Below are 191,397 nucleotides of genomic sequence, written 5' to 3' on the forward strand. Positions count from 1 at the left end.
CAGCGCCGGGCGAGCCGCAGGTAGACGTCGGCCAGGTCCGCGTCGATGGACCGGGCGACGGCCTCGATGGGCGGGCGGCCCAGGGCGGACGTCTCGACGGCGTGGAGCAGGGTTTCGTCGCCGGGGTGGGCCACCCGGTACTGGCCGGCGTGCGCGGCGATCCAGTTGCGGGTGGCGGCCCGGACCTGGCCGTCGGCGAGCGAGGAGCGGGCGATGAGCAGGGGCGGGCCGACGGGCACCGCCGCGGGCAGGGATACGGGGACCGGGGCGGGCCGCAGGGCCTGGGCGCGCAGGTCCCGCAGCGTGGCGACCGCGATGGGGGCGCCGTCCGTCCGGGCGCTGTCGGTCAGCGCGTCGGGGGTCATCACCGAGCCACGTCCTCGCTGAGCGCCACCAGGGTGTCGAGGTGGTGGGCAACGGCCTGATCGTCGCCCGGGTACCCGAACAGCGGGGCTTTGATGAAGGAGTCGATGAACTTCTGCGCACCGGGGTAGGCGGCGGCCTCGATATCGGGCACGACCGTCCAGGGCATGGTGCGGCCCGGACGGTGGAACAGCGGCTCGTTGGCGATCACGGCGGTGGAGCCGGGCATGTCGAACTCCGTCCCGCGCCGGACGAGCCGCTCGGTGAACTCCTGGGCGGTGACCGTGGCGGCCGTACGGTGGAAGCGCAGCCCCAGGACGTACAGGCCGTTGGAACCGCGCTGCGCGTCCACGTCGGCCGGGGAGACGACGGGGTTGCCATCGAGGGCGGCGGCGAACCGGTCGAGGATCGCACGGCGGCGCTGTTCGATGTCGTCGGCCTTGGCGAGCTGGTCGAGGCCGATCGCGGCCGCGAGGGTGGTCATCCGCGACTTGAGGCCCATGCCGGTCAGGGCGTACCGGTAGTACGGGGCGGCGGGGTCGATCTCCTGGAACGACCGCTTGTTGTAGTGGCCGTGCAGGAGGGCGAGTTCGCGCAGACGGTCGTCGTCGGTGACCAGCAGGCCGCCCTCGCCGGTGGTGATCGCCTTCTGGTTGGTGGAGAAGACGGCCATCGCGCCGAAGGTGCCGACGCGTCGGCCGCCCCAGTCGGCGAAGTGCGCGTGGGAGCAGTCCTCCAGCAGCAGCAGGTCGTTGGCGCGGCAGAACTCGGCGATGGCGATCATGTCGCAGGGGTTGCCCCACATGTGGGTGACGATGACGGCCCGGGTCCGGTCGGTGATCAGAGCGGGCAGCGTGGCGGGGTCGAGGTTGCCCCAGCCGTCGGCGTCAGCGAAGACCACCTTCACGCCCTCGTACGCGAACGGGGTGGCGGTGGCGAAGAAGGTGTAGGCGGGGGCGATGACCTCGTCCCCTTCGCCGAGACCGGCGGCCACGCACATCGCGTGCAGGGCGGAGGTGCCGGAGGAGTAGGCGATGGCGTACCGGCTGCCGACGAACCGGGCGAATTCGCGCTCGAACTCGCCGATGACGCCGCTGGCGTCCCGGTCGGACAGGGAGCGGTCGAGCTGCCGGTCGACGGCCTGGCGCAGCCGCTCGTCGATGCGGGGCCAGGTGTAGGGGGCGGGCGCGGTCACGGGCGATCTCCTGACGTGTTCGGGGCGGTGGTGATGAGGTCGCGGATCAGAACGGCGACGCGGTGGGTGGTGGTGTCCAGGTCCTCGCCCACCGGGATGCTCACGACGTGCCAGCCCTTGGCGGTGGCCGTGGCGCGCAGTTGGTCGAGGCCGCGCTGCTGGTAGTCGAGGAAGGAGGCCCGGCCGAGGGCGGTGTAGGTGCCGTGCATGCCGAGTTCGGCGGGCCGCAGCCGGCCGGCCTTGCGTTCCCACAGGACTTCGGGGTCCACGTCCAGGAGGATCGTGTGGTCGGGGCGGCGGACTCGGGAGAACAGGCGGTTGATCTCGTCGGCGTGCCAGCCCTGGCCGGGCAGACGGGAGGCGAGCTTGCCGTACCAGCCGTCGACCAGGACCGGCCCGGACGTGAGGGCGGGGGTGACGACTTGCTCGCCGTGGGCGGTGAACCAGGCGGCTTGGAGGTGAGCCCAGAAGCTGTCGGACAGGTCGGGGGCGTCCCCGCTGTGCCAGAGCATCCGGGCGAGCGGTTCCATCAGGGTGGCGGCGTAGGCGGAGTTGGTGGAGACCTGCCGCCGGTTGATGTGCCGGACGCCGACGGGGGCCAGGGCTTCGGCCGCTTGGGTGGCCAGCGTGGTCTTGCCGGCTCCGTCCGGGCCTTCCAGGACCAGGAACGGTGCGGGGCTCATCGGGTCACCTCGTCGGTGAAGACCTCGCCGAGGCCGTCGAGGGCCTGCTGCGCCCGCCGGCCCACGTCTGTGAGGAACAGCAGGTCGTCCGTGGACAGCCATCCGGGGTCGCAGGCCAGGTTCTGCTCGATCTGCGTCGCGGTGGTGAACCCGGTCAGGACGGCGGCGCCGGGCCAGCGCCGCAGGCAGTAGGCGAGCGCGGCATGCGGCAGGGTCTGCGGGCCGTCGCCGAGGCGGCGGCGAATCTCGTCCAGGTGCGGGCCCAGCACGGCGAGCGCAGGTTCGCTGAACCATGCCTTGCGCTGTCGGTGGTCGCCGTCCCCGAAGGCGGGCGGCTGGGCCGCGGTGTGCTTGCCGGTGAGCAGGCCCTGTCCGAGGGCCTTGTTCACGATCACCGTGACCGCGTGGGCCTCGCTGAACTCGCGGATGCCGGCGGTCGCCGAGGGCGGGGTGAGGAGGTTGTCCCGCACGGCGAGCACGTCCGGGCGGATCACGGCGAAGTGCCGCCGGAAACGGGCGTGCTTGTCCTCCCGCTGCCCAGGCTCGGTCGTCAGGCGCTCGGGCGCGAAGCGGTGCGGGCCGCGCATGCCCACCGCCAGGATCAGTCCCTCGGCCTGGAAGCCGCGCAGCGCGGCGACGGCTCCCTCCAAGTGGATGTCGTCGGGGCCGAAGTTGCTGTTGTGCAGGGAGTAGACGTCCAGGTGGTCGACGCCGAGGCGCTGGAGCGTGCTTTCGAGGCGGCGGCGCAGGTGGGCGGGGTCCATGGCGTGGTCGGCGCTGGGTTCGGTGTAGTAGCCGACCTTGCTGGTGACGGCGAATTCTGTGCGGGGAATGCCGCGCAGGAAGGTGCCGAGGAGTTGTTCGGAATGACCGTGCCCGTAGACGTCGGCGGTGTCGAACAGGTTCGCGCCGAGGTCGAAGGCGCGGTCCAGGCCCGCGATGGCCTGGTGGTCGTCGGCGGCCCAGCCCATCGGCATGCCGAGGTTGTGTGCCGGGCCGCCGATCGGCCAGCAGCCCACGCCCAGGCGTGCCACGGTGGTGCCTCCGGGCAGGGTCAGACAGCCGCCGGGGCGGGCGGGTGCGTTCATGCGGTGCTCCTCACGGGGTGTCCGGGCGGGCGGGTTCAGGTGCCGCAGGGGTCGGCCGCGTTGATCAGCTCCCAGTCGGTGGAGGCGTTCCACCGGTCGTACTGCTCAGTCAGCCGGTCGGCGTGCCGCGCGGGCAGCGCGGTGGTGAGCGCGCCGATCCCGGAGCCGACGGCATCGCGCAGTTGGTCGAATTCGCGGTCCAGCAGGCTCGCGATGCCGCGGGCAAGCTGATCGGTGTCGTCCGCGGCCGGCTTCGCGGTGATCTCGCGGAGCATGCCGCCGAGGACGGTGTAGGCGGAGTCCTTGAGGACGGTGCGGGCGGCGCGCACGGCGTGACGCGGCCCGCCGTCGAGGACCTTCTCCAGCGACTTCAGGGTGTAGTCCAGCGGGAAGCTGCGATCGATCCACAGCTGGGCCGCGCTGCTGGCCTCGCCGATGCGCGGGTCGAGGTAGCGGGAGTCGACTCGGCCCATGGACGGACGGGCCGCGCCGGTCAGCCCGGCCTGCTCGGCTTTCCTGGTGTAGGCGGCGCCGACCAGGCACTCCATGCTGACGAGCATGTAGGAGATCCCGGAGTGCAGCGGGCGGCCGGTGGCGTGCTCGGCGACGAAGCCGGGGTCGCGGACGCCTTCGACAATCTCCTCGACGGGCAGGTGCGGCAGCGGCTTCAGCAGCAGGTCGGTGCGGCCCTGAAAGCGGTGGCTCTGCGAGAGTTCGTCCGCGCTCATCAGCGGGTCGAAGGTGATGTAGGTGAGGCGGGTGGGCACCCCGAGGGCGGATAAGGTGCGGATCGCCAGCGCGTTCTGGTCCGCCGTGGTGTCCTTGTTGAAGCGGGTGAGGATCGAGTCGACGCCGGACTCGACGCCGAACAGGCAGCGGCGAAGGCCGAGTTCGACGAGCTTGCGCCACATGTCGGCGCGCTCGATGTGCCACTTGGCGTCGTGGGCGGGGTTGCTGACCTGCTCGATCCGGCAGCTGGTCTCCCAGCGGAAGCCCGCGTCGTGGAAGGTGTGCGCGAGGTCCAGGGCCCGCGGTACGGCGTCGAGGCCGCCGCCGATGAACTCCTCGTCGACGCTGTAGATCGTGCGGGAGAGGTGCGGGAAGCGGTCGAAGACGCGGCTCATCTCGCCGAGGAGCCACGGCAGGGCGGCGGGCTCGCCGCCGGACCACTGGCCCTTGTGTCCGCGCGGGCAGAACGAGCAAGCGGAGATGCAGCCGCGCGAGCACTCCAGCTGGGCGACGCCGTCGTGCTGGAAGGTGGCCGCCAGCAGGTCGAGTTCGGGCAGGATGTCGGCCTGCGCGCGGTTGGGGGTGGTCGGGGTGCGGCGGCGGGACAGCTGCAGTCCGCCTCCTCGGGCGGCACCGGTGAACCCGATGCCCTGGATCGCCTCCCGGTCCAACTCCCCGTGCCAGTAGGCCAGGAGGTCCTGCATGGTGGACTCTCCGGCGCCGCGGGCTATCAGCAGGTCCGGGTACTGCTGGAGCAGCAGGGCCTCGTTGCGGACGGTGAGGCTTCCGCCGGCGATGACCAGCGGCGGGTTCGGCAGCTGGAAGGCGGCGTTCAGGAGTTCGGTGAGAAGGTCGTGCTGTCCGAAGGTGACCGAGATGCCGAGGATGTCCGGGGTGGTGCTGCTGATGTCCTCGATCAGGTCGGCCATGGTGACGCCGAGCTGCATGTCCAACAGCTTGACCTCGCCGAGCAGGGTGGAGCGGGCGGCCCGCGCCACGTCGGATATCCCGAGGGGGAAGCGGGGCAGGGGGAAGGTCTCGGGGTGGTAGAGCGCGGCGATGGTGACGGCGGGCCTGGTGAAGTACTGGGCTGCGGTCTCGTCCAGTTCGGCGAGGGTCAGCCAGCTGCTGGCGTTGTCGAGCGAGAGGTGCCCGTCGAGGCGCGCCGGCCAGGCCCGGGTGCTGTGCGGCTCGCCGGACAGGTCCGCTACCACCCAGCGGCCGTCGAGGCGCTCGATCAGGACCAGGCGGCGGTCCAGCGTTCCCGCGACGCGAACCCGGCCGGACCCGTCGGCGAGGTGGCCTTCGAGGTGTGTCCGAAAGGCGGGCGGGTCGGTCAGCAGGAAGTCCGACTCGTCCGCCGCAGTGTCCGGGAAACCCGGAACGGCGAGCCGCAGAGCCTCCCGGAGACGTTCGACTGCGTGAGGCGTCACGGGAGTTGCACGGTCGATCATGGGTGTACTCCTCTGGTGAACGGGGTGGCCGGCTCAGCGGCTGAAGCGGTGCAGTGGGCGGTCAGCGCGCCACCGACCGGGCAGGCGGCGGCCTGCGGGTGAACCGTGCCGGCCTTGTGGGTGGGCACGGTCCACGTCCGCGCGGTGAGGGTCGAGCGTGGAGACGAGGGCATGTCCCGGGAGCCCGGGTTCCGGCGGAACCTAGATCAGGGCAGTGATCATGGTGCGCGCGTCGTCACCGAAGGCCGCGGTGTCGCGCAACCGACGGAAGGCCTCCCGGAACCGCTGGACGTCCGCTTGCTCGGTGACGGTGTGGGGTCCCTGGTACTGATCCAGTTCGACCGGGACCGAGTTGACGATGGTGAAGCTCCAGTGGGCACGCAGCGGGATGTCGTCGGGGACGATGCCGATGGTCAGGCCCGGCCGCTCCGTGCAGTCCAGCAGGTGGCGCAGCTGCTCGTGGTGTACGGCTGGGGCGGCGACGACGTTGGTGAGGGCGTGCTCGTTCAGGATGTAATCGAACTGGCGGGTGCCGTCGATGAGTTCGCGCCTGGCCAGCCGCGCCTGGATGGCAGCCTCGATGTCGTGGTCGGCGACGGGGTGAAGCTCGCTGGCGCCGGTGAAGATGGCGCGGGCGTAACGCTCGGTCTGGAGGGTACCGGGGATGATGACGGGGCTGTAGGTGTGGATGGTGCTGGCGATGCGGTGCAGTTCCAGGATGCTGGTCTGGATGGGCTCCAGGGCGATCGTGTCGGTGGGGTTCATGCGGTGGGTCTCCGGTTTCCTCGGGTGTCGTCCAGTGGGTGGGGTGTTCGGGAACGGACTGCCGTCGGCGGCCTCGTGGGTCCGGGCTGCACGTCCGGTTCGTGGGTGTCAGGGGAGGCGCCGTCGGCGCCGACGGCACTGGGCGGGGGCCGAAGGGCCTGCCGCCGGGCTCGGAGTGCGGGCCCTACCTGTCGCCCGCGGTTCCGCTGTCGTCTGCGGTTGTGGCCTCCGTGACGGCCACCCTGTGGCGGGTGAGCCACTGCGTCGGGTCCTTGAGGTCGGCGACGGTCGGGTACAGGGCCTCGCGTCCCAGGGCCAGGCACAGCAGCGGGTTCCCACCGGCGTGGAGGAGGGCTGTGGCGAACTGCTCACCTTGGTTGACCTGCCGGGCGTTCGCCGGGCTGTCCGGGTCGGCTCGCAGCTGGGTGTAGAGGTCGCTGGGGCGGGGTTCGTCGGGCAGGGGCCCGGTCACGGCGTGTCCGCACAGGGCCCTGGCAACCAGGCGCTCGACGTACTGGCCGTATCCGGGGACCAGGGCGGCGGGTCGGCGTCGCAGGTTGGGTGGGAGCGCGCTGTCCAGTGCGGTGCACCTGGGCTGGGCCCAGGCCAGTTCGGGGTAGTGCGCGTACTGCGCCAGCGCGGTCAACTGGTGGGCGAAGACGGCGATGAGCTGGCGGCCGGTGGGGTGCAAGTGTTGGTCGTAGACCTCGGGGATGATGGTCAGTTCAGGGTCTGCCGACTCGTGGATGATGACCGTCGCCCGGCAGAGCGGGTAGAAGCGCCGGGCGGCCGTACGGGCGGTAGTGCGGGCTTCCTCGACCAGCGCGGGGGCACGCTTCACGGCGCCGGTGCCGGCGGGCAGGCCGGCCAGGGCGAGGCGCCTCAGGTGGGCGTTGTGCTCGGCCTGCCTGTCGATGTACAGGTCGGGCGTGACGGCGCGCACGACGACGCGGGCGGGCAGGGGGAAGGCGGACAGGTCCGTCACGTACGGGGCCGCGGCTTCGACCAGGGCGGCGTAGCGGCCGAGGTCGGCGGGGTCGAGGTGTGCGTCGTTGTGGTAGCGGAAGTCGGTCACGGGCGGTCCACTTCGCGGGCGGTCAGGGGCGAGGGTTGGCGGGGACGTCGGGGCTGCTGGCGGGCAGGAAGTCGGCGCCGATCAGGCGCAGGGCGGGCAGGCGGGAGCGTCCGTCTTCGGTGAGGTGCAGGAGGGGGTCCGCCCGTGCCAGACGGCGGCGCGGGCGAGCAGGCCGTGGTGGTGGGGTACGGCCCGCGCCATCTGGCCGGGGGTGGCGAGGTAGGCGGTGGTGGTCTGTGGTGCGCCGGGCAGGGCGGCGGCCGCGAGCTGCGCGGGGGCGGGGCCGCCGGGAGCGTGGACCTTGGCGCGCAGGCCGTCGTCGTGCACCGTGGCGGTGGGGACGTGGCGCCGTGGGTCGCCGTCGAATCCAGTGGTCAGGGGCGGCTGGTCGGCGAGGTCGGCCATCAGGCACACGGCCAGCAGGAGTACGGGCAGGCCGGTGCGGGCCGCTCGGTTGCCCACTGTGCTCGTCGGCGCCGGGGTCGCGGCGGTCACCGTACGGCCTCCGCCATAGCGCGGGAGGCGGGCAGCCAGCCCCAGGGGGCGGGCGGGAGAGGGGCGGTGAGGACGGTGGCCAGGCGCCGGTCGGCCTCGTCCTGAAGGCCGGGTTCGGTGCGGGCGCACTCGGCGAGGTAGAGCCACGCGGCGATGCCGAAGACCGGGGTCATCATGCGGTAGGCGTCGTGGGCGGTGACGTCGTCCCCGTAGGCGCGCGCGAACTCCTCGTACCGTTGCGGCGGTGTGCCGTAGACGTCACGCGCCCACCCGGCGGCGGCCTGGTCCCATTGCCTGGGCCCGGTCGCGGTGCGCTCGAAGTCGATCAACGCCGGACCATGCGGGGTCATGATGCAGTTCGTGGGTGTCGCGTCGCCGTGGATCACGCACGGCGGGCCCCAGGGTGCGGCGCGCCAGGCCGTGCGGGTGTCGGCCAACACTGCGCGCAGGTGTCGTTCCTGGTCGGGGGCGAGTGTGCCCGGCGGAAGGTCCCGGATGCGCCCGGCCAGGTCCCTGCACGGGTCGAACCGCGCCAGGCCCAGGCCCGCGGGCACGGGCAGGGTGTGCAGGCGCCGCAGGACGTCGGCGAGATCGGCCGGACCGGGCCGCCGGTCACCGAGGTCTTCGGAGAACGACACTTGGAGGTGGTAGCGGCCGCTGTGGGTCAGCGGGTAGGTGGAGTTGCCGGCCGGGCGCGGGGCCCGGATGCCGTTGTTCAGGAGCCACTTCGCGATGCGGGTGTCGCGCGCGGCCGTCTCGAATGCGGTACCCGGGGCCCACACCTTGGCGACGGCCTCGGACCGGGGCAGGCGCCACGTGTGGTGGGGTCCGCCGTGCAGGAGAACGGCGCCACGTGGGTCGAGGCCGTTGCGCCGGGCCATGGCGATGACCGCGGCACAGCTGTCGTCAGGGTTCACTGTGGCACCTTCCGAAGAGGTCGGGATAGGAGGGCCCGGGGCCGTTCCCGGGTCGGGGGTCGGCAGGGCGTGCGGGGGTGCGGTAGCCGGTGACGCGGTGGGTGACGGTGGCGGCGCCGGGGAGACGAGCGGGCGTTCCCGCGTCACCGGTCACAAATCGACGCCGATGCGCCTGGCAGCGCCGGTGACGGCCTTGAGGTCGGACGGGCTCCCCGCATACATCCGGCGGGCGAAGCGCAGCAGTTCGGCGGCCTGTTCCAGGTGCCCCTGTGCGCCGGCCAGTTCGCCCGACCACAGCAGGACGCGGCCCTGCCACAGGTCGGCCCTCTCGGTGACGAAGTGGTTCATCGCCCGGCTGAACGCGGCGTCGGCAGGGCCGAACGATCCCCGCAGAGCGAGGATGCGGCCCTCCCACGCCCGGGCCCTGCCGGCGTTCAGACCGTCGCCGACGGCGGTCAGTTCCTGGTAGGCGTCGCGCAGGTGCGCGAGCGCGGTGTCGTCGTCGCCGAGATCGTGGAGGGAGACGGCCAGCGCCACCCTGGTGACGCCGGTGTCGCGGGCGTTGTCCAGCTCAGAGCGCCGGTTCAGCGCCTCGGTCAGGTAGACGTGCGCGAGTCCCGGGTTGCCTGAATCGTGGGTCGCGACTCCGAGGTCGTTCAGGTGCTGTGCCTGGGCGACGACGTCGTTGTCCTCGGCGGCGAGCGCGAGGGCCGCGCCGCAGTCCTCGATGGCGCCGCCGTGGTCGCCCGTCGCGCGCCGCACGGTGGCGCGGGCGGCGAACAACTCGCGCAGCATGAACCGGCCACTGGAGGCGGGCGTGGTCCGGGCGAGGCGCTGGGCGGCGGGAATCGCGAGGTCGTACGTCAACTGCCAAACCGCATAAGGGCGTCGGCGCAGCAGCCACGGCCACCAGGCGTGTGCGAGGTGCGCGGTGACGTCATCGAGGCCGTGTCGGGTCGAGGTCTCCAGCGCGGTGCGCAGGTGGGTGTCGCATCGCACGAACCACTTCAGGGCTGCCTGCTTGTCGGTGAGGTCGGCGCGGTGGGCCGGCGAGTGGATCAGGTGCGGCTCGACACTGCGCCGGAAGGGGTGCAGGGTGCGGGAGGCCGCGTGGGCCTCGGCCAGCAGCCAGTCCAGGGCGCGGCGGCGGATGGTGGCGACCTCGTCGGCGCCGTCCGTTCGTCGGCCCAGGGCGGCGGCGCGGCGGCGGCCGCCCGCGCTGGTGAAGTAGTAGTGCTCGTCGCCGTTGTCGGCCGGGTGGATGAGCCCAGCCTCCGTGAGGGAGGTCAGGTGGCCGTACGTGGCCGACGGGTCGAGGACGGTGGCCGCGCCCACCATCGCGGCGTCGATCCGGGTACCGGGCAGCGGCAACGCCCCGAGGGTCCGGTAGACGCGGGCGGTGTCCGGGGCGAGGGTCTGGTAGGTCTGGGTGACGGCTGCGGTCACGACGGTCTCCAACGGTGAGCCCGGTGTGGTCTGGAGGATGAGGGGACGCCCTGCGGCCAGGTGGGCGCCGGCCAGGGCGAGGGCAAGCGGCACGCCGCGGCAGGCAGCAGCGAGAGGGGCGAGGTCGCGGGTCGCACCGGCTTCGCCGGCGGTGGCCGCGAGAAGCTGGCGGGCTGCGGCAGGTGGCAGCGGGCCGATGCCGCGGTGGTGGGCTCCGTCGGCGAGCAGGCCGGGCAGCGGGAGCCGGGACGTGATGACGACCAGCGACCCGTCGGCGGGCATCAGTGCCCGCACCTGGTCGTCGTCGGCCGCATTGTCCAACAACAGCGCCACCGGCCGAGAGGCGGTGAGGGTGCGCAGCAGGGCTCGGGCTTCCTCGGGGTCGGCGGGGGGCTGGGTGATACCGAGGGCGCGCAGATGGCGGGCGGTGATGTCGTCGGGGTGGGCGGGGTGGGTGGTGGTGTGGGCGCCGAGGTCGGCGTGCAGTTGCCCGCCGGGCAGGGGGCCGTGCTGGTGAAGGAGGTGGAGGGCGAGGGTGGTCTTGCCGATGCCGGCCGGGCCGGTGATCAGGATCGGTGGCGGGTCGTCCTGGCGCAGGACGTCGGTGAGGGCGGCGGTGAGGTCGTGGCGGTCGACCATCGGGCGGCGGCGCGGGAGCTGGCGCGGTACCGGGGGCGGGGGCGGGGTGTGCAGGGTGATGCCCCCGTACACGGTGTGGGCCTGTACCGCCGCGCCGAGCACCGTGGCGCCGGTGATGGAGTTGTTACTGGTCACCATCGGGCCCTCCTCGGGAGGTCTCCGGCCGCCGCGCGTTCCAGCAGTCGGGTGCTCTCCTTGGGCGGCAGGGCGCGCTCCAGTGCGGCGTGCGGGCGCAGGTCGTCGCCGCGCTGGTAGGTGATGTCGATCAGGCCCCACATCGCGGTCACGATCCGGCCGTTGCGGAAGCCGAGTTCGGCGGTGTCCGAGGTCAAGGCGACGCCACTGTCCGGGGTCAGGACGCGCACTCGCAGGGCGGTGGTGCGGGCCAGGTGGGCGAGGTGGAGCATCTGGTCGGCGTGAACACCGGGGGCGTCGGAGGGACGGCGGAGCAGGTCCGCGTCGAGGAGCAGCGTCGTGGGCGGTGCGTCCGGGGCACGCAGACGGACCTCGAACGCCTCGGCCCGCACGGCGCCCACATGCCGCAGCCAGGCCGAAGCCGTCTGCGGGCGGGCGAGCAGGTTCGTGCGGTAGGCCCGGCACAGCGGGCAGCCCCGCTCCGGCACCAGCGCCGCCGACCTCGCTGGTAGGTCCCCGGGGATCCGCAGTCGGGGCGCCTCCCGATCCGCGACGGCCTGATCGTAGGCGGGCACCCGTACGGCTGCCGGAACGAGCAGCGCACCGACCAGCAGCACGGTCGAGGCCCGCTGCTCCAGAAGCTGGTAGCGGTGTGCCCGGCCGAGGCCGCAGTCCATGAAGTACCCGGACTGGGTAAGGGTGTTGACTGCGAGGCAGTGCTTGATGTCGGCTACCGCGAGCGTCCCGGAGGCGCGGTAGGCGTGCAGGACCGCGGCCAGCTGCCCGCCCGGCGCATCCTCCCGCAGCACGGTGCTGTTCCCGGCCTCCAGGGCGTCAATGTCGATGTCTTGGAGGCTGGTGGGCAGCCGGGCAGTGACGTCGGCCCGGGCCAGGCCCTGGCACTCGCGCAGGTGCCGCAGGTGACCGCCCAGGACGACGTCTCCCAGCTTCTGGCCGTGCCAGGGGAGTTCGGGTAGCGGCGTGCTTCCCTGCGGTGCGGGCAGGGGAGGCGTCGTGGCCGACGGCAGGCGTTGCTCCACGACGTGAAGGCGCGCTCGCCCCGCGCCGGGGGGCTTCGGCCCGGCGCCCTGCCCCGTGGTGTGGGTGGCGATCTCGTCCAGGCAAGTGGTCACCGCGCACACCCGGCGCACCAGGTCCAGCGCCGCCAGGTGCTCGCCCTGCCGCAACGCCGCGTCGGCGTCGAGGAGTTCGGAGGCCAGCTTGTCCAGCAGGGCGGGGTCTGACTCTCCGCCGTCGGCGCGACGGTGCCGGCGGGCAAGGTCCTCCAGGACTTCCGCGAGGCGTTCCACCGACGGGTCTGCGAGCCGGGGGCCGCCGAGACGGCGCAGTTCGGCCGCGATGCGGTCGAGCGCGCCCCTTAGGGGCAGTTGCGGCACGCCGTCCGCATCGAGCGGCACATCCAGCCGCTGGGCGGCCAGTGCGCGCAGTGCGCGGACGGCATCGCTGCTGCCTAACACCGGTGTCTCCTCTGGTCCGTGCTGAACTGGTCGGTCGTCCGCCGACCGGAAGGTCGCCTTCGGCGGCTTCGTGGGGTGGGCCCGGCCTCCCTGCCCGGGTCTTCGGGCCCATCCCGGTCCGCTTCCACGGCCGGTGGTGACGGCCACCGGTGTGCCCGCCTATGGCGATCGGGGCCAGGCGGGGGGTGGTCCTCCGCTGCCGGCCGTGATCTCTCCTGCGACGGGCAGCGGGATCCTCAGGCGCCGGCCGGGCAGCGCCGCGCTCGGGCTTGGTCCAGGGCGGCGGCCAGGCGGTAGGGGTCGGTCAGCACGGGATCTGTGCCGGGCAGCGCCCTGGGCAGGACCTGCCAGCGCCTCCGGTCGGCCTCCCGGCCCGCCGGCGGGCACTTGATGGCTCGCTCCGATGCGTTGCGCCCGTCGATCAGCTCCGCGTCCGGTCCCAGCCACACGGCCGGGGCGATCGGCAGGAACACCTCGACGGCCGAGTGGTTGACGAGGACCGGGCCGAGCAGCTGCGGCACTGTGGCGGCCAGCTCGGCGACGGCGTCGGCGCCGAGGTCACCCGGGAGCCGGACCACGACAAAGCCGCTGCCGACCGGTACCGGGGCGGCTTCCCCCTTCGCCCAGGCCTCCCAGGTCACCGTCGGGTCGCCGGTGCGGCGGCTGAGCCAGCGCATACCCGAGATCACCTGGCCCAGGGCCCGGGCCGAAACGACGGACGTTAACTTCATCTCGACCTCTGCACAGAAGAGTTGTGGAGTTTGCCGGATTCGGCCGGACCGGCCGCTCAGGCAGGGAGGAGTTCCGCTCGCCTACAGCGGCGTACGGACCTGGCGCTGTCTGCCGCGTTCCAGGGCCCTGCGCGTGCGGCGCAGCGCGACGGCCAGGTGCTCGTGGCGGGTCAGCGTGCCGGAGCCGTCCGGGTCGACCAGCCACTGCCGGTCCCAGAGCCGCCCGGTTCCCGGGGCCGGCATCAGCACCGAGGGGGGATCGCCGCCGTCCTCGGGCTCGGTGAGCAGCACGGTGCCGTGCATTTGCCAGCCCGCGCCGGGACGTACCGGCACCAGCCAGTAGCTGACCTGGTCGCCGTGGCTGTAGAGCACCGGGCCGAGCGGCAGCCCACTCTCGTCCAGCTCGGCGAGCACCGCGTGGGTCAGGACGGCACCGGCGATCAGGACGGCGTCGAACCGGCAGGACAACTGCACCGGGGCGAGGCTGCCGCTCCTCCACAGGTCCGTGATCGTGCGCGGGGTACTGCTGACGCCGGCGAGCCAGCGCCGTCCCAGCACGTGCGTCGCGATCCGGGTGACCATCGTGGTGGTCCTTCCGTCAGAGGTGTTCAAGGGGAGTGCCCGCCCGCCCCTTGCCGGGGAGGACTTGAAACGGCCGGGCATCCGCTGCCTTCCGGCTGTGCGGGCGGCGGTGAGGGCGCCGAGGCCGGACGTCGTTGGTCGACACCGCCGCGCGGCCCATGGCCGGCATGGGCCGCGGCGGCCCTCGACAGGGCGGCGTGGGCCCGACTGGTCTACCGGCAGGGGCGGAGGCCAGCCGGGAGTTGCGGCAGTACGGCGCGCGCCGGGCGTGCGGGCCGATGGCTACGCGGCGGTGCGCCACCTGGGGCGTCGACCGGGTCGGTGCCATCTGGCCACGCCCCTGCGGGCGAGCGGGGAGATGATGCTCAGGGGCGGTATCGGGGCCGGTATGGCGGGTTCCAGTGGCACTTCCGCCGCAGTGGCGGTGACCTCGTCTGAAACCTGCGAGTCCAGTTGCACGGTGACGTCGAACCAGACGGACCAGCCCGTGGGGTTTCCTCGGACGTCAAGGCGCTGGTGCCAACCGGCGTTGTCGGCATAGCCGATGGCAACGGTGACCCCTCGGCCGCCGAGCGCGGTCAGGCTCTCGGCCCGGCTGCCCATGTCCGGCACCGTCAGGCGGGGATCCGTGATGGTGATCCGGAGCCGGCTCTGCTGGAGGTCCAGGTCGCCGTCGATGAGCAGCTCGGCATCAGGACCGGCATGGTCGGCACCGTATTTCGTCGCATTGTCGACGAACTCCGACGTGCACAGGCGGACGGCGTACATCTGGTCGTCGTCGAGGGAGACCCCGTCCAGACTCCTCACCCGTTCGAGGAGCAGGTTGCGAATGGCACCCGCCGAAGCAGTTCTCAGCGGGGTTGTGATCTGTAAGACGCGGCGGTGCATGGCAGATCCTCCGGGCTGGTACGAGTGGGCAGGTGTCCCCGGGCCGCCGACATAGGACGGCGCTTCGGCCTTCGACCTCGCACGGCTCTTGGCCGGCAGATCCTGGCCTGCGTTGCTGCGGTGATCCAGGATGGCGGGCGAAGCTGTTCACAACCACCACACGCACCACACCACTTGACGTGGTGCCGGTGTGGTGCTGTAACACTCGAACACCACTTGCCATCATTTGTCGCGCGGCGAGCCATCGCTGGTGAAACTGGTGGTAAGCACCAGACCGGACAATGCGGCACAAGCCACAGGAGCCCGACGTGCAGACACTCTTGAACGAGCTTCTCTCCAACGGTGGCGAGACGACGGACGCATTCATCGACCGCTACCGGGCGACCTGCGGCATGCTGCTGAGGGAGACCCGTCATCGGGAGTTCCAGGCGTCCGACCTGTCTGTCATGACGGTGACTCGTTGGAGAAACGGCAACTTGAAGGGCCTGCCGCGCAGGCCGGCACCGATGGTGCTGGAGCGCATGTTTCCCGGACGAACTGCGCTGGAGTTACTCACCCCGGCCGCCCATGGCGAAGCTCCGCCCCGGACTGCCGGGCACACGCTCAACGAAGGCGATCTCGAAATGGACGCACGTAGGGCTGCAGAACGCGCTTCGCGCGCGGCAGCGAGCACCGTCGAAGACATGTCGATCGACGAGATCGAGGACGACACCCTCGTCCTCGCCTCCGAGTACAACAAGAAGCCCCCGTTCGAGGTCTACGGGATGGGCAGCACACTGCTTGCCTCGGCCACGGACCTGCTCGAACGCACCAGCCTCCTCGGCCAGCAACAGCGCCTGTACCGCGCTGCCGGAAGGACAGCGGTCGTGCTCGCCACCGCGTCTTTCGACCTCGGATCAACGCGCGCGGCGACCGGCTTCGCCCGGACGGCCGCGATGTACGGCAAGGTCATCGAGGACGCGCCCTTGCGCGCTTACGCACTCGGAAACCTGGCTATCCTGGCGTACTGGTCCGATCAGCCGACTCGAGCGATTCGGCATGTGGAGGAAGCACAGGCACTGCCCGGGCTCGGCGATGTCGCCCGACGCCGCCTCGCGGCGATCGCCGCTCGCGCCTACGCCCACGCTGGCAACGCCGAAGCTGCCCGCCGGGCGGCTGCCCTGGCGCTCGCCGAAGGCACCGGGGCTCGTGACGTCCTCCACGACGACGTCGGCGGAGAGTTCGGCTTCTCTCGGCGACGAGCCCAGATGAGCAACGCCACAACCTACCTGCTGCTGAACGACGGTGCGGCTGCAGCGAGCACGGCGCAAGAAGCGATCGACCACATGAGTCACGAGCGGGCAGAGGGTCGTCTGAGCCTCCAAGAAGCCACCGATCTGGTGCAGGCTGCGATCGACCTCGCCCGTGCGCGGCTCCACTCGAACGAGTTCGATGGCGCGCTTGAAGCCGTGCACCCAGTATTCGGCCTCGGGAAGGAGTGGCGGGTCGAGGGCGTCACCTTGCGTGCGCAAGCAATGCGCAAGGACCTGGCCCGGCCGGGCCTCCGCCTTCCGGAGCGAGGCAGGACGGAACTCGCGGAGCGGATCGAGGAGTATGTGGCCGTGGCGGCACGCTCCCAGATCGGGGCGCCGCCGGCCATAGGCTGATCAGCCCTCAACGGCGGCAAGCAGGCGTTCCTCCTTCTCCTGAGTGATCCCGTGGGCGTGGCGCCGAGGGTGGTCTACCAGTTTGCCGCCGTCTCGAAGCCATGCCCACGTCTGCTTGATCGTCTCCTCGATTGGCCGGAAGCGGGCGCCCGCCTCTACAGCCCGGTCCGACCGGACATTCCACACACCGGCGTGGGTACGCCACAGGGGCAGCTCGGTCCATTCGGTCACGCCATGGTTCTTCAGCGCGGCGTCGTCCACCCACACCGCCTCACCGACTCCACCGGTCACCCGCAGGCAGGCCTGGATGAATCCCTCGAAGGTGACGCCGCTCGGGTGCGTGACATTGAAGACCTGTCCTCGCGCGGCGAAGGCACAGTCGAGGGCAAACCTGGACACGTCACGAACATCGACCGGTTGGATGATCCGGGCCGCGGGCGCAGGCGCCAAGATCCGACCGCCTCTGGCTGCCCGGTTCAGCCACCAGGGGAGCCGGCCCACGTACTCGCCGGGGCCAAGGATCACGCCAGGACGGAGGATTGTCACATCGGATCCAAAGGCCGCGAGAATGGCGTGCTCTCCCCCGGCCTTCTGGAATCCGTAGAGGGTCGGCGACCCGTCCTCTCCGGTGTACCCAAAGGTCTCGTCGGCATCCGGAGGGCAGTCGAGAACTGCGTCCGCCTCAGTCAGCTCCCGATGAGGCCACCCCTGGTAGACCGACACCGTGGAGACGTGAACCCAATGCGCAACCTGCGGCCGAAGAATCTCGGCGCCGAGCAGGACATGGCGTGGCGAGAGCTCCGTTGAGCTTGTGTCGATCACGGCGTCCCATGGACCGCGGTCGGCGAGCTTCTGAAGATCAGCAGCATTGGTGCGATCGCCACGAACGTGTTCCACTCCTGCCGAGGGCGCACCGGACAGGCCTCGGCTGAAGGCCGTCACCTGCCAGCCCCGGGCAAGTGCCCCGTCTGAAATAGCTCGGCCGAGGAACCACGTACCACCCAGAACCAGAAGCCTCATGGGTCCGATCCTGCCTGGCGAGCGGAGGTCCCCGCTACCTCCCCCAACCGATTCGTTCAGAAGTCGGCCGGCTGCTGATCACGAACAATCCTGGGCGAAGTCGCTGGTCGCGCGGTTACTGGGCAGCAGCGTGACCTCGATCGCGAGCACACCACACTCTTCCTTGGCCACGGGGAGGATGATTCGCAGGGCCGCGAGGACACCAGTATGGCCGGCTGTCGGGTTGATCGCGGCAGGGTCCTCGCGGTCCAGGAGGGCGTCGAGGTTCAGGTAGCACTCGATGCATACGACGTCACGGGTGGCGCTTGTACTGGCAGCCGCAGGACGGGGCCCGGCGTCCAGGTGCCGGGCCCCGTTCTCAGCAGCCGTTAGTGCTTGCTGCGGCGTCTACGCCGACGGGGCCGGCGCCCGCGTTCCGCATCCTTCCGCGGCGGCCTCGTGCGACCACCGGGCCGGACGGTCCCCGCGGACCACCGACGTCGGCCGGCTTCGGAGCGCGGCCGATCCTGCCGGTCCGATCCGTCGCCCTCGCGCCATCGGTGTCGGACGACAGCCTCTACCGCTTTCACGATCAGAGTCGCGAGCAGGCTCGCCGCGAACTTCTCCACAGACCATGGAAACGATGTCTGGTCGTTGCTCACTTCAACTCCTCTTGCTCACGGAAACGTTGAGCGGGAGGCGTTCACCTAAGAAGACATCTCATTTGGAGAGTCGGCGGTAGCAGATGACGGCTGCTGCGATGCTGGCGAAGGCGGCGAAGTGGTCGACCTTGACCTCGTAGCGGCGGTGGAGTCGGCGGAATCCGCTCAGCCAGGCCACGGTGCGCTCGATCACCCAGCGGTGGCGGCCGAGACGCTGGGAGGACTCGATTCCTCGGCGGGCGATACGGGCCGGGATCTGCCTGCGGCGCAGGTAGGAGCGGATGAAGCGGTGGTCGTAGGCTTTGTCGGCGTGCAGTTTGCCGGGTCGGCGCCGCCTCGGGCCGCGTCGCGAGCGGATCGGCGGGATGGCGTCGACGAGCGGGATCAGGGCCTGGCTGTCGTGGAGGTTGGCCCCGGAGATCGCGAGCGACAGGGGTAAACCGGTGCGTTCGGTGAGCAGGTGGATCTTCGACCCGTACTTGCCCCGATCGACAGGATTCGGACCTGTCAGCTCCCCTTTTTCGTGGCGCGCATGTTCACCGAGTCGACCGCGCACCTCGACAAGTCCAGCTCGCCCCGCGGGCCAAGCTCGTCCAGGACCAGGCGGTACAGCTTCGCCCACACCCGGGCCGCGGTCTACTCCGTGAACCGCCGGTGCGCGGTCGGCCCGGACGGTCCGAAACACAACGGCAACTGGGCCCATGTGCATCCGGAGGTGGCCACGAACACGATCGCCGCCAGCACCTCCCGGTCGCCGTGCCAGCGCCGCCGGCACCACCCACTGAAACAACTCCCACAACTCATCCGGCACCAGGCGCTCCACAATCAACACGCCAACGGCCTACAAGTACAAATGAAATGACTTCTAACTAAACCTCAGACCTTCTGACGCATCACACTACGTCGTCGAGACGATCCGGCTTACCGGACCGGGCGGTGGGGGTGGTGCAGGCCCGCACAGTGCAACGCTTCGAAGCCTGTACTCGCTGATGGGCAGGACCGGTGGCGATCGGACAGGCGAGGGCAGCAGAAGGCGTGGGCTGCCACCGGTTTTCGGTGGCAGCCCACGCCTATGGTTCGGGGAACGGGCGGCAGCCTGCCCTGCCGCGATTGCCTTGTAGCCGTGAAGTGCCCGGCGAGTGTCAGGATTTGGCGGTGCCGTAGGTGGCGAAGGCGTTCCACGCGGACCAGGCGCCGCCGGGGCTGGTCTCGGCCTCGTTCATCACCGAGCCGTCGTTCATGACGGTGAAGACCTCCAGGCGGCCGTCGGCGTGGCGGGCGGCGGCCGCGGCGGTGACGGTGCCGGCGGGACCGAAGCCGTTCCATGCCGACCATGCGCCGCCCGGGCTGGTCTCGGCCCGGTTGGTGACACCGCCGCCGGGGGTGACGGCGAAGACCTCCACCCGGCCGTCCGCGTGCACACCGGTGGTGAGCGCGCCCGGGGACCCGTCGCCCTTGGCGGTGCCGTAGGTGGCGAAGGCGTTCCACGCGGACCATGCGCCGCCGGGGCTGGTCTCGGCCTCGTTCATCACCGAGCCGTCGTTCATGACGGTGAAGACCTCCAGGCGGCCGTCCGCGTGCCGCGCAGTGGCCGCGTTGGTCACGGTCCCGGACGGGCCGAAGCCGTTCCACCCGGACCAGGCACCGTTCGCAGCGGTCTCCGCCCGGTTCGCCATGGTGCCGCTCGGCGTCACGGCGAAGACCTCCACCCGGCCGTCCGCGTGCACACCCGTGGTGACGCTCTTGGCCGTGCCCGCCGGGGCGAAGCCGTACCAGCCGGACCAGGCGCCGCCGGGGCTGGCCTCGGCCTCGTTCACCACCGAGCCGTCACTCAAGGACGCGAACACCTCCAGCCGACCGTCGGCGTGACGCGCCGTCGCCACCGACGTCACCGTCCCCGTCGGACCGAAGCCGTTCCACGCCGACCAGGCGCCGCCCGGGCTGGTCTCCGCCCGGTTGCTGATACCGCCGCTCGGCGTCACCGCGAACACCTCCACCCGGCCGTCCGCGTGCACACCCGTGGCCACCCGACCACCACTACCGAAGCTGGCCACCGCAGCCGGCACGGTGGGCGAGGGATCGGTCGGGTAGGGGTCGATTCCGTCGTTGGTCAGCCCGGCGGTGGTCGCGCAGCCCCACTGCCCGGGGCCCGCAGCGCGCAGGACCTTCTCGGCTATCAGGATCTGCTGCTGCTTGGTGGCGAGGTCGGCCCGGGACGCGTACTGCCCGCCGCCGTAGGCGAGCCAGGTGCTCTGCTGGAACTGCAGACCCCCGTAGAGGGTGTTGCCGGTGTTGATGCTCCAGTTCCCGCCGCTCTCGCACTGGGCGACCCTGTCCCAGGTGGCGACGGAGGCAGCCTGGGCTTGGCCACCGACCAGCAGCGGGGCGGCGAGGGAGAGGAGCGCGGCGGCGGTGAGCGCGCGTGCGGAGTGCTTGCGGGTGTTGGCGGTCATGGCGGGTCCCCCGAATGTCGGTGGTCGGTGTGGGGTCGGTTCTGAGGCGCGGGCCGGTTTGGCCGGGCGGCCGCCGGGCGGCACGGGGTGCGAAGTGGGCCGCCCGGTCCCGCTGCGCGCCCTCTGCGGGCTTCGGCGCAACAGCGGGTGCACCGAGTGCCGGGGCCTGTTCTCGGACGTCGGGCACTGCGCGGTCGGCAGTCTGGATCGGCACGGACCGATGGAGCAGAGGTCAAGCGGACGGGCAGTTGTCCGCAGGAAGGGCGGCGATGCAGCGGCGCCCAGAAGTAGGGCGGGCGCGCCCGGGGATCACGGCCGCCGGATCGGCGCCGGACAGCTGCCCTGCAGGAGCAGCAGTCGGTGCGGTACCGCGGCAGAAGGTCAGCGCGCAGTGGGCGGGATCGGCGGCTGGTAGCGTCGGCGCAGCATCGGCGATGCCTGGTGGCTGCGGGTGATGAGGCTGTACGCGATGGCCAGCGAATCCTTCGCTGCGGCCTCGGACGGGGCCGGGGCCGCGGGGTTTTCGGTGGCGGTTTCAGCGGCGGCGGGGTGGGTCAGCAGGTAGAGCAGCAGGTCGACCTGTTCCGGCTCGCAGCGGACGGTGATGTGCTGGACGGCATCGGCGGGTCTGGTGTGCGCCCACAGGGCGGCCTGGACTTCTTCTGCTTCCCCGGCCCGGGCCCACCCGGCGGCGCCCTTACGGCGTAGCGAGGCGTAGACGATGTCCATCTGCGGTCAGCCGCCCCAGCCGAGGCTGTCGGTGGTGACGGTGGCAAGCGGGGTGGGGGTGCTGGAGACCGTGGTCGTGGCGGAGGCGGAGGCGGAGGCGGAGGCGGCGGCGGGGGTCAGGAGCAGGGCGCCGAGCGAGAGGGTGAGGACCGCGGCGGCCTTGGCGATACGGGTGCTGGTCATGGTGGTCTTCCTTCGGGTGTGACGGGGAATCGGGTAGTCGGTCCGGTTGAGCAGTCCCGCGGTTGACGCTCTTCCGGTGGCCGGCCGGTTGTCGTTCTCCCTGGCGGCGATCTCTACTTTCGTCGTTGCGGAACCCCCTCGGAAGGGGTTCCGGATGTCGCCAATCGGACTGTCCGACACCAGACAAGCTGTCATGAATTCATCAAAAAATTGAGATCGGATGCCCTTCGGACATAGGCCTGCGGATGCCTCAAAAGCCCGCAGAATCGATCTTGTGATCGAACGCGCCGATCTGCCAGGATGCGTGACGCTTCGTACGCCACTGCGCACGACACCACCAACGAACCACCACATGAGGGGGGCCCATGCTGGAGGCTCTAGGACTCACGGCCACGGCCGGACGGGTCTACCGGGCACTGCTCGACCGACCCACCGACAGCCTCGACGAGATCGCCACCCACTGCGCGCTCAGCACCGCCCAGGTCCACGACAGCCTGGACGAACTCGGCACCCTCATGCTGGTCCGCACCTCCGCCGAACACCCCGGCCGGATGCGCGCCGTCGACCCCGCCATCGGCCTCGCCGACCTGCTGGCCCGCCAGGAAGCCGAACTCGCGGAACGCCAGGCCACCCTGGCCGCCTCCCGCGCCGCCGTCACCCGCATGGTCGCCGACCGGGCCGAGCACCGCTCCGAGCACGGCGAACGGCTGCTCGGCATGGACGCCATCCTGCACCGCCTCGAACGCATGGGCCGCAACACCACCCGCGAGGTCATCAGCATCCAACCCGGCAACCAGCGCCCCGAGGACCTCGACGCCTCCCGCCCCGCCGACGCCCAGGTCCTCGCCCGGGGCATCGCCATCCGCACCCTCTACCAGGACTCCACCCGCCACCAGCCGCACACCGTCACCTACGCCCACTGGCTGCGCAGCCAGGGCGGCGAGGTACGCACCTCCCCCACCGTCCCGCAGCGGATCGTCGTCGTCGACCGCCGCGAGGCCCTGGTCCCGGTCGACCCCGAGGACAACCGCAAAGGCGCCCTGTACGTCACCGAGCCCGGCATCCTGCACTCCCTCCTAGACCTGTTCGACCAGGCGTGGAACACCGCCGTCCCTCTCGGCTCCACCACCCCCGAAGACCCCACCACCGGCCTCACCACCACCGAACGTGAACTGCTGCGCCTGCTGGGCTCCGGCCTCACCGACGACGCCGCGGGCCAGCGCCTCGGCTTCTCCTCCCGCACCGTCGGCCGCCACATGGCCTCCATCATGGAACGCCTCAACGCCAGCAGCCGCTTCGAGGCCGGCATCAAAGCCGCGCAGGGCGGCTGGCTCTGACCCCACGCCGAAAAACCTTCGGGGGCGTGCGGGGCCAAATCCCCGCAGGCCCCCGAGGCACCCACAGGCCCGACGGAACCGCGAACAACCAGCAGCAGGTAGACCAGCGACGAACTCCGCTACGCCAACAGGCCCGGACCGGACACGAGCCGGACCCAAACAGTCGACGGCCAGGCGGCAAAAGCGATCCGCGCCGGAGCGGCCACCCGAACTCGGCCGAGCCATGGCCTACTCAGTAGCCCAAATGAGATGTCTTCTTAAGCCCGAAGCTACGAGTACAACGGGGATGGGAGATGGGCCACTCTGCTGCGTCCTCGACCATACGCACGGTGCGCGCGGCTTTGTCCGGGTCGGGGTGGCTAGTCCATCCGCAGTCGTACCCGTCGAACACGTGGACGTGCTGGATTCCGTACTCGCGGGCGGTGTTGAGGGTGCCGGCGTTGTAGGCGACGGCGGAGCGGGCGAGGACGGCGGCTTCGGCCCAGGCCCGGACGGGCATACGGGCCCCGTTGCGGTAGACGACGTGGTCGAGGCGGTAGGCGGCGGAGAGCCGGTCGGCGAGGGCCCGGGCGGTGGCCACGGCTCCAGCACGGTCAGTGGCCAGTAGGGGGAGGTCGTGGCGGGCGGCGGCCCGGGCGGCCCGGTAGAAGGCGCCCGCCACCCGGACGCTCTCCTGAGCCCTGTGCAGCAGTTCGCCGTAGGTGTCGGCGCTCAGCGCCCGAAGGGCGTCCTGGTGGGCCGGTGTCCAGGTGAAGGTGCGGCCAAGGCTCGCGGCGGCGTCCCGGGCGGCCTGCTCGTAGAGGCGCGGGACTTCTCGGTGCGCGTAGTCGCGGATCACGCCGTCCACCGCGTGGTGGAAGCTGCGGATCGCGTCGGCGAACTCGGCGAGGACGGCGGCCAGGCGGGCGGTGCGCCGCCCTCGGGCGAGGACGGCGAGGACGGCGGCCTGAGCAGCGGCCAACTGCTGCCAGGCGGCGTCGAGGCCGGCGGGGACGTCGTCTACGGGCTCCGGGTCGACGGCGGGCTGGGTGGTGTGGTTCATCGGGTGCGGCGTGCGGGCACGAGGGTGGCGGTGTCAAGGTGCGCAGTGTCGTCGCCTCCGGGCGCGGCCTCGTCCGGGCCCAGGGTGGTCGGAAGTTGTGCGAGTTGGCGTTCGAGGCCGCCGAGGTTGGCGGTGCGGTCGACGGTGACCACGCCGTCGACGACGAGGCGTAGCGGGTCGGCGAGTAGTCCGGCGCGGCGTTCGGCCAGGACTTCGGCGGCGACGGCGCGGGCGGTGCCGAGGCGGTTGTACCGGTTGGTGAGGTCGTCGGTGTTGGTGGTGCCGAGCTGGGCGTGCAGCCAGGCGAGGACGGCGGGGTCCACGGTGGGGGTCCGATCGTCGGGTGCGGCGGGACCGGCCCCCCGGGTGCGTGGTGGGGGTGCCGGTCCCGTCGGTGCGGTGGGGGCTAGTTGGTGTCGGTGCGGGCCTTGCGGGTCCGCGGTGGTCTGGCCGGCGGCTGGGTGCCGTCGGCCTCTCGGCCCGGGGCGAGTTCGCTGTCCGGCTGGTCGGTGAGCTGCCAGGCGTCCGGGTTGGTGATGAGCTCGGCCAGCTCCCGGGGCGGGATCTCGCCGGGCAGCAGGACGAGGTGATCGCCGGTGCCGGGGTGTTGGAGGTGGACCGCGTAGGCGAGTCGGCGTGGCATCACAGGACCTTGGCCACGATGTGGCAGTCCGGGGTGTGCAGGACCGGCATCGCGACGGCTGCGCCCTTGGTCCAGATCTGCACCGGGTCGTCCTGGACGCCGCGGGTGAGGATGATGCCCGGGGCGTCCTCGCGGGTGATCTCCGGGTTCGTGCCGCGGGCCAGCACGAGGGCTTCGGCCGTGACGCCGTAGAGGGTCTGGCCCCACTTCGCGCGGTCCGGAGGCAGCATGATCCACCGGTCGTCGGGCAGCACCTTGGTGGCGGTGCCGTCGACGTTGACCTGCGCCCGGTAGAGGGTGACCGGCGGCAGGCCATAGTCGCCGCGCACCGCGTTGACCTCGGACACGGTCAGCGTGCGGGTCGGGGTGTTGGAGGGGTTGACGCTGCGGTAGTAGGCGGCCCGGTAGGCGTTGTTGCGGGCGAGCTGGGAGAACGCCTTCTTGGAGGTGAGGACCATCTCCGGCTCGGGTGCGCCGAGGTCGTCCAGGTAGGACATCCAGCCGAGTTCGTCGGCGAGCGGGTCCGACGTCGGGTCCGACCAGGGCTTCGGTGCGACCGGCATGTTGCCGGCGGGCACGCCGAAGTCGATCTCGATGGTGAGACCGGCTTCGTTGTCGAGGGTGAACTTACCGTCGGTGAGCACGTCGCCGGCGGCGAGTTCGAGGCGGGAGCGGATCGCCTCGATGTGCCGCTCGGCATCGTCGAACAGCAGCTCCAGCAGCCGGTCCTGGTCGGCGCCGTGCGCCTGCTCCAGGAGAATCTGCTGCTGTTCACCGACGATGAGCTTCTGACCCAGGGCGGGGAGCAGCCCTTCGCGCGTGGTCTCCCACGCGGTGCGGTCGGCGAACGCCACGGAGCTGTCGTACGCGCGATACTTCGCGGTATTGACCCGGCGGCCGTTCTGCTTGATCCGCCACTTCACCTCTGGGGTGACGAGGGTCGGGAAGACGGTGCTGGTCAGCAGGAAGTCGGCCGGGGAGGGGATGGCGCGGGCGAACGTGGTGAGGTCCGCCGCGGACACGCCCTTGACGAGGTCCTGAATCGTCATCGCTCAGGACCCCTTACACGAACCGGATCAGCGCGCCGGTGGGCGACAGCGTGATCTTGGTGGGGTCGATGCCGCCGGGGATCTTGGCGGCCCGGGCGACGCCGTGCCACAGCAGGGCGCACGGGATCTTCGGCTGGCCCGGGGCGAACAGGGCCTCGTCGAAGACCAGGCCGGAGAAGGTCTGGCGGCCGTCGGTGGCGGCCGGGTCGTAGGGGCCGTACAGGCCGGAGGCGGTGATCTTGCCGAGGGGCAGGCCGGACAGCAGACGGCTGTAGGGCTGGGTGGAGTCGGTGGAGGCGACGTAGTGGGTGTTGGCGACGAGCTTCGACGCGTCGATGGTGACGGTCTCGGTCTGGTCGGTGCCGTGGGTGGACGCGAGCCAGGGGCGTCCGGCGGTGTACGTCGCCGAGGTGGTGATCGGCTGGGTGGTCAAGGGGTGTGATCGCCTTCGGGGAGCTGGCGGTCACGCACTCACCGGCTGGTGGTGCCGTCCACGGTGGGGGTGGGGCGTGGTCCCCTGGTCCCGGTTCGCTGCCGGGTCAGACGATCAAGGGCGGCCGGGTCGTCAGGCCGTGAGGTAGCCGCGGCGCTTGGCCATGTCCAGGCCGAAGGAGGTGGCGGCGGGGGCCTGGCCGCGCGGCGGCGGCCCGCCGGCGGGCGACCCGGTCGGCGCGGGCGGCGCCGTAGTGGGCGAGGCCGGGCCGAACAGCTCCGGGCGGCGGTCCGCCAGCACCTTCGCAGCGGCCGCCACGGCCTGCTCGTCGGCGTCGGCGGCAACGTCAAGGAGACGGATCGCGTCGTCGAGGTTCTGACCGCTCGCGCCCAGGCGGCTCAGAGCCGAGTGCCGCACGGCCTGGTGGAGCCGGTCGAGGGCCTGCTGCTCGCGCTGGAGCGCCCGCTGCTCGCGCTGCGCGGCGGCCTGCTCGCGGCGCTCGACCTCCCCGAGGGCCGCCCGCTCGGCCGCGCGCTGCGCCTCGACCCACGTCTGGAGGGCGGTGGTGTCGTCGAAGCCGAGGTCGGTGACGAGCTTTCGGAGAGCGGCACGTTCACCCTGGGACTTCTCCCGGGCAAGGAGCTTCGACAGGGTGTCCTGGGTGATGAGAGTGCTGCCCGCGTCGGTACTGGCCGGGGGCTGCGTGGCGGCCGGGTCTCCGGCGGGCGGGTTCGCCTGGGGCGGGGGGGCAGTCATCGTTCCTCCGGAGCAGCGCCCCCGCGCCAGTGACCAGTGTAGCTACTCCCTGGCAGGGCCACGGTGCCGAAGACCTCGGGCACCGGGAACGAGTAGCCACACTGCCGTCCTGGTTCGTCAGAACAGGGTACCTGGAGCGAAATAGCTTGCTAGCCACACTTCGCCACACGCTATCGGCCTCCGACCTGGAGGACGTCGCCGAGCGCCATCCCGGCGCCCCGAAAGGAGGAGCCGCTCCAAAGACGGCGTGAATCAAATAACCCAGCAGGCACAGGAAACTTGGATCACGAATCCCATAGCATCACGGCCGTCTCACTAAGCTTGAAATGTTCCGCTTGGAGCGTTCATGAAATCCATTTCGGCAGGATCGGGGCGGTTCACAAACGGGAAGCGATCTCCCACATCCTGTGAACACACTTCGCTCGACGACCACGTAGACGCGGAGAAGCTTTAGTGGTAGCTAGATTCAGGTCAACTCCCACCTTTCGGACGATCTGCTGTGGAAATTTGGACAGCAAGAGCCCCGCCCTCTCCTAAAAACTCGGGATTCCTGCTCCCCTCTTCCTAAACGAGTCGGGGCAGCCGAGCCGTCGACGGCCCATCGACGAATCCTTGGGGGAGCATTGAAAAGGATCAAGAAGCTGGCTATACGGGGCGCACTCAGCATGAGCATCGTCCTCAGCGGCATGGCCATCGGGACGACGGACGCGGCCGCCATGGCGGAAGATTGCCCCTCAACCTACTACTGGTGCTACAGCGTCAACACCGCCCATGGCTACCTGGTGATGTACACCAGACTCGACCCGAGCGACCACCACGAGCGGGCCTTCTACCGCGCCCTCGGGTGGGACGGCGACAAAGTCTGGATGAACTGGACCAAGGATAATGGCCGGACCTGGCATGAAGAGACCGAGGTGACGAGCTGGATTGCCGGCAACTACGTCCGTAGGGATGACATAGCGGTCTGGGACGGCAGTCCCTACCAGGTACAGGTGTGTTCGGCTGACCAGTACGGAAACTGGCTCCCCGACTGCACGCCTTGGCACTGACAGGTAGCCACGCGAGCGAGCCAGCGAAACATCAGGAACTCACGCCGCAAACCCCGTAAGGCCATAGACGTCTCACTGGACTCGGGGCTTCCTGCCTTCTCCGTGCGACAGGGCGGCTTCGACTCCTTAGGCATGCCAGCACGGTAGGGACTTGGCTAGCGCAGCTCGACCGACTTCCCGCGTGGGTTTCCCTACGGGAACCCACAGTCCTCGCAGCATGGGTTCCCCCGGGGGAACCCGGCAGGTTGCCCTGGCGGAACCCAGCAGGTTGCGCCGGGGGAACCCCTTCCTTCCTTGTCCTTACCTACTTCCTTCCTTCTCCCCCCTCCCCCCACGGCTGACGCCGCAGGGGGCCCAGGGTGGCCCTCTATGAGCCCCTCGGGCCCTCCGGGGTGACCTTGGGCCCCGCCCCCTCCCCGAGGAGCGCAGGGGGCACCGTGGGGCCTGCCGGGGGTAGGCCGAGGAAGTCCCGGACCACCCGGGTGTCGCCGGTGGCATCGGCCAGGCGAGCGGCGGCGTCGAAGGCTCGGGCCTGGATGCGGCGGACCTCATCGGCGATGTCGGTGATCGGGAAACCCGAGTCGGACAGCATCCGGACGCAGGTCTCCAGGCTGAACAGCCCGGCCTCGTAGCCCTTCACCGCGAGGTCCAGGGCCTCCGTCTTGTCGGTGGGCAGGTGCGGGCCCCACACGATCTGGGCGGCCGGCAGTTCCCCGGTGGGCCAGCCGACCTGACCCGCCTGGAAGAGCCTCCCGGCCATCTTCAGCAGCAGCTGGTACTTGTGGGCGCGGGCGAGGCGCATCTCCCCGACCAGGGCGCCCAGAGGGCCCAGCGACAGTGCCAGGGCGTAGCCCGACGGCACCTCCGACGGCTTCACCAGGCCGAGGCCGGCGGCGGTCAGCCGGGAGTTCCCGGCGACCCGGTCAAGGAGGTGGTTGGTGCGCTCCCGCAGCTCCCGCAGCTGCGGGGACGTGTCGAGCGCGGTCATCGAGCCGCCCTCACCCAGCGACCACACGGTGCCCGCCTCGACCTTCAGCGGCAGCGGAGCGCCGGTGCGGTGGTCCTTCGACAGCCGCACACCCGACAGGGCGACGATCGGCGTCCCCGTCGTTCCGGAGGTCGACGAGGAGTCCGTGTCCGTCGCGGCGAGCTCGTCGAGGGCCTGCATCACGCGGGAGGTCACCGGCTGCCCCCAGTGCTCCCCGACCTCAACCACGCTGTTCGTGATGTGCACGACCGGCACGAAGTCGATTTGTAGATCCAGTGCCTGAAGGACTTCGCCATCCCGGCGCACCCGGTACCGGGCCTTGTCGGCGGGCAGGTTGTAGACGGTGTGCGCCGCCTTGAGGTCTTCGAGGAGCCACTCGGCGTCGGTCAGGTAGCAGGTTACGGTCGACGCCTGGTCCGGCGCCCACGGGTAGGTGCGGAACACCGTCCCGCCGGCGCCGTCCGCGCGGTCCCCTGGCAGCAGAACGGTCTTCCCGTCCTGCCCCGTCACCCACTCCCGGTGCGGCCCGCCCTTCCCGGTGTGGACCGCCGAGCGGGTCGCGCCGGCGATCGGCCCCAACTCGTAGGTGATGCGGCGAACCCGGGCTTTCCGGCCGGTGGCCGGGTCCTCGGGCAGCTCCCACGCGAAGTGCACCGCGGTGGGGAACTGGCCGCCGTCGGCCTCCTCGTCTGTCCACACCGGGAAGTACCAACCCGGGTCCATCGTGCGCAGCTGCGGCCGCCCTGCCACCGCGTCCCAGGCCAGGGTGTAGACGCCGTCGCCGTAGCGCACCGCGGACCGCTCGCACTGCTGCATCCGCATCGGCAGCAGTTCCCGCCGCGCCCACTCCCGCAGCCGGTCCTGCACCTCGCGGGCAAGCGCGGCCTGCGGCGTCGGCTGCACGCCGTCGCCTTCGGCACCCGGCACGACGATGGACTGCGACGGCCCCAACAGGTAGCCGAGCGCGTCCGCGACCAGCTTCGCCGGATCGCCCAACTCCCGCCGGTCGAGGGCCTTCTCGTCCCCGGCCGCCGCCGCCAGCTGCCCGGCCTGGTTGTGATCGTAGGCGGCCAGGACCTTGTACACCTGAAGCCGACGCAGGTCCTCGGGCGGCACCCAGCCGGAGGCCAGCTCGCCGAACGGCCCGACGCCGCGACGCGGAGCGGTGGACATGATCGGCTTGTAGTCCAGCCACGACCACACGTCGATGATCAACTCGCGCAGGCCCACGGATGCTGCCCTCCCAGGCAACCAGGCCCCACGCCGCCCACCAGCCTAGACGTCGCCGAGGTTCAAGCATCGGCCTGAGGGTCAGTCCCCACGGCCGACCCCACGGCTAGCTAGGCCGGGGTTCGGCAGCCGTCGTCGAATCCCTGCCGGTCGACCATGACCCGCTGCGCCGTGGTGAACATCTCCCACTCGGCGTCGCACAGCTTCGCATTGCCCTGACTCTCTCCGCGCTGAACGATGGCGAGCTGGGCGTACCGGCCGACGATGCGGGAGGCGTTACGGTTCAGTTCCCGGTCGCCCAGCCACTTCGCCGCCCACTCCGGAGTTCCCTCGGCCGCCGAGACCGACCGCGTCGTCGGCGCAACCTCCGCCGCCTGCGGCGCCGGTCCGCTGGACGTGTCACGTCTTCCGGCTTCCCTCGAAAGCCGTCATCAACCGGCTCCCGATCTTGTGCGACGACGAGGACTTCGGCGAGGTCCCTCAGCCCTCCCCGGCTCTCACTGGGCAACTCGCCCTCTGAGCCCACACGCCCCTGCCCTCCGGGAACGGAGTTTGTGATCACCGGCTGGTGCCGTACAGTCGGACCCACCGACGCGGGGTGGAGCAGCTCGGTAGCTCGCTGGGCTCATAACCCAGAGGTCGCAGGTTCAAATCCTGTCCCCGCTACCACGAATGCTGAAGGGGCGGACACATAATGTGTCCGCCCCTTCAGCATTCCTCCCGGCTACTCACCCGACCGGACCGATACGAGACAGTCCGCGCACCACATCTCGCCGGGCGCCGTGAGGTCAAGCGGCACATCACGCTCGCCCCAGGGGAGTACCAGGCCCTCTTCGTCACTGCACTCGATTGCCTGGAAGTCCTCAACCACTGGCCCGGCCGGCCTGTGCCAGATCAGTCGGTCGGGCTCAAGTCCGCGTCCACGGACACGTTCCGCTGTTGCAATCACGGTTGCCTCCTCCACGGTCGGGGAGGCCAGGATACGAAGCCAGCCGCCCGGAAGCCCGCGGAACTACGTGATCGTCGGCAACCTTCCACCAGGCCTCTGACATGAAGAGGCTGGCCGATTGGTGTTACCGGCGGCCGGAGAGGCGGTTGTCATCCATGCCCTGTGCGAGCGCGTCGAGTTGCCCGGCGCCGGCCAGCTCGGTCAGGCCATGCACGCCGGCATCCATTCTGTCGGGGCTGTCCATCCCGGCGACCCACGTCACCATCTGACCTTCCAGCTCGGGGTAGTGCCCAACATGGTGGACCCGGCCCTGCTCGTACAGCTGCGCCACCGGCTCGGCCCTCAACCTTTTGCCGACCTTCGCGTTGACCTCGACGACCAGCGGCATCAGCTGGCCGAGGGTCTCGCCCTCGCGGGCGAGCTGGTCCCACGCCTGGGCGAGGATCTGGCGGGCCATGTTCCCGCCGTAGTTCGCCTCGACCACGATCGCGTCCGCCTTCAGCGCCAGCGCCAAGCGGCAGGCGGCGAGACCCCAGTCGTTCGCGCCGAGAGTGCCGGACTCGTCGGCGACGACGTACAGGTGGTCCTGGTAGTCGAGGCCGAGTCCGACGATGCCGGTCTCATCGTTGACGGAGCTGTCGCCGCCGGACGGGTCGACCGCGACGACCACCCGCGCCAGGTCGATGCCCGAGAACTGCACAGCGGTGATCCGGGCCTCGTCGATCCATGCCCGCCGCCACACCCCGCCTTCGACAGGGCGCGGCTTCTGCTGGAACAGGCTCGCCCACACCCGCTCGCCAACGGCGCGGCGGATCCCCGCGAGCGCCTTCTTCCCGTACCGGGCGGGCCACAGCGGTTCGCCGACCTTCCGGCCGAGCACGTCGTCGGGGCTGTCCGCGATGGCCGGCAGTCCCACCTCGTCTGGATGACGATCACGCTGCCGCCCGGCTCGACGCGGGTCAGCAGAACGGCCTGCCACCACTCCCACAACCGGCGCCTCATGGTGGGCGATTGGGCGTCCGCAGCGTCCTTGATCGGGTCGTCGATGATCGCGAGGTTCGCGCCCTTGCCGGTCAGGCCGCCGCCCACACCAGCCGCGAACAGGCCACCTTCCCGGCCCGCGATGTCGAAGCGGTTCGCGGCCTTGCTACCCGAGTGCAGGGCCACGCCAAGCTGCTCGCCCCAGGTGGTGATCGCGTCCCTGATCCACCTGCCGTGGTCATCCGCGAGGTCGGCCGAGTACGACGCGATCATGACCCGGTGGTCCGGCCGCTGGAGCAGGTACCACAACGGCGCCCACCTGGCGGCCCGCCTGCTCTTGCCGTGCCGAGGCGGCATGGTCAGCAGCAGGCGAATCGTTTCTCCTGCCGCGATGCGCTGGAACGCCTGGTCGATCAGGTCCAGGTGAGCGGCCTGCATCTCCCGGCCGCCGGTGAGGAGCGCGGCGAGGGAGCCTGGAGAGTGGCGCAGCGCGAGGTCGCGCTCCACCGCCGCAAGCCGGGTGCGCAACGCCGGCGATGCCTGCTCGGCGATGGCCCGGCGCCGCTCTGCGGGGAGGAGCCGGTACTGCTCGACCAGGCCGTCGGCCGCGGTCACTCCTCGCCCCTGGTGGCGGCCGGGTCGGTCAGGGCGATCAGCGCGGCCAGCTCGTCGCCGGTGGTGTCCGCCGCGACTTCGATCGGGCCGCCGTCGTGCCCGGTGATCTCGGTGCGCGCCGGCTGGTCCAGTCCGAGGAGCCGGGCCCGGCGCTCCATGATTCGCAGTGCCCGGTCGATCGCCTGGAGTTCGCCGTCGCGCACCGCCCGCCGGTAGGCGACGAGGTACAGCCGGTCGAGGCGGGCGTCCTCCAGCGCGCGCAGCGCCTCGACGTCCGCCTGCGCGGCGGCGAGCCGGTGGCCGAGAGCCTCCGTCACATCCCGGTTGGCCGAGCGCACCAGCGTGTCGTCGTCCGGGCCGGGGCGGCCCTTGGAGTACAGCTCGTAGCCGTACCCGAACGGGTAGGCGACCCTGTCGGCGTTGATCGCGGGGTCGGCAGCGAGCTTCCGGCCGACGGTCAGCGGGTCGGCGCCGGCGAGACGCAGCTCGACGGCGTCGGCCCGCCGCTGGGCGATCGCGGCGCGCTGGGCCCGGTTGGGGCGGGGCATGGGCGCAGGTCCTCCGTGGTGCGCCCCCGCGCCACCACCCATGATCCCCTACCGGGGCGCGGCCTCGATCTGCCGCTCGGCGCAGGAGTCCGCGTAACCCGAATCTCCAAGCCGGCACTTACTTACCTTACTTTCCTTACCGTCCGGCTGGAATCCCGCAGGAACGGGAGATGCCCACAGCAAGGAATTGCGCCATACCCGGCGCGATCAATTTGAAAAGAAATAGGCCAAATCTAATCAGCTCACGCCTTTGCATTTTTATCACTATCGATCACATTCACCCGAACGAGTGAATGGCGCGGCTGCACACACGCGGCCCCGTTTCCAGATTCCTACCGTGGCCGTTAGTCCGATCGACCTACGCGAGCCGGTGACAGCAACACAAGCGGAGCACATCTCCCCTTGTGCTGCATCGGCGCGCCGTGCTTCGTTGTGTGGCTGGGATGAGGTCTTCCTCTCCCCGTCCTGCAGAGAGAGGAAGGCCTCATCCCAGCCACACACGACCAGCTCACTGCCTTGACACAGTGAGCCCTGTCGGCGGCACACCACTCACCGCCGACAGGACCTACACCCACCTCGGGAGGGAGACAGACCATGCGCGCCAACCGCTACTGGGCCCCGTCTCCCGAATCCGCCGCCAACAGGGCGGCGAGGCGCAGAAGCAGCCATCGCACCCGGCCTCGCCCATCACGGCCTTCGGGTGCAGCAATCAAGGCCGTGGCCAACCCCACCGCCGCCCCGATGCTCGCCACCCACACGGCCGAAGCGACGGTGGCGGCCATCATCGACGCTCCTGTCGCGAGACTGAGGATCGTCACCACCAGGCCACTCAGGAGCAGTGTCACCTCCAGGCGCCACCCTTCACGGCGTGCGCCGAGACGCCTCTTTGAGCGCCTCCCAGAACGAGCCGCATTGGATCGCGGTTCGCCGTCCGGACGATCTTCCGGGCGGACAGGGATGTTCGACATGTCGAACCCTCTGTAGTAGTGGTGCCCCCGGCAGGCCCGGTCAGTGACTGGTAATCTCGCCGGCTCGCTGGGGGCACCGCGCGTTGAGCCTGAGTATTCGCGGCTCCGCACCACCAACGACATCACGTCCGATCGAGTTACCCACCAATCCACATCTCACTATCTTCGGGGTAATAATGCCGGAAAACCCTTGCCACCCCTAAAAAAGCTTGATAATGCCAGCGTCGGCCCCTGGCATGAACAGGGCCATCTAGGCCGCACCTGACACCAGAGCGCGACGGCCCGATAGCAGCGGCCGGCCTTGGCAGCACCCCTCGGTAACCGGCCCGGCACCATACTGACGCCGGACTGTCGGCACCCAAACCATCACGATGAAGGTGTGGTCGCTGGCGCGGCCGGGCCCGGGCGCCGGCGCGTCGACCCTCCCGCGGAGCCGCCCGCGATCGCGCCCCGACTCCGCCTCCCACTCCCCGTTCAGCCCACACGGAGCGGCCAGCACGCATCCGGCGACGGCACAACAGCCCCCACCGCTCGTAGCGACCGACGAATGCCGGACGGGATGGTGGCCACGCCTCCCGTCCGGCCCTTCAGGTCCCACCTATGCCAGCTCGTACACCACGGTCGTGGCCGGGCAGCCCTCCGCGATGCGGATCAGGGCGTCGGCTTCGCGCTGGTCCGCCGCCAGGGTCCAGCGGAGCTTGGTGGACACCCACTCTGCCGCGTACCGGCAGTGGACGTCGCCGCCGAGCGGCGGGAGCCAATCAGCTGGGTCCTTGTCCCCCTTCGCCCGGTTAGACCTCGCGGTGACCGCGACGAGCGTGAGCGGGCTGCCTTGGTCGTTGGCGTAGGCCTCGCGACGGGCTGCGTCCCAGGCGTAGCCGCCGGAGTCGTGGACTTCGGCCAAGGGCACGATGTGGTCAACGTCCAGCCCGGCGGCGTCGGTTACGGTGACGCCGTCATAGTAGGAGTACCACTCCCCTCCGATGAGCTTGCAGCCCGGCTCGATCTGCGGGGCGACCAGGGCCTCGGAGAGGATCACCTCCTTCCTGGTGTCGCACCCGTCGCTCGGGTTCAGGCCGCGGTTCCAGTGCTTGTAGAGGGATCGGAGATAGCCTTCACGATGTTCCTCGGCGATCGGCAGCAGGGCGACTGCATCGGGGAGAAGCAGTGGCCTGTCGACGGCACGGGCGTGCACGACGCCCGTCGAGGTCGGCACCACCACGGCCTGCGCAGGGGCTTCGGCAGAGAACACGGACAGGGTGGCGACGGCGAGCGCGGGCAGACTGCGCTGCAAGAGCTTCTTGATCACACACGGGTTATAGCGGTAGGTGCGCGAAGCATGTGTGTCAGATCGCCTTCAAGTCACCCCACCAGGTGACGTCCGAGCGTCCATCCGAGCGCGGCAGCACCAGAAGGCGGAGGCCGTGAGCCGGCTATGCCGGGAAGCCGCCGATGAACGCTTCGAGGTCGGCCATGTCGAGGGGCTGGGGGTCCACGTCGTAGTCGATCCACCACACGACGGGCATCTCCGGGGCGAGGTCGTGCAGCACCTTGTAGATGACGGTCAGGGGCCCGGCGGGCGACCCGCGGTCTTCGAACGAGAACACGCCGTGCCGGAGGTTGAACGACAGCTCCGCCGGCCGCCCGGGTTCGACGTCCGCCACGATCTCCAGGAAGCCTTCGTACGCGCTGCTCACCGTGGCGTCCGGCCAGTGCCTCAGGACGCGTTCCTGTACCTGCTCGCCGGTGAAGGCCCACGGCCCGGTGCTCTCGCGGTCGGCGCTGACGTAGAAGCTGGATCCCACGGGGTGCTCGTTTCTCTCGGTGGTGCGGCCGGGTGCGGCCGGTCAGGGTTCGATGCGGACGCGGCCGGTGACGCCTTGGGCGGTCATGAGGGATTGGAAGTAGGCGGAGGCCTTGGGGTCGTTCGTGATGAGTTCGAGGTGGTTGACCTTGTTGCGGGGGTCCTTCAGGGCCGACGCGTACTTCTCCAGCTTCTTGGACTCCCCCTCCATGGTGTTCTCGTACGCGAACTCGAAGACGCCGTCGGCGTTGTCCAGACGGAACGGGGACTTGCAGCTGTTCTGCTGGCCGATGTACTTGGCGTCGATCGCGGCGCCGTCCTCCGGGCGGACACCGTCGGCGTCCATGCCCAGCTCGCGCCCGGTCGCCGGGTCTGTGACGTCGGTGTACAGCCGGTACTCCGTCGACCCGGCCACCCTGACCTGGTAGGCCCTCCTCGCGTTGATCTTCGGGTCCGCCTTCGCCGGGGGCGCTGGCGCGTGAGGACCGTTGGCCTGGAACGTTCGGCCGTCCTGCTCCATCTGCGTCATCCACGCCCGGATCGCGGCCTGCTGCTGAGGAGGCAGCAGCGGGAAGGGACTGAGCGGGTCGTGCGGTAGCGGCGGCATGCCGGGGGTGACGGTGAACGGCGGCGGCTTCGGGGTCGGCGCTGCCGCAGCGTCGCTCGCCCCGGCGAGCACGACGCCCGCGGCAGTGGCCGTGGCCGCAAGCCCTGCTCCCACCGGGATCAGGCTCGCCGCCGCGGTGTCGACCACGGCCGCGGCCTCGGCCAGCACGGCGAGTTCGGCGCTACCCTCCACCGCCGCGGCCATCGCGACCGCCGCGGTGCCGGCCTCGGCCGCGATCGCGGCCTCGCCGCCGGCGGCCGCGACGTCGGACCCGCCGAGCGTGAAGATCGTCAGCGCGATCCCGGCGCCCGCGACGATGCCCGCGGCGATGGCGAGGTCCTCCAGGGTGTCCCGCAGGTCCTCGACTTCCTTCGCGTACGCCTCGCAGGCCTGCCCTAACTTGTACGCCGCGTTCGTGATGCTGTTCAGCAGCGGGCCCTGCGTGGCGCAGCCGTCGTGCATCCGCGCCCAGTTCTGCGCGAAGCTCGTGACGGCGCTGGAGGTGCTGGACGCGGTGACCCGCTGCACCCTCTTGTCTCCCTCGACGCCCAGCCGGCTGATCAGGCTGGCGAAGCTCTTCCAGCCCGCCGCGGCCTGACGGAGCTTCCCGGGGTCGCCCTGCGGCCAGAACTTCTTGAGGAAGTCGTGGATGGCGCCGCTGCCGTTATGGCCGACGGCGGAGTGGAGTTTGGCCTTGGCGACTTCCTCGTCGCACTCCGGGCTGGCGGACGCCGGCAGCTTCTGCGGGGCCATCAGCGAGGCCGCGACGTCGGCGTCAGACTGCAGGTAGGCGATCGCCATGGTGTACAGGCCGTTGGCGGTGCCGCCGAGTTGACCGACGGCTTGCGCCATCGCGTCGACGATCTTCTGCGCGGCGGGATCGTACTTGGCGGCGAACTTCTTGCCGGCGTCGTCGTCACCGGCCATGCCCGCGACATCGTCCATGGAGAACACGAGGCTGCGGTAGAGCTGCGCGGCCGAGTTGTGCAGGTCGGTGAACCCTGCGGACGACACGATCATGTCCGCAGGTTTGACGTGGAAACTGGTCATCGGGCCCCCCGATTGTCCGTCCTCGTTCACGGTAGCAAGGCGCAGTGCCATCGACACGGTGCTCGACGATGTCGCCCTTCGGACTTCCACGGCCTTGCGTCGGTCCCGGGGCGAGCCCGGGCGACCCGACCTCCGATCAGGCCACCCGGGGCTCCGCGCGCTACCCAGCCCGAGGGGCTGAACGGCCTGGGCTCTCGGCACGGACGTTGAATGCCCCGGGGAAGCAGGCACTCACGGCTTCAACGAGGCTGGCCGGACCTCGGGTACGGCCGGGGCCGGTCAGGAATCGAGGAGTCCTCCGATCAGCTCCCCCAGGAGCCGGGCCGCGATGCACGCCGCACCCAGTCGACGCGCCTTGTCTCCGACCCTTCCGGCGCGCCGAACGACCGGAGGACGTACCCGGACGCGACCGGTCCGGCGAGCCGTCCTGACGTGCACGACGTTGTACATGGCGATCAGCCTCTCGATCGGGCCGTCATCGACGGCCGGCGCCAGGACTCTGCCCGATCACAGCCCCACCGAGGACTCGGTCCCAATTCCCTGTGGATAAGTCGGCGATTCAGATTCTCGTCACCCGGACAGCTCACCGAACGAATTGCTCAATCAACCCGGCCGCCCTCTCCAACACCTCCGGCTGGCGCGTCCTCAGCATCGACGAGCGCCTTCGCCTCCCGCACCTGCCGGCCGGTTTCGTCCGCACGAGCCGCAGCTTCATCCCGCTCAGTCTCGCGCTCGGCCAACACCGTACCGACGGCGGCGGCCTGCTCCAACGCCCCGTCCAGGGAAGCCCATACCCGTTCGACGCGGCCGAGGGCTTCGTCCCGATCCTCGGCCAGTCGCTGTACCTGCTGCTCCAGCCGGTCACGGTCGCGCACCGCGCGTCGGTGCTCCCGCTGGGCGGTGGCGAGTGTCGCGCTGGCCTCGGCGCGCCGCCGCTGCGCCTCCCGCTCCTCTCCGGCAAGCACCTGAAGCGGGCCTCGTCCACCCTCCCCCGGCACCGCCGACGCCACCAACCGCCCCTTCGACTTCCCGGCCACCCGCTCGGGAAGAGCCTCCGGCAGCGAGGACGGCTCCGCCAACGCAGCGGCCAGGCAGCCGCCGGCCAGTGCCTCCGCGCCGTCCTCGTCGGCGAGTGCCGCCCGCAGGCTCTGCTCCACCTCCCGCAGCTGCGCCTCTGCCAGGTGGACCCCAGCGGCCCCGGCTGCGTCTCGGGCCCGGGCGGTGAGCGCGGCAACCAGCCGGTGCCGGCGAGTGGACAGCTCCCGCAGCTCGGGCCCGGCGAGCCGGGCTTGCGCCTGCTGCAGTGCCTCGCCGAGCTCCAGCACTCCGGCGACCTCTCCGCGGTGATCCCGTACGAGCCGGTTAAGGGCGTACGCGGCCACGGTCGGCCGATGCAGGGCCTTGATCCGGGAGGCGAGCTGTCGGTCACCGTTGCGGCGAGCCGCAGCCACCGCCGTGTCCCGGGCCGCAGTGAACTCACTGGGCGGAAGGCCGTACAGCTCGGTGGCAACCTCGGCCACGGCCTTCTCCGGGGCAGGGCCGGGTGGTGTCCCGTTCATGAGGAGCGCAGCGCCCGCTCGCAGTCGAGACACCGCCGGTCGACCAGAGCCGCCGGGTACCAGGGTTCCCCGGGGCGCGCCGGCCGGTAGCGGGAGTGCTCCATCGGGCCGCTGTCCATGCCGCACAACGTCCTCGACAGCGGGTCCTCCGGGACCTCGGGGTCCGCACCTGCGGCGTGCACGGCCAGCACCTGCTGCTCCGCACCGTCCGCTCCCAGCGCCTCGTCCGGCTCCATCTCGAACAGGACGACGATCGTTCCCATGAGGCCGAGCATCAGCCACTACGCCACGGCCCACCGCTGGGCGTAGGCCGTCCGGGCTGCACTCGTCAGGGAGCAGGCCCTCCATGTCGGCGGAGAGGCGCAGCCCAGCTGCCAACCAGGTGCCCGTACGATTCTGCCGTGGGCAAGCAGAAGACGTTCGAATTCACCGGCCAGCTGAGGAGCGCGCAGCGGGCACTGGCCGCCGCCCGGCACGAGCGCCAGGCCTTCCTCGCGTCGCTGCCACGCTGGGATGGTGATCTCGCCGCCGCGAAGCAGGGCCTCGATGACGAGCAGCTGGCACAGTCGGCGCGTCTCGCGGAGGCCGAGCGGCAAGCCGCCCACGCCGTGTGGGCCGATCCGTACTGGAAGTCCCTGACCGGCGAGGACCTGGTGGCTGCCCGCCAGCAGCTCGGCCACATCGACGACGCCCCCACCACCTGACGGCCGCCGTCCCGGAGAACGGCCCCGCGTCAGCCGACCGTGACCAGCGGTCTCGGTCGTGGGACGGGCGCCGTGTCACCGCCGGCAACCACTTCGAACAGGGCACTGGTCCCGGCGCCCGGTCTCGGCCCGAGCCCGAGCGCGTACCGGCCGAGCTGGAGGCCTGGCGGGACCAGCCACACGAACCGGCCGGAGCCGCCGTCGACGGCGTCGTTGATGATCTGGACGGCGAACAGCGCGGTGTCGTCGCCGGTGAACAACGTCAGCACCCGGTGGGCGCTCGTGCCGCCGAGCCAGGTGATCAGGTAGGGCTCGCCCCGTAGGACGGTTCCGCCCGCCTCCGGCTGGGTGAACGAGGGCCGCGCCGGTATTTGTGGGGAACGGCCGGTCAAACCGGCCACGGACAGGGCCGCCACGCCAAGGCGCAGCAGGCCCCCAGGCACGCCGTAGGTCATGTCCTCATTGAACGACAACACATCGCAGCACGTCACTCAAACCGGCGAATACTCAGCCAAGCGGGCAATCAGGGCAGTGTGCCCTGGATGTGAGCACAGCCAAGGCCACCCGTCTCCCGCCAGACCCTGCACCCCTCCGGCGACCACTCAGACACCCTGGACGCCTTCCGGAGCAGCAACCCCGACGCGACGCCGCCCAGCACCTCCGCGACCGAACCGGGACGCGTTCAGGACGCCCGGACCGGCAGCACCTCAAACGGTCAACTCTTCCACACCCCAACGTCTTTCAGCAGCTAACCGGCAACCCGACCCGGATTGTCGGTGGAGGCCGCTAGGGTCTCACCACGCGTTGCCGGACAGCCACGGAAAGGGGGTGAACTGCGCCTTGTTGCAGGAGACCTTGCAGGCCTTCAAGTTCACCCTCGACCCCACACCCGCCCAGGAGGCGGACCTGAGCCGGCACGCCGGCGCCGCCCGGTGGGCCTTCAACTGGGCACTGGCCCGGAAGATCGCCGCGCACCGCGAGTGGCGCACCCAGGTCGACACCCTCGTCGACAGCGGCCTGGACGAGCGCGACGCCCGGAAGAAGGCCAGCACCAGCATCCGCATCCCGGGCCAGGCCACCATCAAGAAGCACCTGAATCAGATCAAGGGCGACTCCCGGCACGACGACGAGCACCCGGACGGCTTCCACGGCCCGTTCCTGCCGTGCCCGTGGTGGCACGAAGTGTCCACCTACGCCTTCCAGTCCGCGTTCTACGACGCCGACGCCGCGTTCAAGAACTGGTTCGACTCCCTCACCGACCGCCGCGCCGGCAGGGCCGTCGGCTACCCCCGCTTCAAGAAGAAGGGCAAGGCCCGGGACTCCTTCCGTCTCCACCACGACGTGAAGAAGCCCACAATCCGCCCCGACGGCTACCGCCGACTGATCATGCCCCGCCTCGGCTCGGTGCGCATCCACGACTCCGCGAAACGCCTCACCCGCCTCATCACGAAGGGCCAAGCGGTCGTCCAGTCCGTCACCGTCTCCCGAGGCGGCAACCGCTGGTACGCCAGCGTCCTCGTCAAGGTCACCCGCGACATCCCCGACAAGCCGACCCGCGCCCAGACCGACCGCGGCACCGTCGGCGTCGACTGGGGCATCTCCCACCTCGCCACCCTCTCCCAGCCCCTCAACCCGGCCGACCCGGCCGACCCGGCGAGCGTCCACGTCGACAACCCCCGCCACCTCAACGCCGCCACCCGCCAACTCACCAAGGCCCAGCGCACCCTGTCCCGCACCCAGCGCGGATCCAACCGCCGCACCCGGGCCGCCCGCCGCGTCGGCGTCATCCAGCACCACATCGCCCAACGCCGCGCCACCACCATCCACCAGCTCACCAAGCAGCTGGCCACCCGCTTCGCCACCGTCGCCATCGAAGACCTCAACGTCACCGGCATGAGCGCCTCCGCGAAAGGCACCATCGAGAAGCCCGGCCGCCGAGTCCGACAGAAAGCCGGCCTCAACCGGGCCGTCCTCGACGCCTCCCCCGGCGAACTCCGCCGCCAGCTCACCTACAAGACTTCCTGGTACGGCTCCAGCCTCGCGGTCACCGACCGCTGGCACCCGTCCAGCAAGACCTGCTCGGCCTGCGGGACAGTCAAACCCACACTGTCCCTCGCCGAACGGGAGTACCACTGCACCACCTGCGGCCTGACGATCGACCGCGACCTCAACGCGGCCCGCAACATCGCCCGGCACGCCGTCCCCCTGGTAGAGGGGGACGTAAAAGCCCGTAGAAGTCCGGTAAGCCCCGCCCCCGAGGGCAGGCACGGACGCGCCGAAAGGCAGACGCGGGAAGGCCCACCGCCAGGCGGCGGGTCACCTCGACGGGAGTAATCCCCCGACAGCCCACACCCACCCGACCACACTCGGGCCACAACTCCACAGAGAGCAAAGAACGCGCAAAGCCCACAAAAAAGCCCAGTTCACGAAGGGGTACGGCCCGGGCGCGCGAGGGCTGACCGTGCCACCCTCTGCCACCCCCTACGCCCTTACGGTACGGCCCGGGCGCGCGAGGGCTGACCGGACGCCGTGGCCGAACTCGCCGGCGCGCACAAGTACGGCCCGGGCACGCGAGGGCTGACCGCAGAGCCCCGCCTTGGCGGAGGCGATTCAGTCGTACGGCCCGGGCGCGCGAGGGCTGACCGCATCTGGGGAGGGGCATGACCCGGCGGTGTTGGTACGGCCCGGGCGCGCGAGGGCTGACCGCGTGGGATGCCGTGTGGACCACGGCACTTGGCGTACGGCCCGGGCGCGCGAGGGCTGACCGAACGGGAAGCTGATCACGGAGGTGGCCCGGCAGTACGGCCCGGGCGCGCGAGGGCTGACCGCGAGGATGTAATGGCAGAAGTCAGTTACCCCTGTGCGGCCCGGGCGCGCGAGGGCTGACCGTACGACTGGACGGTGCTGGTCATGGGAGAAACGTGCGGCCCGGGCGCGCCAGGGCTGACCGTCGGACAGCGAGAGGTAGCCGCGTAGCGTCTGGTACGGCCCGGGCGTGCGAGGGCTGACCGTGGTACGTCTACCACTGCGCGAACGGCCTGCTGTACGGCCCGGGCGCGAGGGCTGACCGGTATCGTCACTTCGGGAATACGTCGCCGCCGTGCGGCCCGGGCGCACGATGGCACCATCGCAGATATTTCGACTTGTGCACGGCGGTCAGGTCCCGTACTCGCGGGTGACCACCGGCCTGCCTCTGTCACAGCCGGGCGAGCAGCACGGCCGACCCGAGCAGAGCCGTCGCGTGGTGGGCCTGATCGGCCAGGTACGGTCCGGAAATGCCGTCTGACTGCAGGGTGGCGAACTTCGGCGAGCCGGTGTGCTCCAGGATGGCACGGACGATCCATCGGCGGTCCAGGATCGCGTGGGTGAAGGCCGACCAGCCGATCGCCGTGGTGGCACCGAGCCACGTCGCCGGCAGGGCCACGGCGAGACCGACGAGCCAGTACACCCCTACGACGACGGCGTGATACTGGCCGACGTGCGCCAGGCACGCTCCCCAGCCGCGCCTGGGGCTGGTTCCGGCGTCGATCTGCTCGCGGGTTGGGGCGGCCTTGTGGGCGGCCTGGTGATCGCTCTGGCCCAGCACGTGGTCGGCCAAGGTGTGGGCGACGCTCAGGACCGCCCACACGGCGCCGAGGGTCGCGAGCTGGAGCATCTGGTGGTTCTCCCTCAAGGGGTCTCCTCTTTCGGTTCGGCCGGGCGATCGGCCCGGCCCTCGGGAACGCGGGAAGGGGGCCGGCACCGGAGTGCTGGCCCCCGTCTCGTGGGGTGTTGCTGCGGGGCTTCCCGCTACTTGCCGGTCTTGCCCTTACCGCCCTTCTTCGACTTCTTCTTCTCGGACTTCTGCGGCTTCGGGACGCCGTCCCGGCTCTTGTTGGCTTCGAGGAGCCGCCCCCAGCTGTCGCGGAGCGCCTGTCCTGAGGGTTCTTGATCCCCGAAGAGCAGGTCGCGGGTCTGGGACCGGGCGTCCTGCGTGAGCAGGTCCAACATCCCCGGGGGAAGGGGAATCTTCCGTGGCTCGCGAGGCCGGGCGAGGGTGCGACTGATGGTGCTCTGGTCGAGATTGAGCAGCGGCGCGGCAGCGGTCTGGCCGACCAGGTCGACGACACCCTTCATCGCGTCCGCACGGTCGGATGCGGCGGAGTCGAGGAGCGCCTTGATCGCCTGCCACACGGCGTCGGCCTGTTCGAACGTGGCTACTGCGGCTTCGAGTTCATCGTGTTCCTGACCCATGACCCCAATTATGTATCCCATACATGGGCGGTCAAAGAGCGATCATCATCGACGACATCCGCCGGGGGCGCGGCACCGTCACCCGCAGCCCCATCCACCTGCCAGCGACCTGATGACGGGCCACCGTCGAGGCCCGCACCGAAGGCCGGGGCATGCCCAGTCACCCCTCAAGCCGTCGGTCGCCACCCCGAGCCCGGTGGCCGTGCGGTGAGCCCTCAGCCGAACAGCTTCGCAAATTTCGGTCCGCCGCCTGCGGTTCGGCCGCTACCGTGAGGCTGTGCCCGCGCCTGATCCGATATCGGCTCCGCCATCGCCACCCCCGGCACCTCCCCCGGTGCCGCCGCCTCCGACCGCAAGACAGCGGCTGCGGAGCCGCTGGGCCGAGCATCACGCGCTCGGGAGGCTGCCGTACTGGATGCTGACCCGCGCCAGCTGGATCCTCGCCCTGTGCGCTGCTCTGTTCGCCCTGAACGCAGTCCTACTGAAGCGGCACGCAGCAGAGGCCTACGAGGTGATGGTGGGCATCACCTCGCCCGCGACCGTTACTCCGCAGTGGTGCGCCTGGCCTCTGTCGATCGTGGGGTGGGGCGCCATCCCGGCGTTCGTCGGGGCCATGGTTGGCTATCTGGTGACCGCCCAGATACAGACACACCAGGCCGAACCACTGGACGAGGTCGTGCGCAGGCTTCGCGCGCTGTCTGAACCCCCGACACCGCCACCGGGGTTCGGGCCGTGATCACACTGCATGACCTGCACAAGGAGGGCGGCGACATCGAGGCCGCCGTCGTAGCGTTCGGCAGACTCCACCCATGCCCCGGATCCGGCACTCCGCCAGAACCGAAGTGGGAGGAAGCCGAGGACCACTGGAGAAGGCTGGTCGTCTTCGTCCTGAAGAACGCCACCCCGAAGTCGAAGAGCACCGCGGCCCAGGCGATGCGCTGGGCGGAGCGGGCCGGGTCGGATCTGTTGTTGGCGTTCCACGCGGTACCCGGTTCACGATGCCCTGTCTGCACCGGCCTAGGCGAAGGCTGAAGCCCTACCGTGGAGAACGATATGGCGGAGAACCTGGAGAACAACGAACTCCAGCACGCAGCCGAGGTCCTACGCGGCGTGCTCTACCTCGCCTGCCCCTACATCACGCCGGCAGTTGTGACCAACACCGCGTGGGCCATCGCCCGCCGGGCCAGCAACGACTCCTCTCTCGATCAGCCCGCCACCGAAGTGACAGGCCCCTTGGCAGCAGCGAAGCGATCGGCCAAGCAGGGGCCCGTCGACCTCACGGGTGCCGACCTGCGCGGTGTCAAGCTAACTCGCGCCTTCCTACACAACGCCGACCTGCGTCGCGCGAACCTGACCTCCGCTGTCCTGATCGATGCCCAACTGTTCGCCGCCAACCTGAATGGCGCCAACCTGCACAGCGCGAACCTGGCCGACGCCTTCATGCACCAGGCCGACCTACGCCACGCGAACCTGAACCACGCCGTCCTGACCCGCACCAAACTGTTCGCCGCTGAGATGGCCGACGCCGATCTACGCGGCGCCGATCTGACCGATGCCTTCCTCAACCAAGCGAACCTGATCGGCGCCAACCTGACGCAGTCCTTCCTGCGTCACGCAGGGCTGACCGACGCCAACCTAAGCGGCGCCAACCTCACCGACGCCGACCTGACCAACACGACCCTGATCGGCGCCAACCTGAGGCTGTCCCTCCTGGGCCGCGCGAACCTGAGCGGCGCCAACCTGAGCCGCGCCAACCTGACTGGCGCCGACCTGACCGGCGCGAACCTGACACGTTCCTTCCTCGGTGGCACGAACCTGACCGATGCCATCCTGGCTGACGCCCGCCTTGCCAACGCGCGCTGGACCGAGGAGACGCTGTGGCCCGCATACGCGGCCCAACAGCTGCTGTCCATCTCCGACGAGGTGCAGCCCGGCGTGTTCGTGATCCGAGGAGAGTCGACAACCGATCGAGCTGGTGTCTCGGTCTGAGAGCCAGGCCCGCTCTGCCCTGCCAGCCTGAAGGACTAGCCGGACAGGCCCGCTACCCGGCCGCTGCTGCGTCTTCGGCGAGTTGGTCGATACGGTCGGCGATCGGCTCGCTCCACCCGTCCGGGAGGGAGCCTGGGTCGGATCCTATGAACCCGACGTAGGCCAGGCGGTGGGCAAGCGGCAGGTCGTTCTGGGCACGCAGGAGGTCGAGCAGGTGCCCCCGCGGGGCGTGCGCGGTGGCATCGGTCACGCCGACCGTGACCAGGACGGCGCGCATCGCGCAGGCGACAGCGCCTTCGACATCGAGGTGGGGAAGGACCAGCGGGCCCCCGGGCAGGAGGCCAGGACGGGCGGCTTCGATGGCTTCGCCGACGATGCGCGGGAGAGCGATCGTCCTCGGCACCTTGCCGTGGACGGTGAGGTAGTGGCGGTGGCCTCTGGTGGCGACGTCCTCCAAGGTCAACTCGTCCAACTCTGCGGGGCGGAGCCCGGTGTAGAGGCTGAGCTTGATCAGGAGGTCGTCGTCGGGCTTGGTGGTGTTGGCGAGCACGGTCGAGACGTGGTTGGGCGTGATGGTTGCGCGTTCACGGCTGCGGTGTCGGCGCTCTCGGGTTTCTCGGCGGGCCTTGGCTTCGGCGGCGCTGGACATCGGTTCCTTGGGGTAGGTCGGCGGGGTCACGTACAGCGGGGCGTAGACGGCGCGCCCCGGGGCTGGCTGTGAGACGGGTCGGGTCGGTGGGCGGCGGGCCGGGGCTAGCGGCCTGGCTGGTGGCCGGGGTGTTCCGTGATCACGCCGATGGGTTCCTGGGTGTTCAGGGCCTGCTGGGGCGCGCCGGGTCGCGGCTGGTGCGGGGCGGAGGCGGCCTGCCGGGTTGGCGGCCCGCCGGGCGCGCCAGCGTCCTTGTCCATGGCCTTCACGGTGCGGGGCGGCCTCGGGAGGAGTTCGCCCTGCCCGGTGCCGGGCCGCAGGGTGGTGACGCGGGGCCGGTCGCCGTGGACGTTGGGGACGCCGCGGTTGTGGAGGTAGTGCGCGAACTGCCAGTTGCGGCAGGTCGTGAAGGCGCGGTCGCGGGCATGGGGGTCGTTGGTGGGGATCTCGGCGTCGGTGAAGGGGATGGGCCGGACACCATCGAGGTGCACGGTGAGGTCGTTCACCGTGAGGTCCTGGGTGTGGCCGGGTGCGAGCTCAAGGGCGAGGTGGGGGTTGTCCTCCCATCGGTAGGGGCTGGAGGTGACGCCGCACAGGTACCAGGCGAGGGCGTGGGGGAACTCGTCGAGTTCGACGGTGGCCTCGCGGGTGGTCTCGTTGATGTGCCGGCTGTAGCGGCCGTGGAGGGCCACCGCGCAGTGGCGGCTGAGGTCGATGCCGGTGACGTACTTGAGCCACAGGTACCGGTACTTGCGCTCCCCCACCTGGAGGGTGATGGATGGCAACTTGGTTGTCCAATCTGCGAGTTGAGGAAACCTTTCTGTTTATATTTTATACTCACCGAAGGTGGTTGCCTAACCGCCGTCCCGCTCCCGACAGGCCCGCATCAGGGCCTCCACCAGCGGCCGGTGCCGGTTGTGCCGGTACTCCCCCGGGTACTCCATGTTGAACTCCAGCTCCAGCGCCGCCCGCCGCTCACCCTCCGGCAGCGCCCTCGGCCTGCGGCACACCGCGTAGATGTTGCTGCCGTTCGGGTTGCCGCGGATCTCCACCTCGTCGAAGTACCGGCCCATCAGCGACCGAAGCGACTCAGGGTCGTGGAACCTCTGCATTGTCCACACGCCGGCACGGAAGCTCGCGGTGAACCCGTTGTCGTCCAGGAACTCGATGCTGCGCCTGTACCGGCCGTTGTTGCGGGCCTTCTTGCCGCCGACCCTGCGTGCGACCGAGCCGAGCGACCTGGTCCCGGTGTAGAAGGTGCCGTCCTTGGCGAGGAGCGAGCTGCACGTGGCGACGACCGCGTTCTCGAACTCCAGCGAGGTGACGGAGTTGAGCACGCTGTCGAGGACGACGACGTCGTACAGGCCGTTCGCGGGGATGTCCCGCTGGAGGTCGCGGATGTGGCTGACGGTGGCGGCCACATCCAGGGCGTTCTGCTTGCCGGCGGCCTTGACGTGCGGCTCGTACCAGTGGGCGTCCCAGCCCTGCGATTTGATCCGCTGGATGTACGCCAGCTCGCCGGCGCCGAAGTCCATGACGCGCTGGCCGGGGCGCAGTGCGGGCAGTACGTGCTGCTCGTACGTCGTGGACTTGTTGGAGTCGCCTTCGTCGCCGCCCAGGCGGTGCATCTGGCACCAGTGCTGGTTGTAGGCGCGGATGCCGAGCTGGGTGTAGTCGTAGACGCCGTAGTCGCCGTCCAGCCACACGGCGAGTTCGTCGGCTTCCTGCACGGACAGGCGGTAGCACAGCAGCGGTAGCTTCAGGTCGGAGACGACCACCGCGTAGTCGTTGTTGAGGATGACCCTGCCGGCCGAATCGGCGACGACCGAGCCCCAGGTGCCGTAGCGGGTGACCAGGCGGCGGATCTCGGCCTGGATCGCCGGGTTGGAGCGGGACACCGCGGTGACGTCCTCGGGTCGGATCCACTCCCAGCCGTGCGCGTCCGGCCCGGACTCCGGCACCCGCACCTTGGAGCCGTCGGTCTCGATGCTGTTGTGGAGCAAGTTGAACTGGACTTCGTCCTGGGTGGAAACGTGGCCGTCGAGGAGGATCGCCGGGGCCGTCGCCTGGCCGATCGCCTTCAGGGACTTGGTGCGCTGGTGGCCGGCCACGAGGATGCCGTTACCGTTGACGATCACGGGCTTCACGCACCCGAACAGGGCCAGGGACCGCTGGAGCCGGTCGAAGGCCTCCTCGCTCAGGCGGCGCGGGTTGTACGGGGCCGGCTTGAGCCCGTCGATCGCGTACGCCTCTACGAACTCAGGCACCGACGGCCTCCTGCTGCGCCTCGTGCTGGTCGAGGAGGTAGTGCGCGAAGCCGGTGTCCGTGCCCCTGCTCGTGTAGAAGGCGTCGTGGACGTTGTTCAGCCGCTCGACCTCATCATTGGTGATCTGCACACGGGTGGTGCCCCACTGCACGAAGCCCCACTGCAGGTGCTCGTCTGCCGTCTTGTCGCCTTCGCGGTCGGTGGTCTCGGCGGCGAGCTGGGACGGCAGCTCGATGCCGTCGAGGAGGTCGTCCACGGCATCCTGGTCGTAGCCGGTGCCATCCAGGTCGGGGAGGCCGGACAGGATGTCGGCGAGCAGCTCGGTGTCATACCCGGCCAGGTCGCTGGTGCGGTTATCGACGATGACGATCTTCGCCGCGTCATCGTCGTCGACGTCGACCCAGGACACGGCGATCTGGTCCCAACCACGCACCTGGGCGGCGTCCCAGGTGTGGTTGCCGGCGAGGATCTCGGCCGGGCGGCCGGTCAGGGTGCCGCGGTTGGCAACGATCGGCTTGAACTGGCCGTGGATCCGAAGCGACTCGGCGACCGCCGCGATATCGCCGCGCCGCGGGTTGCGGTGGTACCGGGTGAGGTCGCCGATCGGGACGGCGAGGGGCAGCAGGGAGTCAACGATCCGGTCGATCGGTGCAGGCACGAGCTGGTCCTTCGTAGGCCGATTCCCCGCGCCCTACGCCGCAACAGCCTAGACGACACGTCGCCAAGCCTGCCCCCGACCGATGGCGTGCGGTGGCGATCAAGAGGCGCGCACCGGGTGCCGCGTTCTGATTGGGCCCCGGCAATCATCAGCTCTCAGCCGCGCTTACGGCCGCGCCACCATCTACTCCGAACGTCGCCCTGCGCCCGCTTCTCGGCCTTTTTCTGCTGTCGCGCGATTTCTTTTCTCGCCCTTTCCAATTTCCACCCAAGGAGATTCTCGTCGCGCTCCTGATTTCGCTCAAGGTACTCAATAGCCCTCTCAAGAGCAGGGATGGCCTCCTCCAGTCGACCCGACTTATAAATCAGGTCGCCGAGGCAAACCACTGCATCTTCACGGCCAGCTTCTAGCGCCTTCTCAAAATATTCGATCGCCTCATCCCGAAGGGCTTTCTCTCGCCCATACGACCCCGATTGGCTAGCGTGCCAGGCCCGAACCCGTCCAGCTCGATAGAGCCCGTCCGGGTCGCCCATGTCCGCCAGCAGCTCCGTCCAACGTCCTCCACCCAGCTCCACGGAGGATAGGTGTTCGATTGCCGGCCTGTAGCCAGCCTCGGCTGCGGCAGTCAGGAGGCGTTCGGCCTCCCCCCAGTCCCTCACAGCCAGCTTCATCCCCTGCCGGTACAGGTTCTCCGGAGTTAGAGGGACCCCAGTCATTCCAAAATAGTTCTGAATCACGCTATTGTGCTGACTGCCAGACCCCTGAACGAATGCGATACCAGAGCCTTCAGTCGCAATGTTCTGCTCGACAGCCGGGGAGCTATCTTCAGGTGTACTCACTTTGCGTGCACCTGATTGTTCTGGATGCCGCTGCCCTGATTGAAGACGATTCCACCCCCAGTGGCGCTGACGTTCTGCACGAGGCTTCCCCCATTGCCAGGCACCCCCACACCTTGCTCTGCAAGGAGAGCCCGTACCTCTTCCACGAGCGAGGGGTCTCGCGTTAGTGCCCGGCGAAAGCGGCCGACCCATTCGGCAGAGGTCTCCTCCGCAGCCTCCTCCGTGACTCCTGCGTCGAGGAGTTGCTGCCGGGCGTCATCCAACTCCTCGGCCACCTCGCCGGCGGACTCGGGTCGCCGAGCCAGCAGCCCGGCGAAGCGGTCACGGGCTCCTACCCACAGGTCCGTGGTCATGGCCGCGATCAGCGCCTGCGCAGCAGACACCGCCCACTGGGACACGTCGATTCCGTCCACCAGTTCTCCTCTTGCAGCGCAACCGGACTGAAGCCCGCGGCGTCGAATCATATAGGCAAACAGCTTGCAAAAGAGCGCAGTTGGCCGGCAAGCCGTGGAGGGTCACGGCGCTGCCTAGGCACCCATAGACACTCACGGCACAGGGACGGTCAGGCTGACCTGCCGTGGATCCCTAGCGGCTCGGCGACCGCCGCGACATCGCCGCGCCGCGAGTCGCGGCAGTACCGGATCGGATCGCCGATCGGAACGGCGAGAGACAGCAGGGAGTCAACGATCCGGTCGATCGGTTCGGGTCGCACGAGTAGGTCCTTCGTATGCCGAATCCCCGCGCCCTACGGCGCAACCGGGCTCGTCTTGAGGCCGCGTAGCCAGTTGATCGCGCCGGCCCGGCTGACTTGCTCCGCCATGAGGTGGCGGATGCGCTCGTCGCTGGCCCGGGGGTTCGGGTGGAAGCCGAGCCATTCTTCGTCGGCAAGCATGAGGGTGTTGCCGTGCACGATGCGGGAGCGCAGGCCGTACAAGTCGTCGGCGCCGTCCCAGTCGCCGTGGATGTAGTCCCGGAGGAACGCCTTGAACTGCTTGCGTGCGCCGTCCGGGGTCGGTGTTGACGCGGCCAGCACCTCGATGGACTGGACCAGCGCCTGGTAGCTGGCGGAGAGGCTGCGGTGATGGAGGAGGCGGGCCTGATGGTGCCAGAAGGCCGCGCGCAGGAACTCGCGCTGACTGGACCGGTCCAGGGCGTGGAAGCGGTCAAGGTCGGCGCCGAGGGTCGCCGGGAGTACGAGCGTGGAGTGCTGCGCAAGTTCCCACGGCTTCGCCTCGTACAGGTTGTCGGCCGTGGGCATGGCAGGCAGTTCTGCCTGCTCGGTGAGTTCGTTGCCGACCGCGTCGAAGTCCTTGATCAGATGGATCTGCTGCATGCAGACCGACTCACGGTCGGTGCCGGCGGGGAGGACCCAGGCGGTCCGAGCGTATGAGTCCGTGTGGTCGGCCAGGCCAGGGACGAGGAGGGTCAGCAGCAGTTTGGTGTGACGGACTGCGCGTTCCCTGCGGTGCAGGTCGGGAATGGGCTCGGTGGCCCCCTGGTAGGCGAGTTCACACAGCACCGGGTGGAGGTCTGACCACGGGTGGGCCTGCGGGGATTCTGGTGCCGGTTGGCGCAGGACCAGGTGTTCACCGTGGGCCCAGTAGCCGAGTGCCGGCTCCGGGAAGTAGAGGATGAAGCGACCGACCTTTCGCACGGGTGGAGTCAGCAGCTCTTGCTGGACCCGCCGTTCGAGTTTGAGGACGGTCTCGTCGTCCAGGCCCGGCTGGGGCAGGATGCGCCAGATCTTGCCGCCCGAGTACTCGACCAGCAGGGCCTGCGGTGTCGCGTTGGGGTAGGCCACCCGCCGGCCGTCGAGGGTGGAGGACGATCCGAACTCGAAGCTGAGCAGCGTTGCCAGCTCCCCGTGGTCGACCTCTGCGAGGTGAAGTCGCTGCTCTATCTCTGCCTGCGTCATCGTCACGGGCTACTCCACTACCAGGGCCTGTTTGCAGGCACGGTAGCGGGAGGAAGCCGGGCTGCGCGCGGTGGTCCTGTCGGCTCCGGCGGCTCCCGCTTGGCTGCTGGTGGGGCGCGTGGTGGAGTCGCGCACGCCCGGCCTGGGCTCCACGTGCCCCGTGGACGAGAAGGTGAGGTGGTGCGAGGCTGATCGTCACCGGAGGGGTGAGCGGCCTCCGGCGGATCGCCATACAGCAGGAGAGGCCTCCCTGCTGACCGTGACGCCGCCGCCACCGGCTACCGCTCGCCGGCTGTCTTACCGGCAGCCGAAGAAGGGGGCGGGGATGTCGACCCCCCGCCCCCTTTCCCCGCCCTCTGCACCGAAAGGACGGGGAAGTCGGCTTCCGCGCCCCGGGGCGGTGATTGGGGGCCACCTGCCGCGGCCGTCGCCCATGGCCTCTGCGTAGAGGAGCCGTCGGGCTTCGGCAAGGTGATCGTCGGTGGGCGTGCTGCCGGCTTCGGCGCCTTGTACTTCGGCGAGCAGGGTGTCGGCGCGGTCGGCGAGACTGAGGGCTGCGGCGTCGGTTCGGTACCGGTCTACGGCGGTGGCGCTATCAAGGGCGGCCTGGAGGCTTCCGGTCCACGTGGAGGCGACGGCAGCGAGTCGGAGCGCGGGGTTCGGGGTGCTCATTCGTCGCCCCGGTCGATGGCCTTGGCTTCCTGCGGGGTGATCTCGCCGGCGCAGAGGCGGCGGACGATGTCCATCCGCTCGGCGAAGGCGGTGTGGCCGGAGGCGATGAGGTCGGCGGCGGTCTGGAGTCGGGCTTCGGCGTCTTCGGCGCGCTGCCACAGGAGGTCGAGTTCGGGGTCGGTGATGGTGCTGGCGTTGGCCCGCCGGCGTGCCATGGCGGGGCTGTCGGTCACTTCGGGCTCCGTTCCGCTGGTGGTTCGACAAGGCGGTAGCCGGTTTGGCGCGGCTGGCCGCTGGCCGTGATGGCGGTCGGGTGGAGCGAGTTGAGAAGGATGTCGCGCTTGCGGGCCGGGCCTGGGCCGAGGGTTTCGACCTCGGCCCGGTTGCCGGTGACGGTGAGGACGCGGATGCGCCGCTGTTCGTCGAGGGGGTGGCAGGCCTCGTAGAGCTGCCCTTCGGTCACCTGGTGCATGGTCATCGATTGTTGCACCGGCAGAGGCTGGAGACGGGGTCGCACCAGGAGTCGCAGGCCTTGCACCAGATGGCTCCGGGGCGGGGCGGGGTTCGCTCGGCGGGCTGGGTGTTCGGGTTGGTGGTCACTTCTCGTTCCTCTGCTGGTGGGAGTGGAGGGCCTGGAGGAGTTGTTCGCGGTGCCAGGCGGCCTGCGGGTCGGGCCAGCGGCCGCTGTGGCGGCGGGTTCGGGCTGCCGGCGGGGCCGGTGGGGTCGGGCGGTGCTGTTCCGCGCGTAGGGCGGACAGGGGCCCGTAGCGTTCCTGCATCAGTCGGGCGTAGGCCTCGGGGTCGGCGGCGCTGGCCGCGGTGTAGGTGTCGTGCACGGTGGTGCTCCTTGGGCATGCGCAGGCCCGCCCGACGGGGGGTGTCGGGCGGGCCTGGTCGTGACGTGCTTGCTGGCGGTCCTCTCGTGGCGTGCTCTTGGGAGCTGCCCGTTCCTGGCAGGTGGGGCGCGGGGGGAGTGCCGCCTGCCAGGACCGTGAGAGGAGTGTCACGGCGCATGCGTCGGGGGTGGGTCCGGGTGGGCTGGACCCCCAGGTTCCGACGACATGCTGACCGTATCATCAATGAGTACCCATACAAGTCATGGCTGTATGGAAGGGCGGTCGGCCGGACTCAGCTGCCTCTTCAGCTCCTGCGCCGTGCAGCCTTCGAAGGGCGTCGTCCCGAAGGCGTCGTTGTCCGGGTCGCGACCGGGGGGGTCGAACAGCGCATCCTGCCTGCCGGTGCCGTACCAGGCGGCGGGGGGCATCTGGAGCCAGTCGGGGCGGGGCATGATCCGTACCTTTCGTGCGCGGGGTGGTGCGAGTCATTTGTAGCGGGCGCGCTCCGCCCGTGGCGCGCGGGTGGCGGGTTCGGGGTCGGCCGGGTGGGGCTTCCTGCCCGCAACCGGCGGGCCCCAGTGGGGCTACCCGGGTCAGGCGGCGACGGGCACCGGGGCGTCGGCGCCCTGGGCGATGCCGGCATCCTCGGCGACGATCTCGGCGAGCATGTCGGCGAACTCGGCCTCAAGCCGGGCATCGGGGTTGGCCGTGTCGGCGGCGTCGTTCCGGCCGGGCGCCTCGGAGAGGGTGGGGGCCGCCGCTGCGCCGGAGGCGACGATCTGGCGGGCGTCGGCGCAGGCCTTGGCCTGCCGGATCTGGAACTTGGCGTCCTGAAGGCTCTTGGCGGTGCGCTCCAGCTGGTCCAGGCGGGCGACGATCTGGCCCTCCAGAGCCACGGCCAGCTCCTCGATCGGGGTCTTGGCGAGCCCGTCCAGGAGTTCGCGCACCTGCTCGATCCGGTCCAGCTTGTTGCGGGTTGCCCGGCGGACGGCGCTGCGCTCAACCTTCTCGTCCTCGGTCAGCTCCTCGACGTCGAACATGCTGGGCTGGCGCTCCTGCTCGCGGACCTGGTGGGCGAAGTGGAGCAGCTCGTTCTCGTCCATCGCCTTGCCGTCGTCGCCGCCATTCGCCCACTTCTTGATGACGGCCTCCTGATTCTCCGGCTGCAGCTCGGAGATGCGGTGCGCGGCAGCGACTCCGATGTGACCGTGGGTCAGGTGGTGTCGGACGGAGGGGACCAGGCTGAGCAGCTGCAGGCGCATCTTGACGTAGCGGGGGGTCTTGCCGAAGGACTTGGCGACGTCCGCCTCGGTGAGCTCGCTGCCGTCCCCGTTCCGGTCCTCGTCGAGGATTCGCCGGTATCCGGCCGCCTCCTCCAGCGGGGTCATGTCGGCGCGGCCGAGGTTCTCCGCCATCGAGCGTCGGAAGGCCTTGATGTCGGAGGCGGTGTCGACGATCTCCGCCTTGATGGTCGTCTTTCCGACGTCCACGCTGGCGCGGTAGCGGCGCTCGCCCGCGACGATCTCGTAGCCGCCCGCAGGGCGCCGGCGGACCTCGATCGACTGGATGACTCCGAACTCCCGGACAGAGTCGCGGAGTTCGTCCATCTTCTCCTCGTCGAAGTACTCGCGGGGCTGCGTCGGGTTCGGGTGGATCTGGGTCAGCTTGAGCATCTTCGCCATGTTGTGACTCCCATCAGGATTTCGGGGGACTTTCCCCCCTCTTCGTGTTTATATTTTATACTCATTCAGGGTGGGGGTGCAATCTCGGCGAAGAAGAATTTGAGGCAGCTTCAGCAGCGCCTTCCAGGGCCGGAATATGCCTGCATCCAGGTAGCGCGACCCTCAGCCGGAAGCGTCGCCTTCGACATCATCAGAGCCGCTCGCCGCCGACTGTCCGGAACTTCGAAGATCGATTCGCCGGGAATCCGCGAGGAGGATGAGGGCACTGACGGCTTCCCGCCCAGAGATGGGGCTGTCGCATTCGGACTCGACGGTCAGGCCGGCACGGCGCCGCTCCGCGAGCACGCGCAGCACGCCTTCGCAGCTGATCGCCATCAGAAAGCCCCCTCATGCCAGCGCGCAGGCTCAACAGGGAGCCTGCGCGACCCGGTCCACGGTGTCGTTCGCTGCGGACCATCAGACCGCTGACCTGGTCGAATGGTGCGACCGGCGGCCACATCCTGCACCGATATCAACAAACTGTCAAAGGAAGATCCTTTGGATTCCGGGCACCGCCAGCATGTACCGTACCTGTTGCCGATCGCCAACAAGATATTGCCCATGGCGCGAACAACAGGGGGACTCCGATGACCACGCCAGCCGATAAGGCCGACGGGCTATGGAGCCTCGCAGGCAAACTCAAGTACCTACGCGGAAGACTCACCGGGGAAGGCGGCAAGCCCCCCACCACACGTGATCTTGCATCGCGAACAGCAGACGCGAACGGAAAGCCCGCACTGGATCACACCGTGATTCACGCCACGCTTTCCGGAACGAAGGTCAACCCGCCTTTGAGGACACTCATGGGATTGGCCGACGCATTCGACTGCCCGCCTCCGTACCTGATGCCGGGAGAGCACGACCTGACCTCGCTGGAGGTCTACTACGAGCACCCGGCCGCCCGCGAGGCCCTGCGCCTGGTGGCCGAACTCGGAGAGAGCGGAGCCGACGCGCTCCTCCAAGCCGCCCGCGCCCTGCGCGAAGCCCGCGGCCTGGACACGACCGCCGCCGACACCGCGACCACGACGCGCCGCCGCCGGCGCCTGTCGCGCGCCGAGGCCGCCGAGGCCAGCCGCCGGGAGACAGAGCACTTCCTCTACTCCTAGGTCCCGCCCAATCCTGCTCAACCCCGCCGCCACTGCGGCAGCAGACCCGAAACGAGTACCACCGTGCACATCGCAGCCCTGCTGCTGGGCGCCGCCCTGGTCGCGCTATCCGTCACCGCCGTCGTCATGACCCGGATGACGCTGCGCCGCAGCGCCCGGCCAGGCGGCAACACCCGCTCCCTGGCCCGTTGGAGTCGTGCCACCGCCGCAGGCGCCGGCCTAGTCGCCCTCCTGCTCACCCTGCCCGGCATCTCAACCGGTATCGATTCGGCTTTCGGCGTCGACAACCTCCACATGCTGCTGTCGCACATGTTCGGGATCGCGTCGCTCGTGGCGATCCGGGTCCTGCTGGTGGCATGGACCATTCCCTCCGAGGCCCGGACGGCCGCACTCAGGTACCGGTTCGGCGTCGCCGGGGTCGTCGCCGCAGCGGCCACCACCGTGTTCGCGGTGGCCAACAACAGCAACCTGGAGTTCATCAACGCGTACGCGGACGACGGTGGTGTCGGCGCCTACCTGCTGATCACGGATGCGTACTGGGCGCTGATCGGGGCCTCCATCACACGGGACTGCACACCTCTGGCCCTCGACAACATCCGGGCGGGCCACCGCTTTCGCGTCCTCGGTATAGGACAGGCGCTGATCGCCGTCGGCGGCGCGGCCTGCGCGGTGTGGGGCGCCACCGAAGGCATGTTCGTAGCGGTCACCCAGGCGGCGGGCGCCGCGTGGAGCACCGGCCTTCAGGAAGCCATCAGCCAGACCAGCGCGGGCTTGTTCGCCCTGAGCCTGTTCTCCGGCTTCGCGGTCTGCTCCACCCCTCGCGCGCTCCCCCGCCGGTGACCAGCGCCCGACAACTAGGAGGCGCGACGGATGGGTGGCGGGGCAGGCTTGTCCCGCCACCACAGCACGACGCGTCCCGGCCGGAGCTTGCGGACTCCTTGGCCGCCAGGGTGGACGTCGACTCGGTGGAGCAGGAGCTTCGCCAGTCCTGCCTTGGCCTCCGTGGGCGCCGAGTTCCACCAGTCGACGAGCTCCTTGATGCTCCCGCTCACCGGAGTAGCGGCTGCTCGTTCCAGGACGCGGATCCGCTGGCGCAAGGCCTTCTGCTGCTGGACGCCGCTTTGACGCGCCTTGGCGGCGCTGGTGGCCGTGATCTCGTGGCGCAGCACCATGTCGGCGAGGCTGTCGAGCCCCTGGGTGACCGCGGCCAGCTCCGTCTTGGCGACGGCGAGCTCCTTCTCCACCTCGACCCGCGCGGCCTCCAGGGCCTTCTGGGTACCGGGCTCCGACAGCCGAGCGACGATCTCTTCGCCGAGGTGGTCTTCCAGGACCTGCGCGGAGATCCGGACCTTCCCGCAGTCTCCGGGCCGGTCGGCGCGGGGCCCGGCCGAGCAGCAGTAGCCGGGGTTTCCGGAGTTGGTGCGCAGGCCCTGGTGGTTGGCGCCGCACAAACCGCACACGACGAGGTCGTTGCTGCTGAAGGCGTAGTCGTACTCGGGCTGGGGGCTGGCCTTCCGGCTGGCCTCTCGCTGCTCGCTCTCGGCCGCGTCCATGGCCTGGAGCTGCGCGAACTGCTCCGGGGTGATGGCGCCCGGGTGCCCGGCATCAACAAGCTCGCCATTCGGACCGGGCTTGAGCCCGGCGATCGCCGGGTTGCGGAAGAGCCGGGCAACGGTCTGGCCGGTGAACGGGGAGCCGAGCGTGCCGACGACGCCGCAGGATTTCAGGTAGGCGGCGGCGCCGGCGCGGGTACCCCCGTTGATCCGGCGCTCGACGGCTTCTCTCAGGGCCTGCGCTTCCTCTCCCACCAACGCGCTCTTGTCGCCGGTGAACCCGAAAGTCCTTGCCGCCACTCTGCGCCCCTTCCCATCATGGACACCCTTTACGTGATGGAGACTCGTGGAGGAGTCTCCATCACGTTGCACGTATCAAGCTGCAACAAGGCCTTCGATCTGGAGGTGCCTCCACAGTGATGCGGTGAGGACCCGCTTCGAGCCCCCGACGCTGATCATGTCCAGCGGGAAGGTCTCGTCGCGGATCGCCGCGTACGCCGTGTTGGGGCCCACGCCCAGTGCCCTCGCTGCGGTCACCACGTTGATGGTGACTGGCAGGCTTCTCACCTGCTCCAGGGTCATGCCGCGCCCGGGCTCCGACTGCGTCTCGCCGGTCTTGTCGATCTTCATTTTGAGTCGTCGCGTTTCTCCCCCGCGCCAACTACGCCCAGCCTACCCACGCAGCGGGGCGCAGGGTGACGACGGGCAGCTCAGGATAGCGCCAGTAGGCGCTGGCCAGCAGCTCCAGTGTGCCCCAGCTCTCAACCTGAGCCACCGAACGGCTTCCGTGTACAGCGGAAGTCAGATGGTGCAAAATAGAACATACATTCTATTCGCGGCTAGAAGCTGTCCACCGCCTTGATTCGCGGCCACGGAAGGGAACTGCCCAAGCATGTTCGAGGAACGCACCTATCAGCGATGCGCATGCAAGGGCCCGCTCTTCCACCGGCGCGGCAAGGACAAAGGCGAGCCGGTGTTGAACGACAACGGCACACAGCGGATCGGCACCCTCGGCACTGGATGCCCGGACCTCAGCAAGAAAGGTCACGGATCCTGGTACTTCTACATTGAGCTTCCGACGGTTGCCAACGGCGAGAAGCAGCGCATCCGCCGAGGAGGCTTTCGCACCCAGCGGGATGCGGCCAGTGCCTGCACAAAGGTCTGGGAGGAGCACAAGGCCGGCCTCGACGTAGGAGTGAGGGAGACACTAGGGCAGTACCTCGACCGTTGGATCGAGTCGAAGGGTGATGTCTCGCTGACGACCACCCGCAGGTACACAGACACCATACGGCTCCACATCGCGCCCTTCATCGGCCACATCGACCGCAAGGAGCTACGCAAGCAGCACGTCGAAGACATGATCGCTGCCATCCGCGAACGAAACACGCAGATCCAGGTGCACCGCGACTACGTGGCCCTCCTGGCCGACGACTGCGAGCAGAAGCGACTGGCATGGCACAACGGCCCCAAGGGCAATCGCCGAGGCCTGCGCATCGCTTGGCATGAGGCCCGCGAACTATTGGCCTCAGAGCGCCGTCGCCAGCGCAAGGTTACGGAACTGCCAACCCAACATCAGATCCTCGACATACTTTCATCGGCACTCAATGACGCCGTCCGTGCGGAACTCATCACCAAAAACTGGGCCCAGTTGGTGAAGCTCCCACGCAAGAAGCCTCCGCGGCCGATGCTGTGGACGCCGGCCCGGGTCGCCCGCTGGCGTGAGACAGGCATAGTCCCGGGCACGGTCATGGTCTGGACACCTCAGCTCACGGGACAGTTCCTGGATACGTATGTGGACCATGAACTCTGTGACTTGTTCCACTTCATGGCACTCCGCGGCCCTCGCCGAGGGGAGGTCTGCGCACTGCCCTGGACAGAAGTAGACCTGGACGAGCGCCGAGTCACGATCAACCAGCAGGTCATCACCGTCGCCTACAAGCTGTTCGGCGCAGAACCGAAGGCCGACTCGGAACGCACCATCGATCTCGACAGCGAGTCTGCCCGCCTGTTCGACCTTCGACGAGCGCGCCAAAGCGAAGCACGCGCCAGACTGGCCGAAGCTTGGACGGACACCGGGCTCGTATTCACTCGTGAGGACGGGACGGGATACCACCCCGACTACCTCACCAAACTCTTCAAGCGCCTGGTCGAACTGGCCGACCTCCCACCCATCACTCTCCACGGCCTACGGCACGGCGCAGCCTGCATCGCCCACGCTGGCGGCTCCACCCCGAAAGCCATCTCGGAGCAGCTGGGCCACAGCGGCATCCAGATCACGATGGACATCTACACCAATGTGTTCCCGGAGTACCAGCGCGCTCAGGCCGAAGCCGCGCTGGCGGTGGTTCCGCGCGCGACGCGCCCCGCCACACCGACGCCCGAACCACTTCCTGTCACATCCCAGATACCCGCCCAACCGGCTGCCGATTCACGCGCGGGGACAGGCAAGCTCTCCGCCCTACGACGTGCACGCGAGAAGAAGGCGGCCAGGACCTCACAGCAGCTGGCACCGGCGTAACTCCATGGGAAGGCCGAAGGGTGGCAGGCAGCTCGCCACCCTTCGGCCTTCCCGTTGATCCCCATCGCGATGTTTTCCCCACTAGATCCCCAACGGCCGCTCACAGCCATCTGTCATCAGCCGCACCACTCCCCCGCGCATTCCACTCGGATGGATCATCTGACGTGCCGTACAAGGGATTTGACCCTAGGTTCCGGTGCCAGGGGGTCAACCGAGCGGAAGGCTGTTTCTGGCATGGCTGGCAAATTCGAGCTGTACGTGGACGAGGGCGGCATGCACCGGTTCCGGCTCAAGGCGAGCAACGGGGCGATCGTGGTGACCGGCGACCCGCAGGAGAGCAAGGACGACTGCCTGAGGAGCATCGAGTCGATCCGCAAGCTCGCGCCGTACGCGGAGCTCAAGGAGACCGCCGGGTCCGTGTGACGGACGCGAACCGCGCCGCGGGTCGGCGGTGCAAATCGCCGACCCGCGTTCTCCTCTACGACAGATCCCTTTGGCCGGGTGCACGCCGGACGCGGACAGAACACTGGCATGCGCGTCGCCATCGTCACCGAATCCTTCCCGCCCGAGGTCAACGGAGTCGCCCACAGCGTGCTGCGGACGGCCGAGCACCTGGTCCGCCGGGGCCACCGGCCCCTCGTCGTCACCCCCGCGCCGGCGCGGGGCGCCGAATGCCCGCCGGAGACCTTCGGCAGCACCGCGGCGGGCGAGATTCCCGTGGTGTGCATCCCGTCCGTCCCGCTGCCGGGATACCCGCAGGTGCGGATCGCCCTGCCCAGCCGGCAGCTGTCGGCCGCGATCGCCGGGCACCGTCCGGACATCGTCCACCTGGCCAGCCCCTTCGTGCTCGGCGCGCGCGGGATGCAGGTCGCGGCGCGGCTCGGGGTGCCCGCCGTGGCCGTCTACCAGACCGACCTGGCCGGCTACGCCCACGCCTACCGGGCCGGGCGGGGGCTCGGTGAGGCCGCCGCCTGGCGGCGGATCCGGGCCGTGCACCGCGCGGCCGCCCGCACCCTGGCGCCCTCCACCCCCGCCGCCCAGGACCTGACCGCGCACGGGGTGCCGCGGGTGCAGCTGTGGCCGCGCGGGGTGGACTCGGTGCGGTTCCACCCCCGGCACCGGGACGAGGCGCTGCACCGGGCGCTCGCCCCCGGCGGGGAGGTGCTGGTCGGGTACGTCGGACGGCTGGCCCCGGAGAAGCGGGTCGACCTGCTGGCCGCGGCCTCGGCACTGCCCGGGGTGCGGGTGGTGGTCGTCGGGGACGGCCCCTCGGCACCCGGGCTGAAGGCATCGATGCCGGGCGCGGTGTTCCTCGGCCGGCGCACCGGTGACGAACTGGCCCGCTGCTTCGCCACCCTGGACGTCTTCGTGCACACCGGCCCGCTGGAGACCTTCTGCCAGACCATCCAGGAGGCGATGGCCAGCGGCGTACCGGTGATCGGCCCGGCGGCGGGCGGACCGCTGGACCTCGTCGCCCACCACCGCACCGGCCTGCTGGTGCCGCCCCGGGACGGCGCGGCGGTGGCCCGCGCGGTGGCCGAGCTCGCCGCCGACCCGGCGCGGCGGGCCGGGTACGGGCAGGCCGGCCGGGCCGAGGTGACCGCACGCACCTGGGAGGCGGTCGGGGACCTGCTGCTGCGGCACTACGCCGAGGTGCTGGCGGAACACCGCGGGCTGCCGCTGCCGGCCGCCGCCCCCGCGCCGGTCGAACCGGTGGCGCCCGTCCTGCCGGAGGAGCTGCCGGCATGACCCCCGTTCCCGACGACAGCGCACGGACGACCGGCGGGGCTCGGCCGACCGGTGGGGCTCCTCGGCCGGCCGGCGGGTTACCGAGGGCCGACGACGCGCCCAGGGCCGGCGAGGCGCTGACTATCGTCCGGCTGGCCAACTTCGTCACCCCGGTCTCCGGTGGCCTGCGCACCGCGCTGCGCCACCTCGGCGCCGGGTACCGGGCGGCCGGGCACCGTCCGGTGCTGATCGTCCCCGGGGAGCGGCGCTCCGAGGAGGAGACCGAGCAGGGGGTGGTCGTCACCCTGCCCGGCCCGGTGCTGCCGGCCGCCGGCGGCTACCGGCTGCTCACCGACCGGCGGGCGGTGGCCGCCGAACTGACCAGGTTCTCCCCCGACCGGCTGGAGGTGTCCGACCGCACCACGCTGCGCTGGACCGGCGCCTGGGCACGGCGGCACGGGGTGCGGTCGGTGATGGTCTCGCACGAGAGCGCGGCCGGGGTGCTGCGCACCTGGGGCCTGCCCGGCCCGCTGGCGGGCACGGCGGCCGACCGGCTCAACGCGGCCACCGCCCGCGCCTACGACGCGGTGCTCTGCACCACCGACTGGGCCGCCGCGGAGTTCCGGCGGATCGGCACCCCGAACCTGGTCCGGGCCCCGCTGGGGGTGGACCTTGAGGCGATGCGGCCACTGCCGCCGGCCACCCGCGCCGCCGAGCGGGCCCGCTACGCCGCTCCGGACGAGACGCTGCTGGTGCTCTGCTCGCGGCTCTCGGCGGAGAAGCGGCCCGAGCGGGCGATCGAGGCCCTGGCCGAGCTGCGCGCGCGGCGGCACCCCGCGGTGCTGGTGGTCGCCGGGACCGGCCCGCTGCGGGAACGGCTGGCGGCCCGGGCCGCACGGCTGCGACTGCCCGTACGCTTCCTCGGGCACCTGGGCGGGCGTGCCGAGCTGGCCCGGCTGCTGGGCTGCGCGGACGTGGTGCTCGCGCCCGGGCCGGTGGAGACCTTCGGCCTGGCCGCGATGGAGGCCCTGGCCTGCGGAACCCCGGTGGCGGTCAGCCGCTCCTCCGCGCTGCCCGGCCTGATCGGGCTCGCCGGAGCGACGGCCGTCGACACGGGCAGTGGATTCGCCTCCGCGGTACGGCAGTTGCTGGGGCGGCCGGAGGACCTGCGGCGGGCCGCCGCCCGGACGCAGGCCGAGCGGTACGGCTGGCCGGCGGCGGTGGCGGCGTTCCTGGCGGCGCACGGCGCGCACCACGACGAGGCGGTGGACGGGGGTCGGGACGAGCATGCTGGAAGCCGGGCGTGACCGGGCGGCGCGGGAGCGCCCCGCGGCGGGCGAACCACTGCGCTTCGTCGCGCTCGGAGACTCGCTGACGGAAGGGGTCGGGGACCGGGTCGGCGAGGGCTGGCGCGGCTGGGCCGCCGTCCTGGCCGATGCGCTGGCACCCGAGGGGCGGGCCGCGGAGTTCACCAACCTGGCGTACAGCGGGGCGCTCACCACGGAACTGACGATCCGTCAGCTTCCGCGGGCGCTGGCGCTGCGGCCGCAGCTGGCGGCCGTGGTGGTCGGCGGCAACGACACCCTGCGCACCGGCTTCGACATCCGGCGCGCCACGCTGGAACTGGACGCCACGATGGGGGAACTGTCCGGCCACGGCGCCAGGCTGCTGACCGCCTGCCTGCCCGACCCGGGCAGCCTGCTCCGGCTCCCGGCACCGCTCGCCCGGCCGCTGGCGCGCCGGATGCGGGCGGTCAACACCGTGGTGCACGCCCTCACCGAGCGCCACCGGGCGATACACCTGCACCTCACCGAACTGCCGTGGCTGGCCGAGCGCCGGCTGCTGAGCGTGGACCGCCTGCACCCCAGCGCCGAGGGCCACCACCTGATCGCCCTGCGGTTCCACGACCTGCTCACCGAGGCCGGCCACCCCCTCGGCCCACCGCCGGCCGCCGCCCCCGCCGAGGCCCCGCCGGGCCCGGCCGCCGACCTCTGGTGGATGGCCACCCGGGGCACCCGCTGGCTCGCCGCCCGCAGCACCGACCTGCTGCCGGGCCTGCTCGCCCTGGCCGCCGCCGAGGGCGTCGCCCGCCTGCGCGGCGGCAGCGGACGGCACGACGAACAGATGGCGCGCGCGGCGGCACAGGCGCTGGCCTCCCTGGGGTGAGGGGCCCGCGTCGGCCCCGCAACGACGGCTGTCCGAGGAGGAGTTCACCGGCGCCGGAACGTGGCACCGCGCGTGGTCCGAGGAGGAGCGCGCGACACTGCGCGGAAGCGTCGGGAGCAACCCCTGCCGGGCGTCCGGCGGACACCCGGAGGAACCGCACCGCCCGGGTCCGGACGGGAACCGGCTCCGCGCCGTCGACGGGGTCCGGGTGCCGGTGACCACGCCGGACGGCCCCGGAGTACCGCCGTGGGCCGACCCGGACCGAACGCCGCGAGCGGCCGAACCGGGCGGCGCCGGGCCTCCCGATCGCCCGATCGTGGGGATCGGGAGTGCCGCCCGGAGGGAACCGTAGAGGTGGGCCCGGTTGTCGTGTCCGGGGAGAACATGACGGAGGGAGTCGGGGTGGAGAACGCGGGCACGGTCGGCCGGGAGGTCCTGGCGGCGGCGGGGGTGCTGTTCCCGGACGGGGCCGGGCGGGTGCTGGTGGTGCGGCTGCCGTACGACCGGAAGCACCCGGTGGCGATCCCGGGCGGCGGGTGGGAGCCGGCGGACCGGTCGCCCCGGGAGACCGCCCTGCGGGAGATCCGGGAGGAGCTGGGCTTCACGCCCCGACTGGGACCGCTGGCCTGCGTGGACTGGGCGCTGCTGCGCCACGGCGACCTGCCGATCGTCGCGTACCTGTACTGGGCCGAGCCGCTGACGGCGGCGCAGGCGGCGGCGTTCCGGCCGGACGCGGCGGAGGTCGGCGGCTGGACCTGGCTGACGACGGAGCAGGCCGGGCACGCGCTGCCGCCCCGGTTGTCGCGCCGGGTGACGGCCTGCCTGCTGGCGCCGCGGGACGACGGGCCGCTGGAGCTGGAGGACAGCCGGCCGGTCGGGCACACGCTCCGGCGGCTGCCCGCCGACGGGCCGGTGCCCGCATACACCGGGCTGGCCGCGGCGCCGGGGCTGACGCCGCCGACCGAGGAGCGGCCGGAGCCGCCGATGGACCGGGAGACCTACTACGCCACCCGGCCGCGCATCCGGGCCAAGGCGCGGGCGCTGTTCACCGATGCCGCCGGCCGGGTCCTGCTGGTACGGCTGCGGCCGTGGGACGGGCCGCGCGGGCAGGTCCCGTACTGGACGCTGCCGGGCGGCGGGGTCGAGGCGGACCGGGAGATGCCCCGGGCGGCGGCCCGGCGGGAGATCCGCGAGGAACTCGGCTGGGAGGTCGAACCGGGGCCGCTGCTGGCGCTGGACTGGCAGCCGGGTGCGGCGGCCGACCCGGCGGCGGACCCGGCGACCGGCCGGGACACCGCCGTCCTGGTGTACGTGTTCGACGGCGGCACGGTGACGGAGCGGATGCTCGGCTCGATCGTGCTGCCGGAGGAGGAGCTGGTGGAGTGGCGGCTCTGCGATCCGGCCGAGGCACGGACGCTGCTGACCGGCCCGTCCTGGGACCGGACGGCCGCCGCGCTGGCCGCCCGGGAGCGGTCGGGCGGGCCGGCCGAGCTGGTGCGCGGGCAGGCCGCGGGGCCGGACCTGCCCCGGGGGTGAGCCCCGCCGGACGGAGCCCGGCGGCGGCCCGAACCGCCGCCGGGGCCTCGCCCGGGCGCCGCGCCGGGGTGGCGCCTCGGGGCGGCTGTCCCGGGGCGGTGTCCCGGGACTGCGCGTCAGACCTCCAGCTCGGCCTCGATCCGGCCCAGCTGGTGGCGGGCCATCGCGAGGTTGGCGCGCGCCTTGTCCAGCGCGAGGTAGAGGAACAGGCCCTTGCCGGTACGGCCGGTGAGCGGGCGGATCAGGTGGTACTGGCTGCTCAGGGTGATCAGGATGTCCTCGATCCCGTCCTGGAGGCCGAGCATGTCCATGGTGCGCATCTTGGCGCGGACCACGTCGGTGTTGCCGGCGGCGGCGACGTTGAGGTCCAGGCCGCCGGGGCCGTCGAGGGTGGCCAGCGCCATGCCGCTGTTGTAGTCCACCAGGGCCGCGCCGATGGCGCCCTCGATGCTGGTCATGGCCTGCTTGAGCGCGCCGGGTGCGTCGGTCATCTGGGTAACTCCCGTTCGGTGATGGGTGGTTCGGGACGGATGGGGACGATGGTTCGGTGGTCGGCCCGGGTCTGCCCGGGTCAGCCCGTGTCGCGCGGATCCTTGGGCACGAGGGCGTCGTTGAGCAGCCCCGCGATGCGCTGGGCGCTGCGGCGGGCCTCCAGGTGCAGCCGGCCGACGTTGACGTCGGGGTGCGCCAGCAGGGTCAGCACGCAGCTGCCGCCGGCCGCGTACGTGGCGACGTAGCCGTTCTCGCCGCGCACCAGCGACTCGCGGAACTCGCCCTGACCGGTGGTGTCGGCGAGCCGCTGGGCCAGCGAGAGCGAGGCCGCCGTCATCGCGGCCAGTCCCGAGGGTTCGGTGCCGTGGGTGTCGTGCGCGACCAACAGGCCGTCCACGCTGGCCACCAGACCACCCGCGAGGTGCGGTACGCGGTGCTTGACGGCACGCAGTTCGGCGAGCAACTCGGTCTCCAAGGCGATCAGTTGTCTCCTTCCGACACGCTGCTTGAGTGCCCGCCTCATGGCCGGAACGACGGGGTCGCGGGCGGGGAATGGGTCAAAGTCGGGCCTCCAGAAGGTCTCGGATCCGGGTCAGCAGCGCGACGTCCGGATCGGGGACGGCCAGCGGGTGGGCCGCTGCCGTGATGGGCGGGCGTTCGGGGCACGTGGGGGCGTCGGTCCCGCTGCGGGCCGCCTCGGGGGCGGAGGCGGGAGTGGAAGCGGCAGCGGGGGCGGGAACGGCCGTGACCGGGGTGCCGGGGAGGCCGGCGCCCCGGAGGCTGGCGCCGGGGACCCGGCGGTGCAGCCCTCGGGCCGGTCCGCTCGCGGCCGGCGGGGGGACTTCGGGCCGGGGAGCGGTCGTCGGCCGCGCCGCGGGCGCCGCAGGTGCCGCGGGCGCCGGGGCCGCCGCCGGGACCTCCGGCGCAGCGGGCGCCGCAGGTGCCGCGAGTGCCGGGGCGGGCGGGCGCGGCTCGTCGGGCAGGCGCGGGGCCTCCGGCGGGCGCGGCTCGTCGGGCGGGCGCGGGGCGTCCAGCAGTCCGGCGGCGGCCAGTCGACGGACATCGGCCGTCACCCCGAAGCCGGAGCGGCCGAGCAGCCGGGCCAGGTCCGCCGGGGTCCTGCGACCGTCGGCGTGGTCCAACAGCTCACGTCGCCGGCGGCCGCACGAGCGGTGGGACGACCGGCGGCCGCACTCGGCCGGGCGGACGGGCGCGGTGTCGAGCTGCGCCCACGGCCAGATCCCGTCGAGCAGTTTCCGGCGGCGCTCGACCTCGCGGCGGATCCGGGCCGGGTCGACCTCCGCGACCGGCCCGAGCCAGTGCCGGGCGTCGGCCTCGAACCGCCAGACGCCGCCGGCCGGGTCGGCCAGCACGAAGAACGCGGCGTCGAACAGCGTTCCCAGGTGGCCGAGTTCGAGCTCTCCCCGGGTGAGCAGCCGCCGTTCGACCAGCGCCTCGCCGACCCTCGCCCCCGGGCCGTGAGCCCGGAGCAGTTCCGCCCAGTCCTCGGGGGTGGTCCGACCGCAGCCGATGAGCAGGTCGGCCAGTCCGGGCGCCCGGAGGGACTCGGCGGCGGCCACCCGCCCGTCGACCAGGTGGAGGCTGCCGAGCGGCCCGCGCAGGGCGCCGGTGGCGCGGCGGTCGGCGAGCAGGGCGAGCGCCTCGCCCGGGGACCTCGGGGTGGCGGCCTCCGCCGGGGACGGCGGCGCGGTGCCGGTCGCGGCGGTCACGCGCTCACCCCAGCACCAGCTCCTCGGCGAGTGCCTGGAGGCGGAAGCGGGCGGCGGCGAGGTTGCCCTCCGCGCGGTCCAGCCAGAGGTGCAGGACGAGCCTGTTGTCGAAGACGGTGTCGATGAAGCGGATCAGGTGGTAGCTGCGGCCGGCGGTGACGATGATGTCCTCCAACGGGGCCCGCCGGTCCTCCGTCACGGTGAAGGTCTGGCTCTCAACGGCCGCCCGCACCAGGTCGGTTGCCTCGGCGGCGGAGGTCTCGTGCTCTCCGGTCGGGCTGTCCCCGAGGCTGCCGAGGGCGAGCCCGCTGCTCCAGTCGACCAGGCTCGCGGCGCGGGCCCCGTGGATCGCCATCGCTCCGGAGAGGCATTCGTCGATACCGGGCACACCGGCTCCTTCGCGGGGTCTGGGCGGCCGGGCGCAGCGCGGCACCGGCCGGTTCACCACCAGCAGTGGCTAGTTCGACACGGAAGGCTACTGCCGGATTCCATATGACGAACATTCCAATGGCATATTCACATCAGTAACGGCCAGTTCCAGCCAAGAACTGACGGCACATCAGACCGGATGCGACCTCGCCCCCACCGGTCGGCCAGGGAGGTTGGAGTACCGTTCACCGGCCACCTGGCACGGCACCTTGGCCGGTATCGAGCCCCAAGAGAGGGTTTCGAGCCCGAAAGTACGATAAGAGGGCGCGGGCGCGGAAGGCGAACACGACGAAGGGGCCCGCTCCGCTGGACGGAACGAGCCCCTTCGATGGGAGCGCCAGGCCCGGATCGCACGGACTCTCCCTACTGAAAGTAGGGCGTGCTCTGGTAGCACCGCTGACGCCTGTTCGAGATTCCGTTTCCCGGAAGATCACTTCCTCTCGACGGGATGAACAGTAGCAGGACATCACGCCTGGTCAGAAATCGTGGCCGGGCGAACGGCAGCGGCCCCGGGGCGAACGGGGCGAGGCGGGGCGCCCCCGGGCCGGGGGCGAACCGGCGCCCGACCGGGGCTGCGCGCCGGGGCCGGACCAGGGCTTCGCGCCGGGGCCGGACCGGGCCCAGGGTCAGCCCAGCAGTGCCCGGTAGCCCTCGATCAGGGCGGTGAGCCCGAGCCCGAAGGCCCGGTCGGCACGCTCGCGCCCGGCGGGGACGGCGTCCAGGGCGTCGGCCAGCCGCGGGGTGGCGCCCCGGTCGACGGCGTCGACCATGACGTCCGGGGCGACCAGGTCCAGCGCCGAGCCCAGGACGAAGCTCTCCAGGGCGGTGATCAGTCCCATCACGTCCTGCGCGGCGAAGCCCGCGTCCTCCAGGGTGGCGACGGCCCGCTCGTACAGCTCGTGCATGAACGACTCGGCCAGCGGCGCGGTGGCGAGCAGCCGGATGATGCCGGGGTGCTCGGCGAAGGCGTCCCGGTAGGCGTGCGCCCAGGCGCACAGCGCGGCGTCCCAGGACTGGTCCCACATCGACTGCTCGCCGATCGTGCGCACCAGCTCGGCACGCATCAGGGCGACGATCTCGGCCCGGCCCGCGACGTGGTGGTAGAGCGCGGAGGGGCTGACCTTGAGCGCACCGGCCAGCGCGGGGATGGTGAGGTCCCCCGCCTCGTCGACCAGCCGCAGCGCGGTGTCCACGATGCGCTGCCGGTCCAGCAGGGGTGTGCGCGGCCTGGGCATGCCCGGTTCCTCACCTTCGGGGTCGCCGAGCGGCCCGTCGGCACCGGCAGACCAAGATCATCGTTATCCAAGCGTTACTGAACGGCTTTCAGTAAAACTCTTCCGCACCCGCCGGTGCCGCGCCTACGGTAACCGAACCCCATTCGGTTAGGCAGGCCGCGCACCCGTCGGCCCGCCCTGCCCCGGAGAGGACCCACACCCCCGCATGCGTGCCGAAACGATCTTCACCGGCGGCCGGATCCACACCGGAGACCCCGCCCTCCCCCGCACCCACGCCCTCGCCGTCGGCGCGGGGCGGATCGCCGCCCTCGGCGACGCCGCCCTCGCCCTGCGCGACGAAGGCACCGAGACCGTCGACCTCGACGGCGGCGCCCTGCTGCCCTCCTTCGGCGACGGACACGTCCACCCGCTGCTCGGCGGCATCGGCCTGCGCGGCGCGCCGGTCCGCGACTGCACCAGCCTGGAGCAGGTCGTGGCGGCCGTCCGCGACTGGGCGCAGCGCCACCCCGAGGCCGAGTGGATCACCGGCGACGCCGTCGACCCGTGGCTGGCCGAGGGCGGACTGTTCGACGCCCGACTGCTCGACGCCGCCGTCCCGGACCGCCCGGTGCTGCTGCGCACCATGGACCACCACACCGGCTGGGCCAACAGCGAGGCGCTGCGCCGGGCCGGGTACGGGCCGGACACCCCCGAGCCGGTGGGCGGCGAGATCGTCCGCCGGCCGGACGGCAGCCCGCTGGGCACCCTGCGCGAGTTCGGTGCGCTCAACCCCGTCCTCGCGCTCGTCCCGCCGCCGCCGTTGGCCGAGCAGGTCGCCGCACTGCGGGAGAGCACCGCCGCGCTCGCGGCCGCCGGGATCACCTGGCTCCAGGACGCCTGGGTCGAGCCCGCGCAGGTGGACACCTGGCTGGCGGCCGTCGCCGAGGAGGGCCTGCCGGTCCGGGCCGGGCTCGCCCTGCTGCTCGAACCGGACGGCTGGCGCGAGCGGCTCCCCCGCCTGGCCGCCGACCGCGACCGGGTCGAGGCCGCCGGGCACGGGCGGCTCACCGCGCGGGCGGTCAAGTTCTTCGCCGACGGGGTCATCGAGTCCGGGACGGCCGCGCTGCTGGAGCCGTACAGCGACTGCCCGCACTCCCACGGCGTCGCCAACTGGACCGGCGCCGAACTGGCGGAGGCCGTCACCGCCGTGGACGCGCTGGGCTTCCAGCCGCACATCCACGCGATCGGCGACCTCGGCGTACGGATCGCGCTGGACGCCGTCGAGGCCGCCGCCCGCCGCAACGGGCCGCGCGCCCGCCGGCCGGTGATCGCCCACGTGCAGCTGGTCCACCCCGACGACCTGCCGCGCTTCGCCGAGCTCGGCGTGATCGCCAACTTCGAGCCGCTCTGGGCACAGACCGACCCGCTGATGACCGAGCTCACCCTGCCCCGGATCGGCCCGGAGCGCGGCTCCCGGCAGTACCGGATCGCCGCCCTGCTGCGCGGCGGCGCCCGGGTGTCCTTCGGCAGCGACTGGCCGGTCACCCGCTACGAGCCGCTGGCCGGGCTGGCCACCGCCGTCACCCGGCAGACCCCGGACGGCCTGCCGGACGGCGGCTGGCTGCCAGAGGAGCGGATCGGGCTCACCGAGGCACTGGCGGCGTACTCGGCGGGTGTGGCGCACCAGGCCTTCGAGGAGGCCGAGTGGGGTGTGCTGCGACCGGGCATGCGGGCCGACCTGGTGCACCTGGCCACCGATCCCTACGCGGTGCCGGCCGGTGAGCTGGCCTCGATCGGGGTAGCGGGCACCTGGCTCGGCGGGCGGCGCACCCACGGCGGCCCGCCCGGTGGCGCCGACCGCTCGACCCGCTGAGGCGCCCCGCTCCCCCCGGCCGACCCGGCCGCCCCGGCAAACCCCAGCCGCCCCGACGGACTTCCCGACCGGTTCCGGCCGTCCCCCACGGCGGCCGTGCCTCGTTCCCCGGTCGGCGGCCGGCGCGTGTCCGCCGCCGACCGTCGCTTCCTCGTTCGCACGACCTCAGGAGAGCTCCCCCATGAACCCGCCCTCCGACGCGGCCTCCTCCTCCGCGCTCCGTCCCCCCGGCTCCGCTGCCGCTTCCGGCTCCCCGGGCTCCCCGGGCTCCCCCGGCGGCTCCGGCGGCTCCGGCGGCCTGGGACGCGGGGTGCTCGGTACCGGCGACATCGTCTTCTTCGTCGTGGCCGCCGCCGCGCCGCTGACCGTGATGGCCGGCGTGGCACCGTTCGCGATCTCCTTCGGCGGCATCGGCACGCCGGTCGCCTACCTGGCCACCGGCGTGGTGCTGGCGCTCTTCGCGGTCGGGTTCACCGCCATGACCGCGCACATCCGCAACGCCGGCGCCTTCTACGCGTACGTCACCCGCGGCCTCGGCCGGGCGGCCGGGCTGGGTGCGGCACTGCTCGCGGTGCTCTCGTACAACGCCATCCAGATCGGGATGTTCGGCGCCTTCGGGTTCTTCGCCCGCACCACCGCCGCCGACCTGCTCGGGCTGGACCTGCCCTGGCCGGTCTGGGCGCTGTTCGGGGTCGCGGTGGTCTGGTTCCTCGGCTTCCGCTCGATAGACCTCGGGGCCAAGGTGCTCGGGGCGCTGCTGATCGCCGAGACCGGCATCCTGCTGGTGCTCGCGGTGGCGGTGCTGGTCAAGGGCGGGGCGCACGGGCTGAGCCTGTCCTCGTTCGCCCCCGAGCACGTGCTCTCCGGGGGGATGGGCGGCGTGCTCGGACTCTCCTTCGCCGCGTTCATCGGCTTCGAGGCCACCGCGATCTACCGTGAGGAGGCCCGGCAGCCGCACCGGACCGTGCCGCGCGCGACCTATGCCGCTATCGCCTTCCTCGGCCTCTTCTACACCTTCGTCACCTGGATGATCGTGCAGGCCTTCGGCGACACCGAGGCCGTCGCCGCCGCCACCGCCGACCCGGCCGGGATGTTCTTCACCGCGATGACCGACTACGTCGGCGGTTGGGCGACGGAGGTGCAGCGGGTGCTGATCGTCACCAGCCTGCTCGCGGCACTGCTCGCCTTCCACAACACCATCACCCGGTACGGCTACGCGCTGGCCAACGAGCGGGCCGCCCCGGCCGCCCTCGGCCGGATCCACCCGCGCCACGGTTCGCCGTGGATCGGCGGCATCGCGCAGTCGGTGCTGGCGGCGGTGGCCGTCGGGGTGGCGGCGCTGATCGGGGCGGATCCGTACAACCAGTTCTTCCTCTGGGTGAACTCCCCCGGGGTGGTGGGCATCCTGGTGCTCCAGGCGCTGGCCGGCCTCGCCGTGTTCGCCTTCTTCCGCCGCAACCGGGCGGCCGCCGCGAGCGCCGGGGTGTTCCGTACGGTCGTGGCACCGCTCGCCGCCACCGTGCTGCTGTGCGGGGCCACGGCGCTGGTGGTGTGGCGGCTCGACCTCTTCACCGGCGCCGGCCCGGAGGTCAACTGGCCGCTGGTCGCGATCGTGCCGGTGGTCTTCCTGACCGGCGTCGGGATCGCCCTGCGGCTGCGGGCCCGGCGGCCGGAGGTGTACGCGCGGCTCGGGACGACCGAGGTCGACGCGGGCTGAGCCACGGGCGACGGGCGGGGGACGGGCCGGGGGCGGGGGACGTGCCGAGGGCGGGGACGGGCGCCGGGCGACGGGCAGGCTGCGGGCCCCACGTACCAGCTCCGACCCGGCCCTCGCCTGGTCAGATCTGGCCGACGGCCTCGGCGAGGAGCCGGTAGGAGTCGAGCAGCGCGGTGCGGTCGTAGGTGCTGGTGGTGACCAGGAACTCGTCCGCCCCGCTGCACTCGACCAGCTTCGCCAGCTCGGCGGCGGCCTGCTCCGGGGTGCCCGCGATGTGGCCCTTGAGCGACTGCTCGAACGCGGCCCGCTCCCGGGCGGTCATCGCCCGGGCCCGGATCTCGGCGGCGGAGGTCAGCGGCGGGAACTCGCCGTGGGTGCGGGAGTACGCGCCGGACCAGGCCTCCGGGACGAGCAGCTCGCACGCCCGCTCGGCCGTGTCGGCGACGGCCACCGTGCCCGAGACCACCACGTACGGCTCGGCGGCCTGCGCGGACGGACGGAAGCGGGCGCGGTAGCGGTCGATCGCCTCCAGCATCCGGTCCACTCCGCGCGGGGCGGCGATCACCAGCGGCAGTCCCGCGTCGGCGGCCAGGTCGGCGCCCGTGCCGGTGGCCAGGACGAAGGCCGGGACGTGCAGGCCTTCGGCCGGACGGGCGTGGACCCCGCGGTTCGCCGGCTGCGAGCCGTCGAAGTAGCCGAGCAGTTCGGCCAGCTGGGCACCGAACGCGTCCGCGGCGTCCTTCTCCCGCCCCAGCGCCCGCCGGACACCGTCGGTGAAGCCCACCGAGCGCCCGAGCCCCATGTCGATCCGCCCCGGGAACAGTGCGGCCAGCACCCCGAACTGCTCGGCCACCACCAGCGGCTGGTGGTTGGGCAGCATCACCCCGCCGGTACCGACCCTGATGCGCGTGGTGGCGGCCGCCACCGCCGCAGCGAGCACGGTGGGCGCCGACCCGGCCACCCCCGGCACGCCGTGATGCTCGGAGACCCAGAACCGGTGGTAGCCGAGCCGCTCCACCTCACGGGCGAAGGCCACGGTGCTCCGCAGTGCCTGGGCCGGCTCCTCGCCCTGTCTGGTCCGGGAGCGGTCGAGCACGGAGAGCCTGGTCGTGGGCGCGGCAGTGGTCACGTCGTTGGACAACGCCTGCGCCCCGCACGGGCATTCCCCGTGCGACCGGGCCGCGGCCGACGGCCTGCCGGTCAGTCGCCCGCTCCGGGTATTCGGCCCGGACGCGTGTCCGTGGCCTCGGCCCTGACCGGGGCCGGTGCCGGGGCGGTGACCTGGGCCGGGGCCGTGACCTGGGCCGGGGCCGTGACTTTGGCGTGGGCCTTGCGGCGGCCCCAGGGCTTGTACACCGAGAGGATCACGTTGAACAGGTAGAGCGTCAGCGCCACCGCCGGAACGATCACCGTGTTGTAGCGGACGAAGCCGAGGTCCGCCACCGTGATCGGGCCGGTCGGGTGCGCGTCCACCACCCGCACCGCGTCGTGCAGCCGGTCGGTGAGGGCGAGGACGGAGGCCGTCATCGCCCCGAGTGTCAGCCAGAACTTGGTACTCACCCAGTAGTACCGGAACAGCCCCCAGGACGTGCCGAGCCCGAGCGCCACCCCGCTCAGGAAGGTGAGCAGGCTCAGCGGCAGGATCAGCGCGTCACCGAGCAGGCCCATCGCCCGGTAGGCGGTGCGCAGCCGGTCGGCGTCCCCGGTCGTCAGGGCCGTCAGGGCCAGGGTGAGCAGGCAGAGCATCAAGGCCAGCCAGCTCACCGAGGCGACGACGTGCAGGACGACCAGCGGTTTGCGCACCGCCGGCGGCAGGCGGCGGCCCCCGGACGCGGGTGCCGCCACCCGCCGTGGCGTCGGTTCGGACGCCGCGACGGCGCCGGTGGGCGAGCGCACGGGTACCTCCTTCGAGTCGGGGTCACCAGGACGGCCCCAGACTCTCCCGTCCCTGCCTCATCCGGCATCTGACGGTGGAAGTAACCTCGTCTACTCCCGAGCGAGTACACAGCCTCGGCGTGGCACCGGCGACGCCTCCCCCGGGAGCAGCACCGCCCCTCAGTCGGTCACCGCGAACCCCTGCGCCGCGCCCAGCCGCTGCAGCGAGGCCGGGCCGGGGATCCCGTCCGCCGCCCCCGCCTCGTACCCGCAGCTCCGCTGCCAGGCCGCGTACGCGGAGACCGTCCGGCTGCCGAACGAGCCGTCCACCCAGCGCTGGTCGAGCAGTCCCTCGTCCACGAGCGCCTGCTCCACGATGGCCGCCTCGGCCGGGTAGGTCAGGTGCCCCTGCTCGGCCCCCGGGTCGGTCCGGGCCGCCTCGATCACGTGGGCCACCGAGACCGTCCGCTGCCCGGGCAGGTAGCCGAGCAGCCGGCGCAGCGAGCCCGCGCCCGGGACGCCGTCCGCCGCCTGCCCGGAGTAGCCCAGACTCCCCTGGTAGTCCGAGTAGTTCTCGGTGTCCGCGTCCGTCCAGTTCGGGCCGGGGCCGGAACGGTAGTGGTCGCCGAAGCCGTGCGCGACCAGCGCCCGCCCGACGGCCGTCACCTGGTAGCCCTGGGCCCCGTAGCCGTACGCCAGGCCGTTGATGCTGACCTGGTAGCGGGCGGGCGCGGCGGGGGGCACCGGGTGCTGCTGGGAGGGCGGGATGTCCGGGGAGCCGGGCCCGGCCGTGACGTCGGGCCAGGAGCCCGGGTCGGTGTGGTCGTTGTAGGGCACGTGGGCGTGCGCGTACCAGCCGCCGAAGGCCTCCCAGGTCCGCTCGTCGCGGTGGCCGGAGAAGTCGGTGGGCCGGCCCATCGGCCAGATGTCGGGCACGCCCCAGGAGGAGATCCAGGCGTGGATGCGGTCCCAGCCCGCGCACGGGGTGTCGACCAGTCGCGGGTAGACGCCGCCCTGGTAGCGGCAGTAGGGGAAGAAGACCGCCTCGATCTGGATCACCACCCGCCCGGCCCGGTTGGTGCGGGTCGGGCTCTCGGCGGGGCTGAGCAGGCTCTTCGAGCGGGAGTCGGCCGGGAACAGCTGCGCCGTGCGGCCGCTGAACGGGTCCCAGACCAGGTGCGGCGCGCTGCCGGCGCCGCTGCCGGTGAAGTAGCCGACCAGGTCCTCGTAGGGGCACCAGTCCTGCGGTGCGGCGGCGGTCGCGTTGCGGTCCCAGGTGATGTGGGCGATGGCCTTCGGCGGGTACTGCTGATCGGTCGGCGCGTGGTCGCCGAGGTCGTGGATCTCGGCACCGGGCAGCCACGGTTCGGGCATTGCGGGCTCCTCCGAACGGCGTAAGGGCATCACTTCCGGTATCGGCAGGTACGGCTCGCGGATTGACCCCGACGGCGCAAATGCCCGGCGGTGAACCCCCCGTGCCCGTCCGGACGTTCGACTCTGCAGGGTGCGTTCGCCCCCGTGTGCGATTCCGGCGCCCGTGCGGGGGCGGTGGATCGCGCGGGAGGGGGCGCATTGCACCCCGCCGGGGCGCCGCTGTCAATCGTTGACATCAAAAGTGGTCTAGTCCACGGTAGTCCGGCGGACCGGCACCAGCCCGCGCCCGGGATCTCCCTGTGCGCCCAACTGGCCTCCGTGGAACCGAATCTGACGATCCGATGGAGAAATCCGCACCATGCAAAGAGTCTGCCTCGCCCTGCCCACCATGCGGCCCTGCCCCGACACCATCGCGGAACTCGCCGAGGAGGCGGCCTACGCCGTCGCGACCTTCGGGGTCGAGGTGCACCTCCTCGTCCTCGACACCACCGACGCCGTCGGGTTCGCGGAGAACGCCGGCGCCGTGGCCGCGCTGGAGCCGACCCCCGGCGTGGCCGTCCACCACCTGGGCGAGGCGGGGCAGCGGGAGTTCCTGCGCCGGGTGTCCGAGCGCTCCGGCGCCGCCGACCCCGAACTGCTGCTCGACCTGATGCTCCCGCGGGCCGTCGCGTACGGTTCCTGCGTCAACCGGCTCTTCCTCGGCGCGGCCGCCCTGGGCTGCACCTCCGCGCACCTGCGCAACGACGACGCCGACTTCCAGGTCGTCGACGGCCGGAAGGTCTTCCCGATCCACCACGAGCTGCTCTCGATCGGCCGCCCGGCCGGCGAGGCGGTGGCCGGCGTGTCCCGCTCCGAGCTCGACCCGGCCGACGCGGACAAGCCGGTGATGCTGGTCAGCGGCTCCTTCATCGGCGAACTCAACGTGGACATCAGCGAGATCCACGAGATGGACCCGGCCGTCTACCGCGACGTGGTGCGCCTGTGGACCCCGCCGGTGTGGTCGGAGGAGGAGAGGGACGCGATGGTGGACGTGTCCTTCAAGGGCGCCGGCTCCGAGCCGTTCAGCACCGACGAATCCGTCCTCGGCGTGCCCGACATCTGGGACGTCTACATGTGCAACATCGCCCTGGACCACCGGGCCTACGAGGTGCTGCCGCTGCTGCCCTCGATCGAGACCATCGGCAGCGACTACGCCCTGCTGCACGCCATGGTCCACTCCCGGCTGCCCGGCGTCGTCCACAACCGCCACATCGTCAACTACTACACGCCCGAGCGCCGCACCGGCACCGGCTTCGTCTCCTACCAGATGCGGTTCGTCAAGTTCCTGCTCTCGATGCTGTACCTGTACCCGGTCTACGGCGGGATGATCGACCTCGGCCGCGGGCTGCTGGACGAGCGGCACGGACTGAAGGTCGAGCCGATCATCGACCTGGTGCGGGGCAGCGTCGACTGGGACCCGGCCGGGAACGTGCACTGCCTGGACGTCCTGGACCGCTCCTACCGCAAGCTGGGCGGCAAGTACGCCGAGCTCGCGGACGTGGTGGCCGGGCAGCGGCAGCAGCTCCTGGACGAGGCCCGGCAGGACGCCGAGCGGTGGGCGGTGCTGGTGGAGGCCTGGGCGCCGATGGTGGCCGCCGCCCGCGCGGAGGGGCTCGACGCCGGCACGGACGGCGCGGACGCCGGCACGGAGGCGCCGGCCCGGTGAGCGAGGACCTCCGGATCCGGCAGCTGGCCGACGACGACTGGGACGCCGTGGTCGCGCTGGAGCACGACGCCTACGCGGCCGACGGCCTGTCCGAGGGCCGGGAGGCGCTCCAGTCGCGCGCCCGCAGCTCGCCCGGCACCTGCTTCGTGCTGGAGCAGCGCGGCGTGGTGCGCGGCTACCTGCTGAGCCTGCCCTACCCGCCGCTGCGCTGCCCGGACCTCAGCCGCCCGGAGGAGCGGGCCTTCCGCTCGACCAACCTGCACGTGCACGACCTGGTGATCGCCGAGGACCTGCGCGGACGGGAGGTCGCGCTGGGCTTCATCCGGCACTTCCGGGAGCACGCGAGCGGGCAGGGCTACGAGCGGATCTCGATGGTCGCGGTGCGCGGGGCGGACATCCTGCTGCGGCTGCTCGGCTACCGGGCGCACCGGGAGGTGCCGGTGCCCGCCTGCTACGGGCGACGGGCGGTGTACATGTCGATGCCGGTGCGCTGACCTGCGCGGATACGCGGACGGATGATCACTCGTTCGGCCCAGTTCGACCGGCGAGGATCACCCCGTCGGGTGAAGCTGGTGGCGGCTGCGCCCCCGCGCAGCCGCCGGCAGTACCCCCGTACCCGGCCGTACGTCCGAGGAGCAGCGCATGAAGGCCGCCGTCGTCCGCGATTTCACCGCACCGCTGGTCGTCGAGGACCACCCGGTACCCGAGCCGGCCGCGCACCAGGTCCGGGTCCGGATCGAGGCCTCCGGCCTCTGCCACACCGACATCCACGCCGCCCACGGCGACTGGCCGGTCAAGCCCAGCCCGCCGTTCGTGCCCGGGCACGAGGGCGTCGGCATCGTCGAGGCGGCCGGCAACCTGGTCCGGCACGTCCGGGTGGGCGAGCGGGTCGCCATCCCCTGGCTCGCGGACGCCTGCGGGCGCTGCGACCACTGCGTCTCCGGCTGGGAGACCCTCTGCCTCCAGCAGCACAACAGCGGCTACTCGGTGGACGGCGCCTACGCCGAGTACGCCCTCGCGCACGGCGACTACGTCGTCCCCGTCCCCGACGGCATCGACCCGCTGGACGCCGCGCCGCTGTCCTGCGCGGGCGTCACCACCTACAAGGCGCTCAAGGTCTCCGGCGCCGGGCCCGGCACCCGGGTGCTGGTCTCCGGCATCGGCGGGCTCGGCCACCTGGCGCTCCAGTACGCCCGGCTCTTCGGCGCCGAGACCATCGCCGTCGACGTCACCGACGACAAACTCGCCCTGGCCCGCGACCTCGGCGCCGACCACGTCCTCGACGCCCGCACCCAGGACGTCGCTGCCGAGGTCCAGGCCCTCGGCGGCGCCCACGCCGCGATCGCCCTCGCCGTCAGCAACGCCTCCTTCCAGGCCGCGTACGGCGCCCTGCGCCGCGGCGGCACCCTCGTCCTGGTCGCCCTCCCGGCCGGCGGCAAGCTCGAACTGCCCGTCTTCGAGACGGTGTTGAACGGCACCAAGGTGATCGGCTCGATCGTCGGCACCCGCGAGGACCTCGCCGAGGTCTTCCGGCTGCACGCCCTCGGCCGCACCCGGGTGATCCGCGAGACCCGCCGCCTCGACGACGTGAACGCCTGCTTCGACGAGGTGCTGAGCGGCAAGGTCTCCGCCCGCCTGGTCTTCGACCTGCGCTGACGGCCCCCCGGACCGTCACCCGGCCGGTCAATTCGGCGGCGCGCCCGGCCGGGCGGCGGGCACGATGCCCGGATGCCGCCACTGCTGCACACCGCCGCCCGCCCCGGTTCGTCCGGGTGGGGTTGCAGTTGCGTCTCCGTTCCGTTCGGCGTGGGTACGAAGTGGCCGGCGGTCCGGGATCGTGGGGGCAACCACTCGTACGGCAGGGGGAGTTGCCATGGGGGACGGCCGGGGGGCGGCACCGGATGCGGTGGCGGCGGCACTGCTGGGCGACGGGCCGCACCAGGCGGTGGCCGATGTCGTGCGGGCGCGGCTGCGGATGGTGCCGGAGGGCGCCGGGGCGCTCGCGGCGGCGCAGGCGCGCCCGGGGGACGCGCAGGCGCGGGCGCTGCTGGCCGCCGCCGTCGCGCACCTGCTGGCCACGGACCCGGCGTTCGCGCAGTACCTGGCCACCACCGCGCTCGGGAAGCCGGGCGATCCACCGACCGTCCAACTGCGGAGCGAGCCCGGCACCGTGCAGCTGCGGGTCGGCCCGCCGACCGCACCGCCGCCGAAGGGCCCGAGCACCGTTCAGCTGCGGACCGGCCCCGCGGCCGCCCGCGCCCGGGCGCTCGCCGCCCGGCGGAGCAGCGCCGGGATCGTGGCGGCGCTCGTCCTGGTGCTGATCGCCGCGCTGGTCGCGCTCGGCGTCCACCTGGGCTCGCGCCCGCTGCTGAAGCCGGGCGGGCCCGGGCTGGCGCACGCCGCGCAGCCGCTGGGCGACCCGGTGCTGGTCCAGGGCGTGCTGCCCGACGAGGGGGCGATGCCGCGCGGGTGGCGGGTGCAGCGGGGGCCGGAGTCGGGGACGGGCCCGACCGACGCGGTGCCGTGCCTGCTGCCGGACGCCTGCGACCAGCAACTCGCCTCCGCCAGTGTGACGTTCGGCGCCGCGTCGGTGCAGACCGTGGAGTTCGACGTGGTCGCCTTCGCCTCCCCCGAGGCGGCCGCCAAGGCCTTCGACAGCGCACTCGAACGCACCGGCGGCGTGGAGGCGACGGCGGTGGCGATCCCGCGGATCGGCGACCGGAGCGCCACCCGGACCGTCGGTTCCTCGTCGGCGGTGGCGCTGGTCCAGGTCGGCGGCGTGCTGCTCCTGGTGCGGGACGACGGGCCGGGCGCCGCCCTGACCGCGCCCGGGCTGACGGTGTTCGCCCGACTGCTCGCCGACCGCGCCCACCAGGCCCAGGAGGGCCGCACTCCCGACGCCTCCGCCCGGGGGGCGACGAGCTGACGGTCGGCGCCCCCCGGCGCCCGGAGCGGGCGGGGAGCCGGGTCGTCGCCCGAATGCATGTATCGCTCCCTTGACTGGCGTCACGGACGCGCCATACTGGCCTCACTCCCCGCTCGCACAACGAGGTGCCCGCCCATGGAGCTCTCACCCTCCGCGCACGTGGACACGTTCTGCCGAGACCATCTCCCACCCTTCGAGCAATGGCCCGAACTCCTTTTCGAACTGCCGGAGTTGGCCTATCCCGACCGCCTGAACTGCGCCGCCGCCCTGCTCGACGACACCATCGAGCGCCTCGGCCCCGACCGGCCCTGCCTGCTCACCCCCACCGAACGGTGGTCCTACGGCGAACTGCGCGACCACGCCGACCGGATCGCCCGTCTGCTGACCGAGGACCTCGGCCTCGCCACCGGCAACCGGGTCCTGCTGCGCGGCCCCAACACCCCCTGGCTGGCGGCCTGTTGGCTGGGCGTACTGAAGGCCGGCGGGGTCGCCGTCACCACCATGCCGCTGCTGCGCGCCGCCGAGCTGACCGAACTGCACGGCATCGCCCGGCCCGTCCTCGCCCTGTGCGACCACCGCTTCCTGGACGAGCTGCACCGGGCACGGACCCCCGGACTGCGCGTCCTCGGCTACGGCGGCCCCGGCGCCGAGGACCTCACCGCCCGCTGCGCCGCCAAGGCCGCCCGTTTCCCGGCCGTCCCGACCGCCGCCGACGACGTCGCGCTGATCGCCTTCACCTCCGGCACCACCGGCCGCCCCAAGGCCACCCTGCACTTCCACCGCGACGTGCTCGCCATCGCCGACACCTTCTCCCGCCACCTGCTCCGCCCCACCCCCGAGGACCTCTTCGCCGGAACCCCGCCGCTCGGCTTCACCTTCGGCCTCGGCGGCCTGCTGGTCTTCCCGCTGCGGGCGGGCGCCGCCGGCCTGCTGCTGGAGCACGCCACCCCGGAGCAGCTCGCCGAGCAGGTGCGCCGGCACCGGGTGAGCGTGCTGTTCACCGCGCCGACCGCCTACCGGGCCATCCTGGCCGCCGGGCTGGCGGACCGGCTCTCCGGGGTGCGGCACTGCGTCTCGGCGGGCGAGCCGCTGCCCGCCGCCGTCTGGCGGGCCTTCCACGAGGCCACCGGACAGCGGTTGATCGACGGCATCGGCGCCACCGAAATGCTGCACGTGTTCGTCTCGGCCGCCGGCGGGGACATCCGGCCCGGTTCCACCGGCCGGCCCGTCCCCGGCTTCCGGGCCGCGGTCCTGGACGGGCAGGGCCGTCCGGTGCCGGACGGCGAACCCGGAATGCTGGCGGTCAAGGGCCCCACCGGCTGCCGCTACCTGGACGACGAGCGCCAACTGGACTACGTCCGCGGCGGCTGGAACCTCACCGGCGACACCTACGTCCGGGACGGCGACGGCTACTTCTGGTTCCGGGCCCGCAACGACGACATGATCGTCTCGGCCGGCTACAACATCGCCGGGCCCGAGGTCGAGCAGGCGCTCGCCACCCACCCCGACGTGGCCGACTGCGCGGTGGTCGGCGCGCCGGACGAGCGGCGCGGCACGGTGGTCAAGGCGTACGTGGTGCTGCGCCCGGGCGTCCCAGAGGGGCCGGAGACGGCGCGCGGGCTCCAGGAGCACGTCAAGCGCGCCATCGCACCGTACAAGTACCCGCGGGCGGTCGAGTTCGTGCCCGGGCTGCCGCGCACCGCGACCGGCAAGCTGCACCGCGCCGAGCTGCGCCGACGGGCCGCGCCGACCCCGGCCAGCGTCACCGTCGAGCGCCGGGTGGAGTGGTTCGACACCGACGCCGCCGGGCACTACCACTTCTCCGCCGTGCAGCGCTGGGCCGAGGCGGCGGAGGCGGCCCTGCTGCGCCGGCTCGGACTGGCCGACCTGTTCGGGCGGATCCCCCGGGTGCACTTCGAGGCCGACTACCGCGAACGGCTCTGGTTCGGCGACCTGGTCCGCACCGAGCTGCGGGTGGTCCGGGTCGGCGGCTCCTCGCTGCACTACGCCTTCGAGGTGCACGGCCCGCACGGGCTGGCCGCGAAGGGGCGGATGTCGGTGGTGCACTCCGCACCGCACGACGGGGGCGCCGAGCCGTGGCCCTCACAGGTCCGCCGCACGCTGGCGGAGGCCGGGCCGCAGCGCCCGGAGGTGGCCGCGTGAGCCCCGGGCCGTCCGCCGGTCCCGGGGCGATCACCGCCCCCGAGGCGGCCGCATGAGCACCGCACGGGACCGTACCCGGATCGCCGTGATCGGCGGCGGCCCGGGCGGGCTCTACTTCGCCGCCCTGGCCAAGCAGCTGGCGCCCGACCGGGAGCTCACCGTCTTCGAACGGGACGGCCGGGACGACGAGTTCGGCTTCGGCGTGGTCTTCTCCGACGAGACCCTGGACGGCATCGCGCACGCCGACCCGCACGTCTTCGCCGCGATCAGCGCCGAGTTCGCCCGCTGGAGCGACATCGACATCCGCTTCGCGGGCGAGGTGCGCACCAGCGGCGGCCACGGCTTCGCCGCCCTGGACCGCAACCGGCTGCGCGCCGTCCTGCAACGGCGCTGCGCCGAGCTGGCGGTGGACGTGCGCTACCGGACCCCCGCCCCGCCCGTGGACCGGCTGGCCGCCGAGTACGACCTGGTGGTGGCCGCCGACGGCATCCGCTCCGGCACCCGGGCCGCCTTCCCGGAGAGCTTCCGCCCCGATCTGGACGAGCGCCACTGCCGCTACATGTGGCTCGCCACGGACAAGGTCTTCGAGGCCTTCACCTTCATCGTCGAGCGGTTCGACTTCGGCGTCCTCCAGGTGCACGCCTACCCGTACAGCGCCACCCGCTCGACCTTCATCGTCGAGGCGGCCGCGGACGCCTGGCGCCGCGCGGGCTTCGAGGCCCTCGCCGCACGGGAACCGGCGCGCGGCGAGAGCGATCTGGCGAGCGTGCGTCGCTGCGCGGAGCTGCTCGCCGGGCACCTGGACGGCCACCGGCTGATCCCCAACGCCTCCCGCTGGATCCGCTTCACCACGGTGCGCAACGCGAGCTGGCGCCACCGCAACGTGGTCCTGCTCGGCGACGCCGCGCACTCCGCGCACTTCTCGATCGGCTCGGGCACCAAGCTCGCCCTGGAGGACGCCCTCGCCCTGGCCGCAGCGCTGAGCGAAAAGCCCACCTTGGACGAGGCGTTGGCCGGTTACGAGGCCGAGCGGCGCCCGGTGGTGGAGTCCACCCAGCGTGCCGCGCAGGCGAGTCTGGAGTGGTTCGAGACCATCGGGCGGCGGACCGGGCAGGACGCCGACCGGTTCGCCTTCAACCTGCTCACCCGCAGCCGGCGGGTCACCTACGGCAGTCTGCGGGCCCGCGACCCCGCCTTCGTGGACGCCGTGGACACCGTCTTCGGCGGCTCTCCCGGAGTGCCGCCGATGTTCCGGCCGCTGAAGCTGGGCGCACTGGAACTGCGCAACCGCGTCGTGGTGCCGCCGCTCGCCAGCTTCACCTCCCCCGACGCGCTGCCGAGCGGCTTCGACCGGGCCCAGCTGACCGGGCACGCGCTCGGCGGCGCGGGGCTGGTGCTCGCCGGGATGACCGCGGTCGGCCCCGAGGGCCGGGCCACCGACCGCTGCCCGGGCCTGTGGACCGACCACCAGGAGGCCGCCTGGCACCAACTCGTCGGCGCTGTCCGGGCGGTGAGCGACACCCCGCTCGGCATCCAGCTGACCCACGCCGGCCGCCGGGGCGCGACCACCGCACCCGGGCCGGACGGCATCGGCCGCCCGCTCACCGAAGGCTGGCCGCTGATCGCCCCCTCGGCCCTGCCCTGGGACGCCGACAGCCCCGTTCCGCACGAGGCGAACGACATCCAACTGGCCGCCGTCACCGCGGACTTCGCAGCCTCCGCCGAGCGGGCCGCGCGGGCCGGCTTCGACGTGCTGGAGCTCCAGTTCGGCCACGGCCACCTGCTCTCCTCCTTCCTCTCCCCGCTCACCAACCGCCGCACCGACCGCTACGGCGGCCCGCTGGCCCACCGGCTGCGGCTGCCGCTGGAGGTGCTGACGGCGGTACGGGCCGTCTGGCCGGCCGGCCGCCCGCTGCTGGTGCGGATCTCGGCGAGCGACTGGGCGCCCGGCGGCACCACCGAGGAGGAGGCGGTGGCGATCTGCCGCGCGCTCGCCGGGGCCGGGGCGGACGCGCTGGACGTCTCCACCGGCGAGGTGGTGGCGCACCAGCGGCCGCCGTACGGGCGCGGCTACCAGACGCCCTTCGCCGAGCTGGTCCGCGCCGCCACCGGCCTGCCGACCATCGCGGTCGGCGCGATCTCCGGGTTCGACGACGCCGACTCCGTGCTGCTGGCCGGGCGGGCCGACCTGGTCGCGGTCGGCCGCGCCCAGCTGTACGACCCGCTCTGGACCCTGCACGCCGCCGCCGAGCGGGGCCACACCGGGCCGGGCGCCCGCTGGCCCGGGCCGTGGATGGCGGGCAGCCGCAAGCCGCCGGGCCCGAACGCCGACCGGGTCGCCCCGCGCCTGCACCTGCTGCGCGAGCCGCCCGCGCCCGTCCACCGCCGCTGGTCACCGCCCCTTCCTTCCGACACCGCCGAGGAGTGACGAGGAGCCATGCCCCACCTGCCCCGCTTCACCGCCGCCGCCGTCCAGGCCGCCCCGGTCTACCTGGACCCGGCCGCCACCGTCGACAAGGCCGTCGCGCTGATCCACGAGGCGGCCGGGCACGGCGCCGAACTGGTGGTCTTCCCCGAGGTCTTCGTGCCCGGCTACCCGTACTGGAACTGGACGATGAACCCGGTGCAGGGCTCGCCCTGGTTCGAGCGCCTGTACCGGGCCGCCGTCGACGTCCCCGGCCCGTACGTCGACACCCTGCGGGCCGCCGCCCGGCAGGCCGGCGTGGTACTGGTGATCGGGATCAACGAACGCGGCGGACCCGGCCTCGGACTGCTGTACAACACCCTGCTGATCATCGACGCGGACGGCGAACTCCTCAGCATCCACCGCAAGTTGATGCCGACCTGGGCCGAAAAACTGACCTGGGGCCAGGGCGACGGGAGCACCCTCACGGTGCACCCCACCGCCGTCGGCCCGCTCGGCGCGCTGGCCTGCGGCGAGAACACCAACCCGCTGGCCCGCTTCACCCTGCTGGCCCAGGGCGAACTGGTCCACGCCGCCTGCTACATCGCGCTGCCGGTGGGCCCGGAGGACTACGACATGGCGGACTCGATCGCGCTGCGCACCGCCGCGCACTGCTTCGAGGGCAAGGTGTTCTCCGTCGTCTCCTGTTCCACCCTCTCGCCCGGGATGGTGGACCTGATCGCCGGCGACGACCCGCAGGTCCGCAAGCAGCTCGCCCGCCCGCACAGCGCCCTGTCCGGGATCTTCGGTCCGGACGGCCGCCCCGTCACCGAACCACTGGTGGACGAGGAGGGCATCGTCTACGCCGAGATCGACCTCGGCCGCTGCATCCAGCCCAAGCAGATGCACGACATCGTCGGGCACTACAACCGCTTCGACGTCTTCCGGCTGCACGTGGACAACCGCCCGCTGCGGCCGCTGACGCTCCCCGAGGAGGAGGCATGACCAGCCCCGAGGGCACCCCTGGCCACAACGCTCACGACGACGACCGGATCGGCCGGTCCCGGGTCACCGACAGCCCCGAGCTGCTGACCTACTACAAGGAGTTGGCCGAGCACGAGGCGGGCGCCCTGTGGACGGTCGCGAACGAGATCGAACCCTGGTACCCGCAGCCGAAGTCCGTCCCGGTGCTCTGGCGCTACGCCGACCTCCGCCCGCTGGTGCGCAAGGCGCTGCCGCTGGTGAAGGCCGACGACGCCGGCCGCCGGGTGGTGATGCTGGTGAACCCCGGCCGCCGCGAACTGAGCGCCGCCGTCGGCCTGTTGTACACCGGCCTGCAGATCATGGGGCCCGGCGAGGCGATGACGGCGCACCGCCACCAGGCCTCCGCGCTGCGCTTCGTCCACGAGGGCACCGGTGCCTGGACCGTCGTGGACGGACAGAAGCTGAAGGTCGGCCCGCGCGACTTCGCGATCACCCCGAACAACACCTGGCACGAGCACGGCAACGAGGCCGACGACGCCCCGGTGATCTGGCAGGACGGCCTGGACATCCCGCTGGTCAACACCCTCGACGCCAACTTCTACGAGGTCCACCCGGAGCTGTACCAGCGACCGGGGCCGGTCATCGGCTCCTCGCTGCTCAGCTACGGCGGCAACCTGCTGCCGTACGGCGTCGAGAAGTGGAGCAGGCCGTACTCTCCGCTGCTCGGCTGGCCCTGGGAGCCCAGTTACCACGCGCTGCGCCGGCTCGCCCGCGCCAGCGAGGGATCGCCCTACGACGGCGTGATCATGGAGTACACCAACCCGGTCACCGGCGGCCCGGTGATGCCGACCATGTCCGCCCACCTGCAACTGCTGCGCCCGGGCCAGGCCACCCGCGCCCACCGGCACACCGGCTCGGTGGTGTACACCGCGGCCAAGGGGCGCGGCGCCTCGGTGATCGCCGGACAGCGCTTCGCATGGCGGCAGGGCGACATCTTCGTCGTCCCGTCCTGGGCCTGGCACGAGCACGAGAACCTCGACCGGGGCGAGGACGCCTGCCTGTTCTCCTTCAACGACTTCCCGGTGATGCACGCGCTCGGCCTCCACCGCGAGGAGGCCCACCCGGACGGGCAGCAGCCCACCGTCACCACCGCCTGACCAGGAGCCCCACCACCATGCACCTGCTGACCTTCCGCACCGACGACGCCGACCCCGCCGGCCGCACCGAGGACGACGGCCGTGACGACACCCCGCGCCTCGGCGCCCGGATCGACGGCGACCGGGTCGTCGACCTGACCGCCCTCGCCACCGCCGCCGGGGTCCGACTGCCCCCCGACCTCCTCGGGTTGATCCGAGCCGGAGAGCCGGCCCTGGCCACCGTCCGCGACCTGCTGGCCGGGGCCCCGGCCGGCCGGCCGATCGCCGAGGTCTCGCTGTGCGCGCCACTGCGCCCCGGCAAGATCGTCGGCGTCGGCCTCAACTACGTGGAGCACGTGGCCGAGTCGCACCGCACCCTGGACACCGACCGCGAACTGCCCGACCGGCCGGTGCTGTTCGGCAAGCCCTCGACCGCCGTCACCGGCCCGGGCGGCCCCATCCTGCACAACGCCGACCTCACCAAGCAGCTCGACTGGGAGTGCGAACTCGCCGTGGTGATCGGCGCACCGGCCTTCCGGGTGGCCGAGGCGGACGCGCTGCGGCACGTGTTCGGCTACAGCATCGTCAACGACATCAGTGCCCGGGACCAGCGCCGCTCCGGCCAGTGGTTCTTCTCCAAGGGCCAGGACAGCTACGCGCCGTTCGGCCCGGTCGTGGTGACCGCCGACGAGATCCCCGACCCGCAGCGGCTCGACCTCTCGCTGAAGGTCAACGGCGAGCTGCGGCAGGACTCCAACACCCGCCACATGCTGTTCGGCGTCGCCCGGCTGATCGCCGACATCTCCTCCGGCGTCACCCTGGAACCGGGCGACGTGATCTCCACCGGTTCCCCCTCGGGCGTCGGCGCCGGGATGGTGCCGCCGCAGTTCCTCCGGCCCGGCGACCTGGTCGAGGCCACCATCGAGCGGATCGGCACGCTCGCCAACCCGGTGATCGACGCCCGCTGACCCGCCCCGGACCGGAAAGGACCGTCCACCCGATGCCCACCTACCGGATCGGCCAGATCGTCCCGAGCTCCAACGTCACCATGGAGACCGAGGTCCCCGCCCTGCTGCGGGCCCGCGAGGCGGTCGCCCCCGAGCGGTTCACCTTCCACTCCAGCCGGATGCGGATGACCAGGGTCACCCCCGAACAACTGCGCGCCATGGACGCCGAGTCCGACCGCTGCGCCGCCGAACTGTCGGACGCCCGGGTGGACGTGATCGGCTACGCCTGCCTGGTCGCCGTGATGGCCACCGGCCCCGGCTACCACCGGCAGGCCGAACGGCGGCTGCACCTGCGCACCGTCCAGAACGGCGCCCCCGCGCCCGTGGTCACCAGCGCCGGCGCGCTCGTCGCCGGGCTGCACGAACTCGGGGCCGCGAAGGTCGCCATGGTCACCCCGTACCTGCGGCCGCTGGCCCGGACGGTGGTCGACTACCTCGCCGCCGAGGGCATCGAGGTGCTCGACCACGCCGCCCTGGAGATCGCCGACAACCTCGACGTCGCCGCCCACGACCCGGCCCTGCTGCCCGCCATCGCCCGCGGTCTCGCCCACGCCGAGGCGGAAGCGGTGGTGCTCTCGGCCTGCGTGCAACTGCCCTCGCTGTCCGCGGTCGAGGAGGCCGAGCAGCAGTTGGGCAAGCCGGTGGTCTCGGCGGCCGTCTGCACCACCCACCAGCTCCTGCGGGCCCTCGGCCTGCCCGCCTTCGCGCCCGGCGCCGGACACCTGCTCTCCGGTGCCTACGCGTAGCCTCCCGGGCGCCTTGGAACCGCAGGATTCCGCGCCCTCGGACCGGCACTCTCGTTATGATCGCCACCACCACCGGGGAGGAGGGCCCGCGCATGTCCGAGAACACGTCCCGGCCGAGCTCCCTGATCCACACCGTCTACGGCGAGTTCGTCCGCCGCCTCGGCGGCTGGATATCCATCGCCGACCTGATCGCGCTGCTGGCCGAGCTGGACGTCGACGGCCCGGCCGTCCGCTCGGCGATCTCGCGGTTGAAGAAGGCCGGCACCCTGCTCCAGGAGCGGCGCGCCGGCACGGGGTACCGGCTCGCGCTCGCGATGGAGCCGGTCTTCGAGGAGGGCGACCGGCGGATCTTCCACAGCCTGGAGCCGGCCGAACTCGCCGACGGCTGGGTGGTGGCGGTCTTCTCGGTGCCCGAGTCCGCCCGCGCCCACCGCCACCAGCTGCGCTCCCGGCTGAGCTGGCTGGGCTTCGGCAACGCCGCCCCAGGGGTCTGGCTGGCACCGGCCCGGCTGCTGCCGGACGCCCGTCGGCTGCTGGACCGGCTCGGGCTGAGCGCCTACGTCCATCTGTTCCTCTCCGCCGAGTACGCCGGCTTCGCCGATCTCCGTACGGCAGTGGCGAGTTGGTGGGACCTCCCGGCGATCGAGGCGCAGTACGGGGCCTTCGCCGACGCCTGGCACCCGGCCGCCGAGGAGCTGCGCGGACGGTCTCCGGTCGACCCGGCCGAGGCCTTCCGCGACTACGTGCCGATGCTCACCCGGTGGCGCCGGCTGCCGTACCTGGATCCGGGGCTGCCCGCGCCGCTGCTGCCCGCCGACTGGAACGCGGTACCGGCGCGCGCGGTGTTCACCGAGCTGCACGGACTGCTCGCCGAGCCCAGCCTCCGGTACGTCGAGAAGGTCACCGGACTGTCCCGCCCCCAGGAGCCGCAATGACCGACCCCACCGATCCGGCGATCCGCCCCGCCTCCGCCGCTCCGGCGGCCAGCCCCGCCCCCGCCGACCTGCTGATCCGCGCCGCCACCGTGCACACCCTGGTGCCCGGCGAGCCGCCCCGGCGGGCGGTCGCCGTCACCGGTGGCCGGATCACCGCGCTCTCCGCCGCGCCCGACGGACTGGACGCCCTGATCGGCCCGGGCACCGAGGTGGTGGACGCCCCGGACTCGACCGTGCTGCCCGCCTTCGACGACACCCACACCCACCTGGTCCTGGCCGGACACAGCGTCCACGGCGTGCCCGTCCACCGGGCCCGCGACCTCGCCGGATTCCTCGGCCTGATCCGCGAACGCGCCGCCCGCACCCCCGCCGGGGAGTGGATCCGCACCACGGTCAACTGGCAGGAGGTCCTGCTGGCCGAGCAACGGATGCCCACCACCGGGGAGTTGGACACGGCCACCGCCGAACACCCGGTGCTGGTGCGCCGCGGCGCGTACAACATGGTGCTCAACTCGGCCGCGCTGCGGCTGGCCGGGATCACCGACGCCACCGAGGCGCCGCCGGGCGGCGTGATCGAGCGCGACGAGCACGGGCGGCTCACCGGCCGGCTGATCAACCGGGCGGTCGAGCTGGTCGAGCGGGTGCTGCCGCACCCGACCCTCACGGAGCGGATCGAGGGACTGCGCGCCGCCTCCGCCGACTTCGCCGCCACCGGGATCGGCACCGTCCGCGACTGCCTGGTCCCGGCCGAGGACCTCGACGTCCTGGACGCCGCCCGGGCCGAGGGCGCCCTGGCCGTCCGGGTCCGCGCGCTGGTCTCCGGCTTCGCCGCCCGCACGCCGGCCCAGGTGGACGCACTGCTGGACCGGATGGACGACTGGCGGGCGGCCGGCCGGGACGACGACCGACTGCGGCTCTGGGGCGTCAAGTTCGGGATCGACGGCGGCTTCGAGGCCGGCGCGGTGGAGGAGCCGTACCAGGGGCAGCCCTGCTACCACGGCCGGCTGCTCTGGGAGCCGGACGAGCTGCTCGCGGCGGTGGAGCGGGTGGTCGGGCGGGGCCGGCGGGTCGGCGTGCACGCCTGGGGCGACCGCGGGCTGCGGGTCCTGCTGGACGTCTTCGAGCAGGTGGTCGAGCGCCACCCCGGCCTGCCGCCGGGCACCCTGGTGGTCGAGCACGGCGGCCTGGCCCGCCCCGAGCAGCGGGCGCGGGCGATCGCGCTGGGCATCCCGGTGACGGTCCAGCACCCGCTGCTGCACGACGGCGCGCTCACCCAGCAGCGGGCCTGGGGCGAGGAGCGCACCGCCGCGCTCTTCCCGCTGCGCGAGTGGCTGGACGAGGGCGCGCTGATCACCGGCGGCTCGGACTTCCCGGTCGGCCCGTACGGCGCGATGGTGTCGGTGTGGGGCATGACCACCCGGGACACCACGGCCGGGGTGGTCGGCCCGGAGCACGCGATCGGCCGGTCCGAGGCGGTCGCGCTGCACACCGTGAACGCCGCCCGGCTGACCGGCGAGAGCGCGGTGCGCGGCAGCCTGCGGCCGGGGGCGTTCGCCGACCTCACGGTGTGGCCGGTCGATCCGCTGGATCCGTCGGCCTGCCCGGTGGACGCGCTGCGCGAGCTGCGCCCCGCCCGTACGGTGGTCGACGGCCTTACCACGCACCTCGCCTGACGGCCCGTCAGGCCGCGGCGAGCTCCCGCAGGTCGATGCCGCGGTGCAGCGCGCGCAGGTCCTCGTGCAGCGTGGACGGCGGAACGGCGAGCACCCCGCAGCGGGCCCGGTTCACACAGCGCCGGGCGATCGAGCGGCGCGTCAGCCCGCGCAGCCTGACCCGCAGGCCGCCCTGCTCGCCGGTGCTGACCACCAGCAGGTCGCCCGGGCGGTCGGCCAGCCCGGTCAGCACCGTCGCGACCTCGCCGCGCACGACCAGCGGCTGCACCGGCACGCCGATCGGCAGTCCGCCGAAGGCCTGCTCCAGCGCGCTCTCCATCCGCGCCTCGGCGAGTTCCTGCCAGGCGCGCAGCAGCGGCGGGCAGGGCCGGGCGCGGTAGCTGCGCTCACCGCCGACCGGCGTCCAGGCGAGCACCGGCACCAGGACGGCCCCCCGGGCCCGGGCCTCCTCGGCCGCCCGGTGCAGGGCGGTCAGGCTGTGCAGTGAACCGCTGACTCCGACGATGACGCGGGCGCCGTCCGACATGATCCTTCACTTTCCGATGCCAAAACTCTTCAATGTCTGCGATTAGATTGCCACATCCCTCTTTTGGCCTGCAAATCGAAGGCATTCACTGAATATCACCTTGCATCGCCCGGCATATCCATGCCCTGGCCGCCACTCGGACGGACCTCCTGGAGCAACCCCCAGGTGAAGTCGGCCTCGAACGGGCGCAGCCGTCCATCGGCATCCGGGACCGCGAAGTCCAGCCGGAACCTGGTCGGCGCACTGCCCTCGCGCGGCACCGCGGACGGAAACGCGGCCCCGACGTCGCCCACCACGCAGCTCCACGGCGCGAGATCGGCCGGCGTGCGCAGCGCGGGCACCGGGGAGCCCGCCGCCCGCACCAGCCACTCGTTCAGCAGCGGCCCACCGGTCTCAGCCGGGCCGAGCAGGATCTCGAAGCGCAACTCGGGCCAGAGCGGCAGCGCCCACTGGCGCGCCACGCAGTCGAGATCCCCGATCCGACGCGGCACACTCGCCCCGGCCGGCCCGAGCACGGCCGCGTACCGGGCCGCGCCGCGCGGGAAGCCGGGCGCGCGGACCATCGCCTGCCAGCGCTTGTTGGCCTCCCGCATCGAGGCCCGGGTGGCGCCGAGCCGCCGCACCGCCCCCTCCACCAGCCCGGGCTGGAAATCGGCCATCCGGCGCAGCAGCACCAGCTGGAACTCGGTGACCCCGAAGCCGTTGATCGCCATGTCCGAAGCCTAGACGGGAGCAGGAAACCGGCCGCTAGACCCTACTCGGAGGATCGGCGCTCGGAGCCTCCCGTCTACCGGTCGCCCGTGCCGCCTGACAACGGTCTCCGGCCACCGCCGGACGAAGCTGCGCCGAACGGACGCCCCCGCCGACCGTCGATCGCCGTAGCGGCCCTCCTCCACCACCGGGGAACACGCCCCGGCGTCGCAGGCCCGGCGAAGATCCACAAGGCGCGGCCCGAAACCCTCCAGTCATTCGAGCGCATGTTCGAATCGAGGCGTACGCTGACCCCATGCACGGCACCGTCCACCTCCAGCCCTCGCTGTTCGACGACGCGGACCGCGGCGGCCTCCGCCTCGGCCCGCTCACCGGCCTGCGGCGGCAGCCGCTCGGCGACGGCGCCTGGCTGGACCTGCTCCCGGGCTGGCTGCACGGAGCCGACGAGCTGTTCGAACAACTGGCCGCCGAGGTGCCGTGGCGGGCCGAGCAGCGCGAGATGTACGAACGGACGGTCGACGTCCCGCGCCTGCTGGCCTCCTACCCCGCGCAGGCCGAACCGCCGCACCCGGTGCTCGGCCTGGCCCGGACGGCGCTGAGCCGGCACTACGCCCAGGAGCTGGGCGAGCCGTTCCGCACCCTCGGCCTGTGCTACTACCGGGACGGCCGGGACAGCGTGGCCTGGCACGGCGACCGGATCGGGCGCGGCGCCCGCGAGGACACCATGGTGGCGATCCTCTCCGTCGGCGAGCCGCGCACCCTGGCGCTGCGGCCCCGGTCCGGCGGCGGGCCGGTCGTCCGCCACCCGCTCGGGCACGGGGACCTGGTCGTGATGGGCGGCTCCTGCCAGCGCACCTGGGAGCACGCGATCCCCAAGACGGCCCGCCCGGTGGGCCCTCGGATCAGCGTCCAGTTCCGGCCGCACGGAGTGTCCTGATCCCCCGCTTGCCGCGCACCCGCCGGGCGCGGAGGCTGGCGGGTGGGGCCGGTGGCGACGAACGCCGAACGCCGAACACCGAACGCCGGGCACCGGGCACCGGGCACCGGGCACCGGGCACCGGGCACCGGGCACCGGGCCCGCCAGGAGGGTCGCATGCCGAAACCGGGCAACTACCGCGCCGGGGTGCCGTGCTGGGTCGTTCTCACCACGCCGGACACCGCACGGGCAGAGGCCTTCTACGGCGCGCTGTTCGACTGGGAGTTCGTTCCGACCGGCCCCGCCGAGGCGGTCGCCACCCGGTACGGCGCCCAGGTCGCGGCCGTCGAACGGGCCCGGCCGACCGACCCGTCCGCCACCTGGACCACCTTCCTCGCCTGCCCCGATCCGTCGCGCACCCTCGCCGCGGTCCGGGCCGCGGGCGGCCGCCTCGTCCGTGAGCCGTACGAGGTGCCCGAGCAGGGCCGAGCCGCGCTCGCCGTCGACCCGCTCGGCGCCCGCTTCGGACTCTGGCAGGCCGGCACCATCGACGGCGCCGGCCTGGTCGACGAACCGGGCGCGCTCGCCTGGAACGAGCACCTCTCCCCCGCCCCCGACGCCGCCCGGGCCTTCTACCACCGGGTCCTCGGCTACGGCTACGACCGGCCACGGGAGGGACACACCCTCGCCCGGGTGGCCGGCCTGCCCGCGTGCAGCATCGGCCTCGCCGGCCCGGGCGCGGAGGCGCGCTGGCTGGTCCACTTCGCGACCGGGGACACCGACCGTACGGCCGACCGGCTGCGCGCCCTCGGCGGCACGGTCGTCACCGGTCCGGCGCCGGCGCCGTTCGGCCGCACCGCGCTGGTCCGGGACGACGCCGGCGCGGAGTTCGTGCTGGTCGCCGTCCCGACCCGGGACTCCGCGGCGGCGGCCTGAGCCCGCCCCGGCCGAACCCGCCACCGATCCACCCGTCCGCGCACCCGCACACCCGCACACCCGGACCCGGAGCGTCCCCCTCCAACCCGTCAAGTTGCCTTCCTGGCAAGACCGTTCGGTACACTCACCGGATTCCCGAGGACGACCGACCCGCCGAACCCGCTGTCCGTTGCGACCGCTACCGTGCTGCCATGAGTTCCTTCCTGCGCGCGTACCTGGTCGACCCCGCGGAGCTCCGTGTCCGCGTCGGCAGCGGCAACGACGGGGCGCTCGACGAGGCCCTCGCATACTTCGGCCCGTCCCTGGACAGGTCCGACGAGCACTTCGCCGACGAGATCGCGCAGGGCGCGCCGACCGCCCTGGAGGCGCTGCGCGCCGTGGTGCACGGCGGCCCCTTCTCCGCGGACGCGGACCACGCCTTCCAGTACGGCTACGCGTACCGGCGGCTGTGCTGGCTCGTCGGGCAGCCCCTGGAGGTCGACTCCTTCGGACCCTTCCGGGGCAACTGGCTGGAGGTGGTCGACGACGGCCTGAAGGCGTACGGGATCACGGCCGTCTCGGTCGCGGACTTCCAGTACGGCGGCGGCCTTCCCGCCGAACTGCCGTCCTGCGACGTGCCGTCCTGCAGCACCTGGCCGGCCGAGGACTGCCGGAGGGCGCTGGAGCAGTTCGAACGGGCCGAGCGCGAGGGCCGCGCCCCGGCGCCGGAGCGCGAGGTGGCCGAGGCCGTCGCGGAGGTCGTCGGCTGGCTCCGGCTCGCGCAGCGCCGGAGGGGTGCCGACGTCGTCGGCTTCGTCTCCTGAACCGCCGGCCTCCTGACCTCCCGACCGGCTGAGCCGCTCGGGCCCGGACGGCCGGGGGAGTCCCGCCGACGGCGGGACTCCCGGGTGCGCGGCCTCGGCGGACGTCAGTCCTTCACCGCGCCGGCCAGTCCGGAGACCAGCTTGCGCTGCACCGCGATGAAGAAGATCAGCACCGGCACGGTCATCAGCGTGGACGCCGCCATGATGCCGCCCCAGTCGTTCTCGTCCGGCTTGAAGAAGACCAGCAGCGCCGAGGGCAGCGTCTGGTTCTGGGTGGCGCTGATGATGAAGGTCTTGGCGAAGACGAAGTCGTTCCACGCCGCGATGAAGGAGAACACGCTGGTCGCGGCGAGTCCCGGCGCCACCAGCGGCAGCAGGATCCGCCACAGGATGCGGGTCCGGCCCGCCCCGTCGATCTGCGCCGCCTCCTCGATCGAGACCGGGACGGCCGCGACGAAGCCGCGCATCATCCAGATCCCGAACGGCAGCGAGAACGCCAGCTGCACCAGGACCAGCGAGGCCAGGGTGTTCAGCCCCACGCCCGGGGCGAACCGCCCGGCGTCGCGGAACATGAAGAACAGCGGGATGGTCAGCGCTTCGACCGGGATCATCTGGGCGATCAGGAACATCACCATGATGGTGGTCCGGAACTTGAAGCGGAACCTGGTCACGGCCACCGCCGCCAGGAAGACCACGATCGCCGACAGCACCACCACCGACAGCGCGACCACCAGGCTGTTCACGAAGTAGCGGCCGAATCCGTCGACGCTGAGCACCTGCCGGAAGCTCTCCAGCGTGGGGTGGGCGGTCCACGGCCTGGGGTCGAGGGACTGGATCTCGCCCTTGGGCTTGAAGGCCGAGAGCACCATCCAGAAGATCGGGAACGCGGTGACCACGGCCAGCACGATCGCACCGGTGTTGGCGGCCAGCCGCCAGCGGCCCCGGGCGTTCCGGCCGCGGGTGCTCCGACCACGGGGGTTCCGGCCGCGGGCGTTGCCGGCCGGCTTCACGGCGGCCGGCTTCACGGCGGCCGGGGAGGAGTTCGCCGGGCTCACAGTTCGTTCCCCGTCCGTCGCAGCGTGCGGATGTACAGGACCGTCGGGATCACCAGGATCAGCAGCATGATCACGCCGATCGCCGCGCCCAGCCCGTACTGCGAGGAGGCGAACGCCTTCTGGTACGCGTACACGTTGAGCACCAGGTTCTGGCCGGCGATGCCGCCGCCCTCGGTCATCACATAGATCTGGGTGAAAACCTTGAAGTCCCAGATCACCGACTGGATGACCACGATGGTCAGGATCGGCCGCAGCATCGGCGCGGTGATCCGGCGGAAGGTGGTCCAGGTGTTGGCGCCGTCCAGGGCGGCCGCCTCCATGATCTCCTCCGGGATCGCCCGGATGCCCGCGTAGAGGGTGACCATCACGAACGGGTAGGAGTGCCACACCACCACGGCGCCGACGATCAGGAACGCCGTCCACTTGTCGTAGAACCAGTTGAACTCGTGGAAGCCGGAGAGTCCGAGCCCCTCCAGGGTGTGGTTGACCAGACCGAGGTTGGTGTCGAACAGGAAGCTCCACACCGTCGAACCGGTCATCGCCGGCGCCGCCCAGGCGGCCATCGCCGCGGTGGTCAGCACCAGCCGCGGCCACCGGCCGACCTTGGTGAGCAGCACCGCGAGGGTGGCGCCGACGGCCAGGGTGGCGACCACGCAGAACGCGGCGAAGCCGATGGTCTGGAACAGCACCGTCCAGAACTGCTCGTCCTCCAGGATCTTCGTGTAGTTGCCGAAGCCGACGAAGGAGGTCGGGACGCCGCCGGAGGCCTGGGCCTGCCCGAAGTCGAGGACGGACAGCAGGCCCAGCTGGTAGATCGGGTAGGCGACCAGCGGGATCAGGATGACCGCGGCCGGCAGGAGCAGCAGCAGCGGGGGCCGCCGGCGCCGGCCGCCCGGGGGTGCGGCCGGCGCCTTTCCCCCACGGCGCCTCTGCGGGGAAGGCGGCGCCGGGGCGGTCGAGGTGGATACGGACACGTGCGGGACCTGCTCTCTGAGACGAACCGGGAGGGGGGCCGTCCGTGCGCGGCCGGTGGCCGACGGTGCGGTGTGCCTGCGGCCGACGGTGCGGTGCCGACGGTGCGGTGCCGGCGGCTCGGGGCCTGCGGCGGCGCGGTTCGGGTCACCGCGCACGGGGCGCGGTGGCGGTGGCGCGCCGCCGCCGGCGGCCGGCCGTCAGTGCGCGGCGAAGGCCGAGGAGATCTGCGCGGCGGCGTCGGCCGAGGCCTTGGCCACGTCGGCCTTGCCGGTGACGACCTGCTGGAGCATCGTCGGGATCACCGACTGGGCGTCGATCTGCGCCCACGCCTGGTCGAGCGGGACGAACCTGGTGCCGGCCGCGATGGTGTCGGTGAAGGGCTTCAGGAACGCGTCCTTCGCCGCCACCTTGCCGCTGACGGACTTGAGCGTCGGCAGGTTGCCCATCGCGTCGTACATCTGCTCCTGGTACGCGGGGCTCGCCAGCAGCTCGGCGAACTCGACGGCCAGCGTGCGGTGCTTGGCCGCCTTCATCACGCCCAGGTTGTTGCCGCCGGCGAAGGCCGGGGCGATCGAGCCGGGCTTCTCACCGGGCAGCGGCACCACGCCGTACTTGCCCTTGACCGCGCCCGCGTCCACCTTGCCGCGGTTGGAGTTGAGCAGCACCGCCATCGCCGACTTGCCGGCCGCGAACAGGTCCACGGTCTTGCCACCGGTCAGGTCCGCGCACTGCTGGGCGGGGCAGCCGTCCGCGCCGAACAGGTCGGTGTAGCGCTTGATCCCGGCCTGCGAGGCGGGCGAGGCGATCGCCGCCTTGAACGCGGCGCCGTCCTTGGCGGCGATGTCGCCGCCCGCGTCCCAGACGAAGGGCAGCGCGGCGAAGGTGTACTTGCCGCCGACGGCGATGCCGAAGGTGTCCGGGTGCGCGGCGTGGATCTTCTGGTTGGCGGCGACCAGCTCGGCGTACGAGGTCGGCGGGGTGAGGCCGGCCTCGGTGAACAGGTCGGTGCGGTAGTACAGCGCGCGCACGCCGACCCACCAGGGCAGGCCGTAGGTCTTGCCGTCCACCACGGCGGTCTTGGCGATCGCCGGGTCGAGGTCGCCCTTGTCCTGCCACTTGTCCAGGTCGGCGGTGATGTCGGCGAGGCCGCCGGCGGCGACGTAGCCGGGCAGGTCGGTGTTGCCGAACTCGACCAGGTCGGGGGCGCTGTTCGGGTCGTTGAAGGCGCCCTTCATCTTGGCGGCGCGGGCCGAGGCGTCGGTGTCGATGTAGCTGACGTTGACGGTGGCGCCCTGGTGGGAGGCCTGGAACTCGGCCACGGCCTTGGAGATCACGGCCTCCTTGGCCGCGTTGCCGGCCTCGTTGTACAGCCAGACCTGCACGGTGCCGGTCCGGTCGTCGGCGGCCTTGTCGCTCGCCGGCGCGGCGGTGCCGGGGGCACAGGCGGTGGCGGCCAGGCAGCCGGCGGCGAGCACGGCGGCTGCGGCGGTCCGTCCGATGAGTCGCATGGTGGAGACCTCCCCTCCCGACAGCTGCCGCCGAGACGTCCGCCGCCGGGGACGGGCACGTCGAAGCAGGCCCTGACCGGGGCCGATGGTGGGTGAAGTGGTGGGGGTACGGCAGGGCGCAGCGCTCGGGTGGGGCGTCGTCGCCTGCTCGATGGCAGGGACGTTAGGCGGGGCCGATCGGCGCCAACAAGAGGGAGTTGGTGAAAGTTTTGCACTGCACAACGTTGTATCGAAGATGCGGCGATCGGGTCGCGAACGGGTACGTTCTGACAACCGCCGCCGACCTGCGGGGGAACACCGGCAGAACGACACCAGGGAACGGACCCATGACGGAGACGGCGCCCAAGAAACCCGCCACCGAACGCAACCAGTCCTCCTCGCTGCGCCGCGCCCTCGCCGTCCTCGGCTACGTCCGCGACCACGGCGACCGGCGCGGCGTCCCGCTCGCCCAGCTCGCCGACGGCCTCGGCCTCAACAAGAGCACCGTGCTGCGACTGGCCGGCCCCCTGCTGGACGAGCACCTCCTCGACCGGGACCGCGAGACCGGCTGGTTCCGGCTCGGCCACGGCTCGCTGCGGCTCGGTCAGGCCTACCTGACCACCCTCGACCTGCGCAGCGTCGCCGCCGAGCACCTGCGCCGGCTCCAGCGCGAGGCCGGCGAGACCGTCCACCTGACCGTCTGGCAGGCCCCCGGGATCGTCTACCTGGACAAGGTCGAGGACGAGACCAACGTCCGGATGGCCTCCCGGGTCGGCAGCCGGGCTCCCGCCTACTGCACCGCCACCGGAAAGGCGATCCTGGCCTGGCTGCCCGAGGAGGCCGTCGCCGAGGTGGTCGCGGCCGGGCTGCGCCCGGTCACCGCCTGGACCATCGCCGACGAGCCCCGGCTCCGCGCCGACCTCGCCCGCATCCGCGCCCGCGGCTACTCGATCGACGACCGCGAGAACGAGCCCGAGGTCCGCTGCGTCGCCGCCCCGATCTTCGACCACACCGGCGAGGTCACCGCCGCCCTCTCCGTCTCCGGCCTCACCTCACGGATGACCGCCGCCCGGGTCCGCGCCCTCGGCCCGGTCGTCGCCCAGGTCGGGCTGCGGATCTCCCGCGAACTCGGCTCCGACCGCCAGCCGTCCTGAACGCCGGGCCGCTGCCCGGCCGCAGTCAGGCCGTTGCCCGGCCGGGGTCCTGCCCCGGAAACGCGGACAGGGCCCGGCGCCGTTTCCACGGCACCGGACCCTGTCCGATTTCGGAGCGCCAGGCCCGGGTCGCACGGACTCTTCCTACTGAAAGTAGGACGTGCTCTGGTAGCACCACTGACGCCTGAGGAGGAATCGCTCCCTCGCAACGAGAAGTACAGTACCAGCTCCGTGATCATTCAACGAATCGGAGGGAAATCCCGGATGACGAACGCTCGACTCCGGACGGTTCCGTACACCGCCGGACGACTGACGGACATCCACCTTCCGGCCTCCGGCACCACCGGGCCGGCCCCCGTCGTGCTGCTCTGGCACGGCAACGGCCCGAACGAGCGCGATGTGCTGCGGCCGTTGGCCCAGGAGGCCGCCGGGCTGGGGCTGCTGGTGCTCGTCCCGGACTGGGACGCCACGCAGCCGGACGGCGGCAGTGCCGAACTGCTCGCCTCGCTGGACCGGGCCCGCCCGATCGCCACCGAGTACGGCGGGGACCCGAAGCGCCTCGTCCTGGCCGGCTGGTCGATGGGCGGCCGCGAGGCGATCGCGGTGGCCACCCATCCCGACACCCCCGCCGAACTGCGCCCCGCCGCCGCGGTCGGCATCGCCTCCCACTACTCGACCAGGGCCGTCACCACCGGCGAGGCCCCGCTCGACCACCTGGCGGCCAGCCCCTCCCCCGTCCCGCTCCGGCTGGTCCACGGCACGGCGGACGAGATCGTGGACGTCGAGCACACCCGGCAGTTGAGCGCTGCTCTGACAAAGCAGATGTCGGCGGTACGGACCCTCGAACTCCCCACCGACCACGCCGGCGTGGTGATGACCGCCTACCGTCCCGAGGCCCGCCGCTGCCTCCCGGCCACCGATGCCGCCACCCTGGCCGCCGGCCGACGGACCGCCGCCGTCCTCGCCGAGGCGGCCGGACTGTCGTAGGCCCGTCCTCGGGCTCCCGCCCGCGGGGCCGCGCGGGCCGCTAGCCGTTCCCCGCCGCCGGCTCCCGCGGCCCGCGGCCGCGTTCCAGCGCCTCCAGGTCGCGCTGCAGCGGTGGGCGCGGGACGGCCAGGACCGGGCAGCTGGCGTGCCGCACGCAGTAGGCGGTGACCGAGGGGTGCACCAGCCGGGCGAGGCGGCTGCGCTCCCGGCCGGCGCCGAGGACGAGCAGGTCCCCGGGCCGGTCGGCGCACCGCACCAGCGTGTGGCCGGTGTCGCCGCGAACGGTCTGGCAGCGCAGGCGGACACCCGCGTAGCGTCCGGCGAAGGCCTCGTCGAGGGCCTGCCGCAGCCGGGCCACGGCGGCGTCGCGGCCGGCCTCGATCACCGGCGGGCACGGGGTCCGGCGGTAGCCGAGTTCGTCGCCGGGCGGGGTCCAGCAGAGCACCGCGAGCACCTCGACGTCCGTCCGGCGGGCCTCGGCCACCGCGTGGTGCAGCGCGGCGAGGCTGCCGAGCGAGCCGCTGATGCCGACCACGATCCGGCCCTCGTCGGTACCACTGTCCGCCATGGCTCCGCCCCTGCCTCTCCGTCCGGCCGCGCGCGGATGCCCTGGTGCCAAGGTGCCCGGGTGCCCGGGTGCCCGCGCACCGGACGGCCCTGGCCCTTGCTGCGCCGGACCGCGCCGAACCGCGCCGATTTCACCCCAGCAAAGCGGTCCGCGCCCGTACGGCACCGGCCCGTTGACGCGGCTCTGACGTGGAGCCCGCCGTTCCGTACGCGTCCCTGACGCCGCGCGGGCGAGGCGCGCTCAGCGCTCCGGCGACTCCGGCCGCTCTGGTTGCTCCGGTTGCTCCGGTTGCTCCGGTTGCTCCGGCGACCCCGCCTCCCAGAGGTCCGCGAACATCCGGTCCAGGTGCTCCTCCCCGATCGGCGGGACCGGCAGCGGGTGGGCGGCCCGGGCGCGGAAGCCGTCGAGCAGGAGGGCGAGGTAGCGGCGCCAGAGGTCGGGGCGCAGCTCGGTGGCGGCGGGCAGGGCACGGCAGAGCGGGCCGAGGAGGAAGAGCAGGTCCATGGTGACCACGTCGCGGCGCATGGTGCCCTGTTCCTGGGCGCGGGCGATCAGGACGCCGACGGTGGCGGCGTGCCGGCGGCTGATCTCGATCATTCCGGGGATGGCCGGGATGGCCTGGGTGACCAGGTCGTTGATGCCCCGGTCGGCGGCGACCAGCTCGAAGATCCGCCCGAAGTACCGTTCGAGGCCGCTCCAGGCGTCCTCGGCGGCGAGCGCCTCCTCGCCCGCGGCGGCCAGACCGCCCCCGGCGTCCTCGAACACCTCGGCGATCAGCGCCTCGCGGGTCGGGAAGTGCCGGTAGAGGGTGGCGTTGCCGACGCCGGCCTCCTTGGCGATCTGGTCCAGCGGCACGTCGAGGCCGTGCCGGGAGAACATGTCGCGGGCGGCGGCGAGCAGCTGGTCGCGGTTGCGCTGCGCGTCCCGCCGGAGCCGCCCCGGGGGGTTCGCGCTGCTCGGTGGTGCCATGCCCCGACCCTAGCAAGCGCCGGGCTCGCCCACCGGGCACCGCCCACCAGCCCCGCCGAGCCGCTCAACTACCCTGTGGGGTCGACGAGATGGACGGTGCGCAGGCGCAGAACGGTGCGCCTGCACGAAGGGGGCGACCAAGCGATGGCCACGGTGACGGAGCTGCGGTACTACCCGGTCAAGGGCTGCGCCGGGGTGACGGCCGCGCAGGCGGAGCTCACCCGGGCCGGGCTGGCCCATGACCGGGAGTTCATGGTGGTGGACGAGGAGGGCGTGTTCCGCTCCCAGCGCCGGGACCCGGTCCTGGCCACCGTCCGCCCGGCGGTGACGCGGGACGGCCGCTCACTGACGCTGACCGCCGCCGGCATGGAGCCGGTGTCGGTGACGGTGGACACCGAGGGCCCGCGCCGCGAGGTGCGGATGTTCGATCTGCCGTTCCTCGGCATCGATCAGGGCGAGGAGGCCGCCGACTGGCTGTCCGAGGTGCTGGGCTCGCGCGGCCGGCTGGTCCGGGTACCGCCGGAGCACGACCGGGTGACCACCGGACTGACCCCGGGCACCTCGGGCTATGCGGACAGTTGCGCCGTGCTCCTGGTGTCGCACTCCTCGCTGGAGCACTTCAACGAGCTCTCCGACGCCCGGCCGGTGCCCATGGACCGGTTCCGCGCGAACCTGGTGGTGGACGGCTGGACCGAACCGCACACCGAGGACCTGGCCCGCAGGATCGAGGTGGGCGGGGCCGAACTGGGCTACGCCAAGCTGGCGATCCGCTGCGCCGTGACGACGCTGGACCAGTCCAGCGGCACCAAGGCGGGGCCGGAGCCGCTGCGCACCCTGGCCCGGTACCGCCGGGCGGCTGCGGGCGGGGTGGCGTTCGGCAGCAAGTTCGCGGTGCTGCGGCCCGGCACGCTGCGGGTGGGGGACGAGCTTACGGTGGGCGCCTGGGGGCCGTCCGAGCTCTGAGCCCGGCGCGGCCGTCGCCGCGGCGACCTCGGTCTCGGTCTCGGTCTCGGCTTCGGCTTCGGCTTCGGCCTCGGCTTCGCGCTCGGCAGTCGGCCCGGCCGCACGGCGGTGACCTCGGCGGGGAAGCGGGCCGGGGCCACCGTCGTGCCGGAAGCGTTCCGGGACGGTCGGTCAGTGGAGGTTCAGCAGGTCTGGTCGATCAGGGAGAACGTGGCGTAGTGGTCGCCGGTGTAGTAGTCCTCCTGATAGGACCGGCCGGTCACGATCCGGCGGGCGCCGCGGGTCGGGGAGCCCGGGGTGATGACGGTGTACTCGTGGTAGTAGCCGTAGGACTCACCGGGCAGGACGCCCTCCCGGTTCTGGAAGACCACACCGTCCTGGGAGTAGGGGAAGGGGCCACCGGAGGCGATCAGGTCGAGGGTGTCGGCGGCCTGCGACGGGAGGGCGGAGAGGCAGACCGTTCCGCTCACGTCGGCGTGCGCGTCGGTGGCGACGGCGACCGGGGCGAGGGTCATCAGGGCGACGGCGGTGACGGCGGCGGCGCGGGACTTCCACGCGCGTAGAGTGCGAGTCATGCCCCTCAGTGTGGCGGGACACCGTCAACTCTGGAAGCCTTCGGAAAAACTATTAACCAGTGAGTAACCCCCCTTTACCTGCGCAGACTTGAGCCGTACGCCGACCACCGCACCCCGCCCCCGGGGCCACCCGCACGACGCCCACGAACCGCCCGGCCGACACAAGGGTCGACCGTCATCGAACTCAAGCCGGAGCTGTCCCGCCCGGACCGCGCCGCATAGAGTGCCCCGTAGCGTGGCGGATCACGGCAAGGCCGGAACGATCTCTGACGGGGTGGGCATGGGTACGGGCTCGGGCACGGCACTGACGGCCCACCAGCTGATCGGACTGCTGGTCGACCCCGACGGCTTCCGCAGCTGGGACGAGCCGCCGGCCGCCGACCGGGCCGACCCCGGCTACCGCGCCTCGCTCGACCGCGCCCGTGAGCGCACCGGCCTGGACGAGGCCGTCCTCACCGGCCTCGGCCTGATCGGCGGCCGGCCGGTCGCCCTCATCGCCTCCGAGTTCGGCTTCCTCGGCGGCTCGATCGGCGTCGCCACCGCCGAGCGGATCACCCGCGCCGTCGAACGCGCCACCGCCGAGCGGCTGCCGCTGCTCGCCCTGCCCGTCTCCGGCGGGACGCGGATGCAGGAGGGGTCGGCGGCCTTCCTCTGCATGCTGCGGATCACCGCCGCCGTCCAGGCGCACCGCGCCGCCGGCCTCCCCTATGTCACCTATCTGCGCAACCCCACCATGGGCGGGGTCTTCGCCTCCTGGGGCACGCTCGGGCAGCTGGTCCTCGCCGAGCCGGGCGCCCGGCTCGGCTTCCTCGGCCCGCGGGTGTACGAGGAACTGCGCGGCGTGGAGCTGCCGCCGGACGTCCAGCGGGCCGAGACGCTCGCCGGCCAGGGGCTGGTGGACGCCGTCGTGCCGCCGCAGGAGCTGCGCGAACTGCTCCGCCGCGCGCTGACCGTGCTCGCCGCCGCACCGCCGGCCCCTTCCACCGGCCCCGAGTCCGCGCCCGCTCCCGCTCCCGAAACCGACCCGGACGCCCCCGGACACCCGGACGCCTGGGACTCCGTCCGCCGCACCCGTCGCCCCGACCGCCCGGGCGCCCGCGAACTGCTGCGGCACACCACCGAGGAGCTGGTGCTGCTGGACGCCCCCGGCGGGCGCGGCGGCGCGCTGGTCCGGGCACTGGCCGTGCTCGGTGGGCGGCCCGTGCTGGTCGTCGGCCAGCAGCGGCAGACCCCCGAGCACGAGCGCCCCTTCACCGCCGCCGACCTGCGGGCCGTACGGCGCACCGCGCGCCTGGCCGAACAGCTCGGGCTGCCACTGGTCACCGTAGTGGACACGGCCGGCGCCGAGCTGTCGGCACGGGCCGAGCTGGACGGCATCGCGGTGGAGATCGCCCACTGCCTCACCACCCTGCTCGCGCTGCGCACGCCCGTCCTGGCCGTACTGCTCGGCCAGGGCTCGGGCGGCGGGGCGCTCGCGCTGCTCCCGGCGGACCGGGTGATCGCCGCCGAGCACGCCTGGCTGGCACCGCTGCCGCCGGAGGGCGCCTCGGCGATCGTCCACCGGGACGGCTCGCACGCCGCCGAGCTGGCCCGCTCCCAGGGGATCGGGGCGCGCCACCTGGCCGAGGTCGGGCTGGTCGACGAGGTGGTTCCGGAGCTGCCGGACGCCGCCGAGGAGCCGGAGGCCTTCTGCGCCCGGCTCGGGCAGGCGGTCGGCGCGGCGCTCGGCGCCCTGGCGGCCACCGCCGAAACGGACCGGCTCGCGGCCCGGGCCGCCCGGCACCGTCGACTGGGCGACCTGCGCTAGCCGTCCACCACGGCGGCTCGGCTCCGGTCCCGCCGCGACCGTGTGACACCGGCATCGGCATGGCCGGGGCGGTGTGGCGCCGGTCTCAGCACCACGGTGTGGCCCCGGTCTCAAGGCAGCGTTGATCATCTTCACCCACCGTGCGGCCGCCGGACCGGCGAGTGACGCCCCCCGAGCCCCGGACGGTGAGTGCGCTCACACGTGATCAACGACTACGACGGACGGTAGTGGACACCCCGACGGCACCCGCGCCGCCCCGACGCTCCCCGCGTTCCCGCAGCTCAGCACCGGTCGGCAGGCTTCGCGCGGCCGGCCCTTCGAATCCACGGCGTCCCGTTCCGTACGACCGCGGGTCGTACCGAGCGGGTCTTGGCGACGGCCGATCCGGTCTGGCAACAATGGCTTCCATCGCCAGCCGCACCGGCTCCTGTCCCGCCGGTGAACGGCTTCCTGATCGCGTCGCACCCCGCAACCGTTCGGCCCTTGTCCGGCCGTGGTCCTGGGCGGGGAGCGACCGGCCCAACCCGATTGAGGTCCTGTTCTTCATGCCCGCTTTCAAGCTCCGCATGCGCACTTCCGCCGCGATTCTCGCCGGCGCCGCCGGTCTGACCGCCCTGGGCGCGGGTGTCCTGCCCGCCACCGCGAACGCCGCCACCGCCTCCCCGCAGGCCATCGCCGCCCAGATCGTCCCGGCCAACCAGCTGGCGTCCTTCAGCCAGATCATCGCCCACGAGTCCAGCTGGAACGTGACCGCGACCAACCCGAGCTCGGGCGCGTACGGCCTGGCCCAGGCGCTGCCGGGCTCCAAGATGGCCACGCACGGCTCGGACTGGAAGACCAACCCGACCACCCAGATCAAGTGGGCGCTGGACTACATGAACACCCGCTACGGCAGCCCGAACGCCGCCTGGAACTTCTGGCAGACCCACCACTGGTACTAAGCCGACCCCGTCGGCCCACCGACCACCGCCCGCCACCTGACCACTCCCCCTCACCCCGGGGGTCGGACAGGGACCACCGGGGTGCCCGAGAGGGCCCGGACCCGCGCGACCCGCGTGGTCCGGGCCCTCTCCTGGTTCTCCGGCGGCGGCCCGGCCCGTGGACCGCGCCCGCCCGGGCCACGGCGTGGGCGCCACGGCGCATGGACCCCCGCGCGCGGACCACGCGCTCCCGGGCTTCGCGGCCGCGGGCTCACGGCGTGCGGGCTTCGCGCTCACGGGCTCACGGGCTCACGGGCTCACGGGCTCACGGCGTGCGGGCTACAGCCCGCCGGTGAGCCCGAGCAGCTCGCGCATCCGCGTGTACTTGGCGGCCAGCCGCTCGGCGGTCGCCGGGTCCAGGGTGGCGAGGCGGGCCGGATCGGAGTTGTGCGCCAGGTCCGCGCGCTTGACCAGCAGCGCGCCCGGCGTGGCCAGGATGCGCGCGGTGTACGCCTCGACCGGCTCGTCCGGGCGCCGGGTGAGCGCGTCCACGATCGCCTTGGTCTCCTCCGGCAGCGCGGCCCCGGCCAGCCACTCCCGGCTCAGCCGGTCGTCCTCGACGGTGTCGTGCAGCCAGCCCGCCGCGATCTGCGCCGCACTGCCGCCGCGCGCCGCCGTCCCCCGGGCGACCGCCGCGATGTGCTCGCCGTACGGGTGGCCGTTCTTGTCCACCTGCCCCTGGTGGGCCCGGCGCGCGATCGCCTCCACCTCGGACAGGCTCAGGTACTGGTCCTCCATCGGGCCATCGTAGGCCCGGGCGATCGGTCGGGCTTCGGTCCCTCGGCCCCGCCCCTGCCGGCCGACACCGTCCCGGACGGCCGGTCCTGCTGGCGTGCTCGCGACAGACCCACTGATCGCCGTGCCCGCGGCCACTGGTTTACTGCCCCGGGGGTTCATGGGCTTCGGGGGGTCACCGCGCTCGGAAGTCGGCGCCCCCGACGGGACACCCCCGTCGCACCGGCAGATCCGTCCGAGCGATCCGAGGAACCATGCCAGCCCTGCATCCCCTGCTGTCCGCCTTCGCGCCGATCTGGGCGCTCACCGGCGTCGGCTACGTCGTCGGCCGCGCCGGGCTGCTCGGGCCGCACGCCGAGACGGTGCTCAACCGGTTCGTCTTCCACGTGGCGATGCCGGCCGCGCTGTTCCTGATGATCGCCCGCACCCCGCTGGACCGCTTCGCCAACGCCTCGATGCTCGCCTTCACGGCCGGCACCGCGGTCGCGATCGGCCTCGGGCTGCTCGCCGGGCGGCTGCTGTTCCACCGCAAGCCCGGCGAACTGGCCATCGGCGCGATGGCCTCCGGCTACGTCAACTCGGCCAACCTCGGCATCCCGGTGACCATGCAGGTCCTCGGCGACGCCTCGTTCGTGGCGCCCGTGGTGCTGTTCCAGATCCTGGTGGTCACCCCCGCCGTCCTGGCCGTCCTGGACGGTGGCGCGGCCGGCCGCCGGGCGCTGCTCACCCTGCCCGTCCGCAACCCGATCCTGCTGGCCACCGCGCTGGGCGCGGTCGTGTCGGCGACCGGCGTGCACCTGCCTGCCGAGCTGAATCGTTCCTGCGAACTGCTCGGCGGCGCCGGCGTCCCCACCGCGCTGATCACCCTCGGCCTCTCGCTGCACAACCGCCCACCGGCGGACGGCCGTCCGCGCCGCACCGAGGTCGGGCTGATCGTCGTGCTCAAGACCCTGGTCCAGCCGCTGGTCGCACTCGCCGTGGCCGGCCCGCTGCTCCACCTGCCCGCCCACCAGCTCCTCACCGTGGTGCTGTTCTCGGCGCTGCCCACCGCGCAGAACGTGTACACCTACGCCCGCGAGTACCAGCGGGGCACCGCCCTCGCCCGGGACGCGGTGCTCTGGTCGACGCTCCTGTCGATGGCGACGCTGTCGGTGATCAGCTGGACCCTCGGCCCCGCGTAGTTCCGGCGCGTTCACCTCTCCCTGGCGGCCGACACCACCTCGGTCACGGCCGCCAGGAAGCGCCGGGCCGTGTCCAGCTCCCCCGGCTCGAACCGCCGCATCGCCGCGACCAGATCGCCGATCAGCCCGCCGAAGAAGCCCTCCCCCAGCTCCATCGCCCGCTCCTCCACCAGCAGCCGCACCCGGCGCCGGTCCTGCGGGTCGCGCTCGCGCCGGATCAGCCCGAGCCGCTCCAGCCGGTCCACCAGGCCGGTGGTACCCGCCGAGTTCAGCCCCAGCGCCTCGCCGAGCCGGCCCGGAGTGACGACCTCCCCGGCCCTGGCCGCGTCCAGCAGGTGGATCAGCGCCCGCAGATCGGTCGGGTGCAGACCGTTGCGGGCCGCGAACTCGGCTCCGAACAGGTCGAGTTCGACCGTCAGACCACGCAACAGATGGACCAGCCGCATCGGCTCGGCAACCTCGGACACCCTGTCGTCCTTCCTCGGGGAGGGCATGTGCGACTATTCTCTCGCTCAGCGAGATAATTGCTCAGCGAGATGCTTGTTCAGCGCGATACGTGTTCGGCGAGTGGTTCAGCCGACCCGGCCGCCATCACACCACACCCGCGGAGGCCCCATGTCCGCCCGCACCGCCCCCTTCCTCGCCGCCTACGACGCCCTGCTCGCCCGCTGGCCCGTCCCGGTCGAGGCACTCACCGTCCGCACCGCCCACGGCACCACCCGGATCAACGCCTGCGGCCCCGCCGACGGCCGCCCCCTCGTCCTGCTCCACGGCGGCGGCGCCACCTCCACCATGTGGTTCGCCAACGCCGGCACCTGGGCCGAGGCCGGACACCGCGTCCTCGCCGTCGACCTCATCGGCGACCCCGGCCGCAGCATCCACGACGGCGCCGCCCTCGACGGCGTCCCCGGCCTGCTCGGCTGGCTGGACGCCGTCCTCGACGGACTCGACGTCCCGCGGGCCGACCTCTGCGGCCACTCGTACGGCGGCTGGATCGCCCTGGAGTACGCCCTGCACGCCCCCACCCGGGTCGGCAGGCTCGCCCTGCTCGACCCCACCCAGTGCTTCGCCGGCTTCCGCCCCGGCTACCTGCTGCGCGCCCTCCCCCTCTTCCTGCCCCACCGCACCCCGGCCCGCGCCCGCTCCTACCTCGACTGGGAGACCGGCGACACCCCGCCCCTCGACCCCGTCTGGCGCGAGCTCTACGCCCTCGGCCACGCCGACTTCCCCGCCTCCCCCGTCGTGACCGGCCCCCGCCCCTCCCCCGAACGCCTCCGCACCCTCACCACCCCCGTCCTCACCCTCCTCGCCGCCCGCAGCCGCACCCACGACCCCCACCGCATCGCACGGACCGCCCGCCGCACCCTCCCCGGAGCAGAGGTCGCCGTCCTCCCGGGCGTCTCCCACCACAACCTCCCCATGGCCGCCGCCCAGGACCTCAACCCCCGCCTCACCACCTTCCTCACCCCCACCCACCAAACCTGACCGCCCCCACCCACCCCCACGAGAAGTCGCCCCGCCCCCTGTCCCCGAGCCGCCCCGAGGCCGGCGGCACACCCCGCCCGCCCCCGCGAAAAGTCGGCCCACCCGACTTCTCCCGCCACGCACACCTCCACCCACGTCGCCCCGAGGCAGGCGACACACCCACCCCACACCCAAAGTCGGCCCACCCGACTTCTCGTGCTGCAGGGCGGGCTCGTTGAGTGGGCCCTGGGGAAGAGAGCGTCGTGGTTGGTGTCGGATGGCCTGTGGGGCCGGATCGAGCCGCTGCTGCCCGTGCGGCAGCAGCGGCTTCGCAGGATCGGCCGTCCGCGGTTGGAAGACCGGGGCTGTCTGCAGGGGATCCTGTTCGTGCTGCACGCGGGGATCCAGTGGGAGTGGCCGCCGCAGGAGCTCGGCTTCGGCTCGGGCATGACCTGCTGGCGCCGACTACGGGACTGGCACGAGGCGGGGGTGTGGGACCGACTGCACCAGGTGCTGCTGACCGAACTGCACCGCGCCGGCGAGCTGGACCGGTCGTGGACGGTGATCGACGGCTCGCACCGCCAGGCCCGTCGCGGCTGCCCAAAACGGGCCCGAGCCCGGTCGACCGTGCCCGACCGGGCTCGAAGCATCACGTGATCACGGACGGCCGGGGCACGCCACTGGCCATCACAGTGACCGGCGGCAACCGCCACGACGTCACCCAGCTCCTGCCACTGCTGGACGCGATCCCCCACATCCGTGGCAGGACCGGTCGTCCGCGTCACCGGCCCCGGCAACTGTTCGCCGACCGCGGCCACGACTTCGACAAGTACCGCCGCCTGCTGTGGAAGCGCGGCATCAAGCCGGTCATCGCCCACCGGGGTGTGCCGCACGGCTCCGGTCGTTCCGGCCAGTCAAAGCCCTCAACCGGGCCCGGAGCAGCCTTCCAGATCACGGACTTGCACGAACTTCCTGGCACGCTCCAGGGTTCGACGGCGCCGAAAGTCGGCCAGGTCGACTTCCGGCGGGCGGGGCCGACCTGGTGGCAGGGGTCGGGGGGCGTTCCGGCGGGGATGGTTGCTCGGGGCGGCTTTGGGTCGCGGCCGCGCCGCTCGCTCGGGTGCCAGGGCGGGGATGGGGCGAAGGTGTGCCACAGGTGAACCGGGCGAGCATCCGCCGGGCCGCGCGCAGCACCGGCGGCGGGCGGGCTTTCTTGACGAGCACGGGTTCGGCGCGCGAGGGTCGCCGGCCGTCGCCGGGGCGGGAGGGTTGGGCCATGAGGTGCACCGGTGGGTGTCGGACGGCCGGGGGTACGGGCGGCGTGCTTAGCGTTGCCGGATGACCGAAACCACGCGGGCCGGCGGCGGGCGGCAGGTGAGTGCGGCTCGTGTGATGGCGCCCGCGGTGGTGTTCGCCATTCCGGTGCTGAAGCTCGCGTGGACGCTCGGGGGCGGGGACGCGGCGCGGGACGCGCTGCTGGCGATGGGGCCGGCGAACTGGGTGGACGTCGTCATCGGGATGTTCTTCGCCGAGCCGGTGCTGGCGGTCGTGCTGGCGGCGGTGCTCTCCTACATCAGTTATGCCTATCGGGCCGCTCACGGCGGGGCCGCCCGGCACCAGGGGCGGGCGCTGGTGGAGACGGCGGCCCGGGCGGCGATCCTGCCGGGGGCGCTCGGGGTGGTGGTCGGCGCGTTCAACGGGCTGTGGTGGGGTGTGGCGGCGGGCGCCCTGGGCTATCTGCTGCGCCTCGGTGTGGTGGCCGAGTACCGGACCGGCGCGCGTTCGGCCGTCACCGGCCACCGCACCGGGCGGCCGGCCACGGCCCTCGGGCCCCGGGCCGTCGAGGCGGTCCGGGTCGCGGCGCTGCTGCTCTCCCTGGTGGTGCTTCCGGCGTTCTCGGTCGTCGCCGCTCTCGACGGCCGCTCCTGGACGAGCGTGTTGATGTGCGACGTCGACACCGGCACCGGCCCGCAGCGCGCCCGGCTGGTCGAGCTGGACCGGCAGGCCGCGGGCGTCGTCGGCTGGGACGTCCCGGCGCACGAGGTGGTCAGCGGCACCAACTGTGCCGTCGACCCGGACGACGTCCTGCGCGCTCCCTGGTGGCGCCGGTAGGACCGCCGACCGGATCCGCCCGTGCGGCGGCCGTCCCGAGCGCCGCAGACGGCCGGATGCGGAACGACCGCGCACCCTCGCCCGACGGGGGGACGGTGGAGCGTTGCGTACTCCACCATGCGGCGGAGGCTGAGGGCCGGGGCCGTGGCACCGCGGGGGACGGCGGACGTGGTGTGGCGGCGCCTCCACTCGGGCCGGACCGCGCCGGAGCGCGCCTGCGTGGACGCCGTCGTCCGCGAGCGCCACGTCGAGCGCACGGCCGCCGAGCTGTTGCTCGAAGCCTTCGCGGCCCGGGAGGAGCGGCTCCGCCCGGGCCGCGCGACGGTCCGGCGGCGCGACAGCTCCGCGGCACGCCCTTCCCGGTCCGGTAGCCGTGCACGGGCCGCCGCGGCCTACGGGGGTTCGGCTGCCGGTGGGCTCAGTAGATCAGGTACCCCGGGCGGTGCCCTTCGTCGTCGATCTCCCCGGTGGCCTGGGCCCGCAGCTTGCGGGACAGGTCCTCCAGGGCCCGGGCGGCCGCGACCTCCTCGCCGATCCTGGCGAGCGGACGGTCCTCCGCACTTTTCACGGATTCGCCGTGCGCGCTCAGGCCTGGCGCCCTGGCGCCGGTCAGCCTGGCCTCGCACGCCGTGTGCACGCCGTCTTCCTCGAAGCTGAGCTCCACGTCCCACTGGTTGTGCATGCCACACCTCCTGGCGCCGGCCCCCGTCGCGCCTGTCCGGACCGGCACGGACGGTGACCCGTGGCGGCCGCTCACACCAGCGTGCGCCTGCCCCGCCGGTGGCGGCAAGCGCTGCCGGACGGCCCGGCGCCCGCCGCGCCGCGCGCGTGTCGTGCGCCCCGCCCGGGCACCGGCCCGGCGGTAGGCTGGCGGGAGCGGCCGCGACCTCCGACCCACCTCTCGGAGCCGTCGGCGCGGCGCGGGCAGCGACAACCTGGTGGTCCCTCCGTGGCGGTCTTCCTCCTCGCTCTCAGTGCGGCCTGCTGTCTGGGGCTCGGCTTCGTCCTCCAGCAGCACGCGGCGCAGCAAGCCCCGCGCTCCGATCTGCTGCGCTGGCGGCTGCTGCTGGACCTGATGCGGATGCCGCAGTGGCTGCTCGGCACCGGGTTCATGGTCAGCGGGCTGATCCTCTCGGCGTTCGCCCTCAACCAGGGCGAGGTGTCGCTGGTCGAACCGCTGCTGGCCACCAATCTGATCTTCGCCATGGCACTGGCCCGGGTGTTGACCCGTCAGACCCTGGGCCGTTCCGGCTGGGCCGGGGTGCTGCTGCTGGCCCTCGGGGTGACGGCCTTCATCGTGGCCGGGCAACCGACCGGCGGCGGGGCGCCCGCCGGGGAGCTGCGGCACTGGCTGGTGGTCGGCACCGTGGTCGGGCTGGTCGTGCTGCTGGTCTCGCTGGCCCGGCGGCTGCCGCTGTTCGAGGAGGCGACCCTGCTGGCGCTCGCCGCCGGGCTGCTCTACGGCCTCCAGGACGCGCTGACCCGGACCACCACCCAGCGCCTCGACCACGAGGGCCTGTCCGCGGTGCTGCGCAGTTGGCAACCGTACGCGGTGGTGGTGGCGGGCGTGGTCGGGCTGCTGCTGGTGCAGAGCGCCTTCGAGGCGGCGCCGCTGCGGATGTCCCTGCCGGCGCTGACCGCCGCCCAGCCGGTGGCCGGGATCGCCTGCGCGGTCGGGTTCCTCGGCGACCGGCTGCGGGTGACCCCGGCGGCGCTGGCCTGGCAGGCCGCCGGGCTGGTCGCGATCGTGATCGGGGTGATCGTGATCGGCCGCCATCCGGCGATGCCCGGGACCGTCCGCGACACCCTGGAGAGCATCGGGGCACCGCCCGAGGACGGGGCGGAGCCCCGGGAGGGCGGGGCGGAGCAGAAGTCCGGGGGCGGTCCGGAGGACCGACCGGACGACGAGCCGAAGGGCAGTCCGGACGGCAATCCGAAGGACGAACCGACGGGCGGGTCCGCGGAGCACGACCGCCCCGGGAGCACCGGTTAGGCCCCGATGTGCTGGAGTGCGCAGGCGGACGCCGTGGCCGGGGGGCTGGTCGCGGTCGCGGGGGTGGCGTGCCTGGTCCGCGCCCACCGGGCCGGCCGGCCCGAGCGCTTGCCGCTCGCCGCGCTCCCCCTGGTCCTGGGCGTGCACCAGCTGATCGAGGCGATGGTCTGGCTCGGCACCGACGGCGGACTGCCGGACGGCCTCGCCGGAGCGGCCCGCACCGCCTGGGCGGTGGTCGCCCTGCCGCTGCTGCCCGTCCTGGTCCCCGCCGCCGTGTGGTGCGCGACCGACGGCCCGCGCCGACGGCTGCTCGCCGCGCTCACCCTGCTCGGTGCGGCGGTCGCCGCTCCGCTGGCCGTGGCCATCGGCTCCCACCCGGTGGGGGCGACCGTGCACGGCCACACCCTCGGCTATGCGGTGGGCATCCCGTACCCGGCTCTCCTGCTGACCGGCTACCTCCTCGTCACCGTCGGCTCCCTGCTGGCAAGCGGCGACCGGCTGCTCCGCCGTCTCGGTCTCCTCACCGGCGCGGGCGCCGCCGCCTGCGCCCTGCTCTGGCACCTCGCCTTCGTCTCCACGTGGTGTGCCCTCGCCGCGCTGACCAGCCTGCTGCTGCTCCAGTGGGCGGGCCACCGACCGGCGAGCGGGCCAGCCCCCGCCGAAGGCCGGGCCCGGTAGGGCGTCCCCTGGGGCCGGCTAAGCGCAGTGCGCCGGTTCCGAGTCGTCGGCCGCACCGCCCGCCCGGACCGCGCTGCCCGTGTGCCCTCGGAAACGGTCCATCTCGCGCCACTCGGGGCGCAGCCCGGCCAAGGTCGTGGTCGCGAAGTAGAGGGCTCCACCGGCGATCAGGCCGGGTATCAGCCCGATCGCCGAGACTGCCGCACCGGCGACCAGCCCACCGAGCGGGATGCCGGCCCAGGAGAGGGAGTCTCCGAGGGCGTGGACGCGGCCCAGCAGGTGGCGGGGCACCCGTTCGAAGAGGACCGCGCCGAGGATCGGGTTGAGGAAGCCGGCGCCGAAGCCGCCGATCGCGAAGACCGTGAGCACCAGCCACATCGGCGCGTCGAGGGCGAGCACCAGGAAGCGCGGCGCACCGCACAGCAGGAAGCCGGCGAAGAACACCGTCCGGCGGGGCAGCCGGGAGGCGACGGCCGCCGCTATCAGGCTGCCGACGACCGCGGTGGCGCCCATGACGGCCGTGGCCAGGCCGATGGCGGCCGGACCGTTGCCGGACTCGCGCGCCCAGACCGGGACGAGGACGGTGGTGAACCCGGCGTCGATCAGGTTGGTGATGCCGATCATCACGATCACGGTGAGCAGCAGCGGCTCCGAGCGCAGGAAGGTGAAGCCCTCGCGGAACATCCGCCAGTAGCCCGCGGGCTGCTCCTCCGCCGAGGGTTCGGCTGCCACGGCGGGCACCGCCGGGCGCCCCATGCCGCGCGGGAGCGCGACCGCGATGATCAGCGACCCGAGCGCGAAGGTGACCGCGTTGACCGCCAGCCCGGCCAGCGGCCCGATCAGGGCGACCAGCCCGCCGCCGACCGCCGGACCGATGGTGGAGGCCAGCCGCTCGGTGACCCCCGACAGCCCGGTGGCGCGCTCCATCGGCACCCGGGCGTGGTCGGCCGCCTCCGGGACCATGACGGACTTGGCCAAGTCCCCCGGGCCGCGCATCGCCCCGATCACCGCGACCATCACCAGCAGCGCCCAGAACGGGAGCAGCCCCCGGGCGTGCAGCAGCGGGACCAGCCCGGCCGTGACGGCGCTGACCGCGTCCGTCGTCCAGGACACCACGCGCGGCCCGAGCCGGTCCACCAACGGCCCGGTCAGCGCCTTGACCGCCACGTACGGCGCCATTTCGGCGAAGGCGACCAGGCCCGTCATGGTGGCGCTGCCGGTGGTGGCCAGGACGAACCAGGGCAGGGCGATGGCCGAGACGCGCGTGCCGGTCACGGAGACGACCGTGGCGGCCAGCACCCCGGCCAGCGGGCGGAAGCTGCGCCCGGGCGCGTGGACGGCGGCGGCACCGGTGCCGGTGGTGGTCATGCGGTTTCCCCCTCGGTCGTGGTGGTGCTCGTGTCCGGCAGGACGTGGACGATCACGGAGACCTGCTCGGTACCCTCCGGGGCCGGCCCGCCGTGGTCGATCTGCCGGTAGCGCCGGACCACCTCGAACAGCTCGCCGGAGAGCCGCTCGGCCTCGGCGGGGGTGAGCTGGAGGACCCGGTCGCTGAGGTCCGTCACCCGGCGCCACTCGCGCGGCATGGTCTCGAAGGCGTCCAGCGCGCGCTGGGCGGTCAGGGTGTGCGCGGCCAGGACGGACCGCAGGAAGCCGGCGGCCGTGTCGAGGTCGTCGTCCGCCATGTCGTCCACCGTCCAGACGGTCAGCGGGTGGGCCGAACGCCACCAGCGCTCGCGGGCGTTGCCCCGCTCCTCGTCCTCCTCGACGAAGCCCGCGGCGGCGAGTTGGCGCAGGTGGTAGCTGGTGGCTCCGGAGTTCAGCCCCAGCTGTGCGGCGAGCCTCGTCGCCGTCGACGGGCCGTGCTTGCGCAGGAGTCCGACCAACTGCATGCGCACGGGGTGCGCCATCGCCCGCATGTTCTTGGCGGTGATGGCGATGTGCGGGTCGTCACTGTGCTTCCAGCCGCGCTCTTCGGTCATGGCAGGAGACTAGAACCGCAAAGGCTTCTTTGCAAAGGGTTTTTCGCGAAGGGTTCTTTGCGAAGAAGTCTTCGCGGTTGCTCGACGCGCAGGAGGCCGCGCCTCCGGGGCCCCGCCGGTCGGCGGGTGCCCGACCGGCCGCTCGGCGGGGGCCCCGGAGCGGACCGCGGCCCGGAGCGGGATTGTCACCCGGGCGGGCGAGGCGCAGGCTGGCAGGAAGGGCCCGGTGGTCGGCCCGTCCCGGTCGGCCGCGGATTCGATGACGGCCGCCGGCGAGCACGAGGGGCAGGGCGATGGCACGCGGGAGGCTCTGGAGCTACGTCGCGTCGGGGGCCCGGGCGCTCGGCGCGTTCGGCGGCGCCGTCGGCGCGTTCGGCGGCGCGGGCGGCACCGGCCACCGGAGCGGGTCCGGGCGCGCGGGCGCACTGGCGACCACCGAGGCCGAGGAGGGCCTCGGCCCGTTCTCACCGGGCGTGATGGCCGCGCCCAGGTCGCTCTCCCGCACCGAGCTGGAGCGACTGCGCTGGACCGGCCGGCAGGACGGCTGCGAGCCGACGGCCCGGCACGTCCAGGTGGCGGACCTGGTCCGCCGGGTGGTGCGCGGCGGTGGCCGGGCGGCGGCCGTCACGGTCCGGGTGGCGCCGGGGCTGCCGGTGGTGGCCGGGGACGCCCGCCGGCTGGAGACGGCCGTCGCCGGGCTGGTCGACCAGGCGATCCGGCGCAGCCCGCCGGGCGGCCGGGTGCTGGTCCGGGCGGACGTGGCGGGTGGCGCGTCCGCACCACGGGCGTCCGGACGGGCGGCGGCGACCCGCGGCCGGGTGGAGGTCCGGGTCTGCGACCGGGGCTCCTCCGAGCCGACCGGGGCGCGCGAACGGCTGATCGCCGGTGTCCGGACGGACGGCGTGGTGGGGCCCGCCCTGCACAGCCTGGTGGACGCCGCCGGCGGCCGGCTCGCGGTGGAGCCCACCCCCGGCGGCGGGCTGACCGTCGTCCTGCTGCTGACCGTCGCGTACGACTGACCGAGTACCGCGGCGTCCGGGGCCGGACCGGGGCGCGCACCCGGCGGATTCGGCCCACGAAACCTAGACTTGCCCCATGCCCCGGCTCAACGACCAGGTCAGGGAGCTGCTCCAGGAGTACGCCGACCTGATCAACATCACCGGCGGGGACGCCTTCCGGGCCCGCGCCTACGAGAAGGCCGCCCGGGCGGTCGGCGGCCACCCCGGGGACCTGGCCGGCCTGGACGTCAAGGGGCTGCAGCAGATCCCCGGCGTCGGGAGGTCCACGGCCGAGAAGATCGCCGAGTACCTCGCCACCGGGACCGTGCCCGCCCTGGAGGCGCTGCGCGCCGAGATCCCGTCCGGCGTACGGGAGATGATGGCCGTCCCCAGTGTCGGGCCCAAGCGCGCCCTGGCCCTCTACCGCGACCTCGGGATCTCCTCGGTGGACGAACTCGCCGCGGCCGCCCGCGCGGAGCGGCTCGCCGACCTGCCCGGCTTCGGCGAGCGCAGCGGCGAGAAGATCCTGCACGGCATCGAGCTGATGCGGCAGTCCGGCGGCCGCACGCTGCTGGACACCGCCAGCGAGCTGGCCGAGCAGCTCGTCGCCGTGCTCTCCGCCGTCCCCGGCTGCACCCGCTGCGCGTACGCGGGCTCGCTGCGCCGGATGCGCGAGACGGTGGGCGACATCGACGTGCTCGCGACCGCCGAGGACTCCGCCCCGCTGATGGCCGCGCTCACCGGACTCCCCTCCGTCGCCGAGGTGATCGGCAGCGGGAGCACCAAGACCTCGGTCCGTACCACCCAGGGCGTACAGGTCGATCTGCGGGTCCTCCCGGAGGAGGACTGGGGAGCCGCACTGGTCTACTTCACCGGCTCGAAGGCGCACAACATCAAGCTGCGCACGATGGCCGTCCGGGCCGGGCTGAAGCTCTCCGAGTACGGGCTGTTCGAGGTGGACGGCGGCGCCAAGGTGGTCTCGGAGACCGAGGACGAGGTGTACGCGGCCCTCGGACTGCCGTGGATCCCGCCGCCGCTGCGCGAGGACCGGGGCGAGATCGAGGCCGCGCTGGACGGCGGACTCCCGGACCTGGTCCAGGAGTCCGACCTGCGCGGCGACCTGCACACCCACACCGACCTGACCGACGGGCTGGCCACCCTGGAGGAGATGATCGACACCGCGGCCGCCCGCGGCTACTCCTACTTCGCCGTCACCGACCACGCCCCGGACCTGGTGATGCAGCGGATGACGGACGAGAAGATGCTCGCCCAGCGCGAACAGCTCCGGCAACTCGCCGGCCGGCACAAGAAGTTGCGCCTGCTGCACGGCACCGAGCTGAACATCGGCCCGGACGGCGGGGTGGACTGGCCACCGGAGTTCCTGGCCGGCTTCGACGTCTGCGTGGCCTCCGTGCACTCGCACTTCACCCTGGACCGGGCCGCCCAGACCCGTCGGCTGATCCGCGCCTGCGAGAACCCGTACGTGCACGTCATCGGGCACCTCACCACCCGCCGGATCGGCCGGCGCGGGCCGATCGACGTCGACCTGGACGCGGTGTTCGAGGCCGCCGCGCGCACCGGCACCGCGATCGAGATCAACAGCTCCCCGCAGCGGCTCGACCTGCGCGACGAGGACGTCCTGCGGGCCCGGCGGCACGGCGTGCGCTTCGCGATCGACAGCGACGCCCACGCCACCGGCCAGCTCGGCTACCCGCGCTACGGCATCGGCACGGCGCAGCGCGGCTGGCTCACCGCCGAGGACGTGGTCAACACCTGGACCTGGCAGAAGCTGAAGCACTTCCTCCACAAGGACGCGGTGCCCGGGTAGCCCCGAACGTCACTCCCCGCCGCAGGAGGCACCGGGCGAGGCCAGCACCCGGGCCGCGCTGCGGTGCCCGAGCCCGGCCGCGCGCCCGAGGTCCCCGGTGTCCAGGAAGCCGGCCAGGAACCCCGCCGCGAAGGCGTCCCCGGCCCCGGTGAGGTCGCGCACCTCGGCCACCGGCGGCACCGGCACCATGACCAGCGGCTCGCCGGGCACGTCGACGGCGGTCGCCTCGGCACCCGCCTTGGTGACCACCGCGGTGGCCGCCAGCCGGGCGCGCTCCGGCCCGGGCAGACCGCCGACCAGCAGCCCGAGGAACGCCGACTCGGAGCGGTTGGCGAACACGAAGGTCGGCGCCGACTCGGCCAGCAGACCAAGGAAGCGCTCCCGTCCGAACCGCTCCAGCATGCCGGTCGAGGAGGCGTCCACCGAGGTGGTGCCGCCCGCCCTCCGGACCCGGGCGAGCGCGTCCACCGCCGTGCCGCCGACCGGCTCTCCGTCGAAGGAGTAGGCCGGCACGTGCAGGTGGGTCAGTCCGGTCAGCCACTCGTCCGGGACCCGCTCCAGCAGTGTGGCGGCGCCCCGGTCGGGCAGCATGGTCCGCTCGCCGTCCTGGTCGATCAGCACCACGACGCTGCCCGTCCGGCCGCGCCGGGAGACCCGCACGTCGACGCCGTGGCCGGCCAGTTCGGCGACCAGGCCGTCCCCGACCGCGTCCTCGCCGACGCAGCCGAGGAAGCGGGCGGGGTGCTGCCCGGCGGCGAAGCAGGCGACGTTGGCCGCGCTGCCGCCGCGCCGCCGGAAGATCCGGGCGCCGGAGTCGGTGCCGTGCCGCAGCGGGCCGTCGGCCCAGACCACGATGTCCTCGACGAGGTCGCCGAGCACCCCCAGCACGGCTCAGGCCCCGCCGTCGGCGACGACGGCCGAAGCGGCGTCACCCGCTGCGGCGTCACCGGCACCACGGCCCGCGCCGTCCGAAGCGGCGTCACCCGCCGCCGAACCCACCCCCGCAGCCAGCGCGGTCGCGATCTCCCCGCCGAGCCGGACGTTGCCCCGGTACACCTCGACGTTGACCTCCAGGCTGCGCCCGCCGGTGTCCCGCTGGATGAAGTCGAGGAGGAACGGCGTGGAGGCGTTGCCGGTGACGCCACGGCGCTCGGCCTCCGCCCAGGCGCGGGCGAGGATGCCGTCCAGCTCGTCGGGCGGCAGCTGCTTGGCCGGGTCGACCGGGTTGGCGATCAGGACGGCCTGCGGCAGTTCGAGCCGGTCCCGGGACTCGATGATCCTGGCGGCCTGCTCGGGCGACTCCACGCTGAAGTTGATCTCGTGGCCGGAGTCGGTGACGTAGAAGCCGGGGTACTTGCGGGTGCGGTAGCCGATGACCGGGATGTTGTAGGTCTCGAAGCGCTCCAGGGTGGCCCTGATGTCGAGGATGGACTTCACGCCGGCGCTGATCACGGTGACCGGGGTGGCGGCCAGGGTGGTCATGTCGGCCGACTCGTCGAAGCTCTCCGAGGCGCCGAAGTGCACGCCGCCGAGGCCGCCGGTGGAGAAGACCCGGATGCCCGCGCGGTGGGCGAGGAAGGCGGTGGCGGCGACGGTGGTGCCGCCGTGCCGGCCGAGCGCGGCGACCACCGGGAGGTCGCGCAGGCTCACCTTGTCCAGGCCGTCGACGGCGGACAGTTCGGTGATCTGCTCGGTGCTCAGCCCGACCGTGGGCACCCCGGCGTGCACCCCGATCGTGGCCGGGACGACGCCCGCCGCCCGCAGCTGCCGCTCGGCCTCCAGCGCGACGGCCAGGTTGCGCGGCCGCGGCAGTCCGTGGGTGAAGATGGTCGACTCCAGGGCGACCACCGGCCGGCCTTCGGCGAGGGCCCGGGCGACCTCCTCGGAGACCTGGACGGCGGGAGCGGTGGGGCGAAGTCCGGTCATGATGCGAACTCTCTGTGAGGTTGCCACTGCGGTGGGGCAACGTCTGCTCAGCGTATGGACGGCTCGCATCGGAATCCAGAATGAGTCCTGAGGTTTCCGATAGGCCTGCGCCTATTGGTTCGTCTACCCTGACAACCATGGGTCTCACCTTGCGTCAGCTCCAGGTCTTCCTGACCGTCGCCGAGACGCTGCACTTCGGGCGGGCCGCCGAGCGGCTGCACATCTCGCAGCCGACGGTGAGCCAGGAGGTCGCCCGGCTGGAGCGGACCGTCGGCGTCGAGCTGTTCGACCGCAGCCGCCGCTCGGTGGCGCTCACGGAGGCCGGCGAGGTGATGGCCACCGAGAGCGCCCGGCTGCTGCGGCAGGCCGAGACGCTGCTGACCCGGGTACGGCTGCACGAGGAGTCCCGGCTGGGCACCGCCCGGATCGTCGCCTCGCCGAGCGTGGTGAACCGACTGCTGCCCGCCGTGGTCAGCCGGGCCGAGCAGGAGCTTCCGGCGCTCGACACCACCGAACTCGCCGTGGACACCGGGCAGGTCTCCGCCACCCTGGCCGCCGAGCTGGCCGACATCGGGCTCGGGCGCTTCCTCGACGAGGTGACCGGCTACCGGCTGGAGCGGATCGCCGACGAACCGGTCCTGGTGGCGCTCGGCCGGGACCATCCGCTGGCCCGCCGGAGCAGCCTGGGCCTGGCCGAACTGCGCGACCTGCCACTGCTGTTGTGGCCGCGCGAGCAGCACCCCCGCTACTACGACCACGTGCTCGGCCTCTGCGCGGACCACTGCGTGGACCCACCGGTGCTGGTCAGCCCGCCGCGGATCGTCGGCTCCCGGCTCTACCTGCTCGCCCGCAACCGCGCCTTCTCACTGGTGCCCGGCTCGATGACCGGCCACCTCACCGAGGACGTGGCCACCGTACGGCTGGAGGGGCGGGCCACCCTTCCGCTGGAGATGCAGTGGCGGACGGACGACCGGCGGCCCCGGCTGGCCTCGCTGCGGGACCTGATCCGGCAGGAGGCCGCGGAGCTGGAGGACGTCTGACCCGCCCCGTCGCACGGCCCGGGCCCGAGCCCAAGTCCGGACCCGAGCCCGAATTCAGGTCCGAGCCCGAGCCCGAGCCCGGGTCCGAATCCGGGTCCGAGCCCGAGTCCGAGTCCGAGTCCGAGTCCGACCGGCGGAATCCTTGACGCTGGCATGCCACCACCGGAAGGATTCCCGGATCATCCGACCGGCCCGCGGCACCCGCCCGCGGGCCGCCGAACCCCGGGAACCCGCCTTGGCCCTGCGCCCGTTGCTCCGCCGCGCCGCCGGTCTGATCGGCACCGCCGTCCTCACCCTGGCCGGCACCCTCACCGCCGCCGGCCCGGCCCACGCCGACTTCGGCACCGACTACCACGACCCGGTCACCGCCACCAAGCCGCTCACCCGCCCCGACACCCGCTCCTGCACCGTCGAGGCGATGCACGAACGCGAGTTCCGCAACGGGTACGGCAACCCGCCGGACACCCCGTACACCACCACCCTCACCCCGCCCGCCGACTGCGCCGGACCCTGGTCCGCGGTGGTCCTGGACCTCCACGGACAGGTCGCCGGACGGCAGTTCGACCGGATCTTCAGCGTCCGCGTCGGCGGCGTCCAGGTGCTGCTCTCCTCCACCCCCGAGCCGTCCAAGGACGGCATCGCCTGGAACGTCGAGCACGACGTCACCCGCTACGCCCCGCTCTTCACCGGCGGCCCGCAGGACTTCTCCTTCGACCTCGCCAACGTCACCGACGCCACCTACACCGGCGTCTTCACGATCAGCGCCAACCTGACCTTCTACACCGCCGACGCCCACTGGCCGGCCGCCCGCGCCGCCGACCGGCTGCTCACCACCGGACCGTTCGGGCTCACCAGCACCTCCCCCGCCGCCGGGCGCGACCTCACCTTCCCGCAGAACCTCGAACGCCTCACCGCCGAGGTCTACGCCCGGGGCGGCGGCGCCTGCGAGGAGTTCGCGTACGCCTCCGCCCCGGACGCCTTCGCCGCCGCCAACCCGGGCACCGGCATCTGCGGCAAGGGCCCGTTCCGCGAGCTGCGGCTGACCGTGGACGGCCGGGTGGCCGGCGCGGTCTGGCCGTACCCGGTGATCTACACCGGCGGCTGGGACCCGCTGCTCTGGCGGCCCGTGCCCGGCGTCTTCGCCTTCGACCTGCCCGCCTACCGGCTCGACCTCACCCCGTACGTCGGGCTGCTGCTGGACGGCCGGCCGCACGCCGTGGGCGTCACCCTGAACACCGCCGAGGCGCAGAGCAACGACATCTGGACCGGCCAGGTCAACCTCTTCGCCGAGACCGACCACGGCGCCGACCGCACCACCGGACAGCTCACCGACCACCGGGTCGCCCCGGAGGCCACCGTCGCGACCGACCTCGCCGACCACGGCGGCGGCAGCGGCGACTGGACGGTCACCGCCGCCCGGAACGACCTCGCCCGGGGCTGGGTGCAGACCTCGCACGGCCGGATCACCACCGAGGTCCGCGACGAACTCGCCTTCCGCTCCACCCAGCGACTGCGCGACGCGGGCAACGACGTGACGCTGCACAACGGCGCCGACCTCACCCGCACCACCGCCACCTGGGGCGGCGGCCCGCACCGCACCACCACCGTCCACGAGGGCGAACCGCTGGACGTCAGCTACCGGGTGAGCCGCGACGCGGCCGGCAACACCGACCAGACCACCGCCATGGACCTCGGCTACCACCGCGACACCACCGCGGCGACCGGCGGCCACGTCACCGAGCGCTCCACCGTCGACCACACCCTGCGCCCCACCGCCACGCGGCACGACGGGGACCGCACCGTCCGGACCGGCAGCAGCGCCGAGGAGTACCGGAGCACCGGGCCCGAGGGGCCGTACCGTCGGACCCTGAACTTCGTGGACGGCTGGCCGCGGCCCTGACGGTCGCCGCTCGCCGGCCCGCGCCGCCCCTCCGCGGCACGTCGACGCCGCTCGCCGCCCCTCGCCGGCACGTCGCCGCCCGAGTTGCGAAATTGGTCGGATTCATACCGTTCACCCCTGGTGCACGGCCCGTAGGAGGCGCATGATGGGAGGTGGACCTGCGAGGTAGCTGAAGGAAGTTCGACCGCAGGAGGCAGTGGCGACGGATCGAGACGGATCAGGGTCTGCCGCTGGGACTACCTCGGTCGACGATCGAACTACCGGCCGGAGGACGTCACGTCCGGAGGCCACCCCCACCTCGTAGGTTCCGCGCGTCCACGGAGCATCCCCTCGGCCCGTGGACGCGCACCTTTTCCCGCGCGCCGCGCCTCCCGCGTCCTGTCCCCGCGCCGCGCCTCCCGCGCCCCGGCTACCGCGCGCCCGCCCAGCCCATCTCCCAGGCGTGCACCGCGATCCCGACCCGGTTCGCCACCCCGAGCTTGCGCTGGATGCTGGCGACGTGGGTCTTCACCGTTCCCGGCGAGATGAACAGCTCCGCGGCGATGTCCGCGTTGGTGCGGCCCGCGGCGACGTGCCCGGCGATCTCCACCTCCCGCTCGGTCAGCGGCACCACCGGCGCCGCCCGCCGGCGCTCCGGGCGGCGCGGCTGCGTCACGTGCCGCAGCAGCCGGACCGTGACCGACGGACTGATCAGGCTCTCCCCGTCCGCCGCCGCCCGTACCGCCTCGGCGAGCAGGGACGGGCCGGAACGCTTCAGCAGGAAGCCGGACGCCCCGTGCTGCAGGGCCGGGTACACGTACTCGTCCAGGTCGAAGGTGGTCAGCACCACCACCCGCACCGGATCCGCCACGTCCGGCCCGGCCAGCCGCCGGGTCAGCTCCAGCCCGTCCATCCGCGGCATCCGGATGTCCACCAGCGCGACGTCCGGCCGCAGTTCGGCCGCCAGCTCCAGCGCGGACAGCCCGTCCACCGCCTCGCCCACGACCTCGATGTCCGGCTGGGCCGTCAGGATCCGCCGGACACTCCGCCGGACGGCCTCCTGGTCGTCGGCGATCAGGGTGCGGATCACCCGCCGGCCCCCACCGTTCGCACTCGTCACGCCCAGCAGTGTGGCGCACGGGTGGCGGACGGGAAAGTTCACGCGGTGGAACCGGCCCGGTTCACCTTCGTCCGGTGAGCTGGCCGCCATGAACGATTCCAGTGGACGTCCCTCCGTCAGCAGGCGCGGGCTCCTGGCCGGCGCGACCGGCGTCGGCCTCGGCGGTGCCGTGTCCCTCGCCGGCGTCCAGGCCACCCCCGCCGCCGCCTCCCCGGTGCTCTGGCAGCGCCCGGACCGCTCCGGCGCGCCCCGCGTGGCCGGCCTGCACCTCCAGTTCGGCTCGGACGCCTCGCGCGAGGTGGTGGTCTCCTGGCACACCACCAGGTCCGTCGGCAACCCGCGTGTGATGTACGGGACTTCGAACAACGGCTTCGGCCGGACGGTCCAGGCCTCGACCCGCACCTACCGGGACGCCGCCTCCGGCACCGAGGTCCAGGCGCACCACGCCCGGCTGACCGGCCTGCACGCCGACACGGACTACGTCTACGCCGCCGTCCACGACGGCACCACCCCCGAGCTCGGCACCGTCCGCACCGCCCCGCGCGGCCGGTCCGCCTTCACCTTCACCAGCTTCGGCGACCAGGGCACCCCCACCCTCGGCAGGAAGACCGCCAACGGCTACGTGAACGACAACCTCGGCAGCCCGGCCGCCGGCGACACCACCGCCGGGGTCGAGCGGATCGCCCCGCTGTTCCACCTGCTCAACGGCGACCTGTGCTACGCGAACATCGCCACCGACCGGGTCCGCACCTGGTCCGACTGGTTCGAGAACAACAGCCGCTCGGCCCGCCACCGCCCCTGGATGCCCGCGGCCGGCAACCACGAGAACGAGAAGGGTAACGGCCCGATCGGCTACGGCGCCTACCAGGCGTACTTCGAGCTGCCGGACGCCCGCTCCGACGCGGAGACCCACGGCCTCTGGTACTCGTTCACGGCCGGCTCGGTACGCGTGATCAGCCTCAACAACGACGACGTGGCCTACCAGGACGGCGGCAACAGCTACGTCCACGGCTACTCCGGCGGCGCCCAGCAGCGCTGGCTGGAGCGGGAGTTGATCGCGGCCAACGCGGACCCGGGGATCGACTGGATCGTGGTCTGCATGCACCAGGTGGTGATCTCCACCGCCGACAGGTTCAACGGCGCCGACCTCGGCGTCCGCGAGGCCTGGGTACCGCTGTTCGACAAGTACGGCGTGGACCTGGTGGTCTGCGGCCACGAGCACCACTACGAGCGCTCGCACCCGATCCGCGGCCAGCAGCCGACCGACACCCGCACGCCGATCCCGGTCTCCACCGGCACCGAGACCATCGACACCACCAAGGGCACCGTCCACATGGTCATCGGCGGCGGCGGCACCTCCGCCCCGTCCAACCAGCTCTTCTTCAGCCCCGCCAAGGCACGGGTGATCACCGGCGTCGGCGCCGTCGACCCGGCCACCGGCAAGCGCCCGCCGGTGTACGTGATCGAGGACGCCCCCTGGTCCGCCTTCCGGGACGCCGACAACCCGTACGGCTTCGCCTCCTTCGACGTCGACCCGGGCGGCCGCAACGGGCAGACCACCATCGGCGTCACCTACTACTCCGTCAGCGGCCCGTACGGGGACCTCGTCCCGGTCGACCGCTTCACCCTGACCCGCCCGCGCGGCACCCGCGGCGGCGGCCGGGGTCACTAGGGCGTACTCGACGGCAGCCTCCGACCGGCGGAGACCGTCCGGTGCGCCTCATCCCGTCATCGTGCCTCACCCGGTAGCCCCTCCGCCTCACGCGCACGCACGGACGCGGCGCCGACCCGATCGGGTCGGCGCCGCGGGGCGCGCCTCAGCGCCCCGGCAGGGAGCAGCCGACCCGCCAGCCCGCGGGCGTGCCCGGGCCGGCGGTCAGCGAGCCGCCGTGGGCGGCGGCCCGGGCGGTGAGGCCGGCCAGGCCGGTGCCACCGGCGCCCGGGCGGCGGCGCAGCAGCGGCTTGCGGGCGGGGCCACCGTCGTCGGCGACGGTCAGCTCGACGGCGCCGCACTCACCGGGGGCCACCCGGACGGTGACCTCGGTGGCCTGCGGGGCGTGCCGGCGGATATTGGTCAGCGCCTCCAGGACCACGGCGTACGCGGTCGCCTCGGCCTCGGCGGAGAGCCGGCCCGCGGTGCCGGGCGCCAGCTCGACGGTGGCGCGCAGGGCGCCGGTGGTGCCGAAGCGGGCGACGAGCTCGGGGAGGTCGGCCAGGCCCAGCCGACGCGTGGTCGCTCCGCCCGCCCGGTCCGACCCGTCGGAGCGGTCGCCCTCGAGGTCCTTGCCACCCTTGCCGTCCCGGCCCTCCCGGCCCTCCCGGCCCTCCTGGCCCTCCCGGCCGCTCGGCTCGCGCAGGGCGCCGACCATCTCGTCCATCGAGTCCAGTGCCCGCAGCCCGGCCTCCTCCAGGCGGCGCAGCAGTGCGGTCGTCTCCTCCGGCTCCTGGCCCGGGAGTTGGCCGGCCTGGGCCTCCAGCACGATGCCGGTGATCTCGTGGGCGACGAAGTCGTGCAGTCCCCGGGCCACCTCCAGCCGCTGTTGGCGCCGGGCCCGGGCCACCGCCCGCTCCCGGCGGGCGTCCAGGACGCGCAGGTAGAGGGCCGCCGCCGCGACACCGAGCAGTGGCAGCAGCGAGATCAGCACCCCGACCACCGGCCCGGCCGCACCGCCCTGCGGCGTCCGCAGGGCGAACCGCAGCGGCAGCAGCACCGCCGCCAGTCCCACCAGCCCGCCGACCGGACCGGCCGACCGGTCGGGCAGCCGCCGAACGGCCCGGAAGAGCAGTCCGAGCAGGGCGAGCCACTCGAACGGCAGCCAGAACGCGGGCAGCCGGTACGGCCCCGGGTAGACCGCGTCGACCAGCAGCGAGGCCCCGGCCACCGCTCCGGCGGCCGCACCGAGCGTGATCCGACCGGCGGGCCAGGGCAGCAGTGCCGCCACTGCGGCGAGCACCGCCGTCAGGGCGAGCAGCGCGGCCGCTCCCCGGGCGTCCGGTCGCGCCAGCAGCACGGGCGCCAGCAGGGCGAACGCGGAGACGGCGGCGAGCGGCCGACGGATCCGGGCCGGTCGCGGCCGCGCGGGATCGGGGTGAGCGAAGGGAGAGTCGGTGGGCACCCGGCCGAGCCTACGGGCAGCTCTCCCGGGGGAGGCACGGTCCTCCTCAGGAGGGAGCGGTACGCCGTCAACTCCCCTCCGCAGCGGGAGGTCTGCGCGACCGGGCGGGAGCATGATCGGTCGCATCGGAACACCCGCAGAGGACGCCCGCACCGGACACCCGAACCGGACGCCCGCAAGCGACACCCGAACCGGACGGCCACGCCGGACGCCCGCACGGGAACAGCCACCCGGGAACACCCGCGCCGAAGGAGACCCGAACCGCCATGAACCGCCGCCTCGCCACCGCCGCACTCTCGCTGCTCCTGCTGGCCGCGACCGCCGCCACCGCCGCACCGGCCGCCGTCGCGGAGCCGGCCCCCGCCGCACCGGTCACCGCCCCGGAACCGGCCGCCCCAGCAGGCGACTTCGGGCCGGTCGGTGTGCGCGGCACCGGCAACACCGTCCTCAGCGCCGGGTTCCAGGGCTTCGAGGGCGACCCGGTGCGGATCTCGGTGGACGCCCGTGCGACCACCAACACCGATCCGCGCGGCACCACGGGCCACTTCCACGTCCGTCACGTGCACACCGACGGCCGGCTGGTCGCCGACTTCGAGGGCGACATCACCTGTCTGGCCGTCGGCGGCCGGGAGGCGATCGCCACCGGGGTGGTCACCAAGGGCGAGGCGCCGTGGTTCCCGGGCCTGGAGCTGATCGGCCAGAAGGTCTCGCTCTCGGTGGAGGACGACGGGCGGCGCGGGGACCGGATGGGCTGGGTCTGGGGCGCGCTCGGCCAGCCGGTGTCGGACTGCCAGGGCACGGTACCGTTCATCCGCACGACCAGTGGTGACTTCTCCGTGCGCAGCTGACACCCGGCCGGTCGGGTCGACAGGACCGGTCAGGGCCTCCCGGACCGACCGGACCGACCGGACCGACCAGGCCACCCGGGCCGACCGGGCCACCCGGGCGACGACCCGGGGGCTGCGCACCGCCACCCGAGCGCCCGCAGACCTGGAGGCCCCGTTGTCCCTCGACCGTCCGACCGCTCCGCCACCGGCGGGGGCGGGGTTCAACGACCTGACAGGGGAGGGCCGTTGAACTCCGCGCCCGACCGGCATTCGCCCGACTACGCCCGGCTGGCCGCCGTCGGGCCGTACTTCGCGCTGGACACCTCGCCGGCCGACCGGCCGCCGGAGGGCTTCCGGCCGCTGGCCGAGCTGTACGGCACCGGACCGGACGCGCCGTTGGCGGCGCGGCTGCGGGTGGTGGCGCAGCGGCTCGGCACCGGGGAGCCCCGGGTCGCCGCCTCGATCCTGCACCTGGGGCTGGCCGCCCGTTTCTGGTCGGTGGGGCTGGGCTCGGCGGTCCTGCTGGGGACGGTCCCGACCTTGGAGCACGCCTGGGTGCGGATCCCGGACCAGGGCCCGCTCGACCTGTGGGCACCGCCGGAGCCCGCCCGTCCGGTCGCCGGCTCGCTCGCCGACCAGCTCCACGAGGCCGTCCTGCTGGGACAGTTGACACCGCTGGCGGAGGCCGTCCGGGCCGCCGCCCCGCTCTCCCGCCGTCTGCTGCTCGGCAACGCCGCCTCCGCACTGGCCGGGACGCTGCGGGTGCTGGACGCCCACGCGCCGGACGCCGCACGGGCGTTGGCCGCGGAGTTGCTGGACCGTCCGCCGCTGGCCGGGTCGGGCGTCCTGCGCGCCGGGCCGGGTGGCACGGCGTTCCGGCGGAACAGCTGCTGCCTCTACTACCGGGTGGGTCCGGGTGCCGGGCTCTGCGGGGACTGCTGCTTCAGCACGCCGCCCGGCCGCGGGAAGCGGAACGAGTAATACCTTCACAAATGAAGGTCATACAGATCTTCGGCCGCCGTCAGCCGCGCACCACCGCCCAGTCCACCGCCGCCGACGGCACCCCGGCCCGCCCGGCCGCCGGGTCCGCGAGCAGTCCTCGTGCCAGCGAACCCACCGGCAGGGCCGGGGTGGTGGCGGCCAGTACCCTGCCCTCGCCGTCGAGCAGCGCCGCGTCGCCGGACAGCGCCCGCAGCGGGGGCACCAGCAGCCGCTCCAGCGCGGCCAGCGGGACGTCCCCGGCCACCACCCCGACGAAGCCAGCACTCGGGACGACCACCGGCCGGGCGCAGCACAGCACGTACCGGTCGGCACAGAGCAGGTCGACCTGCGGCCCGGCCACCGCCGCCCGCCCCTCGTCCCGGGGCCGGGCGAACCAGGGCAGCCCTCGGTAGTCGTAGAACTCGGCGTCCGCCGGGTCGAGCGCGAGCCGCAACCGCCGCTCCCCCGCCCCGCGCGCACCGCGGTACCACCACTCCACGTGCAGGTCGGCGTCGGCGAGCGCGCCGGGTGCCACGACCGTTCCGCAGCCGAACCAGCGCGAGCCGGGCCGCGCCAGCAGCTCGCTCACCACCCCGTGCACCACGGCGAGTTCGGCCGCGGCGGGCCGGCGCCCCTCGGCGGCCGCCCGGGCCCAGCAGCCCGCCGCGGCCGCCCGCAGGCCGTCCAGTTCGGCGAGCACCGCATCGACGGCGGCGGCGATCTGCCGGGCGCACCGCTCGACGGCGGCAGCGTCACCGGCGGCGGGCTCGCCCAGGTCGGGCCCGCCGGCGGCGGACTCACCGGCAACCGGCACACCGGCGGATCGGGCCACGGGCAGGGTGGTGCTGAACGCGCTGGTCATGACGGCTCCGGCGGCGAGGGAGGGATCCGGGAACGGTGGCGCGGCCCCGGCTCAGCCGTCGTCCGCCAACTCCAGGTGCCGCCGGACCAGATGGTGCACGCAAGCCACGGCGTGCGTCTCGGCGGCGGCCCGGGCGCCGGCCGCGTCGCCGGCCAGCACGGCGACCAGGATCTCCCGGTGCTGCTCGGCGAAGCGCTCCTGGTCCGGCCCGTGCGGGGCGGGCAGCCAGAGCAGCGGGCCCAGTTCGGCCTGGAGCCGGACGGCGAGCTGGGTGAGCCGCACCGACTGGGCGGCGACGGCGAGTTCGATGTGGAAGCGGGCGTCGGCGCGGCGCTGCTCGGCGGGCCCGGCAGCGTCGCGCAGGTCGTGCACCAGTCGGGTGAGCCGGGGGCCGAGGTCGGCCGGGGCGCGCTCGGCGGCGAGCCGGGCGGCGGTGCCGAAGACGGCCAGCTCCTCGTCACCGAGGTCGCGCAGGTCGACGGTGGCGAGGTCGCGCAGCCGGGCGAGCTGGAGGTGTTCGGAGCCCTCGGCGGGGGTGCGGACGAAGCTGCCGCCGTTGCGGCCGCGCCGGGTCTCGATCAGTCCGGCCTCGCGGAGCAGGGCGAGGGCCTCGCGAACGGTGCCGTTGGCGACGCCGAGCTGGTCGGCCAGGTCGTTCTCGCTGGGCAGCTGGTCCCCGTCGGCGACCAGTCCGAGGGCGATCGCCTCGGTGATCCGGCGGGCCACCGCGTCGGCGCGGCCGAGGTCGGCGAGCGGCGCGAGGACGGCACTGAGCAGCGGGGTCGCACTGCCGATGGTCGTCACGCCGTTCCCCTCCCCGATCGCCGTCGCCGGATCCTCGCCGGATCGCCGCCGGACCGCCGGCCCGATCACTGTCCGATCGCTGCCCGATCGCCGCCGGATCCTCGCCCGATCGCTGCCCGACCGGATGTTTCCCGCAGGGTACCTCCAGGTCCGACGCGCACTCTTGCCCCTAGAAACTCAATCTCGTATGTTTTCCCGCAACCTCGGCCCGAGCCGCACCCCGCAGTGCTCCCCCACGCCTCACGACACGTTCCCAGGAGCAGGTCATGACCGATGCCAGTGCACGTGCCACCGTCCACTCCCCCGACCCGGACGCCGAACGGCTGGCCGCCCTCGGCTACACCTCCGAGTTCAAGCGCGACATGAGCCTCTGGGCGAACTTCTCGCTCGGCTTCACCTATCTCTCCCCCGTCGTTGGCGTGTACACACTCTTCGCCACCTCACTTCGGACCGCCGGGCCGCCGATGGTCTGGAGCTTCCTGATCGCGGGCCTCGGCCAGCTGCTGGTGGCCCTGGTGTTCAGCGAGGTGGTCGCCCAGTTCCCGGTGGCCGGCGGGGTGTACCCGTGGGCGCGCCGGCTCTGGGGCCGCACCTGGGGCTGGCTGACCGGCTGGACCTACCTGCTGGCGCTGATGTCCACCATCGCGGCCGTCTCCTACGGCGCCGGCCCGTACGTGGCCGCCCTGCTGGGCGTCGAGCCGAGCACCGCGACGACCGTCTGGTGCGCACTGGGCCTGCTGGCGCTCGCCACCGTGATCAACCTCGGCGGCACCCGGGTGCTGTCGGCGGCGGCCGTGTTCGGCTTCGCCGCCGAGTTGCTCGGCGCCCTGGCGGTCGGCGCCTGGCTGCTGCTGACACACCGCTACCACGGCCTCGGCGTGGTCCTCGACCGCTTCGGCGCGGGCGGCGACGGCGACTACGCCGACGCCTTCCTGGCCGCCGGGCTGATCGCGGTCTTCCTGTTCTTCGGCTTCGAGGCCTGCGGCGACGTCGCCGAGGAGGTGCCGGACCCGGGTCGACAGATCCCCAAGTCGATGCGGCGCACCATCTACGTGGGCGGCGCTGCGGCGATCGGGATCAGCCTGGCCCTGGTGATGTCGATCCAGGACATCGGCGCGGTGGTCTCCGGCGACGACAAGGATCCGGTGGCCAAGGTGCTGCACGACGCCTTCGGCGCGGTCGGCGCCCGGGTGGTGATCGGCGTGGTGCTGATCTCCTTCCTGTCCTGCGTGCTCAGCCTCCAGGCGGCGGCGAGCCGGCTCGCCTACTCCTTCGCCCGGGACCGGATGATCGTGGGCAGCCGGCTGCTGGCGACCGTCTCGGACCGGCTGCGGGTGCCGCCGTACGCGCTGCTGCTCGCCGCGGCGCTGCCCGGTGTGATCATCGTGGGTGCCTCGGCGCTCTCCGAGGGCGCCCTCACGAAGATCATCTCCTTCTCCAGCATCGGCATCTACCTGGCCTTCCAGATGGTGGTGCTGGCCGCCCTGCGGGCCCGGCTGCGCGGCTGGCGCCCGAGCGGGGACTTCCGGCTCGGCCGCTGGGGCCTGGCGGTGAACATCGGCGCGCTGGTCTACGGCGTCGCCGCGATCGTCAACATCTGCTGGGGCCGCACCCCGGACGCCGCCTGGTACGACAACTACCTCGTGCTGCTCTCGGCGGTGGTCGTGCTCGCGGCCGGCGGCCTCTACCTCCTGCTGGCCCGGCCGCACCTGCGCGGCGACGCCCCCTCGGGCGACGCGACGGCCGCGCCCGGGGCCGCCTCCGCCGAACCGGCCCGGGGGCGGGCATGACCGGGCTCCCGTTGGACGGCGTCCTGGTCGCCGACTTCGGCCGGGTGCTCGCCGCGCCCTACCTGACCATGCTGCTGGCCGACCTCGGCGCCGACGTGATCAAGGTCGAACAGCCCGGCACCGGCGACGACACCCGCGCCTGGGGCCCTCCGCACGCCCAGGGCGAGGCCACCTACTTCCTCTCCGTCAACCGCAACAAGCGCTCCCTCACCCTCGACCTGCGCGAACCGGCCGACCATGCCCGCGCCGTCGAACTCGTCCGCCGCGCCGACGTACTGGTGGAGAACTTCCGCCCCGGCACGATGGCCCGTCACGGCCTCGGCCCGGACCGCGCCCAGGCCCTCAACCCGCGGCTCGTCTACTGCTCGATCACCGGCTTCGGCCCCGGCAGGGGCGCCGAACTGCCCGGCTACGACCTGCTGGTGCAGGCCGTCGGAGGCCTGATGTCGGTGACCGGGCCGGCCCCCGGCGAACCGGTGAAGACCGGCGTCGCACTGGTGGACGTGCTGACCGGGCTGCACGCGGCGGTCGGCGTGCTGGCCGCACTGCGCGAGCGCGAGACCACCGGCCGGGGCCAGCTGGTGGAGCTGAACCTGCTCTCCACGCTGCTCTCCGGCCTGGTCAACCAGTCCGCCGGCTACACCCTGGCCGGCGCGGTGCCGGGCATCCTCGGCAACCGCCACCCGTCCATCGCCCCCTACGAGGTGTTCACCGCCGCCGACCGCCCGCTGGTCGTCGCGGTCGGCAACGACCGGCAGTTCGCCGCGCTCTGCCGGGGCGTGGGCGCCCCCGAGCTGGCCGACGACCCCCGCTTCGCCACCAACTCCGCCCGGGTCGCGCACGTCACCGCGCTGGCCCGCGAGCTCACCGACCGGCTCGAACGCCGCACCGCCGCCGAGTGGTTCGCGGTGCTCACCCCGCTCGGCGTGCCCTGCGGCCCGGTCAACGACCTGGCCGAGGCCTTCGACCTCGCCGACTCGCTCGGCCTGCGGCCCCGGGCGCCGCTGCCCGGCCCGGACGGCCGCCCGCTGGACCTGGTCGCCAACCCGATCGGCCTCTCCCGCACCCCGCCCCGCTACCAGCTGCCCCCGCCCCGGCTCGGCGAGCACACCGCCGAGCTCACCGCCTGGCTGGACACCCCGCACGACCGGCCGCCGCACGGCGGGTCTCCCCACGAGCAGCCTCCGCACGCGCAGCCTTCGCACGACCGGCCGCCGCACAACCCTCCCCCGCACGACCAGGACTTCGAGGACCGCCCATGAGCACCCCGCACGGCACCGGCACCGCCATGTCCGACCCGCTCGACCTGATCGACTTCGCCACCCTCCTCACCGAGGAGGAGCGCGAGATCCAGGCCACCGTCTCCCGGTTCCTCGCCGACCGGGTCCGCCCGCACCTGCCGGAGTGGTTCGACAACGCCCACTTCGCCCGCGAACTCGCCCCCGAACTCGGCGCGTTGGGCCTGCTCGGGATGCACCTGGAGGGCTACGGCTGCGCCGGCACCAACGCCGTCTCCTACGGCCTGGCCTGCCTCGAACTGGAGGCCGCCGACTCGGGCTTGCGCAGCTTCGTCTCGGTCCAGGGCTCGCTCTCGATGCACTCGATCCACCGGTGGGGCTCGGAGGAGCAGAAGCAGGAGTGGCTGCCCGGGCTCGCCGCCGGCACCGCGATCGGCTGCTTCGGCCTCACCGAGCCGGACTTCGGCAGCAACCCGGCCGGAATGCGCACCCGCGCGGTGCGCGACGGCTCGGACTGGATCCTCGACGGCACCAAGACGTGGATCACCAACGGCGGCATCGCGGACGTCGCCACCGTCTGGGCGAACACCGAGGACGGCGTGCGCGGCTTCCTGGTGCCGCGCGGCACGCCCGGCTTCACCACCCGCGACATCGGGCGGAAGCTGTCGCTGCGCGCCTCGGTCACCTCCGAGCTGCACCTGGACGGCGTCCGGCTGCCCGCCGAGGCCCGACTGCCGGGCGCGAAGGGGCTGCGCGGCCCGCTGTCCTGCCTGAACGAGGCGCGGTTCGGCATCCTGTTCGGCGCGGTCGGCGCGGGCCGGGACTCGCTCCAGGCGGCGCTGCGGTACGCGGACTCGCGGGTCCAGTTCGACCGGCCGATCAGCGGTTTCCAGCTGACCCAGCGCAAGTTCGCCGACATGGCGCTCGCGCTCGGCAACTCCGCGCTGCTGGCGGTCCACCTCGGCCGGCTCAAGGACGGCGGGCGGCTGCGGCCCGAGCAGGTCAGCGTCGGCAAGCTCAACAACGTGCGGGAGGCGCTGAAGATCGCCCGCGAGTGCCGCACGGTCCTCGGGGCCAACGGCATCTCGCTGGAGTACTCGCCGATCCGGCACGCCAACAACCTGGAGTCGGTGCTGACCTACGAGGGCACCGGCGAGATCCACACGCTGGTGGTCGGCCAGGCGCTCACCGGGCAGGCGGCCTACCGGTAGGGCGTGTCCGACACGCCCTCGGCACGCCCCGGGCGCGCTCACCTCCCCGGGACGCGCCGAGGCCCGCGTCCGGCTTGTCCAGAGCCGGGCGCGGGCCGCCCCGTTCCCACCCGCTGCCGATGCCCGTGGCGCCGGGTGGAGTCTCTCCGGGGAGTCCGGTCAGACCGCGACCGTCTCCTCCATCTCCTCCTCGGCCTCCTCGGCCTCCTGCGGCGCCTCCGCCGGACGGCGCCCACGCCCTTCGTACATGGCCGCGGCCACCAGGGCGGCCCCGCCGAGCAGCAGCCAGACCAGCAGGGTCACGACGTGCCCGCCGAGGCCCGCGCCGCCGTCGAAGTACATGATGCTGCGCGCGCCCTCCAGGAAGCCCGCGCCCGTCCAGAAGCCGTGCAGGCCACCGAAGAACCCGTTCTGCAGTTCGGGCCGGTAGATGCCGCCGGAGGAGGTGAAGTTCAGCATCACGAACAGCACCATCAGGGCCAGCGTGGTCCACTTCTTCAGGAAGCTGTGCAGGCCGATGCCGATCAGTACGATGCCCGCCGAGTAGAGCCAGCCGAGCGCCCAGATCGCCGCGTAGTCGTGGTCGACCACGTGGAAGACCGGCCCCGCGGTGACGATCCCGATCACGCTGACCACCAGCGAGACGGCCACTCCGACCAGTGCCCGGATCTTCACGCTCAGCCCCGCGCCGGCCGCGCCGATCGCCGCGACGCTGGCGTAGGAGCCGATGCTCAGCGCGACCAGCAGGAAGAACAGGCCCTGTCCGGTCGGGTCGCCCTTGGCCGGGGTGGTCAGGTCGGTCACGTGCAGCGGCACGCCCTGCCTGTCGGTGACGTTGGTGAACACCGCGGTGGCGGCCACCACGGAGGTGTCCGAGTTGCCCTTGGCGACGATCAGTTCGGGGCTCTTGGCGTCCGGGACGAAGGCGCCCACCAGGTCCCGGTCGCGCAGCTGCTGCTCGGCGGCGGCCCGGTCGTCCACGGTGCGGACGTCGAGCGCGTCCCCGGCCTTGCCCTGGATCGCCTGCGCCAGGCCCTGCGCCTGCGGCGTGGTGCCGACCACGGCCACCTTGAGGTGGTGCGGCTCGGGCTGGTGGAAGGCGCCCTGGTAGGCGAGCGCCATGCCCAGGCACATCAGCAGCGGGGTGATCAGGTGGGTGGCCAGGTGCTTGAGCGAGTGCCCCAGGGTGGGCGCTGCGGCGGGGTTCCGGGGTGTGCTCATGGCGTTCGTACCGTCCTCCGGTGGTGTCTCTCGGTGACGAGAAGGTGGGAAATGCAACCAATGCAGGTGGTAAATGCAACCATCTATCGATGTAGCTTACAACTATCCGACATCATTCGGAAGCCTGGCCACCGACCGGACACCGACCGACCGACCGCCGACCGACCGACCGCCGACCGGCCAGCGACCGACCGGCGACCGGACAGCGACCGACCGGCGGCCAGGCCCTGCCCGGGGCGACCGTCAGCCCAGCTCGAACACCCCGTACGAGAACCCGTCCGCCCGCAGCTCCCCGTCCACCAGCCGCACGCCCTGCACCTCCAGCGGCCGGACACCCCGCGCCCATCGGTCACCCTCCGACAGGCCCGGCAGCCGTACGGACGCCGGCTCCCGGCCCGGGTTGACCGCCACCAGGTACCGCCCGGCCCGGGTGTACACCAGCGGGTAGCCGGCGTGGCGGACCTCCAGCCCGCCGGCCGCGCCCAGCCCCGGGTGCGCCCGGCGCAGTGCGATCAGCCGCCGCACGGTGTGCAGCAGCGAGGTCGGGTCGGCGCGCTGGGAGAGCACGTCCGGGCGGTGCGGGTCCGGGTCCACCGGCAGGTACAGCCGCTCGGGCGGGGCGCTGGAGAAGCCCGCGGTCGGGCCGGGCGTCCACTGCATCGGGGTGCGCGAGCCGGCCCGGTTGAACCGCGGGCCGAGCACGCTGCCCTCGGTGTCGGGCAGGCCCGGCAGGTAGCGCATTCCGATCTCGTCGCCGTAGTAGACGGCCGGGAGGGTGGGCCAGGTGAGCAGGAAGGCGAAGGCCGGGGCGAGTTGCTCCGCGCCGCGCGGGCCGGTGGCCAGGCGGGAGAAGTCGTGGTTGGCGGTGGGCAGCACGATGTGCCCGCCACCCTCGGTGAGTTCGGCCGCCGAGCGCCAGGCGTCCAGGAAGGGCTGCGGGGTGCCGCGGCCCTCGGCCTCGAAGTAGCAGGCCTCCTGGTGCCAGAACTCCTCGACCGTCCCGCCGTTGTTGTTCCAGAGCGAGCGCAGCGGCAGGCCGTGGTCCTCCCCGCCGAAGTGCAGGAAGAAGTCCGCGTGGAAGCCCGCCGCGACGGCGGCGGCCGGGTCGCCCCACTCGGCGAGCAGGGCGGCCTCGGGGTGGCCGCGGTCCAGCCAGTCGCGCAGCTCGGTCCAGAGCTTGGCGGTCTCCGCCTTGCCCGGGTCGTCCTTGACCAGCGAGTACGCCATGTCCACCCGGAAGCCGGACACCCCGAGGCCGAGCCAGTGCGCCATGATCGCGCGCAGCGCCGCCCGGTTGGCGCGCGGGCCGTCCGCGTCCACCGCCTGCCGCCAGGGCTCCTCCGAACTGCTGCGCGCGTACCCGAAGTTGAGCGCCGGCTGACAGTCGAAGAAGTTCGGCCGGTACCAGCCGGGGCGGCTGCCGGGCGAGGCCACGAAGCCGTCCACCGGGCGGTCGGACCAGATGTAGCGGTGGTCGGACGGGTCCTCGGCGGAGGCCAGGAACCAGGGGTGGCGGTCGGAGGTGTGCCCGGCCACCAGGTCCAGCAGGACCCGGATTCCCCTGCGGCGGGCGGCCTCGACCAGGGCCACCAGGTCATCGGTGCCGCCGTAGCGCGGGGCGGGGGCGAGGTAGTCGGTGACGTCGTACCCGGCGTCGCGGAACGGCGAGGCGAAGCAGGGGTTGAGCCAGACGGTGTCGATGCCGAGCCAGGCGAGGTGGTCCAGGTGCCCGGCGATGCCGGCGAAGTCGCCGATGCCGTCGCCGTCGGAGTCGGCGAAGCTCTGCGGGTAGATCTGGTACAGCACGGCGTCGGCGAGCCAGTCGGGGCCGGGGCGGGTCGAGGTCATGGGTGGTTCCTCCTGCCGGGGTCCGGGGGCCCGGGGCTGGCCGGGCGGGGCTGAGCCGGGACGGGATCGGCCGGGGCCGAGCCGGGTGCCCCCGATTCTCGTCCAATCCCGGCCGTCCCGACAGCCCGCCTCGCCCCGCCACCGCCTTCTTCACGGGGCCCGCACCCGCGCCGCCTTCTTCACGGGACCATCGCCGCCTTCTTCACGGGACCCGCACTGCCTTCTTCACGGGACCCGCGGCGACGGCGCCCCCTACGAGGCCGACGCCGCGCAGGCCGCCGTGAACGCCCGGGCCCGCCGGGTGATCTCCGCCCAGTCCCCCGCCGCGACCACGTCCGGCGGGACCACGTCAGTCCCCGCGCAGACCGCGAGCGCGCCGTGCGCCAGGAACTCGGCGGCGTTGCCCGCGTTCACCCCGCCGGAGGCCACCAGCGGCACGTCGGGGTAGGGGCCGCGCAGGTCCTTGAAGTAGCCGGGGCCGAACGCCCGGGCCGGGAAGATCTTGACGGCGGCGGCGCCGAGGTCCACCGCGTGCGCGACCTCGGTCGGGGTGAGCGCCCCGAGCACCACCGGCACCCCGGCGGCGGCCGCCGCCTCGGCGACCTCGGGCCGGCAGCCGGGGGTGACCAGGAAGGCCGCCCCCGCCCCGACCCCGCGCCGGGCCTGCTCCGCGGTCAGCACCGTCCCGAGGCCGACCCGCCAGCCGGCCTTCGACGCCTTCAGCAGATGCTCCGTCACATTCGGTGTGGTGCAGGTGAATTCGGTGAGGTTGATGCCTCCCTCAGCCAGGGCGGCGCAGAGCGCGGCGGCGTCCGGGATCCGGGGTGCGCGGACCACCGCGATCACCGGGTCGTCGCGCAGGAAGGAGCAGCCGGTAGCGGCGGCGGAACCGGTCACGGAGAGACCGGTCGCGGACGGACCAGCCGCGGACGGACCGGCCGGGGCCGGGAGATCGGTCGGGGCGGAGAGCTCGGTCATATGGCCAGGGTTCCTCGATCGGTGCGGCGCAGGGCGCGCCCGGGCCGGGCGCCGGTGGTGCGACCCTGCCGGACGACGGCGGTGCCGTTGACGTACACGTACTCGATGCCCTCGGCGGGCAGCCGGGGGCTCTCGAAGGTGGCGGCGTCCCGGACCTTCCCGGGGTCGAGGAGCACCAGGTCGGCGTGGTGGCCGGGGGCGATCCGGCCGCGCCGGTCCAGCCCCAGCCGGGCGGCCGGGCGGCCGGTCATCCGGGCGATCGTCTCCTCCAGCGTCAGCACGCCCAACTCCCGGCTGTAGTGGCCGAGGTAGCGGGGAAAGGTGCCCCAGGCCCGCGGGTGCGGCCGGGCCCCGACCAGCAGCCCGTCGCTGCCGACGGTGTGCGCGGGGTGGCGCATGATGGCCCGGACGTTCTCCTCGTGCCCGACGTGCTGGAGGATCGTGGTGGACAGTTCGTCCCGGCGCAGCAGGTCCAGGAACACCTCGGTGCCGGTCCGTTCCTCCTCCTCGGCCAGTTCGGCGACGGTGCGGCCGACCGCGCCGTCGAGCGCGGCCGAGCGGACGCCGGAGATCTGGATCGTCGTCCAGTCGGTGACCACGCCGTGGCAGCCGTCGCTGCCCTTCTCCTCCACCTCGTACCGGATCCTCGCGCACTGCGCGGGGTCGGCGAGCCGCGCCAGCGTCGCGGCCGGGCCGCCCTCGGTGGCCCAACTCGGCAGCAGGGCGGCCAGGGTGGTGGATCCGGGCAGGTAGGGGTAGCTGTCCAGGGTGAGGTCGACGCCGTCGGCGAGCGCCCGGTCGAGAAGCTCCAGAAGTTCGCCGGCCCGGCCCCGGTTGACCCCGAAGTTCATCGTGGCGTGGGTCAGGTGCAGCGCGCAGCCGCTCCGCCGGGCGATCTCCACCATCTCCGCGTAGCCCTCCAACGCCCCGGCGCCGTACGAGCGTTGGTGCGGGGCGTGGAAGCCGCCGTAGGCCGCGACGACGGTGCACAGCTCGATCAGCTCGGCGGTGTCGGCGTACATTCCGGGGGTGTAGCTGAGGCCGCTGGACATGCCGACCGCGCCGTCCAGCAGGCTCTTCGCCAGCACCTGCCGCATCCGGTCGAGTTCGCCCGGGGTGGGCGGACGGTCGGCCCAGCCCATGGCGAGCATCCGCAGCGTTCCGTGCGGGACGAGGTAGCAGGCGTTGACGGCCGTTCCGGTGCGGTCGATCCGGTCCAGGTAGCCGGCGACGTCCCGCCAGTCCCAGTCGAAGCCGTCCGGATCGCCGTTCCAGCCCGCTGTCTGGCGGCGCAGCGCGGGCAGCGTGACGTCGTCCACCGGGGCGTAGGACAGGCCGTCCTGGCCGAGGACCTCGCAGGTGACGCCCTGGGTGACCTTGGCCGGGTGCTCGGGTTCGAGCAGCAGGGCGAGGTCGGAGTGGGCGTGCATGTCGATGAAGCCGGGGGCCAGCACCAGGCCGTCGGCGTCCACCCGGTCGGGCGCGTCGAGGCCCTCGCCGATCTCGGTGATCAGACCGTCGGCGATCCGGACGTCGGCCCGGTAGCGCTCCGCGCCGGTGCCGTCCACCACGGTGGCGCCCCGGAAGACGGTCGCGCCGCCGCCGTCCCGCCCACCCGTGGCGGACGTTCTCTCCCCGGGCATCAGAAGAACGTCCTGACCAGGCCGGTGACCTTCGGCTCGGCCGCGTCCGCGGAGTCCAGCACCGGGATCGCCGTCCACTTGTCGAAGGCCGTGCACGGGTGCGAGACGCCCAGCCGCAGCACCGCGCCGATCGGCGCGAGGTCGCCCGCGTCGCGCAGGAAGGCGTGCTGGTCGTTGAGCGCGGTGATCCGCGCCGCCGTTCCGGTCAACTCCACTCCGCCGCGCACCCGTTGCGGCTCGGGCAGGCCCTCGTCGAAGGGCAGGTCGCGCTTGCCGGCGTCCAGCAGCGCGAGCTGCGGCTCGGGCCGGGACACCACCCGGGCCCAGCCGTGCAGCGCGCCGCGGAACGGCGTCCGCCCACCGTCCCGGGCGAGCGGCGAGATGCCGCGGTAGAAGCCGTCGTCGTGGGCGATGTACGCGCCCGAGCGCAGCACCGTGAACGCCTCCGGCAGGTCCGCCAGTTCCTCGACCACCAGGTCGAAGTAGGCGCTGCCGCCGGCCGAGACCACCGGCCGGGTGCCGTCCGGGTAGGCGCTCGCCAGCCGGCCGTGCAGGTCGCCCAGCTCCCGCAGGTAGCGGCGGACGGCGGCCAGCCCCTCGGCCGAGGCGTCGTGCGCGATCGCGCCCTCGTACCCGCCGACGCCCGCCAGGCGCAGGGTGGGGGCGCGCAGCACGGCGGCGGCGACCTCGACGGCGGCGTCCGCGCCGCGGGCGCCGGTCCGTCCGCCGGGGCCGCCGAGCTCGACCAGCACCTCGACCGGCCGCTCGGCGCCGGCGGCGCGCAGCGCCTCGTCCATCAGCCGGACGCTCTCGGTGGAGTCGACCCAGGACAGGAAGGCGAAGTCCGGGTCGGCGGCGAGTTCGTCGGCGAGCCAGGCGAGGCCGGCCGGGTCGAGCAGGGTGTTGGCGAGCAGGATGCGCTGCACCCCGAAGGCCCGGGCGACCCGCACCTGGGGCAGGTTGGCGAGGGTGATGCCGTGGCTGCCGGCGTCGAGCTGCGCCTGCCAGAGGGCGGGCGCCATGGTGGTCTTGCCGTGCGGGGCGAGCGCGACGCCCGCCTTGGCGCACCAGTCGGCCATGGTGCGGACGTTGTGGTCGACGGCGGCGCCGTCGAGGGTGAGCATCGGGGTGCCGAGCGAGGAGAGGGTGGGGCCGGTGGCGAGCCATTCCCGGGTGCTGCGGCCCCACGACTGCGGTGGAGCGGCTTTGAACCGCCAGTCGAGCGGCTCGTCGGCCAGGGCGGCCACCGCGCCACGGGCGATGCCCGGTCCGGTGACACTGCTTGCGAAGGTCTGCTCCACCGTGTTCCTCCATCCGCACAGGTTGCAACATGCGCAACGAGGGTTGCACATGCTGGCAACACGGTTCTAGCATCGGCGCCGGATCAAGGTCAACGGACCCGACTCCCGGTCAACGGGGTCGGCTCACGTGAGCGCTCTCGGACGACGCGGCACTCACACGCTCACACGCAGCGGAGTCGGCCCGGTGGGCCCGCTCTCGACGGAACGGCCGCAGACGAGGAGCCCCGCACATGCCGCGACAGGACACCCAGGGCCCGACCCGCCCCGGCCCTCCCCCGACGGCCGTGTGCGTGGGCGAGTCGATGGCCGTCCTGCTGCCGGACCGCCCGGGCCCGCTGGAGTCGGTGGAGAGCTTCCGGCTCTCGGTCGGCGGAGCGGAGTCCAACGTGGCGGGCGCACTGGCCGCCCACGGCGTGCCGACCGCCTGGATCAGCCGGGTCGGCGACGACGGCTTCGGCCGCCGGCTGCTCGCCGAGGTGGCCGCCCGCGGCGTGGACGTCTCGGCGGTCGCGGTCGACCCGCACCGCCCGACCGGCCTCTACCTCAAGGAGGTCGGCGGAAGCACCGGCGACCGCCACGACCTCGGGCCCGGCCGCAGCCGGCTGCACTACCACCGGCGCGGCTCCGCGGCCGCCGCGCTCTCCCCCGACCTGCTCGCCGCCCCGGCCGCCGCCGCCCTGCTGACCGGCGCCCGGCTGCTGCACCTGTCCGGGATCACGGCCGCGCTCTCCGACGACTGCCTCGCCCTGCTGCGCGCCCTGCTCGCCGACCGCCGGCCGCACCGCCTGGTCAGCTTCGACCTCAACTGGCGCCCCTCGCTCTGGCGCGAGCGCGACCCGGCCGTGCTGCCGCCGCTGCTGGACGCCGCCGACCTGCTGCTGCTCGGCGCCGACGAGGCCGAGGCCGCCTTCGGCACCGGCGACCCGGCCGCCCTGCGCCGCCGCTTCCCCGCCCCGGCCACCCTCGTGGTCAAGGACGCCGCCCGCCAGGTGACCGCCCTGGAACGGGACGGCACGGCGGTCACCGAGCCGGCCCTCGCGGTCGAGGTGGTCGAGGCGACCGGCGCGGGCGACGCCTTCGCGGCCGGCTACCTGGCCGGCACCGTCCGGGGCCTGGACCAGCGGCGCCGGCTGCGGCTCGGCCACCTGAGCGCCGCCTGCGCGCTGACCGCCCACGGCGACCAGGCCGAGCTGCCGGACGCCGCCGTGGTGGCCGCGCTGCTCGACGCCTCGCCCGCCCAGTGGGCCGCCACCCGGGTCACCGCGGAGGGCATCACCGGCCCGGCCCTGCCCGCCGACGGCGCGCGTCCCGCCGACCGCACACCGTCCGCCGGACCGCCGCCGGCCGCCGACCGGGCCCGGGCACAATGAGCGGGAACCCCGGCCCTCGAAGCGGAGCACGATGAGTCAGACCGTCACCCGCGCCCTGCGCATCCTCGCCGAGCTCGGCGAGGGCGAGCGTTCCCTCGACCAGCTCGCCGAGGTGCTCGGCGTCCACAAGACGACCGTCCTCCGACTGCTCCAGAGCCTCGAAGAGGAACGATTCGTCTATCGCGACGCGAGCTACCGCTACCACCTGGGCGCCGGCCTCTTCGCACTCTCCGGCCTGGCCCTGGAGCAGCGCGGCGTGCGCCGGATCGCCGCCCCGCACCTGGCCGAGCTGAACGCCGCCACCGGCCAGACCGTGCACCTGGCCGCCTACGAGGGCGGCGAGGTGGTCTACATCGACAAGTTCGACTCCCGCCACCCGGTGCGGATGTACTCCCGGATCGGCCTGCGCGCCGCCCTGCACAGCGCCGCCGTCTCCAAGGTGCTGCTCGCCGACCTGCCGCTGCCCGAGCGGCGCCGGGTGGTGGCCGGGATCGACTTCACCCCGCACACCGCGCGCACCCTGACCACCCCCGAGGCCCTGCTCGCCGAGCTGGAGAAGGTCGCCGCCCAGGGCTGGGCGCAGGACCACGCCGAGCACGAGGCCTTCATCAACTGCGTGGCCGCACCCGTCCGGGACGCCAGCGGCCGGGTGGTGGCCGCCGCCTCGATCTCCGTCCCGGACGTCGTCCTGCCGTACGAGCAGGTGCTGGACCTGCTCCCGCAGCTGCTCGCCACCACCCGCGCCGTCTCGGCCGACTGCGGCCGCCCCGACCACAACTGACGAACCGTCGACACAGTTAAGGAATCCGAATCCCATGACCTCCGAGCACCTCCGGAACGGCGAGAAGACCGAGATCCGCACCGACGGCGCCCCCGCTCCCGCCTGGATGTTCTCCCAGGGCGTCCGCAAGGGTCCGATCCTCCAGGTCTCCGGCCAGGGCCCGCAGGACCCGGCCACCGGCGAGTACCTGCACCACGGCGACGTGAAGGCGCAGACCCGCCGCACCCTGGAGAACGTCAAGGCCATCGTCGAGGCCGGCGGCGCCACCGTCGAGGACGTGGTGATGTTCCGCGTCTACCTGACCAAGCGCGCCGACTTCCCGCTGATGAACGAGGTCTACGCCGAGTTCATCGACGAGAACATCAAGCCCGGCGGCGTGAAGCCGTGCCGCACCACCGTCTTCGTCGAGCTGCCGCAGGAGCCGATGCTGGTCGAGATCGACGCCCAGGCCGTCGTCGGCTGACGCACCGCCGCACCGAGGGGCCCGGACGCCGCAGTCGCGTCCGGGCCCCTCGCCCGTCCGGCGGCCTGCTTGCCACGCCTCCACCCGCACATTAGGTTAGGCTCACCTAACTAACTGGAGGTCCGTCCATGAGCCTGCCCACCGGCGACACCGAGGTCCCCGAGCCCACCACCGCCGAACGGATCCACAGCCTGCTCAGCACGACCTCCTCGCTCACCGTCCGCGCCCTCGGCGAGCACCACCACCTGAACACCCCGGTCTCCGTGCACGGCTCCCGGCTGCGCCTGCGCACCGCCCTGGACGACCCGCTCACCACGGCCGCCATCGGCGCCGCCGACGGTCTCGCCGTCGTCCTCGACGTCACCGACATCGCCCCCGTCGCCGTCCGCGACCGGGTCCGCGCCCGCCTCACCCTGGCCGGCCGGCTCCACCTGGCCCACCTCGCCGACGACGGCCTCGGCGTGCACCTGCGGGTGGACGTCGCCCACGCCGTCCTCGCCACCCCGTACGGCACCGGCGCGATCACCGCCGCCGACCTCGCGCTCGCCGGCCCCGACCCGCTGGCCCGGCACGAGGCCGCGCTGCTCACCCACTTCGCCGACGACCACGCCGAGGCGCTCGACGTCCTGACCCGGCTGCTCGACCCGGCCGTGCTCACCCACGACCCCGAGGTCCGCCCGCTCGCCCTGGACCGCCACGGCCTGGTGCTGCGCCTGGACCACCCGCACGGCCACCGCGACGTCCGCCTGGTCTTCCCCGAACCGGCCCGGGACACCGAGGACTTCGGCCACCGGATGCACGCGCTGCTGGCCGCCGCCCAGTACGGCCTGCCGGTCCACCGGCGCTGAACCCGGCGCACCGCGAGCGCCGGCCGGTGACCGCTCGACCGCGCCCCCAGCACCACCCGCCCGGTCACCGCTCGACCGCGTCCTCCAGCACCACCCGCCCGATCCGCGCGTACAGCTCCGGCCGCCAACGGCGCACCGCCAGAGCCAGCCCGACCCCGCCCGCGAACACCCCGATCACCAGGTACGGGATCAGCCGGAACAGCAGCGTGTGCGCCGCCGCCCCGGCCGCGGCGTCCTTGTTGAGCACCAGCAGCACCACCACCCCGGCCATCGCCACTCCGCCCACCAGCGGTGCGACCAGCGTCCGGAACCAGTTCGCGGTCTCCGGGTGCCGCCCCCGCACGTGGAAGTACCCGACCACGGCGAAGGAGCAGAGCGTCTGCACGACCAGGATCGCCATCGTCCCGAGCAGCGCCAGCAGCGTGTACAGGTGGACGTACGGGTCCATCCCGGCCACCAGGAACCCCGCCACCAGCCCCACCGCGATCACCGACTGCACCACCGAGGCGACGTGCGGCGAACCGTGCCGCGCATGGGTGCGGCCGAGCGCCGGGTGCAGCAGCCCCTCCCGGCCGATCGCGTACAGGTACCGGGCCGCGCACTGGTGGAAGGCCATCGCGCAGGCGAACGAGCCGGTGACGACCAGCCATTGGAACACCTTCACCGCCCAGGCCCCCAGGTGCGCGCCGAGCGGGTCGAAGAACAGGCTGTTGCCGTCCTTGCCCGGCACGGCGCCGCTCGCCACCGCGACCGCCCGCCCGACGCCGTTGCCGGACACGATCATCCAGGACACGAAGACGTAGAGCAGCCCGACGCCGATCACCGACACCAGCGTCGCCCGCGGCACCACCCGCTTGGGGTCGCGGGACTCCTCGCCGTACATCGCGGTGGACTCGAATCCCACCCAGGACCAGAACGCGAAGAACAGGCCGAGCCCGGCCGCCGCCGCGCCCGAACCACCCACCCCCCTCAGCGCGTTCAGCGGGTTCACGGCCTCGACCACGATCCCGTCCGGCCCGCCGCCGGAGAACAGCACCGCGAACGAGACCGCCCCCAGCACCCCGATCTCCAGCACCAGCGCGACCCCGAGCACCTTGGCCGTCAGGTGCAGGTCGAACCAGGCCATCACCCCGATCACCGTCGCCCCGAACAGCGCGTACCAGCCCCAGCCCAGGTCCAGCCCCAGCTGCGAACGGACCAGCCCGCGCAGCGAGTACGCGAAGAAGCCGAGGGCCGAGGCCTCGGTGACGACGTACGCCAGCACCGCGAGCAGCCCCGAGGCCATCCCGACCACCCGGCCCAGCCCGTGCGAGACGTAGCCGTAGAACGCGCCGGCCGCGGTGATGTGCCGGGCCATCGCCACGTACCCGACCGAGAACACCGTCAGCACCACGGTCGCCACGACGTACGCGGCGGGCGCGCCGGCGCCGTTGCCCTGCCCGACGATGATCGGCAGGTTGCCCGTCATCGCGGTGATCGGGGCGGCGGTGGCGAGCGCCATGAACACCACGCCGACCAGGCCGACCGAGTCCGCCTTCAGCCGGTCGACGCCGCCCGTACCCGGCCGCTCCCGCCCGGCCTTCTCCCCCGCCACGTCCCCGCTCCGGACCGCCATCCGGCCTCCTCGCCTCCCGGACCCGCCCGACCGCCGGACCGGCCGGACGCTGACCGTCCGACAGCATGGCGCGCCGGAGCAGCCCCGCGATCGGGCCGACGGCCCTCCGGAGCAGTCGGGTTGACGCCGCGTTCGACCGGTCGAACGACGCTCCGGAACCCGCCGGACGGCCGGGGCACGACCGGACGGGCCCGGAAACGGCAGCGGCCGGCCCGGCCGTACGAGGAGGTCCTCGTGCGGCCGGGCCGGCCTGGGCGTGTCCCGCGCCCATGTCCGCCGTGCGGCGATCACCCGGTCGAGCGGTCACCCGACATGACCATCCCGGAGGATCGATTCGCCCCGCAGCAGCGGTGGTTCCGAAAACCCTCGGGGCTCAGCGGCCCCGGGTCAGAGCGCGACGCCGTGCGCGCGCAGGTAGGCGACCGGGTTGATGTCCGAGCCGTACTCCGAGCCGTTGCGGATCTCGAAGTGCAGGTGCGGGCCGGTCACGTTGCCGGTGGCGCCGGAGAGGCCGATCTGCTGGCCGGCGGTGACGGCCTGACCGATCCTCACGCCGATCGAGGAGAGGTGCGCGTACTCGGCGTAGTGGCCGTCGGCGAGCTTGATCTCGACCTCGTTGCCGTAGGCGCCGCCGTTGCCGGCCTTGACCACGACGCCGTTGGCGACGGCGCGCAGCGGGGTGCCGGTGGAGGCGACGAAGTCCTGGCCGGTGTGGTGGCCGGAGGCCCACATCGAGCCGGCCACGCCGTAGGCGGTGCCGAGCCTCGGGTTGGCCAGCGGGGCGACGAAGCCGGAGGTGGCGGCGGCGACCGGAGTGGCGGTCACGACCGCAGCCGGAGCGGCGACCTGCAGCTGGGTCTGGAGCTGGGCGGACGGCTTGGCGGCCTCGGTCTTCACCTGGACCTGGGCCTGCGGCTTGGCGGCCTGGGTCGCCTGGGCGGCCGGCTGGGCGGGCTTCGCCGGGGCGGCCGGCTTGGCCGGGGCGGCGTCGGCGGCCGGCGCGGCGGCGTGGCCCGACAGCGCGAGCTGCTGGCCCGGGAAGATCAGGTTCGGGTCGGCACCGACGACCGAGCGGTTCTGCTCGTACAGCGCGCGCCAGCCGCCCTCGACGTTCTTGGCGTCGGCGATCTTGGACAGGGTGTCTCCGCTGACGACGCGGTAGCTCTCCTGCGCGGCCGGGGTGGCCGGGGCAGCGGCCGGCGCGGCCGGCTTGGCGTCCGTGGAGGCGGCGGCCTGCGCGGCCGGGGCGGCCGGAACAGTGTGGGCCTGGGCGCTCACCGCGGTGACGAGCGGGAGGGCGAAGGAGACACCGGTGACGGCGGTCGCGATGCCGATTCGGGCGGCGCGGGGCAGGGCGATACGACGAGCCTGAGCAGGCATGGAATTTTCCTCTCCGACGCCTGCGAGGTGAGCTGTCGGGTTCGGGCTGGAGTTGCCCGGCCGCATGCGCGGCTTCACCCCTAGCCGGTCCTGGACGCCCGCGCCCTGAGGCGCGAACTCCGGTCCGGCGACTTACCTGTGGGTCCCCCGCTCCTGCCGTACAGAGTTCGTTTCGAACCACCGGGCAGCGGCAGGACTCGGCGTTCCACCCGGTGGATCCGTCCGGACTGGCCGGGCGGTCGCTGAACTAAAACCCATCCGTTCGGGTGAAGCAATGTCGATCTCTTGAAAGGGCAACCATCTCCCCCGTTCCGGTGACCCTCCGCAGACCGGACCCCACGGTGCGTACACAACCCATTCACCCCCCGCCACTGATCCACGACCCTGCGCCGAGATCGGCGACGGAACGCAGCCACCCGTTCACGCACCGCCGACCGTCAACACACCCACCGGTGACCCTTGTCACGTGCGCCCCGGCAGCGCAGGATTCGCCCGTGGCCACCTCCGAGGCCGGCACCCTGCGCCTGGGCACCGCGCAGGGTCGCTGGGTACTACTGGCGACCGTGCTCGGCTCCAGCATGGCGATGCTCGACGGCACCGTCGTGAACGTCGCCCTGCCCCGGATCGGCGCCGACCTCGGCGCCTCCCTGGCGTCCCTGCAATGGACTCTGAACGCCTATCTGCTCACCCTGGCGGGCCTGATCCTGCTCGGCGGCGCGCTCGGCGACCGGTACGGGCGGCGCAAGGTCTTCCTGATCGGCGTGGTCTGGTTCGCCATCGCCTCCGCGGCCTGCGCCGCGGCGCCGAACATCCACGTGCTGATCGCCGCCCGCGCCGTCCAGGGCATCGGCGGGGCGCTGCTCACCCCCGGCTCGCTCGCCATGCTCCAGGCCGTCTTCCACCCCGACGACCGCTCGGCCGCGGTCGGGCTCTGGTCCGGCCTCGGCGGGGTGTCCGCCGCGATCGGCCCCTTCCTCGGCGGCTGGCTGGTGGACGGCCCCGGCTGGCGCTGGATCTTCCTGCTGAACCTGCCGCTCGCCGCCGCCGTGATCGCGGTGACCACCCGGTCGGTGCCGGAGACCCGGGACGAGGCCGCCACCGGCCGCTTCGACGTGCTCGGCGCCGTGCTCGCCGCCCTCGCGCTCGGCGCGATCACCTACGCGCTGACTGCGGCCGGCGAGGGCCTGTCCCCGGCGGTCTGGGTCAGCGGGGTGATCGGGGTGGCGCTCGGCGTCGCCTTCGTGGCCGTCGAGCGCCGCGCCCCCGAACCGATGCTGCCGCTCGGGCTGTTCTCCTCCCGGCTGTTCACCGCGGTGAACCTGGTCACCCTGTGCGTGTACGCGGCGTTCAGCGGGGTCTTCTTCCTGCTGGTGGTGCAGCTCCAGATCGTGTCCGGGTTCTCGCCGCTGGTGTCGGGCTTCGCCCTGGTGCCGATCACCGTGCTGATGCTGGCGCTGTCCGCGCGCGCCGGGCGCCTCGGCAAACGGATCGGCCCGCGCGTCCCGCTGACCGTCGGCCCCCTGCTGTGCGCCGCCGGGGTGCTGCTGATGCTGCGCATCGGCCCCGGCTCCTCGTACTGGGTGGACGTGCTGCCCGCCGTCACGGTGCTGGGCTGCGGGATGACGCTGCTGGTCGCGCCGCTGACGGCGACCGTGCTGGCCGCCGTCGAGGTCCGGCACGCCGGCATCGCCAGCGGGGTCAACAACGCCGCCGCCCGCGCGGCCGGCCTGCTCGCGGTGGCCGCCCTGCCGGCGCTGGCCGGGCTGAGCGGCGACGCCTACCGGGTGCCCTCCGCGGTCGACTCCGCCTTCCACACCGCGATGCTGATCTGCGCGGGCCTCCTGGTGGCCGGCGGGCTGATCGCGGCCGCGACCGTACGGGGCAATGTGCTCGCCCCCGAGGAGCAGCCGGTGGCCGAGCCGAACTGCGACTGGCCGTGCGGACCCACCGCCCCGCCGCTCGACCCCGGCCACGTCCCCACGACGAGCGAGGGCCCCGCCACCGGTCCGGCGGCAGGGCCCTCGACTCTGAACTGACCGAACGTCAGAGGATGTCGGCCGGCGCGTACTTGGCGGCCTCCGGGTAGGCGGCCGCGACGGCCTCCACCTGGCGGACGACCTCGGCGACCTGGGCACCGGCCGCGCCGGTGAAGGACAGCCGGTCGGCCAGCAGCGCGTCCAGCGCGGCCCGGTCCAGCGGGATCCGCTCGTCGGCGGCCAGCCGGTCCAGCAGCTCGTTCTCCCGGGCGCCCGCGCGCATCGCCAGCGCGGAGGCGACGGCGTGCTCCTTGATGACCTCGTGCCCGGTCTCCCGGCCGACGCCCGCGCGCACCGCGCCCATCAGCACCTTCGTGGTGGCGAGGAACGGCAGGTAGCGGTCCAGCTCGGCCTCGATCACGGCGGGGAAGGCGCCGAACTCGTCGAGGACGGTCAGGAAGGTCTCCAGCAGGCCGTCGAAGGCGAAGAACGCGTCCGGCAGCGCGACCCGGCGCACCACCGAGCAGGAGACGTCGCCCTCGTTCCACTGGTCGCCGGCCAGCTCGCCGGTCATCGAGGCGTAGCCGCGCAGGATGACGGCCAGGCCGTTGACGCGCTCGCAGGAGCGGGTGTTCATCTTGTGGGGCATCGCGGAGGAGCCGACCTGGCCCTCCTTGAAGCCCTCCGTGACCAGCTCGTGGCCGGCCATCAGGCGGATGGTCTTGGCCAGGCTGGACGGCGCGGCGGCCAGCTGGACGAGGGCGGTGAGCACCTCGAAGTCCAGCGAGCGCGGGTAGACCTGGCCGACGCTGGTCAGCACGTTCTCGAAGCCGAGGTGCCCGGCGACCCGGCGCTCCAGCTCGGCCAGCTTGTCGGTGTCGCCGCCGAGCAGGTCCAGCATGTCCTGGGCGGTGCCGACCGGGCCCTTGATCCCGCGCAGCGGGTAGCGGGCGATCAGCTCCTCCAGGCGGCGGAAGGCGACCAGCAGCTCGTCGGTGATCGACGCGAACCGCTTGCCCAGGGTGGTGGCCTGCGCGGCCACGTTGTGCGAGCGGCCGGCCATGACCAGCTCGGAGTGCTGGGCGGACAGCTTGGCCAGACGCACCAGGACGGCCACCGTGCGGTCGCGCACGTGCTCCAGGGACTGGCGGATCTGGAGCTGCTCGACGTTCTCGGTCAGGTCCCGGGAGGTCATTCCCTTGTGGATCTGCTCGTGCCCGGCGAGGTCGCTGAACTCCTCGATCCGGGCCTTGACGTCGTGGCGGGTGACCCGCTCACGGGCGGCGATCGAGCCGAGGTCGACCTGGTCGATCACCCGCTCGTAGTCGGCGACGGCGGTGGCCGGCACCTCGACGCCGAGGTCCTGCTGGGCCTTCAGGACGGCGAGCCACAGGTGGCGCTCGAGGACCACCTTGTGCTCGGGGGACCACAGCTGGGCCAGGGTCGCCGAGGCGTACCGGGAGGCCAGGACATTGGGGATCTGGGGCTTCGCGCTCACGCTTCGCAAGAGTAACAGCCGAGGTCACGCCGAACGTCGGCGGCCGGGGTAGGCTGGGTCAATTGAGCGCCTTTCAGATGGCGCACCACAACCTTCTCACCGCAAGGATACCACACCGATGAGCGAACATCCAGTGGTCCCGGGAAACCCCGGCGACGCCCTCGCCGCGGCCCTGCGCACCGAGCAGGCCCGCCTCACCCGGCTCTACTCCCGGCTCGACACGGTGCGCGAACGGGCCCGCCGCACCGCCGACGGCGCCCACGACGGAGCCGCCCCCGGCGGCACCCACCAGGCCCGGCTGGAACGCGAGGTGCGCGCCCGCGAGGCCGCCCGCCACGCGGCCCGGCTGGACGCGGTCGAACGCGGCCTGTGCTTCGGCCGCCTCGACCAGCGCGACGGCACCGTCCACTACATCGGCCGCACCGGCCTGACCGACGACGCGTACGAACCGCTGCTGCTCGACTGGCGCACCCCGGCCGCCCGCCCCTTCTACACCGCGACCCCCGCCCGTCCGGGCCCGGTCGTGCGCCGCCGCCACCTGCACACCCGGGGACGCACCCTCACCGGGCTGGACGACGAGGCGCTCGACCTCGCCGGGCTGGACGAGTCCGGCCGGCGCGGCCTGGTCGGCGAGGCCGCACTGCTCGCCGCCCTCGGCCGCGAGCGCACCGGCCGGATGGGCACCGCCGTCGCCACCATCCAGGCCGAGCAGGACCGGGTGATCCGCTCCCCGCTGCCCGGCGCCCTGGTGGTCCAGGGCGGCCCCGGCACCGGCAAGACGCTGGCCGCCCTGCACCGCGCCGCCTACCTGCTGTTCACCCACCGCGCCGCACTGGAGCGCCGGGGCGTGCTGGTGATCGGCCCCAACCCCGGCTTCCTGCGGTACATCGACCAGGTGCTGCCCGCCCTCGGCGAGACCGAGGTGGTGCTGCGCACCGTCGGCGAGCTCCTCCCCGGCGTCACCGCCACCCGCACCGACGCGCCGGCCGCCGCCCTGGCCAAGGGCGGCCCCTGGATGGCCGGGGTGCTCCGCCGCGCCCTGGCCGCCCACCAGACGGCCCCCGCCGACGGCCTGGACCTCGGCGACGGGCTGCGGGTCTCCGCCCGGACCTGCGCCGAGGCCCGGGACGCCGCCCGAGGCCTGCGGCTGCCGCACAACCGGGCCCGCGGCTTCTACCTGAGCACCCTGCTCGACGCCCTCGCCATCGCCCAGGCGCTCACCCTCGGCCGCCCGTACGACGACGAGGAGGCCCACTACGCCCCGCGCGAGCTGTGGGAACGGCCGGACGTCCGCGCCGCGCTCGACCCGCTCTGGCCCCGGCTCACCGCCCGGCAACTGATCGAACGACTGCTCACCGACCGGGAGTTGCTCACCGAGACGGCCCCCGACCAGGCATCCGCCCTGCTCCGCCCGCCCGGCTCGGACTGGACGGTCGAGGACGTCCCACTGCTCGACGAGGCCGCCGAACTCCTCGGCACGACACGGGAATCCGCCCCGACCGACGACGACCCGGACGAACTCGCCTTCGCCCAGGGCGTGCTGACCATCACCGGGCAGACCGACGACGCCCTGCTGGACTCCGCCGCCCTCGCCGAGCGCTTCCGTGACAACGGCCCGTACCGCTCCACCGCCGAACGCGCCGCCGCCGACCGCACCTGGGCGTACGGCCACGTCGTCGTGGACGAGGCGCAGGAGCTGTCCGCGATGGCCTGGCGCGCCGTCCTGCGGCGCGTCCCGACCAGCTCGCTCACCATCGTGGGAGACCTCGCCCAGACCGGATCGCCCGCCGGCGCCCGCGGTTGGGCCGACATGCTCGACCCGCACCTGCCCGGCCGCTGGCGCGAGGAACGGCTGACCGTCAACTACCGCACGCCGGAGCCCGTCATGGCCCTCGCCACCGCCGTGCTGCGCACCGCCCTGCCCGACCACCGGCCGCCCGAGTCCATCCGCCCGGGCGCCGAGCGGCCCCGCGCCGTCCCCGTCCCGGACGGCGACTTCGCCGCGGCGCTCACCCGGCTGCCCGGCGGCCCGGGCACCCTGGGCGTGATCGCCCCGGACACCCTGGCGGCCGAGCTGGACGCGCTCACCGTCGCGGACGCCAAGGGGCTGGAGTTCGACGCGGTGGTCGTCGTCGAGCCGGCCGGACTCGCCCCGCGCGACCTCTACGTCGCCCTGACCCGGACCACCCGCTCACTCACCCTGCTCCACCACCGGCCGCTGCCACCGGAACTCGCCGGGCTGCTCTGACCGGGACGGCGCGCGGGCGGCGCGGGCGGCGCGTTCTCTTCTGCGCGCGCTACTGCGCGCCGCCCGTACGGCCGGCCAGCACCGGCAGCACCTGGGCGCAGATGGAGTGCAGCGCGATCCGCTGCTCGTCGTCCATCGCCTCGAAGGCCTGGTGGGTCCGGGCCATCTCGCCGCGGATCCGGTTGAGGATCTCCCGGCCCTCGGCCGTGATCACCACGATCTTCACCCGGCGGTCACCGGCCGCCGCCTCCCGGTTGGCCAGACCCAGCGACTCCAGCCGGTCCACGATCCCGGTGACGTTCGACGCGTCACAGCCCAGCCGCCCGGCCAGCGCCCGCATCGGCACCGGCTCCTGCACCGCGCCCAGCGCCTTGGCCTGCGAGGAGGAGAGCCCGTGCCGGGCCGCGGCCGCCGCGAAGTCCTGGAAGTACGCGGCACCGACGGCGGCCAACGCCTCCATCAACTCGGCGTTGGTCGGTACGGTCGTCGTCGCTGTCGAACCCATGGGGCCAGCGTACGGCCAGGTGCTTCAGTATCTCAAGCTTTGACCAGGGCAACCGTCGACGAACCGCCCCGGCCCCCGGTGTCAGAGCACCAGCTGGTCGAACAACCGCCGCAGCTCCGCCTCCGGATCCGCGGTCAGCCCGGTGTGCACGGGCCCCGGCTGGACGATCGCACTGCGCGGCGCGGTCAGCCAGCGGAACCGCTGCCCGGGGCTGTCCCCCGCCGCCGGACCGGCCTGCGGCCCGCCGTGGCAGACCGCCTCGATCCCGTGCAGCGCCCGCCGCACGCCCTGGACGTCCGCCACCGGGTCCAGCGCCAGCAGCCGGGCCTGGTCCAGATGGGTACGGGCCGCCAGGTGCGAGCTCTGCCGGCAGTACAGCAGCACCCCGACGTTGACGCACTCGCCGCGCTCGACCCTCGGCACCGCGCGGATCACGGCGTACTCGTAGTCGTGCAGTTCGACGGTGGCCGGCAGCGCGGACAGCGCGGGCTCGGTCATGCGGGCACCTCCGGCAGCCAGTCGCGCGGACCGGCCAGTCGCTCGGTCAGCTGGGCACGGTACGCGGCGCGCACCTCGTCGGGCGAGTCGAAGCCGAACTCGTCCACCAGCCAGACCTCGGGGATCTGCGCCACCGCGCCCTCGATCGCCGCCTCGGCGAGCGGCGCGAGCGCCTTGTCGGCGGCCGCCAGGTCCGGCCGGGCCCGCAGCAGCGCGTGGTCGGAGGCGTCGTACGGACGGCGGACCCAGGAGGCGGCGCCCGGCCAGTTGTGGTGGAAGATCAGGCTCGCGCCGTGGTCGATCAGCCGCAGCCCACCGGTGGCCACCAACAGGTTGGGATTGCGCCAGGAGCGGTCGACGTTGCCGATCAGCGCGTCGAACCAGAGCACCTGCCCGGCGAGCTCCGGTTCCACCTCGAAGCAGAGCGGGTCGAAGTTGAGCGCGCCGCTGACGAAGGCCATCCCGAGGTTGGTCCCGCCACTGGCCCGCATCTGGTCCTGGACCTGGTGGTCCGGCTCGCTGCGCGCGAGCACCGGGTCCAGGTCGATCGTCACCAGCTCCGGCACCGGCAGCCCGAGCCGCCGACCGAGTTCCCCGGCCAGCACCTCCGCGACCAACGCCTTGCGGCCCTGCGCCGCACCGACCCATTTCAGCGCGTACAGCCGCCGATCGTCGGCCTCGACCAGGCCCGGCATCGAGCCGCCTTCTCGCAGTGGCGTCACGTACCGGATCGCCGTCACCTCGGGTAGCACGGCCGACAGCCTATCGGTGTCACCGCCCCACCCGCTCCGCCCCCGCCACCGCGCCGCCCCTCTCCCCCACCCACCCCGCTGCTCCCCCACCGCCGCACCGCCGCTCTCCCCCACCCCCACGGCCCCACCCCGGTGGCAGCCCCCGCTGCTCCGTGCGAGTGTGGCGGACAGTAATGGGGACCTTCACGGCAAAGGGATGAGCGATGGAACGACCTCGGATCCTGATCGTGGGCGGTGGCTTCGCCGGCCTGGAGTGCGCCCGCCGACTCGAACACAAGCTGTCACCGTCGGAGGCCGAGATCTCGCTGGTCACGCCGTTCAGCTACCAGCTCTACCTCCCCCTCCTCCCCCATGTCGCGGCCGGCGTCCTGACCCCGCAGTCCGTGGCCGTCTCCCTGCGCCGCTCGCTGCGCCGCACCCACATCGTCCCCGGCGGGGCCATCGGCGTGGACCCGGCCTCCAAGGTGTGCGTCGTCCGCAAGATCACCGACGAGGTGGTCGCGCAGAAGTACGACTACCTGGTGCTCTCCCCCGGCAGCGTCACCCGCACCTTCGACATCCCCGGCCTCACCGACTACGCCCGCGGCATGAAGACGCTCGCCGAGGCGGCCTACGTCCGCGACCACGTGATCGCCCAGCTCGACCTCGCCTCCGCCACCCTGGACCAGAAGGAGCGCGAGTCCCGGCTCCAGTTCGTGGTCGTCGGCGGCGGCTACGCGGGCACCGAGACGGCCGCCTGCCTCCAGCGCCTGACCACCGCCGCCGCCCACCGCTACCCGCGCCTGGACGCCCGGCAGATCAAGTGGCACCTGATCGACATCGCCCCGAAGCTGATGCCGGAGCTGGGCGATCCGCTCGGCGAGGCCGCCCTGGAGGTGCTGCGCGAGCGCGGCATCGAGGTGTCGCTGGGCGTCTCGGTGGCCGAGGTCGGCGCCGAGACCGTCAAGTTCACCGACGGCCGGGTGCTCCCCTGCCGCACCCTGATCTGGACCGCCGGCGTGGCCGCGAGCCCGCTGATCGGCACCCTGGACGCCGAGACGGTCCGCGGCCGGCTCGCCGTGACGGCGGAGATGCGGGTGCCGCAGTTCGAGGGCGTGTTCGCGATCGGCGACGCCGCCGCCGTCCCCGACCTCGCCAAGGGCGACGGCGCGGTCTGCCCGCCGACCGCCCAGCACTCCGCCCGCCAGGGCCGCGCGGTCGCGAACAACCTGATCGCCTCGCTCCACGGCCGCCCCCTGGAGCCGTACTACCACAAGGACTTGGGCCTGGTCGTCGACCTCGGCGGCAAGGACGCGGTCTCCAAGCCGCTCGGCGTGGAGCTGCGCGGGGTGCCCGCCCAGCTGGTGGCGCGCGGCTACCACCTGATGGCGATGCGGACCAACGCGGCCAAGTTCCGGGTGGGCGCCAACTGGCTGCTCAACGCGACCGCGGGCGACGACTTCGTCCGCACCGGCTTCCTCGCCCGCCAGCCCGCCCGCCTGCAGGACTTCGAGTACACCGACGCGTACTTGACGAAGGACCAGGTCCGCGCGCACGCCCAGTCGCTGCTCGCCAAGGGCTGAGCGACGGCCGTACGGCGCCCCCGCGGCCGAGGCTGCGGGGGCGCCGTGTCACGCGGTCGGCGCGCCGTCGGGCGCGCGGTCACCGAGCGGTGAGGTACATCCCGCCCGCGTCCTGCCCGGCCGTGTTGCGGCACGCGTAGTCACCGCTCGGACGCGCCCACAGCAGCGTCAGGCAGCGCCCGACCGCCTGCTGGCCGTAGTAGTTGGGGTGCATCGACTCCTGCAGCACGCCCTGCGTGGAGTTGAGCCCGCCGTCCAGGAAGCGCGCCCACTCGCTGGTGGTCGCGGACGGGCCGGTGCTCGCGGTCGGCTGCTTGGTGGCCGTCGAGCAGACCTCGCGGCCCTGCAGCATGTCCGACAGGTCCAGGAACTGCGCGCCCTTGGCAGCGGCGACGCCCGCCAGCGCCCGGGAGATCTGCGGCACCATGGAGTCGCGGGCCCAGTCGGCGTCCCCGTCCCAGAACGGGCAGCCGCCGGTGTTGGAGCGGGTCCAGCCGCTCTCCGGGTAGCGCATCTCGGCGCCGCGCGGGATCGGCGACGGGTAGGACTGCAGCACCAGGCGGTAGTCCGACTGCGCGTAGCCGGCGTCGGCCATCACCGCGCGGACCTCGTCGACCGCCTTGCCGACCCCGGCCATCGCGGCGGGCATCCTGTCGTCGATCTGGGACTGCGCGGAGTAGTGGCAGTAGGAGTACCAGACCAGGTAGTCCTTCACGCAGGTGGAGATGACGTCCGAGAAGCCCAGGTCGTTGCCGCCGATCGACAGGGTGATCAGCTTGACGTTGTTCTGCCGTGCCACGGTGGCGAGTTGGTCGGCCTGCGGGGCCTCGCCCTTGAGCGACTGGCCGCCGTTGGAGGCGCGGAAGACGTTCGCGCTGACGGCTCCGGAGCAGGCCAGGTCGATCTCGTTCTGGGCCCCGGTCGAGGCGCTGAGCACCTCGGAGACGTCCGAGCGGTCGCATCCGCTCGCGGCGGTGGCGCCGTAGACCCGCGAGGCGTCGTACGCGCTGCCGGTCCAGGCCCGGTCGGTGCCGTTGCGGCTGCCGCTGGTGCCGGCCGAGTTGCCCTTCCAGCGGCCGGCCTCGCCGGAGATGTAGCTGTCGCCGAGCGTGACGCTGGCGGTGGGCCCGGACGGCACGGCGGCCGGTGCGGCGGAGGCCGGCGAGGCGACGGCCAGGCCCGCGACGACGAGCGGGAGCGCGAGGGCTGCGGCCAGCAGCCGCCGGCCGGGACGACGGGTACTGCGGGTGCTGCGGGTGTTGCGGGTGTTGCGGGTCATGCTCGAACAGTTCTCGGGCACTGCGGAACTCCTGCGGCTCGATCCTCCCGAGGAATGGGGAACGGGAGGATGCCTGGGTGAGGGTGGGCCGCCGGCCGGTGGCGCGATGAAAGATGACATGCCCGCGCTCGCCACCGCTAGGCATCTGCGGGAGGTTTCCGCTTTTGTTACCGCCGGGTTCAGACCAGGCGGGCGGGCGACGACCGGATGCCGCCCGGGGTTCACACCCGCCACACCTGCCCCACCCGGCCCACGGCGCACCGGCCCACGGGCTCACACCAGCCGCGACCCGCCCCCGCCCGCCCCCAGCACCGCCGCCAGGTCCTCCGCCAGCTCCCGCGCCTGCGCCGCCTCCAGCCGCGCCGTGGTGAACCGCAGCCCGGGCGGCGACTGGATCCGGTACCGCGCGCCGGGCGCCGCGACCCAGCCGCGCTGCACCAGGGCCGCCAGCACCGAGGTCTCGTCCGGCACCGGCACCCAGACGTTCAGCCCGCTCCGCCCGTGCGCCGCGATCCCACGGGCCGCCAGCTCGCCCAGCAGCGCGTCGCGCCGGGCCCGGTACGCGGCGGCCACCCGGTCCGCCGGCGCGGCGTCGCCGCGCCACAGCTCCGCGACGGTGCGCTGCAGCAGGTGGCTGACCCAGCCGGCGCCCAGCCGCAGCCGGCCGGCCACCCGCCCGATCGTCTCCGCGTCGCCGACCGCCACCGAGACCCGCAGGTCCGGCCCGTACGCCTTGGCCGCCGAGCGCACCACCGCCCAGTTCCGGGTGCCGGGGCCGACCAGCGGGTGGTACGGCTGGTCGACCATGCCGTGCCCGTGGTCGTCCTCGATCAGCAGCACCCCGGGGTGCTCGGCCAGTACGGCCTTCAGCGCCTCGGCCCGCCGCGCGGTTAGCGCCGCCCCGGTCGGGTTCTGCGCCCGGCTGGTGACCACCACGGCCCGGACGCCCTCGGCCAGCGCGGCGGCCAGCGCCTCCGGCAGCGGGCCCTCGTCGTCCAGCCGGACGGGCACCTGCTTCAGGCCCAGCGCGGGCAGCAGGTCGAGCAGGCTGCCCCAGCCCGGGTCCTCGACGGCCACCGCGTCGCCGGGGCGCAGCCGGGCCTCGAGGATCCGTTCGATGGTGTCCAGCGAGCCGGAGGCGACGGCGATCGGGCCGCCGGGCAGGCCGTCGGCCTCGAAGGAGGCGCGGGCGAGCGCGAGCAGCTGCGGGTCGACGTCGGCGTGCCCGTACAGCACCGGGTCGGTGCGCGCGGACTCGGCGGCGGCCGCGAGGGCCGGGGCGAGGTCGGGCAGCAGGGCCGGGTCGGGGTTGCCGGTGGACAGGTCGCGGGCGTGCGGCGGGACGGGGATGCGGATCTGGTCGCGCGGGGTGAGCGCGGGCCTGGGCAGGATGCGGCTGCCCTTGCGGCCGGCGGTCTCGATCACGCCGCGGTCGCGCAGCAGCCGGTAGGCGGCGGCGACGGTGTTGGGGTTGACCCCCAGTTCGGCGGCGAGGTCGCGCAGCGGGGGCAGGGCGGTTCCGGGGGCGAGTCGCCCGCTGCTCACGCCCTGCTCGATGTGGGCCGCGATTTCGCTGGCGCGTCGACCCTTCAGCGGATAGTCTCCTAGCACAAAGCAAATTATGCACTAGTACATAGAGGATGTCATGTCAGCCACCCCGGAAGGGTCGCCCAGCTACTCCCGCACCGCCAGGACCACCCCCACCCGCTACCGGGACCGGGCCACCTGGGAGCAGGAGGCGATCCACGCCATCCTCGACAGTGCCTACATCTGCCACCTCGGCTTCGTGGTCGACGGCGCCCCCGTGGTGCTGCCGACGATCTTCGCCCGGGTCGGCGGCCGGCTCTACGTCCACGGCTCCACCGGCAGCCGCCCGATGCGCAACGCCTCCGGCGAGCAGGGCATGCCGGTCTGCGTCACCGTCACCCAGGTCGACGCGCTGGTGCTGACCAAGTCCGCGTTCAACCACTCCGTGAACTTCCGCTCGGTGGTCGCCCACGGCACCGCGCACCAGGTCACCGACCCCGAGGAGCTGGACGTCGCGCTCGCCGCCCTGGTCGACCACGCGATACCGGGGCGCTCCGCCGAGGTCCGTCCGGCCAACGCCAAGGAGCTCGCCGCCACCGCCGTCCTCCGGCTGGAGCTGGACGAGGTCTCGGCCAAGACCCGCGAGGACGGCGCCGACGACGACCCGGAGGACGTCGACCTGCCGTACTGGTCCGGCCTGATCCCGGTCACCGCGGTGCACGGCACCCCCGAGCCGCACCCCGGCACCACCGTCCCGCTCCCCGCGCACCTGCGCGGCTACCCCCGCTGACGGGAGGCGCACCCGTGCTGATCAGATCCTGGGACCGCGGCGACGAGGCCGAGTGGCGGGCCTGGCTCGCCGAGGGCCGCGACTTCGGCCTGCTCGCCGCCAACGGCGGCCCCGGCGAGGGCCCGGTGCTGGTCCCGACCCACTTCCTGCTGGACGTCGAACACGGCGAGATCCTGCTCCACCTCGCCGCGCCCAACCCGCTGCTGGCCGCCGTCCGGGCCGACCCGAAGGTCACCCTCGCGGTCACCGACGGCTACGCCTTCGCGCCGGGCCACTGGCGCGGCGCACCGGGCACACCCACCAGCTACTACGCCTCCGTCCACTTCCACTGCACCGCCGAGGTGGTGGAGTCCGCGGCCGGCAAGGCGGAGATCCTCAACCGCCAGCTGGCGCACTTCCAGCCGGAGACGCCGGAGGTCCGGGTGGTGCCCGGCGAGGGCGAGTTGGCCCGGCAGCTGCCCGGGCTGCGCGCGCTCCGGCTGACCGTCGACGAGGTGCGGGCCAAGTTCAAGTACGACGACAAGAAGCCGGCCGAGGCACAGTACGCGATCGCCGACCGGCTCGCCGAGCGCGCCGACGGCCCGGGGCGCGGCCGGGACCAGTACGCCGCCGCCCGCGCCCAGTTGCTCCGCCGTCACCGGCGGCGCACCGACGGGCCGCGCACCGCACCGCAGGGCCCCGCCGGCCCCCCGGACAACGCCCCGCGCTCCGACCTCCCGCGCACCACCGGACGGCGCACCGACGGGCCGCACGCCACCGGCTGACCCCGGATCACCCGGTCGGCCGCCAACTCGGGCAGGTCGGCCGCCGCGCTGCTCGAATGTGAGACGAGCCCTGCCCACTCGGCGTCGGAGCGGGCCCGTCGACCCCCGGGAGCGCGCGTGTCCTCAGTCAACAGCCAACGGGCGGCCGGTGAGGCCCACCTCGGCCACGTGGTGTTCATCTCGGCGGCCGCCGCCATGGGCGGCTTCCTGTTCGGCTACGACAGCGCGGTGATCAACGGTGCCGTGACGGGCATCCAGAAGCACTTCGCGGTGGGCCACGGCACCACCGCCTTCGTGGTGGCCATCGCCCTGCTCGGCTCGGCCGTGGGGGCGGTGCTCGCCGGCCGGCTCGCCGACCACCTCGGCCGGGTCCGCACGATGCTGCTGGCCGCCGCGCTGTTCGCGGCCAGCGGCATCGGCTCGATGTTCCCGCCGAACATCGAGACCCTCGCCGCCTGGCGCGTGGTCGGCGGCATCGCGATCGGCATCGCCTCGGTGATCGCCCCCACCTACATCGCCGAGGTCGCCCCGACCGCCTACCGCGGCCGGCTCGCCTCCTTCCAGCAGATGGCGATCGTGCTCGGCATCACCGTCTCCCAGCTCGCCAACTGGGCGCTCAACCAGGCCGCCGGCGGCGAGTCCACCAACCACCTCGGCGGCATCCAGGCCTGGCAGTGGATGCTCGGTGTCGAGGCCATCCCGGCCCTGGTGTACGGGCTGATGGCGCTCGCCATCCCGGAGTCGCCGCGCTTCCTGATCGCCGACCACCGCGAGGAGCAGGCCCGCAAGGTGCTGGCGGAGGTCGAGGGCGAGGGCGTGGACCTGGACGCCCGGGTGGCGGAGATCCGCGCGGTGCTGGAGTCCGCCCACAAGCCCCGGCTCAAGGACCTGCTCGGCGGCCGCTTCGGCCTGCTGCCGATCGTCTGGGTCGGCATCGGCGCCTCGGTGTTCCAGCAGTTCGTCGGCATCAACGTGATCTTCTACTACTCGTCGTTCCTGTGGCAGTCGGTCGGCATCAACGAGTCCAACTCGCTGCTGATCAGCCTCTCCACCTCGATCATCAACGTGATCGGCACGGTGATCGCGATGGCCCTGGTGGACCGGATCGGCCGCAAGCCGCTCGCCCTGGCCGGCTCGATCGGCATGGCGGCCGCGCTGGGCACCGCCGCCTGGGCGTTCTCCTACCGGGAGGGCACCGGCAGCACCGCCACCCTGGACAACACCCACGCCACCGTCGCCCTGATCGCGGCGCACGTCTTCGTGCTCTGCTTCGCCTTCTCCTGGGGCGTGGTGGTCTGGGTCCTGCTCGGCGAGATGTTCCCCAACCGGATCCGCGCGCTGGCGCTGTCCGTCGCCGCCTCGGCGCAGTGGATCGCCAACTGGGCGATCACCGTCAGCTTCCCGGACCTCGCCGACTGGAACCTCTCGGCGACGTACGTCATCTACGCGGCCTTCGCCCTGCTCTCCGTCCCGTTCGTGGTCTTCTGCATCAAGGAGACCAAGGGCCGTGCCCTGGAGGAGATGGGCTGACCCGGCCCGCCCCGCCGAACACCCGCCGCACGCGGCCCGACCCACCGAGAGGAAGCCATGCCTGACGAGGGCGGCTCCCGGCAGAACGTCACCTTCCCGAGCAACGGCCGCACCGCGCACGGCTACCTGGCCCGCCCGCCTCAGGGGGTCGGGCCGGGCCTGGTGGTGGTGCAGGAATGGTGGGGGCTCACCTCGCACATCGCCGACATGGCCGACCGCTTCGCCGCCGAGGGGTTCACCGTCCTGGCCCCCGACCTGTTCGGCGGCGCCACCACCCACGACGGCGCCGAGGCCGCCCGGTTCAAGCGCGAGCTCCCGGTCGACCGGGCGGTGGAGGACCTGGCCGGGGCCGTCGACCACCTGCTCGCCCTGGACGGCGTGGTCGGCGACGCGGTCGGCGTGGTCGGCTTCTGCATGGGCGGCGGCTTCGCCCTGCTGCTGGCCGCCCGGGCCGGCGACAAGGTGGCCGCCGTGGTCCCGTTCTACGGCCTGCCGCCCGATCCGGACTTCGACTACCGCGGACTGACCGCCCATGTGCTCGGCCACTTCGGCGAGTTGGACGGCTCGATCCCGATGGCCGCCGTGGACGAGGCGGCGATCCGGATCGGCGAGGCCACCGACGTCCGCCCGGAGATCCACTTCTACCCGGCCGGGCACGCCTTCATGAACGACGAGAACCTGATCGGCACCCACGACCCGCTCCAGGCCCGGATCGCCTGGCGCCGGACCCTCACCTTCCTCTGGGGCCACCTCGGCTGAGGGGGGCGCCTCGGCCGATCGGGCCGTCTCGGCCGAAACCCCACGCTCCGGGCCTCCGGGCGGGTAAACCGGATGGACACCCGTACGGCCCCACGGCATAGTCTCCGGGTGCCGACCCCACTCCCGTCCCCGCGCCGCTTCGCCTGGGCGAGCCGCAACTTCCGCATCCAGACCGCCGCCACCGTGATCAGCGGCCTCGGCAACGCCGGCGCCCCCATCGCCACCGCCTTCGCCGTGCTCGGCACCGGCGGCACCACCACCGAGGTCGGCTACGTCACCGCCGCCCGGCTGGTGCCCACCGTGCTGCTCATGGTGGTCGGCGGCACCCTCGCCGACCGGCTGCCGCGCCACCTGATCATGGTCGCCGCCAATGTGTTCAGCGGGGTCTCCCAGGCCGTCCTGGCCGCCCTGGTGCTGACCGGGGAGGTCCGGCTCTGGCAGATGCTGGCGCTCTCCGCGGCCGGCGGGGCCGGCTACGCCCTCTACTCCCCCGCCTCCGGCGGCATGATCATGCAGGCCGTCCCGCAGGAGCACGCCGCCCGCGCCTTCGCGGTCTTCCGGATGGGCCTCAACGCCTCCCAGATCGGCGGCGCCGCCCTCGGCGGCGCCCTCACCGCCGCCGTCGGCCCCGGCTGGGTGCTCGCCCTGGACGCGCTGTGCTTCCTGGCCGCCGCCGCCCTCCGCTTCTTCCTGGAGCCGGAGCAGGGCCCCGCGTCCACCGGCACCAGCATGCTGCGCGATCTGCGCGAGGGCTGGCGGGAGTTCGCCTCCCGCCGCTGGCTCTGGGTGATCGTGCTCCAGTTCTCCGTGCTGGTCGCCTGCATCAACGCGGTGGAGTCGGTGTACGGGCCGACCGCCGCCAAGGAGCGGCTCGGCGGCGCGGGCGCCTGGGGCCTGGCGATGTCCGCCTACGGCGTCGGCCTGGTGGCCGCCGGCGTGTTGATGACCCGCTGGCGGCCCCGCCGGATCCTGCTGGTCGGCAACTGGGGGGTCTTCCTGTTCGGCGTGCCCGCCGTGGCCCTCGCCGCCGAGGTGCCGCTGCCGCTGCTGGTCGTCGCGATGTTCCTGTCCGGCGCCGGCGTCACCGTCTTCAGCGTCAACTGGATGGTCGCGCTCCAGCAGGAGATACCCGAGGAGATGTTCTCCCGGGTGTCCGCGTACGACGAGCTCGGCTCCTACTCGCTGGCCCCGGTCGGCACGGCGCTGGCCGGCCCCGCGGCCGTGGCGCTCGGCCTGTCCGGCGCGCTCTGGGCGTGCGCCGTCGCCTGTCTGGTGCTCAGCGCGGTCGTCCTGCTGGACCCGCAGGTCCGCCGGCTGAGCCGTCGGAGCACGTCGGACGCACCGGTGCCCGTCGGCGAGCCCGCGCCCACCCCGTGAGCGCCCCGTGCGCCCCGCGTGCGCCCGCCCGCGGGCAACCGGAGGTGTGCGAGGGTCGTCCGAACAGGCAGGAAACACCACCGCATCCGAGGGGCCACCGGTGCCGAAGCCACTGCTGTTCCTGGACGTCGACGGCGTCCTGAACCCGGTCTGCCCGCACCCGGACGCCGGGTTCGACGCCCACACCCTGTTCGGCTACACCGTCCTGCTGTCCGCCCGGCACGGCGCGTGGCTGCGCGAGCTCGCCGGAACGTACGACCTGGTCTGGGCCACCACCTGGGAGGAGCACGCCAACACCCACATCGCCCCCGCGATCGGCCTGGACCCGCTCCCCGTGGTCACCTTCACCGGCTACGTCCCGCAGCCCGGCGACCCGCGCGTCCCGCTGATGGAGCTGTTCTCCGCCGCCAAGTGGGCCCCGCTGCTGCGCTACGCCGACGGCCGGCCGTTCGCCTGGGTGGACGACGTCATCCCGCCGCGGCTGGTCCGCCGCTCCCAGTGGCGCCGGGACCGCCTGCTGCTGCCCGTCGACCCCGGCCAGGGCCTGGAACGCCGGCACGTCGACCGGCTGCTCGCCCGTCCGCCGCGCGGCCAGGCGCTCTCGCTCAAGGGGTCGGAAGCCAGCTGACGTGCCCGGCCAGCAGGGCGTACCCGACGAAGGCCACGGTGTCGATCAGCGCGTGCGCCGCCACCAGCGGCATCACCCGCCCCCAGCGCCGGTACAGCAGGCAGAACACCACGCCCATCACCATGTTGCCGATCAGCCCGCCGACCCCCTGGTACAGGTGGTACGAGCCGCGCAGCACCGAACTCGCCACCACCGCGGCGGGCCACGACCACCCCAACTGCCCCACCCGGCGCAGCAGGTAGCCGAGGACGACGACCTCCTCCAGGACGGCGTTCTGCCAGGCCGACAGCACCAGCACCGGTACCCGCCACCACACGTCCGGCAGCCCGGACGGCGCCACCGTGAGGTTGTACCCGGCCGCCTGCGAGGCCAGGTAGAGCGCCAGCCCCGACCCGCCGATCGCGGCCGCGACGGCGGCGCCCCGCCCCAGGTCGCGCAGCTTCTGCCCGAGGTCGAAGCCCAGCACCCGCAGCGTGACGCCCTCGCGCACCAGCAGGTAGCCGACCAGCACCACCGGCATCAGCCCGCGCCCGATGTAGTACAGCTGCCAGACCAGGTCCAGCCAGGGCCGCCCGGGCGCCCGCGAGCCGTTCAGCGTGGCGACCTGCTGGCCGAGCTTGAGCGGTTCGGTGAGCGAGCCGGTGAAGCTGATCAGCGCGCTGATCCCGCTGGCCCCGAGGGAGAGGCCGAGGACGATCAGCAGTTCCGCGCCGAACAGCCGACGGGTGGGCTTCGCGGTCTCCGGCGCGGTCGGGACGGTGGTCACGGGGGCTCCAGCGGAGGGGCGGTCGCTCCGGCCGTCGGCCGACCGCCGGAGCGATCATCCTGACACAACCGCCGGGACGCCCCGGCGGGGAGGCGGGTTCCGGGGGTCAGCCCACCGGCCAGGTGTGCACCGGCTCCCCGCCGCGCATGTGTTCGGCGTAGCGCCTGGTCATCGCCGCGAGCGCGGCCGGCCGGTCCATGCCGTACTGCTCGCGCAGCCGGTGGAAGGTCGCGACCTGCCAGGACGCGCCGTTGGCGCGGCGCAGGCAGCGCTGCTCGATGATGCCCAGGTAGCGGTCCCGGTCGGCGGGCTCCACGCCCCACTCGTCGAGGCCCTGGTGGGCCATCGGCAGCAGCTCGTTCAGCACCAGGTCGACGGCGGACACGGTCTGCAGCCCGCCGCCGCGCCCGGCCCGCCCGGAGCGCGGCCACTGGAACACCGCGTCGATGCCGTACCGGGCGCCCTGCTGGAAGTTCTCGTCCGCCCGTTCGAACGGGAGCCGGGTCCAGATCGGCCGGGGCTGCTCGGCGAGCACCCGCACCAGCCCGTAGTAGAAGGCGGCGTTGGCCAGGGTGTCGGCCACCGTGGGCCCGGCCGGCAGGGCCCGGTTCTCCACCCGCAGGTGCGCCACCCCGCCCGCGATGTCGTACACCGGGCGGTTCCAGCGGTAGATGGTGCCGTTGTGCAGCCGCATCTCGGCGAGCCTGGGCGCGCCGCCGGAGGCCAGCACCTTCAGCGGGTCCTCGTCGTCGCAGATCGGCAGCAGCGCGGGGAAGTACCGCAGGTTCTCCTCGAACAGGTCGTACGCCGAGTCCACCCAGCGCTCGCCGAACCAGGTGATGGGGCGCACGCCCTGCGCCTTGAGCTCCGCCGTCCGGGTGTCACAGGCCTGTTGGAAGAGCACCGGACGGGTCTCCCGCCACAGCTCCCGCCCGAACAGGAACGGCGAGTTGGCGCCGAGCGCGAGCTGCGGCCCGCAGATCGCCTGGGCCGCGTTCCACACCGAGGAGAACCGCTCCGGGGTCACCTGGAGGTGCAGCTGGAGCGAGGTGGCGGCGGCCTCGGCCACCATGGTGATCGACTCCAGCTGGAGGCGCTCGACCCCCTCGATGTCCAGGGCGATGTCCTCGCCGCGGGCGGCCAGGATCTGGTCGCTGAGCAGGCTGTACCGCTGGTTGTGGCTCATCGCGTCGAGCCCGGTGTGGGCGTGTTCCAGGGTCGGCAGGATGCCCACCATGACGATCCGGGCGCCCGCCTCGGCCGCCCGCCGGTCGGCGTAGCGCAGCCCGGTGTCGATCTCCTCGCGCAGCTCCTCGAAGACGTGCCCGCAGAGCCGGTGCGGCGTGATGTTGACCTCGATGTTGAAGCGGCCCAGTTCGGTCTGGAAGTCGCTGGAGCCGATCGCGCTCAGCACCTGCGCGTTGTTCATGGCCGGCAGGCCCTGCTCGTCGGCCAGGTTGAGCTCGATCTCCAGGCCCATCACCGCCCGCGGCCGGTCGAAGCGGTCCTCGCGGAGCATCCGTCCGAGCGCTTCGAGACACGCGTGGAGCTTGCGCCGGTACAGCTGTCGGTCCGCCAGTTCCGCGCGAGTCGCCACGACCTTCTCGCCCACGGTCCCCTCCTCCAGAGTCACCCGTCGAGCACCCGGTCGACCGACCGTGCAAGCATCATGCCCACCTCGAAGATCGATACCCGAATGCGCGTACTGGCTTGCATTGCAAGGCATCTGACGGAAAATCAGACGAACTGTAGACTTGCCCGGCGCCACAGCCTGTGATAAACAGATCACCCTGTGCATCTGTTCGAATTGGTACAGCGCTCCGGCCGGTCCGCCTCGCCCCGAAGGCCCTCGTCGACGGCGGCGACCGCGCCGGCACCGCGATCCTGCACAACCGGACACGACCGGGCCCCCGTCACCGAAGACGCGTCGCCCGCCACGCCGGTATGCCGCACTCGCACGCCGATCTCGCTTGGAGAGGCGGACCCCGCCATGACTCTGCAAACCCCCCAGCCCCCGCCGAGCGCACTGCGCGCCGTCCTGGGCGCGCTCGACTCGGAGACCGCACTGCGCCAGCCCGCCGCCGCAGCACTGCGTCATCCGACCGGCCCGCTGCTCCCCGCCCACCCCCTCGCGGTGCACGTCCTGACCGGCGGGCGCCCGGAGCTCCCGGCCGCCCGCCGCACCGGCTGGCGCTTCCTGATCAAGGACGGCGCCGAGGTGGCCGCCGCCGCCGAGGTGGTGCAGAGCGCCGAGGGCCACACCTTCTCCCACTTCACCGCGGGCCCCTACCTCGACTCGACGGTCCGGGCGCTGCGCGAGGCCTGGCAGCTCGCCCAGACCTCCCGGACCCGCCAACAGCCCCGGCTGCTGACGTTCCCCGGCCAGTACGCCACGGCGCTGTGGCTGCACGGCCCCGACGGCGACCCGGCCGCCGACCTGCTGATCCCGCTGGCCCCGGCCCCGCTCGGCGTCACCGCGCACCGCGCCTGCCCGGCCGCCGAACTGCTGCCGCTGCTCGCCCGCGCCCCGCTCGCCAGGCCGCTGCTGCTCGGCTCCTCCTGACCCACCGACGCCCCCTCGGGCCGCCGGGCCCACCCGCCCGGCGGCCCGAGGCCGTACCCGCGCGCCCGCACGGCGCCCCGCGGTCCCCCGGCCCTGCCGGCGCACCCGCCCCCGCGGCTCCTCACCCGAACGGCGACCACCCGTCCGGGCCATCCGGCATGGCCTCATCGGGCCATGCCCCGACTGACCCACTGGTGCGCCTTTTCCCGTCGGCCCCACCTGAACGGGTGATCTCTACCCGGGAGTTGTGGCGCATGTCACGAAATCCCTGCGCGCGGGTCCCGGGATGCCGACACTGGGAACCAGCGTGGAAGGACCCCCTGTCCTACCCACTTGAACGCCGGTCCACACTTGGCCGGCGTGCGGACAGGATCCGACCACCGCGGCGGTTCCGGACGGCACGGCCTCCGGCGACCGCACCACGGGGAGGATCGCAGAGCGAAGCGAGGGTACGCGTATGTGCCAGCACCGTCCTGAGTGCCCATCGGCCGAGTCCGAGGACCGCGAGGCGGCCGCGTCGGTGGCCCGCCATCCGGAGCAGGGCTGGAGCCTGCTCTGCAACGGCGTCGTCCTGTTCGAGGACACCGGAGAGCTGCTGCCCGACGGCCGGGTGATCGCCCCGCGCCGCCCCGTCGCCCACGCGGCCTGACCACCCGTCCGGCCGTACGGCGGGGGCAGCCGCCGACTCGACAGCACCACGGGCAGGGCCCCGGCGGAAACTCCGCCGGGGCCCTGTCGTGCGGGTCGGACCTCCGAGGGCCCGGTCCGGTCAGACGCCGTACTCGTCCAGCGGCGGGCAGGAGCAGACCAGGTTGCGGTCGCCGTACGCGCCGTCGATCCGGCTCACCGGCGGCCAGTACTTGTCCGCCGGGTTCACGCCCGCCGGGAAGACCGCCTCCTGCCGCGAGTAGCCGTGCGCCCAGTCGCCGGCCAGCGTGGCGGCGGTGTGCGGGGCGTTGCGCAGCGGGTTGTCGTCGGCCGCCCACTCGCCCGAGCCGACCTTGTCGATCTCGGCCCGGATGGTGATCATCGCGTCGCAGAACCGGTCGATCTCGTACAGGTCCTCGGACTCGGTCGGCTCGATCATCAGCGTGCCGGCCACCGGGAAGGACATCGTCGGCGCGTGGAAGCCGTAGTCGATCAGGCGCTTGGCGATGTCGTCCACCGTCACGCCCGTCTCCTTGGTCAGCGGGCGCAGGTCGATGATGCACTCGTGCGCGACCAGCCCGCCCGGGCCGGTGTAGAGCACCGGGAAGTGCGGCGCCAGGCGCTTGGCGATGTAGTTGGCGTTCAGCACCGCGACCTGGGTCGCGCGCTTGAGGCCCTCGCCGCCCATCAGCCGGACGTACGCCCAGGAGATCGGCAGGATGGCCGCCGAGCCCCACGGCGCGGCCGAGATCGGGCCCACACCGGTGGCCGGGCCGGCCTCCGCCTGCAGCGGGTGGTTCGGCAGGTACGGCGCCAGGTGGGCGCGCACCGCGACCGGGCCGACGCCCGGGCCGCCGCCGCCGTGCGGGATGCAGAAGGTCTTGTGCAGGTTCAGGTGGGAGACGTCCGCGCCGAACTTGCCCGGCTTGGCGAGGCCGACCAGGGCGTTCAGGTTGGCGCCGTCCACGTACACCTGGCCGCCGGCCTCGTGCACCAGGGCGCAGATGTCGGTGATCTGGGTCTCGTACACGCCGTGGGTCGACGGGTAGGTGACCATCAGCACCGACAGGTTGTCGCGGTGCTGCTCGATCTTGGCCTTCAGGTCCTCGACGTCCACGTCGCCGTCGACCAGGGTCTTCACCACGACCACCCGCATGCCGGCCATCACGGCGGAGGCCGCGTTGGTGCCGTGCGCGGAGGACGGGATCAGGCAGACGTCGCGCTGGGTGTCACCGTTGGCGTGGTGGTAGGCGCGGACGGCCAGCAGGCCGGCCAGCTCGCCCTGCGAGCCGGCGTTCGGCTGGATCGAGACGGCGTCGTAGCCGGTCACCTCGACCAGCTGCTGCTCCAGCTGGCGGATCAGGGTGAGGTAGCCCTGGGCCTGGTCGATCGGCGCGAAGGGGTGCAGCTGGCCGAACTCCGGCCAGGTCACCGCCTCCATCTCGGTGGTCGCGTTGAGCTTCATGGTGCAGGAGCCCAGCGGGATCATGCCGCGGTCCAGCGCGTAGTCCCGGTCCGACAGGCGGCGCAGGTAGCGCAGCATGGCGGTCTCCGAGCGGTGGCTGTGGAAGACCGGGTGGGTCAGGTACTCGTCCTCGCGCAGCAGCGCGGCGGGCAGCGCGTCGGCGGTCTCGGGGACCTCGACCGGCTCGACGCCGAACGCGGCCCAGACGCCGACCAGGTGCTCGCGGGTGGTGGTCTCGTCGGTGGAGACGGAGATCCGGTCCGCGCCGTCCTGGAACAGGTTGATGCCGTTGGCGCGGGCGGCGGCGGCGATCTCGGCGGCGCGGCCCGGGACGACGGCGGTGACGGTGTCGAAGAACTCGCCGTGCAGCAGTTCGACGCCGCCGGCCCGCAGGCCCTCGGCGAGCGCGGCGGCGTAGCGGTGGGTGCGGCGGGCGATGTCGGCCAGGCCGTCCGGGCCGTGGTAGACGGCGTACATCGAGGCCATCACGGCGAGCAGCACCTGGGCGGTGCAGATGTTGCTGGTGGCCTTCTCGCGGCGGATGTGCTGCTCGCGGGTCTGCAGCGCCAGGCGGTAGGCGCGGTTGCCGTCGACGTCGACGGAGACGCCGACCAGGCGGCCGGGCAGCGAGCGGGCGTACTCGGCGCGCACCGACAGGTAGCCGGCGTGCGGGCCGCCGAAGCCCATCGGCACGCCGAAGCGCTGCGAGGTGCCGCAGGCGATGTCGGCGCCCAGCGAGCCCGGGGACTTGAGCAGGGTCAGCGCGAGCAGGTCGGCGGCGACGGCGACGATCGCGCCCAGGCCGTGCGCCTGCTCGATCACCGGGGTGAGGTCGCGGACCACGCCGGTGGCACCCGGGTACTGGAGCAGCACGCCGAAGACGCCGCGCTCGGCGATCTCGGCCGGGATGCCCTCGGACAGGTCGGCGACGACGACCTCGACGCCGGTCGGCACGGCGCGGGTGTTGATCACCGCGACGGTCTGCGGCAGGGTCTCGGCGTCGACCAGGAAGACGCCGCCCTTGACCTTGGTGACGCGGCGGGCCAGCGCCATCGCCTCGGCGGCCGCGGTGCCCTCGTCCAGCAGGGAGGAGCCGGAGGTCGGCAGGCCGGTCAGGTCGGAGACCAGGGTCTGGAAGTTCAGCAGCGCCTCCAGGCGCCCCTGCGAGATCTCCGGCTGGTACGGGGTGTAGGCGGTGTACCAGGCCGGGTTCTCCATGACGTTGCGCAGGATCACCGGCGGGGTGAAGGTGCCGTAGTAGCCCAGGCCGATCATCGGCTGGAGCACCTGGTTGCGGCCGGCCAGCTCGCGCAGTTCGGCGAGGACCTGGGCCTCGGACCGGCCCGCGGGCAGGTCCAGGGCGGTGATGGAGCGGATCGCCTCGGGCACCGCGGTCCCGGCGAGCTCGTCCAGCGAGCCGTAGCCGACGGACGCCAGCATCTTCTCCTGCGCGGCGGCGTCGGGGCCGATGTGGCGGTTCTCGAAGGGGCTGGCCAGCTCAAGCTCGGTGAGGGTCGAGGCGCCGGTGGGGCGTCCCGCGTTCGGCTGGGCGTTCATGGTGGTCGAGGCCTCCTGGTCACGGACCGGCGGGGGTACGCACGCCGGCCGGCTCCACCGCTGCGGGCAGCGGACGAGCCTGGGCGCGCGGACCCAACAGGCCTCCCCCTCTGTCATCGGGACCTGAGAGCTTCACCCGCACGGAGCGCTGTGGGCGCTCCGCCGGCTTGCACCGTCGGTGAGGGTGGTGATCGCCGGCTTCCGTGCCGACGCTCCTGCCCTGCTTTCCAGAGTGACCTACCCCACACGGTACGGATGCCTGAGAGATTCCGGGGAGGAGTTGCTCCTTCGGCGCTCCGACCAGCGGTTTTCGTGATCGGAGACTCTCCCGAGCGGGCTCTGCGGTCGCCGCCCAGGGTACCAGCGGGAGGCCCCCCGATCACGGGTGTGTCTGGTCACTGGAGGTCTACGCGCGTCCCCCGGACGGTCCAGTGCCAACCCCGTACGGCGCACCCGGGGTCGCGCTCGTCCGATTCATGGCTTTTGGTGTGAAGTGGCGGACGGAATCGGGTGCTCCGGCCGCCTTCCTGCGGGAGTTCCGCAGGTTCAGCGCGCGGGAGGAAAGAAGTGCAGACGGACATCGACCCCCGGGACCTCATCGGCCACAAAGCCGTCGACCGCAACGGAGACAAGATCGGCACGGTCGACGAGGTCTACCTGGACGACGCCACCGGCCGGCCCGAGTGGGCCGCGGTCCGGACCGGCATCTTCGGCCGGGACGCCTTCGTCCCCCTGACCACGAGCGAGTTCGCCGGCGACGAGCTCCGGGTGCCGTACGACAAGTCGCTGGTGAAGGAGTCGCCGGACTTCGGCGTCGGCCAGCACCTGTCCCCCGCCCAGGAGCTCCAGCTCTACCGCTACTACGGGCTCGACACCCCGATGGACAGCCGCCCGAACGGCGAGAACGGGAGCCGGCCCAGGCAGCCCGACCTCGACTTCGGCACCACGGCGGCGGCGGCCGCCACGACGACCGCGGCGGCCCCGGCCAAGTCGCTCACCTTCCACACCCCCGAGCGGTCACCCGAGCGGTCGCCCGAGCACTCCCCCGAGTCCGCACCGACCAGGCCCCCCGTTGCCGCCGCGCCCGTTGCCGCCGACACCACCAGGACCGCCCCGGAGGCCGAGCTGCGGAGCCTCAGCACCCCCGCGGCCCCCACCGCCTCCCCGCCGGCCGAGCCCGGCTTCGCCGCACCCGCCGCCAGCACCGCCTCCGCCGCCCCCGTCGTGGAGCCGAAGCCGCAGCCGCAGCCCGCCGCCACGCCCGCCCCCACGCCCGCCCCGGCGGCCGCCACCGCCGCGGCCGCGAACGTCACCGCCGCCGCGAACGCCGACGCCTCCTCGTCCGCCCCCAGCAGCCCGGTCGAGATCACCTGCCGCGAGGAGCGGCTGGAGATCACCACCGAGTGGCACACCCTCGGTACCGCGAAGCTGCGCAAGTACGTGACGACCGAACAGGTGGAGCGCCGCATCCCGGTGGTCCGCGAGCGCGTCCGGGTCGAGCGGACGCCGATCAGCGACGCCGAGCGCGCCACGCTCACCGAGAAGGAGATCTCCGAGGCCGTCGAGGAGGTGACCCTCCGCGAGGAACGCGCGGTGGTGCGCAAGTACCTCGCCCCCGTCGAGCGGGTCCGCCTGATCGTCGAGCGGTACACGACCGAGGAGGTGGTCCGGGAGGAACTCCGCCGCGAGAACGTCGAGGTCCACGACGCCACCGCCACCCGGCCCACCGCCTCGGCCACCCCCGCCCATTCCGCCGCCCCGCCCTCCGGCGCGTCCCCCGACGCGGCCCGTGACATGGCCCACGAGGCGCCCCGCCCGGCCGGCCTGCGACCGCTCGTCTGACCGCGGGGGCAACGCCCCGCGACCAGGGCCCCGGACACCGTCCGGGGCCCTGGTCGCGCGCCCGACCGGGCACCCGACCTCCCTTGTCGCGTACCCGACCGTTCGTCTTTGCCAAAGCTTAACCACTCGATATTTGACACTCTGAAGTATCTCCCTGCATGGTTACTTCAGTTCATTCACTATGTACGGGAGGAAGCAACCGTGAGTGAGGCACCACAGCCCACCACCGCGGCCGAGAAGCAGAGCAGCGCCCGGGTCCTGCCGGCCCTCATCCTGGCGATGCTGTCGTTCAGCGTGGTGCAGACCGCGGTCGTCCCGATCCTGCCCTCGCTGGCCAAGGAACTGAGCGTCTCCGCGTCCAGCATCACCTGGCTGATGACCGCCAACCTGCTCTCCGCAGCCGTGCTGACTCCCCTCCTGGGCCGCTTCGGCGACCTCCGGGGCCGCAAGCCGATGCTGCTGATCTCGCTGGCCGGCCTGGTCGCCGGTTCGGCGCTGGCGGTCAGCACCCACTCCTTCACCTGGCTGGTCGTCGCCCGTGTCCTCCAGGGCGCCGGCGGTGGCGTCCTGCCGCTGGCGATCAGCATCGTCCGGGACGAGCTGCCCAAGCGGAAGGTGACCGGCGGCGTCGCCGCCATCAGCGCCTCGATGGGCGTCGGCTCCGGCCTCGGCCTGGTCGCCACCGGCCTCCTGCTGGAGCACTGGGACTACAAGTCGATCTTCTGGATGGGCCTGGTCTTCGGCCTGATCGCGATCGCCCTGGTCGCCTTCCGCGTCCCGACCGACCCGGTCACCGACAAGGAGGGCGGCGCCGACCCGCTCGGCGCCCTCACCCTGGCCGGCTGGCTCTCCGCGCTGCTGGTCGCGGTCAGCCAGGGCAACCACTGGGGCTGGACCTCCAACAAGACGCTCGGCCTGTTCGCCGTCGCCGCCGTGGTCGCCCTGGTCTGGGGGATCATCGAGACCAAGGTCGCGCACCCGCTCGTGGACATGAAGATGATGGCCCGTCCGGCCGTCGCCTTCACCAACGTGGCCGGCCTGCTCATCGGCTTCGGCATGTACGGCTCCTTCATGGTCATCAGCAACTTCGCCCAGACCCCGGAGAAGCTGACCCACTACGGCTTCACCGCCAGCGTGCTGCACGCCGGCCTCCTGCTGCTGCCGTCCGCGATCGGCTCGATGGTCGCCGCCCCGGTCGGCGCCCTGCTGATCGCCCGTCGCGGCCCGCGTCTGCCGCTGGTCCTCGGTGGCGTCCTCGGCGCCGTCGCGATGGCCTACCTGGCCGTGCGCCACGGGCACGAGGGCGACATCTACACCGCCTCGGCGATCTTCGGTCTCGGCGTCGGCCTCGCCTTCGCCGCGATGCCGGCCTACATCAACGGCGCCGTCCCGGTCGAGCAGAGCGGCATCGCCAACGGCATGAACTCCGTGCTGCGCACGGTCGGTGGCGCGATCGGCACCGCCGTCATGGCCGCCATCCTGACCGGCGACACCATGAAGCTGCCGCCGCAGATCCCGCTCTCCCTGCCCACCCTGGACGCCTACAAGCACGCGTTCTGGACGGCAGCCGTGGTCTGCGCCGTCGCCGGCGTCGTCCCGTTCCTGATCCGCGGCGGCACCGCGGCCGCCACCGCGACGGTCGCCGGCGGCGCGGCCCAGCAGGACTCCAGCCCCGAGCTGGTCAAGACCGACGCCTGACAGGGCGTCCGGCCCCCGCGCTCAGGGACAGGGCGCGGGGCCCCGGCCTCCGTACGTCGCGAGGGCATCACGAACGTACGGGGTCCGGCACGGTGATCGGCCCCACCCGGTACTCCCCCACCGGGTGGGGCCGCTTCGCGCTTCAGGCGCCCTCCGCCGGACCGCCGCCCTCGTCCGGCGCTCCGTCCGCCCCCTCGTCCCGGCGCAGCGGCAGCGGCCGGGAGGGTTCGAGCGCCGGGTCGTCCACCGCGAAGGTCCGCACCCGCCCGCGCTCGCTCCACGGCGTCTCGAACCGTACGGTGACCCTCCCGACGCCGCTGCCCTGCACCCAGCCCGGCCCGTGCTCCGCGTGCCGGACGTCCTGCCCGGGCATCCAGCGCCGCACCACGACGGCCTCCGGCTCCTCCGCGGCCTCCTCGGTCTCGGCCGCCGCCTCCGCGTGCTCCGCGGCCTCCTCCCGCAGCGCCTGGGCGAACAGGTCCTCCTGGGTGTAGTCGGCGAGTTGGGCGACGCCCACGCCGAGCAGCCGGACCCCGCCGGTGATGTCGACCTGCTCGGCCAGCCGGCGCGCGGTCGCGGTGATCACCGTCTCGTCGTCGGTGGGCCCGCCCAGCGTCTCCGAGCGGGTCAGCGTCGAGAAGTCGAACCGCCGGACCTTGAGCACCACCGTCCGCCCGGAGCGCCCGGCCGCCCGCAGCCGCCGCACGCACCGCCCGGCCAGCGCCTCCACCTCGCGCAGCACCCGCTCCCGGTCGGCGAGGTCCACCTCGTAGGTGTCCTCCACCGACACGGACTTGGCGTCCTGGTCGGCGATCACCGGCCGTTCGTCCAGCCCGGTGGACATCTGGAAGATCCCCGCGCCGTGCGCCCGCCCGACCAGCTGCACCAGCTCCGCCTCCCCCGCCTCCGCGAGGTCGGCCACCGTGTTCAGCCCGGCCCGGCGCAGCACCTGCTCGGTGGCCGGCCCGATCCCGGGCAGCGCCCGCACCGGCATCGGGCCGAGCACGGCCCGCTCCTGCCCGGGCTCGACCATCACCAGCCCGTCCGGTTTGGCCTGCTCGGAGGCGATCTTGGCCATCAGCTTGGACCCGGCCGCCCCGACCGATCCGGTCAGCCCGGTCAGCCGCTGGATGTCCGCCCGCAGGTCCTCCGCCAGCGCCAGCACCAGCCGCTCGCCGGTCTCGTGGTCCGCCTCCAGCAGCGCCGGTCCGTACGGACCGGCCTCCAGGTCCACGAAGGCCTCGTCCAGGCTGAGCGGCTGCACCAGCGGGGAGAGCTGCCGCAGCAGCCCCATCACGATCTCGCTGTTCTGCCGGTAGGCCTCGAACCGCCCCGACAGGAAGGCGGCGTTGGGGCAGAGCCGGCGCGCCTGCGCCATCGGCATCGCCGAGTGCACCCCGAACCTGCGCGCCTCGTACGAGGCCGTGGAGACCACCCCGCGTCCGCCGAGCCCGCCGACGACCACCGGCTTGCCGCGCAGGCTCGGCTTGGCCGCCTGCTCCACCGCCGCGAAGAAGGCGTCCATGTCGAGGTGGATGATGCTCGGCAGAGATCGCACCCGCCGATCATCGCGCACGGGTCCGACAGTGCGTGCGAACCCGGCCGGACGGCCCGCGCCCGGGGGCTACCGCTTCGCCGCCTCCGCCAGCGCCTTCGGGATGCCGTCCTCCTGGGGCCCCAGGAACAGCGGGTCCGGCCGCAGCCAGGCGTTGGCCGCCGCCTTGCCCGCCCCGGCGACCTCCCGCAGCCCGCCGTACAGCCAGGTCGCGTCGTGCAGTTCCGGCACCCCGACGGCGTAGGAGCGGATGCCCGCCGCCTCGCACAGGGCCAGCGCGCGGCGGACGTGGAAGTCCTGGCTGACCAGCACCGCGTGGTCCACCCCGAAGATCCGGCGCGCCCGGGTGCAGGAGTCCCAGGTGTCGAAGCCCGCGTAGTCACGGACCACCCGGTCCTCGGGCACCCCGTGCTCGGTCAGGTAGGTGTACATCGCGTCGGGCTCGTCGTACTCGACCCGCCCGTTGTCCCCGGTCACCAGGATCGCCTGCACCTTCCCCTCCCGGTACAGGTCGACCGCCGCGACCAGCCGGTGCTCCAGGTACGCGGAGGGCTTGCCCTGGTACAGCCCGGCGCCGAAGACCACGGCGACCGGCGCGGAAGGCGCGCTCTCCACGGTGCCCACCCGGTCCCCGGCGGCGAACCACACCCAGGCGCTCGGCGCCAGCGCGAGCGAGCAGAGCACCGTTGCGACCTGGAACACCCTGCGCTGCGTCCGCCGCTGCCGCAGCCGCGTCCTCAGCAGCCCGGCCCTGCGCCGCAGCAGCCCCGCTATCCCGGTGCCGACCTCCACGTGCCCTCCCTCGATCCCGTCAACCAGGCAACACGACGAGGCCGCGGGTCCGAACGGTTCCCCGTCCGGGCCCGCGGCCCCGTCGAACGCCTGCTCAGACCGCCCGGTTGCGCCGCTGGGCCAGCTCGTCGGCCGGGTCGTGCCCGACCAGGGTCTCGCCGGTGTCGGTGCGCTCGGCGTGCAGCCGGCCGAGGGTGAGCTCCAGCTCCCGCCAGACCGCTCCCACCGCGATGCCGAAGACTCCTTGACCGCCCTTCAGCAGGTCCACCACCTGCTGCGGCGTGGTGCACTCGTACACCGTCGCGCCGTCGCACATCAGCGTCAGCCCGGCCAGGTCGGCCTGGTCGGCGGCCTGGAGGTGGGCGACCGCCACCCGGATGTTCTGCAGCGAGACACCCGCGTCGAGCAGCCGCTTCACGATCTTCAGCAGCAGGATGTCGCGGAAGCTGTAGAGCCGCTGGCTGGTCGACGGGTACGCGGTGCGGACGCTGGGCTCCAGCAGTCCGGTGCGGGCCCAGTAGTCCAGCTGGCGGTAGGTGATGCCGGCCGCCGCGCAGGCCGTCGGGCCGCGGAAGCCGAGCAGGTCGGACGTCGGGGCCAGCCGCTCGATGGCCGGCTGGCCCGGTTGTACGGCCGGGAACCTGCCCATCCGGGGGAGATCCGTGACGGTGCGAGCGGTGCGCGGCATGTGCACGGCGCACCGGCCTCCCACGGCCGCGTCATCGCCGGTGCTGCTCATGCCTGCCTCCGTCCACTTGTGCTGCGGGCAACCCGACTGCGGGCATCGGCCACCCGGACAGCCACTCCTGACGGTAGGCAGTCCCCTATGACCCGTCAACGATCGCCACGCCGGGCCAGACAAACCACATCACTCAGGAGAGTGGTTTTTCGTGCCCCTAGTGTGGGTAGATGGACGGTTTTTGGCAAAACGGTCGGCCACATGGCCGCACGGCCGGTCCCCGCTACTGCGGACCGCTGCCCCCGAAGTCCTCGGGCGACACCTGGTCGAGGAACTCGCGGAACTTCTCGACCTCGTCCTCCTGCTCGTCCGGGATCGCGATGCCCGCCTCGGCGAGCACCTCCTCGCTCCCGTAGATCGGCGTGCCGGTGCGCAGCGCCAGCGCTATGGCGTCGGACGGCCGGGCGCTCACCTCGACCCCGCCGGAGAACACCAGCTCGGCGTAGAACACGCCCTCCCGCAGGTCGGTGATCCGCACCTCGGTGAGCTGCTGGCCGAGCGCCTCCAGGACGTCCTTGAAGAGGTCGTGCGTCAACGGGCGCACCGGCGTCATGCCCTGCTGGGCGAAGGCGATCGCGGTCGCCTCGCCGGGGCCGATCCAGATCGGCAGGTAGCGATCTCCCCCGACCTCCCGCAGCAGCACGATCGGCTGGTTGGAAGGCATCTCCACTCGGACACCCACGACGTCGAGCTCATTCACACACGCAACCCTATGGCTCCGCTCCCGGATATGAAAGCGCAGAGCCGACGCCGCTGGTCAGCGCGGTGCAGCCGGTGCCGCCGGAATACCACGGCCGCTATCCGCGGGACCGCAGACCGGCCTGGACCATCGCCGCGTGCAGCCGCACCGACAGGGTCGCGAGTTCCCGGGCGGTGGCCTCCGCGTGCGCCCTGGTCTGCGGGTTCCGGTGCCGGCGCAGCGGCGCCACCACCTGCTCCACCAGCGCGATCTCGCGATCCGCCGCGGCCTTCATCGCGCGCAGGTGCCGGGGTTCCAGCCCGTACCGGCCGAGCTCCGCGACCAGTCGGGCCACCTGCAGCGCCTCGCCGTCGTAGCCGCCGTCCGGGCCCGCGGCGACCAGCCCGTAGGACTCCCACTCGGCCAGCTCGGGTTCCCCCGCCTCGGCCGCCGCGAGCAGCTCGGCACGCCCCAGCCGGACGCCGGAGGGCACCTCGCCGGCGGCCACCAGCTCCCGGTCCGCCTCCTCCAGCGGCCCGGGCCGGGTGTCGGCGGCGGAGGGCAGCGCGGGAGGGTTCTCGCCGCGCTCGATCGCGTCCAGGTGCTCCCGGATCACCCGCAGCGGCAGGTAGTGGTCCCGCTGCATGCGCAGGACGTAGGCCAGCCGCTCGACGTCGGCCGGGCTGAACTTGCGGTACCCCGAGGGCGTGCGCTGCGGCTCGACCAGCCCCTCCGCCTCCAGGAAGCGGATCTTGGAGATGGTGACCTCGGGGAAGTCGTCGCGCAGGAAGGCCAGCACCGCGCCGATGCTCAGCAGTTCGTCACCGCCGCGCCGCCGCCCGGCGGGCCGCTCGCTCCGGAGCGGCTGCCGCGGGCCCGCGACCACCCCGCGCCCGCCGCGGTCCGCCTGCGGACCGGACGGGGTGGGGGTGGCCGCCCCGAGAGAAGAGGAAGGGGTATTCGTATTCACTCGGGCTCCTGCCGACGTCGCTTTCAGTACCCCCGGTTGTGGCCGGCGAAGAACACCAGCCGGTACTTCCCGATCTGCACCTCGTCGCCGTTGTTCAGCGACACCTCGTCGATCCGCTCCCGGTTCACGTAGGTGCCGTTGAGGCTGCCCACGTCCGCGACGCTGAAGCCGGCCGGGGTGCGGCGGAACTCCACGTGGCGGCGCGAGACCGTGACGTCGTCCAGGAAGATGTCACCCTGCGGGTGACGACCCGCCGTGGTGATGTCCGAGTCCAGCAGGAAGCGGCTGCCGGAGTTCGGACCGCGCTGCACGATCAGCAGGGCCGAGCCCGGCGGCAGCGCGTCGATCGCCGACAGCACCTCGGCCGACAGGGCCGGCGTGGCGCCGGTGCCGGTCGTGGTGGTGGGGTCGTACGACTCCAGGCCGGAGATGGAGATGGTCGACGTGGTCTCCGCCGCCCCCTCCGGGAGCAGGCCGCCGCGCAGCGCCGTGCCGCAGTTGGAACAGAACCGGGCCGAGGCCGGGTTCTGGTTGCCGCACCTGGGGCACGGAGTGGGGCCAGCCATGTTCACAGCCTCCTGGCGCGGCACACCCGACGGGTTGTGCCCGGCGTACGGATCCGGGGCAAACCCTCCACCAGAGGTTGAGGGTCCTGACGGGAAACCTATGCGCGGCTCGCCGGAGGGGTCAACCGACGCGCCGTAGCCCGCCGGATTCCCCGCGTACTGGGCGGCGCCGCCGTCCCGGTACAGCTGCTGACCTGCGTACGGCGCGGCCTCGGGGGCCGGACGCATGCCCGGCACTGCGGGCTCGTCCTCCGGTCGGCGGTGACGCGCGGTGGGCGCCTCGACGGCGGCCGCGTCACGGCCCTTGTTGCGACCGAACAACTTCGAGAAGAAACTCACGGGCGAATCCCCTTGCGTGTGACAGACCCGCCCGCGGGGCAGGGTGAGAACCTCGGACATGCTGCGAGCCCGGTCGTTGCGGCTCGGGATCGCCGGAGCGGTACTCCGGCGGTCGGTACTGCGGTTGTTGCTCCGGAGCGTACTGGTGCGAACCAGTCTCGCCCATGTGACGGCGGCGTCCCCCGGCGGGTGCCGCCCGCCCTTGACGGGCCGTTCGCCGGGCGCCCCGTCACTTCGGAGCCGGCTTGGCGTACTGCGGCGACTTCGGGTCCACGAGGGCGTCGACGACCACCTTCTGCTGCTGGGCGATCGTCGCCCGCGCCTGGTGGCTCTCCAGCGTGCGGACGACACCTCCCGGGATGTTCAGCGCGGGTGTCAGATCCTGCGGGTTCCCCACGACCGTGAAGCGGTAGGGCTGCGAGACCTTCTTCCCGTCGATCTGCACTCCACCGCCCGACAGGTCGGTGAAGTAGGTGTTGACCACCACGCGCACGTCGTTGATCTGAATCGCCTCCGCCCCCGCCGCTCGAAGTTCTTGCAGGGTGTCCAGCAGCATATCTGCCTTCACCTGCCCTTGGGGATCATCGACCGTGAGTACGATGCCCGGACCAGTGGCTTTGACGGTACCGGCGAGCACACCGAGCTCCGTCACCTTCTTCCTGGTCTGTTCCTGGGCCTCCTTGGCCTGGTTGGAGCTGTTCTCCAACTTCGCCAGGGACTGCTCCAGCTCCGCCTTCTCCTGCTGGAGACGCTGCTGACGGCTGTCCAGTTCGTCGAGGATCCGCACCAGGTCCTCCTGGCGGGCCCCGCGCAGCTGGCTGTGGTGGTCGTTGGTCGACCGCACCTGGATCGCCAGCCCCAGGCCGAGCGAGAACAGCAGCAGCGCCACCACCAGCTGGCCGCGCGACAGCCGCGGCGGCCAGAGCGCCGCCTTCAGCCGCCGCCGGCCGGTGTTCCGGTCCGGAGCGGGCTCGGGCTCGGGCGCCGCTTCCGACTCGGGCTCGGACTCGGACTCGACCTCGGGCTCGGGCTCGGGCTCGGCGCCGGGCGCGGGTACCGGCTCGGGCTTCGCCTCGGCGACGGGTCCGGCCTTCGCCTCCGGCTTCGTCCCGGCCTTCGTCCCGGCCGCAGGTGCCGGCCCGACGACCTTCGTGAGCCGCAGCGTCGGCTCGGGCGCCGAATCGGCCTCAAGCTCAGCCTTAGCGTCAGACTTCTCCTCCGGGGCCTCCTCGGCGGCGGTCCCCCCGGCGGCCACGGCCGGGTCCTCCGAGCCTTCCGGACCGGACTCCCCGTCCATCTCCGGCCCGGGGGTGCCCACGGCCTTCTCGGCGGGCTTCACGGCCGCCTCGATGCCGACGACCTCCCGAGGTTCCCCGCCCGGCTTCCCGGCGGCCGGACCGACCGCCGCCGCCTCCGGCTCCGCCGCCACCGCCTCCTCGCGGCGCGGCTCAGGCACGGAAGACATGGCGCCGGATCGCGGCCGCGTTGGAGAAGATGCGAATGCCGAGGACGACGACCACACCGGTGGACAGCTGCGAGCCGACCCCCAGCTGGTCACCGAGGAAGACGATCAGTGCCGCGACCACCACGTTCGACAGGAACGAGACGATGAACACCTTGTCGTTGAAGATCCCGTCGAGCATCGCCCGGACGCCGCCGAACACGGCGTCCAGCGCCGCCACCACCGCGATCGGCAGGTAGGGCACGACGGCGTCCGGCACCTCGGGTTGGACGAAGAGGCCGACGACCACCCCGATCACAAGACCCAGTACGGCAATCACGGTCTGGCTGCTCCTGTCCCTGTCGTGGTCTTGGTGGGTCCGGTCGACGGACGCCGCTTGGTGGTGGGAGTTCCGCCTGGCCCGGCCGACGAGGCCGATGCGGAGGACGGGGCCGATGGTGAGACGGACGCGGCGGGGCTCTCCTGGGTTCCGGCTCCGGTCGGCGGCGTACCGCCCGGAGTCGTCGGGGAGGCCGCGGGCGAGGTCTCGGGCGTCACCGGCTGCGCGGTCCGCAGCGTCACCCCCACCGCCGCCGGCAGCGTCAGGTTCTTCTGCACGGAGAGCGTCGACTTGATGCCGTACTGCTCCTGGAGCAGCCGCAGGTACTGCCCGGCCATGTCCTTCTCGAAGGCGGTGAGGAGCTTCGAGCCGTCCCCGACCGCCTGGATGCTGTACGGCGGCACCAGCGGCCGGTTGTCCACCAGCACCGCCTCGCCGGCGGCCCGGATCGCGGACAGCGCGGTCAGCCGCTGGCCGTTGATCGCGATCGCCTCGGCCCCGGATCCCCAGAGGCCGTTCACCACCAGCTGCAGGTCACGGTCCCGCAGCCGTCCGCTGTTGGAGAAGCCCTGCCCGGCCCGCGGGTCGACGTTGCCGCCGGCGCCCGTGCCCGTGGCGTCCTCCAGGACCAGCTTCAGGCCCGGCCCGGCGACCGGGCCGAGGCCCACGGCCCCGCTCAGCCCACCGGGATCGCCGTCCCCCGAGGCGAGCGCCTGCTGCTGGGTGCTGTCGACCTTGAGCCGCAGCTCCTGCACCTGCTTCTGCAACTGGTCGGCCGAGGTGTTGCTGTCGTTGATCCGGTGGATCAGCGCGTCCCGCTCCTTGGCCAGCGACGGCTCGGCCTTGTGGGCGTTCACGGCGCCCACCGTCACCACCCCGCCGACCAGCGCCAGCCCGGCGCCGAGCGTGAGCAGCCCCTGCCAGGTGCCGGGTATCCGGCTGTCGCGGGCTCCGCCGCGCGCGGCGGCCGCCTCCGCGTAGCCCTCGTCGAGGCTGTGGTCCATCACATTGGTCAGCAAGGACATCGAGGCGTCCGGACGGTTGTACCGTCCGTTCGGGGCACTCGGTGTCGGCGTCGCTGGCATGGAGACCATCGTCCCACGCCGCCGACGGGCCCCGTGCACGGCCCCTGAGCTGCACACACGCTGCACACATGACGGAAAGTGACGGATTGTTCCGAATAGTGTGAAAACGGACAGCGGGGCGCACGGATCACACCGCGCGCCCCGCCGTTCGAGGCCGTTCCGAGCCTCAGGCAGTGCTCAACCCCGGCCGCTCACCGCCCCGCTCCGTCGACCACGGCCGCCCACTCGTCCAGCAGCGCCTCGGTGGCCTCGTCGTCCGGGCCCTCCGCCCACAGGTGGGTGACCGCCTCGGCCGGGTCCGGCAGCACCAGCGTCCACCGCCCGTCGGCCTCGACCACCCGGACGCCGTCGGTGGTGTCCAGCCGACGGCTGCCGGCCGCCTCCACCACCGAGCGCATGACCATGCCCTTGGCCGCCCACGGCGTCGCGATGTCCCGGCGCCGGATGTGCGCCTGCGGAATCCGCGCGTCGATCTGGCTCAGCGTGAGCTGGGTCCGCGCCACCAGGCCGACCAGCCGGACGAACGCCGCGGCGCCGTCCAGCACCCCGCTGAACTCGGGCACCACGAAACCGCCGCGCCCGTCCCCGCCGAACACCGTGCCCTCGGCGGAGGCCGCCTTCGCGAGGTCGTCCGGCGTCGTCGTGGTCCAGATGACCTGGGTGCCGTGGTACGCCGCGACCTGCTCGGCGATCCGGGTCGTGGTCACCGGCAGTGCCACCTGCCCGCTGCGCCGCTCGGCCGCGACCAGGTCCAGCAGCACCAGCAGCGCCCGGTCGTCGTCGATCACCCGGCCGAGCTCGTCCACGAACGCGACGCGTTCGCCCACCGGGTCGAACCGGACGCCGAAGGCCGCCCGCGAGGAGGCGACCAGCTCGCCCAGCCTGGCCAGCCCGGCCCTGCGCTCCTCCGCGTCCTCCGTCGGCCTGGCCTCGTCCAGCCCGGTGGAGACGGTCAGCGCCTCCACCCCGAGCCGGCCGAGGATGCTCGGCAGGACCAGGCCCGCGCTGCCGTGCGCGGTGTCCACGACCACCTTCAGCCCGGCCTCCCGGACCCCGGTGGTGTCCACCGTCCGCAGCAGGTTGCCCGCGTAGGAGTCGAAGACGCTGGACGGGAAGGTCAGGTCCCCGATCTCCCCCGGGAACGCCCGCCGGTACTCCTGACGTGCGTAGACCCGGTCCAGCTTGCGCTGGCCCGCCTGCGAGAGGTCCGCCCCGCGCTCGTCGAAGAAGAGGATGTCCAGCGAGTCCGGCACACCCGGCGTGGTCCGCAGGAAGATCCCGCCGGCGCTCCCCCGGGCCGTGTGCTGCCGGGCCACCGGCATGGGCACGTTCTCCAGGTCCCGGACGTCGATCGCGGAGGTCTGGAGCCCCGAGATCATCGCCCGTTTGAGCGCACGCGCACCACGCGAGTGGTCACGCGCGATGGTGACGGTGGCGCCCTTCTTCAGCGTCGTCGCGTACGCCCCCGCCAGCCGCACGGCCAGCTCCGGGGTGATCTCGACGTTCAGGATGCCCGAGACGCCGCGCACCCCGAACAGGTGCTCCTGGCCGCGCGACTCCCAGATCACCGAGGTGTTGACGACGGCGCCGGCCTCGATGGTCTTGAACGGGTAGACCCGGACGTTCGCCCCGATGATCGACTCCTCGCCGACCAGGCACTCGTCCCCGATCACCGCGCCGTCCTCGATCCGCGCGGCCCGCATCACATCGGTGTTCTTGCCGACCACGCAGCCCCGCAGGTTGCTCTGCGGCCCGACGTAGACGTTGTCGTGCACCACCGCCTTGTGCAGGAACGCGCCGCGCTTGACGACCACGTTGCTGCCCAGCACGGTGTGCTCGCGGATCTCCACCCCGGCTTCGACCTTGGCGTAGTCCCCGATGTACAGCGGCCCGCGCAGCACCGCGTCCGGATCCACCTCGGCACCCTCGGCGACCCAGACGCCCGGGGAGATCTCGAATCCGTCCAGCTCGACGTCGACCTTCCCCTCCAGGACGTCGGCCTGGGCCTTGCCGTAGCTCTCGTGGGTGCCCACGTCCTCCCAGTAGCCCTCGGCGACGTAACCGTAGACCCGCTTGCCCTCCTTCAACAGCTGTGGGAAGACGTCACTCGACCAGTCGACGGACTCACCCGCCGCCACGTAGTCGAAGACCTCGGGCTCCATCACGTAGATACCGGTGTTCACCGTGTCGGAGAAGACCTGCCCCCAGGTCGGCTTCTCCAGGAAGCGCTCGACCCTCCCCTCGTCGTCCGTGATCGTGATGCCGAACTCCAGTGGATTCGGCACTCTCGTGAGACAGACGGTGACCAGAGCGTTCTTGCTGCGGTGAAAGTCGATCAATTCCGAGAGATCGAAGTCGGTCAGCGCGTCACCGGAGATCACCAGAAAGGAATCGTCCTTGAGCGCGTCCTCGGCGTTCTTGACACTCCCCGCAGTGCCCAGTGGCGTCTCCTCGTGGGCATAGGTCAGATGCATGCCCAGCTCTTCGCCGTCACCGAAATAGTTCTTGACCAGCGACGCCAGGAACTGCACGGTGACGACGGTGTCGGAGAGGCCGTGCCGCTTCAGCAGCCGAAGCACGTGCTCCATGATCGGCCTATTGGCGACCGGAAGCAGCGGCTTCGGCATGCTGGAGGTCATCGGGCGGAGTCGGGTGCCCTCGCCCCCTGCCATTACAACGGCTTTCATTACGGGTGCGTCCTCCTTCGCGGTGGTGGACCAACAGGTCCATCAAAGCGTTCCAGAAGGTTCTCTACCCGGAAGGTATCGTCCGACGCACCGATGAGGCGTGGGGCTTCTCTCAGATCACGTCTCAGACTGTGGACGCGGAGCCCGCGGTGCTGGCCCGGACGATCCGCCGCGCCTGAACCGCGTAAAGAATCGCGGCCCACCAGTACAGCGTCGTCCCCCACCAGATGAACGCCCAGCTCACCACCTCGGCCGGCCGGGCGATCCAGCTGTCCACGCTGCCGAGCAGCAGAAGCGGAAACGCGTACATCAGATTGAAGGTCGCCGCCTTGCCCAGGAAACTCACCTGGAGCGGTCCGTAGCCGTGCCGGTTCAGAATCGGCAGCAGCGCGGCGATGAATACCTCACGGGCCAACAGGATCGCGGTGAGCCACCACGGCAGAATCTCACGCCAGGTCAATCCGACCAGCGTGGACAGCACATAGAGCCGGTCGGCCAGCGGATCGAGCAGCTGCCCCACCCGGCTGATCTGCCCCCACCGCCGGGCGAGCTTCCCGTCCAGGTAGTCGCTGATCCCGCTCAGCATCAGGATCAACAGCGCCCAACCGTCATTGTTGGGCCCGTCGAACACCGGCCACAGGATGAGCCAGAGAAAGAGCGGAACACCGACCAGCCGGCCCATGCTCAGCATGTTGGGGATGGTGAGGACGCGATCGGTCTGGACCCGCGTCTCCTGGACCTCCACCCGGGGGCCTCCTGTCCCGTACTACGACAATTGCATGTTGACCCTACAACAGAGAAGCCCCCGACCGGTTCACCCGGCGGGGGCTTCTCTAGAATAATTGTTCGGCGGCGTCCTACTCTCCCACAGGGTCCCCCCTGCAGTACCATCGGCGCTGTAAGGCTTAGCTTCCGGGTTCGGAATGTAACC

General features: G+C 72.8%; 174 protein-coding genes, 1 tRNA gene, 1 rRNA gene, 7 pseudogenes, 1 CRISPR repeat array and 2 riboswitches (1 of these 186 cut by a window edge). Of the genes and pseudogenes, 74 read left to right on the top strand and 109 right to left on the bottom strand.

The window, feature by feature from the left end:
* From ACGFSC_RS32670 to ACGFSC_RS32735, 14 genes are all read right to left on the bottom strand, one after another.
* Window positions 1–365, bottom strand: partial view of a formyltransferase family protein gene (locus tag ACGFSC_RS32670; protein WP_359898255.1) — the start only. Its footprint begins 916 nt before the window's first position; 365 of the gene's 1,281 nt are visible here — the first part of the coding sequence; the start codon lies at window positions 363–365; its stop codon lies beyond the left edge, outside the window.
* On the bottom strand, window positions 365–1,558 hold the full coding sequence (locus ACGFSC_RS32675; RefSeq protein ID WP_359898178.1) for an aminotransferase class I/II-fold pyridoxal phosphate-dependent enzyme: 1,194 nt from the start codon (window positions 1,556–1,558) through the stop codon (window positions 365–367). Before ACGFSC_RS32675 ends, ACGFSC_RS32670 begins: the two co-directional genes overlap by 1 nt.
* A complete protein-coding gene (locus ACGFSC_RS32680) occupies window positions 1,555–2,241 on the bottom strand; it encodes a hypothetical protein (RefSeq protein ID WP_359898179.1) in 687 nt (228 codons plus the stop codon). The genes ACGFSC_RS32675 and ACGFSC_RS32680 overlap by 4 nt, the downstream gene beginning before the upstream one ends.
* Window positions 2,238–3,329, bottom strand: a complete 1,092-nt coding sequence (locus ACGFSC_RS32685; RefSeq protein ID WP_359898180.1) for an aldo/keto reductase — start codon at window positions 3,327–3,329, stop codon at window positions 2,238–2,240. Before ACGFSC_RS32685 ends, ACGFSC_RS32680 begins: the two co-directional genes overlap by 4 nt.
* Before the next feature lie 35 nt (window positions 3,330–3,364).
* Window positions 3,365–5,512, bottom strand: a complete 2,148-nt coding sequence (locus ACGFSC_RS32690; RefSeq protein ID WP_359898181.1) for a radical SAM protein — start codon at window positions 5,510–5,512, stop codon at window positions 3,365–3,367.
* 201 nt (window positions 5,513–5,713) lie between these two features.
* Window positions 5,714–6,277, bottom strand: coding sequence for a DUF5753 domain-containing protein (locus ACGFSC_RS32695; protein ID WP_359898182.1), 564 nt, complete (start codon window positions 6,275–6,277; stop codon window positions 5,714–5,716).
* Window positions 6,278–6,461: 184 nt separating this feature from the next.
* Window positions 6,462–7,352, bottom strand: a complete 891-nt coding sequence (locus ACGFSC_RS32700; protein ID WP_359898183.1) for a hypothetical protein — start codon at window positions 7,350–7,352, stop codon at window positions 6,462–6,464.
* Between the two features lie 81 nt (window positions 7,353–7,433).
* A complete protein-coding gene (locus tag ACGFSC_RS32705) occupies window positions 7,434–7,847 on the bottom strand; it encodes a hypothetical protein (protein WP_359898184.1) in 414 nt (137 codons plus the stop codon).
* A complete protein-coding gene (locus ACGFSC_RS32710; protein ID WP_359898185.1) occupies window positions 7,844–8,764 on the bottom strand; it encodes an aminoglycoside phosphotransferase family protein in 921 nt (306 codons plus the stop codon). The genes ACGFSC_RS32705 and ACGFSC_RS32710 overlap by 4 nt, the downstream gene beginning before the upstream one ends.
* Window positions 8,765–8,914: 150 nt before the next feature.
* Window positions 8,915–10,987 (bottom strand): ATP-binding protein, encoded by a 2,073-nt coding sequence (locus ACGFSC_RS32715; RefSeq protein ID WP_359898186.1) that lies wholly within the window; start codon window positions 10,985–10,987, stop codon window positions 8,915–8,917.
* Window positions 10,981–12,462 carry a Scr1 family TA system antitoxin-like transcriptional regulator gene (locus ACGFSC_RS32720; protein ID WP_359898187.1) on the bottom strand — a complete coding sequence of 494 codons (1,482 nt, stop codon included), beginning with the start codon at window positions 12,460–12,462 and terminating at the stop codon, window positions 10,981–10,983. Before ACGFSC_RS32720 ends, ACGFSC_RS32715 begins: the two co-directional genes overlap by 7 nt.
* A 236-nt stretch (window positions 12,463–12,698) precedes the next feature.
* Window positions 12,699–13,193: a hypothetical protein gene (locus ACGFSC_RS32725; RefSeq protein WP_359898188.1), complete on the bottom strand. Its 495-nt coding sequence runs from the start codon at window positions 13,191–13,193 to the stop codon at window positions 12,699–12,701.
* A gap of 81 nt (window positions 13,194–13,274) precedes the next feature.
* Window positions 13,275–13,775 carry a hypothetical protein gene (locus ACGFSC_RS32730; RefSeq protein ID WP_359898189.1) on the bottom strand — a complete coding sequence of 167 codons (501 nt, stop codon included), beginning with the start codon at window positions 13,773–13,775 and terminating at the stop codon, window positions 13,275–13,277.
* Window positions 13,776–14,057: 282 nt separating this feature from the next.
* A complete protein-coding gene (locus ACGFSC_RS32735) occupies window positions 14,058–14,663 on the bottom strand; it encodes a hypothetical protein (protein WP_359898190.1) in 606 nt (201 codons plus the stop codon).
* A 308-nt stretch (window positions 14,664–14,971) separates the two neighbouring features.
* Between ACGFSC_RS32735 and ACGFSC_RS32740 the strand changes: the two genes are divergently transcribed.
* Window positions 14,972–16,309, top strand: a complete 1,338-nt coding sequence (locus tag ACGFSC_RS32740; RefSeq protein WP_359898191.1) for a hypothetical protein — start codon at window positions 14,972–14,974, stop codon at window positions 16,307–16,309.
* Here ACGFSC_RS32740 and ACGFSC_RS32745 read toward each other — a convergent pair whose 3' ends face one another.
* From ACGFSC_RS32745 to ACGFSC_RS32770, 6 genes are all read right to left on the bottom strand, one after another.
* Window positions 16,310–17,329 carry an NAD-dependent epimerase/dehydratase family protein gene (locus ACGFSC_RS32745; protein ID WP_359898192.1) on the bottom strand — a complete coding sequence of 340 codons (1,020 nt, stop codon included), beginning with the start codon at window positions 17,327–17,329 and terminating at the stop codon, window positions 16,310–16,312. It lies immediately after the preceding gene.
* A gap of 699 nt (window positions 17,330–18,028) precedes the next feature.
* Entirely contained in the window at window positions 18,029–18,526 is a 498-nt protein-coding gene (locus tag ACGFSC_RS32750; protein ID WP_392864367.1) for an IS5 family transposase, read from the bottom strand.
* Between the two features lie 80 nt (window positions 18,527–18,606).
* The gene (locus ACGFSC_RS32755) at window positions 18,607–18,774 is read right to left on the bottom strand and encodes a transposase (RefSeq protein WP_392864368.1); all 168 of its coding nucleotides are present in this window, start codon (window positions 18,772–18,774) and stop codon (window positions 18,607–18,609) included.
* Window positions 18,775–19,112: 338 nt separating this feature from the next.
* Window positions 19,113–20,423: a transglycosylase family protein gene (locus tag ACGFSC_RS32760; RefSeq protein ID WP_359898193.1), complete on the bottom strand. Its 1,311-nt coding sequence runs from the start codon at window positions 20,421–20,423 to the stop codon at window positions 19,113–19,115.
* Window positions 20,424–20,804: 381 nt separating this feature from the next.
* Window positions 20,805–21,152, bottom strand: coding sequence for a hypothetical protein (locus ACGFSC_RS32765; RefSeq protein ID WP_359898194.1), 348 nt, complete (start codon window positions 21,150–21,152; stop codon window positions 20,805–20,807).
* A 6-nt stretch (window positions 21,153–21,158) separates the two neighbouring features.
* A complete protein-coding gene (locus ACGFSC_RS32770; protein WP_359898195.1) occupies window positions 21,159–21,335 on the bottom strand; it encodes a hypothetical protein in 177 nt (58 codons plus the stop codon).
* A gap of 365 nt (window positions 21,336–21,700) precedes the next feature.
* Here ACGFSC_RS32770 and ACGFSC_RS32775 point away from each other — a divergent pair, with 365 nt between their 5' ends.
* A complete protein-coding gene (locus tag ACGFSC_RS32775; RefSeq protein WP_359898196.1) occupies window positions 21,701–22,672 on the top strand; it encodes a LuxR C-terminal-related transcriptional regulator in 972 nt (323 codons plus the stop codon).
* Between the two features lie 232 nt (window positions 22,673–22,904).
* Here the strand turns inward: ACGFSC_RS32775 and ACGFSC_RS32780 are convergent, their stop codons facing one another.
* The 6 genes from ACGFSC_RS32780 to ACGFSC_RS32805 all read right to left on the bottom strand — a co-directional run bounded on the left by ACGFSC_RS32780 (window position 22,905) and on the right by ACGFSC_RS32805 (window position 26,595).
* Complete coding sequence (locus tag ACGFSC_RS32780) at window positions 22,905–23,714, bottom strand: hypothetical protein (protein WP_359898197.1); 810 nt, start codon at window positions 23,712–23,714, stop codon at window positions 22,905–22,907.
* Window positions 23,711–24,037, bottom strand: a complete 327-nt coding sequence (locus tag ACGFSC_RS32785; RefSeq protein ID WP_359898198.1) for a hypothetical protein — start codon at window positions 24,035–24,037, stop codon at window positions 23,711–23,713. Before ACGFSC_RS32785 ends, ACGFSC_RS32780 begins: the two co-directional genes overlap by 4 nt.
* Window positions 24,038–24,120: 83 nt before the next feature.
* Window positions 24,121–24,357: a hypothetical protein gene (locus tag ACGFSC_RS32790; protein ID WP_359898199.1), complete on the bottom strand. Its 237-nt coding sequence runs from the start codon at window positions 24,355–24,357 to the stop codon at window positions 24,121–24,123.
* Complete coding sequence (locus ACGFSC_RS32795; protein ID WP_359898200.1) at window positions 24,357–25,406, bottom strand: major capsid protein; 1,050 nt, start codon at window positions 25,404–25,406, stop codon at window positions 24,357–24,359. The genes ACGFSC_RS32790 and ACGFSC_RS32795 overlap by 1 nt, the downstream gene beginning before the upstream one ends.
* A gap of 13 nt (window positions 25,407–25,419) precedes the next feature.
* Window positions 25,420–25,839, bottom strand: a complete 420-nt coding sequence (locus tag ACGFSC_RS32800; protein ID WP_359898201.1) for a head decoration protein — start codon at window positions 25,837–25,839, stop codon at window positions 25,420–25,422.
* A gap of 132 nt (window positions 25,840–25,971) precedes the next feature.
* A complete protein-coding gene (locus ACGFSC_RS32805) occupies window positions 25,972–26,595 on the bottom strand; it encodes a hypothetical protein (RefSeq protein ID WP_359898202.1) in 624 nt (207 codons plus the stop codon).
* A 665-nt stretch (window positions 26,596–27,260) separates the two neighbouring features.
* On the opposite strand from ACGFSC_RS32805, the gene ACGFSC_RS32810 reads away from it, so the two are divergent.
* Window positions 27,261–27,644, top strand: a complete 384-nt coding sequence (locus tag ACGFSC_RS32810; RefSeq protein WP_359898203.1) for a hypothetical protein — start codon at window positions 27,261–27,263, stop codon at window positions 27,642–27,644.
* A gap of 367 nt (window positions 27,645–28,011) precedes the next feature.
* Here the strand turns inward: ACGFSC_RS32810 and ACGFSC_RS32815 are convergent, their stop codons facing one another.
* Window positions 28,012–29,862, bottom strand: a complete 1,851-nt coding sequence (locus tag ACGFSC_RS32815; protein WP_359898204.1) for a hypothetical protein — start codon at window positions 29,860–29,862, stop codon at window positions 28,012–28,014.
* A gap of 592 nt (window positions 29,863–30,454) precedes the next feature.
* Here ACGFSC_RS32815 and ACGFSC_RS32820 point away from each other — a divergent pair.
* Window positions 30,455–30,531: transfer RNA gene (locus ACGFSC_RS32820), tRNA-Met, on the top strand.
* Between the two features lie 404 nt (window positions 30,532–30,935).
* Here ACGFSC_RS32820 and ACGFSC_RS32825 read toward each other — a convergent pair.
* From ACGFSC_RS32825 to ACGFSC_RS32865, 9 genes and pseudogenes are all read right to left on the bottom strand, one after another.
* Window positions 30,936–31,727: a hypothetical protein gene (locus tag ACGFSC_RS32825; protein ID WP_359898205.1), complete on the bottom strand. Its 792-nt coding sequence runs from the start codon at window positions 31,725–31,727 to the stop codon at window positions 30,936–30,938.
* Window positions 31,728–31,798: 71 nt separating this feature from the next.
* Window positions 31,799–32,230 (bottom strand): annotated as a pseudogene (locus tag ACGFSC_RS32830) (terminase large subunit domain-containing protein); the annotation flags it as partial.
* A 173-nt stretch (window positions 32,231–32,403) separates the two neighbouring features.
* The gene (locus tag ACGFSC_RS32835; protein ID WP_359898206.1) at window positions 32,404–32,955 is read right to left on the bottom strand and encodes a hypothetical protein; all 552 of its coding nucleotides are present in this window, start codon (window positions 32,953–32,955) and stop codon (window positions 32,404–32,406) included.
* Between the two features lie 608 nt (window positions 32,956–33,563).
* Window positions 33,564–33,800 (bottom strand): hypothetical protein, encoded by a 237-nt coding sequence (locus tag ACGFSC_RS32840; RefSeq protein ID WP_359898207.1) that lies wholly within the window; start codon window positions 33,798–33,800, stop codon window positions 33,564–33,566.
* Window positions 33,801–34,521: 721 nt separating this feature from the next.
* Window positions 34,522–35,232: an HNH endonuclease family protein gene (locus tag ACGFSC_RS32845; protein ID WP_359898208.1), complete on the bottom strand. Its 711-nt coding sequence runs from the start codon at window positions 35,230–35,232 to the stop codon at window positions 34,522–34,524.
* 124 nt (window positions 35,233–35,356) lie between these two features.
* Window positions 35,357–35,728 carry a hypothetical protein gene (locus ACGFSC_RS32850; RefSeq protein ID WP_359898209.1) on the bottom strand — a complete coding sequence of 124 codons (372 nt, stop codon included), beginning with the start codon at window positions 35,726–35,728 and terminating at the stop codon, window positions 35,357–35,359.
* A 42-nt stretch (window positions 35,729–35,770) separates the two neighbouring features.
* Window positions 35,771–37,354 carry a restriction endonuclease fold toxin-2 domain-containing protein gene (locus ACGFSC_RS32855; RefSeq protein ID WP_359898210.1) on the bottom strand — a complete coding sequence of 528 codons (1,584 nt, stop codon included), beginning with the start codon at window positions 37,352–37,354 and terminating at the stop codon, window positions 35,771–35,773.
* 629 nt (window positions 37,355–37,983) lie between these two features.
* Entirely contained in the window at window positions 37,984–38,904 is a 921-nt protein-coding gene (locus tag ACGFSC_RS32860) for a hypothetical protein (RefSeq protein WP_359898211.1), read from the bottom strand.
* A 35-nt stretch (window positions 38,905–38,939) separates the two neighbouring features.
* Window positions 38,940–39,206 (bottom strand): hypothetical protein, encoded by a 267-nt coding sequence (locus tag ACGFSC_RS32865; protein WP_359898212.1) that lies wholly within the window; start codon window positions 39,204–39,206, stop codon window positions 38,940–38,942.
* A gap of 138 nt (window positions 39,207–39,344) precedes the next feature.
* Between ACGFSC_RS32865 and ACGFSC_RS32870 the strand changes: the two genes are divergently transcribed.
* The gene (locus ACGFSC_RS32870; RefSeq protein WP_359898213.1) at window positions 39,345–39,647 is read left to right on the top strand and encodes a hypothetical protein; all 303 of its coding nucleotides are present in this window, start codon (window positions 39,345–39,347) and stop codon (window positions 39,645–39,647) included.
* Between the two features lie 29 nt (window positions 39,648–39,676).
* On the opposite strand, the gene ACGFSC_RS32875 is transcribed toward ACGFSC_RS32870, so the two are convergent.
* Window positions 39,677–40,102, bottom strand: a complete 426-nt coding sequence (locus ACGFSC_RS32875; protein WP_359898214.1) for a hypothetical protein — start codon at window positions 40,100–40,102, stop codon at window positions 39,677–39,679.
* A gap of 388 nt (window positions 40,103–40,490) precedes the next feature.
* Here ACGFSC_RS32875 and tnpB point away from each other — a divergent pair, with 388 nt between their 5' ends.
* Window positions 40,491–41,981 (top strand): IS607 family element RNA-guided endonuclease TnpB, encoded by a 1,491-nt coding sequence (gene tnpB / locus ACGFSC_RS32880; protein ID WP_359898215.1) that lies wholly within the window; start codon window positions 40,491–40,493, stop codon window positions 41,979–41,981.
* Between the two features lie 99 nt (window positions 41,982–42,080).
* A CRISPR array of direct repeats spans window positions 42,081–42,774; the repeat unit is 29 nt; unit sequence GTACGGCCCGGGCGCGCGAGGGCTGACCG.
* A 69-nt stretch (window positions 42,775–42,843) separates the two neighbouring features.
* On the opposite strand, the gene ACGFSC_RS32885 is transcribed toward tnpB, so the two are convergent.
* Both ACGFSC_RS32885 and ACGFSC_RS32890 read right to left on the bottom strand, forming a co-directional pair.
* The gene (locus tag ACGFSC_RS32885) at window positions 42,844–43,320 is read right to left on the bottom strand and encodes a hypothetical protein (RefSeq protein WP_359898216.1); all 477 of its coding nucleotides are present in this window, start codon (window positions 43,318–43,320) and stop codon (window positions 42,844–42,846) included.
* 116 nt (window positions 43,321–43,436) lie between these two features.
* Window positions 43,437–43,880, bottom strand: a complete 444-nt coding sequence (locus ACGFSC_RS32890; RefSeq protein WP_359898217.1) for a hypothetical protein — start codon at window positions 43,878–43,880, stop codon at window positions 43,437–43,439.
* A gap of 415 nt (window positions 43,881–44,295) precedes the next feature.
* Here ACGFSC_RS32890 and ACGFSC_RS32895 point away from each other — a divergent pair, with 415 nt between their 5' ends.
* Genes ACGFSC_RS32895 through ACGFSC_RS32905 form a run of 3 tightly spaced genes read left to right on the top strand, consistent with a single transcriptional unit; the run spans window position 44,296 to window position 45,869 of the window.
* Window positions 44,296–44,616, top strand: coding sequence for a DUF6313 family protein (locus ACGFSC_RS32895; RefSeq protein ID WP_359898218.1), 321 nt, complete (start codon window positions 44,296–44,298; stop codon window positions 44,614–44,616).
* The gene (locus ACGFSC_RS32900) at window positions 44,613–44,912 is read left to right on the top strand and encodes a hypothetical protein (RefSeq protein WP_359898219.1); all 300 of its coding nucleotides are present in this window, start codon (window positions 44,613–44,615) and stop codon (window positions 44,910–44,912) included. Before ACGFSC_RS32895 ends, ACGFSC_RS32900 begins: the two co-directional genes overlap by 4 nt.
* A 21-nt stretch (window positions 44,913–44,933) precedes the next feature.
* The gene (locus ACGFSC_RS32905; protein ID WP_359898220.1) at window positions 44,934–45,869 is read left to right on the top strand and encodes a pentapeptide repeat-containing protein; all 936 of its coding nucleotides are present in this window, start codon (window positions 44,934–44,936) and stop codon (window positions 45,867–45,869) included.
* 52 nt (window positions 45,870–45,921) lie between these two features.
* On the opposite strand, the gene ACGFSC_RS32910 is transcribed toward ACGFSC_RS32905, so the two are convergent.
* The 13 genes from ACGFSC_RS32910 to ACGFSC_RS32970 form a co-directional block, all read right to left on the bottom strand.
* Window positions 45,922–46,518: a hypothetical protein gene (locus ACGFSC_RS32910; protein ID WP_359898221.1), complete on the bottom strand. Its 597-nt coding sequence runs from the start codon at window positions 46,516–46,518 to the stop codon at window positions 45,922–45,924.
* Between the two features lie 104 nt (window positions 46,519–46,622).
* Window positions 46,623–47,303 (bottom strand): hypothetical protein, encoded by a 681-nt coding sequence (locus ACGFSC_RS32915; protein WP_359898222.1) that lies wholly within the window; start codon window positions 47,301–47,303, stop codon window positions 46,623–46,625.
* 69 nt (window positions 47,304–47,372) lie between these two features.
* Complete coding sequence (locus ACGFSC_RS32920) at window positions 47,373–48,785, bottom strand: ParB N-terminal domain-containing protein (RefSeq protein WP_359898223.1); 1,413 nt, start codon at window positions 48,783–48,785, stop codon at window positions 47,373–47,375.
* Entirely contained in the window at window positions 48,778–49,443 is a 666-nt protein-coding gene (locus tag ACGFSC_RS32925) for a ParB N-terminal domain-containing protein (RefSeq protein ID WP_359898224.1), read from the bottom strand. Before ACGFSC_RS32925 ends, ACGFSC_RS32920 begins: the two co-directional genes overlap by 8 nt.
* A 155-nt stretch (window positions 49,444–49,598) precedes the next feature.
* Window positions 49,599–50,180 carry a hypothetical protein gene (locus ACGFSC_RS32930; RefSeq protein WP_359898225.1) on the bottom strand — a complete coding sequence of 194 codons (582 nt, stop codon included), beginning with the start codon at window positions 50,178–50,180 and terminating at the stop codon, window positions 49,599–49,601.
* A gap of 98 nt (window positions 50,181–50,278) precedes the next feature.
* Window positions 50,279–50,695 carry a hypothetical protein gene (locus tag ACGFSC_RS32935; protein ID WP_359898226.1) on the bottom strand — a complete coding sequence of 139 codons (417 nt, stop codon included), beginning with the start codon at window positions 50,693–50,695 and terminating at the stop codon, window positions 50,279–50,281.
* 332 nt (window positions 50,696–51,027) lie between these two features.
* Window positions 51,028–52,203, bottom strand: a complete 1,176-nt coding sequence (locus ACGFSC_RS32940; protein ID WP_359898227.1) for a hypothetical protein — start codon at window positions 52,201–52,203, stop codon at window positions 51,028–51,030.
* Between the two features lie 662 nt (window positions 52,204–52,865).
* Window positions 52,866–53,102 carry a hypothetical protein gene (locus tag ACGFSC_RS32945; protein ID WP_359898228.1) on the bottom strand — a complete coding sequence of 79 codons (237 nt, stop codon included), beginning with the start codon at window positions 53,100–53,102 and terminating at the stop codon, window positions 52,866–52,868.
* A complete protein-coding gene (locus ACGFSC_RS32950; protein ID WP_359898229.1) occupies window positions 53,099–53,341 on the bottom strand; it encodes a hypothetical protein in 243 nt (80 codons plus the stop codon). The genes ACGFSC_RS32945 and ACGFSC_RS32950 overlap by 4 nt, the downstream gene beginning before the upstream one ends.
* Window positions 53,342–53,343: 2 nt before the next feature.
* The gene (locus ACGFSC_RS32955) at window positions 53,344–53,469 is read right to left on the bottom strand and encodes a hypothetical protein (protein WP_359898230.1); all 126 of its coding nucleotides are present in this window, start codon (window positions 53,467–53,469) and stop codon (window positions 53,344–53,346) included.
* Window positions 53,466–53,705: a hypothetical protein gene (locus ACGFSC_RS32960; protein WP_359898231.1), complete on the bottom strand. Its 240-nt coding sequence runs from the start codon at window positions 53,703–53,705 to the stop codon at window positions 53,466–53,468. Before ACGFSC_RS32960 ends, ACGFSC_RS32955 begins: the two co-directional genes overlap by 4 nt.
* 593 nt (window positions 53,706–54,298) lie before the next feature.
* Window positions 54,299–55,387, bottom strand: a complete 1,089-nt coding sequence (locus tag ACGFSC_RS32965) for a ParB/RepB/Spo0J family partition protein (RefSeq protein WP_359898232.1) — start codon at window positions 55,385–55,387, stop codon at window positions 54,299–54,301.
* A gap of 162 nt (window positions 55,388–55,549) precedes the next feature.
* On the bottom strand, window positions 55,550–55,762 hold the full coding sequence (locus tag ACGFSC_RS32970; RefSeq protein WP_359898233.1) for a hypothetical protein: 213 nt from the start codon (window positions 55,760–55,762) through the stop codon (window positions 55,550–55,552).
* 473 nt (window positions 55,763–56,235) lie between these two features.
* On the opposite strand from ACGFSC_RS32970, the gene ACGFSC_RS32975 reads away from it, so the two are divergent.
* On the top strand, window positions 56,236–56,532 hold the full coding sequence (locus ACGFSC_RS32975; protein ID WP_359898234.1) for a hypothetical protein: 297 nt from the start codon (window positions 56,236–56,238) through the stop codon (window positions 56,530–56,532).
* A 63-nt stretch (window positions 56,533–56,595) separates the two neighbouring features.
* Window positions 56,596–57,372, top strand: coding sequence for a hypothetical protein (locus tag ACGFSC_RS32980; RefSeq protein ID WP_359898235.1), 777 nt, complete (start codon window positions 56,596–56,598; stop codon window positions 57,370–57,372).
* Between the two features lie 14 nt (window positions 57,373–57,386).
* Here the strand turns inward: ACGFSC_RS32980 and ACGFSC_RS32985 are convergent, their stop codons facing one another.
* Together ACGFSC_RS32985 and ACGFSC_RS32990 are read right to left on the bottom strand one after the other, a co-directional pair.
* Complete coding sequence (locus ACGFSC_RS32985; protein WP_359898236.1) at window positions 57,387–58,385, bottom strand: recombinase family protein; 999 nt, start codon at window positions 58,383–58,385, stop codon at window positions 57,387–57,389.
* 75 nt (window positions 58,386–58,460) lie between these two features.
* The gene (locus ACGFSC_RS32990; RefSeq protein ID WP_359898237.1) at window positions 58,461–58,715 is read right to left on the bottom strand and encodes a DNA-binding protein; all 255 of its coding nucleotides are present in this window, start codon (window positions 58,713–58,715) and stop codon (window positions 58,461–58,463) included.
* Window positions 58,716–58,977: 262 nt separating this feature from the next.
* On the opposite strand from ACGFSC_RS32990, the gene ACGFSC_RS32995 reads away from it, so the two are divergent.
* The 6 genes from ACGFSC_RS32995 to ACGFSC_RS33020 all read left to right on the top strand — a co-directional run bounded on the left by ACGFSC_RS32995 (window position 58,978) and on the right by ACGFSC_RS33020 (window position 66,033).
* Complete coding sequence (locus ACGFSC_RS32995) at window positions 58,978–60,603, top strand: tyrosine-type recombinase/integrase (RefSeq protein WP_359898238.1); 1,626 nt, start codon at window positions 58,978–58,980, stop codon at window positions 60,601–60,603.
* Between the two features lie 234 nt (window positions 60,604–60,837).
* Entirely contained in the window at window positions 60,838–61,026 is a 189-nt protein-coding gene (locus ACGFSC_RS33000) for a DUF1508 domain-containing protein (RefSeq protein WP_359898239.1), read from the top strand.
* 108 nt (window positions 61,027–61,134) lie between these two features.
* On the top strand, window positions 61,135–62,352 hold the full coding sequence (locus ACGFSC_RS33005; RefSeq protein WP_359898240.1) for a glycosyltransferase family 1 protein: 1,218 nt from the start codon (window positions 61,135–61,137) through the stop codon (window positions 62,350–62,352).
* The gene (locus tag ACGFSC_RS33010) at window positions 62,349–63,638 is read left to right on the top strand and encodes a glycosyltransferase (RefSeq protein ID WP_359898241.1); all 1,290 of its coding nucleotides are present in this window, start codon (window positions 62,349–62,351) and stop codon (window positions 63,636–63,638) included. Before ACGFSC_RS33005 ends, ACGFSC_RS33010 begins: the two co-directional genes overlap by 4 nt.
* Window positions 63,619–64,497, top strand: coding sequence for an SGNH/GDSL hydrolase family protein (locus ACGFSC_RS33015; protein WP_359898242.1), 879 nt, complete (start codon window positions 63,619–63,621; stop codon window positions 64,495–64,497). Before ACGFSC_RS33010 ends, ACGFSC_RS33015 begins: the two co-directional genes overlap by 20 nt.
* A gap of 384 nt (window positions 64,498–64,881) precedes the next feature.
* Entirely contained in the window at window positions 64,882–66,033 is a 1,152-nt protein-coding gene (locus tag ACGFSC_RS33020) for an NUDIX hydrolase (RefSeq protein ID WP_359898243.1), read from the top strand.
* 116 nt (window positions 66,034–66,149) lie between these two features.
* Here ACGFSC_RS33020 and ACGFSC_RS33025 read toward each other — a convergent pair whose 3' ends face one another.
* From ACGFSC_RS33025 to ACGFSC_RS33045, 5 genes are all read right to left on the bottom strand, one after another.
* Window positions 66,150–66,524, bottom strand: a complete 375-nt coding sequence (locus ACGFSC_RS33025) for a hypothetical protein (RefSeq protein WP_359898244.1) — start codon at window positions 66,522–66,524, stop codon at window positions 66,150–66,152.
* Window positions 66,525–66,604: 80 nt separating this feature from the next.
* Window positions 66,605–67,000, bottom strand: a complete 396-nt coding sequence (locus ACGFSC_RS33030; RefSeq protein ID WP_359898245.1) for a roadblock/LC7 domain-containing protein — start codon at window positions 66,998–67,000, stop codon at window positions 66,605–66,607.
* Between the two features lie 82 nt (window positions 67,001–67,082).
* Window positions 67,083–68,255 carry a hypothetical protein gene (locus ACGFSC_RS33035; RefSeq protein ID WP_359898246.1) on the bottom strand — a complete coding sequence of 391 codons (1,173 nt, stop codon included), beginning with the start codon at window positions 68,253–68,255 and terminating at the stop codon, window positions 67,083–67,085.
* A 4-nt stretch (window positions 68,256–68,259) separates the two neighbouring features.
* On the bottom strand, window positions 68,260–68,643 hold the full coding sequence (locus ACGFSC_RS33040; protein ID WP_359898247.1) for a hypothetical protein: 384 nt from the start codon (window positions 68,641–68,643) through the stop codon (window positions 68,260–68,262).
* Window positions 68,644–69,310: 667 nt separating this feature from the next.
* Window positions 69,311–69,919 carry a TetR/AcrR family transcriptional regulator C-terminal domain-containing protein gene (locus tag ACGFSC_RS33045; protein WP_359898248.1) on the bottom strand — a complete coding sequence of 203 codons (609 nt, stop codon included), beginning with the start codon at window positions 69,917–69,919 and terminating at the stop codon, window positions 69,311–69,313.
* 205 nt (window positions 69,920–70,124) lie between these two features.
* Between ACGFSC_RS33045 and ACGFSC_RS33050 the strand changes: the two genes are divergently transcribed.
* Window positions 70,125–71,771, top strand: a complete 1,647-nt coding sequence (locus ACGFSC_RS33050; protein ID WP_359898249.1) for an amidohydrolase — start codon at window positions 70,125–70,127, stop codon at window positions 71,769–71,771.
* A gap of 181 nt (window positions 71,772–71,952) precedes the next feature.
* Window positions 71,953–73,488: an APC family permease gene (locus ACGFSC_RS33055; RefSeq protein WP_359898250.1), complete on the top strand. Its 1,536-nt coding sequence runs from the start codon at window positions 71,953–71,955 to the stop codon at window positions 73,486–73,488.
* Between the two features lie 121 nt (window positions 73,489–73,609).
* Here ACGFSC_RS33055 and ACGFSC_RS33060 read toward each other — a convergent pair whose 3' ends face one another.
* The 3 genes from ACGFSC_RS33060 to ACGFSC_RS33070 all read right to left on the bottom strand — a co-directional run bounded on the left by ACGFSC_RS33060 (window position 73,610) and on the right by ACGFSC_RS33070 (window position 76,737).
* Window positions 73,610–74,617, bottom strand: a complete 1,008-nt coding sequence (locus ACGFSC_RS33060; protein ID WP_359898257.1) for an LLM class flavin-dependent oxidoreductase — start codon at window positions 74,615–74,617, stop codon at window positions 73,610–73,612.
* Window positions 74,618–74,688: 71 nt separating this feature from the next.
* Complete coding sequence (locus ACGFSC_RS33065) at window positions 74,689–75,384, bottom strand: DUF2269 domain-containing protein (RefSeq protein ID WP_359898251.1); 696 nt, start codon at window positions 75,382–75,384, stop codon at window positions 74,689–74,691.
* A gap of 159 nt (window positions 75,385–75,543) precedes the next feature.
* Window positions 75,544–76,737: a peptidoglycan-binding protein gene (locus tag ACGFSC_RS33070; protein ID WP_359898252.1), complete on the bottom strand. Its 1,194-nt coding sequence runs from the start codon at window positions 76,735–76,737 to the stop codon at window positions 75,544–75,546.
* A 358-nt stretch (window positions 76,738–77,095) separates the two neighbouring features.
* Here ACGFSC_RS33070 and ACGFSC_RS33075 point away from each other — a divergent pair, with 358 nt between their 5' ends.
* The 13 genes and pseudogenes from ACGFSC_RS33075 (at window position 77,096) to ACGFSC_RS33135 (ending at window position 92,416) form a co-directional block, all read left to right on the top strand.
* The gene (locus ACGFSC_RS33075) at window positions 77,096–78,442 is read left to right on the top strand and encodes a DUF6271 family protein (RefSeq protein WP_359898253.1); all 1,347 of its coding nucleotides are present in this window, start codon (window positions 77,096–77,098) and stop codon (window positions 78,440–78,442) included.
* On the top strand, window positions 78,439–78,936 hold the full coding sequence (locus tag ACGFSC_RS33080; RefSeq protein WP_359898254.1) for a GNAT family N-acetyltransferase: 498 nt from the start codon (window positions 78,439–78,441) through the stop codon (window positions 78,934–78,936). Before ACGFSC_RS33075 ends, ACGFSC_RS33080 begins: the two co-directional genes overlap by 4 nt.
* Before the next feature lie 148 nt (window positions 78,937–79,084).
* On the top strand, window positions 79,085–80,098 hold the full coding sequence (gene adhP, locus ACGFSC_RS33085; RefSeq protein WP_359907603.1) for an alcohol dehydrogenase AdhP: 1,014 nt from the start codon (window positions 79,085–79,087) through the stop codon (window positions 80,096–80,098).
* A gap of 217 nt (window positions 80,099–80,315) precedes the next feature.
* Window positions 80,316–81,368, top strand: a complete 1,053-nt coding sequence (locus ACGFSC_RS33090; RefSeq protein ID WP_359907600.1) for a hypothetical protein — start codon at window positions 80,316–80,318, stop codon at window positions 81,366–81,368.
* 135 nt (window positions 81,369–81,503) lie between these two features.
* Window positions 81,504–83,114 (top strand): annotated as a pseudogene (locus tag ACGFSC_RS33095) (AMP-binding protein); the annotation flags it as partial.
* A gap of 72 nt (window positions 83,115–83,186) precedes the next feature.
* Window positions 83,187–83,531 (top strand): annotated as a pseudogene (locus tag ACGFSC_RS33100) (acyl-CoA thioesterase); the annotation flags it as partial.
* Between the two features lie 52 nt (window positions 83,532–83,583).
* Window positions 83,584–85,959 carry an FAD-dependent monooxygenase gene (locus ACGFSC_RS33105; RefSeq protein ID WP_359907597.1) on the top strand — a complete coding sequence of 792 codons (2,376 nt, stop codon included), beginning with the start codon at window positions 83,584–83,586 and terminating at the stop codon, window positions 85,957–85,959.
* Between the two features lie 9 nt (window positions 85,960–85,968).
* Complete coding sequence (locus tag ACGFSC_RS33110; protein WP_359907595.1) at window positions 85,969–86,940, top strand: carbon-nitrogen hydrolase family protein; 972 nt, start codon at window positions 85,969–85,971, stop codon at window positions 86,938–86,940.
* Complete coding sequence (locus ACGFSC_RS33115) at window positions 86,937–88,076, top strand: cupin domain-containing protein (protein WP_359907592.1); 1,140 nt, start codon at window positions 86,937–86,939, stop codon at window positions 88,074–88,076. The genes ACGFSC_RS33110 and ACGFSC_RS33115 overlap by 4 nt, the downstream gene beginning before the upstream one ends.
* Before the next feature lie 17 nt (window positions 88,077–88,093).
* Window positions 88,094–89,023 (top strand): fumarylacetoacetate hydrolase family protein, encoded by a 930-nt coding sequence (locus ACGFSC_RS33120; RefSeq protein ID WP_359907589.1) that lies wholly within the window; start codon window positions 88,094–88,096, stop codon window positions 89,021–89,023.
* Between the two features lie 32 nt (window positions 89,024–89,055).
* A complete protein-coding gene (locus ACGFSC_RS33125) occupies window positions 89,056–89,808 on the top strand; it encodes an Asp/Glu racemase (RefSeq protein ID WP_359907586.1) in 753 nt (250 codons plus the stop codon).
* 92 nt (window positions 89,809–89,900) lie between these two features.
* Window positions 89,901–90,743, top strand: a complete 843-nt coding sequence (locus tag ACGFSC_RS33130; RefSeq protein ID WP_359907583.1) for a PaaX family transcriptional regulator C-terminal domain-containing protein — start codon at window positions 89,901–89,903, stop codon at window positions 90,741–90,743.
* A complete protein-coding gene (locus ACGFSC_RS33135) occupies window positions 90,740–92,416 on the top strand; it encodes an amidohydrolase (protein WP_359907580.1) in 1,677 nt (558 codons plus the stop codon). The genes ACGFSC_RS33130 and ACGFSC_RS33135 overlap by 4 nt, the downstream gene beginning before the upstream one ends.
* A 7-nt stretch (window positions 92,417–92,423) precedes the next feature.
* Here ACGFSC_RS33135 and ACGFSC_RS33140 read toward each other — a convergent pair whose 3' ends face one another.
* Together ACGFSC_RS33140 and ACGFSC_RS33145 are read right to left on the bottom strand one after the other, a co-directional pair.
* The gene (locus ACGFSC_RS33140) at window positions 92,424–92,942 is read right to left on the bottom strand and encodes a universal stress protein (protein WP_359907577.1); all 519 of its coding nucleotides are present in this window, start codon (window positions 92,940–92,942) and stop codon (window positions 92,424–92,426) included.
* Between the two features lie 95 nt (window positions 92,943–93,037).
* A complete protein-coding gene (locus ACGFSC_RS33145; protein ID WP_359907575.1) occupies window positions 93,038–93,655 on the bottom strand; it encodes a hypothetical protein in 618 nt (205 codons plus the stop codon).
* Between the two features lie 293 nt (window positions 93,656–93,948).
* Here ACGFSC_RS33145 and ACGFSC_RS33150 point away from each other — a divergent pair, with 293 nt between their 5' ends.
* The 3 genes from ACGFSC_RS33150 (at window position 93,949) to ACGFSC_RS33160 (ending at window position 96,308) form a co-directional block, all read left to right on the top strand.
* Complete coding sequence (locus ACGFSC_RS33150) at window positions 93,949–94,590, top strand: alpha-ketoglutarate-dependent dioxygenase AlkB (protein WP_359907573.1); 642 nt, start codon at window positions 93,949–93,951, stop codon at window positions 94,588–94,590.
* A 156-nt stretch (window positions 94,591–94,746) separates the two neighbouring features.
* Window positions 94,747–95,505: a VOC family protein gene (locus tag ACGFSC_RS33155; protein WP_359907570.1), complete on the top strand. Its 759-nt coding sequence runs from the start codon at window positions 94,747–94,749 to the stop codon at window positions 95,503–95,505.
* A 191-nt stretch (window positions 95,506–95,696) separates the two neighbouring features.
* Window positions 95,697–96,308, top strand: a complete 612-nt coding sequence (locus ACGFSC_RS33160) for a hypothetical protein (RefSeq protein WP_359907567.1) — start codon at window positions 95,697–95,699, stop codon at window positions 96,306–96,308.
* A gap of 104 nt (window positions 96,309–96,412) precedes the next feature.
* On the opposite strand, the gene ACGFSC_RS33165 is transcribed toward ACGFSC_RS33160, so the two are convergent.
* The 3 genes from ACGFSC_RS33165 to ACGFSC_RS33175 all read right to left on the bottom strand — a co-directional run bounded on the left by ACGFSC_RS33165 (window position 96,413) and on the right by ACGFSC_RS33175 (window position 99,846).
* Entirely contained in the window at window positions 96,413–97,237 is an 825-nt protein-coding gene (locus ACGFSC_RS33165) for a carbohydrate ABC transporter permease (RefSeq protein WP_359907610.1), read from the bottom strand.
* 122 nt (window positions 97,238–97,359) lie between these two features.
* Window positions 97,360–98,337 carry a sugar ABC transporter permease gene (locus tag ACGFSC_RS33170; RefSeq protein WP_359907564.1) on the bottom strand — a complete coding sequence of 326 codons (978 nt, stop codon included), beginning with the start codon at window positions 98,335–98,337 and terminating at the stop codon, window positions 97,360–97,362.
* Window positions 98,338–98,535: 198 nt separating this feature from the next.
* On the bottom strand, window positions 98,536–99,846 hold the full coding sequence (locus ACGFSC_RS33175; protein WP_359907561.1) for an extracellular solute-binding protein: 1,311 nt from the start codon (window positions 99,844–99,846) through the stop codon (window positions 98,536–98,538).
* A gap of 326 nt (window positions 99,847–100,172) precedes the next feature.
* Here ACGFSC_RS33175 and ACGFSC_RS33180 point away from each other — a divergent pair, with 326 nt between their 5' ends.
* Both ACGFSC_RS33180 and ACGFSC_RS33185 read left to right on the top strand, forming a co-directional pair.
* The gene (locus ACGFSC_RS33180) at window positions 100,173–100,979 is read left to right on the top strand and encodes an IclR family transcriptional regulator (protein WP_359907558.1); all 807 of its coding nucleotides are present in this window, start codon (window positions 100,173–100,175) and stop codon (window positions 100,977–100,979) included.
* A 264-nt stretch (window positions 100,980–101,243) separates the two neighbouring features.
* Window positions 101,244–101,966: an alpha/beta hydrolase gene (locus ACGFSC_RS33185; protein ID WP_359907555.1), complete on the top strand. Its 723-nt coding sequence runs from the start codon at window positions 101,244–101,246 to the stop codon at window positions 101,964–101,966.
* A 40-nt stretch (window positions 101,967–102,006) separates the two neighbouring features.
* Here ACGFSC_RS33185 and ACGFSC_RS33190 read toward each other — a convergent pair whose 3' ends face one another.
* Window positions 102,007–102,534, bottom strand: coding sequence for a universal stress protein (locus ACGFSC_RS33190; protein ID WP_359907552.1), 528 nt, complete (start codon window positions 102,532–102,534; stop codon window positions 102,007–102,009).
* 240 nt (window positions 102,535–102,774) lie between these two features.
* Complete coding sequence (locus ACGFSC_RS33195; RefSeq protein WP_359907549.1) at window positions 102,775–103,503, bottom strand: helix-turn-helix domain-containing protein; 729 nt, start codon at window positions 103,501–103,503, stop codon at window positions 102,775–102,777.
* A 144-nt stretch (window positions 103,504–103,647) separates the two neighbouring features.
* Between ACGFSC_RS33195 and ACGFSC_RS33200 the strand changes: the two genes are divergently transcribed.
* Window positions 103,648–104,466, top strand: coding sequence for an MOSC N-terminal beta barrel domain-containing protein (locus ACGFSC_RS33200; RefSeq protein ID WP_359907546.1), 819 nt, complete (start codon window positions 103,648–103,650; stop codon window positions 104,464–104,466).
* Between the two features lie 182 nt (window positions 104,467–104,648).
* On the opposite strand, the gene ACGFSC_RS33205 is transcribed toward ACGFSC_RS33200, so the two are convergent.
* On the bottom strand, window positions 104,649–105,041 hold the full coding sequence (locus ACGFSC_RS33205; protein WP_380356563.1) for a ribonuclease: 393 nt from the start codon (window positions 105,039–105,041) through the stop codon (window positions 104,649–104,651).
* A gap of 280 nt (window positions 105,042–105,321) precedes the next feature.
* On the opposite strand from ACGFSC_RS33205, the gene ACGFSC_RS33210 reads away from it, so the two are divergent.
* Window positions 105,322–106,848, top strand: a complete 1,527-nt coding sequence (locus ACGFSC_RS33210; RefSeq protein WP_359907543.1) for a carboxyl transferase domain-containing protein — start codon at window positions 105,322–105,324, stop codon at window positions 106,846–106,848.
* A 566-nt stretch (window positions 106,849–107,414) separates the two neighbouring features.
* On the top strand, window positions 107,415–107,789 hold the full coding sequence (locus ACGFSC_RS33215; protein ID WP_359907540.1) for a transglycosylase SLT domain-containing protein: 375 nt from the start codon (window positions 107,415–107,417) through the stop codon (window positions 107,787–107,789).
* Between the two features lie 318 nt (window positions 107,790–108,107).
* On the opposite strand, the gene ACGFSC_RS33220 is transcribed toward ACGFSC_RS33215, so the two are convergent.
* Window positions 108,108–108,566 (bottom strand): HD domain-containing protein, encoded by a 459-nt coding sequence (locus ACGFSC_RS33220; protein ID WP_359907537.1) that lies wholly within the window; start codon window positions 108,564–108,566, stop codon window positions 108,108–108,110.
* A 251-nt stretch (window positions 108,567–108,817) separates the two neighbouring features.
* Here ACGFSC_RS33220 and ACGFSC_RS33225 point away from each other — a divergent pair, with 251 nt between their 5' ends.
* Window positions 108,818–109,744, top strand: coding sequence for an AEC family transporter (locus tag ACGFSC_RS33225; RefSeq protein WP_359907535.1), 927 nt, complete (start codon window positions 108,818–108,820; stop codon window positions 109,742–109,744).
* An 11-nt stretch (window positions 109,745–109,755) separates the two neighbouring features.
* Here ACGFSC_RS33225 and ACGFSC_RS33230 read toward each other — a convergent pair whose 3' ends face one another.
* Window positions 109,756–110,211, bottom strand: a complete 456-nt coding sequence (locus ACGFSC_RS33230; protein WP_380356556.1) for a MarR family winged helix-turn-helix transcriptional regulator — start codon at window positions 110,209–110,211, stop codon at window positions 109,756–109,758.
* A gap of 148 nt (window positions 110,212–110,359) precedes the next feature.
* Here ACGFSC_RS33230 and ACGFSC_RS33235 point away from each other — a divergent pair, with 148 nt between their 5' ends.
* From ACGFSC_RS33235 to ACGFSC_RS33245, 3 genes and pseudogenes are all read left to right on the top strand, one after another.
* Window positions 110,360–111,229, top strand: a complete 870-nt coding sequence (locus tag ACGFSC_RS33235; RefSeq protein ID WP_359907532.1) for an alpha/beta fold hydrolase — start codon at window positions 110,360–110,362, stop codon at window positions 111,227–111,229.
* Between the two features lie 225 nt (window positions 111,230–111,454).
* Window positions 111,455–112,110 (top strand): annotated as a pseudogene (locus ACGFSC_RS33240) (IS5 family transposase); the annotation flags it as partial.
* Window positions 112,111–112,546: 436 nt separating this feature from the next.
* Window positions 112,547–113,320 (top strand): hypothetical protein, encoded by a 774-nt coding sequence (locus tag ACGFSC_RS33245; RefSeq protein ID WP_359907530.1) that lies wholly within the window; start codon window positions 112,547–112,549, stop codon window positions 113,318–113,320.
* Window positions 113,321–113,738: 418 nt separating this feature from the next.
* On the opposite strand, the gene ACGFSC_RS33250 is transcribed toward ACGFSC_RS33245, so the two are convergent.
* The gene (locus ACGFSC_RS33250; RefSeq protein WP_359907527.1) at window positions 113,739–114,002 is read right to left on the bottom strand and encodes a dsRBD fold-containing protein; all 264 of its coding nucleotides are present in this window, start codon (window positions 114,000–114,002) and stop codon (window positions 113,739–113,741) included.
* Between the two features lie 267 nt (window positions 114,003–114,269).
* Here ACGFSC_RS33250 and ACGFSC_RS33255 point away from each other — a divergent pair.
* Both ACGFSC_RS33255 and ACGFSC_RS33260 read left to right on the top strand, forming a co-directional pair.
* Window positions 114,270–115,109 (top strand): annotated as a pseudogene (locus tag ACGFSC_RS33255) (DMT family transporter); the annotation flags it as partial.
* 210 nt (window positions 115,110–115,319) lie between these two features.
* Window positions 115,320–115,991, top strand: coding sequence for a DUF6629 family protein (locus tag ACGFSC_RS33260; protein WP_359907524.1), 672 nt, complete (start codon window positions 115,320–115,322; stop codon window positions 115,989–115,991).
* Between the two features lie 18 nt (window positions 115,992–116,009).
* Here the strand turns inward: ACGFSC_RS33260 and ACGFSC_RS33265 are convergent, their stop codons facing one another.
* Together ACGFSC_RS33265 and ACGFSC_RS33270 are read right to left on the bottom strand one after the other, a co-directional pair.
* A complete protein-coding gene (locus ACGFSC_RS33265; protein ID WP_359907522.1) occupies window positions 116,010–117,359 on the bottom strand; it encodes an MFS transporter in 1,350 nt (449 codons plus the stop codon).
* Complete coding sequence (locus ACGFSC_RS33270) at window positions 117,356–117,973, bottom strand: helix-turn-helix domain-containing protein (RefSeq protein WP_359907519.1); 618 nt, start codon at window positions 117,971–117,973, stop codon at window positions 117,356–117,358. The genes ACGFSC_RS33265 and ACGFSC_RS33270 overlap by 4 nt, the downstream gene beginning before the upstream one ends.
* 293 nt (window positions 117,974–118,266) lie before the next feature.
* Here ACGFSC_RS33270 and ACGFSC_RS33275 point away from each other — a divergent pair, with 293 nt between their 5' ends.
* Window positions 118,267–118,992 (top strand): ATP-binding protein, encoded by a 726-nt coding sequence (locus ACGFSC_RS33275; RefSeq protein WP_359907516.1) that lies wholly within the window; start codon window positions 118,267–118,269, stop codon window positions 118,990–118,992.
* 76 nt (window positions 118,993–119,068) lie between these two features.
* Entirely contained in the window at window positions 119,069–120,799 is a 1,731-nt protein-coding gene (gene polX / locus ACGFSC_RS33280) for a DNA polymerase/3'-5' exonuclease PolX (protein ID WP_359907514.1), read from the top strand.
* Window positions 120,800–120,808: 9 nt separating this feature from the next.
* Here polX and ACGFSC_RS33285 read toward each other — a convergent pair whose 3' ends face one another.
* Entirely contained in the window at window positions 120,809–121,687 is an 879-nt protein-coding gene (locus ACGFSC_RS33285; protein ID WP_359907511.1) for a PfkB family carbohydrate kinase, read from the bottom strand.
* 3 nt (window positions 121,688–121,690) lie between these two features.
* Window positions 121,691–122,725 carry a pseudouridine-5'-phosphate glycosidase gene (locus ACGFSC_RS33290; RefSeq protein WP_359907508.1) on the bottom strand — a complete coding sequence of 345 codons (1,035 nt, stop codon included), beginning with the start codon at window positions 122,723–122,725 and terminating at the stop codon, window positions 121,691–121,693.
* A 137-nt stretch (window positions 122,726–122,862) separates the two neighbouring features.
* Between ACGFSC_RS33290 and ACGFSC_RS33295 the strand changes: the two genes are divergently transcribed.
* Both ACGFSC_RS33295 and ACGFSC_RS33300 read left to right on the top strand, forming a co-directional pair.
* The gene (locus ACGFSC_RS33295) at window positions 122,863–123,765 is read left to right on the top strand and encodes a LysR family transcriptional regulator (protein WP_359907505.1); all 903 of its coding nucleotides are present in this window, start codon (window positions 122,863–122,865) and stop codon (window positions 123,763–123,765) included.
* Window positions 123,766–124,000: 235 nt separating this feature from the next.
* Window positions 124,001–125,665: a peptide-N4-asparagine amidase gene (locus ACGFSC_RS33300; protein WP_359907502.1), complete on the top strand. Its 1,665-nt coding sequence runs from the start codon at window positions 124,001–124,003 to the stop codon at window positions 125,663–125,665.
* Window positions 125,666–126,074: 409 nt separating this feature from the next.
* Here the strand turns inward: ACGFSC_RS33300 and ACGFSC_RS33305 are convergent, their stop codons facing one another.
* On the bottom strand, window positions 126,075–126,764 hold the full coding sequence (locus ACGFSC_RS33305; RefSeq protein ID WP_359907499.1) for a response regulator transcription factor: 690 nt from the start codon (window positions 126,762–126,764) through the stop codon (window positions 126,075–126,077).
* A gap of 88 nt (window positions 126,765–126,852) precedes the next feature.
* Between ACGFSC_RS33305 and ACGFSC_RS33310 the strand changes: the two genes are divergently transcribed.
* Window positions 126,853–128,436 (top strand): metallophosphoesterase family protein, encoded by a 1,584-nt coding sequence (locus ACGFSC_RS33310; protein ID WP_359907497.1) that lies wholly within the window; start codon window positions 126,853–126,855, stop codon window positions 128,434–128,436.
* Window positions 128,437–128,581: 145 nt separating this feature from the next.
* Here ACGFSC_RS33310 and ACGFSC_RS33315 read toward each other — a convergent pair whose 3' ends face one another.
* Window positions 128,582–129,880 carry a sensor histidine kinase gene (locus tag ACGFSC_RS33315; RefSeq protein WP_392864395.1) on the bottom strand — a complete coding sequence of 433 codons (1,299 nt, stop codon included), beginning with the start codon at window positions 129,878–129,880 and terminating at the stop codon, window positions 128,582–128,584.
* 266 nt (window positions 129,881–130,146) lie between these two features.
* Here ACGFSC_RS33315 and ACGFSC_RS33320 point away from each other — a divergent pair, with 266 nt between their 5' ends.
* Together ACGFSC_RS33320 and ACGFSC_RS33325 are read left to right on the top strand one after the other, a co-directional pair.
* Entirely contained in the window at window positions 130,147–130,728 is a 582-nt protein-coding gene (locus ACGFSC_RS33320) for a hypothetical protein (protein WP_359907761.1), read from the top strand.
* 225 nt (window positions 130,729–130,953) lie between these two features.
* Window positions 130,954–131,688 (top strand): (2Fe-2S)-binding protein, encoded by a 735-nt coding sequence (locus tag ACGFSC_RS33325; protein WP_359907764.1) that lies wholly within the window; start codon window positions 130,954–130,956, stop codon window positions 131,686–131,688.
* Between the two features lie 40 nt (window positions 131,689–131,728).
* Here the strand turns inward: ACGFSC_RS33325 and ACGFSC_RS33330 are convergent, their stop codons facing one another.
* Both ACGFSC_RS33330 and ACGFSC_RS33335 read right to left on the bottom strand, forming a co-directional pair.
* On the bottom strand, window positions 131,729–132,550 hold the full coding sequence (locus ACGFSC_RS33330) for a hypothetical protein (protein WP_359907767.1): 822 nt from the start codon (window positions 132,548–132,550) through the stop codon (window positions 131,729–131,731).
* Between the two features lie 51 nt (window positions 132,551–132,601).
* Window positions 132,602–133,354 carry an FCD domain-containing protein gene (locus tag ACGFSC_RS33335; RefSeq protein ID WP_359907770.1) on the bottom strand — a complete coding sequence of 251 codons (753 nt, stop codon included), beginning with the start codon at window positions 133,352–133,354 and terminating at the stop codon, window positions 132,602–132,604.
* A 266-nt stretch (window positions 133,355–133,620) separates the two neighbouring features.
* Here ACGFSC_RS33335 and ACGFSC_RS33340 point away from each other — a divergent pair, with 266 nt between their 5' ends.
* The 3 genes from ACGFSC_RS33340 to ACGFSC_RS33350 are packed head-to-tail and all read left to right on the top strand — an operon-like array spanning window position 133,621 to window position 137,593.
* Entirely contained in the window at window positions 133,621–135,144 is a 1,524-nt protein-coding gene (locus ACGFSC_RS33340) for an amino acid permease (protein WP_359907773.1), read from the top strand.
* On the top strand, window positions 135,141–136,406 hold the full coding sequence (locus ACGFSC_RS33345; RefSeq protein WP_359907776.1) for a CoA transferase: 1,266 nt from the start codon (window positions 135,141–135,143) through the stop codon (window positions 136,404–136,406). The genes ACGFSC_RS33340 and ACGFSC_RS33345 overlap by 4 nt, the downstream gene beginning before the upstream one ends.
* A gap of 26 nt (window positions 136,407–136,432) precedes the next feature.
* Window positions 136,433–137,593 (top strand): acyl-CoA dehydrogenase family protein, encoded by a 1,161-nt coding sequence (locus ACGFSC_RS33350; RefSeq protein ID WP_359907862.1) that lies wholly within the window; start codon window positions 136,433–136,435, stop codon window positions 137,591–137,593.
* 159 nt (window positions 137,594–137,752) lie between these two features.
* Here ACGFSC_RS33350 and ACGFSC_RS33355 read toward each other — a convergent pair whose 3' ends face one another.
* The 5 genes from ACGFSC_RS33355 to ACGFSC_RS33375 form a co-directional block, all read right to left on the bottom strand.
* A complete protein-coding gene (locus ACGFSC_RS33355) occupies window positions 137,753–138,814 on the bottom strand; it encodes a hypothetical protein (RefSeq protein ID WP_359907779.1) in 1,062 nt (353 codons plus the stop codon).
* Window positions 138,815–139,057: 243 nt separating this feature from the next.
* A complete protein-coding gene (locus ACGFSC_RS33360; RefSeq protein WP_359907782.1) occupies window positions 139,058–140,662 on the bottom strand; it encodes an alpha-amylase family glycosyl hydrolase in 1,605 nt (534 codons plus the stop codon).
* 252 nt (window positions 140,663–140,914) lie between these two features.
* Complete coding sequence (locus ACGFSC_RS33365; protein WP_359907785.1) at window positions 140,915–141,640, bottom strand: bifunctional 4-hydroxy-2-oxoglutarate aldolase/2-dehydro-3-deoxy-phosphogluconate aldolase; 726 nt, start codon at window positions 141,638–141,640, stop codon at window positions 140,915–140,917.
* The gene (locus ACGFSC_RS33370; RefSeq protein ID WP_359907788.1) at window positions 141,637–143,283 is read right to left on the bottom strand and encodes a D-aminoacylase; all 1,647 of its coding nucleotides are present in this window, start codon (window positions 143,281–143,283) and stop codon (window positions 141,637–141,639) included. The genes ACGFSC_RS33365 and ACGFSC_RS33370 overlap by 4 nt, the downstream gene beginning before the upstream one ends.
* Entirely contained in the window at window positions 143,283–144,584 is a 1,302-nt protein-coding gene (locus ACGFSC_RS33375) for an amino acid deaminase (RefSeq protein WP_359907790.1), read from the bottom strand. The genes ACGFSC_RS33370 and ACGFSC_RS33375 overlap by 1 nt, the downstream gene beginning before the upstream one ends.
* A gap of 230 nt (window positions 144,585–144,814) precedes the next feature.
* Between ACGFSC_RS33375 and ACGFSC_RS33380 the strand changes: the two genes are divergently transcribed.
* From ACGFSC_RS33380 to ACGFSC_RS33395, 4 genes are all read left to right on the top strand, one after another.
* On the top strand, window positions 144,815–145,954 hold the full coding sequence (locus ACGFSC_RS33380) for a sugar kinase (RefSeq protein WP_359907793.1): 1,140 nt from the start codon (window positions 144,815–144,817) through the stop codon (window positions 145,952–145,954).
* A gap of 31 nt (window positions 145,955–145,985) precedes the next feature.
* Window positions 145,986–146,735, top strand: a complete 750-nt coding sequence (locus ACGFSC_RS33385; protein WP_359907796.1) for an IclR family transcriptional regulator — start codon at window positions 145,986–145,988, stop codon at window positions 146,733–146,735.
* A gap of 34 nt (window positions 146,736–146,769) precedes the next feature.
* Window positions 146,770–147,198, top strand: coding sequence for a RidA family protein (locus ACGFSC_RS33390; protein ID WP_359907799.1), 429 nt, complete (start codon window positions 146,770–146,772; stop codon window positions 147,196–147,198).
* A 128-nt stretch (window positions 147,199–147,326) separates the two neighbouring features.
* Window positions 147,327–148,046, top strand: coding sequence for a DUF2470 domain-containing protein (locus tag ACGFSC_RS33395; protein ID WP_359907802.1), 720 nt, complete (start codon window positions 147,327–147,329; stop codon window positions 148,044–148,046).
* A gap of 64 nt (window positions 148,047–148,110) precedes the next feature.
* On the opposite strand, the gene ACGFSC_RS33400 is transcribed toward ACGFSC_RS33395, so the two are convergent.
* Both ACGFSC_RS33400 and ACGFSC_RS33405 read right to left on the bottom strand, forming a co-directional pair.
* The gene (locus ACGFSC_RS33400) at window positions 148,111–149,661 is read right to left on the bottom strand and encodes an APC family permease (protein WP_359907805.1); all 1,551 of its coding nucleotides are present in this window, start codon (window positions 149,659–149,661) and stop codon (window positions 148,111–148,113) included.
* Between the two features lie 387 nt (window positions 149,662–150,048).
* Complete coding sequence (locus ACGFSC_RS33405; RefSeq protein ID WP_359907807.1) at window positions 150,049–151,041, bottom strand: LysM peptidoglycan-binding domain-containing M23 family metallopeptidase; 993 nt, start codon at window positions 151,039–151,041, stop codon at window positions 150,049–150,051.
* 2 nt (window positions 151,042–151,043) lie between these two features.
* Window positions 151,044–151,244: riboswitch (cyclic di-AMP (ydaO/yuaA leader) on the bottom strand.
* Between the two features lie 291 nt (window positions 151,245–151,535).
* Between ACGFSC_RS33405 and ACGFSC_RS33410 the strand changes: the two genes are divergently transcribed.
* Window positions 151,536–153,077 carry an MFS transporter gene (locus ACGFSC_RS33410; protein ID WP_359907810.1) on the top strand — a complete coding sequence of 514 codons (1,542 nt, stop codon included), beginning with the start codon at window positions 151,536–151,538 and terminating at the stop codon, window positions 153,075–153,077.
* Window positions 153,078–153,084: 7 nt separating this feature from the next.
* Here the strand turns inward: ACGFSC_RS33410 and purB are convergent, their stop codons facing one another.
* Window positions 153,085–154,524, bottom strand: coding sequence for an adenylosuccinate lyase (purB, locus tag ACGFSC_RS33415; RefSeq protein WP_359907812.1), 1,440 nt, complete (start codon window positions 154,522–154,524; stop codon window positions 153,085–153,087).
* Between the two features lie 109 nt (window positions 154,525–154,633).
* Here purB and ACGFSC_RS33420 point away from each other — a divergent pair, with 109 nt between their 5' ends.
* Window positions 154,634–156,763 carry an ATP-binding domain-containing protein gene (locus ACGFSC_RS33420; protein WP_359907815.1) on the top strand — a complete coding sequence of 710 codons (2,130 nt, stop codon included), beginning with the start codon at window positions 154,634–154,636 and terminating at the stop codon, window positions 156,761–156,763.
* 49 nt (window positions 156,764–156,812) lie between these two features.
* Here ACGFSC_RS33420 and ACGFSC_RS33425 read toward each other — a convergent pair whose 3' ends face one another.
* From ACGFSC_RS33425 to ACGFSC_RS33435, 3 genes are all read right to left on the bottom strand, one after another.
* Window positions 156,813–157,268 carry a MarR family transcriptional regulator gene (locus ACGFSC_RS33425; RefSeq protein WP_359907818.1) on the bottom strand — a complete coding sequence of 152 codons (456 nt, stop codon included), beginning with the start codon at window positions 157,266–157,268 and terminating at the stop codon, window positions 156,813–156,815.
* Between the two features lie 81 nt (window positions 157,269–157,349).
* A complete protein-coding gene (locus ACGFSC_RS33430) occupies window positions 157,350–157,766 on the bottom strand; it encodes a DUF3037 domain-containing protein (protein WP_359907821.1) in 417 nt (138 codons plus the stop codon).
* A complete protein-coding gene (locus ACGFSC_RS33435; RefSeq protein WP_359907824.1) occupies window positions 157,763–158,518 on the bottom strand; it encodes a HipA family kinase in 756 nt (251 codons plus the stop codon). The genes ACGFSC_RS33430 and ACGFSC_RS33435 overlap by 4 nt, the downstream gene beginning before the upstream one ends.
* A gap of 203 nt (window positions 158,519–158,721) precedes the next feature.
* On the opposite strand from ACGFSC_RS33435, the gene ACGFSC_RS33440 reads away from it, so the two are divergent.
* The gene (locus tag ACGFSC_RS33440; protein WP_359907826.1) at window positions 158,722–160,080 is read left to right on the top strand and encodes an NAD(P)/FAD-dependent oxidoreductase; all 1,359 of its coding nucleotides are present in this window, start codon (window positions 158,722–158,724) and stop codon (window positions 160,078–160,080) included.
* 79 nt (window positions 160,081–160,159) lie between these two features.
* Here the strand turns inward: ACGFSC_RS33440 and ACGFSC_RS33445 are convergent, their stop codons facing one another.
* On the bottom strand, window positions 160,160–161,359 hold the full coding sequence (locus tag ACGFSC_RS33445; protein ID WP_359907829.1) for a GDSL-type esterase/lipase family protein: 1,200 nt from the start codon (window positions 161,357–161,359) through the stop codon (window positions 160,160–160,162).
* A 273-nt stretch (window positions 161,360–161,632) separates the two neighbouring features.
* On the bottom strand, window positions 161,633–162,970 hold the full coding sequence (locus ACGFSC_RS33450) for an aminotransferase class I/II-fold pyridoxal phosphate-dependent enzyme (protein WP_359907831.1): 1,338 nt from the start codon (window positions 162,968–162,970) through the stop codon (window positions 161,633–161,635).
* A gap of 34 nt (window positions 162,971–163,004) precedes the next feature.
* Between ACGFSC_RS33450 and ACGFSC_RS33455 the strand changes: the two genes are divergently transcribed.
* The 6 genes from ACGFSC_RS33455 (at window position 163,005) to ACGFSC_RS33480 (ending at window position 168,734) form a co-directional block, all read left to right on the top strand.
* Window positions 163,005–163,676, top strand: coding sequence for a pyridoxamine 5'-phosphate oxidase family protein (locus tag ACGFSC_RS33455; protein WP_359907833.1), 672 nt, complete (start codon window positions 163,005–163,007; stop codon window positions 163,674–163,676).
* Window positions 163,677–163,690: 14 nt separating this feature from the next.
* On the top strand, window positions 163,691–164,440 hold the full coding sequence (locus ACGFSC_RS33460) for an FMN-binding negative transcriptional regulator (RefSeq protein ID WP_359907836.1): 750 nt from the start codon (window positions 163,691–163,693) through the stop codon (window positions 164,438–164,440).
* 117 nt (window positions 164,441–164,557) lie between these two features.
* Window positions 164,558–165,970 (top strand): sugar porter family MFS transporter, encoded by a 1,413-nt coding sequence (locus ACGFSC_RS33465; protein ID WP_359907839.1) that lies wholly within the window; start codon window positions 164,558–164,560, stop codon window positions 165,968–165,970.
* Between the two features lie 57 nt (window positions 165,971–166,027).
* Window positions 166,028–166,729 carry an alpha/beta fold hydrolase gene (locus ACGFSC_RS33470; protein WP_359907842.1) on the top strand — a complete coding sequence of 234 codons (702 nt, stop codon included), beginning with the start codon at window positions 166,028–166,030 and terminating at the stop codon, window positions 166,727–166,729.
* A 108-nt stretch (window positions 166,730–166,837) separates the two neighbouring features.
* Entirely contained in the window at window positions 166,838–168,106 is a 1,269-nt protein-coding gene (locus tag ACGFSC_RS33475) for an MFS transporter (RefSeq protein WP_359907845.1), read from the top strand.
* A 100-nt stretch (window positions 168,107–168,206) separates the two neighbouring features.
* Window positions 168,207–168,734, top strand: coding sequence for an HAD domain-containing protein (locus tag ACGFSC_RS33480; protein ID WP_359907848.1), 528 nt, complete (start codon window positions 168,207–168,209; stop codon window positions 168,732–168,734).
* Here ACGFSC_RS33480 and ACGFSC_RS33485 read toward each other — a convergent pair.
* Window positions 168,712–169,500 carry a CPBP family intramembrane glutamic endopeptidase gene (locus tag ACGFSC_RS33485; RefSeq protein WP_359907851.1) on the bottom strand — a complete coding sequence of 263 codons (789 nt, stop codon included), beginning with the start codon at window positions 169,498–169,500 and terminating at the stop codon, window positions 168,712–168,714. The two genes, ACGFSC_RS33480 and ACGFSC_RS33485, sit on opposite strands and share 23 nt — an antisense overlap.
* Window positions 169,501–169,606: 106 nt before the next feature.
* Window positions 169,607–171,112, bottom strand: coding sequence for a glutamate--cysteine ligase (locus tag ACGFSC_RS33490; RefSeq protein WP_359907854.1), 1,506 nt, complete (start codon window positions 171,110–171,112; stop codon window positions 169,607–169,609).
* A gap of 378 nt (window positions 171,113–171,490) precedes the next feature.
* Here ACGFSC_RS33490 and ACGFSC_RS33495 point away from each other — a divergent pair, with 378 nt between their 5' ends.
* Together ACGFSC_RS33495 and ACGFSC_RS33500 are read left to right on the top strand one after the other, a co-directional pair.
* Window positions 171,491–172,063: a hypothetical protein gene (locus tag ACGFSC_RS33495; RefSeq protein ID WP_359907856.1), complete on the top strand. Its 573-nt coding sequence runs from the start codon at window positions 171,491–171,493 to the stop codon at window positions 172,061–172,063.
* 457 nt (window positions 172,064–172,520) lie between these two features.
* Window positions 172,521–172,712, top strand: a complete 192-nt coding sequence (locus ACGFSC_RS33500; RefSeq protein WP_188300053.1) for a DUF5999 family protein — start codon at window positions 172,521–172,523, stop codon at window positions 172,710–172,712.
* Window positions 172,713–172,832: 120 nt separating this feature from the next.
* Here ACGFSC_RS33500 and gcvP read toward each other — a convergent pair whose 3' ends face one another.
* Window positions 172,833–175,733 carry an aminomethyl-transferring glycine dehydrogenase gene (gcvP, locus tag ACGFSC_RS33505; RefSeq protein ID WP_359907859.1) on the bottom strand — a complete coding sequence of 967 codons (2,901 nt, stop codon included), beginning with the start codon at window positions 175,731–175,733 and terminating at the stop codon, window positions 172,833–172,835.
* 237 nt (window positions 175,734–175,970) lie between these two features.
* Window positions 175,971–176,074, bottom strand: a riboswitch (glycine riboswitch).
* Between the two features lie 226 nt (window positions 176,075–176,300).
* Here gcvP and ACGFSC_RS33510 point away from each other — a divergent pair.
* The 3 genes and pseudogenes from ACGFSC_RS33510 to ACGFSC_RS33520 all read left to right on the top strand — a co-directional run.
* Window positions 176,301–176,684: pseudogene (locus ACGFSC_RS33510) on the top strand (PRC-barrel domain-containing protein); the annotation flags it as partial.
* A gap of 426 nt (window positions 176,685–177,110) precedes the next feature.
* A pseudogene (locus ACGFSC_RS33515) lies at window positions 177,111–177,575 on the top strand (YsnF/AvaK domain-containing protein); the annotation flags it as partial.
* 201 nt (window positions 177,576–177,776) lie between these two features.
* A complete protein-coding gene (locus ACGFSC_RS33520; RefSeq protein WP_359915021.1) occupies window positions 177,777–179,273 on the top strand; it encodes an MFS transporter in 1,497 nt (498 codons plus the stop codon).
* Between the two features lie 142 nt (window positions 179,274–179,415).
* Here the strand turns inward: ACGFSC_RS33520 and ACGFSC_RS33525 are convergent, their stop codons facing one another.
* The 12 genes from ACGFSC_RS33525 to rrf form a co-directional block, all read right to left on the bottom strand.
* Window positions 179,416–180,831 (bottom strand): DNA polymerase IV, encoded by a 1,416-nt coding sequence (locus tag ACGFSC_RS33525; protein ID WP_359915018.1) that lies wholly within the window; start codon window positions 180,829–180,831, stop codon window positions 179,416–179,418.
* A 66-nt stretch (window positions 180,832–180,897) separates the two neighbouring features.
* Window positions 180,898–181,620 carry an ElyC/SanA/YdcF family protein gene (locus tag ACGFSC_RS33530; RefSeq protein WP_359915015.1) on the bottom strand — a complete coding sequence of 241 codons (723 nt, stop codon included), beginning with the start codon at window positions 181,618–181,620 and terminating at the stop codon, window positions 180,898–180,900.
* A gap of 94 nt (window positions 181,621–181,714) precedes the next feature.
* Entirely contained in the window at window positions 181,715–182,359 is a 645-nt protein-coding gene (locus tag ACGFSC_RS33535; RefSeq protein ID WP_359915012.1) for a MerR family transcriptional regulator, read from the bottom strand.
* A 223-nt stretch (window positions 182,360–182,582) separates the two neighbouring features.
* Window positions 182,583–183,059, bottom strand: a complete 477-nt coding sequence (locus tag ACGFSC_RS33540) for a bifunctional nuclease family protein (RefSeq protein WP_224276619.1) — start codon at window positions 183,057–183,059, stop codon at window positions 182,583–182,585.
* 97 nt (window positions 183,060–183,156) lie between these two features.
* Window positions 183,157–183,852, bottom strand: coding sequence for a MerR family transcriptional regulator (locus ACGFSC_RS33545; protein ID WP_359915026.1), 696 nt, complete (start codon window positions 183,850–183,852; stop codon window positions 183,157–183,159).
* A gap of 179 nt (window positions 183,853–184,031) precedes the next feature.
* A complete protein-coding gene (locus ACGFSC_RS33550) occupies window positions 184,032–184,913 on the bottom strand; it encodes an FHA domain-containing protein (RefSeq protein WP_359915009.1) in 882 nt (293 codons plus the stop codon).
* A 229-nt stretch (window positions 184,914–185,142) separates the two neighbouring features.
* Window positions 185,143–186,210: a DUF881 domain-containing protein gene (locus ACGFSC_RS33555; RefSeq protein ID WP_392864413.1), complete on the bottom strand. Its 1,068-nt coding sequence runs from the start codon at window positions 186,208–186,210 to the stop codon at window positions 185,143–185,145.
* Between the two features lie 151 nt (window positions 186,211–186,361).
* Window positions 186,362–186,694, bottom strand: a complete 333-nt coding sequence (locus ACGFSC_RS33560) for a small basic family protein (protein ID WP_030062488.1) — start codon at window positions 186,692–186,694, stop codon at window positions 186,362–186,364.
* Entirely contained in the window at window positions 186,691–187,779 is a 1,089-nt protein-coding gene (locus ACGFSC_RS33565; RefSeq protein ID WP_380352372.1) for a DUF881 domain-containing protein, read from the bottom strand. The genes ACGFSC_RS33560 and ACGFSC_RS33565 overlap by 4 nt, the downstream gene beginning before the upstream one ends.
* 191 nt (window positions 187,780–187,970) lie before the next feature.
* Complete coding sequence (locus ACGFSC_RS33570) at window positions 187,971–190,466, bottom strand: mannose-1-phosphate guanyltransferase (protein WP_359915006.1); 2,496 nt, start codon at window positions 190,464–190,466, stop codon at window positions 187,971–187,973.
* Between the two features lie 124 nt (window positions 190,467–190,590).
* The gene (locus tag ACGFSC_RS33575) at window positions 190,591–191,211 is read right to left on the bottom strand and encodes a CDP-alcohol phosphatidyltransferase family protein (RefSeq protein ID WP_359915003.1); all 621 of its coding nucleotides are present in this window, start codon (window positions 191,209–191,211) and stop codon (window positions 190,591–190,593) included.
* 99 nt (window positions 191,212–191,310) lie between these two features.
* Window positions 191,311–191,397, bottom strand: a 5S ribosomal RNA gene (rrf, locus tag ACGFSC_RS33580); the annotation flags it as partial.

It is taken from the genome of Kitasatospora sp. NPDC048715, assembly GCF_043198905.1.
Classification (GTDB): domain Bacteria; phylum Actinomycetota; class Actinomycetes; order Streptomycetales; family Streptomycetaceae; genus Kitasatospora; species Kitasatospora lactacystinica.

Coding starts and splice junctions, on each gene's coding strand:
- ACGFSC_RS32725 (WP_359898188.1), bottom strand. CDS start 13,193: ATGAAGTTAACGTCCGTCGTTTCGGCCCGGGCCCTGGGCCAGGTGATC.
- ACGFSC_RS33265 (WP_359907522.1), bottom strand. CDS start 117,359: ATGACCACCACCGGCACCGGTGCCGCCGCCGTCCACGCGCCCGGGCGC.
- ACGFSC_RS33400 (WP_359907805.1), bottom strand. CDS start 149,661: ATGGCGGTCCGGAGCGGGGACGTGGCGGGGGAGAAGGCCGGGCGGGAG.
- ACGFSC_RS32755 (WP_392864368.1), bottom strand. CDS start 18,774: ATGAGTTGTGGGAGTTGTTTCAGTGGGTGGTGCCGGCGGCGCTGGCAC.
- ACGFSC_RS32775 (WP_359898196.1), top strand. CDS start 21,701: ATGCTGGAGGCTCTAGGACTCACGGCCACGGCCGGACGGGTCTACCGG.
- ACGFSC_RS33075 (WP_359898253.1), top strand. CDS start 77,096: ATGCAAAGAGTCTGCCTCGCCCTGCCCACCATGCGGCCCTGCCCCGAC.
- ACGFSC_RS33275 (WP_359907516.1), top strand. CDS start 118,267: ATGGCACGCGGGAGGCTCTGGAGCTACGTCGCGTCGGGGGCCCGGGCG.
- ACGFSC_RS33565 (WP_380352372.1), bottom strand. CDS start 187,779: ATGCCAGCGACGCCGACACCGAGTGCCCCGAACGGACGGTACAACCGT.
- ACGFSC_RS33295 (WP_359907505.1), top strand. CDS start 122,863: ATGGGTCTCACCTTGCGTCAGCTCCAGGTCTTCCTGACCGTCGCCGAG.
- ACGFSC_RS33020 (WP_359898243.1), top strand. CDS start 64,882: ATGACGGAGGGAGTCGGGGTGGAGAACGCGGGCACGGTCGGCCGGGAG.
- ACGFSC_RS32835 (WP_359898206.1), bottom strand. CDS start 32,955: ATGCCCCGCCCCAACCGGGCCCAGCGCGCCGCGATCGCCCAGCGGCGG.
- ACGFSC_RS32735 (WP_359898190.1), bottom strand. CDS start 14,663: ATGCACCGCCGCGTCTTACAGATCACAACCCCGCTGAGAACTGCTTCG.
- ACGFSC_RS32875 (WP_359898214.1), bottom strand. CDS start 40,102: ATGACCTACGGCGTGCCTGGGGGCCTGCTGCGCCTTGGCGTGGCGGCC.
- ACGFSC_RS33110 (WP_359907595.1), top strand. CDS start 85,969: ATGCCCCACCTGCCCCGCTTCACCGCCGCCGCCGTCCAGGCCGCCCCG.
- ACGFSC_RS32810 (WP_359898203.1), top strand. CDS start 27,261: ATGAGCATCGTCCTCAGCGGCATGGCCATCGGGACGACGGACGCGGCC.
- ACGFSC_RS32865 (WP_359898212.1), bottom strand. CDS start 39,206: ATGGGAACGATCGTCGTCCTGTTCGAGATGGAGCCGGACGAGGCGCTG.
- ACGFSC_RS32715 (WP_359898186.1), bottom strand. CDS start 10,987: ATGGTGACCAGTAACAACTCCATCACCGGCGCCACGGTGCTCGGCGCG.
- ACGFSC_RS33195 (WP_359907549.1), bottom strand. CDS start 103,503: ATGGCACCACCGAGCAGCGCGAACCCCCCGGGGCGGCTCCGGCGGGAC.
- ACGFSC_RS33395 (WP_359907802.1), top strand. CDS start 147,327: ATGAGCCTGCCCACCGGCGACACCGAGGTCCCCGAGCCCACCACCGCC.
- ACGFSC_RS32680 (WP_359898179.1), bottom strand. CDS start 2,241: ATGAGCCCCGCACCGTTCCTGGTCCTGGAAGGCCCGGACGGAGCCGGC.
- ACGFSC_RS32685 (WP_359898180.1), bottom strand. CDS start 3,329: ATGAACGCACCCGCCCGCCCCGGCGGCTGTCTGACCCTGCCCGGAGGC.
- ACGFSC_RS33160 (WP_359907567.1), top strand. CDS start 95,697: ATGAGTTCCTTCCTGCGCGCGTACCTGGTCGACCCCGCGGAGCTCCGT.
- ACGFSC_RS33225 (WP_359907535.1), top strand. CDS start 108,818: ATGCCAGCCCTGCATCCCCTGCTGTCCGCCTTCGCGCCGATCTGGGCG.
- ACGFSC_RS33445 (WP_359907829.1), bottom strand. CDS start 161,359: ATGACCCGCAACACCCGCAACACCCGCAGCACCCGCAGTACCCGTCGT.
- ACGFSC_RS32995 (WP_359898238.1), top strand. CDS start 58,978: ATGTTCGAGGAACGCACCTATCAGCGATGCGCATGCAAGGGCCCGCTC.
- ACGFSC_RS33470 (WP_359907842.1), top strand. CDS start 166,028: ATGCCTGACGAGGGCGGCTCCCGGCAGAACGTCACCTTCCCGAGCAAC.
- ACGFSC_RS33125 (WP_359907586.1), top strand. CDS start 89,056: ATGCCCACCTACCGGATCGGCCAGATCGTCCCGAGCTCCAACGTCACC.
- ACGFSC_RS32780 (WP_359898197.1), bottom strand. CDS start 23,714: ATGAACCACACCACCCAGCCCGCCGTCGACCCGGAGCCCGTAGACGAC.
- ACGFSC_RS32890 (WP_359898217.1), bottom strand. CDS start 43,880: ATGGGTCAGGAACACGATGAACTCGAAGCCGCAGTAGCCACGTTCGAA.
- ACGFSC_RS32990 (WP_359898237.1), bottom strand. CDS start 58,715: ATGAAGATCGACAAGACCGGCGAGACGCAGTCGGAGCCCGGGCGCGGC.
- ACGFSC_RS32760 (WP_359898193.1), bottom strand. CDS start 20,423: ATGACCGCCAACACCCGCAAGCACTCCGCACGCGCGCTCACCGCCGCC.
- ACGFSC_RS33155 (WP_359907570.1), top strand. CDS start 94,747: ATGCCGAAACCGGGCAACTACCGCGCCGGGGTGCCGTGCTGGGTCGTT.
- ACGFSC_RS33055 (WP_359898250.1), top strand. CDS start 71,953: ATGAACCCGCCCTCCGACGCGGCCTCCTCCTCCGCGCTCCGTCCCCCC.
- ACGFSC_RS33355 (WP_359907779.1), bottom strand. CDS start 138,814: ATGAGCACACCCCGGAACCCCGCCGCAGCGCCCACCCTGGGGCACTCG.
- ACGFSC_RS32690 (WP_359898181.1), bottom strand. CDS start 5,512: ATGATCGACCGTGCAACTCCCGTGACGCCTCACGCAGTCGAACGTCTC.
- ACGFSC_RS33570 (WP_359915006.1), bottom strand. CDS start 190,466: ATGAAAGCCGTTGTAATGGCAGGGGGCGAGGGCACCCGACTCCGCCCG.
- ACGFSC_RS33185 (WP_359907555.1), top strand. CDS start 101,244: ATGACGAACGCTCGACTCCGGACGGTTCCGTACACCGCCGGACGACTG.
- ACGFSC_RS33330 (WP_359907767.1), bottom strand. CDS start 132,550: ATGACCAGCGCGTTCAGCACCACCCTGCCCGTGGCCCGATCCGCCGGT.
- gcvP (WP_359907859.1), bottom strand. CDS start 175,733: ATGAACGCCCAGCCGAACGCGGGACGCCCCACCGGCGCCTCGACCCTC.
- ACGFSC_RS33000 (WP_359898239.1), top strand. CDS start 60,838: ATGGCTGGCAAATTCGAGCTGTACGTGGACGAGGGCGGCATGCACCGG.
- ACGFSC_RS33535 (WP_359915012.1), bottom strand. CDS start 182,359: ATGAGCAGCACCGGCGATGACGCGGCCGTGGGAGGCCGGTGCGCCGTG.
- ACGFSC_RS32950 (WP_359898229.1), bottom strand. CDS start 53,341: ATGCACCAGGTGACCGAAGGGCAGCTCTACGAGGCCTGCCACCCCCTC.
- ACGFSC_RS33010 (WP_359898241.1), top strand. CDS start 62,349: ATGACCCCCGTTCCCGACGACAGCGCACGGACGACCGGCGGGGCTCGG.
- ACGFSC_RS33555 (WP_392864413.1), bottom strand. CDS start 186,210: ATGGACGGGGAGTCCGGTCCGGAAGGCTCGGAGGACCCGGCCGTGGCC.
- ACGFSC_RS33420 (WP_359907815.1), top strand. CDS start 154,634: ATGAGCGAACATCCAGTGGTCCCGGGAAACCCCGGCGACGCCCTCGCC.
- ACGFSC_RS33360 (WP_359907782.1), bottom strand. CDS start 140,662: ATGACCTCGACCCGCCCCGGCCCCGACTGGCTCGCCGACGCCGTGCTG.
- ACGFSC_RS33205 (WP_380356563.1), bottom strand. CDS start 105,041: ATGACTCGCACTCTACGCGCGTGGAAGTCCCGCGCCGCCGCCGTCACC.
- ACGFSC_RS33050 (WP_359898249.1), top strand. CDS start 70,125: ATGCGTGCCGAAACGATCTTCACCGGCGGCCGGATCCACACCGGAGAC.
- ACGFSC_RS33145 (WP_359907575.1), bottom strand. CDS start 93,655: ATGGCGATCAACGGCTTCGGGGTCACCGAGTTCCAGCTGGTGCTGCTG.
- ACGFSC_RS33120 (WP_359907589.1), top strand. CDS start 88,094: ATGCACCTGCTGACCTTCCGCACCGACGACGCCGACCCCGCCGGCCGC.
- ACGFSC_RS32730 (WP_359898189.1), bottom strand. CDS start 13,775: ATGGTCACCCGGATCGCGACGCACGTGCTGGGACGGCGCTGGCTCGCC.
- ACGFSC_RS33130 (WP_359907583.1), top strand. CDS start 89,901: ATGTCCGAGAACACGTCCCGGCCGAGCTCCCTGATCCACACCGTCTAC.
- ACGFSC_RS33015 (WP_359898242.1), top strand. CDS start 63,619: ATGCTGGAAGCCGGGCGTGACCGGGCGGCGCGGGAGCGCCCCGCGGCG.
- ACGFSC_RS33005 (WP_359898240.1), top strand. CDS start 61,135: ATGCGCGTCGCCATCGTCACCGAATCCTTCCCGCCCGAGGTCAACGGA.
- ACGFSC_RS33140 (WP_359907577.1), bottom strand. CDS start 92,942: ATGTCGGACGGCGCCCGCGTCATCGTCGGAGTCAGCGGTTCACTGCAC.
- ACGFSC_RS33495 (WP_359907856.1), top strand. CDS start 171,491: ATGACTCTGCAAACCCCCCAGCCCCCGCCGAGCGCACTGCGCGCCGTC.
- ACGFSC_RS33175 (WP_359907561.1), bottom strand. CDS start 99,846: ATGCGACTCATCGGACGGACCGCCGCAGCCGCCGTGCTCGCCGCCGGC.
- ACGFSC_RS33220 (WP_359907537.1), bottom strand. CDS start 108,566: ATGGAGGACCAGTACCTGAGCCTGTCCGAGGTGGAGGCGATCGCGCGC.
- ACGFSC_RS32970 (WP_359898233.1), bottom strand. CDS start 55,762: ATGGCGATCAGCTGCGAAGGCGTGCTGCGCGTGCTCGCGGAGCGGCGC.
- ACGFSC_RS33210 (WP_359907543.1), top strand. CDS start 105,322: ATGGGTACGGGCTCGGGCACGGCACTGACGGCCCACCAGCTGATCGGA.
- ACGFSC_RS33390 (WP_359907799.1), top strand. CDS start 146,770: ATGACCTCCGAGCACCTCCGGAACGGCGAGAAGACCGAGATCCGCACC.
- ACGFSC_RS33150 (WP_359907573.1), top strand. CDS start 93,949: ATGCACGGCACCGTCCACCTCCAGCCCTCGCTGTTCGACGACGCGGAC.
- ACGFSC_RS32965 (WP_359898232.1), bottom strand. CDS start 55,387: ATGGCGAAGATGCTCAAGCTGACCCAGATCCACCCGAACCCGACGCAG.
- ACGFSC_RS33105 (WP_359907597.1), top strand. CDS start 83,584: ATGAGCACCGCACGGGACCGTACCCGGATCGCCGTGATCGGCGGCGGC.
- ACGFSC_RS33200 (WP_359907546.1), top strand. CDS start 103,648: ATGGCCACGGTGACGGAGCTGCGGTACTACCCGGTCAAGGGCTGCGCC.
- ACGFSC_RS33290 (WP_359907508.1), bottom strand. CDS start 122,725: ATGACCGGACTTCGCCCCACCGCTCCCGCCGTCCAGGTCTCCGAGGAG.
- ACGFSC_RS33090 (WP_359907600.1), top strand. CDS start 80,316: ATGGGGGACGGCCGGGGGGCGGCACCGGATGCGGTGGCGGCGGCACTG.
- ACGFSC_RS33365 (WP_359907785.1), bottom strand. CDS start 141,640: ATGACCGAGCTCTCCGCCCCGACCGATCTCCCGGCCCCGGCCGGTCCG.
- ACGFSC_RS33500 (WP_188300053.1), top strand. CDS start 172,521: ATGTGCCAGCACCGTCCTGAGTGCCCATCGGCCGAGTCCGAGGACCGC.
- ACGFSC_RS33430 (WP_359907821.1), bottom strand. CDS start 157,766: ATGACCGAGCCCGCGCTGTCCGCGCTGCCGGCCACCGTCGAACTGCAC.
- ACGFSC_RS33455 (WP_359907833.1), top strand. CDS start 163,005: ATGTCAGCCACCCCGGAAGGGTCGCCCAGCTACTCCCGCACCGCCAGG.
- ACGFSC_RS33115 (WP_359907592.1), top strand. CDS start 86,937: ATGACCAGCCCCGAGGGCACCCCTGGCCACAACGCTCACGACGACGAC.
- ACGFSC_RS33440 (WP_359907826.1), top strand. CDS start 158,722: ATGGAACGACCTCGGATCCTGATCGTGGGCGGTGGCTTCGCCGGCCTG.
- ACGFSC_RS33045 (WP_359898248.1), bottom strand. CDS start 69,919: ATGCCCAGGCCGCGCACACCCCTGCTGGACCGGCAGCGCATCGTGGAC.
- ACGFSC_RS32805 (WP_359898202.1), bottom strand. CDS start 26,595: ATGACTGCCCCCCCGCCCCAGGCGAACCCGCCCGCCGGAGACCCGGCC.
- ACGFSC_RS32790 (WP_359898199.1), bottom strand. CDS start 24,357: ATGCCACGCCGACTCGCCTACGCGGTCCACCTCCAACACCCCGGCACC.
- ACGFSC_RS33245 (WP_359907530.1), top strand. CDS start 112,547: ATGACCGAAACCACGCGGGCCGGCGGCGGGCGGCAGGTGAGTGCGGCT.
- ACGFSC_RS33235 (WP_359907532.1), top strand. CDS start 110,360: ATGTCCGCCCGCACCGCCCCCTTCCTCGCCGCCTACGACGCCCTGCTC.
- ACGFSC_RS33385 (WP_359907796.1), top strand. CDS start 145,986: ATGAGTCAGACCGTCACCCGCGCCCTGCGCATCCTCGCCGAGCTCGGC.
- ACGFSC_RS33350 (WP_359907862.1), top strand. CDS start 136,433: ATGTCCGACCCGCTCGACCTGATCGACTTCGCCACCCTCCTCACCGAG.
- ACGFSC_RS32795 (WP_359898200.1), bottom strand. CDS start 25,406: ATGACGATTCAGGACCTCGTCAAGGGCGTGTCCGCGGCGGACCTCACC.
- ACGFSC_RS32765 (WP_359898194.1), bottom strand. CDS start 21,152: ATGGACATCGTCTACGCCTCGCTACGCCGTAAGGGCGCCGCCGGGTGG.
- ACGFSC_RS33215 (WP_359907540.1), top strand. CDS start 107,415: ATGCGCACTTCCGCCGCGATTCTCGCCGGCGCCGCCGGTCTGACCGCC.
- ACGFSC_RS33180 (WP_359907558.1), top strand. CDS start 100,173: ATGACGGAGACGGCGCCCAAGAAACCCGCCACCGAACGCAACCAGTCC.
- polX (WP_359907514.1), top strand. CDS start 119,069: ATGCCCCGGCTCAACGACCAGGTCAGGGAGCTGCTCCAGGAGTACGCC.
- ACGFSC_RS33190 (WP_359907552.1), bottom strand. CDS start 102,534: ATGGCGGACAGTGGTACCGACGAGGGCCGGATCGTGGTCGGCATCAGC.
- ACGFSC_RS33320 (WP_359907761.1), top strand. CDS start 130,147: ATGAACCGCCGCCTCGCCACCGCCGCACTCTCGCTGCTCCTGCTGGCC.
- ACGFSC_RS33250 (WP_359907527.1), bottom strand. CDS start 114,002: ATGCACAACCAGTGGGACGTGGAGCTCAGCTTCGAGGAAGACGGCGTG.
- ACGFSC_RS33405 (WP_359907807.1), bottom strand. CDS start 151,041: ATGCCTGCTCAGGCTCGTCGTATCGCCCTGCCCCGCGCCGCCCGAATC.
- ACGFSC_RS32905 (WP_359898220.1), top strand. CDS start 44,934: ATGGCGGAGAACCTGGAGAACAACGAACTCCAGCACGCAGCCGAGGTC.
- ACGFSC_RS32770 (WP_359898195.1), bottom strand. CDS start 21,335: ATGACCAGCACCCGTATCGCCAAGGCCGCCGCGGTCCTCACCCTCTCG.
- ACGFSC_RS33070 (WP_359898252.1), bottom strand. CDS start 76,737: ATGCCCGAACCGTGGCTGCCCGGTGCCGAGATCCACGACCTCGGCGAC.
- ACGFSC_RS32745 (WP_359898192.1), bottom strand. CDS start 17,329: ATGAGGCTTCTGGTTCTGGGTGGTACGTGGTTCCTCGGCCGAGCTATT.
- ACGFSC_RS33270 (WP_359907519.1), bottom strand. CDS start 117,973: ATGACCGAAGAGCGCGGCTGGAAGCACAGTGACGACCCGCACATCGCC.
- ACGFSC_RS33380 (WP_359907793.1), top strand. CDS start 144,815: ATGCCGCGACAGGACACCCAGGGCCCGACCCGCCCCGGCCCTCCCCCG.
- ACGFSC_RS32910 (WP_359898221.1), bottom strand. CDS start 46,518: ATGTCCAGCGCCGCCGAAGCCAAGGCCCGCCGAGAAACCCGAGAGCGC.
- ACGFSC_RS32695 (WP_359898182.1), bottom strand. CDS start 6,277: ATGAACCCCACCGACACGATCGCCCTGGAGCCCATCCAGACCAGCATC.
- ACGFSC_RS33310 (WP_359907497.1), top strand. CDS start 126,853: ATGAACGATTCCAGTGGACGTCCCTCCGTCAGCAGGCGCGGGCTCCTG.
- ACGFSC_RS33370 (WP_359907788.1), bottom strand. CDS start 143,283: ATGCCCGGGGAGAGAACGTCCGCCACGGGTGGGCGGGACGGCGGCGGC.
- ACGFSC_RS33025 (WP_359898244.1), bottom strand. CDS start 66,524: ATGACCGACGCACCCGGCGCGCTCAAGCAGGCCATGACCAGCATCGAG.
- adhP (WP_359907603.1), top strand. CDS start 79,085: ATGAAGGCCGCCGTCGTCCGCGATTTCACCGCACCGCTGGTCGTCGAG.
- ACGFSC_RS33345 (WP_359907776.1), top strand. CDS start 135,141: ATGACCGGGCTCCCGTTGGACGGCGTCCTGGTCGCCGACTTCGGCCGG.
- ACGFSC_RS32895 (WP_359898218.1), top strand. CDS start 44,296: ATGCTGACCCGCGCCAGCTGGATCCTCGCCCTGTGCGCTGCTCTGTTC.
- ACGFSC_RS33260 (WP_359907524.1), top strand. CDS start 115,320: ATGTGCTGGAGTGCGCAGGCGGACGCCGTGGCCGGGGGGCTGGTCGCG.
- ACGFSC_RS33425 (WP_359907818.1), bottom strand. CDS start 157,268: ATGGGTTCGACAGCGACGACGACCGTACCGACCAACGCCGAGTTGATG.
- ACGFSC_RS32855 (WP_359898210.1), bottom strand. CDS start 37,354: ATGATCGTGTCGTCCGCAGGGTTCACCGACCTGCACAACTCGGCCGCG.
- ACGFSC_RS33340 (WP_359907773.1), top strand. CDS start 133,621: ATGACCGATGCCAGTGCACGTGCCACCGTCCACTCCCCCGACCCGGAC.
- ACGFSC_RS33135 (WP_359907580.1), top strand. CDS start 90,740: ATGACCGACCCCACCGATCCGGCGATCCGCCCCGCCTCCGCCGCTCCG.